The 225,913-nt window shown below is 73.4% G+C and carries 221 protein-coding genes and 7 tRNA genes (2 of these 228 running past the window's edge); 82 read left to right on the top strand and 146 right to left on the bottom strand.

Features of this window, described 5'->3' with window-relative positions:
- Together JOE61_RS13550 and JOE61_RS13545 are read right to left on the bottom strand one after the other, a co-directional pair.
- On the bottom strand, positions 1-240 hold the 5' portion of the coding sequence (locus JOE61_RS13550) for a DUF202 domain-containing protein (protein WP_193668624.1). Its footprint begins 90 nt before the window's first position; 240 of the gene's 330 nt are visible here — the first part of the coding sequence; its start codon is at positions 238-240; the stop codon falls past the left edge of the window.
- The gene (locus tag JOE61_RS13545) at positions 237-596 is read right to left on the bottom strand and encodes a DUF202 domain-containing protein (protein ID WP_193668625.1); all 360 of its coding nucleotides are present in this window, start codon (positions 594-596) and stop codon (positions 237-239) included. The genes JOE61_RS13550 and JOE61_RS13545 overlap by 4 nt, the downstream gene beginning before the upstream one ends.
- A gap of 56 nt (positions 597-652) precedes the next feature.
- Between JOE61_RS13545 and JOE61_RS13540 the strand changes: the two genes are divergently transcribed.
- The gene (locus JOE61_RS13540; RefSeq protein ID WP_193668626.1) at positions 653-1,573 is read left to right on the top strand and encodes a formylglycine-generating enzyme family protein; all 921 of its coding nucleotides are present in this window, start codon (positions 653-655) and stop codon (positions 1,571-1,573) included.
- On the opposite strand, the gene JOE61_RS13535 is transcribed toward JOE61_RS13540, so the two are convergent.
- The 6 genes from JOE61_RS13535 to JOE61_RS13510 form a co-directional block, all read right to left on the bottom strand.
- A complete protein-coding gene (locus JOE61_RS13535; protein WP_193668627.1) occupies positions 1,557-2,048 on the bottom strand; it encodes a macro domain-containing protein in 492 nt (163 codons plus the stop codon). The genes JOE61_RS13540 and JOE61_RS13535 overlap by 17 nt on opposite strands.
- 8 nt (positions 2,049-2,056) lie before the next feature.
- The gene (locus JOE61_RS13530) at positions 2,057-3,061 is read right to left on the bottom strand and encodes a DNA topoisomerase IB (protein WP_193668628.1); all 1,005 of its coding nucleotides are present in this window, start codon (positions 3,059-3,061) and stop codon (positions 2,057-2,059) included.
- 61 nt (positions 3,062-3,122) lie between these two features.
- A complete protein-coding gene (locus JOE61_RS13525) occupies positions 3,123-4,139 on the bottom strand; it encodes a hypothetical protein (protein ID WP_193668629.1) in 1,017 nt (338 codons plus the stop codon).
- Positions 4,132-5,385, bottom strand: a complete 1,254-nt coding sequence (locus JOE61_RS13520; RefSeq protein ID WP_193668630.1) for a class I SAM-dependent methyltransferase — start codon at positions 5,383-5,385, stop codon at positions 4,132-4,134. The genes JOE61_RS13525 and JOE61_RS13520 overlap by 8 nt, the downstream gene beginning before the upstream one ends.
- Before the next feature lie 99 nt (positions 5,386-5,484).
- Positions 5,485-8,343 (bottom strand): FAD-binding and (Fe-S)-binding domain-containing protein, encoded by a 2,859-nt coding sequence (locus JOE61_RS13515; protein ID WP_193668631.1) that lies wholly within the window; start codon positions 8,341-8,343, stop codon positions 5,485-5,487.
- A gap of 58 nt (positions 8,344-8,401) precedes the next feature.
- Positions 8,402-9,670 (bottom strand): hydroxyacid-oxoacid transhydrogenase, encoded by a 1,269-nt coding sequence (locus JOE61_RS13510; protein WP_193668632.1) that lies wholly within the window; start codon positions 9,668-9,670, stop codon positions 8,402-8,404.
- A 66-nt stretch (positions 9,671-9,736) separates the two neighbouring features.
- On the opposite strand from JOE61_RS13510, the gene JOE61_RS13505 reads away from it, so the two are divergent.
- From JOE61_RS13505 to JOE61_RS13470, 8 genes are all read left to right on the top strand, one after another.
- The gene (locus tag JOE61_RS13505; protein WP_193668633.1) at positions 9,737-10,903 is read left to right on the top strand and encodes a glycoside hydrolase family 5 protein; all 1,167 of its coding nucleotides are present in this window, start codon (positions 9,737-9,739) and stop codon (positions 10,901-10,903) included.
- Positions 10,904-11,071: 168 nt separating this feature from the next.
- Positions 11,072-11,326, top strand: a complete 255-nt coding sequence (locus JOE61_RS13500) for a hypothetical protein (protein ID WP_193668634.1) — start codon at positions 11,072-11,074, stop codon at positions 11,324-11,326.
- A complete protein-coding gene (locus JOE61_RS13495; protein WP_193668635.1) occupies positions 11,323-13,473 on the top strand; it encodes a glycosyltransferase in 2,151 nt (716 codons plus the stop codon). The genes JOE61_RS13500 and JOE61_RS13495 overlap by 4 nt, the downstream gene beginning before the upstream one ends.
- On the top strand, positions 13,473-15,164 hold the full coding sequence (locus JOE61_RS13490; RefSeq protein WP_193668636.1) for a hypothetical protein: 1,692 nt from the start codon (positions 13,473-13,475) through the stop codon (positions 15,162-15,164). The genes JOE61_RS13495 and JOE61_RS13490 overlap by 1 nt, the downstream gene beginning before the upstream one ends.
- A complete protein-coding gene (locus JOE61_RS13485; RefSeq protein WP_193668637.1) occupies positions 15,164-15,868 on the top strand; it encodes a hypothetical protein in 705 nt (234 codons plus the stop codon). Before JOE61_RS13490 ends, JOE61_RS13485 begins: the two co-directional genes overlap by 1 nt.
- Complete coding sequence (locus tag JOE61_RS13480) at positions 15,865-17,052, top strand: hypothetical protein (RefSeq protein WP_193668638.1); 1,188 nt, start codon at positions 15,865-15,867, stop codon at positions 17,050-17,052. The genes JOE61_RS13485 and JOE61_RS13480 overlap by 4 nt, the downstream gene beginning before the upstream one ends.
- Positions 17,049-18,491 carry a PstS family phosphate ABC transporter substrate-binding protein gene (locus JOE61_RS13475; protein WP_193668639.1) on the top strand — a complete coding sequence of 481 codons (1,443 nt, stop codon included), beginning with the start codon at positions 17,049-17,051 and terminating at the stop codon, positions 18,489-18,491. The genes JOE61_RS13480 and JOE61_RS13475 overlap by 4 nt, the downstream gene beginning before the upstream one ends.
- Positions 18,488-19,567, top strand: a complete 1,080-nt coding sequence (locus JOE61_RS13470; protein WP_193668640.1) for a hypothetical protein — start codon at positions 18,488-18,490, stop codon at positions 19,565-19,567. Before JOE61_RS13475 ends, JOE61_RS13470 begins: the two co-directional genes overlap by 4 nt.
- Before the next feature lie 22 nt (positions 19,568-19,589).
- Here JOE61_RS13470 and JOE61_RS13465 read toward each other — a convergent pair whose 3' ends face one another.
- The 18 genes from JOE61_RS13465 to rplJ all read right to left on the bottom strand — a co-directional run bounded on the left by JOE61_RS13465 (position 19,590) and on the right by rplJ (position 42,279).
- Complete coding sequence (locus JOE61_RS13465) at positions 19,590-20,432, bottom strand: lysophospholipid acyltransferase family protein (RefSeq protein WP_193668641.1); 843 nt, start codon at positions 20,430-20,432, stop codon at positions 19,590-19,592.
- A complete protein-coding gene (locus JOE61_RS13460) occupies positions 20,375-21,643 on the bottom strand; it encodes a geranylgeranyl reductase family protein (protein WP_193668642.1) in 1,269 nt (422 codons plus the stop codon). Before JOE61_RS13460 ends, JOE61_RS13465 begins: the two co-directional genes overlap by 58 nt.
- A gap of 48 nt (positions 21,644-21,691) precedes the next feature.
- Positions 21,692-21,901 (bottom strand): hypothetical protein, encoded by a 210-nt coding sequence (locus JOE61_RS13455; RefSeq protein ID WP_193668643.1) that lies wholly within the window; start codon positions 21,899-21,901, stop codon positions 21,692-21,694.
- A gap of 111 nt (positions 21,902-22,012) precedes the next feature.
- Positions 22,013-25,897 (bottom strand): DNA-directed RNA polymerase subunit beta', encoded by a 3,885-nt coding sequence (locus JOE61_RS13450; RefSeq protein WP_193668644.1) that lies wholly within the window; start codon positions 25,895-25,897, stop codon positions 22,013-22,015.
- 121 nt (positions 25,898-26,018) lie between these two features.
- Positions 26,019-29,492, bottom strand: a complete 3,474-nt coding sequence (gene rpoB, locus JOE61_RS13445) for a DNA-directed RNA polymerase subunit beta (RefSeq protein ID WP_193668645.1) — start codon at positions 29,490-29,492, stop codon at positions 26,019-26,021.
- Between the two features lie 213 nt (positions 29,493-29,705).
- On the bottom strand, positions 29,706-30,485 hold the full coding sequence (locus JOE61_RS13440) for a J domain-containing protein (RefSeq protein ID WP_193668646.1): 780 nt from the start codon (positions 30,483-30,485) through the stop codon (positions 29,706-29,708).
- Complete coding sequence (locus JOE61_RS13435) at positions 30,482-31,159, bottom strand: Rv1363c family protein (protein ID WP_193668647.1); 678 nt, start codon at positions 31,157-31,159, stop codon at positions 30,482-30,484. The genes JOE61_RS13440 and JOE61_RS13435 overlap by 4 nt, the downstream gene beginning before the upstream one ends.
- Complete coding sequence (locus JOE61_RS13430; RefSeq protein ID WP_193668648.1) at positions 31,156-32,445, bottom strand: MCE family protein; 1,290 nt, start codon at positions 32,443-32,445, stop codon at positions 31,156-31,158. Before JOE61_RS13430 ends, JOE61_RS13435 begins: the two co-directional genes overlap by 4 nt.
- Positions 32,442-33,851, bottom strand: a complete 1,410-nt coding sequence (locus tag JOE61_RS13425) for an MCE family protein (protein WP_193668649.1) — start codon at positions 33,849-33,851, stop codon at positions 32,442-32,444. Before JOE61_RS13425 ends, JOE61_RS13430 begins: the two co-directional genes overlap by 4 nt.
- Positions 33,851-35,002: an MCE family protein gene (locus JOE61_RS13420; RefSeq protein WP_307823008.1), complete on the bottom strand. Its 1,152-nt coding sequence runs from the start codon at positions 35,000-35,002 to the stop codon at positions 33,851-33,853. The genes JOE61_RS13425 and JOE61_RS13420 overlap by 1 nt, the downstream gene beginning before the upstream one ends.
- On the bottom strand, positions 34,999-35,979 hold the full coding sequence (locus JOE61_RS13415) for an MCE family protein (protein WP_193668651.1): 981 nt from the start codon (positions 35,977-35,979) through the stop codon (positions 34,999-35,001). The genes JOE61_RS13420 and JOE61_RS13415 overlap by 4 nt, the downstream gene beginning before the upstream one ends.
- Positions 35,976-37,013, bottom strand: a complete 1,038-nt coding sequence (locus tag JOE61_RS13410; RefSeq protein WP_193668652.1) for an MCE family protein — start codon at positions 37,011-37,013, stop codon at positions 35,976-35,978. The genes JOE61_RS13415 and JOE61_RS13410 overlap by 4 nt, the downstream gene beginning before the upstream one ends.
- Positions 37,010-38,290: an MCE family protein gene (locus tag JOE61_RS13405; RefSeq protein WP_193668653.1), complete on the bottom strand. Its 1,281-nt coding sequence runs from the start codon at positions 38,288-38,290 to the stop codon at positions 37,010-37,012. Before JOE61_RS13405 ends, JOE61_RS13410 begins: the two co-directional genes overlap by 4 nt.
- A gap of 4 nt (positions 38,291-38,294) precedes the next feature.
- Positions 38,295-39,122 (bottom strand): MlaE family ABC transporter permease, encoded by an 828-nt coding sequence (locus JOE61_RS13400; RefSeq protein WP_193668654.1) that lies wholly within the window; start codon positions 39,120-39,122, stop codon positions 38,295-38,297.
- A 5-nt stretch (positions 39,123-39,127) separates the two neighbouring features.
- A complete protein-coding gene (locus tag JOE61_RS13395) occupies positions 39,128-39,913 on the bottom strand; it encodes an MlaE family ABC transporter permease (protein WP_193668655.1) in 786 nt (261 codons plus the stop codon).
- A 16-nt stretch (positions 39,914-39,929) separates the two neighbouring features.
- The gene (locus JOE61_RS13390; protein ID WP_193668656.1) at positions 39,930-40,883 is read right to left on the bottom strand and encodes an ABC transporter ATP-binding protein; all 954 of its coding nucleotides are present in this window, start codon (positions 40,881-40,883) and stop codon (positions 39,930-39,932) included.
- Between the two features lie 266 nt (positions 40,884-41,149).
- Positions 41,150-41,539 carry a 50S ribosomal protein L7/L12 gene (gene rplL, locus JOE61_RS13385; protein WP_193668657.1) on the bottom strand — a complete coding sequence of 130 codons (390 nt, stop codon included), beginning with the start codon at positions 41,537-41,539 and terminating at the stop codon, positions 41,150-41,152.
- A 92-nt stretch (positions 41,540-41,631) separates the two neighbouring features.
- Positions 41,632-42,279: a 50S ribosomal protein L10 gene (gene rplJ, locus JOE61_RS13380; RefSeq protein WP_179614394.1), complete on the bottom strand. Its 648-nt coding sequence runs from the start codon at positions 42,277-42,279 to the stop codon at positions 41,632-41,634.
- Between the two features lie 264 nt (positions 42,280-42,543).
- On the opposite strand from rplJ, the gene JOE61_RS13375 reads away from it, so the two are divergent.
- Entirely contained in the window at positions 42,544-43,827 is a 1,284-nt protein-coding gene (locus tag JOE61_RS13375) for an aspartate aminotransferase type Ic (protein ID WP_193668658.1), read from the top strand.
- A gap of 78 nt (positions 43,828-43,905) precedes the next feature.
- On the opposite strand, the gene rplA is transcribed toward JOE61_RS13375, so the two are convergent.
- From rplA to JOE61_RS13350, 5 genes are all read right to left on the bottom strand, one after another.
- The gene (rplA, locus tag JOE61_RS13370; protein ID WP_193668659.1) at positions 43,906-44,625 is read right to left on the bottom strand and encodes a 50S ribosomal protein L1; all 720 of its coding nucleotides are present in this window, start codon (positions 44,623-44,625) and stop codon (positions 43,906-43,908) included.
- 113 nt (positions 44,626-44,738) lie between these two features.
- Positions 44,739-45,167: a 50S ribosomal protein L11 gene (gene rplK / locus JOE61_RS13365; protein WP_193668660.1), complete on the bottom strand. Its 429-nt coding sequence runs from the start codon at positions 45,165-45,167 to the stop codon at positions 44,739-44,741.
- Positions 45,168-45,304: 137 nt separating this feature from the next.
- Positions 45,305-46,225, bottom strand: coding sequence for a transcription termination/antitermination protein NusG (gene nusG, locus JOE61_RS13360; protein ID WP_372440077.1), 921 nt, complete (start codon positions 46,223-46,225; stop codon positions 45,305-45,307).
- A 27-nt stretch (positions 46,226-46,252) separates the two neighbouring features.
- Positions 46,253-46,489 carry a preprotein translocase subunit SecE gene (gene secE / locus JOE61_RS13355; protein WP_193668661.1) on the bottom strand — a complete coding sequence of 79 codons (237 nt, stop codon included), beginning with the start codon at positions 46,487-46,489 and terminating at the stop codon, positions 46,253-46,255.
- Positions 46,490-46,541: 52 nt separating this feature from the next.
- Positions 46,542-46,614, bottom strand: a tRNA-Trp gene (locus tag JOE61_RS13350).
- Positions 46,615-46,777: 163 nt separating this feature from the next.
- On the opposite strand from JOE61_RS13350, the gene JOE61_RS13345 reads away from it, so the two are divergent.
- Positions 46,778-47,818: an adenosine deaminase gene (locus JOE61_RS13345; RefSeq protein ID WP_227491593.1), complete on the top strand. Its 1,041-nt coding sequence runs from the start codon at positions 46,778-46,780 to the stop codon at positions 47,816-47,818.
- Positions 47,815-48,315, top strand: coding sequence for a DUF4190 domain-containing protein (locus JOE61_RS13340; protein WP_204797240.1), 501 nt, complete (start codon positions 47,815-47,817; stop codon positions 48,313-48,315). The genes JOE61_RS13345 and JOE61_RS13340 overlap by 4 nt, the downstream gene beginning before the upstream one ends.
- Before the next feature lie 31 nt (positions 48,316-48,346).
- Here JOE61_RS13340 and JOE61_RS13335 read toward each other — a convergent pair whose 3' ends face one another.
- The 12 genes from JOE61_RS13335 to JOE61_RS13280 form a co-directional block, all read right to left on the bottom strand.
- Positions 48,347-49,447, bottom strand: a complete 1,101-nt coding sequence (locus tag JOE61_RS13335) for a UDP-N-acetylmuramate dehydrogenase (RefSeq protein WP_193668663.1) — start codon at positions 49,445-49,447, stop codon at positions 48,347-48,349.
- Positions 49,440-49,847: a MaoC/PaaZ C-terminal domain-containing protein gene (locus JOE61_RS13330; RefSeq protein ID WP_193668664.1), complete on the bottom strand. Its 408-nt coding sequence runs from the start codon at positions 49,845-49,847 to the stop codon at positions 49,440-49,442. Before JOE61_RS13330 ends, JOE61_RS13335 begins: the two co-directional genes overlap by 8 nt.
- On the bottom strand, positions 49,844-50,248 hold the full coding sequence (locus tag JOE61_RS13325; RefSeq protein ID WP_193668665.1) for an FAS1-like dehydratase domain-containing protein: 405 nt from the start codon (positions 50,246-50,248) through the stop codon (positions 49,844-49,846). Before JOE61_RS13325 ends, JOE61_RS13330 begins: the two co-directional genes overlap by 4 nt.
- Positions 50,249-50,334: 86 nt before the next feature.
- A complete protein-coding gene (gene rpmG, locus JOE61_RS13320) occupies positions 50,335-50,505 on the bottom strand; it encodes a 50S ribosomal protein L33 (RefSeq protein WP_179614404.1) in 171 nt (56 codons plus the stop codon).
- Between the two features lie 54 nt (positions 50,506-50,559).
- Positions 50,560-50,633 (bottom strand) — tRNA-Met (locus JOE61_RS13315).
- Between the two features lie 51 nt (positions 50,634-50,684).
- Positions 50,685-50,757 (bottom strand) — tRNA-Thr (locus JOE61_RS13310).
- 61 nt (positions 50,758-50,818) lie between these two features.
- Positions 50,819-52,228 (bottom strand): amidase, encoded by a 1,410-nt coding sequence (locus JOE61_RS13305; protein WP_193668666.1) that lies wholly within the window; start codon positions 52,226-52,228, stop codon positions 50,819-50,821.
- A 62-nt stretch (positions 52,229-52,290) separates the two neighbouring features.
- On the bottom strand, positions 52,291-52,998 hold the full coding sequence (locus JOE61_RS13300; protein WP_193668667.1) for an LrgB family protein: 708 nt from the start codon (positions 52,996-52,998) through the stop codon (positions 52,291-52,293).
- Entirely contained in the window at positions 52,995-53,375 is a 381-nt protein-coding gene (locus JOE61_RS13295) for a CidA/LrgA family protein (RefSeq protein ID WP_193668668.1), read from the bottom strand. Before JOE61_RS13295 ends, JOE61_RS13300 begins: the two co-directional genes overlap by 4 nt.
- Positions 53,360-53,971 (bottom strand): DNA-3-methyladenine glycosylase I, encoded by a 612-nt coding sequence (locus JOE61_RS13290; protein ID WP_307823007.1) that lies wholly within the window; start codon positions 53,969-53,971, stop codon positions 53,360-53,362. The genes JOE61_RS13295 and JOE61_RS13290 overlap by 16 nt, the downstream gene beginning before the upstream one ends.
- Positions 53,968-54,966: a pirin family protein gene (locus JOE61_RS13285; protein ID WP_307823006.1), complete on the bottom strand. Its 999-nt coding sequence runs from the start codon at positions 54,964-54,966 to the stop codon at positions 53,968-53,970. Before JOE61_RS13285 ends, JOE61_RS13290 begins: the two co-directional genes overlap by 4 nt.
- A 134-nt stretch (positions 54,967-55,100) precedes the next feature.
- The gene (locus tag JOE61_RS13280; protein ID WP_193668669.1) at positions 55,101-55,394 is read right to left on the bottom strand and encodes a DUF1905 domain-containing protein; all 294 of its coding nucleotides are present in this window, start codon (positions 55,392-55,394) and stop codon (positions 55,101-55,103) included.
- A gap of 115 nt (positions 55,395-55,509) precedes the next feature.
- Here JOE61_RS13280 and JOE61_RS13275 point away from each other — a divergent pair, with 115 nt between their 5' ends.
- Positions 55,510-56,685 (top strand): IS30 family transposase, encoded by a 1,176-nt coding sequence (locus JOE61_RS13275; protein WP_239553304.1) that lies wholly within the window; start codon positions 55,510-55,512, stop codon positions 56,683-56,685.
- A gap of 78 nt (positions 56,686-56,763) precedes the next feature.
- Here the strand turns inward: JOE61_RS13275 and eda are convergent, their stop codons facing one another.
- From eda to zwf, 3 genes are read right to left on the bottom strand one after another with little or no spacing between them, the layout of a single operon-like run.
- Positions 56,764-57,390, bottom strand: a complete 627-nt coding sequence (gene eda / locus JOE61_RS13270) for a bifunctional 4-hydroxy-2-oxoglutarate aldolase/2-dehydro-3-deoxy-phosphogluconate aldolase (RefSeq protein ID WP_193670957.1) — start codon at positions 57,388-57,390, stop codon at positions 56,764-56,766.
- Entirely contained in the window at positions 57,374-59,263 is a 1,890-nt protein-coding gene (gene edd, locus JOE61_RS13265) for a phosphogluconate dehydratase (RefSeq protein ID WP_307823005.1), read from the bottom strand. Before edd ends, eda begins: the two co-directional genes overlap by 17 nt.
- The gene (zwf, locus tag JOE61_RS13260) at positions 59,260-60,774 is read right to left on the bottom strand and encodes a glucose-6-phosphate dehydrogenase (RefSeq protein WP_193670958.1); all 1,515 of its coding nucleotides are present in this window, start codon (positions 60,772-60,774) and stop codon (positions 59,260-59,262) included. Before zwf ends, edd begins: the two co-directional genes overlap by 4 nt.
- An 82-nt stretch (positions 60,775-60,856) precedes the next feature.
- Here zwf and JOE61_RS13255 point away from each other — a divergent pair, with 82 nt between their 5' ends.
- Positions 60,857-62,026, top strand: a complete 1,170-nt coding sequence (locus JOE61_RS13255; RefSeq protein ID WP_193670960.1) for an ROK family transcriptional regulator — start codon at positions 60,857-60,859, stop codon at positions 62,024-62,026.
- A gap of 11 nt (positions 62,027-62,037) precedes the next feature.
- Here JOE61_RS13255 and JOE61_RS13250 read toward each other — a convergent pair whose 3' ends face one another.
- Positions 62,038-63,213, bottom strand: a complete 1,176-nt coding sequence (locus tag JOE61_RS13250; protein WP_193670962.1) for a homogentisate 1,2-dioxygenase — start codon at positions 63,211-63,213, stop codon at positions 62,038-62,040.
- A 70-nt stretch (positions 63,214-63,283) separates the two neighbouring features.
- Between JOE61_RS13250 and JOE61_RS13245 the strand changes: the two genes are divergently transcribed.
- From JOE61_RS13245 to JOE61_RS13230, 4 genes are read left to right on the top strand one after another with little or no spacing between them, the layout of a single operon-like run.
- Complete coding sequence (locus JOE61_RS13245) at positions 63,284-64,114, top strand: hypothetical protein (protein ID WP_193670963.1); 831 nt, start codon at positions 63,284-63,286, stop codon at positions 64,112-64,114.
- Positions 64,111-65,229: a fumarylacetoacetate hydrolase family protein gene (locus JOE61_RS13240; RefSeq protein WP_193670965.1), complete on the top strand. Its 1,119-nt coding sequence runs from the start codon at positions 64,111-64,113 to the stop codon at positions 65,227-65,229. The genes JOE61_RS13245 and JOE61_RS13240 overlap by 4 nt, the downstream gene beginning before the upstream one ends.
- Positions 65,230-65,271: 42 nt before the next feature.
- On the top strand, positions 65,272-66,132 hold the full coding sequence (locus tag JOE61_RS13235; protein ID WP_193670966.1) for a siderophore-interacting protein: 861 nt from the start codon (positions 65,272-65,274) through the stop codon (positions 66,130-66,132).
- On the top strand, positions 66,129-67,070 hold the full coding sequence (locus JOE61_RS13230; RefSeq protein WP_307823004.1) for a metallophosphoesterase: 942 nt from the start codon (positions 66,129-66,131) through the stop codon (positions 67,068-67,070). The genes JOE61_RS13235 and JOE61_RS13230 overlap by 4 nt, the downstream gene beginning before the upstream one ends.
- 20 nt (positions 67,071-67,090) lie before the next feature.
- Here JOE61_RS13230 and JOE61_RS13225 read toward each other — a convergent pair whose 3' ends face one another.
- From JOE61_RS13225 to JOE61_RS13210, 4 genes are all read right to left on the bottom strand, one after another.
- On the bottom strand, positions 67,091-68,629 hold the full coding sequence (locus JOE61_RS13225; protein WP_193670967.1) for an LVIVD repeat-containing protein: 1,539 nt from the start codon (positions 68,627-68,629) through the stop codon (positions 67,091-67,093).
- Between the two features lie 62 nt (positions 68,630-68,691).
- Positions 68,692-69,381 carry a class F sortase gene (locus JOE61_RS21750; RefSeq protein WP_193670968.1) on the bottom strand — a complete coding sequence of 230 codons (690 nt, stop codon included), beginning with the start codon at positions 69,379-69,381 and terminating at the stop codon, positions 68,692-68,694.
- On the bottom strand, positions 69,378-70,493 hold the full coding sequence (locus JOE61_RS13215; protein WP_204797239.1) for an ice-binding family protein: 1,116 nt from the start codon (positions 70,491-70,493) through the stop codon (positions 69,378-69,380). The genes JOE61_RS21750 and JOE61_RS13215 overlap by 4 nt, the downstream gene beginning before the upstream one ends.
- A 170-nt stretch (positions 70,494-70,663) precedes the next feature.
- Positions 70,664-70,746: transfer RNA gene (locus JOE61_RS13210), tRNA-Tyr, on the bottom strand.
- A gap of 149 nt (positions 70,747-70,895) precedes the next feature.
- On the opposite strand from JOE61_RS13210, the gene JOE61_RS13205 reads away from it, so the two are divergent.
- The 4 genes from JOE61_RS13205 (at position 70,896) to rarD (ending at position 75,587) form a co-directional block, all read left to right on the top strand.
- Positions 70,896-71,387 carry a YajQ family cyclic di-GMP-binding protein gene (locus tag JOE61_RS13205; RefSeq protein WP_193670969.1) on the top strand — a complete coding sequence of 164 codons (492 nt, stop codon included), beginning with the start codon at positions 70,896-70,898 and terminating at the stop codon, positions 71,385-71,387.
- A 193-nt stretch (positions 71,388-71,580) separates the two neighbouring features.
- The gene (locus JOE61_RS13200; protein ID WP_204797238.1) at positions 71,581-73,551 is read left to right on the top strand and encodes a 2-oxoacid:acceptor oxidoreductase subunit alpha; all 1,971 of its coding nucleotides are present in this window, start codon (positions 71,581-71,583) and stop codon (positions 73,549-73,551) included.
- The gene (locus JOE61_RS13195; RefSeq protein WP_372440076.1) at positions 73,548-74,672 is read left to right on the top strand and encodes a 2-oxoacid:ferredoxin oxidoreductase subunit beta; all 1,125 of its coding nucleotides are present in this window, start codon (positions 73,548-73,550) and stop codon (positions 74,670-74,672) included. Before JOE61_RS13200 ends, JOE61_RS13195 begins: the two co-directional genes overlap by 4 nt.
- Positions 74,673-74,678: 6 nt before the next feature.
- A complete protein-coding gene (gene rarD / locus JOE61_RS13190; protein ID WP_193670970.1) occupies positions 74,679-75,587 on the top strand; it encodes an EamA family transporter RarD in 909 nt (302 codons plus the stop codon).
- An 84-nt stretch (positions 75,588-75,671) separates the two neighbouring features.
- Here the strand turns inward: rarD and JOE61_RS13185 are convergent, their stop codons facing one another.
- The 16 genes from JOE61_RS13185 to JOE61_RS13110 form a co-directional block, all read right to left on the bottom strand.
- A complete protein-coding gene (locus JOE61_RS13185; RefSeq protein WP_193670971.1) occupies positions 75,672-76,694 on the bottom strand; it encodes a polyprenyl synthetase family protein in 1,023 nt (340 codons plus the stop codon).
- Positions 76,691-78,277, bottom strand: coding sequence for an NADH-quinone oxidoreductase subunit NuoN (nuoN, locus tag JOE61_RS13180; RefSeq protein WP_193670973.1), 1,587 nt, complete (start codon positions 78,275-78,277; stop codon positions 76,691-76,693). The genes JOE61_RS13185 and nuoN overlap by 4 nt, the downstream gene beginning before the upstream one ends.
- Positions 78,277-79,866, bottom strand: coding sequence for an NADH-quinone oxidoreductase subunit M (locus JOE61_RS13175; protein ID WP_193670975.1), 1,590 nt, complete (start codon positions 79,864-79,866; stop codon positions 78,277-78,279). The genes nuoN and JOE61_RS13175 overlap by 1 nt, the downstream gene beginning before the upstream one ends.
- Positions 79,866-81,797: an NADH-quinone oxidoreductase subunit L gene (nuoL, locus tag JOE61_RS13170; protein ID WP_193670976.1), complete on the bottom strand. Its 1,932-nt coding sequence runs from the start codon at positions 81,795-81,797 to the stop codon at positions 79,866-79,868. The genes JOE61_RS13175 and nuoL overlap by 1 nt, the downstream gene beginning before the upstream one ends.
- 13 nt (positions 81,798-81,810) lie before the next feature.
- A complete protein-coding gene (gene nuoK / locus JOE61_RS13165; protein ID WP_193670978.1) occupies positions 81,811-82,113 on the bottom strand; it encodes an NADH-quinone oxidoreductase subunit NuoK in 303 nt (100 codons plus the stop codon).
- Positions 82,113-82,976, bottom strand: coding sequence for an NADH-quinone oxidoreductase subunit J (locus tag JOE61_RS13160; protein ID WP_193670979.1), 864 nt, complete (start codon positions 82,974-82,976; stop codon positions 82,113-82,115). Before JOE61_RS13160 ends, nuoK begins: the two co-directional genes overlap by 1 nt.
- Complete coding sequence (gene nuoI, locus JOE61_RS13155; protein ID WP_193670981.1) at positions 82,973-83,563, bottom strand: NADH-quinone oxidoreductase subunit NuoI; 591 nt, start codon at positions 83,561-83,563, stop codon at positions 82,973-82,975. The genes JOE61_RS13160 and nuoI overlap by 4 nt, the downstream gene beginning before the upstream one ends.
- 1 nt (position 83,564) lies before the next feature.
- Entirely contained in the window at positions 83,565-84,851 is a 1,287-nt protein-coding gene (gene nuoH, locus JOE61_RS13150) for an NADH-quinone oxidoreductase subunit NuoH (RefSeq protein WP_204797237.1), read from the bottom strand.
- Positions 84,848-87,292: an NADH-quinone oxidoreductase subunit G gene (locus tag JOE61_RS13145; protein ID WP_193670983.1), complete on the bottom strand. Its 2,445-nt coding sequence runs from the start codon at positions 87,290-87,292 to the stop codon at positions 84,848-84,850. Before JOE61_RS13145 ends, nuoH begins: the two co-directional genes overlap by 4 nt.
- The gene (gene nuoF, locus JOE61_RS13140; RefSeq protein WP_193670984.1) at positions 87,289-88,599 is read right to left on the bottom strand and encodes an NADH-quinone oxidoreductase subunit NuoF; all 1,311 of its coding nucleotides are present in this window, start codon (positions 88,597-88,599) and stop codon (positions 87,289-87,291) included. Before nuoF ends, JOE61_RS13145 begins: the two co-directional genes overlap by 4 nt.
- A gap of 1 nt (position 88,600) precedes the next feature.
- Positions 88,601-89,389, bottom strand: a complete 789-nt coding sequence (gene nuoE / locus JOE61_RS13135; RefSeq protein WP_193670986.1) for an NADH-quinone oxidoreductase subunit NuoE — start codon at positions 89,387-89,389, stop codon at positions 88,601-88,603.
- Entirely contained in the window at positions 89,386-90,738 is a 1,353-nt protein-coding gene (locus tag JOE61_RS13130) for an NADH-quinone oxidoreductase subunit D (protein WP_193670988.1), read from the bottom strand. The genes nuoE and JOE61_RS13130 overlap by 4 nt, the downstream gene beginning before the upstream one ends.
- Positions 90,738-91,520, bottom strand: a complete 783-nt coding sequence (locus tag JOE61_RS13125; protein WP_193670990.1) for an NADH-quinone oxidoreductase subunit C — start codon at positions 91,518-91,520, stop codon at positions 90,738-90,740. Before JOE61_RS13125 ends, JOE61_RS13130 begins: the two co-directional genes overlap by 1 nt.
- Positions 91,517-92,071, bottom strand: a complete 555-nt coding sequence (locus JOE61_RS13120) for a NuoB/complex I 20 kDa subunit family protein (protein WP_193670992.1) — start codon at positions 92,069-92,071, stop codon at positions 91,517-91,519. The genes JOE61_RS13125 and JOE61_RS13120 overlap by 4 nt, the downstream gene beginning before the upstream one ends.
- A gap of 29 nt (positions 92,072-92,100) precedes the next feature.
- Positions 92,101-92,460, bottom strand: a complete 360-nt coding sequence (locus tag JOE61_RS13115; RefSeq protein WP_179614435.1) for an NADH-quinone oxidoreductase subunit A — start codon at positions 92,458-92,460, stop codon at positions 92,101-92,103.
- Positions 92,461-92,644: 184 nt separating this feature from the next.
- On the bottom strand, positions 92,645-93,334 hold the full coding sequence (locus JOE61_RS13110; protein WP_193670993.1) for a demethylmenaquinone methyltransferase: 690 nt from the start codon (positions 93,332-93,334) through the stop codon (positions 92,645-92,647).
- A 126-nt stretch (positions 93,335-93,460) separates the two neighbouring features.
- Here JOE61_RS13110 and JOE61_RS13105 point away from each other — a divergent pair, with 126 nt between their 5' ends.
- The 4 genes from JOE61_RS13105 to JOE61_RS13090 all read left to right on the top strand — a co-directional run bounded on the left by JOE61_RS13105 (position 93,461) and on the right by JOE61_RS13090 (position 99,290).
- Entirely contained in the window at positions 93,461-94,354 is an 894-nt protein-coding gene (locus JOE61_RS13105) for a L,D-transpeptidase family protein (protein ID WP_193670995.1), read from the top strand.
- A gap of 81 nt (positions 94,355-94,435) precedes the next feature.
- Complete coding sequence (locus JOE61_RS13100) at positions 94,436-95,722, top strand: isochorismate synthase (protein WP_307823003.1); 1,287 nt, start codon at positions 94,436-94,438, stop codon at positions 95,720-95,722.
- A 152-nt stretch (positions 95,723-95,874) separates the two neighbouring features.
- Positions 95,875-98,034 (top strand): aryl-sulfate sulfotransferase, encoded by a 2,160-nt coding sequence (locus JOE61_RS13095; protein WP_193670997.1) that lies wholly within the window; start codon positions 95,875-95,877, stop codon positions 98,032-98,034.
- Between the two features lie 80 nt (positions 98,035-98,114).
- Entirely contained in the window at positions 98,115-99,290 is a 1,176-nt protein-coding gene (locus JOE61_RS13090; RefSeq protein ID WP_239553304.1) for an IS30 family transposase, read from the top strand.
- An 81-nt stretch (positions 99,291-99,371) separates the two neighbouring features.
- On the opposite strand, the gene JOE61_RS13085 is transcribed toward JOE61_RS13090, so the two are convergent.
- Positions 99,372-100,016: an MBL fold metallo-hydrolase gene (locus tag JOE61_RS13085; protein WP_193668041.1), complete on the bottom strand. Its 645-nt coding sequence runs from the start codon at positions 100,014-100,016 to the stop codon at positions 99,372-99,374.
- Between the two features lie 54 nt (positions 100,017-100,070).
- On the opposite strand from JOE61_RS13085, the gene JOE61_RS13080 reads away from it, so the two are divergent.
- The 4 genes from JOE61_RS13080 to JOE61_RS13065 all read left to right on the top strand — a co-directional run bounded on the left by JOE61_RS13080 (position 100,071) and on the right by JOE61_RS13065 (position 103,400).
- On the top strand, positions 100,071-100,694 hold the full coding sequence (locus tag JOE61_RS13080; RefSeq protein ID WP_193668042.1) for a LysE family transporter: 624 nt from the start codon (positions 100,071-100,073) through the stop codon (positions 100,692-100,694).
- Positions 100,691-101,245, top strand: coding sequence for a GNAT family N-acetyltransferase (locus tag JOE61_RS13075; RefSeq protein WP_193668043.1), 555 nt, complete (start codon positions 100,691-100,693; stop codon positions 101,243-101,245). The genes JOE61_RS13080 and JOE61_RS13075 overlap by 4 nt, the downstream gene beginning before the upstream one ends.
- Positions 101,242-102,474 (top strand): cytochrome P450 family protein, encoded by a 1,233-nt coding sequence (locus JOE61_RS13070; RefSeq protein WP_193668044.1) that lies wholly within the window; start codon positions 101,242-101,244, stop codon positions 102,472-102,474. Before JOE61_RS13075 ends, JOE61_RS13070 begins: the two co-directional genes overlap by 4 nt.
- Before the next feature lie 65 nt (positions 102,475-102,539).
- Positions 102,540-103,400 carry an NAD(P)H-binding protein gene (locus JOE61_RS13065; RefSeq protein ID WP_193668045.1) on the top strand — a complete coding sequence of 287 codons (861 nt, stop codon included), beginning with the start codon at positions 102,540-102,542 and terminating at the stop codon, positions 103,398-103,400.
- 9 nt (positions 103,401-103,409) lie between these two features.
- On the opposite strand, the gene JOE61_RS13060 is transcribed toward JOE61_RS13065, so the two are convergent.
- The 4 genes from JOE61_RS13060 to JOE61_RS13045 are packed head-to-tail and all read right to left on the bottom strand — an operon-like array spanning position 103,410 to position 108,979.
- Positions 103,410-105,281, bottom strand: a complete 1,872-nt coding sequence (locus JOE61_RS13060) for a Na+/H+ antiporter (protein WP_193668046.1) — start codon at positions 105,279-105,281, stop codon at positions 103,410-103,412.
- 39 nt (positions 105,282-105,320) lie between these two features.
- Positions 105,321-106,946 carry a 2-succinyl-5-enolpyruvyl-6-hydroxy-3-cyclohexene-1-carboxylic-acid synthase gene (gene menD, locus JOE61_RS13055; protein WP_193668047.1) on the bottom strand — a complete coding sequence of 542 codons (1,626 nt, stop codon included), beginning with the start codon at positions 106,944-106,946 and terminating at the stop codon, positions 105,321-105,323.
- Positions 106,939-107,928: an o-succinylbenzoate synthase gene (locus JOE61_RS13050; protein ID WP_307823002.1), complete on the bottom strand. Its 990-nt coding sequence runs from the start codon at positions 107,926-107,928 to the stop codon at positions 106,939-106,941. The genes menD and JOE61_RS13050 overlap by 8 nt, the downstream gene beginning before the upstream one ends.
- 1 nt (position 107,929) lies before the next feature.
- Positions 107,930-108,979, bottom strand: coding sequence for an AMP-binding protein (locus JOE61_RS13045; protein WP_193668048.1), 1,050 nt, complete (start codon positions 108,977-108,979; stop codon positions 107,930-107,932).
- 36 nt (positions 108,980-109,015) lie between these two features.
- Here JOE61_RS13045 and JOE61_RS13040 point away from each other — a divergent pair, with 36 nt between their 5' ends.
- From JOE61_RS13040 to JOE61_RS22235, 3 genes are read left to right on the top strand one after another with little or no spacing between them, the layout of a single operon-like run.
- Positions 109,016-110,302, top strand: coding sequence for an MFS transporter (locus JOE61_RS13040; RefSeq protein WP_193668049.1), 1,287 nt, complete (start codon positions 109,016-109,018; stop codon positions 110,300-110,302).
- Between the two features lie 29 nt (positions 110,303-110,331).
- On the top strand, positions 110,332-111,204 hold the full coding sequence (locus JOE61_RS13035) for a 1,4-dihydroxy-2-naphthoate polyprenyltransferase (RefSeq protein ID WP_193668050.1): 873 nt from the start codon (positions 110,332-110,334) through the stop codon (positions 111,202-111,204).
- A gap of 36 nt (positions 111,205-111,240) precedes the next feature.
- Complete coding sequence (locus tag JOE61_RS22235) at positions 111,241-111,375, top strand: hypothetical protein (protein WP_264675475.1); 135 nt, start codon at positions 111,241-111,243, stop codon at positions 111,373-111,375.
- A gap of 2 nt (positions 111,376-111,377) precedes the next feature.
- Here the strand turns inward: JOE61_RS22235 and JOE61_RS13030 are convergent, their stop codons facing one another.
- On the bottom strand, positions 111,378-111,638 hold the full coding sequence (locus JOE61_RS13030; RefSeq protein WP_193668051.1) for a DUF4229 domain-containing protein: 261 nt from the start codon (positions 111,636-111,638) through the stop codon (positions 111,378-111,380).
- A gap of 44 nt (positions 111,639-111,682) precedes the next feature.
- Between JOE61_RS13030 and JOE61_RS13025 the strand changes: the two genes are divergently transcribed.
- Positions 111,683-111,907 (top strand): hypothetical protein, encoded by a 225-nt coding sequence (locus JOE61_RS13025; protein WP_193668052.1) that lies wholly within the window; start codon positions 111,683-111,685, stop codon positions 111,905-111,907.
- Positions 111,908-111,990: 83 nt separating this feature from the next.
- Here JOE61_RS13025 and JOE61_RS13020 read toward each other — a convergent pair whose 3' ends face one another.
- From JOE61_RS13020 to hemL, 8 genes are all read right to left on the bottom strand, one after another.
- Positions 111,991-112,203: a hypothetical protein gene (locus JOE61_RS13020; protein WP_193668053.1), complete on the bottom strand. Its 213-nt coding sequence runs from the start codon at positions 112,201-112,203 to the stop codon at positions 111,991-111,993.
- Positions 112,196-112,531 (bottom strand): nucleotidyltransferase family protein, encoded by a 336-nt coding sequence (locus JOE61_RS13015; RefSeq protein WP_193668054.1) that lies wholly within the window; start codon positions 112,529-112,531, stop codon positions 112,196-112,198. The genes JOE61_RS13020 and JOE61_RS13015 overlap by 8 nt, the downstream gene beginning before the upstream one ends.
- 119 nt (positions 112,532-112,650) lie before the next feature.
- Positions 112,651-113,661 carry a c-type cytochrome biogenesis protein CcsB gene (gene ccsB, locus JOE61_RS13010; protein WP_193668055.1) on the bottom strand — a complete coding sequence of 337 codons (1,011 nt, stop codon included), beginning with the start codon at positions 113,659-113,661 and terminating at the stop codon, positions 112,651-112,653.
- Positions 113,658-115,274, bottom strand: a complete 1,617-nt coding sequence (resB, locus tag JOE61_RS13005) for a cytochrome c biogenesis protein ResB (RefSeq protein WP_193668056.1) — start codon at positions 115,272-115,274, stop codon at positions 113,658-113,660. The genes ccsB and resB overlap by 4 nt, the downstream gene beginning before the upstream one ends.
- A complete protein-coding gene (locus tag JOE61_RS13000; protein WP_193668057.1) occupies positions 115,271-116,026 on the bottom strand; it encodes a cytochrome c biogenesis CcdA family protein in 756 nt (251 codons plus the stop codon). Before JOE61_RS13000 ends, resB begins: the two co-directional genes overlap by 4 nt.
- A complete protein-coding gene (locus tag JOE61_RS12995; protein WP_193668058.1) occupies positions 116,023-116,592 on the bottom strand; it encodes a TlpA disulfide reductase family protein in 570 nt (189 codons plus the stop codon). The genes JOE61_RS13000 and JOE61_RS12995 overlap by 4 nt, the downstream gene beginning before the upstream one ends.
- The gene (locus JOE61_RS12990; RefSeq protein WP_193668059.1) at positions 116,592-117,272 is read right to left on the bottom strand and encodes a histidine phosphatase family protein; all 681 of its coding nucleotides are present in this window, start codon (positions 117,270-117,272) and stop codon (positions 116,592-116,594) included. The genes JOE61_RS12995 and JOE61_RS12990 overlap by 1 nt, the downstream gene beginning before the upstream one ends.
- Positions 117,269-118,603 (bottom strand): glutamate-1-semialdehyde 2,1-aminomutase, encoded by a 1,335-nt coding sequence (gene hemL / locus JOE61_RS12985; protein WP_193668060.1) that lies wholly within the window; start codon positions 118,601-118,603, stop codon positions 117,269-117,271. Before hemL ends, JOE61_RS12990 begins: the two co-directional genes overlap by 4 nt.
- A gap of 297 nt (positions 118,604-118,900) precedes the next feature.
- Between hemL and JOE61_RS12980 the strand changes: the two genes are divergently transcribed.
- Positions 118,901-120,112, top strand: a complete 1,212-nt coding sequence (locus JOE61_RS12980) for a lytic transglycosylase domain-containing protein (RefSeq protein ID WP_193668061.1) — start codon at positions 118,901-118,903, stop codon at positions 120,110-120,112.
- 30 nt (positions 120,113-120,142) lie between these two features.
- Here JOE61_RS12980 and hemB read toward each other — a convergent pair whose 3' ends face one another.
- From hemB to JOE61_RS12945, 7 genes are all read right to left on the bottom strand, one after another.
- Positions 120,143-121,147: a porphobilinogen synthase gene (gene hemB / locus JOE61_RS12975; protein ID WP_204797236.1), complete on the bottom strand. Its 1,005-nt coding sequence runs from the start codon at positions 121,145-121,147 to the stop codon at positions 120,143-120,145.
- A 19-nt stretch (positions 121,148-121,166) separates the two neighbouring features.
- Entirely contained in the window at positions 121,167-122,816 is a 1,650-nt protein-coding gene (locus JOE61_RS12970; RefSeq protein ID WP_193668062.1) for a bifunctional uroporphyrinogen-III C-methyltransferase/uroporphyrinogen-III synthase, read from the bottom strand.
- On the bottom strand, positions 122,813-123,778 hold the full coding sequence (hemC, locus tag JOE61_RS12965; protein ID WP_372440100.1) for a hydroxymethylbilane synthase: 966 nt from the start codon (positions 123,776-123,778) through the stop codon (positions 122,813-122,815). Before hemC ends, JOE61_RS12970 begins: the two co-directional genes overlap by 4 nt.
- Positions 123,779-123,825: 47 nt before the next feature.
- The gene (locus JOE61_RS12960) at positions 123,826-125,121 is read right to left on the bottom strand and encodes a glutamyl-tRNA reductase (protein WP_193668064.1); all 1,296 of its coding nucleotides are present in this window, start codon (positions 125,119-125,121) and stop codon (positions 123,826-123,828) included.
- Complete coding sequence (locus JOE61_RS12955) at positions 125,118-125,825, bottom strand: redox-sensing transcriptional repressor Rex (RefSeq protein WP_372440075.1); 708 nt, start codon at positions 125,823-125,825, stop codon at positions 125,118-125,120. The genes JOE61_RS12960 and JOE61_RS12955 overlap by 4 nt, the downstream gene beginning before the upstream one ends.
- A 237-nt stretch (positions 125,826-126,062) precedes the next feature.
- Positions 126,063-126,311, bottom strand: coding sequence for a glutaredoxin family protein (locus tag JOE61_RS12950; RefSeq protein WP_193668066.1), 249 nt, complete (start codon positions 126,309-126,311; stop codon positions 126,063-126,065).
- Positions 126,308-127,996 carry a class I adenylate-forming enzyme family protein gene (locus tag JOE61_RS12945; RefSeq protein WP_193668067.1) on the bottom strand — a complete coding sequence of 563 codons (1,689 nt, stop codon included), beginning with the start codon at positions 127,994-127,996 and terminating at the stop codon, positions 126,308-126,310. The genes JOE61_RS12950 and JOE61_RS12945 overlap by 4 nt, the downstream gene beginning before the upstream one ends.
- Positions 127,997-128,128: 132 nt before the next feature.
- Here JOE61_RS12945 and JOE61_RS12940 point away from each other — a divergent pair, with 132 nt between their 5' ends.
- From JOE61_RS12940 to JOE61_RS12930, 3 genes are all read left to right on the top strand, one after another.
- On the top strand, positions 128,129-129,013 hold the full coding sequence (locus tag JOE61_RS12940) for an HAD family hydrolase (RefSeq protein ID WP_193668068.1): 885 nt from the start codon (positions 128,129-128,131) through the stop codon (positions 129,011-129,013).
- 166 nt (positions 129,014-129,179) lie between these two features.
- On the top strand, positions 129,180-130,019 hold the full coding sequence (locus JOE61_RS12935) for a sigma-70 family RNA polymerase sigma factor (protein WP_193668069.1): 840 nt from the start codon (positions 129,180-129,182) through the stop codon (positions 130,017-130,019).
- 121 nt (positions 130,020-130,140) lie between these two features.
- Positions 130,141-131,364 carry a DUF5667 domain-containing protein gene (locus JOE61_RS12930; RefSeq protein ID WP_193668070.1) on the top strand — a complete coding sequence of 408 codons (1,224 nt, stop codon included), beginning with the start codon at positions 130,141-130,143 and terminating at the stop codon, positions 131,362-131,364.
- Positions 131,365-131,421: 57 nt separating this feature from the next.
- Here the strand turns inward: JOE61_RS12930 and JOE61_RS12925 are convergent, their stop codons facing one another.
- The 5 genes from JOE61_RS12925 to JOE61_RS12905 all read right to left on the bottom strand — a co-directional run bounded on the left by JOE61_RS12925 (position 131,422) and on the right by JOE61_RS12905 (position 135,575).
- Positions 131,422-132,645, bottom strand: a complete 1,224-nt coding sequence (locus tag JOE61_RS12925) for a lysophospholipid acyltransferase family protein (RefSeq protein ID WP_193668071.1) — start codon at positions 132,643-132,645, stop codon at positions 131,422-131,424.
- Complete coding sequence (locus tag JOE61_RS12920; RefSeq protein ID WP_193668072.1) at positions 132,638-133,723, bottom strand: NAD-dependent epimerase/dehydratase family protein; 1,086 nt, start codon at positions 133,721-133,723, stop codon at positions 132,638-132,640. Before JOE61_RS12920 ends, JOE61_RS12925 begins: the two co-directional genes overlap by 8 nt.
- An 87-nt stretch (positions 133,724-133,810) precedes the next feature.
- Positions 133,811-133,912, bottom strand: a complete 102-nt coding sequence (locus JOE61_RS12915) for a 30S ribosomal protein bS22 (protein ID WP_008356322.1) — start codon at positions 133,910-133,912, stop codon at positions 133,811-133,813.
- Between the two features lie 90 nt (positions 133,913-134,002).
- A complete protein-coding gene (locus tag JOE61_RS12910; protein WP_193668073.1) occupies positions 134,003-134,209 on the bottom strand; it encodes a helix-turn-helix domain-containing protein in 207 nt (68 codons plus the stop codon).
- 172 nt (positions 134,210-134,381) lie between these two features.
- Positions 134,382-135,575, bottom strand: a complete 1,194-nt coding sequence (locus tag JOE61_RS12905) for an acetoin utilization protein AcuC (RefSeq protein ID WP_307823000.1) — start codon at positions 135,573-135,575, stop codon at positions 134,382-134,384.
- 244 nt (positions 135,576-135,819) lie between these two features.
- Here JOE61_RS12905 and trpS point away from each other — a divergent pair, with 244 nt between their 5' ends.
- Complete coding sequence (trpS, locus tag JOE61_RS12900; protein WP_193668074.1) at positions 135,820-136,806, top strand: tryptophan--tRNA ligase; 987 nt, start codon at positions 135,820-135,822, stop codon at positions 136,804-136,806.
- A gap of 34 nt (positions 136,807-136,840) precedes the next feature.
- On the opposite strand, the gene JOE61_RS12895 is transcribed toward trpS, so the two are convergent.
- The 8 genes from JOE61_RS12895 to JOE61_RS12860 all read right to left on the bottom strand — a co-directional run bounded on the left by JOE61_RS12895 (position 136,841) and on the right by JOE61_RS12860 (position 143,810).
- Complete coding sequence (locus JOE61_RS12895) at positions 136,841-137,764, bottom strand: haloalkane dehalogenase (protein ID WP_193668075.1); 924 nt, start codon at positions 137,762-137,764, stop codon at positions 136,841-136,843.
- 80 nt (positions 137,765-137,844) lie between these two features.
- Complete coding sequence (locus tag JOE61_RS12890; protein ID WP_193668076.1) at positions 137,845-138,585, bottom strand: mycothiol-dependent nitroreductase Rv2466c family protein; 741 nt, start codon at positions 138,583-138,585, stop codon at positions 137,845-137,847.
- A 169-nt stretch (positions 138,586-138,754) separates the two neighbouring features.
- Entirely contained in the window at positions 138,755-139,561 is an 807-nt protein-coding gene (proC, locus tag JOE61_RS12885) for a pyrroline-5-carboxylate reductase (protein ID WP_193668077.1), read from the bottom strand.
- 43 nt (positions 139,562-139,604) lie between these two features.
- On the bottom strand, positions 139,605-140,555 hold the full coding sequence (locus tag JOE61_RS12880; RefSeq protein ID WP_193668078.1) for a proline dehydrogenase family protein: 951 nt from the start codon (positions 140,553-140,555) through the stop codon (positions 139,605-139,607).
- Between the two features lie 35 nt (positions 140,556-140,590).
- On the bottom strand, positions 140,591-141,328 hold the full coding sequence (locus JOE61_RS12875; RefSeq protein ID WP_193668079.1) for an ABC transporter permease: 738 nt from the start codon (positions 141,326-141,328) through the stop codon (positions 140,591-140,593).
- The gene (locus JOE61_RS12870) at positions 141,325-142,074 is read right to left on the bottom strand and encodes an ABC transporter ATP-binding protein (protein WP_193668080.1); all 750 of its coding nucleotides are present in this window, start codon (positions 142,072-142,074) and stop codon (positions 141,325-141,327) included. Before JOE61_RS12870 ends, JOE61_RS12875 begins: the two co-directional genes overlap by 4 nt.
- Positions 142,046-142,849 (bottom strand): sugar phosphate isomerase/epimerase family protein, encoded by an 804-nt coding sequence (locus JOE61_RS12865; RefSeq protein WP_193668081.1) that lies wholly within the window; start codon positions 142,847-142,849, stop codon positions 142,046-142,048. Before JOE61_RS12865 ends, JOE61_RS12870 begins: the two co-directional genes overlap by 29 nt.
- 13 nt (positions 142,850-142,862) lie before the next feature.
- Positions 142,863-143,810, bottom strand: a complete 948-nt coding sequence (locus JOE61_RS12860) for a Ppx/GppA family phosphatase (protein WP_193668082.1) — start codon at positions 143,808-143,810, stop codon at positions 142,863-142,865.
- 47 nt (positions 143,811-143,857) lie between these two features.
- Between JOE61_RS12860 and JOE61_RS12855 the strand changes: the two genes are divergently transcribed.
- The 3 genes from JOE61_RS12855 to JOE61_RS12845 all read left to right on the top strand — a co-directional run bounded on the left by JOE61_RS12855 (position 143,858) and on the right by JOE61_RS12845 (position 146,095).
- Complete coding sequence (locus JOE61_RS12855; protein ID WP_193668084.1) at positions 143,858-144,643, top strand: DUF3109 family protein; 786 nt, start codon at positions 143,858-143,860, stop codon at positions 144,641-144,643.
- An 85-nt stretch (positions 144,644-144,728) separates the two neighbouring features.
- Positions 144,729-145,367, top strand: a complete 639-nt coding sequence (locus tag JOE61_RS12850; RefSeq protein WP_193668086.1) for a VOC family protein — start codon at positions 144,729-144,731, stop codon at positions 145,365-145,367.
- An 11-nt stretch (positions 145,368-145,378) separates the two neighbouring features.
- Positions 145,379-146,095 (top strand): class I SAM-dependent methyltransferase, encoded by a 717-nt coding sequence (locus tag JOE61_RS12845; protein WP_193668088.1) that lies wholly within the window; start codon positions 145,379-145,381, stop codon positions 146,093-146,095.
- A gap of 22 nt (positions 146,096-146,117) precedes the next feature.
- Here JOE61_RS12845 and JOE61_RS12840 read toward each other — a convergent pair whose 3' ends face one another.
- Positions 146,118-147,164, bottom strand: a complete 1,047-nt coding sequence (locus JOE61_RS12840; RefSeq protein ID WP_193668090.1) for a LacI family DNA-binding transcriptional regulator — start codon at positions 147,162-147,164, stop codon at positions 146,118-146,120.
- Positions 147,165-147,266: 102 nt separating this feature from the next.
- Here JOE61_RS12840 and radA point away from each other — a divergent pair, with 102 nt between their 5' ends.
- Positions 147,267-148,670, top strand: a complete 1,404-nt coding sequence (gene radA, locus JOE61_RS12835; RefSeq protein WP_193668092.1) for a DNA repair protein RadA — start codon at positions 147,267-147,269, stop codon at positions 148,668-148,670.
- Positions 148,671-148,781: 111 nt separating this feature from the next.
- Positions 148,782-149,864 (top strand): DNA integrity scanning diadenylate cyclase DisA, encoded by a 1,083-nt coding sequence (gene disA, locus JOE61_RS12830; RefSeq protein ID WP_193668094.1) that lies wholly within the window; start codon positions 148,782-148,784, stop codon positions 149,862-149,864.
- 78 nt (positions 149,865-149,942) lie between these two features.
- On the opposite strand, the gene JOE61_RS12825 is transcribed toward disA, so the two are convergent.
- From JOE61_RS12825 to JOE61_RS12795, 8 genes are all read right to left on the bottom strand, one after another.
- Positions 149,943-150,833 (bottom strand): YihY/virulence factor BrkB family protein, encoded by an 891-nt coding sequence (locus tag JOE61_RS12825; protein ID WP_193668096.1) that lies wholly within the window; start codon positions 150,831-150,833, stop codon positions 149,943-149,945.
- A gap of 10 nt (positions 150,834-150,843) precedes the next feature.
- A complete protein-coding gene (locus tag JOE61_RS12820; protein WP_307822999.1) occupies positions 150,844-152,382 on the bottom strand; it encodes a SulP family inorganic anion transporter in 1,539 nt (512 codons plus the stop codon).
- Positions 152,379-152,504 carry a hypothetical protein gene (locus JOE61_RS22230; RefSeq protein ID WP_264675476.1) on the bottom strand — a complete coding sequence of 42 codons (126 nt, stop codon included), beginning with the start codon at positions 152,502-152,504 and terminating at the stop codon, positions 152,379-152,381. Before JOE61_RS22230 ends, JOE61_RS12820 begins: the two co-directional genes overlap by 4 nt.
- Positions 152,505-152,573: 69 nt before the next feature.
- The gene (locus JOE61_RS12815) at positions 152,574-152,969 is read right to left on the bottom strand and encodes a MerR family transcriptional regulator (RefSeq protein ID WP_204797235.1); all 396 of its coding nucleotides are present in this window, start codon (positions 152,967-152,969) and stop codon (positions 152,574-152,576) included.
- 10 nt (positions 152,970-152,979) lie between these two features.
- Positions 152,980-154,359, bottom strand: a complete 1,380-nt coding sequence (locus JOE61_RS12810; protein WP_193668098.1) for an MFS transporter — start codon at positions 154,357-154,359, stop codon at positions 152,980-152,982.
- Between the two features lie 8 nt (positions 154,360-154,367).
- A complete protein-coding gene (locus JOE61_RS12805) occupies positions 154,368-154,805 on the bottom strand; it encodes a hypothetical protein (RefSeq protein WP_193668100.1) in 438 nt (145 codons plus the stop codon).
- Positions 154,806-154,830: 25 nt separating this feature from the next.
- Positions 154,831-155,985, bottom strand: coding sequence for an NAD(P)/FAD-dependent oxidoreductase (locus JOE61_RS12800; RefSeq protein ID WP_193668102.1), 1,155 nt, complete (start codon positions 155,983-155,985; stop codon positions 154,831-154,833).
- Between the two features lie 76 nt (positions 155,986-156,061).
- Entirely contained in the window at positions 156,062-156,979 is a 918-nt protein-coding gene (locus JOE61_RS12795) for a helix-turn-helix domain-containing GNAT family N-acetyltransferase (protein WP_193668104.1), read from the bottom strand.
- Positions 156,980-157,081: 102 nt separating this feature from the next.
- On the opposite strand from JOE61_RS12795, the gene JOE61_RS12790 reads away from it, so the two are divergent.
- Positions 157,082-158,446 carry an NAD(P)-binding domain-containing protein gene (locus JOE61_RS12790; RefSeq protein WP_193668106.1) on the top strand — a complete coding sequence of 455 codons (1,365 nt, stop codon included), beginning with the start codon at positions 157,082-157,084 and terminating at the stop codon, positions 158,444-158,446.
- 3 nt (positions 158,447-158,449) lie between these two features.
- Here JOE61_RS12790 and JOE61_RS12785 read toward each other — a convergent pair whose 3' ends face one another.
- Positions 158,450-160,021, bottom strand: a complete 1,572-nt coding sequence (locus JOE61_RS12785; RefSeq protein ID WP_193668108.1) for a peptide chain release factor 3 — start codon at positions 160,019-160,021, stop codon at positions 158,450-158,452.
- Positions 160,022-160,111: 90 nt separating this feature from the next.
- Between JOE61_RS12785 and JOE61_RS12780 the strand changes: the two genes are divergently transcribed.
- Positions 160,112-161,797, top strand: coding sequence for a ribonuclease J (locus JOE61_RS12780; protein WP_193668110.1), 1,686 nt, complete (start codon positions 160,112-160,114; stop codon positions 161,795-161,797).
- A gap of 60 nt (positions 161,798-161,857) precedes the next feature.
- Here the strand turns inward: JOE61_RS12780 and JOE61_RS12775 are convergent, their stop codons facing one another.
- The 5 genes from JOE61_RS12775 to JOE61_RS12755 form a co-directional block, all read right to left on the bottom strand.
- Positions 161,858-162,994 (bottom strand): glutathione-independent formaldehyde dehydrogenase, encoded by a 1,137-nt coding sequence (locus JOE61_RS12775; RefSeq protein ID WP_193668112.1) that lies wholly within the window; start codon positions 162,992-162,994, stop codon positions 161,858-161,860.
- Positions 162,995-163,293: 299 nt separating this feature from the next.
- The gene (locus JOE61_RS12770) at positions 163,294-163,779 is read right to left on the bottom strand and encodes a VOC family protein (RefSeq protein WP_193668114.1); all 486 of its coding nucleotides are present in this window, start codon (positions 163,777-163,779) and stop codon (positions 163,294-163,296) included.
- 30 nt (positions 163,780-163,809) lie between these two features.
- Complete coding sequence (locus JOE61_RS12765) at positions 163,810-164,217, bottom strand: hypothetical protein (protein ID WP_193668116.1); 408 nt, start codon at positions 164,215-164,217, stop codon at positions 163,810-163,812.
- Positions 164,218-164,224: 7 nt separating this feature from the next.
- On the bottom strand, positions 164,225-165,397 hold the full coding sequence (locus JOE61_RS12760; protein WP_193668118.1) for an acyl-CoA dehydrogenase family protein: 1,173 nt from the start codon (positions 165,395-165,397) through the stop codon (positions 164,225-164,227).
- 8 nt (positions 165,398-165,405) lie between these two features.
- Positions 165,406-166,266, bottom strand: a complete 861-nt coding sequence (locus JOE61_RS12755) for a 3-hydroxybutyryl-CoA dehydrogenase (RefSeq protein ID WP_193668120.1) — start codon at positions 166,264-166,266, stop codon at positions 165,406-165,408.
- Between the two features lie 74 nt (positions 166,267-166,340).
- Here JOE61_RS12755 and JOE61_RS12750 point away from each other — a divergent pair, with 74 nt between their 5' ends.
- From JOE61_RS12750 to JOE61_RS12740, 3 genes are read left to right on the top strand one after another with little or no spacing between them, the layout of a single operon-like run.
- Positions 166,341-167,075, top strand: a complete 735-nt coding sequence (locus JOE61_RS12750; protein WP_193668122.1) for a TetR/AcrR family transcriptional regulator — start codon at positions 166,341-166,343, stop codon at positions 167,073-167,075.
- 54 nt (positions 167,076-167,129) lie between these two features.
- Complete coding sequence (locus JOE61_RS12745; protein ID WP_193668124.1) at positions 167,130-168,401, top strand: hypothetical protein; 1,272 nt, start codon at positions 167,130-167,132, stop codon at positions 168,399-168,401.
- Between the two features lie 55 nt (positions 168,402-168,456).
- The gene (locus tag JOE61_RS12740; protein ID WP_193668126.1) at positions 168,457-169,131 is read left to right on the top strand and encodes a PaaI family thioesterase; all 675 of its coding nucleotides are present in this window, start codon (positions 168,457-168,459) and stop codon (positions 169,129-169,131) included.
- 485 nt (positions 169,132-169,616) lie between these two features.
- Here JOE61_RS12740 and JOE61_RS12735 read toward each other — a convergent pair whose 3' ends face one another.
- Entirely contained in the window at positions 169,617-171,110 is a 1,494-nt protein-coding gene (locus JOE61_RS12735; RefSeq protein ID WP_193668128.1) for an NAD(P)/FAD-dependent oxidoreductase, read from the bottom strand.
- 287 nt (positions 171,111-171,397) lie between these two features.
- Between JOE61_RS12735 and JOE61_RS12730 the strand changes: the two genes are divergently transcribed.
- From JOE61_RS12730 to JOE61_RS12720, 3 genes are read left to right on the top strand one after another with little or no spacing between them, the layout of a single operon-like run.
- Positions 171,398-172,321 (top strand): ATP-binding protein, encoded by a 924-nt coding sequence (locus tag JOE61_RS12730; RefSeq protein WP_193668130.1) that lies wholly within the window; start codon positions 171,398-171,400, stop codon positions 172,319-172,321.
- Positions 172,322-172,371: 50 nt separating this feature from the next.
- A complete protein-coding gene (locus tag JOE61_RS12725) occupies positions 172,372-172,770 on the top strand; it encodes a CrcB family protein (protein WP_193668132.1) in 399 nt (132 codons plus the stop codon).
- Entirely contained in the window at positions 172,767-173,099 is a 333-nt protein-coding gene (locus JOE61_RS12720; protein WP_307822997.1) for a fluoride efflux transporter FluC, read from the top strand. The genes JOE61_RS12725 and JOE61_RS12720 overlap by 4 nt, the downstream gene beginning before the upstream one ends.
- Before the next feature lie 18 nt (positions 173,100-173,117).
- On the opposite strand, the gene JOE61_RS12715 is transcribed toward JOE61_RS12720, so the two are convergent.
- Positions 173,118-173,492: a metallopeptidase family protein gene (locus tag JOE61_RS12715; protein ID WP_307822996.1), complete on the bottom strand. Its 375-nt coding sequence runs from the start codon at positions 173,490-173,492 to the stop codon at positions 173,118-173,120.
- A gap of 309 nt (positions 173,493-173,801) precedes the next feature.
- On the opposite strand from JOE61_RS12715, the gene JOE61_RS12710 reads away from it, so the two are divergent.
- From JOE61_RS12710 to JOE61_RS12690, 5 genes are all read left to right on the top strand, one after another.
- Positions 173,802-174,140, top strand: coding sequence for a hypothetical protein (locus tag JOE61_RS12710; protein ID WP_193668138.1), 339 nt, complete (start codon positions 173,802-173,804; stop codon positions 174,138-174,140).
- On the top strand, positions 174,140-174,403 hold the full coding sequence (locus JOE61_RS12705; RefSeq protein ID WP_193668140.1) for a hypothetical protein: 264 nt from the start codon (positions 174,140-174,142) through the stop codon (positions 174,401-174,403). The genes JOE61_RS12710 and JOE61_RS12705 overlap by 1 nt, the downstream gene beginning before the upstream one ends.
- Positions 174,400-174,648: a hypothetical protein gene (locus JOE61_RS12700; protein ID WP_193668142.1), complete on the top strand. Its 249-nt coding sequence runs from the start codon at positions 174,400-174,402 to the stop codon at positions 174,646-174,648. The genes JOE61_RS12705 and JOE61_RS12700 overlap by 4 nt, the downstream gene beginning before the upstream one ends.
- Positions 174,649-174,711: 63 nt before the next feature.
- On the top strand, positions 174,712-175,041 hold the full coding sequence (locus JOE61_RS12695) for a hypothetical protein (protein WP_193668144.1): 330 nt from the start codon (positions 174,712-174,714) through the stop codon (positions 175,039-175,041).
- A gap of 91 nt (positions 175,042-175,132) precedes the next feature.
- Positions 175,133-175,276, top strand: coding sequence for a hypothetical protein (locus tag JOE61_RS12690; protein WP_204797234.1), 144 nt, complete (start codon positions 175,133-175,135; stop codon positions 175,274-175,276).
- A 121-nt stretch (positions 175,277-175,397) separates the two neighbouring features.
- Here JOE61_RS12690 and JOE61_RS12685 read toward each other — a convergent pair whose 3' ends face one another.
- The gene (locus JOE61_RS12685; protein ID WP_193668148.1) at positions 175,398-175,634 is read right to left on the bottom strand and encodes a hypothetical protein; all 237 of its coding nucleotides are present in this window, start codon (positions 175,632-175,634) and stop codon (positions 175,398-175,400) included.
- Positions 175,635-175,951: 317 nt separating this feature from the next.
- On the opposite strand from JOE61_RS12685, the gene JOE61_RS12680 reads away from it, so the two are divergent.
- The 3 genes from JOE61_RS12680 (at position 175,952) to JOE61_RS12670 (ending at position 177,381) form a co-directional block, all read left to right on the top strand.
- Entirely contained in the window at positions 175,952-176,278 is a 327-nt protein-coding gene (locus JOE61_RS12680) for a hypothetical protein (protein ID WP_193668149.1), read from the top strand.
- An 8-nt stretch (positions 176,279-176,286) separates the two neighbouring features.
- The gene (locus JOE61_RS12675) at positions 176,287-176,967 is read left to right on the top strand and encodes an RES family NAD+ phosphorylase (RefSeq protein WP_204797233.1); all 681 of its coding nucleotides are present in this window, start codon (positions 176,287-176,289) and stop codon (positions 176,965-176,967) included.
- Between the two features lie 126 nt (positions 176,968-177,093).
- Positions 177,094-177,381 (top strand): site-specific integrase, encoded by a 288-nt coding sequence (locus JOE61_RS12670; protein ID WP_307822994.1) that lies wholly within the window; start codon positions 177,094-177,096, stop codon positions 177,379-177,381.
- Between the two features lie 92 nt (positions 177,382-177,473).
- Here the strand turns inward: JOE61_RS12670 and JOE61_RS12665 are convergent.
- Positions 177,474-177,550: transfer RNA gene (locus tag JOE61_RS12665), tRNA-Asp, on the bottom strand.
- A 107-nt stretch (positions 177,551-177,657) separates the two neighbouring features.
- A tRNA-Glu gene (locus tag JOE61_RS12660) sits at positions 177,658-177,730 on the bottom strand.
- 131 nt (positions 177,731-177,861) lie between these two features.
- Here JOE61_RS12660 and JOE61_RS12655 point away from each other — a divergent pair.
- The 4 genes from JOE61_RS12655 to JOE61_RS12640 all read left to right on the top strand — a co-directional run bounded on the left by JOE61_RS12655 (position 177,862) and on the right by JOE61_RS12640 (position 180,714).
- On the top strand, positions 177,862-178,908 hold the full coding sequence (locus tag JOE61_RS12655) for a LacI family DNA-binding transcriptional regulator (protein ID WP_193668155.1): 1,047 nt from the start codon (positions 177,862-177,864) through the stop codon (positions 178,906-178,908).
- Positions 178,909-178,942: 34 nt separating this feature from the next.
- Positions 178,943-179,016, top strand: a tRNA-Phe gene (locus JOE61_RS12650).
- 187 nt (positions 179,017-179,203) lie between these two features.
- Positions 179,204-179,989, top strand: coding sequence for a sigma-70 family RNA polymerase sigma factor (locus tag JOE61_RS12645; protein ID WP_193668157.1), 786 nt, complete (start codon positions 179,204-179,206; stop codon positions 179,987-179,989).
- Positions 179,986-180,714, top strand: coding sequence for a GAF and ANTAR domain-containing protein (locus JOE61_RS12640; protein ID WP_193668159.1), 729 nt, complete (start codon positions 179,986-179,988; stop codon positions 180,712-180,714). The genes JOE61_RS12645 and JOE61_RS12640 overlap by 4 nt, the downstream gene beginning before the upstream one ends.
- Here JOE61_RS12640 and JOE61_RS12635 read toward each other — a convergent pair.
- Positions 180,677-181,420 carry a helix-turn-helix transcriptional regulator gene (locus JOE61_RS12635; RefSeq protein WP_227491498.1) on the bottom strand — a complete coding sequence of 248 codons (744 nt, stop codon included), beginning with the start codon at positions 181,418-181,420 and terminating at the stop codon, positions 180,677-180,679. The two genes, JOE61_RS12640 and JOE61_RS12635, sit on opposite strands and share 38 nt — an antisense overlap.
- Before the next feature lie 208 nt (positions 181,421-181,628).
- Between JOE61_RS12635 and JOE61_RS12630 the strand changes: the two genes are divergently transcribed.
- Together JOE61_RS12630 and JOE61_RS12625 are read left to right on the top strand one after the other, a co-directional pair.
- A complete protein-coding gene (locus JOE61_RS12630) occupies positions 181,629-182,366 on the top strand; it encodes a GAF and ANTAR domain-containing protein (RefSeq protein ID WP_193668161.1) in 738 nt (245 codons plus the stop codon).
- A gap of 74 nt (positions 182,367-182,440) precedes the next feature.
- Positions 182,441-182,728 carry a hypothetical protein gene (locus tag JOE61_RS12625; RefSeq protein WP_193668162.1) on the top strand — a complete coding sequence of 96 codons (288 nt, stop codon included), beginning with the start codon at positions 182,441-182,443 and terminating at the stop codon, positions 182,726-182,728.
- A gap of 7 nt (positions 182,729-182,735) precedes the next feature.
- On the opposite strand, the gene JOE61_RS12620 is transcribed toward JOE61_RS12625, so the two are convergent.
- The 3 genes from JOE61_RS12620 to JOE61_RS12610 all read right to left on the bottom strand — a co-directional run bounded on the left by JOE61_RS12620 (position 182,736) and on the right by JOE61_RS12610 (position 184,661).
- Positions 182,736-183,434, bottom strand: coding sequence for a GAF domain-containing protein (locus JOE61_RS12620; protein ID WP_193668164.1), 699 nt, complete (start codon positions 183,432-183,434; stop codon positions 182,736-182,738).
- Positions 183,431-184,132 (bottom strand): ANTAR domain-containing protein, encoded by a 702-nt coding sequence (locus tag JOE61_RS12615; protein WP_193668166.1) that lies wholly within the window; start codon positions 184,130-184,132, stop codon positions 183,431-183,433. Before JOE61_RS12615 ends, JOE61_RS12620 begins: the two co-directional genes overlap by 4 nt.
- Before the next feature lie 100 nt (positions 184,133-184,232).
- Positions 184,233-184,661: a CBS domain-containing protein gene (locus JOE61_RS12610; RefSeq protein WP_193668168.1), complete on the bottom strand. Its 429-nt coding sequence runs from the start codon at positions 184,659-184,661 to the stop codon at positions 184,233-184,235.
- A 236-nt stretch (positions 184,662-184,897) separates the two neighbouring features.
- Between JOE61_RS12610 and JOE61_RS12605 the strand changes: the two genes are divergently transcribed.
- From JOE61_RS12605 to JOE61_RS12575, 7 genes are all read left to right on the top strand, one after another.
- Positions 184,898-186,316, top strand: coding sequence for a hemolysin family protein (locus JOE61_RS12605; RefSeq protein ID WP_193668170.1), 1,419 nt, complete (start codon positions 184,898-184,900; stop codon positions 186,314-186,316).
- Positions 186,313-187,335 (top strand): CNNM domain-containing protein, encoded by a 1,023-nt coding sequence (locus JOE61_RS12600; protein WP_193668175.1) that lies wholly within the window; start codon positions 186,313-186,315, stop codon positions 187,333-187,335. The genes JOE61_RS12605 and JOE61_RS12600 overlap by 4 nt, the downstream gene beginning before the upstream one ends.
- Positions 187,336-187,770: 435 nt before the next feature.
- On the top strand, positions 187,771-187,974 hold the full coding sequence (locus JOE61_RS12595; protein WP_193668177.1) for a hypothetical protein: 204 nt from the start codon (positions 187,771-187,773) through the stop codon (positions 187,972-187,974).
- 65 nt (positions 187,975-188,039) lie between these two features.
- Positions 188,040-188,387 (top strand): hypothetical protein, encoded by a 348-nt coding sequence (locus JOE61_RS12590; protein WP_193668179.1) that lies wholly within the window; start codon positions 188,040-188,042, stop codon positions 188,385-188,387.
- Between the two features lie 133 nt (positions 188,388-188,520).
- A complete protein-coding gene (locus JOE61_RS12585) occupies positions 188,521-191,832 on the top strand; it encodes a response regulator (RefSeq protein ID WP_193668181.1) in 3,312 nt (1,103 codons plus the stop codon).
- Positions 191,833-191,996: 164 nt separating this feature from the next.
- On the top strand, positions 191,997-193,325 hold the full coding sequence (locus tag JOE61_RS12580; RefSeq protein ID WP_307822992.1) for a hypothetical protein: 1,329 nt from the start codon (positions 191,997-191,999) through the stop codon (positions 193,323-193,325).
- 86 nt (positions 193,326-193,411) lie between these two features.
- Positions 193,412-194,527 (top strand): Glu/Leu/Phe/Val family dehydrogenase, encoded by a 1,116-nt coding sequence (locus tag JOE61_RS12575; protein ID WP_193668183.1) that lies wholly within the window; start codon positions 193,412-193,414, stop codon positions 194,525-194,527.
- Positions 194,528-194,683: 156 nt separating this feature from the next.
- Here JOE61_RS12575 and JOE61_RS12570 read toward each other — a convergent pair whose 3' ends face one another.
- From JOE61_RS12570 to purF, 3 genes are all read right to left on the bottom strand, one after another.
- Positions 194,684-194,863: a DUF3073 domain-containing protein gene (locus JOE61_RS12570; protein WP_179614518.1), complete on the bottom strand. Its 180-nt coding sequence runs from the start codon at positions 194,861-194,863 to the stop codon at positions 194,684-194,686.
- 130 nt (positions 194,864-194,993) lie between these two features.
- On the bottom strand, positions 194,994-196,073 hold the full coding sequence (gene purM, locus JOE61_RS12565) for a phosphoribosylformylglycinamidine cyclo-ligase (protein WP_193668184.1): 1,080 nt from the start codon (positions 196,071-196,073) through the stop codon (positions 194,994-194,996).
- Positions 196,074-196,091: 18 nt separating this feature from the next.
- On the bottom strand, positions 196,092-197,639 hold the full coding sequence (gene purF, locus JOE61_RS12560; protein WP_193668186.1) for an amidophosphoribosyltransferase: 1,548 nt from the start codon (positions 197,637-197,639) through the stop codon (positions 196,092-196,094).
- Positions 197,640-197,758: 119 nt separating this feature from the next.
- On the opposite strand from purF, the gene JOE61_RS22550 reads away from it, so the two are divergent.
- Complete coding sequence (locus JOE61_RS22550) at positions 197,759-199,525, top strand: sensor histidine kinase (RefSeq protein WP_193668188.1); 1,767 nt, start codon at positions 197,759-197,761, stop codon at positions 199,523-199,525.
- Positions 199,526-199,663: 138 nt separating this feature from the next.
- Entirely contained in the window at positions 199,664-201,412 is a 1,749-nt protein-coding gene (locus tag JOE61_RS22545) for a sensor histidine kinase (RefSeq protein WP_193668190.1), read from the top strand.
- A gap of 5 nt (positions 201,413-201,417) precedes the next feature.
- Here the strand turns inward: JOE61_RS22545 and JOE61_RS12545 are convergent, their stop codons facing one another.
- From JOE61_RS12545 to JOE61_RS12525, 5 genes are all read right to left on the bottom strand, one after another.
- Positions 201,418-201,897: a (2Fe-2S)-binding protein gene (locus JOE61_RS12545; RefSeq protein WP_193668192.1), complete on the bottom strand. Its 480-nt coding sequence runs from the start codon at positions 201,895-201,897 to the stop codon at positions 201,418-201,420.
- Between the two features lie 12 nt (positions 201,898-201,909).
- The gene (locus tag JOE61_RS12540; protein ID WP_193668194.1) at positions 201,910-204,258 is read right to left on the bottom strand and encodes a molybdopterin cofactor-binding domain-containing protein; all 2,349 of its coding nucleotides are present in this window, start codon (positions 204,256-204,258) and stop codon (positions 201,910-201,912) included.
- 146 nt (positions 204,259-204,404) lie between these two features.
- A complete protein-coding gene (locus JOE61_RS12535) occupies positions 204,405-205,784 on the bottom strand; it encodes a dipeptidase (protein ID WP_193668196.1) in 1,380 nt (459 codons plus the stop codon).
- Positions 205,785-205,831: 47 nt separating this feature from the next.
- Positions 205,832-207,487: a phospholipase D family protein gene (locus JOE61_RS12530; protein ID WP_193668198.1), complete on the bottom strand. Its 1,656-nt coding sequence runs from the start codon at positions 207,485-207,487 to the stop codon at positions 205,832-205,834.
- Between the two features lie 29 nt (positions 207,488-207,516).
- Entirely contained in the window at positions 207,517-207,876 is a 360-nt protein-coding gene (locus JOE61_RS12525) for a sterol carrier family protein (protein WP_193668200.1), read from the bottom strand.
- 53 nt (positions 207,877-207,929) lie between these two features.
- Here JOE61_RS12525 and JOE61_RS12520 point away from each other — a divergent pair, with 53 nt between their 5' ends.
- Both JOE61_RS12520 and JOE61_RS12515 read left to right on the top strand, forming a co-directional pair.
- Positions 207,930-208,778: an SCO6745 family protein gene (locus JOE61_RS12520; protein ID WP_193668202.1), complete on the top strand. Its 849-nt coding sequence runs from the start codon at positions 207,930-207,932 to the stop codon at positions 208,776-208,778.
- Between the two features lie 15 nt (positions 208,779-208,793).
- Positions 208,794-209,639, top strand: a complete 846-nt coding sequence (locus tag JOE61_RS12515; protein ID WP_193668204.1) for a DNA-formamidopyrimidine glycosylase family protein — start codon at positions 208,794-208,796, stop codon at positions 209,637-209,639.
- A 22-nt stretch (positions 209,640-209,661) separates the two neighbouring features.
- On the opposite strand, the gene JOE61_RS12510 is transcribed toward JOE61_RS12515, so the two are convergent.
- The 3 genes from JOE61_RS12510 to purL form a co-directional block, all read right to left on the bottom strand.
- Positions 209,662-210,432 carry an alpha/beta hydrolase family protein gene (locus JOE61_RS12510; protein ID WP_307822991.1) on the bottom strand — a complete coding sequence of 257 codons (771 nt, stop codon included), beginning with the start codon at positions 210,430-210,432 and terminating at the stop codon, positions 209,662-209,664.
- 243 nt (positions 210,433-210,675) lie between these two features.
- Positions 210,676-211,098 carry an alternative ribosome rescue aminoacyl-tRNA hydrolase ArfB gene (gene arfB, locus JOE61_RS12505; protein ID WP_193668208.1) on the bottom strand — a complete coding sequence of 141 codons (423 nt, stop codon included), beginning with the start codon at positions 211,096-211,098 and terminating at the stop codon, positions 210,676-210,678.
- Between the two features lie 135 nt (positions 211,099-211,233).
- Positions 211,234-213,564, bottom strand: coding sequence for a phosphoribosylformylglycinamidine synthase subunit PurL (purL, locus tag JOE61_RS12500; RefSeq protein ID WP_193668210.1), 2,331 nt, complete (start codon positions 213,562-213,564; stop codon positions 211,234-211,236).
- A 193-nt stretch (positions 213,565-213,757) separates the two neighbouring features.
- Between purL and JOE61_RS12495 the strand changes: the two genes are divergently transcribed.
- Positions 213,758-215,191, top strand: a complete 1,434-nt coding sequence (locus JOE61_RS12495; RefSeq protein WP_193668211.1) for a glycoside hydrolase domain-containing protein — start codon at positions 213,758-213,760, stop codon at positions 215,189-215,191.
- An 18-nt stretch (positions 215,192-215,209) separates the two neighbouring features.
- Here the strand turns inward: JOE61_RS12495 and JOE61_RS12490 are convergent, their stop codons facing one another.
- Genes JOE61_RS12490 through purS form a run of 3 tightly spaced genes read right to left on the bottom strand, consistent with a single transcriptional unit; the run spans position 215,210 to position 216,614 of the window.
- Positions 215,210-215,689 carry a DUF3817 domain-containing protein gene (locus JOE61_RS12490; RefSeq protein WP_193668212.1) on the bottom strand — a complete coding sequence of 160 codons (480 nt, stop codon included), beginning with the start codon at positions 215,687-215,689 and terminating at the stop codon, positions 215,210-215,212.
- On the bottom strand, positions 215,686-216,354 hold the full coding sequence (gene purQ / locus JOE61_RS12485; RefSeq protein WP_193668213.1) for a phosphoribosylformylglycinamidine synthase subunit PurQ: 669 nt from the start codon (positions 216,352-216,354) through the stop codon (positions 215,686-215,688). The genes JOE61_RS12490 and purQ overlap by 4 nt, the downstream gene beginning before the upstream one ends.
- Positions 216,351-216,614 (bottom strand): phosphoribosylformylglycinamidine synthase subunit PurS, encoded by a 264-nt coding sequence (gene purS, locus JOE61_RS12480; RefSeq protein ID WP_193668215.1) that lies wholly within the window; start codon positions 216,612-216,614, stop codon positions 216,351-216,353. The genes purQ and purS overlap by 4 nt, the downstream gene beginning before the upstream one ends.
- Before the next feature lie 105 nt (positions 216,615-216,719).
- Between purS and JOE61_RS12475 the strand changes: the two genes are divergently transcribed.
- Complete coding sequence (locus tag JOE61_RS12475) at positions 216,720-217,223, top strand: YflT domain-containing protein (RefSeq protein WP_204797232.1); 504 nt, start codon at positions 216,720-216,722, stop codon at positions 217,221-217,223.
- A gap of 67 nt (positions 217,224-217,290) precedes the next feature.
- Here the strand turns inward: JOE61_RS12475 and JOE61_RS12470 are convergent, their stop codons facing one another.
- The 6 genes from JOE61_RS12470 to JOE61_RS12445 all read right to left on the bottom strand — a co-directional run bounded on the left by JOE61_RS12470 (position 217,291) and on the right by JOE61_RS12445 (position 222,999).
- Positions 217,291-217,494, bottom strand: a complete 204-nt coding sequence (locus JOE61_RS12470) for a hypothetical protein (RefSeq protein WP_193668217.1) — start codon at positions 217,492-217,494, stop codon at positions 217,291-217,293.
- On the bottom strand, positions 217,491-219,062 hold the full coding sequence (locus JOE61_RS12465) for a long-chain-fatty-acid--CoA ligase (RefSeq protein WP_193668219.1): 1,572 nt from the start codon (positions 219,060-219,062) through the stop codon (positions 217,491-217,493). The genes JOE61_RS12470 and JOE61_RS12465 overlap by 4 nt, the downstream gene beginning before the upstream one ends.
- Positions 219,063-219,113: 51 nt before the next feature.
- Complete coding sequence (locus JOE61_RS12460) at positions 219,114-219,569, bottom strand: SRPBCC family protein (RefSeq protein WP_193668221.1); 456 nt, start codon at positions 219,567-219,569, stop codon at positions 219,114-219,116.
- The gene (locus JOE61_RS12455; RefSeq protein ID WP_193668423.1) at positions 219,566-220,438 is read right to left on the bottom strand and encodes a phosphoribosylaminoimidazolesuccinocarboxamide synthase; all 873 of its coding nucleotides are present in this window, start codon (positions 220,436-220,438) and stop codon (positions 219,566-219,568) included. Before JOE61_RS12455 ends, JOE61_RS12460 begins: the two co-directional genes overlap by 4 nt.
- Positions 220,439-220,593: 155 nt before the next feature.
- On the bottom strand, positions 220,594-222,252 hold the full coding sequence (locus JOE61_RS12450) for a M28 family metallopeptidase (protein WP_193668223.1): 1,659 nt from the start codon (positions 222,250-222,252) through the stop codon (positions 220,594-220,596).
- 153 nt (positions 222,253-222,405) lie between these two features.
- Positions 222,406-222,999, bottom strand: a complete 594-nt coding sequence (locus JOE61_RS12445; RefSeq protein WP_193668225.1) for an antibiotic biosynthesis monooxygenase — start codon at positions 222,997-222,999, stop codon at positions 222,406-222,408.
- Positions 223,000-223,147: 148 nt separating this feature from the next.
- Between JOE61_RS12445 and JOE61_RS12440 the strand changes: the two genes are divergently transcribed.
- Genes JOE61_RS12440 through JOE61_RS12430 form a run of 3 tightly spaced genes read left to right on the top strand, consistent with a single transcriptional unit; the run spans position 223,148 to position 225,533 of the window.
- Positions 223,148-223,714 carry a sigma-70 family RNA polymerase sigma factor gene (locus JOE61_RS12440; protein ID WP_307822990.1) on the top strand — a complete coding sequence of 189 codons (567 nt, stop codon included), beginning with the start codon at positions 223,148-223,150 and terminating at the stop codon, positions 223,712-223,714.
- Positions 223,711-223,998: an anti-sigma factor family protein gene (locus tag JOE61_RS12435; protein WP_193668228.1), complete on the top strand. Its 288-nt coding sequence runs from the start codon at positions 223,711-223,713 to the stop codon at positions 223,996-223,998. Before JOE61_RS12440 ends, JOE61_RS12435 begins: the two co-directional genes overlap by 4 nt.
- Entirely contained in the window at positions 223,995-225,533 is a 1,539-nt protein-coding gene (locus tag JOE61_RS12430; RefSeq protein ID WP_193668230.1) for a dihydrolipoyl dehydrogenase family protein, read from the top strand. The genes JOE61_RS12435 and JOE61_RS12430 overlap by 4 nt, the downstream gene beginning before the upstream one ends.
- Here the strand turns inward: JOE61_RS12430 and JOE61_RS12425 are convergent.
- Positions 225,451-225,913: the 3' portion of a TVP38/TMEM64 family protein gene (locus JOE61_RS12425; RefSeq protein ID WP_193668232.1), read on the bottom strand. Its footprint extends 212 nt past the window's final position; the window shows 463 of its 675 coding nt (coding positions 213-675); the start codon falls outside the window, past its right edge — the gene reads right to left on this strand; it ends in the stop codon at positions 225,451-225,453. The genes JOE61_RS12430 and JOE61_RS12425 overlap by 83 nt on opposite strands.

Raw genomic sequence — 225,913 nt, 5'->3', positions numbered from 1 at the left:
GCCGGGCCTCGGCTCGCCGTGGCGCGCGCGGTAGCGCGCCAGCCCCTCGAGCGCCACCCACCCGCCCAGCACGGCACCGGCAGCGGCCAGCAGCACCACGCCCAGACCGACCCGGCCGATGGTGAGACGAGCCACCACCAGCGCCGCGACCACGACGGAGAGCGCCGTGCGCTGCCAGGCCAGGGCGGTGCGCTCGTTGGCCAGCCCCGGCGGCTCCGGCCGTCCGGCGACCGGGCTCACAGCACGAGGACCAGCACGCCGGCGGCCACCACGACCGCGCCCGCCAGCGCCGCCGCGGCACCGCCCGACGGCAGCGGGACGCCGCGGCGCATCGCCCGCTCCGAGCGCGCCCAGCGCACCCACGCCAGCACCGCGCAGGCCAGGCCGGCGACCACGAGCACGGTCGCCAGCGCGCGCTGCAGCGCGGCGGAGGCGTCGAGGTCGATCACGTCGACCGCCACGCCCGCGGCCACCAGCGCCAGCGCGGTGCGGATCCAGGCCAGGAAGGTGCGCTCGTTGGCGAAGCTGAAGCGCGGGTCGGGCTCGACGCCCTCGTCGTAGACCCACCCCGGCCAGCGGTCCTCTGCCTGCCCCACGTGTCCTCCTCCGCCACGGCCCGGGCCACTGCGGCCCCGGTAGATTGTGACCTGTCATGTCGTCCTGCTGCAGCCCCGGCCGTCCCGGCGGTCCCCCCGATGCGGCCGCACCCCCGCCGCCGGCGCCAGCCAGCGCCGGCGCCGCGCCCGCGCTGCCGGCGCTCGTCGACCTGCCCGGCGGCGTCTTCGCCATGGGCAGCGAGGACCCCGAGGGCTCCCCGGACGACCACGAGGGCCCGGTGCGCCCCGTCCAGGTCGCTCCGTTCGCGATCGGGCGCACCAGCGTCACCAACGACGAGTACGCCGCGTTCGTCGACGCCACCGGCTGGGTCACCGAGTCCGAGCGGCTGGGCTGGTCGTTCGTCTTCGCGGGGTTCCTGCCCGGGCCGCTGCGCAAGGTCTCGCCGCGGGTGCCCGGCACCCCGTGGTGGTGCGGCGTCGACGGCGCGACCTGGCGCTCCCCCGAGGGCCCCGGCAGCGACCTGGCCGGGCGCGGCGACCACCCCGTCGTGCACGTGTCCTTCCACGACGCGGCGGCGTACGCCGCGTGGGCCGGCGCGCGGCTGCCCACCGAGGCCGAGTGGGAGTACGCCGCGCGCGGCGGGCTGGAGCAGGCGCGCTACCCGTGGGGCGACGAGCTGACCCCCGGCGGCGAGCACCGCTGCAACATCTGGCAGGGCGCCTTCCCGACCCGCAACACCGCCGACGACGGCTACCGCGGCACCTCCCCGGTGACCGCGTTCGCGCCCAACGGCCACGGGCTGCACGACATGGCCGGCAACGTCTGGGAGTGGGTCGACGGCGTGTGGGACCGCCCCGGCGCCCCGGGCCAGCGGGTCATGCGCGGCGGCTCCTACCTGTGCCACGCGTCGTACTGCACCCGCTACCGGGTGGGCGCGCGGACCTCGAACACCCCCGACAGCGCGAGCGGCAACCAGGGCTTCCGGATCGCCGCGAGCCCTACAGGGCCGCGCTGACCACGTCGTAGGCCGCCTGGCCGAACGCCACGAAGCGGGCCTCCTCGAGCCCGGAGTCGCAGGTGCGCAGCACCTCGAGCGCGGCGGTGACCGAGTCGGAGGCCGACCAGCCGTAGACGCCCGCGCCGACCAGCGGCAGCGCCAGGCTGCGGGCGCCGAGCTCGTCGGCCACCTCCAGGGCCCGGGCGTAGCACGAGACCAGCAGCCGGCGGTCGGTCTCGCCCGCGGTGCGGTCGGGGCCGACGACGTGCACCACCCACCGTGCCGGCAGCTCGCCGGCGGTGGTCCAGCCGGCGTCGCCCGTGGCCAGGCCGTCGGGGAAGCGGCGCCGGCAGTCCTCGAGCACCGCGGGGCCGCCTGCGGCGTGGATCGCGCCGTCGACCCCGCCGCCGCCGCGCATCCGGCGGTTGGCGGCGTTGACGACCGCGTCGACGGCCTGGGTGGTGATGTCGTCGCGCACGACGGTGATCTGCATGCCCCTCCTCAGGAGTCGCGGATCAGCCGCAGGGTCGCGCGCTCGAGCGCGGCCTGCCGCTGGTCGGGGGTGTCGTGGTGGAGGCGGGTGGTGCCCGCGATGGTGCGGCCCTCCTCGTAGGCCTCGACGACCCGCGGGTCGACGTACGAGGACCGCGCCAGGGTGGGGGTGTTGCCCAGGAAGCCGGAGACCTCCTTCATCGCCCCGGCCACCGCCCGCTTGCGCGAGGCCGCCGACTCGCCGTGCTCGCTGGTCTCGGCGAGGGCCGCGGCGGCCAGCACCGTCGCGTGCCAGGTGCGGAAGTCCTTGGCGGTGGCCTCGAGCCCGGTCGAGGCGCGCACGTACTCGTTGACCAGGTCGGGCAGCACGCTGCGCCACGACCGGCCCTGCTTGTAGGACAGCAGCCGCAGGTCTCCCCCGCGGCGGCGGCGCATGACCTCGAGCGCCTCGATGACGGTGGCGTCGTCGATCTCGATGCGGTGGTCGACCCCCGACTTGCCGGTGAAGGTGAAGACCAGCCGGTCCTGGCGGCGCCGCACGTGCCGGCGCTCGAGCGTGGTCAGCCCGAAGGAGCCGTTCTCGTCGGCGTAGACGTCGTTGCCGATGCGGAAGTAGCCCAGGTCGAGCAGGCGCACCGCCGCGGCGCACGCGCGCTCCAGCGGCATTCCCTCCGTGCCCAGGTCCTTGACCACCAGCTCGCGGGCCCGGGTCAGCCCCTTGCCGAACTCGAGCATCCGGTCGAACTTCTCCGCGTCGCGCTTCTCGCGCCACGCCGGGTGGTAGAGGTACTGGCGGCGACCGGCGTCGTCGGTGCCGACGGCCTGCAGGTGGCCGTTCTCGTGCGGGGTCACCCACACGTCCTTCCACGCCGGCGGGATGACGAGGTCGCGGACCCGCTGGGTGTCCTCGTCGGGCAGGCGCTCACCGCCCGCGTCGAGGTAGACGAACCCGCGCCCGGCACGCCGCCGGGCCCAGCCCGGCTGGTCGGGAGAGGTCCTGCGCAGCCGCACCATGGGCCAGAAGGTAGCCAGCGCGACGGCCGCGCCGTACCACCCGCACGTGTGACGGCTCGCGTCAGCGGCGGCGCACGGCGCGGGCGAGCAGCAGCGTGGCCAGCACCACGGCGGTGAGCGCGCCCAGCAGCCAGGCCAGCGGGACCGTGCGCAGGCTCTCGTCCTGGGCCCGGTCGACCGGCTCGGCGTCCGGCTGCCCCGGCTGCTCCGGCTCGGCGGTCGGCTCCGGCGGGGGCTCGGGCTCGGGCGCCACCGCCCGTGCCACGTCGTCGGGCAGCGGCACCTCGAGCACGTCGGTGAACTGGCCCTCGGTGCTCACCAGCACCCGGCCGTCGTCGGTCACGGCGATGCCCTCGCCCTGCTGCTGGTCGGGCAGCTCGAGCTCGCCGACCTCGGCCAGCGAGGGCCACGCGTAGACCACCGCGTCGGCGTAGCCACGGACCACGAGGTGGCGTCCGTCGGGCCAGAACGCCCCGTCGGTGGCGATCGGCAGCACGCCGCCGACCTCGCGCAGCTCGTTGGGCGCGTCGGGGTCGAGCCGGGCCGGCGCCTCGTAGAGGGCGCCGCCGAAGAAGCTCTTGGAGGCCACGTAGAGCCGCCCGGTGCGCGGGTGGCTCAGCAGCGTCTCGGCGTCACGGGCACCGCCCGGGTAGACCAGCTCGTACGTCGCACCCGCGGCCTCGGTGCGCGCGTCGATCGCGCCGCGCCCCACGGGCACCCGGGCCACGCTGACCGAGCCGCGCGAGCCCGGGTTGTCGCCGATGTCACCGACCCACACCTGCCCGGGGCCGGCCGGGGCCAGGGCCTCGACGTCGGTGGGCTCGTCGGCCCACGTGGTGACCCCGACGGTGCGGCCCTCGGGCCCGACCGCGAAGACCCGGCCGCTGTCGCCGGAGTCGTTGGTGGTCAGGAGCAGCCCGTCGGCGGCCACCAGCCCGCTCGACTCCAGGACCTCGGGGTCGGCGAAGGTGAGCACGACCTCGGCGTCGCCGCCGCCGGCGGCGTGCGCGGCCAGCCCCACCGCGAAGGGGGCGGCCAGGGCGAGGGCCACCAGCGGCCCCCGCAGCCGGTCAGGCACCCGCATCCTGCTGGTCCTGCTGCTGGTCCTGGCCGAGGAGCACCGCCAGCCGGGGCGTGAGCCCCCAGGTGGCGACCAGGTCGTCGTACTCCGTGCGCAGCGTGCCGCCGCGCACCGGCGAGCCGGTGCGGGTGGCGCGCAGCAGGGTGTTGCGCGGGGTGTGCTGGCTCTCCACGAACTGCACCACGTCGACCTTGTAGCCGGCCAGGCGCATCAGCGAGGCGCGCAGCGCGTCGGTGAGGGTGTCGGCGAAGCGCTCGCGCAGGATGCCGTGGCGGGTCAGCGCGGCGTACGGCGACGGCGTGGGCGCGCGGCGCAGCTGGGCGGCGACGTCGTGGTGGCAGCAGGGCGCCGCGAGCACGACCGGCGCACCCCAGGCCACGGCGCGGGCCAGCGCCTCGTCGGTGGCGGTGTCGCAGGCGTGCAGGGCCAGCACCACCTCGGGGGCGGGGTCGACCTGCGCGTCGGCGATGGTGCCGACCACGAAGCTGGCGTCGGCGCCGAGCCGGCCGGCCACGGCGCTGTTGTGCTCGCGCGACTGCTCCTTGACGTCGACGCCGGTGATCGCGACCGGCAGCGAGCGCACGTGGGAGAGGTAGCGGTGCGCGGCGAAGGTCAGGTAGGCGTTGCCGCAGCCCAGGTCGACCACGCGCAGCGGCTCGGCCTCGGTGGGCCGGCGCAGGTGGCCCTTCTCGACGGCCTCGACGACCGTGGTGTCGAGCAGGCGCAGGAACTCCTCGACCTGGCGGTACTTCGCCTGGCGGCTCGGCTTGAGCCGGCCCTGGGCGTCGGTGAGGCCGAGCTCGCGGAAGAGCGGGTCGTCCTCGGGCAGCAGCCGCTCCTTGCCGCGGTCGTGCCCGCGGCTGGCCTCGAGCGCCTCCGAGCGGTCGCTGGTGTGCACCAGCGCCTCGCCCTTCTTGGTCACCCGCAGCTGGTGGCTCTGCGTGGTCGTCTCGACGTGCCAGTTGCCGAAGGGCTCGTCGAGCAGCGCGTCGACGGCGTCACGGGCCGGGCTGGGCTGCCTCGGCTCGCCGACGGCGTGGTTGGCGGTGTGCGCCTGCTGCTCGTCGTACGACGTGACCTGCAGGTGGCGACCGGCCTTGAGGTCGACGTAGCGCAGCTCGACGCGGCGCCACTGCGGTGTGCCGCTCTTCTGCCGCCCGGAGGCGACCGCGCGCACGAGCGCGTCCGAGTCGAGCAGGTGGCTGCGCATCCGGGCCAGGCCGCGGAGCAGGGGCTCGCTCATGGTGCTCCTCAGACCAGCGAGGCGATGACGACGATCAGCAGCAGCGCGCCGAGGGCCACGGGGATGACGAGGCGTCGCTGGCGGGGGTTCACGGGCACATCACCGCCCCAGCCTAGAAGCCCACAGCTCGGCCAGGTGCATCGTCGGCACGCCCGCCAGGTCGTCGAGCTGCACGCGGCAGGACATGCCGTCGGCGAGCACCACCGCGTCGGGCTGCGAGCGCACCGCCGGCAGCAGGTGCGTCTCGGCGACCGCGACCGAGACGTCGTAGTGGCCCTTCTCCATGCCGAAGTTGCCGGCCAGCCCGCAGCAGCCGGCGACCCGGGTGACGGTGGCGCCGGCGCGCTCGAGCAGCGCCTGGTCGGCGTCCCAGCCGAGCACGGCGTGCTGGTGGCAGTGCGGCTGGGCCACGACCTGCACCCCGGCGAGGTCGGGCAGCGGCAGGTCGAGGCGGGTGGCGAGCTCGGCGAAGGTGAGCACGCCCTCGGCGACCTGCTGGGCGCGCGGGTCGTCGCTGAGCTCGACGAGGTCGCTGCGCAGGGTGGCCAGGCACGACGGCTCGAGGCCCACGACCGGCGTGCCGGTGGCGACGTACGCCGCCAGGGTCGCCGCGGTGCGCGCCGCGATCGCCCGGGCCCTGGTGAGCTGGCCGGTGGTGATCCAGGTCAGTCCGCAGCAGGCGGTCTCGTCGATGACGCGCACCCGCAGCCCGGCGGCCTCGAGCACCTCGATGGCGGCGTGGCCCGAGCCGGGCAGGAAGTGGTCGGTGAAGGAGTCGGCCCAGACCCACACGTCGGGGGCCTCGTCGGGCCGGGTGTCGCGCAGCCGGGCGGTGGTGGCGCCACGGCGCAGCGTGCGCGGGGCGAAGTCGGGGATGGAGCGGCGCTGGTCGATGCCGCCGGTGGCCTTGGCCAGGCGCGCCAGCGGCCGCAGCCGCAGGCCGCGGTTGACCACCGGGGCGAGCGGGGCGGCCAGGCGCGCCCACATCGGCAGCCGGCCCAGGGTCAGGTGGCTGCGCGGACGGCGCTCGGTGGCGCCCTCGCCGTCGTGGCGCTGGTGCAGCGCCTCGGCCTTGTAGCTGGCCATGTCGACCCCGGTCGGGCAGTCGGAGGCACAGCCCTTGCAGGCCAGGCACAGGTCGAGCGCCTCGGCCACGGCCGGGTCGCCCAGGCCCTGCACGAGCTCGCCGTCGAGGGCCTCCTGCAGCACCCGGGCACGCCCGCGGGTGGAGTCCTTCTCGTTGCGCGTGGCCTGCCACGACGGGCACATCACGCCGCTGGTCGCGGTGTGCGGGGCCACGCACTTGCCGACGCCGGTGCAGCGGTGCACGGCCGTGCCCAGCGAGCCCTCGTCGTGCAGCAGCCGCAGCACCGTGCGCGGCTCGTGGCGCGGGCGGGCCGGGCGCAGGTGGGCGTCGAACGGATCGGGGTCGACCAGCACCCCGGGGTTGAGCAGGTCGTCGGGGTCGCACGCCGCCTTCGCCGCGCCGAAGAGCCGCAGCGACTCCTCGTCGTACATCACCGACAGCAGCTCGGAGCGGGCCCGGCCGTCGCCGTGCTCGCCCGAGAGCGAGCCGCCGTGCTCGCGCAGCTTGTGCGCGCAGGCGGTCAGGAACTCGCGGAAGCGGCGGCGCCCGGCGTCGGGGTCGCTGTCGCGGTCGGTGAAGTCGAAGTCGATGCGCACGTGCACGCAGCCGTCGCCGAAGTGGCCGTAGGGCACGCCCTGGAGCTCGTGGCCCTCGAGCAGCTCGTCGAAGTCGCGCAGCCACGCCCCGAGACGCTCGGGCGGTACCGCCGCGTCCTCCCAGCCCGAGAGCGCCTGGCGCTCGAGCGAGCGGGCGGCCAGGCCGGCGCCGTCCTCGCGGATGCGCCAGAGGGCGGCGGACTCGCGGGCGTCGGTGACCAGGCGGTGCTCGAGCGGCTCGGCGGCCGCCAGCACGGGCCCGACGAGGCCGGGGTCGGTGAGCTCGACGAAGAGCCAGCCGCCGCCGCGCGGCAGGTCGGGCACGCTGCTGCCGCGCCCGCGCACCAGGTCGACGATGCGGGCGTCGAGGCCCTCGCAGGCCACCAGCGGCGAGCCGCTCGGGCTGCCGTGCGCGTCGGGACCACCGGGGGTGCGTGCCGCGGCCAGGATCGCCGGCACCGCGTCGGCGGCCTCGACCATCGAGGGGTAGCCCAGCACCAGCATCTGGCGCACCGGCTCGTCGGGCACCAGCCGCACGGTCGCACCCAGCACGACGCCGAGGGTGCCCTCGGAGCCGGCGAGGAACCGCTCGAGGCGCCGGCCGTTCTCGGGCAGCAGGTGCTCGTAGGAGTAGCCGCTGACCTGGCGGGTGAAGCGGCCGAACTCGGTGCGCACGTGGCCCAGCGAGGCGTCGGTGATCGCGGCCAGCGCGTCGCCGGCCGCCGACGGCCCGCCGCCGGTCCACACCTCGCCGGTGCCGAAGGCGACGTCGAGGCCCACCACGTTGTCGGCGGTGCGGCCGTAGCCGAGCGCGCGCGAGCCGCAGGCGTTGTTGCCGATCATCCCGCCGATGGTGCAGCGCGGGTGCGTCGAGGGGTCGGGCCCGAAGCGCAGGCCCTGGGCCAGGGCGGCGCGCTGCAGGGTGGCGTGCACGGTGCCCGGCTCGACCACGGCCGTGCCGGCCTCGGCGTCGATGGCCAGCACCCGGTCGAGGTGGCGCGAGGTGTCGACGACGATGCCGGGCCCGACCGCGTTGCCGGCGATCGAGGTGCCGGCGCCGCGCATCGTCAGCGGCACCCCGGTCGCCCGCGAGGCGTCGAGCGTGGCGAGCAGCTCGTCGCGGTGCCGCGGTCGTACGACGACGCGGGGCGGCACCCGGTAGAGCGAGGCGTCGGTGGAGTAGAGCGCGCGCGCCAGCGTCGAGTCGTCGACGTCGCCCACGCCCCGGCGGCGAAGCTCGGCGACGACGTCGGTGCTGCTCAGCGTCTGGCTCACGCCTCCATTGTCGCGGAGGGCCGGTGAGCCGCGGCGCCCGGTCTCACGGCGCCTGGTCTCACCAGTGCCGCATGGAGCTGCGGAAGATCGCGGCGAGGTCCTCGGCGCGCACCTCGCGGGGCGCGGTGGCCAGCAGCCGCTGCTGCTTGAGGGCCCCGTCGACCAGGTCGTCGACGTCGCCCTCGCCGTAGCCGACCTCGGCGAGCCCGTTGGGGATGCCGATGTCGCGCATCAGGGTGGCCAGCACGTCCGGCAGCACGTCGGGGCCGGTGGCCGAGGAGCCCAGCGTCGGGTCGAGCAGCCGGGCCGCGGCCAGGTGCCGCTCCGGGGAGGCCTCGTAGGTGAAGCGGAACGCCTCGGGCGCGGTCAGCGTGACCGCCATCCCGTGCGGCACCATCGCCTCGTCCTGCGGGTAGCCCTCGGGCCGGTAGTCGCGCACCCGGCCGGCGACCGGGTAGGCGTTGGCGTGCGGGATGTGCACGCCGGCGTTGCCGAAGCCCAGCCCCGCGAAGGTGGCGGCCAGCGCCATCTGCTCGCGCGCCACCACGTCGCTGCCGTCGGCGACCGCGGCGCGGAACGACGTCGCCAGCAGCGACATCGCCTTCTCCGACCACAGGTCGGCGATCGGGTTGGCCCCGCAGTAGGGCACCCGCTGCTCGGGCGTCTTGGCGTCGAAGTCGGCGAACCACTTCGCGGTCCAGCTCTCCAGGGCGTGGCACAGGATGTCCATCCCGGCCGCCGCGGTGACCATCGTCGGCTGGCCCATGGTCAGGGCCGGGTCGACCACCGCCATCGTCGGGCGCAGCGCCGGGTGGCTGATGCCGGTCTTGACGTGCAGCGAGAGCACGTCGAGCACGCAGATGGTGGTGCTCTCCGAGCCGGTGCCGGTGGTGGTCGGCACCGCCACCAGCGGCAGCAGCCGGTTGACCGGCGCCTGCGCCCTGCCGACCGGCGCGTTGACGTAGTCCATCAGCTCACCGGGGTTGGTGGTCAGCAGGTTGACCGCCTTCGCGGTGTCGATGGCCGAGCCGCCGCCGACGGCCAGGATCGCGTCGAAGGGGCCGGCGTCGCGCGCGAAGGCGATCGCGTGCGCCATCGACTCGTCGGTGGGCTCGACGTGCACGCCGTCGTACGTCGTCACCTCGAGGCCGCGGGCGGTGACCTGCTCGGCGATGCGTGCGGGCGCCCCGGTCGCGGCGACGCCGGGGTCGGTGACCAGGAGCACCCGGCGGGCCCCGTGGCCCAGCAGGTCGTGGCCGATCTCGGCGGAGGCGCCGGTGCCGAACTTCAGCGCGGGGGCGGCGTAGGTGAAGACGGTCTCGCTCATGGGCCACACCCTAGGCCCGGTTCGGTCGTAGGATCTCCCGAGCCGACGGCACAGGAGGGGGGCGTCGTGCGCCGACCGCCCGTGCGCGTCCTGCTGGTGCTGGGCGCTGCCCTGCTGCTGCTCGTTGCGGCCGTCTCGGCGGTGGTCGTGGTCCGCGTCCTCGACCGCGAGCCGGCCTCGGCCCTCTCCGCCGCACCGCGGCCGGTGGTCGAGGGCAACCGCCTCGTCGACCAGCGCACCGGGCGTCCCTGGGTACCGCGGGGGGTCAACTGGAGCAGCCTCGAGTACGCCTGCGCCCAGGGCTGGGGCTTCTCCTCGCTCGAGGCCGGCGGCACCGACCCGATGGCCACCCAGGCCCGTGCCATCGCCGCCTGGGGCGCCGACACGGTGCGCCTGCCGCTCAACCAGGACTGCTGGCTGGGCACCCGCGCCGCCCCGGTCAGCGACGAGTACGCCGAGCGGACACCGGCGGGCTACCGCGCCCACGTCGGCGCGTTCGTCGAGGCCCTCAACGCCGAGGGACTGGTGGTGGTGCTCGACCTGCACAGCCGCAAACGCATCGGCACCCCCGAGTTCGGCAACCTGGCGATGCCCGACGCGGAGTCCCTGGCGTTCTGGCGCTCGGTGGCCGAGACCCACGCCGACAACCCGTCGGTGATGTTCGACGCCTTCAACGAGCCGTACTCCCGCTACGACGCCACCGACCGGCTGGTCTTCGACCTGACCTGGGAGTGCTGGCGCGACGGCGGCTGCGCCGCGCCGGCGGAGGACGACCGGACCGCCACGACCGGCCGCACGACGTACGCCGCCCAGGGCATGCGGGCCGTGGTCGACGCGATCCGCGCGGCCGGTGCGGAGCAGCCGGTGCTGCTCGGCGGGCTGGACTACGCCAACGACCTGTCGCGCTGGTCCGAGTTCGCCCCCGACGACGACCAGCTGGTGGCGGCCTTCCACGCCTACGACTTCAAGGAGTGCGCCGACCGCGGGTGCTGGGACGACGTGCTGGCCCCGCTGGCGCGCACCGTCCCGGTGCTGACCAGCGAGCTCGGCGCCACCGACCCCCTCGACGGCTGGGTGGAGGGCTACCTCGACTGGGCCGACCAGCACGACGTCGGCGCGCTGTTCTGGGTGTGGGCGGACCACGCCGGCGACCCGATGTCGCTGGGCCGCGGTCTCAGCGGCGAGCCGACCGCGTGGGGACGCCTGGCCCGCTCCTGGATGCGCGCCTCGTAGGAGCCCGCGCCCGGGCGTTGCCACCTTGGTGGCCACGGGCCCCGTCCTGTTACCCGGGCGTGGACGATCTGTTCCCAGCACGCAGCACCGGCCGCCCTACGTTGGGTTCGCGGTCCCGGTCGGGGCCGCGGCGTCGGCGGCAGGCCGGGGCCGGGAGGGAGAGGTCCGATGGCGCTCCAGGTGTCGACATCAGCACCCAACGGCAAGTCCGTGGGAGCAGCAGCGATCGGGGTCGTGGCGACCCTGGTGGTCTTCGTCGCCGTCTTCATCGGCTTCCTCATCGCCCCGCTGCTCGTGCTGCTGCTGGCCTTCCTCGGCTGGTCGGCGACCAGGTCGCGCGGCGAGCGCGCCGGCGGCGGAGCCTCGGCCGCGCACGTCGACGACGAGGCGGCCGCCCACGGCTTCGGGACGGGCACGCGATGACCACCACCCAGAGCCGCGCAGCGACGCAGACCGCGTCGGCCCGGCTCAGCGACGGCGTCGACGCCGAGCTCACCCGGCTCCTGCCCGAGGGCATCTGCCGCACCTTCCGGGTGCTGGCCTACGCCGTCGTCGACGGACAGGTGCTGGTCGCCGCCGCCGACCCGACCGACCGGATCACCGAGCACGTGGTGGCCGAGCGCGTCGACGCACCGGTCCTGCTGGTGCGCCACACCGCCAACGAGATCATGGCCGCCATCGATGCGGCCCACCCGCCCGTGGACGGCGACGTGGAGAGCCCCGCGGCGCGCCGGGCCCGGGTCCAGATGGCTCAGATGCTGACCCGCAGCGGCCTGGTCACCGACGAGCAGCTGCAGCGTGCGATGGTCGAGTACTCGCGCACCGGCGACCCGCTCGGCGACATCCTGGTGGCCCACGAGGCCATCGACGAGGACGTCCTGGTGGCCGCCCTGTCGGAGCTGCACCAGATGCAGCGCGTGGGCCTGGCCGACTTCGAGCCCGACCCCGACGTGGCCCGCCGGCTGCCCGAGCCGCTGGCCCGGACCCTCCAGGTGGCTCCCGTCGCCGAGACCGACGGCGTCGTGCTGCTGGCGGTGGCCCGGCCCATCGCCGGCACGGCGCTGCGCGACGTGGAGTCCGCCCTGGGCCAGCCCGTGCGCCAGCTGCTGGCCAACCGCACCGAGCTCGACCAGCTCCTGCAGCGCATCCACTCCGAGCACTACGCCGACGTCTCGACGCTGCACCTGATGGAGAACGCCCCGGAGTCCTCGGCGCACGTGGTCATCTCCTCGACCCAGAAGGCCGTGCTGGTCATCGCGATCGTCGTCACCGTGCTCTGCGGGCTGCTGTGGCCGATGGGCACGCTGATCGGCCTGGTCGGGATCGCCAGCGTCGTCTACCTGCTGGTCTCGGTCTACAAGCTCCGCCTGACGCTGCGGGCCCTCGGCACGCACCTCGAGACCGACATCACCGACGAGGAGGTCGCCGCGATCGACGAGCGGCAGCTGCCCGTCTACACGATCCTGGTGCCGCTCTACAAGGAGGCCGCGATCGTCGGGCGGCTGGTGCGCGACATCAACGCCCTCGACTACCCCCGCACCCGCCTCGACGTGAAGCTGCTGTGCGAGGAGGACGACCTCGAGACGATCGAGACCATCCGCGGGATGCGGCTGCCGCCCCACTTCCACCTGGTCGTGGTCCCCGACGCCCAGCCCAAGACCAAGCCCAAGGCCTGCAACTACGGCCTGCAGCTGTCCACCGGGTCGCTGTGCGTCATCTTCGACGCCGAGGACCGCCCGGACCCCGACCAGCTCAAGAAGGCCGTGAAGGCCTTCGAGCGGGTGCCCGGCAACGTCGTGTGCGTGCAGGCCAAGCTCAACTACTTCAACCAGGGCCAGAACATGCTGACGGCCTGGTTCGCCAACGAGTACTCCATGCACTTCGAGCTGGTGCTGCCGGCGATGGGTGCCTCGGAGTCCCCCATCCCGCTGGGCGGCACCTCCAACCACTTCAAGACCGACGTGCTGCGCGACCTGGGCGCCTGGGACCCCTTCAACGTCACCGAGGACGCCGACCTCGGCATCCGGCTGCACCGCGAGGGCTACCGCACCGCGATGATCGACTCCACCACGCTGGAGGAGGCCAACTCGCAGGTGCCCAACTGGGTCCGTCAGCGCAGCCGCTGGATCAAGGGCTACATGCAGACCTGGCTGGTGCACATGCGCAACCCGGTGGCGCTGCTGAGCCAGACCGGGGTGCGCGGCTTCCTGTCCTTCAACCTCACCATGGGCAGTGCCTTCGTGCTGCTGATGAACCCGGTCTTCTGGGGCCTGACGACGCTCTACGTGCTCACGCAGGCCGGATTCATCCAGCAGCTCTTCCCGGGCCTGGTCTTCTACGCCGCCAGCGCGATGCTCTTCGTGGGCAACTTCGTCTTCGTCTACCTCAACGTCGCGGGCAGCCTGCAGCGCGGCGAGTTCGGCATCACCCGCACCGCCCTGCTGTCACCGCTGTACTGGGGTCTGATGAGCTGGGCCGCCTGGAAGGGCTTCATCCAGCTCTTCACGAACCCGTTCTACTGGGAGAAGACCGAGCACGGCCTCAACGAGCCGCAGGCGGGTGGGCACTGATGAGCCTCACCGTCGAGCCGGGTCCGCCCACCCCGAGCACCCCGGTCGTGGCCCACCGCGACCGCCTGGCCGGCATCGTGCAGTCGGTGGGCCGTCGGCCCGTCGACGTGCCGCGCCGCCCGTGGGAGAGCCTGCTGGTCTTCGCGTTCTTCTCGCTGGCCTACGCCTGGTTCGGCTACTGGCTGGTGGTCCAGCAGCACGTCGTGGGCTTCGAGAGCCTCGACCGGCTCAACCGGGCCCTGATGATCTGGCACAACGACCCCGCCAAGCTCTCCGCGCTCGGCTTCGACTACCCGCCCCTGGCCACGCTGCTGGTCTCGCCGCTCACGCTGGTGCCGGCCCTGGCCCGCTCCCTGGTCATCGTGCCGTTGACCTCGGCGTTCTTCGCCGCCTTCACCATGGTCGTCCTCAACACGATGCTGCGCCGCGCCACCGTGGCGGCGCCGCTGCGGGTCGCGGTGCTCCTGGCGCTCGGCGCCAACCCGCTGCTGGCCCTGTACGCCGCCGGCGGCGCGCGCCACATCATCTGGATGTGCTTCGTGGTCGCCGCCCTCGGCGCGCTGTTCGCCTGGTACGTCACCGCCGACATCCGCTTCGTCATGATCGCGGGCCTGGCCTACTCGGTCGCCGCGCTGGCCGGCTACAGCAGCCTGCTGTGGTTCCTGGTCAGCGCCGTGCTCATCGGTGCGGTCCTGGCCCGGATGGGCGCCGACGGCACCGAGGTCGAGGGCACCACCATCGGCTTCGCCGCCCCGACGGTCTACGTGATCGCGCTGTGGACCGTCTTCAACCTGCTGCTGCTCGGCAACCCGATCGCCTGGATCACCTCGGCCAGCGACGCCTCGACCGCGCTGACCGAGAGCTTCACCTTCGTCGAGCTGGCCCGCCACACCGGCGAGCTGGTGCTCTTCGGCGCTCCGATCGCCATCGTCGTGCTGCCCGCGCTCGTCTTCGCGGGGCTGGCCCGCGCCAACACCTTCGCGCTCTGGCTGGGGGTGCTGCTGGCCGTGGCGGTCCTCTCCCCCGGCTTCGCGGTGGTCCTGGGCCTCTCGGACTCCCCGATGGCGATGCGCAACGCGCTGCCGATCCTGCTGCTGGCCACCGTGGGCGCGATCTGGCTGGCCCGCTCGGCCGGCGACGGCGCCACGCTGGTGGGCGCGCTGCTGGTGGTCGGGCTGCTGCTCAGCGTGCCCTGGACGCTCCAGGCGATGAAGAGCTACCAGCACCAGAACCTCGAGGCCGTCTTCGCGGCCGCGGTCTCGACCGGCCAGAGCCAGGAGGGCGCCCGGACCCTCGACGGCCAGGTCGTGGGGGTCGTCGACGAGCAGGCGATGGCCGCCTTCATCCGCGACAACGTCAAGCGCACCGGCTCGATCCTCACCGACAACGCCCAGACCTACGCGGTGATGCTCTTCACCGGTCGACCGGACCTGTTCTTCGACCGGGTGGACGCCTCCGACGGGCCCTGGCAGGAGGCCGCGGCCGACCCGGTCGCGCACGTCGACTACCTGCTGCTCTCCACCAGCGACGCCGACCTGCTCACCAAGCGCTACCCCGAGGCGGCCCGCGGCGACGACCCGGCGCTGACCAGCGTCTACCGCACCGAGCGCTACACCCTGGTGGCCGTGCCGCCGGGCTTCGACCCCGACCCCGCCCCGCCGGTGCTGCCCGAGGACGAGGAGGCCCCCTGATGGAGACGACCACCGCGGTGAGCCCGCCGCCCTCGCTCGACGACATCCTCGCTGCCGCCCGCAGCGCCCGGATCGGTCGCGTCGACTTCACCCACCGCCTGGCGCCCGAGGCACCGCCCGAGCCCCAGCCGGAGCCCCAGCCGGAGCCCCGGTCCGAGGCTCCGCCCGAGCCCGCTGCGGACGCCGAGCCTCCCGCGGAGCAGGACGCTGCCCCCGAGCCCGAGCCCGAGCCGGACCCGGAGCCCGGCCCCGAGCCGGAGCCGGACCCGGAGCCCGTGGTGGTCCCCCCGGACGCCTTGGAGACGATGCTGGCGCACCTGCCCCGTCTGGCACCGGTCCCCGACCCGGACCGCCGCACAGCACCCGAGCCGGTGCTCCACGTCGACGTCGCCGAGGTGGCCAGGGTCGCCGTGCAGCGCATCGAGGCCGCCCGCGCCGCCACCCTGGCCCACCTGGCGGCCGTCGAGGAGGAGGTCGCCCGGCGCTGCGAGCTGATCACCGCCCAGGCCGAGCTCGACGCAGAGCTGCTCCGGCTCCAGGCGCGGCGGGAGGCGCACTCCATCGTGACGGCGGCCCGCGCGCGCACCGGCCCAGCAGAGCCCGACGACGAGGGCGCCCGCCTGGCGGCCATCGCCGACGTGGTCGCGCGCCTGGGCGCCGACCTCGACCTGGGCGGCCCGCCGCCTCCCGGAGGAGAACGATGAGCACCACCCGCCGCACCCGCACCCGTCTGGGCGCCGCCGGCCTCGCCACCGGGCTGCTCGCCGGGCTCAGCGCCTGCGGCGGCTCCGACGGCACCGACTCGGGCCGCTCCCCCGACGGCGACGTCGTGGTCACCGCGGGAGCCACCTCGGGCCCGGCCACCGTGGTGGGCGCCGACGGCGGGGTGGTGGTGGCCGAGCGGCGCCACTTCGGTGCCGACTCGCCGTGGAACGAGCGGGTCGACGGCGCCGCGGTCGACCCCGCCTCCGACAAGCTCATCCTGCGCGCGCAGGTCCGGGAGGGCGTGGTGGAGGACGGCGACTCGGTGCGGGTGCAGACCGAGACGATCACCGACCCGATCTACATCAACACCGAGGCCTGGACCGTGCCGGTCGTGGCCGGCGGCGACCCCACCGCCGTGGTGTGCCGGCAGTCCCAGTGCGGCGACGGCGACGACGAGATCACCCTCGACATCCCGGACGACATCCATCCCGACCCGAGGTACGACGGCTGGTTCACGGTCTTCGACACCACCGAGTCGGTCGCCTACGACCTGTGGCGCGCCCGGCGCGAGGACGACGGGTCGATCTCCTACCACTACATGAAGCGCTGGGACCTCGACGGACCCGGCTTCAGCGACCCGCAGGAGGTCAGTGCCCGCGGATCGGGGCTGCCGCTCTTCGCCGGCCTGATCCGCCCCGGCGAGCTCGAGGCGGGCCTGATCGAGCACGCCCTGGCCATCAGCCTGCCCGGCCCGGCGCAGAACGTCTTCGTCCAGCCGGCCTCCTCCACCGATGGCAACGGGTCGGCCGACTCGCTGCCCGAGGGCGCCCGCATCCGGCTGCGGGCCGACGTGGTGCCCGAGCGCCCGCGCGACCCGGCGACCGGCAAGCTGATCCCGCTCAGCGACCAGCAGCGCCGGATGGCCGACGCGATCGTGCTGGCGCTGCGCACCTACGGCGCCATCGTGGTCGACCGCGCCGAGGTCCCCACCCTCTACGCCCAGCGCGACGTCACCTCGGGCCTCATCGACGGCAACGAGCTGCAGGGCCTCGACCTGACCGACTTCGAGGTCGTCGAGCTGGGTGAGCGCTACCGCTACCCGCCGGCCCAGGGCTCCGACGACTCCGGACTGGTGACCTCGCGGTCCTCCCGCACCCAGACGACGATCGAGGAGCAGCGATGACCGTCCGCCACCGTGCCCGGGCCGTGGTCCCGCTGCTGGCGCTGAGCGTCCTGGCCGCGGGGTGCTCGCAGGAGCCGGGCCAGGACGCCACCGACCTGGTGGCCGACGCCCAGGCGCGCGACTACCGCGACGGGCAGGCCGAGGCGCAGCGGGTGCGCCAGGCCAACCGGGCCCTGCCGTCGCCGAGCGCCGGCGTCGTCGAGATCGACGGCATCAACGGCGCCCTGACCAGCGAGGAGGTCGCGGCCTTCTCCCGCAGCGGCACCTCGACGCAGGTGCAGGTGGCCAGCCGGGGCGAGGACGCGGCCTTCGCGTCGCTGTGTGCCGGCGAGATCGACGTCGTCGACTCCACCCGGGCCATCGCGCCGGCCGAGCTCGAGGCCTGCCGCTCGGTCGGGCTCGACGTCGTGCAGCTCCAGGTCGCCTCCGACGCCGTCGTGGTGGCCATCAAGAACGAGACCGACGTCGGCGGCGACTGCCTGAGCACCCAGCAGGTCCGCGAGGTCTACCGGGCCGGCTCCCCCGTGACCTCGTGGGCCCAGCTCGGCGGCGGCTACGACGACGTCCCGCTGGCGGTCGCCGGGCCCAACCGCGAGAACAACGCGTTCCAGTTCTTCGGGCGCACGGTGCTCGACGCCCCGGACCCGTCGTTGATCAACCTGCGCTCCGACTACCGCACCTTCGACACCGACCAGGGCTCCCGGCTCTTCGTCGTCGGCCGGGAGCGTGACGAGGACCTGGCGCTGAAGCTGCGCGACCGGGCCCGGGAGCGCGACCTGGCCAAGAGCCGCGTCGAGGAGCAGCGGCAGGTCGTCGACGACGCCCGGGCCGAGGTCGAGGTCGCTGTCGCCGAGGTCGAGAAGGGGGTGCGCGACCAGCGCCCCGCCGACCAGCAGGCCGCCGACCGCGAGCGCGTGGTGCGCGCCGAGCAGGCGCTGGCCCGTGCCCAGGCCGAGCTGTCCGTGCTGACGCGCGAGAAGGACGCCGTGGTGACGCGCTACGACGCGGCGGCCGACGCCCGGGCGCGGGTGCAGCGCACCCGGGGCCACGTGGGCTACTTCCTCTTCAGCTACTACGAGCTCTTCGAGGACCAGCTGCGCCCGTTCGAGGTCACCGACCCTGACGGGGAGCGCAACTGCATCTTCCCCTCGCAGCGCACCATCACCAGTGGCGAGTACCCGCTGTCCCGACGCCTGCTGCTGACCACGACGACCCGGTCGATGGAGCGCTCGGAGGTGGCCGACTTCCTGCTGCACTACCTCGACCGGGCGAGCGAGGCCGCCGTCGACGCCCAGCTGGTCGCCCTGTCCCAGGCCGAGATCGAGCGCCAGAAGGACTGGGTCAGCGGACGCGAGGCTCCCGACCTGGTGACCGCCGACGAGACCCCCGCGACCGAGGAGCCGGCAGCGCCGACCCGACCCGCGGAGCCGGCCCGGTGAACGACCGCACGCCGCGGGTCCGCACGAGGGCCACGGCGCTGCTGCTGGTCGCGCTGACAGCGCTGCCGGCCGCCTCCCTCGCTCCACCGGCGCTCGCCGCCGGCGAGCGGCCGGCGGTGGGCGGCGCCTCGGCCACTCCCGGCGAGCGGGTGGCGAGCCGTCGGGTCGAGGACGCCACCCGCCGCAAGGTCGTGCTCGACTGGGACGGCCGCAACGGGGGTCGGCGGGTCCGCTCCACCCCGGTCCCGGGTGTCGGCGTCCTCAAGCTCGTCTGCAAGCCGCGCAACACCATCGTCAGGCTGACCCCCTACGACCGGTCGGCGGAGACCCAGATGTGGCTGGCCAAGCACGAGGACAAGGCCGGGCCGGCCGTGGCGGTCAAGAACGTGCGGGTCTACCGCTGGGCCTCGGCCGACGACGACGGCCGGGGCGGCACCGGGCGCAGCGCGCACGAGGGGCTCAACCAGCACACCCCGGTCGAGAACTGGTCCAACGGCTACATGCACGGGGTCGTCAGCCAGCGCCCCGGCCGCCACCAGCCGGCGGCCTCCGCCGCGCGCGTGCCCTCGACCTCCCTCGAGATCACCTGGTGGTGGAACGGCTTCCACCACCCGCGCCAGTACCGCTCCTGCCGGATCGCGGCCACCCTGCAGACGGTGACCGGCACCTCGATCGGCGTCGACTGGCACGGCGACGCCGACGGGCTGGCCGCACCCGCCACCCAGGTCACCGCGCTCGACGGGCTCGGCGACCTCGAGCTCAGCTGCACCCCCGACGGGGGCGACGGTGGTCGCCAGGAGGTGCTGCTGCGCACCGACGACCCCTCCGCGGTCCTCTACTACGAGCGGATCGAGGGCGAGGGCGCGGTCGACGACCACGTCGAGACCGACACGCTCGACCACGACCCGGTGCTGGGCGCCGTGCCTCCGGTGAGCCTGCCCGAGAACGGGATGCTGCGCCTGTGGTGGACCGCCCACGGGCACACCCGCCGCTTCATCCTGTCCTCGTACTACGTCGTCAACGACGCCGAGCACCCGCACCTCAACCTCTGCGAGGTGGCCGCGGCCGAGTTCTGACCCGGACGGCCGGCCGTGCTGCCTAGCCCAGCGGTCCCCAGGTCGGGCGCACGGCGGTGCGCGGCACCTCGTCGAGCCGGTGCGCCTGCGCCCGCGTCGGCGCCGTCCCACCCAGGTGGTGCGGGTGCCAGCGGGCCTGCTCGCCCGGTCGGGGCCGGTGCTCGGGCAGGCGCTGCAGCTCCTCGAGCAGCCCCGTCAGGCGCGCGCCGAGCGCGGCGGTGCTCGTCGACAGGTCGGCGTCGGGCGCCACGTGCAGCGCGGGCCCGAAGCGGACGTCGACCGTGCGGCCCCGGGCCAGGGCCGGGCGCGGAGCCGGCTCGTGGGCCTCGCGGCGCAGCGGCCAGAGCCGCTGGGTGCCCCACACCGCCACCGGCACCACCGGGAGGGCGAGCTCGCGGGCCAGCGCCGCCACGCCGGGCATCAGCGCCCGCACCGTGTAGGAGTGCGAGACGCCGGCCTCGGGGAAGGCGCACACGGCTTCGCCCTCCCGCAGCAGGGACCGGGCGGCCAGGTAGGCGCCCGCGGGCGCGCGGCGGTCGACGGGGACGTGGCGCATCGCGGTCATCGCGCGTCCCACGACGGGCGGGTCCCAGACGTCGTGGCGGGCCAGGAAGCGCAGACGCCGGCCCCGCGCCAGGCCGGCCTGGCCGACGAAGAGGAAGTCGGGGTAGGCGACGTGGTTGCTGGCCAGCAGCGCCGGTCCGCGCTCGGGCAGGTGCTCCTCCCCCGACCACCGGCTGGTCACCTGCAGGGCGCGCAGCGCCAGCCGGCCCAGGCCGACGGTCGCGCCGTAGGTGCGCTCGCCGCTCAGGAGAACGGAGGACGGGCGTCGAGGGCCAACGAGCGTCGTCCGGCCCAGCGCCACACGCGCGCGGCCCGGTCGCGGTCCTCGTCGGTGACCAGGTTGCCCATCCAGCGCAGCGCCAACGTCATCAGCCAGTCCGAGCGCATGCCTGCGGGGCCGAGCGCGGGCAGCAGCCGCGGCACGGTGACCAGGCCCGCGAGCCGGCGGGCCACCGAGAACGCCTCGCCGTAGTGCGCCGAGAGCAGCGCCGGCCACTCGGTGCCCAGCCGGTCGCGGTCGGGAGCGAGGTCGGCCATCAGCTCCGCGACCATCCGGCCGGTCTCGAGGCCGTAGTCGATGCCCTCGCCGTTGAGCGGGTTCACGCAGCCGGCGGCGTCGCCGATCAACGCCCAGTTGGGCCCGGCCACGCCCGAGACCGCGCCGCCCATCGGCAGCAGGGCGGAGGTCGGGGCGCGCAGCTCGCCCGAGAGCCCGAAGGCCTCGCGTCGCTCGTCGGCGTAGAACTGCATCAGCGGCTTGACCGCGATGCTGGCGGGTCGCTTCGCGGTGGCCAGGGTGCCCACGCCCAGGTTCACCTCGCCGTCACCGAGCGGGAAGATCCAGCCGTAGCCGGAGAGGATCGCCCCGTCCTCGCCGCGCAGCTCGAGGTGGGAGCTGATCCAGGGGTCGTCGGACTGGGTGGAGGCGACGTAGGAGCGCCCGGCGACGCCGTACACCGTGTCGCGGTGCCACTCCCGGCCCAGCTCCTTGCCCAGCGGCGAGCGCACCCCGTCGGCCACCACCAGGCGGCGGCAGCCGATCTCGAAGCGCTCCACGTCGTCACGTCCACCGGGGCCGCGGCGCTCCACCACGACGGCGCGCACCCGGTCGCCCTCGCGCACGACGTCGACGGCCCGCACGCCGTCGAGCGCCTGGGCGCCCGCCTTGATCGCGGTGGTGCGCAGGTGGTCGTCGAGCTCGGTGCGCGGCACGGCGCTGCCCCACGAGGGCAGGGTGCCGCCGGGCCAGGGCAGCAGCAGCGTCTGGCCGAAGCCGTGGGCCCGCAGACCCTGGTTGACGGTGTGCGTGCGCAGCCAGTCCTCGAGCCCCAGCAGCGACAGCTCGTGCACCGCGCGCGGGGTCAGCCCGTCACCGCAGGTCTTGTCGCGCGGGAAGAGCGCCGCGTCGAGCAGCAGCACGTCGAGGCCGGCGCGCGCGGCCCAGGCGGCGGCCGCCGACCCGGCCGGTCCGGCTCCGACGACGAGGACGTCGGTCTGGGTCGGGAGGCTCACGCCCTGATTCTCCCAGGTGGGCCCGCACCCCCCAAGTCCGGCCGCGTGCTAGGAGTCCTGCTCCTCCAGGGGCGGGTAGGTGCGCCCGGTCGACGCGTGGTCCTCCCGGTCGGTGAACATGCCCTTCTCGGGGTCGAAGTCGCGTCCGGTGTTGTCGACCTCGGCCCCCTCGGGCCGGTTCTCCTCGGCCAGGCGCTCGGCGCGCTCGCGCTCGAGCTGCTCGACCTCGGCCTCGCTGGGCTGCTCGTCCTCGTCCATGGCGTGTCCCTCCCGGTAGGTGGCCTCCACGCCACCACGGGACGGCACAGGGCCCCTCCCCCGGACGGGGGAGGGGCCCTGGCTACGTGCTGCGTCGTGCTGGACGAGCGGTCAGCTCTGGTACGACCCGAAGTCGAAGTCGTCCAGGGCCACGGCCTGGCCGCCGGCGTTGCCGCCGAACTCGTAGTCGTAGGAGTCGTAACCGGTCACGGAGTACGCCGCTGCGCGGGCCTCCTCGGTCGGCTCCACCCGGATGCTGCGGTACCGCTCGAGGCCGGTACCCGCCGGGATCAGCTTGCCGATGATCACGTTCTCCTTCAGGCCGCGCAGCGAGTCGCTGCGCCCGTGGATCGCCGCGTCGGTGAGCACCCGGGTGGTCTCCTGGAAGGAGGCCGCCGAGAGCCACGACTCGGTCGCCAGCGAGGCCTTGGTGATGCCCATGAGCACCGGACGTCCCGAGGCCGGCTTGCCGCCCTCGGAGACCACGCGCCGGTTCTCGGTCTCGAAGATCACGCGGTCCACGAGGTCGGAGGGCAGCAGGTTGGTGTCGCCCGACTCGATGACGGTGACCCGACGCAGCATCTGGCGCACGATGATCTCGATGTGCTTGTCGTGGATCGACACGCCCTGCGAGCGGTAGACCTGCTGGACCTCGTCGACGAGGTGCTCCTGGGCCCGGCGCACACCGAGGATCCGCAGGACGTCCTGCGGGTCGGGCGTGCCCGAGGTCAGGTGGTGGCCGACCTCGACGTGCTGGCCGTCCTCGACGTTGAGGCGCGAGCGCTTCGAGACGGGGTACTCCTGGACCTCGGAGCCGTCGTCGGGGGTGACCAGGACCTTGCGGGCCTTGTCGGTGTCCTCGATCTCGATCCGGCCGGCCGCCTCGACGATCGGCGTGCGTCCCTTGGGCGAGCGGGCCTCGAAGAGCTCGACCACGCGGGGCAGACCCTGCGTGATGTCGTCGGCGGAGGCCACACCACCGGTGTGGAAGGTACGCATCGTCAGCTGCGTGCCGGGCTCACCGATGGACTGGGCGGCGATGATGCCGACCGCCTCACCGATGTCGACCAGCTTGCCGGTGGCCAGCGAGCGGCCGTAGCACTTGGCGCAGGTGCCGGTCTTGGCGTCACAGGTCAGCACGGAGCGGACCTTGACCTCCTCGATGCCGGCGGCCACGAGCTCGTCGATCTTGACGTCGCCGAGGTCCTCACCGGCGACGGCGAGGGTCTCGCCGCTCTCCGGGTGGGTGACCTCGGTGGCCGCCGCACGGGCGTACGCCGCGGTCTCGGCGTTCTCCGCCTTGACCACGCTGCCGTCCTCACGACGCTCACCGATCCGCTTGGGCAGGCCACGCTCGGTGCCGCAGTCGTCCTCACGGATGATGACGTCCTGCGAGACGTCCACCAGACGACGGGTCAGGTAGCCCGAGTCGGCGGTGCGCAGCGCGGTGTCGGCCAGACCCTTGCGAGCACCGTGGGTGGAGATGAAGTACTCCAGGACCGAGAGGCCCTCACGGAAGTTCGCCTTGATCGGGCGCGGGATGATCTCGCCCTTCGGGTTGGCCACCAGGCCTCGCATGGCGCCGACCTGACGGATCTGGTTCATGTTTCCGGACGCGCCCGAGGCGACCATCATGTGGATGGGGTTGGCGTGGTCGAACGCCTCCTCCATCGCGTCGCCGACCTTGCGGCTGGCGTCGGTCCAGATCTCCACGAGCTCCTGGCGACGCTCGTCGTCGGTCATCAGACCGCGCTCGAAGTCCTTCTGGACCTTGGCGGCCTGCTTCTCGTACGGCGCCAGGATCTCCAGCTTGTCGGCCGGGGTCGTGACGTCGTCGATCGACACGGTGACGCCCGAGAAGGTCGCCCAGCGGAAGCCGGCGTCCTTCAGCGCGTCGAGCGAGGCGGCGACCTCGACCTTGGTGTAGCGCTCCGCGAGGTCGTTGACGATCGCGCCGAGCTGCTTCTTGCCGACCTCGTAGTTCACGAACGGGTAGTCGGCCGGGAGCGTCTCGTTGAACAGCGCGCGACCCAGGGTGGTCTCGACCGTGGTCGTGGTCGCAGCCGGGACCGGCTGCTCCGCGAGGTCGGGGTCCACCATCGGCACCACGTCGTCGAGGCGGATCTTCACCTTCGACTGCAGGGTGATCTCCTGGCGGTCGAAGGCCATGATCGCCTCGGCCGGGCTGGAGAACGCGCGGCCCTCGCCGGGCTCGCCCTCGCGGTCGGTGGTCAGCCAGAACAGGCCGATGATCATGTCCTGCGAGGGCATGGTCACCGGACGGCCGTCCGAGGGCTTGAGGATGTTGTTCGTCGACAGCATCAGAATTCGCGCCTCGGCCTGGGCCTCGGCCGACAGCGGCAGGTGCACCGCCATCTGGTCACCGTCGAAGTCGGCGTTGAACGCGCCGCACACCAGCGGGTGGATCTGGATGGCCTTGCCCTCGATCAGCTGCGGCTCGAAGGCCTGGATGCCCAGGCGGTGCAGGGTGGGTGCACGGTTCAGCAGCACCGGGTGCTCGGTGATGACCTCCTCGAGCACGTCCCACACGACCGGGCGCGCGCGCTCGACCATCCGCTTGGCGGACTTGATGTTCTGCGCGTGCGAGAGGTCGACCAGGCGCTTCATCACGAAGGGCTTGAAGAGCTCGAGCGCCATCTGCTTGGGCAGACCGCACTGGTGCAGCTTGAGCTGCGGACCCGACACGATGACCGAACGGCCCGAGTAGTCCACGCGCTTGCCCAGCAGGTTCTGGCGGAAGCGACCCTGCTTGCCCTTGAGCATGTCGGACAGCGACTTCAGCGGACGGTTGCCCGGCCCGGTGACCGGACGACCACGACGACCGTTGTCGAACAGCGAGTCGACGGCCTCCTGGAGCATCCGCTTCTCGTTGTTGACGATGATCTCGGGCGCGCCCAGGTCGAGCAGGCGCTTGAGCCGGTTGTTGCGGTTGATCACCCGGCGGTACAGGTCGTTGAGGTCGGAGGTCGCGAAGCGGCCACCGTCGAGCTGGACCATCGGACGCAGGTCCGGCGGGATGACCGGGACGGCGTCGAGGACCATGCCCCGCGGCTCGTTGCCGGTCTTGCGGAAGGCGTCGACGACCTTGAGGCGCTTGAGGGCGCGGACCTTCTTCTGGCCCTTGCCGTTGGCGATGGTGTCGCGCAGCGACTCCACCTCGGCCGGGATGTCGAAGTCCTGGAGGCGCTTCTGGATCGCCGCGGCGCCCATGTGGCCCTCGAAGTACTTGCCGAACCAGGCCTTCATCTCGCGGTAGAGCATCTCGTCGCCCATCAGGTCCTGGACCTTGAGGGACTTGAAGGTGTTCCACACCTCGTCGAGGCGGTCGATCTCGCGCTGCGCACGGTCGCGCAGCTGCTTCATCTCGCGCTCCGCACCGTCGCGCACCTTGCGGCGCGCGTCGGCCTTGGCACCCTCGGCCTCGAGGGCCGCGAGGTCCTCCTCCAGCTTGCGGGTGCGGTCCTCCAGCGACTGGTCGCGACGCTTCTCGAGACGCTCGCGCTCCAGGCCGACCTTGCCCTCCAGCGAGGACAGGTCGCGGTGGCGGGCGTCCTCGTCGACGGAGGTGATCATGTAGGCCGCGAAGTAGATGACCTTCTCGAGGTCCTTCGGGGCCAGGTCGAGGAGGTAGCCCAGCCGGCTGGGCACGCCCTTGAAGTACCAGATGTGCGTGACCGGGGCGGCGAGCTCGATGTGGCCCATCCGCTCGCGACGCACCTTGGAACGGGTCACCTCGACGCCGCAGCGCTCGCAGATGATGCCCTTGAAGCGCACGCGCTTGTACTTGCCGCAGTAGCACTCCCAGTCCCGGGTGGGACCGAAGATCTTCTCGCAGAAGAGACCGTCGCGCTCGGGCTTGAGCGTGCGGTAGTTGATGGTTTCCGGCTTCTTGACCTCGCCGTGGCTCCAGGTGCGGATGTCGTCCGCGGTGGCCAGGCCGATCTGAAGCTGGTCGAAGAAGTTAACGTCGAGCACCTTGGCTGCAACCCTTCATTGTTCTTGAAAAAAGTCAGACGGGGGGAGGACGAGCTGGGAACGGCGGAGCGCCGTGCTGTCTAGCCGTTCCGGGGAACAGGCGCTCCGCGCGTTCCCCGGCTCACACCTCTTCGACCGAGCTCGGCTCGCGACGCGACAGGTCGATGCCGAGCTCCTCAGCGGCGCGGAAGACGTCCTCCTCCGCGTCGCGCAGCTCGATGCTGGTGCCGTCCTGGGAGAGGACCTCCACGTTCAGGCACAGCGACTGCATCTCCTTGACGAGCACCTTGAACGACTCCGGGATGCCCGAGTCGGGGATGTTCTCGCCCTTGACGATCGCCTCGTAGACCTTGACGCGACCGGGCACGTCGTCGGACTTGATCGTCAGCAGCTCCTGCAGGGCGTAGGCGGCGCCGTACGCCTCCATCGCCCAGACCTCCATCTCACCGAAGCGCTGGCCACCGAACTGGGCCTTGCCGCCGAGCGGCTGCTGGGTGATCATCGAGTAGGGGCCGGTGCTGCGCGCGTGGATCTTGTCGTCCACGAGGTGGTGCAGCTTGAGGATGTACATGTAGCCCACCGAGACCGGGTCCGGGAACGGCTCGCCGGAGCGGCCGTCGAACAGGTCGGCCTTGCCGGTCGCGTCGATCATCCGCACGCCGTCACGGTTGGGGATCGTCGAGCCGAGCAGCCCGGTGATCTCGTCCTCGCGCGCACCGTCGAAGACGGGGGTGGCCACCTTGGTGTCCGGCTCCGCCTTGTCGACGTGGATCTTCATCAGCCGCTGCTTCCAGTCGGCGTCCGAGGTGTCGTCGGCGAGGTCGAGGTTCCAGCCCTGCTTGGCCAGCCAGCCCAGGTGCAGCTCGAGGATCTGGCCGATGTTCATCCGTCGCGGCACGCCCAGCGGGTTGAGCACGACGTCGACCGGGGTGCCGTCCTCCATGAACGGCATGTCCTCGATCGGCAGGATCTTGGCGATGACGCCCTTGTTGCCGTGGCGACCGGCGAGCTTGTCGCCCACCGAGATCTTGCGCTTCTGGGCCACGTAGACGCGGACCAGCTGGTTGACGCCCGGGGGCAGCTCGTCGCCGTCCTCGCGGTCGAAGACGCGCACGCCGATCACGGTGCCCGACTCGCCGTGCGGGACCTTCATCGAGGTGTCGCGCACCTCGCGCGCCTTCTCGCCGAAGATCGCGCGCAGCAGCCGCTCCTCGGGGGTCAGCTCGGTCTCGCCCTTGGGCGTGACCTTGCCGACGAGGATGTCGCCGGTGACGACCTCGGCACCGATGCGGATGATGCCGCGCTCGTCGAGGTCGGCCAGGCCCTCCTCGGAGATGTTCGGGATGTCCCGGGTGATCTCCTCGGGGCCCAGCTTGGTGTCGCGGGCGTCGACCTCGTGCTCCTCGATGTGGATCGAGGTGAGGACGTCCTCCTGCACCAGGCGCTGGGAGAGGATGATCGCGTCCTCGTAGTTGTGACCCTGCCAGGGCATGAAGGCGACGAGCAGGTTGGTGCCCAGCGCCATCTCGGCCTCGTCGGTGCAGGGACCGTCGGCGATCGGGCTGCCGACCTCGAGGCGGTCGCCCTCGGCCACCAGCGGGCGCTGGTTGATGCAGGTGCCCTGGTTGGAGCGGCGGAACTTCGCCAGCTTGTAGCTGGAGTAGCTGCCGTCGTCGTTCATGGTCTCGACCAGGTCGGCGGAGACGTCCTTGACGACACCGGCCTTCTCGGCCACGACCACGTCACCGGCGTCGACCGCGGCGCGGTACTCCATGCCGGTGCCGACCAGCGGGCTGTCGCTCTTGATGAGCGGGACGGCCTGGCGCTGCATGTTCGCGCCCATCAGCGCACGGTTGGCGTCGTCGTGCTCGAGGAACGGGATCAGCGCGGTGGCGACCGAGACCATCTGGCGCGGCGAGACGTCCATGTAGTCGATCTCGCCGGCCAGGATCTCGGAGACCTCACCGTCGCGCTGGCGCACCAGCACGCGCTCGTTGACGAAGCGCAGGTCGTCGTCGAGCTGGGCGTTGGCCTGCGCGATGACGTAGCGGTCCTCGTCGTCGGCGGTCAGGTAGTCGATCTGGTCGGTGACCTGGCCGTCGACGACCTTGCGGTAGGGCGTCTCCACGAAGCCGAACGGGTTGATCCGCCCGTAGGAGGCCAGCGAGCCGATCAGGCCGATGTTCGGGCCCTCAGGGGTCTCGATGGGGCACATGCGGCCGTAGTGCGACGGGTGCACGTCGCGGACCTCCATGCCGGCGCGGTCACGGGACAGACCGCCGGGACCCAGCGCGGAGAGGCGACGCTTGTGCGTCAGGCCCGCGATCGGGTTGGTCTGGTCCATGAACTGGCTCAGCTGCGAGGTGCCGAAGAACTCCTTCAGCGCCGCGACCACCGGGCGGATGTTGATCAGCGACTGCGGCGTGATGGCCTCGACGTCCTGGGTCGTCATCCGCTCGCGGACCACGCGCTCCATGCGGGCCAGGCCGGTGCGCAGCTGGTTCTGGATCAGCTCGCCCACGGTGCGCATGCGGCGGTTGCCGAAGTGGTCGATGTCGTCGGCCGCGATGTCGAGCGGGCCCGCGGGCGCCTCGACCTCCTCGCGGCCGTCGTGCAGCGCGACGATGTAGCGGATCGCCGCGACGACGTCGTCGACGGTCAGCGTCTGCTGGTCGAAGGCCTCGGTCAGGCCCAGCTTCTTGTTGATCTTGTAGCGACCGACCTTGGCCAGGTCGTAGCGCTTGGGGTTGAAGTAGTAGTTGTTCAGCAGGGTCTGGGCGGCCTCCTCGGTGGGGGGCTCGCCCGGACGCAGCTTGCGGTAGATGTCGAGCAGCGCGTCCTTCTGCGTCTCGGTGTGGTCCTTCTCCAGCGTGAGCATCATCGACTCGTACTGGCCGAACTCCTCGCGGATCTGCTCGTTGGTCCAGCCGAGGGCCTTGAGCAGCACCGTGACGTTCTGCTTGCGCTTGCGGTCCAGACGCACGCCGACGAGGTCGCGCTTGTCGATCTCGAACTCCAGCCAGGCGCCGCGGCTGGGGATGAGCTTGGCGGTGTAGATGTCCTTGTCGGACGTCTTGTCGGCCGAGCGCTCGAAGTAGACGCCCGGGCTGCGGACCAGCTGGGAGACCACGACACGCTCGGTGCCGTTGATGACGAACGTGCCCTTGGGGGTCATGAGCGGGAAGTCGCCCATGAAGACCGTCTGGCCCTTGATCTCACCGGTGTCGTTGTTGGTGAACTCCGCGGAGACGTAGAGCGGTGCGGAGTAGGTGAAGTCCTTCTCCTTGCACTCGTCCACGGTGTACTTCGGGTCGTAGAAGACCGGGTTCTCGAACGAGAGCGACATGGTCTCGCTGAAGTCCTCGATCGGCGAGATCTCCTCGAAGATCTCGGTCAGACCGGACTTCTCCGAGACGTCGTCACCGTTGGCGCGGCGACGCTCGACCTCGGCGGTCCACTTGTCGTTGCCGACCAGCCAGTCGAAGCTGTCGGTCTGGAGGGAGAGGAGCTGGGGAACCTCGAGAGGTTCTGCGATCTTCGCGAACGAGATGCGGCGGGTTGCACGAGAAACGGCGGATGCGGAGCGCGCGGCCAAGAGTGAGTCCTTCGACGGGTCTGCTCATCGATGGCGCCAGTCCACCACCACACAGCCACCGGGCAGGCTTGAGGGCATTTGAGGGCAGGCGCAAAGCGCTACGTTACCCGAAGATCACAGGCGCGACAAGATCTGCACGCACCGAGACGATGGATGTCCCCAAGATGATGAGCCTTGCGCCGGGCGGGGTCAAGCACCCTCGCCGGGGCCGGCTCACTCCTGCAGCTGGTTGGTGGACAGGGCGCCGACCAGCCAGCGGCCGTCCTCACGCACCATTCGCAGCGTGACCTGGTCCTTGTAGACCTCCGGCTCGTCCATGCCCTTGCGCAGGGTCGGACGGTTGACGAAGACGAGCACGTCGACGCGGTCGTCGCCGGTGCGCACCACCGCCGAGTCGACGACGTCGACCTCCACGACCGGCTGGACCTCCTCGAGGTTCGGCTCGAGGGCGGCGACCAGCTTGTCGTACTCCTCCTGGTAGGCGGGAGTCATGTAGGAGCGCGCCGCGGCGGTGGACTCGTCGAAGGAGCGGTAGTCGTAGGAGAGCACCGGCCCGACGGCGCGCTCGGCCACGGCGCGGGCCTGCTCGGCCGACTCCTCGATCTCGTTGCCGCCGCTCGCCGAGGCCACCACGCGCTCGTTGGGCTGGGCCCACACCAGCGCCGCCGCGCCCACCGAGAGAACGGCCAGCACCACGAGCACCACGAGCGCCCAGCCGGGCACCAGCGGCAGCCGGCTCGCCGTCGCGGTCGGCGTCGCGGTCGGCGCAGGGGCCGGCTCGTCGGCGGGCTCGTCGGCGGCGAGGGCCGCGTCGTGCTCGGCGCGCCGCTCGGGGTCGAGCAGCACTTCCGCGGCCTGGTTCAGCAGGCGGAAGCGGCGCTCGCTGGGGTCGAGGTCGGCGATCCCCGAGCGCCACGCGGCACGCACCTCCTCGGTGCTCGCGCCGCGCTCGACGCCGAGCACGTCGTACCAGCTGGCCCCCGTGGTGCTCACTGCTCTCCCCCGTCGCTGTCGTCGCCGGGCGCCGGCTCCTCGGTGGTCCCGCTCGGCGCGGCTGCGCCGCCGGTGACCTGGTCGAAGGCGTCGACCTGCCACTCGCCGCCGACCTCGACCAGCTCGACCCGCACCCGGAACTGCGCCGGCGGGCTCTCCACGGGGTCCTCGTCGCCCTGGGCGATCGCGTTGGTGAACTGGCCGGCCACCAGCGCGGTGGCGGAGTCGGCGTCCATCGTCGAGACCCCGACCGCGTAGACCTCGCTGGTGCGCCGGACGCCGCTCTGGGCGACCAGCTGCTCGGCCGTGCCGGCCTGCTCCTCGAAGTCGGTGCGGAACTTGGCGGTGATGAGGTCGGTGACCAGCTCGCGCCACTCGGGCATCTGGCCGTCGTCGTCGAGGAGGTCGGGGCCGTAGGTGTTGACCCTGAGCATGAACTGGCTGGCCACGTCCATGACGCGCTCGCGCTCGTCCTGGATCTCGTTGCGGCCCTGCGCGACGTTGGAGACCCGCTCGACGAGGTTGCCGTCGGTGCTGGAGCTGCGGGTGGCCACCACGTAGCCGACCACCACCACACCGCTCACCAGGAGCACGGACAGCAGCCCGGCCAGGGCGAGCCGGAAGCCGGGCGAGGCGGTGCGGGACCGCTCGGTCGTCGGGGCGTCGTTCGTCACCGGTCGGCGACGAGCGGCTGGAGGAACAACCACTTCCAGGACTCCTTACCGAGCGTGGGCGGGGCCACGCTACCCGGTGCCGACAACGCCGCCGGGGGGCGCTCGCCCCAGGTCAGCTCGCCGGAGTCCGGGTCGAAGGAGGCCACCACCGACGACGGGTCGAAGGACGCCGCGGGGCGGGGGTAGACGTTCTGGGCGCCTCGCGCGTTGCTCTGCGCCGGCGGCTCGGCGCAGCGCGCGTCCTCGTTCATCGGGCGGTTCTCGCCGTTCTGCGGCGGACGCGTGTCGGTGCTCTGGTAGCCGTCGTGGCAGATCGGGGTGTCGGTGATGATCAGCCCGAAGTGCGCGTCGTAGAGCCCGGTGTCGGGGGACTTCGAGACGACGGTGAAGCCGCCCTCGACGACGTAGGGGTAGATCACCAGCAGCTGCTCGATGCCGTCGAGGTGGCGCACCACGACCTCACCGGTGGTGACGAGGTTGTTGACGAGGCTGCCGAGCTCGACCCGGTTGTCCTCGATGAGGCCGCGCAGCTGCACCGCGGCGGGCGAGCCGTTGGCGATCAGGCGGCGCAGGTCGGGGTCGGCCTCGGCCAGGGTGCCGGAGAAGAGCGCGAGCTGGTCGGCGAAGGTGCGGATCGCGCTCTCGGAGGCGATCTGGCCGTTGAGGACGACGTTGGCGTCGCGGATCAGCGCGGTGGTGACGTCGAAGTTGTCGTTGGCGGTCTCGATGAAGGAGTTGCCGGTGTCGATGATGCGCTGCAGGTCCTCCCCCGTGCCGGCGAAGGCCTCGCCCAGCTCGCTGACCGTGGTGCGCAGCGCACCCCGGTCGACCGAGCCGACAGTGGTCGAGAGGTTCTCGAGCAGCACCTCGGTCGCGATGGGGGTGCGGGTGTCCTCGAGCGCGATCTCGGAGCCCTGCTCGAGGTAGGGCTCGGTCTCCACCTTCGGCTGCAGCTCGACGTACTGCTCGCCGACCGCGGACCGGTTGCCGACCACCGCCAGGGTCTCGGCGGGGATCGAGTCGTAGTCGTTCTCGATCGAGAGGTAGGCGTCGACGCCCTCGTCGGTGAGCTCGAGCTTGTCGACCCGGCCCACGCCCACGCCCCGGTAGGTGACCTCGCCGCCGGCGAAGATGCCGCCGGAGCGCTCGAGGTGCGCGACCACGGTGTAGGAGCTGTCGTAGAACAGCCGGTCGAGCTGGGCGTAGCGCGCCCCGACGTAGGAGACGCCCACGAGCGTGATGATCACGAAGACCATCAGCTGGAGCTTGGTGCGGCGGGTGATCATCGGGCCACCATCCCGGGCACGAGCAGGGTCACGAGGTCCTCGTCGTAGATCGCGGCGAGCTCGGCCATCGTCGGGCCGCGCTCGGGGTCGAAGCCGGGGCGCAGCAGGCCCCCGACGATGGGCAGCTCGGGCAGGCCCCCACCACCCTCACCGCCACCGCCGCCGCCGCCGCCGAGGTTCGGCAGGCCGGGCAGGTTGGCGTTGATGATCTGGCAGACCACGGTCTTCTTGTTCTTCTTCTTCAGGCAGACCTCCTGCAGCCTCAGCAGCTTCTCGGGGGTCGCGAGCACCTTCTGGCAGGCGTCCGAGGTCAGGCTGCCGCTCTGCAGGCACGCGGCCACGTCGCCGAGGAGCTTGGTCGGGTCGAGGTCGGTCGGCAGCACCGTGGGCAGCTCGGTCGGGATGCCGGTGATGCCGCCGGACAGGTCGATCTCGAGCTGGATGTCGAGGTTGGTGTAGTCGCCCATGTGCAGGTTGCGCGCGACCTGCGGGTCGCGCCCCACGACCTCGTCGACGAACGGGTAGGTCAGGAACACGTTGAACGCCTTGACGAAGGCGTCGCCGGAGTCGGCCAGCTCGGTCAGCACCGGCTGCAGCTGGGTGAGGGTGGCGATGGTGTCCTGCTTGGTCCGGCGGATCACCCGCACGCCCACGTCGCCGAGCCGGTCGAGCGCCTGGAGCATGCTGACCAGGTCCTCGCGCTGGCGGTCCAGGGAGACCAGGGCGGTCGGCAGCTCGTCGAGGGCCAGGTTGATGTCGTCCTGCTGGCCCCGGACCGCGAGCGCGAGGTCGTTGAGCCGCGCGATGGCGTCGACGATGTCGGCCTTGTTGTCGTCGAGGGTGCCCACGAGGGTGTCGACCTGGGTCAGCACCGACTTCGCGGCGTCCTCGCGGCCCTCCAGGGCCAGGTTGAGCTCCTGGGTGATGGTCTTGAGCTGGGCCACGCCGCCGCCGTTGAGGACCAGGCTGAGCGCGCCCAGGACCTCCTCGACCTCCGGGTTGCGACCCGTGCGGTCGAGCGGGATCACGTCGCCGTCACCGAGCTCTCCGCTGCCACCGTCGGCGGGGGCCGAGAGCGAGACGAACTTCTCGCCGAGCAGGCTGGTCTGGCGGATCTCGGCCAGCGGCTCGTCGGGCAGGTCGGTGTCGCCCCGCAGCTCGAGGGTGACCTCGGCGACGGTGCCGTCGAGCTCGATGTCGGTCACCTTCCCCACGTCGACCTCGTTGAGCTTGACCGTCGACTTGGGGACCAGGTCGAGGACGTCGCGGAACTGCACGGTCACCGTGATCGGGTCGTCGCCCGTGTCGGTGCCGCCGGGCAGCGGCAGCTGGTAGACGTCGAAGTCGCAGGCGCTCAGGGTGAGCGAGGCCGCCACCATCGCCAGCACGAGTCGGGTCCGGCGCATCAGCGGGTCACCTCCACGAGACCACCCAGGGTCGGGTCGAACGGGTCGGCGGCAGGTGCGGCGCCGGCACCGGAGCCGCGCAGGGCGTCGAGCGCGCCGGGCCGGGGCAGCGTGTCCTGCACCAGGTCGCACAGGCCGCCGGTGGGGTCGACGGAGTTGACCACGGTGCACAGCAGGAGCGCGGGGTCGTTCACGAGCTGGCTCTCGATGTTGCCGATGTTGGCGTTGGTGTCGAGGGTGCCGGCCTGCGGGTTGTAGGTCAGGTACAGGTTGTTGAGCGCCAGGGGCGCCACGCCGAGCACCTCGTCGAGGTTGTTGCGCTGCTTGACCAGCACCTTCGCGACCCGGTTCAGGCCCTTGATGTCGCGCCCCAGCACGTCGCGGTTGGTCTTGACGAAGTCGTTGACCTCGCCCAGGGCCGTCGACAGGTTGGCCAGCGAGCCGGCGAGCTCGTCGCGCTCACCGGCCAGCAGCTCGGAGACGTCGGCCAGCGAACGGTTGAACTGGCGCACCGTGGTGTCGTTCTCGGCCAGGGTGCTGACGAACGCCTGCACCTCGCTGAGCGAGGAGAACAGCTCGTCCTTGTTGTCGTCGAGGGTCTCCGAGAGCCGGCTGAAGTCGCCGATCGTCTGGTTGAACGCCGCGCCCTGGCCACCGAAGTTCTCGGCGGTGACCTGCAGCAGGTCGTTGAGCGCACCGTTCTTGTTGGCGCCCTCGGGGCCCAGCGCCACGTTGAGACGGTCGAGGCTGGCGTAGATGTCGTCGAGCTCGAGCGGGACCGAGGTGCGGTCGACGCCCAGGATCTCGCCCTCGGCGAGCTCGTCGCCCTCCTCGTAGACCGGGGTCAGCTGGATGTAGCGGTCGCCCACGATCGACGGCGCGATGATCACGGCGCTGGCGTCGGCCGGCACCTGCACGTCGGCGTCGTAGGACATCGTCACCACGACCTCGGTGCCGGAGGGCACCACGGTCTCGACCTGGCCCACCGGCACGCCCAGGACCCGCACGTCGGAGCCCTCGTAGACCGAGACGGTGCGCGGGAACTGCGCGGTCAGCATCTTGGGGTCCTCACCGCCGAGGAAGGTCAGCGCGGCGGCGAGCAGCAGGGCCACGATGACCAGCGGCGCGGCGAAGCGGCGGACGGCGCTCACGAGATGCCACCTCCGTTGAGGACCTCGGGGATCGGCGGGAAGTTCTGGATGTAGGTGTCGAACCACGGCCCGTTGCCCAGGGTGTTGGCGAAGACGCGGTAGAACGGCGCCATCAGCCGGATGCTGTCGTCGATGTTGTCCTCGTTCTTGTTCAGCACCGCCAGCACCTCCTCGAGCTCCTCGAGGGCCGGGCGCAGGTCGCTGCGGGTGTCGCGCACCAGGCGGGTCAGCTCGCGGGAGAGCTCGCTGGTCGAGACCAGCAGGCGGTGGATCTGGTCGCGTCGCGCCACCAGGGCACCGAAGAGGACGTCGGCGTCCTGCATCAGGTCGACGAGGTCGTCGTCACGGTCGTCGAGCACGGTCGAGACCCGCTCGAGGTTGGTGAGCAGGCTGCCGATCTCCTCGTTCTTGGCCGCGATGTTGGTCGAGAGCCGCGAGACGCCGTCGAGGGCGGCGCGGAACTCCTCGGGCGTGTTGCGGGTCAGGTCGGCCAGGGTGGTCAACGAGCGCGCGAGCTGGTCGGTGTCGATCTCCCCCGCGGTGTCGGCGAGGCCCTCGAAGGCCTCGACCACGTCGAACGGGGAGGACGTGCGCTCGACCGGGATCGTCGCGCCCTCCTCCAGCTGCCCCGAGCCGGCCGGGTCCACCGAGACGTACATCGAGCCCAGCAGCGTCTTGACCTTGATGTCGGCGCGGCTGTCGGGGCCGAAGCCGGAGTCGGTCTTGACCTGGAAGGCCACCCGCACGACGCCGTCGGCCAGCTCGATGCTCTTGACCTGGCCCACGCGCACACCGGCGATGCGGACCTCGTCGTCGGGCTGCAGACCGCCGGCCTCGGAGAACTCGGCGTAGTAGGTGTCGCCTCCACCGATCAGCGGCAGGTCCTGGGCCCGGAACGCCGCGACCAGGAGGACGGCGAGCACGCTCATGCTCACCAGCCCCACGATCACGGGGTTCCGCTCACGGAAGGGGGTCATCCGAGGTCACACCTCTCCGCACCGGTGTTGAAGTTCACCGGGACCGGGCTGCCACCGGGCAGCCGGACCCGTCCCTCGAAGCCGCAGAGGAAGAAGTTGAAGTAGCTGCCGTAGATCGCGGTCCGGCCGACCTTCTCGAGCTTGATCGGCAGCACCTGCAGGGCCCGGTCGAGCTCGCCCTTGTTGCGGTTGATGTTGCCGGCCAGGCGGCGCAGCTGCTTGACGTCGTTGGTGAAGGGCTGGCGGATGCCGCCCACGAGGTCCGAGGTCTGCTCGGAGAGCAGCGAGATCTGCTCCAGCGAGCCGAGGATCGCGCCGCGGTCCTGCTTGAGCCCCTTGACCAGGGTCCGGAAGTTCACGATCAGGTCGCTGAGCTGGTCGTCGCGGTCGGCGATGTTGTCGAGGACCTGGTCGAGGTTGCTGATCAGGTCGCTGATCAGCTCGTCGCGGTCGGCGAGCGTGCTGGTCACCGAGGCGGTGCTGGCCAGCAGGCTCTCGAGCGTGCCGCCCTCGCCCTGGAAGACCTGCACGACCTCGTAGGACAGCTTGTTGACGTCGGCCGGCGAGAGCGCCTGGAAGAGCGGCTTGAAGCCGTTGAAGAGCACGGTCAGGTCGAGCGCCGGCGAGGTGTTCGAGACGTCGATCGTCTCGCCCTCCTCGAGGGCCGTCGTCTCGCCCACCTGCTGGGTCAGCGAGATGTAGCGCTGCCCGACCAGGTTGCGGTAGCGGATCGAGGCCCGGCTCGACTCGGTGAGGCTGACCGCCTCCTCGAGGTCGAAGCTGACCAGCGCCCGGGTGCGGTCGACGACCTCCACGTTCGTGACGGTGCCGACCTTGACCCCCGCGACGCGCACGTCGTCGCCCGAGACGACGCCGGTGGCGTCGACGAACTCGGCCTTGTACTCCCGGGAGTCGGCGAAGGAGATGTTGCCGATCGTGATGATCAGCACGCCGGTCGCCAGGAGCGTGACCAGCACGAAGACCAGCAGCTTGACCAGGGCGCTGAAGGTCTGGGTGTCGAGGACCTTGCTCATCGCAGGCTCACCTCCGCGCCACGCGCCATCGGGGCCAGGAGCAACGCACCCAGGTCGGGCACGTCGCCGGTGCTCACGCCCATGCCGGGGGCCAGCAGCGACTTGAGCAGCTCGCTCTCGGCGGTGCTGCCGGCGTAGCCCTGCTCGTAGCCGAAGCCCGGCGCCACCCGGCTGGTCCCCTTGCCCGTCGGCTCGTCGACGCCGTCGTCCATGTCGGGCTGCACCTGGTTGGGGTTCTCCTGGCTTCCGGGCGGGGTGGGCAGGTTGAGGCAGCTGGGACCGCGGTCCTCGCCGTAGCGCGGCTGGTCGGCGGCGGTGTAGCCGCGCGGCTGGTTGGGCAGGGTCTCCAGCACGATGTGCAGGGTGAAGTTGCGGAACGCCTCGGCCTGCAGCTTGCCGGCGTTGACGATGCCCCGCGTCAGGCAGGTGAACTGCGGTGAGTACTTGGCCAGCAGGCGCACCTGCGGCTCGGAGACCTCGCCGAGGCGCACCAGGTTCTGCTCGTTCTCGGCCAGGAAGCTGCGCGCGCTGCCCGAGAAGGCGCTGACGTCGCGGAACAGCGCGTTGAGCGTGTCGGACTGCTCCTCCAGCGTGCCCAGGGTGGTGACCTGGTCGCGCAGGATCTGGCCCACCTCGGGCAGCACGTCGGCGTAGATGTCGGAGACCTCGGCGGTCAGCCGCAGGTCCTCGATCGCGCCCGGCAGCTGGGGGTTGAAGCGCTTGAGGTAGGAGTCGAGCGTCTCGAGGTTGTCGCCGAGCTGGTCGCCGCGCCCCTCGAGCGCGGTGGCCAGCGCGTTGAGGGTCATGTTGAGCTCGGCCGGCTGCACGGTGCGCAGCAGGGGGTTGAGGTCGGATAGCACCTTCTCGACCTCGGTCGCGACCTCGGTGCGGTCGATGACGTCGCCGGCCTCGATGCTGGGCCCGCTGACGTCGTCGCCCTCCACGACCAGGGCGACGTACTTCTCGCCGAAGAGGGTCTTGGGCACGATCGAGCCGGTGACCCCGGCGGGGATCGTGCCGATCTCCTCGGGGTAGAGGCCCAGGGTGATGTCGGCACCCGCCTCGGTGGGCTCGTAGTCGAGCACCTCGCCCACGATGACGCCGCGGATCTTGACGTCGGCGCGCTCGGGCAGCTGCAGGCCGATGCGCGAGCTCTGCAGGGTCACCTCCTCGTAGTCGACGAACTTCTTGGTGAAGATCGCGTAGGTCAGCCACGCGCCGCCGACGAGCATCGCCAGGAAGACGATGCCCAGGAGCTTGAACTGTCGAAGGATCATCGTCTCAACCCGCCAACCGCACGGTGGTGCTGGAGCCCCAGATGGCCATGGACAGGAACAGGTCGATCACGTTGACCGCCACGATGCTGGTGCGCACCGCACGGCCGACCGCGACCCCCACGCCGGCGGGACCGCCTCCGGCGTTGTAGCCGTGGTAGCAGTGGATCAGGATCACCGCGACCGCGAAGACCAGCACCTTGCCGAAGGACCACAGCACGTCACCCGGTGGCAGGAACTGGTTGAAGTAGTGGTCGTAGGTGCCCGCGCTCTGCCCGAAGAACTGGGTCACGGTCAGCCGGGTCGCGAAGTAGGAGGACAGCAGCCCGACCACGTAGAGCGGGATGATGGCGATCAGGCCCCCGACGATGCGGGTGGTCACCAGGAACGGCATCGAGGGGATCGCCATCACCTCGAGGGCGTCGACCTCCTCGGAGATGCGCATGGCGCCGAGCTGGGCGGTGAAGCCGCAGCCGACGGTCGCGGCCAGGGCGATGCCGGCCACGAGCGGGGCGATCTCACGGGTGTTGAAGTAGGCCGAGACGAACCCGGCGAACGGCGCCGTGCCCAGCTGGTCGAGCGCGGCGTAGCCCGAGAGTCCGACCTGGGCGCCGGTGAAGAACGTCATCGCGAGGATGACCCCGACGGTGCCGCCGATGACCGCCAGCGCCCCCGAGCCGAGCGTGACCTCGGCGAGGATCCGCAGGATCTCCCGGGGGTAGCGCTTGATCGAGCGCGGGGAGGCCATCAGGGCGCGGATGTAGAACGCCAGCTCCTCGCCGAGGCGGTCGAGCGCCCCGGCGGGCTTGGTGTAGACCGACTTGATGCTTGCCATCTGCCTCAGCCCGTCTTCGGGGGGACGACCTGGAGGTAGATCGCACTCAGGACGAAGTTGACGATGAACAGGAGGACGAAGGTGATGACCACGGACTCGTTCACCGCGTCGCCCACGCCCTTGGGGCCGCCGTTGGCGTTCATGCCCTTGTAGGCCGCGACGATGGCGGCGATCATGCCGAAGACCAGGGCCTTGAGCAGGCCCACCCACAGGTCGGGCAGCTGGGCCAGGGCGGTGAAGCTGGCGATGTAGGCGCCCGGCGTGCCGCCCTGCAGGCCCACGTTGAAGACGTAGCCGCCGGCCACGCCCACCACGCTGACCAGGCCGTTGAGGAAGACCGCGACCAGCATCGCCGCGAGGACCCGGGGCACCACCAGACGCTGGATCGGGTCGATGCCCAGCACCATCATGGCGTCGAGCTCTTCTCGGATCTTGCGGGCGCCGAGGTCGGCGGCGATCGCCGAGCCGCCCGCGCCGGCGATCAGCAGGGCGGTGCCGATCGGGGCCGCCTGCTGGACCACCGCGAGCACCGAGGCCGAGCCGGTGAACGACTGGGCGCCGAACTGCTTGATCAGGCCGCCGACCTGCAGCGCGATGACCGCGCCGAAGGGGATCGCGACCAGGGCCGTGGGGATGATGGTGACCGACGCGATGAACCAGGCCTGCTGGATGAACTCGCGCAGCTGGAAGGGACGACGGAAGAGCCCACGCCCCACGTCGAGGGCGAAGGCGAAGAGGTTGCCTGCGGCCCCGACGGGCGCGAGGACCCGGGTCGCCGTTGAAGATGCCACGTGTCTCAGGTCCCCCTCAGGCCCCGGGTGCCATGGACACGTTGTCCTCGAAGGAGCCGGGCGGCGGGGTGATGCCCTGCTCGCGGCACCACGCGCCCGGCTCGCGCTGCGAGCGGCGCGCGATGCCGTTGGAGGGCTCGAGCTGCATCGGGATCGGCGGCAGCGGCGGCAGCTCCTGGTCGGACTCGGCGGCCAGCTCGTCGGCGTCCTTCTCCTCCGACATGCCGATCGGCCCGATCTTCTGGGCGTTGAGGAACTGGCGCACGACCGGCTCCTCCGAGCTCAGCAGCATCTCACGGGGACCGAACATGGCCAGGTGCTTGTGGTACAGCAGGCCGATGTTGTCGGGCACCGTGCGGGCGGTGTTGATGTCGTGGGTGACGATCAGGAACGTGGCGTCGATCTGGGCGTTGAGGTCGACGATGAGCTGGTTGAGGAACGAGGTGCGCACCGGGTCGAGGCCCGAGTCGGGCTCGTCGAAGAGCACGATCTCGGGGTCGAGGACCAGCGCGCGCGCGAGGCCGGCGCGCTTGCGCATGCCGCCCGAGATCTCGCCGGGCAGCTTCTGCTCGGTGCCGATCAGGCCGGTCAGGTCGAGCTTCTCCATCACGATGGCCCGGATCTCCGACTCGCTCTTCTTGGTGTGCTCGCGCAGCGGGAAGGCGATGTTGTCGTAGAGGTTCATCGAGCCGAACATCGCGCCGTCCTGGAACAGCACGCCGAAGAGCTTGCGGATCTCGTAGAGCTCGCGCTCGGAGCACGAGGCGATGTCGGTGCCCTCGATGATGATGGAGCCGCGGTCGGGCTTGAGCAGCCCGATCAGCGTCTTGAGGAAGACCGACTTGCCGGTGCCCGAAGGACCCAGCATCACGCAGATCTCGCCCGCGGGGATCGTCAGCGACACGTCGCCCCAGATCAGCTGCTTGCCGAACGACTTGGTCAAGTCGTTGACCTCGATCTCCACGCCCATGCCGTGCTCCCCTTCGCGGTCTGCGCTCGTCGTGCCCGTGCTCGAGCCCGGACCGGCTCACACTCACGAGTAACAACGCTGCCTGCGCCGTGAGGTTACGCATTATTGTCACGTCCGTCACTCGCGCGCCGGGTTTCGAGACCAACCCGTCACCGCGCGCCCGGACTTCACCTCATCGGCGGGCTCACCGCGCGCGACCTGCGCAAATGCAACGACCCCCGTCGACCGTGAGGTCGACGGGGGTCGTCGGGTTCAGCGAGCGTTCGTCACTTGAGGGTGACGGTGGCGCCGGCGCCCTCGAGCGCCTCCTTGGCCTTCTCGGCCGCAGCCTTGTCGACCTTCTCCAGGATCGCCTTGGGGGCGGCCTCGACCAGCTCCTTGGCCTCCTTCAGGCCGAGCGAGGTGAGGGCGCGCACCTCCTTGATGACGTTGATCTTCTTGTCACCAGCGGCCTCGAGGACGACGTCGAACTCGTCCTGCGCAGCGGCCTCCTCGCCACCGGCGGCACCGCCGGCGGCGGGGGCGGCGGCAACGGCGACCGGGGCGGCGGCGGTGACGTCGAAGGTCTCCTCGAACTGCTTCACGAACTCGGAGAGCTCGATGAGGGTCATCTCCTTGAACGCGTCGAGGAGCTCGTCGGTGCTGAGCTTCGCCATGGTGGCGGTTCCTTCCGTTAGGTGGCCGGCACCCGATCAGGTGCGGATCGGCCGGGTTTCAGGTGGTGTGCTGCCGTGCTGAGCCGACTGGCTCAGGCCTCGGCGGTGTCGCCCTCGTCGGAGGTCTCCGCCGCAGCGGGGGCCTCGTCGGCGGGGGCCTCGGCCGCAGCCGGGGCCTCCTCGGCGGCGGCCGGGGTGCCGGCACCACCTGCGAGGATCGAGGGGTCCTGCTCGGCCTTCGACTCCAGCGCACCCGCGAGACGGGCGACCTGGGCGATCGGGGCCTGGAACAGGGAGACGGCGTTCTGGAGCGACGCGAGCATCGCGCCGGCCAGCTTGCCCATGAGGACCTCGCGCGACTCGAGGTCGGCCAGCTTGGCCACCTCCTGCGCGGAGAGCGGGCTGCCGTCCAGGATGCCGCCCTTGATGATCAGGGCGGGGTTGGCCTTGGCAAAGTCACGCAGACCCTTGGCGGCCTCGACCACGTCACCCTCGATGAAGGCGATGGCGGTGGGGCCGACCAGGATGTCGTCGAAGCCGGAGATGCCCACCTGGTTGGCGGCGATCTTGGCGAGCGTGTTCTTGACCACGGCGTAGTTGGCGTTCTCGCCGAGGGAGCGCCGCAGGTCCTGCAGCTCCTTCACGGTGAGACCGCGGTAGTCGGTCAGCACAGCGCCAGCAGAGGTGTTGAACTGCTCAACGATCTCTGCGACGGCTGCCTGCTTGTCTGGCCGCGCCATGGGTCTCCTTCCGGACGGTGAGACCGTGGTCCGGTGGGCCTGGCCCGAGACGACGAACGCCCCGAGCGCAGGCTCAGGGCGTGGACCCCGTCGAGACGGGGGGCTCTGTACTCCTGCGCGGGTCGCCCGATCACTCGGAGCCTTCGGTCACCCCACGTGCGTGGCGCGACGACCGGCGGTCTCTGGTTACGAGCAGGACAGTACGCCGTCCACGCGAGAGCGACCAAATCGGCTCGTCGCGGCTGGGCTGGCAGGATCGTCCCCATGACTCCGCGTCCGCCGCTCCGCTCCCTGTCCGCCGACGAGCTCGCGACCTTCCTGGCCGCCCGGCAGGAGGCCTACACCGCCCTGCAGGCGCGCGGCCTGCGACTCGACCTCACCCGGGGCAAGCCGGCCAGCGACCAGCTGGACCTCTCCGACGCGCTGCTGGGGCTGCCCACCTCGACCACCGACCGCAGCGGCACCGACGTGCGCAACTACGGCGGCCTGGAGGGCCTGCCCGAGCTGCGGGAGATCTTCGCCGAGCTGCTGGAGGTCGAGCCGGCGCAGCTGCTCGCCGGCGGCAACTCGAGCCTGACGATGATGCACCAGGCCCTGACCTTCCTGCTGCTGTGGGGCGGGCCGGGCTCCGAGCGGGCCTGGAAGGACGAGCCGGTCGTCAAGTTCGTCTGCCCGGTGCCCGGCTACGACCGGCACTTCTCGATGCTGGCCGACCTGGGCATCGAGATGCTCAGCGTGCCGATGCACGAGGACGGCCCCGACGTCGAGGCGGTCACCGCGCTGGTGGCCGACGACCCCGCGGTCAAGGGCATGTGGGTCGTGCCGACCTACGCCAACCCGACGGGCTCGGTGGTCTCCCCCGAGGTGGCGCAGGCGCTGATGTCGATGCCGACCGCCGCCCCCGACTTCCGGGTCTTCTGGGACAACGCCTACGCGCTGCACCACCTGGGCGACGAGGAGGTGCGCAGCGCCGACGCGCTCGGTCTGGCGGCCGCGGCCGGTCACCCCGACCGGCCGGTCATGTTCGCCTCGACCTCCAAGATCACCTGGGCCGGCGCCGGCGTGGCGTTCATGGCGACGTCGGAGGCCAACAGGGCCTGGTTCCTGCGCCACCTGTCGATGGCCTCGATCGGGCCCGACAAGGTCAACCAGCTGCGCCACGTGCAGCTCTTCGGCGACGCCGAGGGCGTGCGCGCGCACATGCGCCGGCACCGCGCGCTCATCGCGCCGAAGTTCGCGGCCGTCGACGCCGCGCTCACCGACGGCCTCGAGGGCCTCGAGGTCGCCGAGTGGACCCGCCCCACCGGCGGCTACTTCGTCAACCTCGACGTGCTCGACGGCACCGCCACCCGGGTGGTCGAGCTGGCCAAGGAGGCCGGGATCGCCCTGACCCCCGCCGGCGCCTCGTTCCCGCACGGCCAGGACCCGCGGGACCGCAACATCCGGCTCGCGCCGACCTTCCCGCCGCTGGAGCAGGTCGAGACCGCCATGGCCGGGGTGGCCACCTGCGTGGCGCTGGCCGCGGCCGAGCAGCTGCGCGCCGGCTGAGGTCCCGCACGACGCACGAAGGCCCGGTCCCTGTCGAGCAGGGACCGGGCCTTCGGCGTACGAAGGGGGCTCAGGCGATCAGGCCTGGGCCTCGTCCTCGGACGCGACGTTCTTGGTGCGGTTGGGGTCGACCTGCACGCCGGGGCCCATCGTCGTGGAGACGGTGACCTTCTTGATGTAGCGACCCTTGGAGCTGGCGGGCTTGAGCCGCAGCACCTCCTCGAGGGCGGCGGCGTAGTTCTCGGCCAGCTGGGTCTCGCCGAAGGAGGCCTTGCCGATGATGAAGTGCAGGTTGGCGTGGCGGTCGACGCGGAACTCGATCTTGCCGCCCTTGATGTCGGACACGGCCTTGGCCACGTCCGGCGTCACGGTGCCGGTCTTCGGGTTCGGCATCAGGCCGCGGGGGCCCAGCACGCGACCCAGACGGCCGACCTTGCCCATCATGTCGGGGGTGGCCACGACGGCGTCGAAGTTGAGGTAGCCGCCGTTGACCTTCTCGATCAGCTCGTCGCCGCCGACCTCGTCGGCGCCGGCCTCGCGGGCCGCCTCGGCCTTGTCGCCGTTGGCGAAGACCAGGACGCGGGCGGTCTTGCCGGTGCCGTGGGGCAGGTTGACGGTGCCGCGCACCATCTGGTCGGCCTTGCGGGGGTCGACGCCGAGGCGCATGACCACGTCGACGGTCTCGTCGAACTTCTTCTTGCTGGTGGTCTTGGCGATCTTGATCGCGGACAGCGGGGCGTGGAGCTCGTCCTGGTCGAACTGCTCCGCGGCCGCGCGGTAGGTCTTGCTGCGCTGCATGTCTGGTCTCTCTCTTCTTGGTCCAGGTGTGGTCAGGTGGGCCAGCGCGGCCCTGCCACAGGTGCGGTACGCCGACCCGCGCGAGGCGGGTGCGGCGTGCGACGACGGGTCGGTCAGTCGGTGGTGATGCCCATGGAGCGGGCGGTGCCCTCGACGATCTTCATCGCGGCGTCGATGTTGTTCGCGTTGAGGTCGGGCAGCTTGGTCTGGGCGATCTCGCGCACCTGGTCCTTGGTCAGCTTGCCGACCTTCTCCTTGTGCGGGACGCCCGAGCCCTTCTGCAGACCGGCGGCCTTCTTGATCAGCTCGGCGGCCGGCGGGGTCTTCGTGATGAAGGTGAAGGACCGGTCCTCGTAGATGGTGATCTCGACGGGGATCACGTTGCCGCGCATGGACTCGGTCTGCGCGTTGTAGGCCTTGCAGAAGTCCATGATGTTGACGCCGTGGGGGCCCAGGGCCGTACCGACCGGCGGGGCGGGCGTCGCGGCGCCGGCCTGCAGCTGCACCTTGACCAGTGCGGCGATCTTCTTCTTGGGAGGCATGAAGCTGGTTCTCTTTCTCTCTCGTGGTCATGACGAGGGCGGGCTGGGCCCTCTGCCACCTGCGTGTTGCGTGTCGCGCCCACCATTGTGCGGCGCGCGGGCCCCGCCGGCCCAATCGGACCGGGCGGGGAGGTGCCTCAGACCCGCTGGATCTGGCTGAAGCTGAGCTCGACCGGCGTCTCGCGGCCGAAGATCTCGACCAGCGCCTTGACCCGCTGGGCCTCGGCGTTGATCTCGGTGATCGTGGCGTGCAGCGTCGCGAACGGGCCGTCGACGACCATGACCGAGTCGGAGACCTCGAAGTCGGCGACCTCGACGGGCTTCTTGGCGGTGGTCGGCGAGCCGGGCGCGACGGTGCCGGAGGCGACGGCCTCGGCCTCGGCGCGGGCCACGACGGCGGGGGCCAGCATGTCCTCGACCTCACGCATGGTGAGCGGGACGGGCTGGTGGGAGTTGCCCACGAAGCCGGTCACCGACGGCGTGTGCCGCACGGCCGACCAGGACTCGTCGGTCAGGTCCATGCGGACCAGGACGTAGCCGGGCAGGACGGTGCGCTTGACCATCTTGCGCTGGCCGTTCTTGATCTCCGCGACCTCCTCGGTGGGGACCACGATCTCGTGGATGTAGTCCTCCATGTTGAGGGAGATGATGCGGTTCTCCAGGTTCGACTTCACCCGGTTCTCCATGCCGGAGTAGGTGTGCACGACGAACCAGTCGCCCGGCTTGGCCCACAGCTCGCGGCGGAACGCCTCGAGCGGGTCGTCGGCGTCCTCCTCGGGCTCGGGGCCGTCCTCGGCCTCGACCTCGTCGGCCACCTCCGCCTCGTCGGCCTCGGCGTCAGCGACCGCCTGGGCGGCGCTGTCGTCGACGGCACCGTCGACGGCCTCGTCGGCCTCCGGGTGCGACACCGGCTCCACCGGGTCGACCTCGGGGTTCTCCGACGTCTCCGTCTCCTCGGTCTCGACCGAGTCGTACTGCTCCGTCACGCGCTGCTCCATCACGTTGCTGTGCTCAATTGCCTGCGCCGGCGTGCGCCGGTCGCGGGGGGCCGTGGCCACGACGGGTCACCGTCGCGGCTGCGGTCACTACTCGGACTGACCGGTGAAGACGAAGAACGCCAAGCGCCCCAGACCGAGGTCGAGGGCCGAGATGATCGCCATCATCACCAGGACGAAGACCATGACCACGATGAAGTACGTGACCAGCTGCTCCTGGGTGGGCCAGACGACCTTGCGGAGCTCGGCGACCACCTGTCGGTAGAACGTCACCGGGTTCGTGCGCTCGGCCTTCTCGCCGTCGCGGACCGGCTTGCTGTCCGACACGCCGTCACCATTCCTTCGCTCGTCCGTCCGGCCTCACCGACCAGATGTCCTGCAGGGCACGAGGGACTTGAACCCCCAACCTTCGGTTTTGGAGACCGATGCTCTGCCAGTTGAGCTAGTGCCCTCCGGTGGCACCCGGGCATGCCGAAGCATGTGGGGAATCCACCAATCGAGGAGTCTACGGGGAAGGCCCCGGCCCCGTCCAAACCGGCCCCGGCGACCGGCACGTCGGCGGCCCCTAGGGTGGGGGGATGGACGAGACGCCGGGAGCCCACCCAGGACCAGACGTTGCGTGACCTGCACCGACTGCCGAAGGCCCACCTGCACCTGCACTTCACCGGCTCGATGCGCCACGAGACGCTGCTGGAGCTGGCCGAGCGGGACGAGGTGGCACTGCCCGACTCGCTGGTCGACCAGTGGCCGCCGAGGCTCAGCGCGGCCGACGAGAAGGGCTGGTTCCGCTTCCAGCGCCTCTACGACGTGGCCCGCTCGGTGCTGCGCACCGAGGACGACGTACGCCGCCTGGTGCGCGAGGCCGCCGAGGACGACGTCGCCGACGGCGGGCGGTGGCTGGAGATCCAGGTCGACCCCAGCGGCTACGCCGCGCGCTTCGGCGGCGCGACCGCCTTCACCGACCTGGTCCTCGACGCCGTGGCCCAGGCCTCGCGCGAGACCGGGCTGGACATCGGGGTGCTGGTCGCGGCGAACCGCACCCGGCACCCGCTCGACGCCCGCACGCTGGCCCGGCTCGCGGCGCAGTACGCCGGGCGGGGAGTGGTCGGCTTCGGGCTCTCCAACGACGAGCGGCGCGGCACCACCACGGACTTCGCCGCGGCGTTCCGCATCGCGCGCCGCGCCGACCTGGTCCTGGCTCCGCACGGCGGTGAGCTGCGCGGGCCCGAGCACGCGCGCACCTGCCTCGACGAGCTGCACGCCGACCGGCTCGGGCACGGCGTGCGGGTCGCGGAGGACCCGGCGCTGCTGGAGCGGGTCGCGGCCGACGGCGTGACCCTGGAGGTCTGCCCGGTCTCGAACGTCGCCCTCGGGGTCTACTCCGACCTGACCTCGGTGCCGCTGCCGACGCTGCTCGAGGGCGGCGCCCAGGTCGCGCTGGGCGCCGACGACCCGCTGCTCTTCGGATCGCGCCTGGCCGGGCAGTACGCCACGATGCGCGCCGCGCACGACCTCGACGACGCCACCCTGGCCGAGCTGGCCCGGATGTCGCTGCGCGGCTCGCGAGCCCCCTCCGACGTGCGCGAGCAGGCACTCGCCGACATCGACGCGTGGCTGGCGGCTCCCGGGCCGCACGGTGAGAGGATGACGCCGTGACTGATCGGGACCCGGACGACACGACCCCCTCCAGCCCCTCGAGCCCCTCGAGCCCCTCGAGCCCCTCGAGCCCGCCGCCGTACGGGCAGGACCCGCACGGGTCGCCGTACCCGCCCCCGGCGTACCCGCCGCAGGGCCAGGGCTACGGGCAGGGCTACGGGCAGGGCTACGGGCAGCCGTACTACCCCCAGGGCCAGCCCCTGCCGGGCCAGGCGGCCACCATGCACCCCCAGGCGAACACCGCCCTGGTGCTGGGCATCGTGTCGCTGGCGGGCGGCATGATCTGTGGGCTGCCGCTCCTGGCGGGCCCCTTCGCCTGGTTCACCGGCCGCAAGGCCAAGCGCGAGATCGAGGCGGCCCCGCAGCACTACACCGGCGCCAGCGAGGCCGGCGCCGGCATGGTGCTGGGCATCGTCTCGACCGTGCTGCTGGCTCTGGGCCTGCTGGCCGGGGTGCTCGTCGTGGGGCTGCTGGTGGTCGGGGTCTCCACCGCCTGACCGAGGGCCCGACCGGGGACGAGCGCGAGCCTCAGGCGTCGTCGTCCTCGTGGTGGTGGGGGTCGAGGTCGCAGCCGAGCAGCACCGGCTCGTTGACCAGGCGCACGCCGAAGCGCTCCTGCACGCCGTCGCGCACGTGGCGGGCCAGGGCCAGCAGGTCGCTGGTGCTCGCCTCGCCGCGGTTGGTCAGGGCCAGGGTGTGCTTGCTCGAGAGCCGGGCACGCCCGGTGCCGACGTCGGCGCCGTACCCCCGCCCGAAGCCGGCGTGCTCGATCAGCCACGCGGCGCTGGTCTTGACGCGGCCGTCGGGCTGCTCCCACGCCGGGGCGCCCTCGGGGAGCGCGTCGGCGTCGACGACGGGGTTGGTGAAGAAGGAGCCCGCGCTCCAGGTGTCGTGGTCGTCGGCGTCGAGGACCATGCCCTTGCCGGCACGCAGCCCCAGGACCGCCTCGCGGACCGCGCGCAGCGGTGCCCGCTGCCCGGCCTCGACCCCGAGCACCCGCGAGAGCTCGCCGTAGCGCACGGGCGCGGCCAGGGTGCCGGTGGCGAGCTGGAAGGTCACCGAGAGCACCACGTGGCGCCCGGGCTCGGCCTTGAAGCGGGACTGGCGGTAGGAGAAGTCGCAGTCGGCGTTGGCCAGGGTGCGGACCTGCTGGTCGCGCCGGTCGTAGGTGCGCACCGACGCGATCGTCTGGGCGACCTCCTGGCCGTAGGCGCCGACGTTCTGCACCGGCGTGGCACCCACGCTGCCGGGGATGCCGGAGAGCGCCTCGACCCCGACCCAGCCGCGATCGACGGCGGTCGCGACGAACCCGTCCCAGTCCTCCCCTGCCGCGACCGTCACCAGGACGCCGCCGCAGGCCGCGTCGGCCCCGCCGGCGTCGACGTCGGGCACGACCCCGCGGGTGGCGACCTCGACCACCGTGCCCGCGAAGCCCTCGTCGGCGACCACCAGGTTGCTGCCGCCGCCCAGCAGCAGCACGGGCTCGCCGGCGGCGTCGGCGTCGGCGACCGCCGCGACCAGCTCGGCCTCGGTGCTCGCACGCACCCAGCGCGCGGCGGGCCCGCCCAGACGGAGGGTGGTGCGCTCCGCGAGACGCGGGTGGGTGGGACCGGGGGCGGCCTCAGCCATCGAGCGCCACCACGGCGCGCGGCATCCCGAGCACCTTCTGGCCCGCGCAGGTGACCTCGAGGGCGATGGTGGCACGGCCGTCCTCGACGGACTTCACGCTGCCGCCCACCACGACGACGACGCCGGAGTCGTCGTCGGGCACCACGACGGGCGCCGTGAACTTGCAGCCGATCTCGAGCACCGGCGCGTCGTGGGTCCAGGTCGCGACCGCGCGGGCAGCCAGCGCCATGGTGTACATGCCGTGGGCGATCACGCCGGGCAGGCCCACCTGGGCGGCGACCCGGTCGGACCAGTGGATGGGGTTGAGGTCGCCGCTGGCGCCGGCGTAGGCGACCAGGTCGGCGCGGGTCACGGCGTACTCCTGCGGGGCCAGGACGGCGCCGGGCTCGAGGTGGGTCATGCCTGCTCCCCCGCCCGGTGCACCAGGGTCGCGCCGGCGGTGCACACCAGCGCCCCGGTCTCGTCGTGGACCTCGCTGCGGGTGCCGATGATGTCGTTGCCGCCGATCTGGCGCAGCGAGGCGACGCTCAGGGTCGTGGTGAGCACGTCGCCCGGCACCACGGGCCGCTCGTAGGCGAAGCGCTGCTCGCCGTGCACGATGCGGCGCAGCTCGACCTGCTCGGCCTCGAGGAAGGCGTTCATGGCCTCGAAGGCCAGCACGATGGGGAAGGTCGCCGGGGCCGGGCCGCCCTCCCAGGTCGCACCGCTGGCGGCCGCGAAGGTGCGCAGCCGCTCCTCGGTGACGGCGTACGGCCGGGTGGGTGGGAAGGATCGGCCGACGAGCGAGGGGTCCAGCGCCATGACTCCAACCTAGTACGCGGGAACGACGAACGGCCCGCCCGGTGTCCCGGACGGGCCGCTTGCGACGAGCTGGTGAGCCGCTGGGCTCAGCGGGTCTCGCGGTGCGTCGTGTGCTGACGGCACCGGGGGCAGAACTTCGCCAGGTCCAGACGGTCGGGGTCGTTGCGGCGGTTCTTCTTGGTGATGTAGTTGCGCTCCTTGCACTCCGTGCAGGCGAGAGTGATCTTGGGGCGAACGTCGGAGCTCTTGGAGGCCACGGGGAAGTCCTTGGGTCGGTTCGGGGTGCTTGAGGTGTCGCTCGTCAGGTGCAGTAGCGGGAGCGGGACTCGAACCCGCGACACCACGATTATGAGTCGTGTGCTCTAACCACCTGAGCTACCCCGCCACGGGGCCGGGTCCGCCCGCCAGGATAGTCCGGCGGGCCAACCTCTCCCAGAGCCCCTTTACGGAATCGAACCGTAGACCTTCTCCTTACCATGGAGACGCTCTGCCGACTGAGCTAAAGGGGCAACGCGGAAGAAGATTACACACACCCTCCGGGGAGTGGAAATCGAGGGCGCCCGACCTGGGTCATACCCCTTCTGACCTGCCCAGATGCGTGAACGGACGCGTCTGCTCCAGCTCCAGCGAGAGCTCGAGGAGCAGCGCCTCGCGCCCATGCCCGGCGCTGAGCATCATCCCCAGCGGGAGCCCGTCGGCGTCGGTCGCCAGGGGCAGCGAGACGGCCGGGTCGCCGGTGGCGTTGTGCCACGGTGTGAAGGCCACCCACTCCTGCAGTCGCTCGATGACGGTGTCGTAGCCCAGCCCCGGCGCCAGGTGCCCGACCCGCGGCGTCGGCGTGGCCAGGGTGGGCGTCAGCAGCACGTCGTGGCGCTCGTGGAAGCGGGCCGAGACGCCGGGCGTGCGGCGCAGCCGGGCCACCGCGCCGGGCAGCCGCACCAGGTGGCGGCGTACGTGCTCCCCCAGGCCGTGGGTGAGCTCGTCGAGACGGGTGCGGTCGAAGGTGCGCCCGTGCTGGCTGCGCCCGCCGACGAGCGACGCGGCGGCCAGGGAGGCCCAGTAGAGCAGGAAGTCGTCGGCGAACGAGGCCGGCGCGGGGGCCGCGACCTCCTCGACGTGGTGGCCCAGCTCCTCGAGCAGCGCGGCGGTGCGCAGCGTCTGCTCGGCGACCTCGGGGGTCGCGGCGCGCCCCGCGCCCGACGTGGTGACGCCGATGCGCAGGCGCTGGCGCCCGGCGCGGGTGATGTCGCCCACGGGCGGCAGGGACAGGTCGCGGTAGACCTTCTCGGCCTCGCGGAGGAAGGCGGCGGTGTCGCGCACCGACCGGGTCAGCACGCCGTCGCTGACGATGGGCACCGGCATCCGGCGCAGCAGCGCGTCCTGGGCCAGCCGGCCCCGCGTGGGCTTGAGGCCGACCAGCCCGTTGACGGCCGCGGGGATGCGGATCGAGCCGCCGCCGTCGTTGGCGTGCGCGATCGGCACCGCGCCGGCGGCGACCAGCGCCGCGGAGCCGGCCGACGAGGCGCCCGCGGTGCGGGCGGGGTCCCACGGGTTGCGCACCGGGCCCAGCCGCGGGTGCTCCGCGGCGGCGCTGAACCCGAGCTCGGAGAGCCGGGTCTTGCCCAGGGCCACCAGGCCGGTGGCCAGGTACATCCGCGTCAGGTCGCCGTCGCGGCGCGCCGGGCGCCCCACGAAGGCGTCGGTGCCGTGCAGGGTGGGCATGCCCTCGACGTCGACGTTGTCCTTGAGGAAGGTCGGCACACCGGAGAAGAACCCGCCGCGCGGGGCGGCCGCCTCGGCCCGGGCCCGCTCCCAGGCCCGCCAGGCCACGGCCCCGAGCTCGGTGTCGACGGCCTCGGTGCGGGCGATCGCCGCCTCCACCACCTCGGCCGAGCCGACCTCGCCGGCCGCCAGCGCCTCCACGGTGCCCACGGCGTCGAGGTGGCCCAGGGCGTCGTCGGTGTACGCGTGCACGCTCATGGTCGACGAACCTAGCGTCCCCCGACCGGACGGGTGGGCGAGTCCGCGAGAGGGCCTGCCGGTCAGAGGAGCAGGGCGACCAGGAGCGGCGCCACGACGCTCGTGACCAGCGCCGTCAGCCCCATCGCCAGCCCCGAGAACGCCCCCTCCACCGGGTGGTCGACGATCATCCGGCCGGTGCCGATGCCGTGGGAGGCCGACCCGACGGCGAGCCCCCGGGCGCGGTGGTCGCGCACCCGCAGGAGGCCCAGCACGCCGGGCCCGGCGACGGCGCCGAGGATGCCGGCGGTGATCGTCAGCGCGGCGGTCAGCGGCGGCAGGCCGCCGAGGGTCTCGGAGACCGCGATCGAGACCGGGGTGGTCGTGGCCTTGGGGGCCATGCTGCGCGCGAGCAGCTCGTCGCCGCCCAGCAGCCGCACCAGCCCCACCGCGGCCGCCACGGACACCGCGGCGCCCGCCACGACGGCGGTCAGCAGCGGCAGCACGAAGCCGCGCAGTCGGGCCAGCTGGCGGTGCAGCGGGACCGCGAGCGCCACCGTGGCCGGGCCGAGGACGAAGGTGATCACCGCCGTGTCCTCGGCGTACGACGCGTAGTCGACGTCGAGGAACACGACCAGCGCCCCGACGACCACGATCGCGACGAGCACCGGCTGGGCTAGCGGGTGGGCCCCGGTGCGCCCCCGCAGCCACAGGCCGAGCTGGTAGGCCAGCAGGGTCACCACCAGCCACAGCAGCGGCTGGTCGAGCACGGCGTCCACGGCGCCGCTCACGGGGCTCCCCCGCCGGCTGCGGGGTCGTCGACGACGCGGGTGCGGCGCCCGAGCCGGTCGGCCAGGACGCCGACGACGCCCAGCCCCAGCAGCCACGAGCCGACCAGCGCGACGACGACCGCGACCGGGTCGTCACGCAGCACGCCGGCGTAGGCCACGATGCCGACCCCGGCGGGCACGAAGAGCAGCTGCAGGTGCGGCAGGACCGCGTCGGCGGTGCGGTGCACGGGGCTGTCGTCGGGCGGGTCGCGCAGCACCAGCACCACGAGCAGCAGCACCATGCCGACCACCGGCCCGGGCACCGGCACCCCCGTCGCCTCGACGACCAGCTCACCGGCGAGCTGGCAGGCCAGCAGCCAGGTCAGTCCGAGGAGCACCGGGTCAGTGTGGCCGACGGCGCCCGGCGATGACAGCCCACCAGGTGCGGGTCGAAGATCCCGATCGCCTCCATCAGCGCGAACATCGTCGTCGGACCGACGAAGACGAAGCCGCGGCGCTTGAGGTCCTTGCTCAGCGCCAGCGACTCGGGCGAGGTGGTCTGCTGCTCGGCGGTCGTGGCCGGGGCGGGCGGCACCGCGGGCGCGTGCGAGCGCACCAGCGCCTCCAGCCCGCCGTCCTCGCGCAGCTCCACGGTGGCGGCGGCGTTGACCAGCGCCGCCTCGACCTTGCGGCGGTTGCGGACGATGCGCGCGTCGGCCATCAGCCGCTCGACGTCGGCGGCGTCGTACGCCGCGACCCGCTCGGCGTCGAAGCCCGCGAAGACCTCGCGGAAGGCGGGCCGCTTGGCCAGGATCGTCGACCACGACAGCCCGGACTGGAAGGCCTCCAGCGTCAGCCGCTCGAGGTGCGCGCTCTCGCCCTCGACCGGTCGGCCCCACTCGTCGTCGTGGTAGTCGCGCATCGTGCTGGGCGCGGCGCCCGCCCAGGGGCAGCGCGGCACGTCGTCGTCGACGCCGACGACCGGGCCGCTCACCCGCGCTCCCTGAGCCGCGCGTGGGGCAGCGGCGGCGCCGGGATGGGGCGGGTGTGGTCGCCGGCGACGACGCCGAACCGGCCGGGGGCGACCTGCTGGGCGTCCGCGACCACCTCGCCGTCGCGCTCGACCTGGGCCTGCCACTCCTCGCGGAAGGCCACGACCTCCTCGTGGGTGCGGCCCACGAAGTTCCACCACATCACGATCGACTCGCCGAGCGGGGTGCCGCCGAGCAGCAGCAGCCGCACCCCCTCGTCACCGGCGACCAGGGTGGTGCTGGCGCGGCCGAGCGGCATGTGGGCCAGCTCGTGGGTGGCCACCGGGACCCCGTCGACCTCCAGCGCGCCGAGGTCGACCAGGACCCCGTGCTCGTGGGTCTGGTCGACGTCGAGGCGCAGCGTGGTGCCGGGCTCGAGCACGATCTCGGCACCCACCAGCGGGGTGTGGGTGCGTACCGGCGAGCGCTGGCCGAGGAGCTCGCCCAGGAACACCCGGCCCCGCCAGCCGGGGCCCTCGACGGGCTCGGGGGCGTGGTGCTCGAAGCCCGGCTCGGTGTGCCTGGTCGCGTCGGGCAGCGCGACCCACAGCTGGACGCCGTGCAGGGTGCCGGTGGTCGTCGTGCTGATCTCGGAGTGGCTGATGCCCCGCCCGGCGGTCATCAGGTTCAGCTCGCCGGGGCGCACCACCGCGTGGTGCCCGGCGCTGTCGCGGTGCTCGATCTCGCCGGTAAAGAGCCAGCTGACGGTCTGCAGGCCGGTGTGCGGGTGCGGGGTGACCTTCATGCCCCCGGTCGCGCCGACGTCGTCGGGGCCGTAGTGGTCGACGAAGCACCACGCGCCGACCAGCGAGCGCGAGCGCTGCGGGAGCGTGCGGCGTACGAGCATGGCGCGGGGACCGCCGAGCGGCACCTCGCGAGCCGGGAGCACCTCCACGCCGCCCGCCGGCGGGCCGGGCGTGCAGGTGACCTCGTCGGGGCGCGGGTCGGGGTTGCTCACCCCACCGAGACTAGTCGCCGACCCGGCCCAGATCTCCCCCTGACCCGGCCCAGACTTCACCTCGAGCCGGCCTGAACTTCGCCCTGAGCCGGCCCGAGCGACCCCGAGCAGCAGCCCCCGCGGGCTCGTCGCTCCTATGGCTGCACCAGCCGGAGCCGCAGCCGCACCCGGTCGCCGACGTCCACCTCCTCGGCACGGCGGACCTGCTGCTTGAGCGGCAGCACGAAGCCGCGCGCCTTGTCGGGGAAGACCGAGGTCCGCCACGTGGTGGCACCCAGCACGACCTCGACCCGCACCGACCCGAAGCCCGACCTCGGCCCGGCCAGCACCCGGATGTCGTCGTCGACCTCCGCCGGCACGGTGACGAAGGCCCAGGACCCGCCCTCGGCCAGCCACACCTCGGCGTCGAACGCCCACGGATCGCTCATCGGTCCATCATGGCGCCGCGAGGTTCCAAGCACATGGCACGGGAGATCCTGGCCTGCTCGAAGGCCTGGGTTCTAGGAAGTGATGCAACACCTCAGATGACTGAGGAGCTGCGTTATGGCACGTCCGATGAGGCCCAGGGAGTTGGACCGTCCGTTTTGGGAGGCGATCCGTTCTGGTCTGGGGGTGAAGTCGGCTGCTCGCGTGGCGGGCATGTCGGCGACCACTGCGAAGCGGGTCTTCAGCAAGGCTGGCGGGGTGAACCCTGTTCCCGTGAATCCGCCGGTGGGCCGATACCTGTCGTGGTTCGAGCGGGAGGAGATCGCGGCGCTGACCCACGCCGGCCATGGGATGCGAGAGGTCGCGCGTCGCGTCGGTCGCAGCCCGGCCACGATCAGCCGTGAGCTGGCCCGTGGCCAGACCGGGCGCGGGTACCGGGCTTCGGTGGCTCAGGCCAAGATCGATCGGGGTCGTAGCGCTGCGCGCAGCGCGAAGCTGGCCACCAACCTGCGGCTGCGCCGGGCGGTCCAGGAGCGCCTGGAGCAGGACCTGAGCCCCGAGCAGATCGCTGGCAGACTCAAACTGGACTTCCCCGACGATGCGGAGATGCGGGTGTCGCCCGAGACGATCTACCAGTCGCTGTACGTCCAGGCCCGCGGCGGGCTCAAGCGCGAGCTGACCACCCATCTGCGCACCGGACGCTCGATGCGCAAACCCCACCGCCGTGAGGCCGAGAGACGCGGCCGGATCCCCGACATGATCATGATCAGCGAACGCCCCGCCGAGGTCGAGGACCGTGCGGTGCCCGGGCACTGGGAAGGCGACCTGATCCTCGGCTCGACCGCTTCTGGGTCCGCGGTCGGCACCTTGGTCGAGCGCACCACCGGGTTCGTGATGCTGCTGCACCTGCCTGGTGACCACGGCGCCGCAGCGGTCCAAGAAGCGCTCGTGGCCAAAATCGCGACCCTGCCCGAACAGCTGCGCGGCTCGCTGACCTGGGACCAGGGCAGCGAGATGGCCAACCACGTCGAGATCACCAAAGCCACCGACCTCGACGTCTACTTCTGCGACCCGCACTCGCCCTGGCAACGCGGCTCGAACGAGAACACCAACGGCCTGCTGCGCCAATACCTGCCCAAAGGCGGCGACCTGTCCTTCTACGGACCCGGCCTACTCGACAACATCGCCACTCAGCTCAACACCCGACCCCGCAAACGCCACGGCTTCCTCACACCCGCCGAAGTCCTTGACCAACTACTCTCACAACCACCCACCAACCACGGTGTTGCGTGACTACCTGGAATTCGCCAGGGAGATTGGGGCCGGGTCAGCGCGAGGTTTGGGCCGGGTCAGCGCGAGATATGGGACTGGTCAGCGCAGGGCGGCGGCCTCGGCGGCGAGCTTCTCGATGCGCGCCCAGTCGCCGGACTCCACCGCGTCGCGGGGGGTGATCCAGGTGCCGCCGACGCAGCCGACGTTGGGCAGGGCGAGGTAGTCGGGCGCGGAGGCCAGGGTGACGCCGCCGGTGGGGCAGAACCGGGCGGCGGGCACCGGCGCCGAGAGCGCGCGCAGGTACGCCGCTCCTCCGGACGCCTCGGCCGGGAACAGCTTCATCTCGGTGACGCCGGCCTCGAGCACGGCGAGCACCTCGGAGACGGTCGCGGTGCCGGGCAGGAACGGCAGCCCGGTGCCGAGCATCGCCGACAGCAGCCGAGGCGTGGTGCCGGGCGAGACCAGGAACGACGCCCCGGCCGCGGCGGCCTCCTCGGCCTGGCGCGGCGTGGTGACGGTGCCGACCCCGAGCACGATCTCGGGCACCTCGGCGGCCACGGCGCGCACCGCGTCGAGGGCCACGGGGGTGCGCAGCGTCAGCTCGATCACGGGGAGCCCGCCGGCCACGAGGGCACGCGCCAGCGGCACGGCCTCGGCGACGGACTCGACGGTGACGACCGGGACGACCGGCGCGAGGTCGAGCAGGGACTCAGGCGTGCTGGGCAACGGGGGCCTCCTGGGCCGAGAGGGCGTCCTTCTCCGCAGCGAAGGGGAAGACGCTGGCGCCGGCGTCGGCGGGCCCGACGGTGGCGCGGAACATGGCGAACAGCTCGCGACCGGTGCCGGCCAGGTGGGCGGCGCCCTCGGGGCGCTGCACCGCGGGGCGGGCCAGCACGGTCTCGGGGTCGGCGATGCTCAGCAGCCCCCGGTCGGCGTCGACGGTGACGACGTCGCCGTCGACGATGCGGGCCAGCGGGCCCCCGAGCGCGGCCTCGGGCGTGACGTGGATGGCGGCGGGGACCTTGCCGGAGGCACCCGACATCCGGCCGTCGGTGACGATGGCGACCTTCTGGCCGCGGTCCTGCAGGACGCCGAGCGCGGGCGTGAGCTTGTGCAGCTCGGGCATCCCGTTGGCGGCCGGGCCCTGGTGGCGCACCACCGCGACCAGGTCGCGCCCGTCGAGCTCGTGGCGCTCGAAGGCCGCCAGCAGGTCGGCCTGGTCCTCGAAGACCACGGCCGGCGCGGTGACGACCCGGTGCTCGCCGGCCACGGCGCTGGTCTTGATGACCGCGCGGCCCAGCGGCCCGTCGAGCACCCGCAGCCCGCCGTCGGCGGCGAAGGGGTCGGTGGCCGGGCGCAGCACCTCGGGGTCGAGGGACTCGGTGGGGCCGTCGACCCAGGTCACCGAGCCGTCCTCGAGCAGGCGCGGCTCCTGGGTGTAGCGGCGCAGCCCCGGCCCGGCGACGGTCCGCACGTCCTCGTGGAGCAGCCCCGCGTCGAGCAGGGTGCGCACGAGGAAGGCCATCCCGCCGGCGGCCTGGAAGTGGTTCACGTCGGCGGAGCCGTTGGGGTAGATCCGGCACAGCGACGGCACCACGGCCGAGAGCTGCGACAGGTCGTCCCAGGTCAGGTCGACGCCCGCTGCGCGGGCGATCGCGACGAGGTGCAGCGTGTGGTTGGTCGAGCCGCCGCTGGCCAGCAGCGCCACGCAGGCGTTGACCAGCGAGCGCTCGTCGACCACGTCACCGACCTGGGCGTCCTCGACCTCGCCCCGGGCGATCGCGGTCACCCGGGCGGCCGCGGCGTCGGTCAGCGCCGCGCGCAGCGGCGTACCGGGGTTGGGGAAGGACGCGCCGGGCAGGTGCAGGCCCAGCACCTCCATCAGCAGCTGGTTGGAGTTGGCGGTGCCGTAGAAGGTGCACGTGCCGGCCGAGTGGTACGACGCCGCCTCGGCCTCGAGCAGCTCCTCACGGGTGGCCAGGCCCTCGGCGAAGCGCTGGCGCACCGCAGCCTTCTCCTTGTTGGCCAGCCCCGACTCCATCGGCCCGGCCGGCACGAAGACCGTCGGCAGGTGCCCGAAGGACAGCGCCCCGATCAGCAGCCCGGGCACGATCTTGTCGCAGACCCCGAGCATCATCGCGGCGTCGAACATGTCGTGGGAGAGCCCGATGGCCGCCGACATGGCGATCACGTCGCGGCTGTGCAGCGAGAGCTGCATGCCGGCGCGGCCCTGGGTGATGCCGTCGCACATGGCGGGCACTCCCCCGGCGACCTGCGCGATGCCGCCGGCGCGGATGACGGCCTTCTTGAGCTGGCGCGGGTAGGTCTCGAACGGCTGGTGCGCCGAGAGCATGTCGTTGTAGCTGGTGACGATCGCCAGGTTCGGCTTGACCGTGCCGCGCAGCGCCTCCTTGTCGGCGGGCTCGGCGGCGGCGAAGCCGTGGGCGAGGTTGGCGCAGGCCAGCCGGGTGCGGGCCGGGCCGGCCTGGGCGGCGGCGCGGTTGCGCTCGACGTACGCCGCGCGGGTGGCGGCGCTGCGGGCGACCAGGCGCTCGGTCACCTCCGCCACGACGGGGTGCATCTCGATGGGTGTGCTCACTGGTCGGTCTCCTGCCAGGCTCGGCCGTCGCGCTCGAGGAGCGCGGCGGCGGCGTACGGGCCGGGCGTGCCGGCGGGGTAGCGGCGGGGCCGCTCGGACGAGTCGGCCCAGCGGGCCAGGACGGGCTCGACCCACGACCACGCGGCCTCGACCTCGTCGCGGCGCATGAAGAGCGTCGGGTTGCCGCGGATGACGTCCATCAGCAGCCGCTCGTAGGCCTCGGGCGAGCGCTGGTCGAAGGCGTCGGCGTAGGAGAGGTCGAGCGAGACCGGCCGCAGCCGGATGCCGCCGGGGCCGGGCTCCTTGGCGGTCAGGTGCAGGCGCATGCCCTCGTCGGGCTGCACGCAGATGTGCAGCCGGTTGGCGGTGGTTCCGCCCTCCGAGCCGGGGAACATCGCGTGCGGCGGCTCCTTGAAGACCACCACGATCTCGGAGACCCGGCGGTCCATCCGCTTGCCGGTGCGCAGGTAGAACGGGACACCGGCCCAGCGCCAGTTGCGCACCTCGGCCTTGAGAGCCACGAAGGTCTCGGTCCAGGAGTCGGGGGCGCCGGCCGCCTCGGGACCGGCCAGGTCGTCGGCGTACGACGGCACCGCGCCCTCGGCGGTCAGCCCGGCGGCGTACTGGCCGCGCACGGTGTCGCGGTCGACGTCCTCGGGGCTCATCGGCTTGAGCGCCTGCAGCACCTTGAGCTTCTCGTCGCGCACGTTCTCGCGGCCCACGTAGGTGGGCGGCTCCATGGCCACCAGGCACAGCAGCTGCAGGAGGTGGTTCTGCACCATGTCGCGCAGCGCGCCGGCGTGGTCGTAGTAGCCGCCGCGGCTGCCGACACCGACGGTCTCGGCGACGGTGATCTGCACGTGGTCGACCCAGCGCGAGCTCCACAGCGGCTCGAGGAAGGTGTTGGCGAAGCGGGTGACCAGCAGGTTCTGGACGCTCTCCTTGCCCAGGTAGTGGTCGATGCGGAAGATCTGACGCTCCTCGAAGACCTCGCCGACCGCGTCGTTGACCTCGCGGGCGGAGGCCAGGTCGTGGCCGATCGGCTTCTCCATCACCACGCGGGCGCGCTCGTCGACGACGTCGATCTCGGCGAGGCGGGCGCAGGTGGGGCCGAAGAGGCGGGGGGCGACGGCGAGGTAGAAGACGCGCACGGTCTCGTCGGCGTGCGGCCGGTCCTTGAGCAGGTCGTGCAGCAGGTGCCAGCCCTCGCCCGACCCGGAGTCGAGGCAGAGGTGGTGCAGCCGGCCCAGCAGCCGCTCGACCGCGTCGGGGTCGAGGTGCTCGGGGGCCAGGTGGGCCTCGAGGCCGGCGCGCACCTCGGCCCGGTAGCCGTCGTCGTCGATCTCGGAGCGGGAGACGCCGATGATGCGGGTGTCGGGCGGCAGGTGGCCCTCGAGGTCGCGGTGGTAGAGCGCCGGCAGGATCTTGCGCAGCGCCAGGTCACCGGTGCCGCCGAAGACGGTGAAGTCGCACGCCTGGGGCAGCGTGGCAGCCACGTCGGAAGAGGTCATGGGTCCACGGTCGCAGGAACTTTGGATCGATACAAGCCCACTTGTGATTGTTTCGAGCAAAAGTCGGTGCTGTAATCACAGAATGCTCGAGACCAGCCCCGGCACCTCCGCCGGCGACCTCCTCACCCTGGTGCGCACCGGGCGCGCCGGCACCCGCTCCGACCTGGTGCGCCTGACCGGCCTGTCCCGGGGCGCGGTCACCTCCCGGCTCGGCGCCCTGGTCGCGGCGGGCCTGCTGGTCGAGGGCGGTGAGGTCGCCTCCACCGGCGGTCGCCCCGCCGGCGCGCTGGCCCTCGACCCCGACGCCGCCGTGGTGCTAGCGATCGCCGTCGGACGCTCCCGCAGCCAGGTCGGCGTCTTCGACCTGGCCGGGCGCGAGATCAGCAGCGACACCCGCGACCACGAGCCGGGGGTGGGGGCCGCCGAGCTGATGCCCGACGTGGTGTCCCGCCTGGGCGGGCTCCTCGAGGACGTCACGCCGCCGGTCGTCGGCGTGGGCATGAGCCTGCCCGGGAGCGTCGACCCGGCCCGCCGTACCAGCGTCGACGCGCCGGTGCTGAAGGGCTGGGACGGCGTCGACCTGGCGGCGTACGTCGCCGGGCTCACCGACGCGCCGCTGCACCTCGACAACGACACCGCCGCGCTGACCCGCTCGGAGATGTTCGGGCGGGTGCCGGCCTCGCCGACCATGCTCGTGGTCAAGGCCTCCACCGGCCTGGGCCTCGGCGTGGTCGCCGACGGACGCATCGTGGGAGAGCGCCGGGGCGCTGCCGGCGAGCTGGGCCACACCCGCGTCGACGCGGCCGGCGACCTGCTGTGCCGCTGCGGTGCGACCGGCTGCCTCGAGACCATCGCCGGGGGCTGGGCGATGGTGACCCGGCTGCAGGAGGCGGGGGTGCAGGCCAGGCACGTGCGCGACCTGGTCGGCCTGGCCCTCGACGGCGAGCCGCTGGCGCGCGGGCTGCTGCGCGAGTCGGGCCGACACCTCGGCGAGGTGCTCACCGTGGCGGTCAACCTGCTGCACCCCGGCGCGGTCGTGGTGGGCGGCGACATGGGCGCCGCCTTCGACCTCTACACGGCCGGCGTGCGCGAGACGCTCTACTCCCGCGCCCACCCCGCGGCCGTGCGCGACCTGCGCTTCCTGCCCGCCACGCACGGCGAGGCCGCCGGCCTGCTCGGCTGCGCCGCACTGGCCATCGACGCCGCGCTCGCTCCCCCCGCGGTCGACGCCCTGCTGCGCACCCGCCGCTGAGGCACGAGCAGTCAGAGCCGGCGGCCCGCCCAGCTGAACGGGTAGTCGGGGTCCTCGACGGCCAGCGCGGCCTCGCCGAGCTCGAGGGGGGCGAAGGTGTCGACCATGACGGCCGACTCCTCGAAGGCCTCCGCACCGAGCGACGCCTCGATCGCGGCGGGCTGGGGGCCGTGGGCGTGGCCGCCGGGGTGCAGCGAGACCGACCCGAGCCCGATGCCCGAGCCCTTGCGGGCCTCGTAGTCGCCGGCGACGTAGAACATCACCTCGTCGGAGTCGACGTTGGAGTGGTAGTAGGGCACCGGGATCGCCAGCGGGTGGTAGTCGACCTTGCGGGGCAGGAAGTTGCACACGACGAAGTTGTGGCCCTCGAAGACCTGGTGCACCGGGGGAGGCTGGTGCACCTTGCCGGTGATCGGCATGTAGTCGTCGATGTTGAAGGTGTAGGGGTAGAGGCAGCCGTCCCAACCGATCACGTCGAAGGGGTGGGTGCCGTAGACCATCCGCGTGCCGACGACGCCGGCCGAGGTGCGGTGCTTGACCAGCACCTCGACGTCGGACCCCTCGGCCAGCAGCGGCTCGGCGGGGCCGTGCAGGTCGCGCTCGCAGTACGGCGCGTGCTCGAGCAGCTGCCCGTAGCGCGAGAGGTAGCGCCGCGGCGGGGCGACGTGGCTGTTGGCCTCGATGGCGTAGAGGCGGCTCGGCTCGGCCGGCAGCCACCGGTGCGTGGTCGCCCGCGGCACCACCACGTAGTCGCCGGCCCGGTAGGACACCGCCCCGAAGACCGTCTCGACGACCCCGCTGCCGGCCTCGACGAAGACGCACTCGTCGCCGAGGGCGTTGCGGTAGAGCGGGGAGGCCTCGACCCCGGTCACGACGTAGGAGATGCGCACGTCGTTGTTGCCCAGCACCTGGCGGCGACCGGTGACCGCGTCGGGCCCGGTCTCGAGGTCGTGCAGGCGCAGGTGCCGCGGGGCGAGCGGGTGGTTGGGGGTGCGGGACTGGTCGGGCAGCTCCCAGACGTCGGTGGCCACCAGCGCCGACGGCACGCCGCGGTGGTAGAGCAGGGAGGAGTCGGAGGAGAAGCCCTCCTCCCCCATCAGCTCCTCGCGGTAGAGCCGACCCTCGGGGTCGCGCAGCTGGGTGTGCCGCTTGCCGGGCACCTCGCCGAGTCGTCGGTAGTAGGCCACCGCCCAGTCTCCTCATGTTCGAAAGTCGGACAGACGTGTCCGCTATCCGCGTCGTGGTAAGAGTAGCCGCGTGCCTGCCACCACGGAACCTCTCTGGCGCGGCCTCGTCGACGACGCCGCGATCTTCCCGCCCGGCGACGCGCCGCTCGACGCCGCCCTGGCCGCCTACCGCGAGCGCGAGGAGCCGCTGGTCGGCGCCTTCGTGCTGCGCGACACCGACCTGCCGCAGGTCGACCCCGGCCCGCCGCTGGCCGTGGTGCTGACCGGCGGCGCCGGCCAGGTGGCCGGACCGGCCGCCCTCGCCACCCGCCACGGGCACACGCTGGCCCGCCTCGAGGTCGCGCTGCGCGACCTCGACGACCTGCCCGGCAACGCGCGCCGGGTCGTGGCGGCCGTCGACGCGGCGCGCGCCACCGGCGACCTCGACGACGACGTCGCGGTGCACGTCGAGCTGCCCGCCCTGCCCGGCGAGCCGACGTACGGCTGGCTGGCCGCGGCCGACGAGGTCGCCTCGGCCGAGCTGCTGCTCAAGCTGCGCACCGGCGGCCTCGACGCCGACGCCCACCCCGACTCCCCCACGCTGGCCGCCTGGATCGACGCGGCCCTCGACCGCGAGATCGCCTTCAAGTGCACCGCCGGGCTGCACCGCGCGGTGCGCCACACCGGCGCCGACGGCATCGAGCGGCACGGCTTCCTCAACCTGCTGCTCGCGACCCGGCGCGCCTTCGACGGCGCCAGCCGCGACGACGTGGTCGCCACCCTCGAGGAGCGCGACGGCGCGGCGCTGGCCGCCGCCGTCACCGAGGACCTCGCCGGCGCGCGCCGCTGGTTCCGCTCCTTCGGCTCCTGCTCGGTCTCCGAGCCGCTCACCGACCTCGACGCCCTGGGGGTGCTCGCATGACCGCCCACGGGGGCTTCGGCCCCGACCACCTGCCGTACGCCGTCTTCTCGCGCGACGGCGGCCCGCGCCGGGTCGGCGTGCGGCTGGGCGACACGGTGCTCGACCTGCACGAGGCGACCGGGCGGCCGGAGCTCGAGTCGCGCTCGCTCAACGCGTTCATGGCCCTGGGCCCGGAGGTGTGGCGCCAGACCCGCGAGCAGGCGACCGAGCTGGCCCGCACCGCGCGGGGCGTCCCGCTCGCCGAGGTGGAGCTGCACCAGCCCTTCGAGGTCGCCGACTACGTCGACTTCTACGCCTCCGAGCACCACGCGACCAACCTGGGCCGGATGTTCCGCCCCGACAGCGAGCCGCTGCTGCCGAACTGGAAGCACCTGCCGGTGGCCTACCACGGCCGCGCCGGCACGGTCGTGCCGAGCGGCACCCCCGTCGTGCGCCCGTCGGGCCAGCGTCGGCCCGGCCCGGGCCAGGGCGACGCCCCGGTGTTCGGACCCTCGCAGCGCCTCGACATCGAGGCCGAGCTCGGCTTCGTGGTCGGCGCCCCCTCCTCGCTCGGCGACCCCGTGCCGGCTGCCGGGCTGGCCGAGCACGTCTTCGGCGTGGTGGGCGTCAACGACTGGTCGGCACGTGACATCCAGGCCTGGGAGTACGTGCCGCTCGGCCCGTTCCTCGGCAAGTCGTTCGCGACCTCGGTCAGCCACTGGGTGACCCCGCTGGCCGCGCTCGAGGCCGCGTGGTGCGACCTGCCCGGCCAGGACCCCCGCCCGCTGGACTACCTCGACCCCGGCCATACCCGCGGGCTCGACGTCGACGTCGAGGTGGTGCTCAACGGCGAGGTGGTCAGCCGCCCGCGCTACCGCACGACGTACTGGTCGCCGGGGCAGATGCTGGCGCACCTGACGGTCAACGGCGCCAGCCTGCGCACCGGCGACCTCTACGCCAGCGGCACCATCAGCGGACCGGGCGACGACGAGGTCGGCTCGCTGATCGAGCTGTGGCACGGCGAGCGGTTCCTCGACGACGGCGACGAGGTGGTGCTGCGCTACAGCGCCCCCGGCACCGCCGGGGGGCGGATCACGCTCGGCGAGGTCAGCGGGCGGGTGCTCCCGGCCCGCTAGGACCCCTGGCTAAGCATAGGCTTGCCTAAGTACACTCCTCGCATGAGCGAGCTGCCCCGGCTGATGCCGACGGACCCCGAGATGTTCCGCGCGACGGTCCTGAGCAGCGCGAGGGTCTCCACGTCCTTCCAGCGGGTCACGCTCGGCGGGCCCGGGCTCGACGGCTTCGCCTGGCAGGGCCACGACCACTGGTTCCGCTTCTTCGTGCCCGCCACCCCCGGGGCCGCGCTGGTGCTCCCCGAGGTCGAGGGCCGCTCCTGGTGGCAGGCCTACCTGGCCATCGACGAGGCGCGGCGCCCGCACTGCAGCAACTACACCGTCGCCGACCTGCGCCGCACCGACGGCAGGGACACAGCCACCGAGATCGACGTCGACGTCGTGCTGCACGCCGACGAGACCGGGCAGCTGGCCGGCCGGGTCGCACGCTGGGCGGTCGCCGCCACCCCGGGCACCCCCGTGGCGCTGCTCGACCAGGGGCCGATGTTCGACCCGCCCGCCGACACCCACCGCGTGCACCTGGCCGCCGACGAGAGCGGGCTGCCGGGCGTGCGCGGGATCCTGCGCGACCTCGCCGCCGACACCGCGGGCACCGCGGTCATCGAGGTGCCGACCGACGACGACGTCGAGCCGGGGCTCGCGCACCCCGACGGCGTCGAGGTCACCTGGGTCATCCGCGGGGGCCGTCACGACCGCCCGGGCGCCGCCGCCCTGCAGGCCGTGCAGGCCCGCAGCGGGCCGGTCGACCCGCTCGACTACGCCTTCGTGGTCGGTGAGTCCACGCTGGCCACGGGCGCACGCCGCCACCTGCGCCGCGGCGGCCTGCCCGCCGGGCGCATCTGCTTCTCCGGGTTCTACAAGGCCCACCCGCACCCCCCAGCCCGTCGCCTAGGCTCGGCGGGGTGAGCGACCCCGTGCAGCTGGGCCAGCACCCGCCCGCCGGCCACGTCCTGGCCCACCTCAGCGACCCGCACCTGCTCGCCGGCGGCGCGCTGCAGTACGACGTCGTGGACCCCGAGGCCGGCCTGGTGCTCGCCCTCGAGCGGCTGCGCCGGATGAGCCCCGCGCCCCAGGCGCTGGTCTTCACCGGCGACCTGGCCTACCGCGCCGAGCCGGCGGCGTACGCGCGACTGCGCGAGCTGGTCGAGCCGGCCGCGGCCGAGATGGGCGCGCAGGTGGTGTGGGTGATGGGCAACCACGACGAGCGGGGGCCCTACGCCCGGGGGCTCTTCGGCGAGGACGCCGACCCCGGGGCGCCGCAGGACCGGGTGCACGACGTCGACGGGCTGCGGGTGATCTCGCTCGACACCAGCGTGCCGGGCTACCACCACGGCGAGCTGACGCCGGCCCAGTTGGTGTGGCTGGCCGAGGAACTGGCCGTGCCCGCCCCGCACGGCACGGTCCTGGCGATGCACCACCCACCGATCCCGCTGCCGATGCTGCGGGCCGCCGAGACGATCGAGCTCGCCGACCAGCACCTGCTGGCCGAGGTGGTCGCGGGCTCCGACGTGCGCGTGATCCTCGGCGGGCACTACCACTACTCCAGCCACTCGACCGTGGCCGGCGTCCCGGTCAGCGTCGCCTCGGCGTCCTGCTACACCACCGACCCGGCCCCGCTCGAGCGCTTCGTGTCGGGCGTCGACGGCCACCAGGGCCTCAACACCGTGCACGTGTACGCCGACCGCGTGGTGCACACGGTCGTGCCGCTGTCGCCGGCTCCCGAGGTCAGCGGCTTCCCCTCCGACGTCGTGGCCCAGGTCGAGGCGCTGAGCCCCGAGGAGCGCCGCGAGCTGATCTCGCGCAAGGACTCGCCCTTCAACGCCGGGACCTTGCCCGTCGACTGAGTCCCGTCGACCGAGCCCCGTCAGTCGCGGCGGCGCCGCGCGGCCCGGCGGTGCAGCAGCAGCGCGCCCAACGTGGCCGGCACGACCAGGGCCAGGCCGGCCGCGGTGGAGGCGTCGACCCGCTCGGCGGTGACGCTGCCCTTGCGGCGCGGCCGCAGGTCCCGGGGCTTCAGGGGCTTGACGTCGCCGATGGTCGAGCCGTCGTAGCGGAAGACGTCGAAGCCGCGGACCAGGTCGTTGGCGTAGCCGAAGAAGGAGCCGTTCCTGCGGATCTTGTTGGTCTTGAAGGACCAGGCGTCGGAGTCGGGCATCGTGAAGTGGCCGACCTCCTTCATGCCGACCCCGTCGCCGAAGGCGATGGTGGCCGGCCCGGCGAGCGGGTCGGTGGCGGCGTCGGCCAGCCCGGAGATGTCCAGGACGCGCACGCCCTTGGCGTACCAGGCGATGGTGAGCAGCTGCTGGCGCGGGTAGATCCGCAGCACGTGGGAGGTGCAGGTGGCGCCGTCCTGGACCGAGTAGGCCGGGGCGAACCAGGCGCCGATCTTGACGGGCGCGGTCTCGAGGTCGCCGGTGACGTCGTAGAGGTGCAGCCCGCCGCCGGGGCACTCCACCGACGCGGCCGCGCCGGCACGCTCGTCGGTGACGACCAGGATCGTGCGCTCGGTGCCGTCGGAGTCCTTGAGCGTGACCGGGTCGGCCTGGTGGGAGACGTTGACGGCCGGGTCGACGATCTGGCCGAGGATCTCGGGGGCGGCCGGGTCGGTGGTGTCGAGCACGAGCGTCTGCGAGAGCGCGGCGGAGTAGGCGCGGGTGCCGTCGGCGCTGAAGGTGATGTCGTGCGACTCCGAGCCCAGCGAGGTGGGCACGAAGGGGATCACGAAGTCCTGCACCTTGACCGGACGGGTCGGGCGGCGGATGTCGTAGATGGTGATGTGCGGCTCGGAACCGGCGGTGAGCAGGTCGGAGTTGGAGTTGTAGAGCCACTTGCCGCTGGGGTGGATGGTCATGTTGTGCGAGCCCGCGCCCACCGGCAGCCAGCTGACGGTGCCGGGGCGCCTCGGGTCGGTCAGGTCGACGATGACGGTGCCGGCGTCGCCGGCCTCGAGGCCCAGCTCGGTGCCGCAGCGCGAGGCGGCGCCGGCGGCGCCCACGGTGCCGTCGGCGGTGTAGCTGGCCAGCACCCGGCCGCGACGCTTCCAGACCTGGATGTCGCCCTGGGAGATCTTGCAGTCGTAGACCGAGACCGGCTTCGGCCTGCGGGGCCGGGTGATGTCGATGACCTGCAGGCCACCCCCCAGCGTGCCGGCCAGGGCGTACTCGCGCTTGCCGAGCCGCATGAACTCGATGTCCGTGCCGTTCTGCGCCTCGCCGGTGTCGTCGTACTGCACGTTGGCGACGTGCTTCATCGCCTCCCCGGCGCCCTCGGTGGCGACCTCGGCCGCACGCGTGTTGGTGGGCAGGTCACCGCCCTGGTGGGCCAGCGCCGGCGGCGCCGCGAGCAGCGAGCCCATCGCGGTCAGGGTCAGGGCGAGCAGGGCAGAGCCGGCACGACGCGTCATGCCCCCACAACGCCTCGCGGGCGCCGCGGTTACGCGGTGCCGGCGCGGGCCGGGGCAGGCCGTCAGCTGCGACCGCCCGACACCCAGCGGGCGTTGACGACGACGTTGGCCTGGTAGCCGCCGCGATCGGCGTCGTACTCGCCACCGCAGGTCACCAGGTTCAGCTCGCGTCGCCCCGCCCCCGCGTACACCCGCTGCGCGGGGAAGTCGGCGTTCGCGTAGGTGCGGACGCTGCGGACGACGAAGGTGGCGGTGCTGGCGTCGTCGAGGCGGACCGAGACCCGGTCACCGGCCTCGAGCTCGTCGAGGCGGGCGAACACGGCCGGGCCGTCGACCGAGTCGACGTGACCCAGGATGACGGCCGGGCCGGGTGCGCCCGGTGGTGGGCCGAGGCGGTACCAGCCGGCGAGCGCCGGGTCCTGCGGCACCTCCACGGTGCCGTCGGGCTGGAGACCCAGCCCGACCAGCGGGGTGGAGAGGCCGAGCCGGGGCACCGCCAGCTGGACGGGTCGCGGTGACCGGGGGGCAGCCTCCTCCGAGTCCGAGGAGGTCGCTCGCGGCGGCGGCGCGAGGCCCGCGGGCGGGGTCGCGACGGCGGCGCCGGCTCGAGCGCTGCTCTCGCCGGCCGGAGCGGCGCCACCGCCCCACAGGGTCAGGCACACGGCCCCGGCCAGACCGAGGGCCAGCGCCGGCGCCCACCACCCCTTGGGGCGGCGGCGGGCGTGCCGGGCAGCGCCGCGCGAGCGGCTCACCTGCTGGCGGAGACGGTCGCTCCCGGCCGACGGGCTCCACGCAGCACGGCGGCGCCGGCACCCCCCAGGCAGAGCAGGCCGAGGCCCAGCCAGGCGGCGTCACCGAACGGACCCGGCAGCCGCCCGGTCGCCGGGTGCCCGGTCGGGACCGGGGTGTCGCCGCCCGGGGCGTCCGGCCCCGCGGGGCCTCCCGCCCCGCTGCCCGAGCCGCCCGAACCATCCGAGCCGCCCGAGCCGCCCGAGCCGCCCGAGCCGCTGGTGGCGGTGGCGGTGGCGGTGGAGGTCGGCGTCGCCGTGGGCGACGAGGTCGGGCTGACCGTCGGGCTGACCGTAGGAGTGGCCGTCGGGCTGGCCGTGGGAGTGGCGGTGGGGCTGGTCGTGGGGGTGGGGGTCGGCGCGAGGCAGGCCGGGCTCGAGACGGTGTTGGTGTCCAGCGAGACCTGGCCGTTGCGGGCCAGGACGCGTCCCTCGATGGTCGCACCGGTCTGGAGGCTGATGGAGGACAGGGCGAGCACCGAGCCGACGAAGCGAGAGGTGGTGCCGATGGTGGCCGAGCTGCCCACCTGCCAGTAGACGTTGCACGCCCGGGCCCCGCCGATGAGCGCGACCGTGCTGCTGGAGGCCGTGATCAGCGTGGAGCCGGCCTGGAACACGAACACGGCGTTCGGGTCGCCCTGGGCGTCCAGGGTCACGGTCCCGGTCAGGGACATCGCGTTGGCGGCGTTGTAGACCCCGGCGACCAGGGTCCGACCGCCGAGGTCCTGGCTGGTGACGTCGACGACGGGGCCGCGGGCGGCGGCGTCGTCGTAGGCCGTGACCAGGTCGTCCTTGGCCTGCAGCGCGACGGCGTCGGCCGCGTGGATCGTCCCGTTGGTGACCTCGCCGGGCGGGAACCCGGTGACGGCGCTGCCGGGGCTGACACCCAGGTCTCCGGAGACCACGCTGGGCCCGGTGTTGGTGACGGTGGTGCCCGCCAGGACGGCGAAGGGCGTGGCGGTGCCGAGACCCACGGGCGGCTGGGCGGCCACCGCGGTCCCGTGCAGGGCCAGGACGGTGAGGAGGGCGGCGCTCGAGACGCCGAGGGACAGGATGAGGGAACGCAAGGTCGACACGAGGTCTCCGGGGGGATAGCCGGAGGGCGACAAGAGTCAATGGGGGGCAGGTGCCATCTAGTCCGGGTGACAGGACTGTAACCCAGATCACACGCTTCTCGGCATCGGCGCGGCGCACGAGAAGGGCCCCCGGTCGGCATGACGCCGGCCGGGGGCCCTGTGCACCGCTGTGGCAGATGAAGGATTCGAACCTTCGAAGGCAAAAGCCGACGGATTTACAGTCCGCTCCCATTGGCCGCTCGGGCAATCTGCCGGGTGCTGTCGTGCGGGCGTTTGGCCACGCGACAACGAGACGAAACAATAGCGCAGCCCCCGGGTGCGACCGCAAACCGTCGCGGCACCCCGCGCAGGCCAGCCTCGCACCCCGACCAGACCGCTACGACCGAGAACCAGGTGGACCCCATGGCCGACTCGTCCTTCGACATCGTCTCCAAGATCGACCGCCAGGAGGTCGACAACGCGCTCGGGCAGACCGCCCGCGAGATCGCGACCCGCTTCGACTTCAAGGGCACCGGCGCGAGCATCGAGTGGTCCGGCGAGCAGGCCATCGAGATCACCGCCTCCGCCGACGACCGCGCCAGCGCGGTGCTCGACGTCTTCAAGGGCAAGCTCGTCAAGCGCGACGTGTCGCTGAAGGTGCTCGACGCCTCCGAGCCGCGTCCCTCGGGCCAGCAGTCGAAGATCTCGATCGCCCTCAAGGAGGGCATCTCCTCCGAGGACGCCAAGTTGGTCTCCAAGCTGATCCGCGACGAGGGCCCCAAGGGCGTCAAGGCGCAGATCCAGGGCGACGAGCTGCGGGTCTCCTCCAAGAAGCGCGACGACCTCCAGGAGGTCATCTCGCTGGTCAAGGGCCAGGACTACGACTTCGCGGTGCAGTTCACGAACTACCGCTGAGAGCACATCCGGGCCACCCGCGCGGACGAGGTCCGCTCCTCGGCGCAGGCACGGACCCGCTACGCCCCCGCCGTACAGTGGAGGGCGTCCGGCGAGCCCGGAAACACGGAGAACTAGAACAGGTTCTCATCCCGACATACCCCAAGTATGCTCGGCCGGTCTGTCCGCGCAGCGATCACAGGAGTGGCACCTCGTGTCCGAGAACACCAAGCAGGTCAAGCAGCTCGACCGCGTCATCATCCGCTTCGCGGGCGACTCCGGCGACGGCATGCAGCTGACCGGCGACCGGTTCACCGCCGAGTCGGCCTCCTTCGGCAACGACCTGGTGACGTTGCCCAACTTCCCCGCCGAGATCCGGGCCCCCCAGGGGACGCTCCCGGGCGTCAGCTCCTTCCAGGTGCACTTCGCCGACCACGACATCCTCACCCCCGGCGACGCCCCCGACGTGCTGGTGGCGATGAACCCGGCGGCCCTCAAGGCCAACCTCGGCGACCTGCCCAAGGGCGCGACGATCATCGTCGACACCCACGACTTCTCCGCGCGCAACCTGACCAAGGCCGGCTACGACGCCAATCCGCTCGACCTGCTCGAGACGCCCGGCTCCGAGCTCGACGGCTTCAACGTGCACCCGGTCGACCTGACCGGCATCACGGTCGGCGCGGTGAAGGAGTTCGGGCTCTCGCGCAAGGACGCCGCCCGGGCCAAGAACATGTTCGCGCTGGGCCTGCTGTCGTGGATGTACGGGCGTCCCACCGAGGGCACCGAGACGTTCCTGGCCCGCAAGTTCGCCAAGGACGCCGCGGTCCGCGACGCCAACCTGACCGCCTTCCGCGCCGGCTGGAACTACGGCGAGACCACCGAGACCTTCGTGGTCCGCTACGAGGTCAAGCCGGCCCCGATGTCGGCCGGCACCTACCGCAACATCACCGGCAACCTCGCGCTGTCCTACGGCCTGGTGGCCGCGGGCGTGCAGTCGGGCCTGCCGCTGTTCCTGGGCTCCTACCCGATCACCCCGGCCAGCGACATCCTCCACGAGCTCAGCAAGCACAAGGGCTTCGGCGTCACCACGTTCCAGGCCGAGGACGAGATCGCCGGCGTCGGCGCCGCCATCGGCGCCTCCTTCTCGGGCGCGCTCGGCGTCACCACCACCTCCGGGCCCGGTGTGGCCCTGAAGTCCGAGGCCATCGGTCTGGCCGTGATGACCGAGCTGCCGCTGCTGGTCGTCGACGTCCAGCGCGGCGGGCCCTCGACCGGCCTGCCCACCAAGACCGAGCAGGCCGACCTGCTGCAGGCGATGTTCGGGCGCAACGGCGAGGCACCCGTGCCGATCGTGGCGCCCCAGTCGCCGGGCGACTGCTTCGACGCCGCCATCGAGGCCGCGCGGATCGCCATCACCTACCGCACCCCGGTGATGCTGCTCTCCGACGGCTACCTGGCCAACGGCTCCGAGCCGTGGCGGATCCCCGAGGTCGCCGACCTGCCGGTCATCGACCCCGGCTTCGCCACCGCGACCAACCACACCTCGACCAGCACCGCCAAGGACGGCACGGTCACCGAGACCGAGGAGTTCTGGCCCTACCTGCGCGACGAGGAGACCCTGGCCCGGCCCTGGGCGGTGCCCGGCACCCCCGGCCTCGAGCACCGCATCGGCGGGCTCGAGAAGGGCGAGGGCCACGGCAACATCTCCTACGACCCGGCCAACCACGAGCTGATGGTGCGCACCCGCCAGGCCAAGGTCGACCGGATCGCCGAGTCGCTGCCGCCGCTCGAGGTCGACGACCCCTCGGGCGACGCCAGGGTGCTGGTGCTCGGGTGGGGCTCGACCTACGGCCCGATCGGCGCCGGCGTACGCCGCGTGCGACGCGCCGGCTACCACGTCGCGCAGACCCACCTGCGCCACCTCAACCCGTTCCCCCAGGACCTCGGCGAGGTCCTCGCCCGCTACGACAAGGTCCTCGTGCCCGAGATGAACCTCGGCCAGCTCTCGATGCTGCTGCGCGCGAAGTACCTCGTCGACGCCATCGGCCACCACCAGGTCAACGGCATGCCCCTCAAGGCCGCCGAGCTCGCCCAGGTCATCGGCGAGCTGGTCGCCGAGGCCGAGGGCATCCCCGCCGACCAGCTCGACCTCTCCGTCGCGACCAGCCAGGAGGTCCACCAGTGACGCTCACCTCGAACCGCTCCGACCTGCCGACCCCGGGCCTGCGCTCGGGCACCGAGTCGGTGCCCACCACCGACCAGCCGCAGACCGGCAAGGACTTCACCTCCGACCAGGAGGTGCGCTGGTGCCCCGGCTGCGGCGACTACGCCGTGCTCAAGGCCGTGCAGTCGTTCCTGCCCGACCTCGGGCTGCGCCGCGAGAACATCGTCTTCGTCTCGGGCATCGGCTGCTCCAGCCGCTTCCCCTACTACCTCGACACCTACGGCATGCACTCGATCCACGGCCGCGCGCCGTCGATCGCCACCGGCATCGCCACGGCCCGCGAGGACCTGTCGGTCTGGGTCGTCACCGGCGACGGCGACGCGCTCTCGATCGGTGGCAACCACCTGATCCACGCGCTGCGCCGCAACGTCAACATGACCATCCTGCTGTTCAACAACCGCATCTACGGCCTCACCAAGGGCCAGTACTCCCCCACCTCCGAGGCCGGCAAGGTCACCAAGTCCACCCCGATGGGCTCGGTCGACCACCCCTTCAACCCGGTCTCGCTCGCACTGGGCGCCGAGGCGTCGTTCGTGGCCCGCACCATCGACTCCGACCGCAAGCACCTCACCGAGGTGCTCGCCGCGGCCGCCGCCCACCGGGGCACCTCGCTGGTCGAGATCTACCAGAACTGCCCGATCTTCAACGACGGCGCCTTCGACGCGATCAAGGACCGCGACACCAAGGCCGACGCGATCATCCCGCTGGTGCAAGGCGAGCCGATCACCTTCGGCGTGCCCACCGAGGACGGTCGCGCCACCAAGGGCGTGGCCCACGACCCGGCCACCGGCGGCGTGCGCGTCGTCGAGGTGGGCGACGGTGAGGGGCAGCTGGCCGAGAGCGAGCTGCTGGTCCACGACGCGCACAACCCCGACCCGTCGGTCGCGTTCGCGATCAGCAGGCTCACCGACGCGGGCTACCTGCACACCAGCCCCATCGGGATCTTCCGCCAGGTCGAGCGGGCGACGTACGACGACGAGGCGCGCACCCAGCTTGCCACCGCGGGCGCCGCGAGCGACGCTGACCCGGCCGACCGTCTCAGCGCGCTGATCACGGGTGCCGACACCTGGACGGTCGTCTAACCCCACGTGGCCGAGTCCCGCCGCGGTGTCCTCCTGGGGGCAGCCGCCTACCTGATGTGGGGAGCCTTCCCCCTCTACTTCCCGCTGCTCGAACCCGCCGGCTCGCTCGAGATGCTCGGTCACCGGGTGGTGTGGTCGGCCGTGACGATGGTGGTCGTCGTGGTGGCCCTGAGCCAGCTGGCGGCCCTGCGCGCCCTGCTGGCCGACCGGCGGCGCACGACGCTGCTGCTCGCGGCCGCCGTCACCATCACCGTCAACTGGGGCGTCTACATCTACGGCGTCACCCACGACCGGGTGGTCGAGACGGCGCTGGGCTACTACATCAACCCGCTGGTGACGGTGCTGATGGGCGTGCTGCTGCTCGGCGAGCGGATGCGGCGCCTGCAGGTGGTCGCGCTCGGCGTGGCCGCGGTCGCGGTGGCGGTGCTGACCGTCGGCTACGGCCGCCCGCCCTGGGTGGCCATGGCCCTGGCCCTGTCCTTCGGCACCTACGGGCTGCTGAAGAAGACCGCCAACGCCGGCGCGGTGCCCAGCCTGACCCTCGAGACCCTCTTCATCGCGCCGGTCGCCCTGGCCTACCTCGCGTTCCTGGGCAGCAGCGGCGCGGCGGAGTTCGGCGACAACGGGCTGGTGCACGCGCTCCTGCTGACCACCACCGGCGTCGTGACCGCGATCCCGCTGCTGTGCTTCGGCGCGGCCGCCACCCGCATCCCCCTCACCACCATCGGGCTGCTGCAGTACCTCACCCCGACGCTGCAGTTCCTGCTCGGCGTCCTCTACTTCCGTGAGGACATGCCCGCGGCCCGCTGGATCGGCTTCGTGCTGGTGTGGGTGGCGCTGGTGATCTTCACGTTCGAGGCGCTGCGGCACCGGCGCCGCCAGCTGCGGCTGACCGTCGCCGCGGCCGTCGGCTGACGCGCTCCGCCGGCCGGGACGTCATACGTCACGCACGGACGGACGTCCCGCCCGTATGACGTCCTGCAGGGGCCGCGGCGGGGCTCAGCCGGTACGGACGGCCACGAGGTCGGCGAAGGCCTCGAGGGCCTCGCGCACGGGACCGGCCGGCAGCACGCCGAGGTGGCCCTTGGCCTCCTGGGCCTGCGCGACGACGTAGGCGCGGGCCTGGTCCATCGCCGGGTGGGCGCGCAGCAGCCCGAGGGCCTCGGCGAGCGCGGCGTCGTCGGTGAGGTCGGCGTCGAGCAGCTCGAGCAGGCGTACGTCGGCGGGGTCGTTCGACCCGGCGGCGCTCGCGCGCGCCATCAGCACCGGCAGCGTCGGCACGCCCTCGCGCAGGTCGGTGCCGGGGGTCTTGCCGGACTCGTCGGTCTCGGAGGCTACGTCGAGGATGTCGTCGGAGAGCTGGAAGGCGGCGCCGACGATCTCGCCGTAGGCGGCCAGCGCCTCCTCGACCTCGCGGGGGGCGCCGCTGAAGCGGGCGCCGTAGCGCGCGGAGGTGGCGATCAGCGAGCCGGTCTTGCCGGCCACCACGTCGAGGTAGTGCTGCAGCGGGTCCTCGTCGGGGCCGGGGGTGACCGTCTCGAGGATCTGGCCCTCGACGAGCCGGGTGAAGGTCTCGGCCTGGATGCGCACCGCGTCGGCGCCCAGGCGGGCGGTGAGCTCGGAGGAGCGGGCGAAGAGGAAGTCACCGGTGAGGATGGCGACCAGGTTGTCCCAGCGGGCGTTGGCCGAGTCGGCGCCGCGGCGCAGGTCGGCCTCGTCCATCACGTCGTCGTGGTAGAGCGAGCCGACGTGGGTGATCTCGACGACGCAGGCCGCGGTCAGCACGTCGTCGCAGCCCGGCTCGGGACCGGTCTCGGCGGCCAGCAGCACCAGCAGCGGCCGGAACCTCTTGCCGCCGGCCGACATCAGGTGCGCCGCGGCCTCGGAGACGTACTTCGTGCGTCCCTGGACGTGGCCGGCCAGGAGCTCCTCGATGGTGTCGAGGCGCTGCTGCAGGCGCGCGGCCAGGGCCTCGTCGGTGACGGGCAGTGCCAGGTTGGCCAGGGGCGGGGTCGAGCTCACCTGATGAATTGTCCGGCATCGGCCGCGAGGTCGAGCACCGGCCCCGGCAGCACGCCGAGCGCCAGGGTGCCCACGACCCCGACCACGATGACCGCGGTCGTCAGCGGCGACGGCGTGGTCACCGAGGCGACCTCGCCCTCGGGCACGGCGAAGTACATGACGCGGATCAGGCGGATGTAGAAGAACACCGACACCACGCTGGCCGCGATCGCCACCGCCACCACCGGCCAGGCCCCCGCCGACAGCGCGACGGTGAAGACCGCCCACTTGCCGGTGAACCCGGCGGTCAGCGGGATGCCGGCCATCGAGAGAAGGAAGAACGCGAACGCCCCGGCCACCAGCGGCGAGCGCGCGCCCAGGCCGGCCCAGCGCTCCATCGCGCTCGCCTCGCCCGAGGAGTCGCGCACCAGGGTGACCACGGCGAAGGCCCCGACCGTGGCGAAGCTGTAGGTGAGCAGGTAGAACAGCACCGACTGCAGCGAGGTGACCTGGCCCTCGGCCAGCGCTCCGGCGCCCTGGACGCCGAGCACGCCGGTGAGCAGGAAGCCGGTGTGCGCGATCGCCGAGTAGGCCAGCATCCGCTTCACGTCGGTCTGCACGATGGCCAGCACGGCCCCGACCAGCATGGTCAGGATCGCGACCACCCACAGCATCGGCTGCCACGACCAGCGCTCGGCGCCGAAGGCGACGTAGAGCAGGCGCAGGATCGCACCGAACGCCGCGATCTTGGTGCCGGCGGCCATGAAGGCGGTCACCGCGGTGGGGGCGCCCTGGTAGACGTCGGGCGTCCAGGCCTGGAACGGCACCGCGCCGACCTTGAAGAGCAGTCCGACCATCAGCATCCCGATGCCCACGAGCAGCAGGCCGCGGTTCTCGGTGTCGTTGCGCACCGCCTCGTCGATGGCCGCGAAGCTCATCGAGCCGGCGAAGCCGTAGACCAGCGCGACGCCGTAGAGGAAGAAGCCGGAGGAGAAGGCGCCGAGCAGGAAGTACTTCAGCGCGGCCTCCTGGCTCAGCAGGCGGCGGCGGCGCGCCAGCCCGGCGAGCAGGTAGAGCGGCAGCGAGAGCACCTCGAGGGCCACGAAGAGCGTCAGCAGGTCGGCGGCCGCCGGGAAGAGCATCATGCCGGTGACCGCGAACATCAGCAGCGGGTAGACCTCGGTGTGGTCGAGCGCCTGGGTACGACGCTCGGCCTCGGTGCCCGGGAGGGCCGCGGCCTGGCCGGCGAAGGCCGAGACCCCGCTCTCGAGGCGGCGCTCGGCGAAGAGCGCGACCCCGGTGAGCGCGAAGACCAGCAGCATCCCCCACAGGAAGACGGTGGGCCCGTCGACCGCCACGGCGCCTGCGGCGCCGAAGAGGCCGCGCGCGGCGCCGCCCTCGGTGACCTCGAGGTCCATGCCGACCAGGACGGTGCCGACGAGCGCGGCGAGCAGGCCGGCGACGGCCAGCACGAGCTGGACGACGTGGCGGCGCCCGCGGGGCAGGAACGCCTCGGCGAGCACGCCCAGGCAGGCCACGCCGAAGACGACGAAGAGCGGCCAGATGCTGCCGTACTCCATCAACGGCTGGGTGAACTCGCCCATCAGTTCTCGCCCTCCTCGGCGGTGTCGGAGTCGCTGTGGGCCTCGGCCTCGGCCGGGGCACCCACCTCCGGCGGGTCGTCGCTGACGCCCACCTGCTCGAGCAGCTCACCGACGTAGGGGTCGGCGGCCTCCATCAGGGGCATCGGGTAGAAGCCGAAGAGCACCAGGCCCACGAAGAGCGGGGCCACGGCGACCAGCTCGCGGGTGGACAGGTCGCGGCTCGTGCGCACGCCCGCCGCGACCGGCTCGACGCTCGGTCCGGTCATCGTGCGCTGGTACATCCACAGCGCGTAGATGGCCGCCAGCACGATGCCGGTGACCGCGACCGCGCCGACGTACCAGGCGTAGTCGAAGGCCGCGATGATCACGAGCATCTCGGAGACGAAGGTGCTCAGGCCCGGCAGGCCCAGCGCGGCCAGGCCGGCGACCAGGAACAGCCCGGCCAGCACCGGCGTGACCTTCTCGGCCCCGCCCATCTCGCGGATCGAGGCGGTGCCTCGGCGCGAGACGACGTAGCCGGCGACCAGGAACAGCGCCGCGGTGCCCAGGCCGTGGTTGAGCATGTAGAGGATCGAGCCGGTGCCGCCCTGGCTGGAGAAGACGAAGATGCCCAGGGTGATGAAGCCGAAGTGGCTCAGCGACGTCAGGCCGATCAGGCGCATCAGGTCGTCCTGGCCGATCGCCACGAGAGCGCCGTAGACGATCGAGACCAGCGCGAGCACCACGACCAGCGGGGTGGCCCACTGCGAGGCCTCGGGGAACAGGCCCAGGCAGAAGCGCAGCATCCCGAAGGTGCCGATCTTGTCGAGCACGCAGACCAGCAGCACCGCGGTGCCCGGCGTCGCGCGCTCGGTGGTGTCGGCCAGCCACGTGTGCACCGGGAAGAGCGGCGCCTTGATCGCGAAGGCGATGAAGAAGGCCGCGAAGAGCCAGCGCCCGGCGGCGGTGTCGATGTCGAGGGCGGCCAGGTCGGAGAGCAGGTACGACGGCGTGCCCTGCTGGGCGGAGACGACGTACAGGCCGATGACGCCACCGAGCAGCACCAGGCCGCCGGCGAGCTGGAACATCAGGAACTTCACAGCGGCGGCGCTGCGACCGGCGCGGCCGAAGCCGCCGACGAGGAAGTACGCCGGGATCAGGGTCGCCTCGAAGACGACGTAGAAGAGGAACACGTCGGTGGCCAGGAAGACCGCCAGCGAGAGCGCCTCGAGGGCCAGGGTCCAGGCCACGAACGCCGCCGGGGAGCCCTGCGCGCCGCCGTCGAGGTAGCCCTCGTCGTCGCGCCAGGAGGCCAGCAGCACGACCGGCACCAGGACCACGGTCAGCAGCACCAGCAGCAGCCCGAGGCCGTCGACGCCCAGGGCGTAGTGCACCCCGAAGGCGCTGATCCAGTCGTGGGTCTCGGTGAGCTGCATGCCGCCGTCGACGTCGTACTGCAGCGCGACCGCGACGGCGAGCGCCAGGGTGCCCAGCGAGACGCCGAGGCCGACCTGCTTGGTCAGCGCGGCCGAGCCGCGCACGAAGGGCACCGCCACCGCGCCCACGAGGGGCAGCAGGACGAGCAGGCTGAGCCAGGGGAGGTCGGACATCAGAGGTTCACCACCAGGAGCGCAGCGAGGACGAGGACGACCCCGCCGACGACGGAGAGGGCGTAGGAGCGCACGAAGCCGTTCTGGACCTTGCGCAGCTGGGCACCGAGCGCGGCGGTGACGCCGGCGCTGCCGGTGAACAGCCCGTCGACCAGGCTCCGGTCACCGCGGGTGAGCCCCGCGGTGGCGTGCCGGCCGGGGTTGATCACCAGGGTCTCGTTGATGGTGTCGCCGTAGAGGTCCGCGCGGGCGGCCCGGGTGGCGAACGAGACGTCCTGGGGCGCGGTGACCGGCACCGGGCGCTTGCCGACGAGCAGCCACGCGGTGGCCACACCGGCCGCGACGACGGCCAGCACCAGCAGGGTGATCACGATCGCCGGGACCGGCGGCTCGTGCTCGGGGGCGGTGCCCACGACCGGGGAGAGCCAGTCGACGATCCAGTGGCCCAGGTAGAGCAGGCCGCCGAGCACCGACAGCGCGGCCAGCACGACCAGCGGGCCGGTCATCACCGAGGGCGACTCGTGCGGGTGCACGTCGTCCTTCCAGCGCTTCTCGCCGAAGAAGGTCATCAGCATCAGCCGGGTCATGTAGAAGCCGGTGACGCCGGCGCCGATGAGCGCGCCGATGCCCGCGACCGGGCTCTCGATCAGCGCGGTCTCGATGATCTTGTCCTTGGACCAGAAGCCCGAGAAGCCCGGGAAGCCGATGATCGCCAGGTAGCCCATGGCGAAGGTCAGGAAGGTCACCGGCATCGCCTTGCGCAGCGCTCCGTAGCGGCGCATGTCGACGTCGTCGTTCATGCCGTGCATCACCGAGCCGGCGCCCAGGAACATGTTGGCCTTGAAGAAGCCGTGGGTGATGAGGTGGAAGATGGCGAAGGCGTAGCCGTACACGCCCAGGCCCGCGGCGAGCATCATGTAGCCGATCTGGCTCATCGTGGAGCCGGCGAGCGCCTTCTTGATGTCGTCCTTGGCGCAGCCGATCACCGCACCCCACAGCAGCGTGACCGTGGCGACCACGACCACCGCGGTCTGGGCGTGCGGGGCGAGCTCGAAGACGAAGTTGGAGCGCACCACCAGGTAGACGCCCGCGGTGACCATGGTGGCGGCGTGGATCAGCGCCGAGACGGGGGTCGGGCCCTCCATCGCGTCGAGCAGCCACGACTGCAGCGGCACCTGGGCGGACTTGCCGCAGGCCGCGAGCAGCAGCAGCAGGCCCAGCGCGGTGAGCACGCCGTCGCTGGCGCCGGAGGCGTTGGCGCTGATGACGGTGAAGCTGGTCGAGCCGAAGGTGACGAAGAACAGCGCGATGCCCAGGCTCAGCCCGATGTCGCCGACCCGGTTGACCACGAAGGCCTTCTTGGCCGCGGCGGCCGCCGAGGGCTTGTGCTGCCAGAAGCCGATCAGCAGGTAGGAGGCCAGGCCGACGCCCTCCCAGCCCAGGAACAGGCCGAGGTAGTTCTCGCTCAGCACCAGCATCAGCATCGCCGCGACGAAGAGGTTGAGGTAGGCGAAGAACCGGCGCCGACGGGGGTCGTGCTCCATGTAGCCGATCGAGTAGACGTGGATCAGCGAGCCGACGCCGGTGATCAGCAGCAGGAACAGCACCGACAGCGGGTCGAGGAGCAGGTCGATGGAGACCGTGAGGTCACCGACGCGGATCCAGTCGTAGAGGTGCTGCACGACCTGGCGCTCGCCCTCCTCGCGACCGAGCATCGAGACGAAGAGCACCAGGCTGAGCACGAACGAGCCGACCGCGGTCAGCGTGCCGAGCCAGTGCCCCCACGCGTCGGTACGACGCCCGCCCAGCAGCAGGATCGTGGCGCCGGCCAGCGGCAGCGCGATCACCAGCCACAGCAGCGAGAAGACGCCGTCGGCGCCCAGGGGATCGACCACGGGGATGGACGCGCCACCCTCGGACAAGAGAAACATCTGCGGCGGGCTCCTAGTACTTCAGCAGGCTCGCGTCGTCGACCGAGGCCGAGCGACGAGTCCGGAAGATGGTCATGATGATGGCGAGCCCGACCACGACCTCGGCGGCGGCCACGACCATCACGAAGAAGGCGGCGACCTGCCCGTCGAGGTTGCCGTGCTGCCTGGCGAAGGCCACCAGCGCGAGGTTGCAGGCGTTCAGCATCAGCTCGACGCTCATGAACACCACGATCGCGTTGCGGCGGGTGAGCACACCGACCGAGCCGATCGTGAACAGGATCGTGCTGAGCACGATGTAGGGGGTGACGTCGTCCATCACTCGTCTCCCTCGGGCCAGTCGTCACCCTGCGGGCGGGTGTCGGGGTTCTCGGTGTTGTGCCCGGCGCCGGCGGAGGTGTCGGCCGCGCTGCCGGAGCCGCCGGAGATGCCGCCGACGTCGGAGAGGGTGCGCTGGACGTCCTCGACGTCGCTGAGCGCCGGGGCCGAGCGGACGGTGCCGCGCGCGGCCAGCACCCGCGAGACCGAGTCGGTCGCCGGGGAGCCGTCGGGCAGCAGCGCCGGGGTGTCGACCGCGTTGTGGCGGGCGTAGACGCCGGGCGAGGGCAGCGGGCCGAGCGGGCGGCCGGTGGCGGCGTACTCCTGCACGCGGCGCGCGGCCATCGCGCGCTGGCCCTCCTTGGGCTCGAGGCGCTCGCGGTGGGCCAGCAGCATCGCGCCGAGGGCGGCGGTGATCAGCAGCGCCGCGGTGGCCTCGAAGGAGAGCACGTAGCGGGAGAAGAGCAGGTCGGCCAGGCCCTCGATGTTGCCGCCGGAGTTGGCCGCGCCCATCCCGACCATCGTGCCGAGCGAGACCTGGGCGACCACGACGACGAGCAGCACGCCCATCACCAGGCCGCCGCTGATCGCCAGCAGGCGCTGGCCGCGGATCGTCTCCACGACCGAGTCGGCCGCGTCGACGCCGACCAGCATCAGCACGAAGAGGAAGAGCATCAGGATCGCGCCGGTGTAGACGATGATCTGCACCGCGAAGAGGAACGGCGCCTCCAGCGTCAGGTAGAGCACCGCGAGGCTGATCATCACCACGGCCAGCAGCAGCGCCGAGTGCACCGCGCGGCGCACCAGCACCACGCCGAGCGCGGCCAGCACCATGAGCGGCGCGAGGATCCAGAAGGCGATCACTGGGTGGCCTCCCCGCTGGTGCCCGGCGCCGGGGCGGCGTACTGGCCCCGGTAGTAGTCGGTCTCGTCGTCGCCGAGCAGCATCGCGTGCGGCGGCTGCTCCATGCCCGGCAGCAGCGGGGCCAGCAGGTCGGACTTCTCGTAGATCAGGCTCTCGCGGGTCGAGTCGGCCAGCTCGTACTCGTTGGTCATCGTCAGCGCCCGCGTCGGGCAGGCCTCGATGCACAGCCCGCACAGGATGCAGCGCAGGTAGTTGATCTGGTAGACGCGGCCGTAGCGCTCACCGGGGCTGAAGCGCCCCGACCCGTCGGCGGACCCGGGCTCGTCGCTGTTGGAGGCGCCCTCGACGTAGATCGCGTCGGCGGGGCAGGCCCACGCGCACAGCTCGCACCCGATGCACTTCTCCAGCCCGTCGGGCCAGCGGTTGAGCTGGTGACGGCCGTGGAAGCGCGGCGCGGTCGGCTGCTTGTCGAAGGGGTACTGCTCGGTGACGACCTTGCGGAACATGGTGCGGAACGTGACCCCGAAACCCGCGATGGGGTCCCAGAACTGCTCCTTCATGCTCTTGGCGCCGGGGGACTCTGCCATGTCAGCTCTCCTCGGAGGCACCGTGGGACACGGTGGCCTGCGTGCGGGACGGGAACGTGAGCGGGGCGGCGGCGCCGCGCTGGGCGCCCCCGCTCGGCATCGGCGGGACGGGGTAGGCGCCGGTGGGTGCGGTGTGGACGTCCTCGACCGGCTCGCCGGTCTCCTCGGGCCCGAAGAAGCCCCACAGCAGGATCAGGGCCAGCAGCACGCCGCCACCGATGAGGATCTCCTGGGTGCCCAGCTCGTAGGCGGTGGAGACGTAGCGCATGGTCGCGACCAGGACGACCCAGACCAGCGCGGCCGGGATCAGCACCTTCCAGCCCAGGTCCATGAACTGGTCGTAGCGCATCCGGGGCAGGGTGCCGCGCAGCCAGATGAAGAAGAAGATGAACAGCAGCATCTTGCCGAAGAACCAGATCAGCGGCACGTAGCCCTCGTTGGCGCCGGCCCAGATCTCGTCGATCCAGAACGGGGCGCGCCAGCCGCCGAGGAACAGCGTCGTGGCCAGCGCCGAGACGGTCGCCATGTTGATGTACTCGCCGAGGAAGAACAGGGCGAACTTCAGCGAGGAGTACTCGGTGTGGAAGCCGCCCACCAGCTCGCCCTCGGCCTCGGGGAGATCGAAGGGCGCGCGGTTGGTCTCGCCGATCATCGAGATCACGTAGATCACGAAGGAGGGGAAGAGGATCGCGCCGAACCACCAGTCCTCCTGGGCCGCGACGATCTCGGAGGTCGACAGCGAGCCGGCATAGAGGAAGACCGCGACCAGGGCCAGGCCCATCGCGACCTCGTAGGAGATCATCTGCGCGCTCGAGCGCAGCCCGCCCAGCAGCGAGTACGTCGACCCGCTTGCCCAGCCGCCGAGCACGATGCCGTAGATGCCGATGGAGGCGATCGCCATCACGAAGAGCACGGCCACCGGCATGTCGGTCAGCTGCAGCGGGGTGCGCTCGCCGAACATCGTGACCTCGGGCCCGAAGGGGATCACCGAGAAGGTCACGAAGGCCGGGATCACCACCAGCACCGGGGCGAGGACGAAGACGACCTTGTCGGCCGCCTTGGGGATGATGTCCTCCTTCAGCGCCAGCTTCACGCCGTCGGCCAGCGACTGCAGCAGGCCGAAGGGGCCGTGCACGTTGGGGCCGATGCGGTGCTGCATGCGCGCCACGACGCGCCGCTCCCACCAGATGTTGAACAGCGTCAGCAGCACGAGCACGACGAAGATGAGCACGGCCTTGACCAGCACCAGCCACCAGACGTCCTGGCCGAAGAGGGGCAGTTCGTTCACAGCGAGGCTCCCTTCAGGCGCACGCGGCTGCCCGGCGAGGCCAGGCGTTCGAGGACGGAGGTCCCGAAGGAGGCCGTCGGCACCCAGACGACGTCGTCGACCATGCCGGGCACCTGCTCGACGGGCAGCGTCAGCTCGCCGCGGTCGCCCACGACGGTGACGTGCTCGCCCGAGAGCGAGGCGGCGGCGTACGTCGCGGGGCTGAGGCGGGCCACGGCCGGTCGGGCGGTGGCGGCCAGGTGCTTGTCGCCGGCCTGCATGACGCCGTCGTCGACGAGCTGCTTCCAGGTCGAGAGGGCCAGGCCCTCCCCCGGGTGGCCGGACCCGCCGCCCACCGCCTGCATCGCGGGGCGGGCGCCGTCCCAGGCGCCCAGGTCGGCCATCTCGGCGCGGACCTGCTCGACGGTGCGGAAGCCGAGCGGGGCGCCGTGGCCGGCCGCGGCCAGCTCCTCGGAGATGCCGGCCAGGACCCGCAGGTCGGGCAGGGCCGAGGGGCTGGGCAGCACCGCCTCGAAGGGACGCGCGCGGCCCTCCCAGCTGATGAACGTGCCGGCCTTCTCGACGGCCGCGGCGACCGGGAAGACGACGTCGGCGACGCGGGTCACCTCGGTCTCGCGCAGGTCGAGCGCGACCACGAAGGAGGCGGCCTCGAGGGCGGCGCGGGTGGCGGCCGGGTCGGTGGTGTCGGCGGGGTCGACTCCTCCGACGACCAGGCCACGGACCTCGCCGGCGACGAGCGCGGCGACGATCGCGTCGGCGTCGCGGCCGGGCTGCTCGGGCAGCGAGGCGACGCCCCACGAGGCGGCGGCGTCGACCCGGGCGGTCGCGTCGGCGACCGGGCGGCCACCGGGCAGGAGCCCGGGCAGGCAACCGGCCTCGACGGCCCCGCGGTCACCGGCACGGCGCGGCACCCAGGCCAGCCGGGCGCCGGTGCGCGCGGCCAGGTCGGCGGCGGCGGCCAGGGCGCCGGGCGAGGTCGCCAGGCGCTCGCCGACCAGCACCACCGTGGTCGCGTCGACCCCGTGCTCGGCGTGCTCGACCATCGCCGCCAGGGCGTCGGCCTCGGCGCCGGGGGCGGTGGGCACCAGGTGCGCGGCGAGCTTGCCCAGCCCGCGGGTCAGGTACGGCGCCACCGCGAGCACGCGGGTGCCGTGCCGGGCGGCGCGGCGCAGGCGCAGGAACACCGCGCCGGCCTCGTCCTCGGGCTCCAGGCCGGCCAGCACCACGGTGGCCGCGGACTCCAGGTCGGCGTAGGTGACGGCGCCGGCCCCGGGGGTGCCCAGCGCGACGTGCGCGGCGAGGAACTGCTCCTCCTCCGCGGAGTGCGGGCGGGCCCGGAAGTCGATGTCGTTGGTGCCGAGCGAGACGCGGGCCAGCTTGGCGTAGGCGTAGGCGTCCTCGGCGGTGATGCGGCCACCGGTCAGCACCGCGGAGGCGCCCGCGGCGGCCAGGCCGCGCGCGGCCACGGCGAAGGCCTCGGGCCACGAGGCCGGACGCAGCGAGCCGTCGCCGCCGTCCTCGACCCGGTCACGCACCTGCGGGTAGCCCAGCCGGTCCTCGAGCGCGGCGTAGGTGAAGGCGAACCGGTCCTTGTCGGTGATCCACTCCTCGTTGACCTCGGGGTCGTTGCCGGCCAGGCGGCGCATCACCTTGCCGCGGCGGTGGTCGACGCGGATCGCGGAGCCGCAGGCGTCGTGCTCGGCGACGCTGGGGGTGGAGACCAGGTCGAAGGGGCGCGAGCGGAAGCGGTAGGACTCCGAGGTCAGCGCGCCCACGGGGCAGATCTGGATGGTGTTGCCGGAGAAGTAGGACAGGAACGGGGCCGACTCGGCGATGCCGATCTGCTGCTGCGCGCCCCGCTCGACGAGCGCGATGAACGGGTCGCCGGCGATCTCCTCGGCGAAGCGGGTGCAGCGCTGGCACACGATGCAGCGCTCCCGGTCGAGCAGCACCTGCGGGGAGAGGTTGATCGGCTTGGGGAAGGTCCGCTTCACCCCGCCCGAGGCGGTGAAGCGCGACTCGCCGCGCCCGTTGGACATCGCCTGGTTCTGCAGCGGGCACTCGCCGCCCTTGTCGCAGACCGGGCAGTCGAGCGGGTGGTTGACCAGCAGGAACTCCATCACGCCCTGCTGGGCCTTGTCGGCGACCTCGCTGGTGGCCTGGGTGTTGACCACCATGCCGGGCGCGACCGGCAGGGTGCACGAGGCCTGCGGCTTGGGGAAGCCGCGCCCGTTGCCGGCGTCGGGGACGTCGACCAGGCACTGGCGGCACGCACCGACGGGCTCGAGCAGCGGGTGGTCGCAGAAGCGCGGGATCTGCACCCCGACCTGCTCGGCGGCCCGGATCACCAGGGTGTCCTTGGGGACGCTGACCTCGATGCCGTCGATGGTCACCTGGACCAGCTCGACCTCGGCCGAGGTCTTCTCGGGGGTGGTTGTCATGCCTGGGCTCCAGCGGTGGCGAAGACGGTCGAGGCCGCGGGGTCGAAGGGGCAGCCCCCGTGCTCGAGGTGGGCGAGGTACTCGTCGCGGAAGAACTTGATCGAGCTCGAGATCGGGCTGGTCGCGCCGTCACCGAGCGCGCAGAACGAGCGGCCCAGGATGTTGTCGCACTGGTCGAGGAGCAGGTCGAGGTCCTCCTCGCGGCCCTCCCCCTTCTCCAGGCGGGCCAGGGTCTGCACCAGCCACCACGTGCCCTCGCGGCACGGGGTGCACTTGCCGCAGGACTCGTGCTTGTAGAACTCGGTCCAGCGCAGCACCGCGCGCACCACGCAGGTGGTCTCGTCGAAGAGCTGCAGCGCGCGGGTGCCCAGCATCGTGCCGGCCGCGGCCATCCCCTCGAAGTCGAGGGGCAGGTCGAGGTGCTCGGCGGTCAGCAGCGGGGTCGACGAGCCGCCGGGGGTCCAGAACTTCAGCTCGTGCCCGGCGCGCATGCCGCCGGCGAGGTCGATGAGCTCGCGCAGCGTGATTCCCAGCGGCGCCTCGTACTGCCCGGGCCGGGTGACGTGGCCCGAGAGCGAGAAGATGCCGAAGCCCTTGGACTTCTCGGTGCCCATCGAGGCGAACCAGTCGGCGCCGTTGGCCACGATGGCCGGCACCGAGGCGATCGACTCGACGTTGTTGATCACGGTGGGGCTGGCGTAGAGCCCGGCCACGGCCGGGAACGGCGGGCGCAGCCGCGGCTGGCCGCGACGGCCCTCGAGGCCCTCGAGCAGCGCGGTCTCCTCGCCACAGATGTAGGCGCCGGCACCGGCGTGCACCACGATGTCGAGGTCGTAGCCGCTGCCGTGGATGTCGGTGCCGAGGTGGCCGGCGGCGTACGCCTCGGCCACGGCCGCCTGCACCCGGCGGATCACGTGGAGCACCTCGCCGCGGATGTAGATGAACGCCTTGTTGGCGCGGATGGCGAAGGAGCTGATGATGACGCCCTCGACCAGCGTGTGCGGGCTGGCCATCATCAGCGGGATGTCCTTGCAGGTGCCCGGCTCGGACTCGTCGGCGTTGACGACGAGGTACTTGGGCTTGGGGTTGTCCTGCGGGATGAAGCCCCACTTCATGCCGGTGGGGAAGCCCGCGCCGCCACGACCGCGCAGGCCGGAGTCCTTGACCGCGGCGATCACGTCGTCGGGGGCCATGCCCAGGGCGGTGCGCAGGCCGGCGTAGCCGCCGTGCTCCTCGTACGACGCCAGGGTCCAGGAGCGCTCGGCGCCCCAGTTGGCGGTGAGGACGGGGGTCAGGGTGTCGACCACGTCAGTTCGCCTCCTTCTTCTCGGCCGCGCTCTCGTCGCTGCCGCTCTCCGCCTCGACGGCGGCCGACTCGGCCTCCACGGAGGCGTCGGTGCGGCTCGCGGCCTGCGCGCCGTCGCCGGTGGGCTCGGTGCCGGTGGCACCGGAGGCCTTCGAGGACGGGGCGCTCCAGCCGCGCTCCTGGGCGATCTGCAGGCCCACCAGCGAGGCGGGCCCGGCGCCCGGGCCCTCGTCGACACGACCGTCGGGGAAGCCGGCCAGCACCCGCTCGGCCTCGCGCCAGGTGCACAGGCGCGGGCCGCGGGTCGAGGTGACCTCCTTGCCCGAGCGGAGGTCGTCGACCAGCGAGACCGCCGACTCGGGGGTCATGTTGTCCATGAACTCCCAGTTGACCATCATCACCGGCGCGTAGTCGCAGGCCGCGTTGCACTCGACGTGCTCGAGGGTGATCGAGCCGTCCTCGGTGGTCTCGTCGTTGCCGACGTCGAGGTGGTCCTTGAGCCGCTCGAAGATCTGGTCGCCGCCCATCACCGCGCACAGGGTGTTGGTGCACACCCCGACGTGGTAGTCGCCGACGGGGCGACGCTTGTACATCGTGTAGAACGTCGCCACGCCGCTGACCTCGGCCGCGGAGATGTCGAGGATCTCGGCGCACGCCTCGATGCCCTCGGGGGTCACCCGGCCCTCGGTGGACTGCACCAGGTGCAGCATCGGCAGCAGGCCGGAGCGGGCCTCGGGGTAGCGCCCGGCGATCTCGCGCATCTCGTCGAGGGTGGTCTGCGACAGCGTCATCGGTCGACGCCTCCCATCACGGGGTCGATCGAGGCGATGGCCACGATGACGTCGGCGACCATGCCGCCCTCGCTCATCACGGACGTCGCCTGCAGGTTGGTGAACGACGGGTCGCGGAAGTGCGCCCGGAAGGGGCGGGTGCCGCCGTCGGAGACGACGTGGGCGCCCAGCTCGCCGCGCGGGGACTCCACGGGCACGTAGGCCTGGCCCACGGGGACCCGGAAGCCCTCGGTGACCAGCTTGAAGTGGTGGATCAGCCCCTCCATCGACTCGCCCATGATGTGGCGGATGTGGTCGAGGCTGTTGCCCATGCCGTCGGAGCCGATCGAGAGCTGGCTGGGCCAGGCGACCTTCTTGTCGGCGACCATGATCGGCGCGCCCTCGAGGGCGGCGAGCCGCTCGGCGGCCTGCTCGACGATCTTCAGCGACTCCCACATCTCGGCCAGGCGCACCCGGAAGCGGCCGTAGGCGTCGGCGGTGTCCCAGGTCTGCACGTCGAAGTCGTAGGTCTCGTAGCCGCAGTAGGGCTCGGACTTGCGCAGGTCCCAGGGGTAGCCGGTGGCACGCAGCGGCGGGCCGGTCAGGCCCAGCGCGAGGCAGCCCTCGAGGTCGAGGTGGCCCACGCCCTCGAGGCGGCCCTTGAAGATCGGGTTGGCGTTGCACAGCGCGGCGTACTCGGGCAGGCGCTTGCGCATCAGGTCGAGGAAGCCGCGGATCTCGTCGAGGGCGCCCGGGGGGAGGTCCTGGGCCACGCCGCCGGGACGGATGAACGCGTGGTTCATCCGCAGGCCGGTGATCAGCTCGAAGAGGTCGAGCACCAGCTCGCGCTCGCGGAAGCCGATGGTCATCACGGTCAGGGCGCCGAGCTCCATGCCGCCGGTGGCGATGGCCACCAGGTGCGAGGAGAGCCGGTTGAGCTCCATCAGGAGCACCCGCATGACCTGCGCCTTCTCGGGCACGTCGTCCTCGATGTCGAGCAGCCGCTCGACGCCCAGCACGTAGGTCGCCTCGTTGTAGAACGGCGCGAGGTAGTCCATCCGGGTGCAGAACGTGACGCCCTGCGTCCAGGAGCGGAACTCCATGTTCTTCTCGATGCCGGTGTGCAGGTAGCCGATGCCGCAGCGGGCCTCGGTCACCGTCTCGCCCTCGAGCTCGAGGATCAGGCGCAGCACGCCGTGGGTGGAGGGGTGCTGGGGGCCCATGTTGACGACGACGCGCTCCTCGGCGCCCTCCTCCAGGCCCTCGGAGATGGAGTCCCAGTCCTGGCCCGAGACGGTGAAGACGCGTCCCTCGGAGGTCTCCTGGGTGCCGGCGTAGAGGTCCTGCTCGCCGGAGCTGGTGGTAGCCATCAGTTGTACGACCTCCGCTGGTCGGGAGGCGGCACGGTGCCGCCCTTGTACTCGACGGGGATGCCGCCCAGCGGGTAGTCCTTGCGCTGGGGGTGGCCCGGCCAGTCGTCGGGCATGAGGATGCGCGTGAGCGAGGGGTGGCCGTCGAAGACGATGCCGAACATGTCGTACGTCTCGCGCTCGTGCCAGTCGGCGGTCGGGTAGACCGGCACCACCGAGGGCACGTGCGGGTCGGCGTCGGGGGCCGTGGCCTCGACGCGGATCCGGCGGTTGTGGGTCATCGAGAGCAGGTGCATCACCACGTGCAGCTCGCGCCCGGTGTCGTCGGGGTAGTGCACGCCGCTGACGCTCGAGCACAGCTCGAAGCGCAGCGCCTCGTCGTCGCGCAGCACGCGCGCGACGGTGAGCAGGTCCTCGCGGCGCACGTGGAAGGTGATCTCGCCGCGGTGCACGACCACGCTGCCCACGGCCTGCTCCACCCCGGCGGAGCGGGTGGCGGCCTCGAGGGCGTCGGCGACCTCGTCGAACCAGCCGCCGTAGGGGCGCTGGGACGGCGCGGGGTAGGTGACGGCCGAGACCAGGCCGCCGTACCCGCTGGTGTCGCCGGTGCCGCGCACGCCGAACATGCCGTGGCGGGTGCCGACCTGGTGGACCTGGCCGGGCGCGGCCGGCAGGTTCTCGGGCGACTGCTCGACGGCCGGCTGGCCAGGGGTCTGCTCGGGCCCCTCGGGCGCCGCCGAGGTGACGCCCTTCTCGGCGTCGCGCTTGTCGTCGTCGCTCACCGCAGCAGGCCCTTCATCTCGGAGGTCGGCAGCGCGGTGAGGCGCTCGTTCTCGAGCTCCTCGATCTGGGCGGCGCGGTTGGCGCCCAGCTTGGTGGCCTGGACCTGGTCGTGCAGCTTGAGGATCGCGTCGATCAGCATCTCCGGGCGCGGCGGGCAGCCCGGCAGGTACATGTCGACGGGCACGACGTGGTCGACGCCCTGGACGATCGCGTAGTTGTTGAACATGCCGCCGGAGCTGGCGCACACGCCCATGGCCAGCACCCACTTGGGCTCGGCCATCTGGTCGTAGATCTGGCGCAGCACCGGGGCCATCTTCTGGCTCACCCGGCCCGCGACGATCATCAGGTCGGCCTGGCGCGGGCTGGCCCGGAAGACCTCCATGCCGAAGCGCGCCATGTCGTACTTCGGGCCGCCGCTGGTCATCATCTCGATGGCGCAGCAGGCCAGGCCGAAGGTGGCGGGCCAGAACGAGGCCTTGCGCATGTAGCCGGCCACGCCCTCGACGGTCGTCAGCAGGACGCCGCTGGGGAGCTTCTCCTCGATACCCATGACTGGGTCCTTTCGCAGATGTGGTCCGGTCAGTCCCAGTCGAGCCCGCCGCGACGCCACTCGTAGGCGTAGGCGACGGTGATGTTGACCAGGAACAGGACGACGGCCAGCAGCCCGAAGCCGCCCAGGGCGTCGAAGTGCACCGCCCACGGCACCAGGAACATGATCTCGACGTCGAAGATGATGAAGGTCATCGCGACCGTGTAGAACTTCACCGGCACCCGGCCGCCGCCGACCGGCTGCGGGGTGGGGTCGATGCCGCACTCGTAGGAGTCGAGCTTGGCGCGGTTGTAGCGCTTGGGTCCGGTGAGCGTGCTGACGCCCACCGAGAAGACGGCGAAGCCGGCGGCCAGCGCGGCCAGCACCAGCACCGGGGTGTAGAGCTCCATCGCGATCCCTTCCTCCTACGTGCGCCACGCAGCCCGGGTTGTGACCTTGTGAACCGAATCACTAGTGGCGTGACGCACAGTCTGCCACTCCCCCGCACGGGTGGCGACCCGGGGGGTGGGCACGTGCCGGGCCCGGGATCGGGGCCCTGACCTGCGCATTTAACGCACGTCGACGTTGCGTAATTCAGGCGGTGGCGCGGTGCAGGGCGACGATGCCGCCCGAGAGGTTCTTCCACTCCACGCCGCTCCAGCCGGCCCCGGCCACGAGGTCGGCCAGCCCGGCCTGGTCGGGCCAGGCCCGGATCGACTCGGCGAGGTAGACGTAGGCGTCGGGGGCCGACGAGACGGCCCGGGCCACCGGCGGCAGCGCGCGCATCAGGTACTCGACGTAGAGGGTGCGGAAGGGCGACCAGGTCGGGTGGCTGAACTCGCAGACCACCAGGCGCCCGCCGGGGCGGGCGACCCGGCGCATCTCGGCCAGGCCGGCCGCGGGGTCGACGATGTTGCGCAGCCCGAAGGAGATCGTCACCGCGTCGAAGGTGTCGTCGGCGAAGGGCAGGCGGGTGCCGTCGCCCGCGGTGAAGGGCAGGTGCGGGCGCGCCTGCTTGCCCACCCGCAGCATCCCCAGGGAGAAGTCGCAGGGCACGACCGTGGCGCCCCGGTCGTGGAACGGAACGCTGGAGGTGCCGGTGCCGGCGGCCAGGTCGAGCACCCGCTCGCCGGGCACCGGGGCCACGGCGTCGAGCACCTCGGTGCGCCACCGGCGGTCCTGGCCCAGCGAGAGCACGTCGTTGGTCACGTCGTAGCGCTTCGCGACGGCGTCGAACATGCGTCGTACGTCGGTCGGCTGCTTGTCCAGGTCTGCTCGGGCCACGGTCGCAGCGTAGAGGCCCCCGGCGAAGCCCTCCGCGGGTGGGACGCAACCTTCCTCCCCGCTCGCGCGTCTCCCTGGTGTCACCACCGCCGCGCCCGTGGCCGGCTGCACCCGGAAGGACCCACCATGACGAACCCCACCCGCCTCGCGATCCTCGTCGCGCTCCTGCTCCTGCTGCCCGCCACGGCGTACGGCGCGGGGCTGGCCCAGGAGCGGTGGATGGGCGGCGCGGAGCCCTCGACCCAGGGTGCTGCGACCGCGGCCGACCCGGCACCGTCGCGCGGCGCCACCTTCGAGCGGCCCGTGCGCCCGGCGCGTCCCGCCCGGCAGCCGGTGGCGCCCGCCCCGGCCCCGATCGAGCCGGCCATGGTGCCGGGGCCGACGCTGCTCGGCCCTGGCGCCGAGGGTGAGGAGGTGCGCGACCTGCAGGCCCGGCTCGCGCAGATCGGCTGGTTCTCGGCCGGCGTCACCGGGTTCTACGGCGACGTCACCGTCGCGTCGGTGCGCGGCTTCCAGGCCAAGCGCGAGGTCCCGGTGACCGGCGACGTCGACCGCCGCACCCTCGACCGGCTGCTCGCGATGACCCGCGAGCCGAGCACCGACGAGCTGCACCCCGAGCGGGTGGTCGCCCCGGCGCCCTCCGCCGCACTCGACCCGCGCTGCCTCGTCGGCACCGCGCTGTGCGTCGACAAGACCACCGCGACGCTGTCGTTCGTCGTCGACGGGCAGGTGCGCACCACCCTCGACGCGCGCTTCGGCGGTGCCTCGACACCGACCCGCGAGGGGCTGTTCACGGTCCAGCGGATGAGCCGCGACCACGTGTCGAGCCTCTACGACACCTCGATGCCGTTCGCCATGTTCTTCTCCGGCGGCCAGGCCGTGCACTACTCCCCCGACTTCGCCGCCGTCGGCTACGCCGGCGCCTCGCACGGCTGCGTCAACATCCGCGACCACGCCGCGATCGCCGCGATCTACGACCAGGTCTCGATCGGCGACCGGGTCGTGGTGCACCGCAGCTGACCGGGCGGCGGTCGGGGCCCGGGCCGTGAGGTCGCCCACGCGGGCTCCGGGCGCGGCCCTGCGCTGAGTACCCTCGACCCCGTGACGACCAGCGCGAGCCCCGGGCCCCAGGGCGCCATCGACGCTCCCCTGGTGGCGCGCACCGTGCCCGTCGACGTCTCCGGGCTCGACGCGCTGGGCTCGCTGCTCGACCTGCTGCCGCCCGACCACCCGGTCAGCTGGCTGCGCCGCGGCGAGGGCCTGGTCGGCTGGGGCTGCGCCGCGCAGGTGCGCACCGAGGGACCCACCCGCTTCAGCGACGCCGCGAAGTGGTGGGAGGAGACCACCGCCCGCTCGGTGGTGCGCGACGAGGTCGAGGAGCCCGGCACCGGGATGGTCTGCTTCGGCACCTTCGCCTTCGCCGACGAGCCCGGCGACTCGGTGCTGCAGGTGCCGTCGGTGGTCGTGGGCCGCCGGGGCGACCGCGCCTGGATGACCGTCGTGGGCCGCGGCAGCCTCGAGGCGCTGGAGCCGCGTCTCTCCCCCGCCGCGGCGCCCGACGCCCCGGCCGGCGTCACCTTCGCCGACGGCTCGCTGAACTCCGAGGAGTGGATGTCGGCGGTCGCCGACGCGGTCTCGCGCATCGGCGGCGCCGACCTCGAGAAGGTCGTGCTGGCCCGCGACCTGGTGGCCACGGCCGACGAGGACGTCGACGTCCGGTGGCCGCTGCAGCGTCTCGCGGCGGCGTACCCGATGTGCTGGACCTTCCACGTCGACGGCATGTTCGGCGCCACCCCCGAGATGCTGGTGCGCCGCGAGCGCGGGCTGGTGACCTCGCGGGTGCTGGCCGGCACCATCCGCCGCACCGGCGACGACGAGCGCGACCTCGCCCTGGCCGCCACCCTGGCCCGGTCGTCGAAGGACCTCGAGGAGCACGAGTACGCCGTGCGCTCGGTCGCCGACGCGCTCGAGCCGCACTGCTCCTCGATGAACGTGCCCGAGGCGCCGTTCGTGCTGCACCTGCCCAACGTGATGCACCTGGCCACCGACGTGGCCGGGGTCGTCCACGACGCCCAGACGGTCTCCTCCCTCGACCTCGCCGAGGCGCTGCACCCCTCGGCCGCGGTCGGCGGCACCCCCACCCCCGAGGCGACCGCGCTGATCACCGAGATCGAGCGGATGGACCGCGGCCGCTACGCCGGCCCGGTGGGCTGGATGGACGCCAGCGGCGACGGCGAGTGGGGCATCGCCCTGCGCTCGGGCACCGTCGACGGGCGCAGCGTGCGGCTCTTCGCCGGCTGCGGCATCGTCGCCGACTCCGACCCCGAGGCCGAGCTCGCCGAGGCCCAGGCCAAGTTCGTGCCGGTGCGCGACTCCCTCTCCACCTGACCCGGCCCAGACTTCGCGCCGACCCGGCCCAGACTTCCCACCCACCCGGCCCGAACTTCCCGCTGACCCGGCCCGGACCGGCAGGTCTCGAGGTGGTCTCGGAGGCACTGGTTCGTCGGACAGGCAGGTGCCGCCCACCTACCCTCGGGGGCATGCGCCTCGGTCCTGCCACCCTGTCCGCTGCCGTGACCCTGGCGCTCCCGCTGGGCCTGCTGGCGGCTCCCGGCGGTTCCGCCGCCCCGGCCGCCCGGGCGGCCGGGGCGGAGCACTCGCTGCGGATCTGGGGCAACGAGGTGGGCAGCTACCCGTCCTTCGACCCCGCCGTGCACCGCTACGCCGCGACCACCACCGCCGCCACCGGCGGCCGGCTCACCGTGGCCGCCACCAGCAGCGAGCCGGGCGCCCGCGTGTACGTCGACGGGGCGCTCGAGACCGACGGCCGGGCCCGGGTCACCGGGCTGGAGGAGGGCGACGAGGTCACCGTCTGGGTCGACGACAGCGCCGGGCGGGCGACGTACTCGGTGGTCTACCTGCCCGTGGAGTTCCCCGCGATCGAGGTGACCACGACGCCGGAGCCGGGGACGGTCGCCGACGGCAAGGTGCTGCTGACCCTCGACCGCTGGACCTCGGAGTCGGAGAGCTACGAGGTGGCCATGGACCGCCAGGGCGTGCCCGCATGGGTGCGCACCACCGACGGCGGTGCCTCCATGGACCTCAAGGAGGTGCCAGGCGGCTACAGCATCTTCCGCCAGCCCACGACGAGCCCGGGTCGCACCGGGTCGAGGCTCGTGCGGCTCGACGAGCAGTTCCGCGAGGTCGCGGCGTACGAGACCGTCGGCCTGGTCGACACCGACGGCCACGACGTGGCCTGGCAGGACGACGGCAGCGCCTACCTGATGGCCTACGAGCCCGACGACCGCTCCGGCGAGCAGCTCACCGGCGCGGTGCTGCAGCACCTGAGCGCCGAGGGCGAGGTGCTCTTCGAGTGGGACGCCGCCGACCACGTCGACCGCGCCGTCGAGGGCACCGCCGGCACCAACCCCGACTGGGCGCACGTCAACTCCGTCGAGGTGATGGACGACGGCGACCTGCTCGTCTCCTTCCGCCACCTCAGCGCCGTCCTCAAGATCGCGCGCACCGCCCACGACGGCTTCGCCGAGGGCGACGTCGTGTGGCGCCTGGGAGGTCGCCGCAGCGACTGGAGCTTCCCCGACGACGAGGCGGGCACGGGGCCCTGCGCCCAGCACACGGCCGCCGAGACCGACAGCGGCACCATCCTCCTCTTCGACAACGGGTCGGCGTCGTTCACCCGCAACGGGACCATCTGCGTCGACCAGGCCGACCCCGACGGGTTGACGGTCCCGCGGCTGTGGAGCCGGGTCAGCGAGTACGAGCTCGACGAGGCGAGCGGCGAGGCCCGCACCGTCTTCGAGCACCGGATGACCGAGCCGACCGACCACCTCGCGATCTTCGCCGGCTCCTCGCAGCGCCTGGCCAACGGCAACACCCTGGTCGGCTGGGCCGCCGAGCGGCGGGTCATGGCCAGCGAGGTCGGCAGCGACGGCGAGGTGCTGTGGTCGGTGCGCGACGCGAGCAACCCCACCGACCAGGCGTTCTTCAGCTACCGGGCCGCGCTGGGCGCGGTCCCCGACGCCACGCCGCCCACGGTCGAGGCTGACGGCACCGCTGCCACCGTCGTCGACCTCGGCACGCCGCTCACCGTCGCCGCGCTGGGCGTGCGCTGCACCGACCGGGGCGGCGCGGGGCTGACGTCGTGCGAGGTGGGCGAGGCCTCCTCGGACGAGCCCGGGGAGCACCGGGTGGAGGTCACCGCCACCGACGCCGCCGGCCTCAGCACCACGCGGAGCGTGGCCTACCGGGTGCGCGACAGCCGCGCCGACGCCGCGGTCGGGCCCCGCGCCCGCGACCTGCGCGGCGAGGGCGCCACCGGGTCGTGGCGAGGCCAGAAGGCCCGCGTCGACCTGCGTCGCACCGGCCAGCAGGAGCGGCTCCTGGTGCGGCTGCGCCACGGCGCCGGCGCCGCCGACCGGGTCGCGGTGAGCGGCACCGGCAGCTCGGCGGGCTTCAAGGTCCGCTACCGCTTCCGTGGCGAGGACGTCACCGGCGCGGTGCGGCGCGGCACCTGGCGCAGCCCGGCGATCGAGCCCGGCGGGCACGCCGACCTGAAGGTCGTCGTACGTCGTCGCGGCGCGGCCGACGCGGGCGACCGGCTCGTCGTGAAGGTCGACGCCACCGCGGGGCTCGGCAGCGGTGCGGCCGACCACGTGGGCGTGGTGGTGCGGGCCCGCTAGCCCGCGGTCTGTTCGGGCCGGGTCAGCGGCCTGGGTTCTAGGAAGTGATGCAACACCTCAGATGACTGAGGAGCTGCGTTATGGCACGTCCGATGAGGCCCAGGGAGTTGGACCGTCCGTTTTGGGAGGCGATCCGTTCTGGTCTGGGGGTGAAGTCGGCTGCTCGCGTGGCGGGCATGTCGGCGACCACTGCGAAGCGGGTCTTCAGCAAGGCTGGCGGGGTGAACCCTGTTCCCGTGAATCCGCCGGTGGGCCGATACCTGTCGTGGTTCGAGCGGGAGGAGATCGCGGCGCTGACCCACGCCGGCCATGGGATGCGAGAGGTCGCGCGTCGCGTCGGTCGCAGCCCGGCCACGATCAGCCGTGAGCTGGCCCGTGGCCAGACCGGGCGCGGGTACCGGGCTTCGGTGGCTCAGGCCAAGATCGATCGGGGTCGTAGCGCTGCGCGCAGCGCGAAGCTGGCCACCAACCTGCGGCTGCGCCGGGCGGTCCAGGAGCGCCTGGAGCAGGACCTGAGCCCCGAGCAGATCGCTGGCAGACTCAAACTGGACTTCCCCGACGATGCGGAGATGCGGGTGTCGCCCGAGACGATCTACCAGTCGCTGTACGTCCAGGCCCGCGGCGGGCTCAAGCGCGAGCTGACCACCCATCTGCGCACCGGACGCTCGATGCGCAAACCCCACCGCCGTGAGGCCGAGAGACGCGGCCGGATCCCCGACATGATCATGATCAGCGAACGCCCCGCCGAGGTCGAGGACCGTGCGGTGCCCGGGCACTGGGAAGGCGACCTGATCCTCGGCTCGACCGCTTCTGGGTCCGCGGTCGGCACCTTGGTCGAGCGCACCACCGGGTTCGTGATGCTGCTGCACCTGCCTGGTGACCACGGCGCCGCAGCGGTCCAAGAAGCGCTCGTGGCCAAAATCGCGACCCTGCCCGAACAGCTGCGCGGCTCGCTGACCTGGGACCAGGGCAGCGAGATGGCCAACCACGTCGAGATCACCAAAGCCACCGACCTCGACGTCTACTTCTGCGACCCGCACTCGCCCTGGCAACGCGGCTCGAACGAGAACACCAACGGCCTGCTGCGCCAATACCTGCCCAAAGGCGGCGACCTGTCCTTCTACGGACCCGGCCTACTCGACAACATCGCCACTCAGCTCAACACCCGACCCCGCAAACGCCACGGCTTCCTCACACCCGCCGAAGTCCTTGACCAACTACTCTCACAACCACCCACCAACCACGGTGTTGCGTGACTACCTGGAATTCGCCCGGGAGGTTTGGGCCGGGTCAGCGGGAAGTCTGGGCCGGGTCAGCGGGAAGTTCGGGCCGGGTCGCTAGAGGTCGGCGCCGTCGGGGCGGCGGACGAACTCCAGGCCGTCGGCGCCCAGGAACCGGCCGAAGTGCTGGTCGACGATGCCCAGGGCGAGGTCGGAGTAGACCTTGTCGTGGATGGCCAGGGTGCGCGGGGCGGCCACCGAGCGGGCGAACTCGATGCCCTCGGCGATCGCCATCCACGGCGCGCAGACCGGGGCCAGCAGGACGTCGACCGGCTCGCCGGGGCCCGTCAGCGCGTCGCCGGGGTGGTAGACGCGCTCGTCGCCGCAGGTCAGCACGTAGCCGGAGTTGTCGAAGTGCGGCAGCTCGGGGTGGATGACGGCGTGCTTCTCGCCCACCACCCGCACCGGCACCCCGGCCACGTCGACCGAGTCGCCGGGAGCCACGACGGTGACGCGCCCGAGGAGGTCGGGGGCCTGCTCGCCGATGCGCGCGGCGACCGCCGCGATGGTCCAGATCGGGGCGTCGGTGGCGCGCAGCGCCTCGGGCGTCCAGTGGTCGGGGTGCTCGTGGGTGACCAGCACCCCCGCCGCGCCGTCGACCGCCGCCGCGACGTCGGGGGTGAAGGCGCCGGGGTCGAGCACCAGCGCGGTGCCGTCGTGCTCGACGCGCACGCAGGAGTGGCCGAACTTGGTGATCCGCATGCCTCCCACCGTAAACGGCTCGCGCGGCGCGACACGGCGGGCCAGGATCGCCGCGTGATCGACGTCGTGGTGTCCGGGGCGCTGACCGGGCTCGCGATCGCGGTGCCGGTCGGGGCCGTGGGCGCGCTGCTGGTGGCCCTGGCCTCGCGTGCGGGCTGGCGGGTCGGCGCGGCGGCGGCGCTCGGGGTCGCCTCCGTCGACGGGGTGTACGCCGCTGTCGCGGTGCTGGCCGGGGCCGCCGTCTCGGCCGCGCTCGTGCCGATCGCCGGGGCGCTGGAGGTCGCGGCCGGGCTGGTCCTGCTCGGGGTGGCCGCCCTGCTGGCGCTGCACGCGCTGCGACCGGAGCGGCCCGGCGGCGCTGCCGACCGGCAGGCCCGGCGCGAGCCCGGCCCGGGGGCGGCGTACCTGCTCTTCCTCGGCATGACCGCGCTCAACCCGACGACGCTGGTCTACTTCGCCGCCGTGGTGCTCGGCAACCGCGACCTCGTCGACGGGGCCACCGAGGGCGCGGTGTTCGTGGTGGCGGCGCTGGTGGCCTCGGCGGCCTGGCAGCTGGTGCTGGCGACCAGCGGTGCGCTGCTCGGCCAGGCGCTGAGCGGGCCACGGGGCCGGCGGCTCAGCGGTCTGGTGGCGGCCGCCACGGTGGCGGGCCTGGCGCTGCATACGATGCTCGGGTGAGCACGCAGCGCGAGCCGGTGCGGCCGGCGGAGGCAGGCGACGCCTGGCTGCGCCCGGCCGCGGGGCTCTCCGACGCCGAGGCCCTCGCCCACCTGCACCTCGACGTGTGGGAGGACGCCTACACGGGGCTGATGCCCGCGCAGCTGCTGGCCGAGCGCCGCGCTCGGCCCGAGGAGCGGGTGGCGTCGTGGCGCCGGGTCCTGGCATCCCGGGCCGCGGCCCTCGACGCCGACCCGGGCGCCGAGCCGGTCTGGCTCGCCGAGGACCGCACCGGGCTGGTCGGCTTCGCCTCGGCCGGGCCGGGCCGTGACGACGACCCCGGCCTGCCGGCCCTCGAGCTCAGCGCCCTCTACGTGCGGGCCCGCCGCTGGGGCACCGGGCTGGGGCACCGCCTGCTGGTGGCGACGCTGGGCGAGCGGGCGGCGTACCTGTGGGTGCTGGCCGGCAACGACCGAGCGACCGGCTTCTACGAGCGGCACGGCTTCGCGCTCGACGGGGAGGTCGACGACGGCGATGCGCACGGTCGGCACCTGCGGATGGTGCGTCGATGAGCGCCCGCCCCACCGACGAGGTCCCCTGGCTCGACCTGGCCGACCCCGGCTTCGACACCAACGGCGAGCAGGTGCACGCCGCGCGCGAGCGCTCGTGGTGGGCGCGCACGCCGTACGGCGCTGCGGTGCTGCGCCACCAGCAGGGCGCCGCGCTGCTGCGCGACCGCCGCTTCGCGCAGGGCAACGCGCGGTGGCCGGCCCAGAACGGCATCCACTCCGGGCTCTTCCACGACTGGTGGGGCGAGACGCTGCTGAGCCTCGAGGGCGAGGACCACCACCGGGTGCGCCGGCTGCTGCTGCCGGCCTTCCGCAAGCGCTCGATCGAGGCGATGCGGCCCTCGTTCACCGCCCTGGCCGAGGAGCTGGTCGACGGCTTCGCCGGCCGGGGGCGCGTCGAGCTCGTCGGCGAGCTGGCCGAGCCGTACGCCGCCCGGGTGATCTGCCGCCTCCTCGGGCTGGACGAGGACCACTGGCCGCAGGTCGCGCACTGGGCCGACGACCTCGGCGCCTCCTTCTCCACCGACGTGGCCGCGCAGGTGCCCCGCATCGAGGCCGCCCTCGACGGCCTCAGCGGCTACCTCGCCGACGTGGTCGCGGACCGGCGGTCCGCGCCGCGCGACGACTTCCTGACCGCGCTGGTGGGCGCGGCCGACGCGCCACCGCAGGGCGAGGCCGGCCTGAGCGACCACGAGCTCTCGGTCGCGCTGGTCTTCCTGGTCTTCGCCGGCATGGAGACCACCCGCAACCAGCTGACGCTGGCGGTGCGGACCCTGCTGCGCCACCCCGACCAGTGGCGGCTGCTCGCCCGGCGACCCGACCTGGGCGCCGCCTGCGTCGAGGAGGTGATGCGGGTCGACCCCACCGTCACCTGGGTGACCCGCGAGGCGCTCGAGGAGGTCGACCTCGGCGACGGCCTCGTGGTGCCGCCGGGCGGGGTGGTGCAGGTGCTCTCGCACGCCGCCGGCACCGACCCGGTCGCCGCGGCCGGCGGCGGGACCGGGCTCGACCTCGAGGCCTCGGCCCGCGGCGAGCGGGTGCCGCACACCGGCTTCGGCGCCGGCATCCACCACTGCCTGGGCCACTACGTCGCCCGGGTCGACATGGCCGTCGTGCTGCCCGTGCTGGCGGCCCGGATGCCCGACGCGGAATGCGACGGCCCCGGTGAGTGGTTGCCTGCCTCGGGCAACACCGGCGCGGTGTCGTTCCCGCTGCGGTTCACGCCCACCTGAGCGGGTCCGACAGTCCGGCCCGACAGGCCCGCCCGACCGTCCCGCACCGACCGCGAGGAGACCCCATGACCACCATCGGCATCACCGGAGCCACCGGAGCCCTGGGCGGGCGGGTGACCACCCTGCTCGCGGGCGCCGACATGCGCCTCGACCTGCGCCTGCTGGTGCGCGACGCCGCCCGCGCCCCCGACGTCGACACCGACGTGCGCGAGTGCACGTACGCCGACCACGGCGCGGCGCTGGCGGCGCTGCGCGGCGTCGACACGCTCCTGATGGTCTCGGCCCACGAGGGGCCCCGGCGCCGCGAGGAGCACCGCACCTTCGTGGCGGCCGCCGCCGAGGCCGGGGTGGGCCACGTCGTCTACACCTCGTTCGTGGATGCCGGCCCCGGCACCACCTTCACCCTCGGCCGCGACCACCACGACACCGAGCAGGCCATCGCCGGGAGCGGGATGGCCCACACGTTCCTGCGCGACAGCTTCTACCTCGACGTGCTGCCGCACTTCGCCGACGCGCAGGGCGTCCTGCGCGGCCCCGGCGGACGCGGCCGGCTGGCGGCCGTGGCCCGCGACGACGTCGCCGACGCGGCCGCGGCGGTGCTGCGCGACCCGGCCGACCACGCGGGGGCGGCGTACGACCTGACGGGGCCGGAGGCGCTGGGCCTCGACGAGGTCGCGGCGCGCGCCGGCGCGGTGCTCGGGCGCCAGCTGCGCTACGTCGAGGAGAGCGTCGAGGAGGCCTACGCGTCGCGTCGCGCCGGGTGGCCCGACGCCGAGCAGTGGCAGCTCGACGCCTGGGTGAGCACCTACACCGCGATCGCCGACGGGTCGCTGGAGCGGGTCAGCCCCGACCTGGAGCGGCTGCTCGGCCGCGCGCCGCGCACCCTCGAGCAGGCCCTCGACCAGGAGCACGGGCAGCGTGGCTGAGCCTCGCTGCTAGCTGGTCACGTGGTGCACGAAGCACCAGCGCCAGTCCTCCCCCGGCTCGGCGGACTGCATCACCGGATGGGCGGTGTCGCGGAAGTGGGCGGTGGCGTGCTGGGCCGGTGAGGAGTCGCAGCAGGCGAGGTGGCCGCACTCCAGGCACTGGCGCAGCGCGACCCAGGACGTGCCGTCCGCGAGGCAGTCCTCGCACACGCCGGCGTCGCTGGTCTGCACGGCCCAGGTCGCGGCCAGGTGGGCGCAGCTCTCGAGCGGCGCCGGGCGCAGCCCGACCGGCTCCTCCTGCTCGTGCTGGGGGCGCACCCGGTCGATCAGCGACTCCTCGACGTCGAGCATCGCCAGCACCTCGGCGACCACGACCGAGTCGACCCGGCCCGAGCTGCGGATCTCGAGCACCCGCTCGCGCTCGGCGGCGATCATCGCCAGCCGCACGCGCGCGTAGAGCTCGCTGGGCGTCTCCTGGCCCGGTGTGGTGCCCAGACGCTCCCAGGCGGCGAAGTTGCGCTGGTCGATGCGCTGGCGCACCAGGTCGAGGACGCCGTGGCGGTCCTCGTGCTCCTCGTCGGCCTCGATCTCGGCCAGGGCGGCGAAGCCCGCCTTGGAGGCCTGCTGCAGCAGCGTCGCGCGGGCCAGGGCGTCGTCCATCGGGTCGGGCGAGGGCACCCGCAGCCGGCGCGCCAGCCACGGCAGGGTCAGTCCCTGCACCAGCAGGGTGCCGGCCACCACGGTGAAGGCGATCATCAGCAGCACCTCGCGGTGCTCGACGTCGGAGGGGATCACGAACGCCGCGGCCAGGGTGACCACCCCGCGCATCCCGGCCCAGCCGACCAGGAGCGTGTTGCGCCACGACGGGCGCACGCGCACGCCGTCGGGGCCCGGCTGCAGCAGCACCACCCGGGCCGCGGCGACCCACACCACGCGCAGCACGACGACGGCCACCAGGGTGGCGCCGCAGACCAGCACCACCCGGCCCAGGCCGACCTCGCTGCGGCCCACGTCGTCGACCAGCCGGGCGGCCTGCAGGCCGATCAGCAGGAAGACCACGTTCTCGAGGACGAAGGCGATGGTGCGCCAGTTCATCCGCTCCGCGATCCGGGACGAGGCCGTCTGCAGCACCGGTGAGCGGTGCCCCAGCAGCAGCCCCGCGACCACGACCGCGATCACGCCCGAGGCGTGGATCTGCTCGGCGAGCACGTACGCCGCGAAGGGGGTGACCAGCGAGATCGCGGTGTCGGTGAGCGGGTCCTCGACCCGGCGGCGCACCCAGCCGATGACGACGTAGAGCAGCACCCCCGCCGCCACCCCGCCGCCGGCGGCGAGCGCGAAGTCGAGGCCGACGCCGACCGCGCTGATGCCGGCGCCGCCCGCGGCGATCGCGGTGCGCAGCGAGACCAGGGCGGTCGCGTCGTTGAGCAGCGACTCGCCCTCGAGGACCGTCACGATCCGCCGCGGCAGGCCGATCCGGCGCCCGACCGCGGTGGCCGCGACCGCGTCGGGCGGCGCCACGACCGCGCCGATCGCGAGGGCGCCGGGCCAGCCGATCCCGGGCAGCAGCGCGTGCACGAGCACCCCCACCCCGACGGTCGTGAAGACGACCAGGCCCACCGACAGCAGCAGGATTGAGCGCCGGTTGGCGTTGAAGTCGACCAGCGAGGTCTGGATCGCGGCCGCGTAGAGCAGCGGCGGCAGCAGCCCGACCAGCACCACCTCGGGCGACAGGGTGATCTCGGGGACCCCCGGCACGTAGGAGCCCGCGACCCCCACCACGATCAGCACCAGCGGCGCGGGCACGTCGATGCGGTCGGCCAGCGCGGTGACCACGAGCACGGTGAGCGCCATGGCGATGAGCAGCAGGGCGATCTCCACCCCCGGATCATCCCACCCCGGAGCACCCCACCCGGCGGGTCAGGGACGCAGCGCGCGGATCCGCTCGTCGAGGGCGCGGCGGTCGTGGCGGCGCACCCGCGCCTCGACGACCTCGATGCCGCCGTTGGGCGAGGCCAGCGCCTGCTCCAGCTCGGGCAGGCTGTCGACGCGCCAGTGTGGGGTGCGGGTCGCGGCGCACAGTGAGGCCAGGTCGACGGCGTGCGGGGTGGCGAAGAGGCGCTCGAAGCGGTCGGCGTGGGCGGGGGCGCCCTGCTCGAGCATCGAGAAGATCGACCCGCCGTCGTCGTTGACGACCACGATCGTCAGGTCGGGCTCGGGCTCGCCGGGGCCCAGCACCAGCCCGTTGGCGTCGTGCAGGAACGTCACGTCGCCCACCAGCGCCAGGGCCCGGCTGCTGCCGGGCCGGCCCAGCGCCGCGCCGATCGCGGTGGACACGACCCCGTCGATGCCCGACAGCCCCCGGTTGGCCACCACCTTGCGTCGCGCGCCGACCCGCCAGCCGTGCAGCATCAGGTCGAGGTCGCGGATCGGGCTCGAGGCGCCCACGTGCAGCAGCCCCTGGGGCGGCACCGCGCGCGCGACCGCGCCCGCGACGTCGTACGGCGTCAGGCCGGGCTCGGCGCCCAGCAGCGCGTCGAGCTGCCGGGAGACCGAGCGGTCGGCGGCGACCCACGCCTCGAGCCAGGCCGGGTCGGCGGCCTGCTGCTCGGGGTGCGGGGCCGCGCCGTCGAGGTGGGTGTCGACCTCGAAGGGGCGCTCGGCCCAGACCCCGCGCGCGGGGGCGGCCAGCACCTCGACGTCGTCGCGGCCCAGCAGCCGGGTCACCGGCCGGCTCAGGGTCGGGTGGCCGGCCACCACGACCCGCTCGATGCTGCGGCCCAGGTCGGTGTCGAGGAGCAGGCGGTAGGCGCGCAGCGCGTGGGTGCCGGTGCGCGACCCGCTCGAGGGCTCGGCCAGCAGCGGCCACCCCGCCGCCTGGGCCAGCAGCCGCGCCGGCGGCCCGGCGTCGTCGCCGGCCACGACCACCGTGCGCGGCCCGGGGTCGAGCGGGCTGTGGTGGGTGGGCCACCGCGGGCCGTCGACCTCGTGGCGGGTCGACGTCGCCAGGTCCTCGTCGGCGAGGCGCCAGGGCGCCGCCGGCAGCAGCGGCTCGTCGAGGCGCACGTTGAGGTGGACGGGTCCGTCGTCGAGCCACAGCGTCACCCAGCTCGGCGGGCCGTCGGCGCCGACGTCGCGGGTCTCGACGAGCGGCCCGAAGATGCCGACCTGGTCGGTGGTCTGGTTGGCGCCGGTGCCCGCGAGCCGGGCCGGCCGGTCGGCGGTGACGACCACGAGGGGCACCCCGGCGTGCGCGGCCTCGAGCACCGCGGGGTGCAGGTTGGCCACGGCGGTGCCGGAGGTGCACACGACGGCCGCCGGCGCGCCGGTGCGCGAGAGACCGAGCGCCACGAAGGCCGCCGAGCGCTCGTCGATGCGGGTGTGCAGGCGCAGCAGGCCGGCGGCGGCGGCGTCCCAGACGGCGAAGGAGAGCGGCGCGTTGCGCGAGCCGGGCGCGACCACGACGTCGCGCACCCCCGCGCCGAGCAGGGCGACGACCACCGCACGGGCGGTGCGGGTCGCGTCGTTCTCGTCCGGCTCAGCCACGCCGCCGATCCTCCCGTACCCGGGTCAGCCGGGACACCCGGGCCAGCCGCGCCTCCCAGTACGCGACCCGCTCGGCGTCGCCGGCCAGCCGCTCCAGGGCGGCCGGCGCGACCGTGGGCCGCCCGACCCGCAGCACCCCGCCGACCGGCAGCAGCGGGTCGTCGGCCACGTCGTCGGTGAGCAGCTGCACCGTGGCCAGCCCGCAGGCGTGCGGCAGCTCGGGCAGGGCGGCGGCCAGGGCGACGCCGGCGGCGATGCCCACCGAGCTCTCCAACGCTGAGGAGACCACCACCGGCAGCCCGATGTCCTCGGCGATGCGCAGGCAGGCGCGCACCCCGCCCAGCGGCTGCACCTTGAGCACCGCGACGTCGGCGGCCTCCAGGTCGCGCACGCGGTAGGGGTCGGCGGCCCGGCGGATCGACTCGTCGGCGGCGACCGGCACGTCGACGCGGCGGCGCACCCGCGCGAGGTCCTCGACGGACGCGCACGGCTGCTCGACGTACTCCAGCCCGCCGGCGGCGCGGTCGTAGCGCGGGAGCGAGGAGACCGCGGTGTCGACGTCCCACAGCCCGTTGACGTCGATGCGCACCCGGCCGCCGGGGCCGTCGGCGTCGAGCGCCGCGCGCACCGCCTCGAGGCGGGCCAGGTCGTCGGCCTCGTCCTGGCCGGGCTCGGCGACCTTGACCTTGGCGGTGCGGCAGCCGCCACGGCGCACGATCGCGTGCGCGGTCTCCGCGTCGACGGCCGGCACCGTCACGTTGACGGCCACCTCGTCGCGCAGCGGGGCGGGCCAGTCGCCCGCGGCGGCCTCCTCGGCGCAGCGCAGCCAGGGCTCGGCGACCACGTCGTCGTACTCCAGGAAGGGCGACCACTCACCCCAGCCGCCGGGCCCGCGCAGCAGCACGCCCTCGCGCACGGTGATGCCGCGGAAGCGGGTGCGCATCGGGATCGCGAAGACCCGCAGGTCGCCCGGACCGTCCACCTCAGCCACCCTCCTCGACGAGCGCCCGCAGCGCCACCCGGTCGGGCTTGCCGTTGCCGAGCATCGGCAGCGCGGCCAGGTCGACGACCTGGCGCGGCGCCCACGACCGCGGGTGCGCGTCGGCGACCCAGTCGCGCAGCTCGACGAGCGGCACGGGCCCGGCCGACCCGACCACGAAGGCGACCAGCCTGCCGCCCCACTCGTCGTCGGGCACCCCCAGCACCTCGGCGGCCGCGACCCCGGGGTGCTCGCGCAGCCGGGCGGCGACCGCGGGCGCCGGCACGTTGACCCCGCCGGTCACCACGACGTCGTCGAGCCGCCCGAGCACCTGCAGCCGGCCGTCGTCGTCGAGGCGCCCGGCGTCGGAGGTGTGGAACCAGCCGTCGACCAGCACCTCTGCCGTGAGCGCCGGGTCGCCGTCGTACCCCGCGAAGAGGGTGGGCCCGCCCAGGCGGATCCGCCCGTCGGGACCCAGCGCCAGGCCGACCCCGTCGAGGGGCACCCCGTCGTAGACGCAGCCGCCGGCGGTCTCGGCCGAGCCGTACGTCGCCACCACGCGCACCCCGGCCGCGGCGGCCCGCTCGCGCAGCGACTTATCGACCGGCCCGCCGCCCAGCAGCACGGTGTGCAGCGACGCGAGGGCCGCGGCGTCGTCGGGGTCGTCGGGGTCGTCGAGCGCCCGGTGCAGCTGGGTCGGGACCAGCGAGACGAACCCGTCGACCCCGGCCGGGAGGGCCGCGACCGCGGCCGCGATCGAGCCGTGCTCCTCCAGCAGCACCGGCTCGTGGCCGGCGACCAGCGAGCGGGCGACCACCTGCACCCCGGCGACGTACGACGCCGGGAGCGCCAGCACCCACGCGCCGGAGGCACCGAGGCGTCGCGCCGAGGCCTCCACCGACGCCAGCACCGCGGCCCGGGGGAGCAGCACGCGCTTGGGCCTCCCGGTCGAGCCGGAGGTCTCCACCACCCACGGCGCCGGCTCGTCGGGCACGCCCAGCCAGGCCCGCAGCGACGCCACCGCGTGACGTGCGCCACCGGGCCCGATATCCATGCGACGAACGCTAGCCCGGCGTGGTCTCATCCTCCGGTGCCGACCCGCCCCAGCTTCCTGCAGCAGTTCGTCCCCCCGACCCCGCTGGCGGGCAAGCTGTCGGTCCAGTCGGTGCTCTTCGCGGTCGGCGACGGCGCGTTCATCACCGCCAGCGCCGCCTTCTTCCTGGGGGTCGTCGGCCTGTCACCGACCCAGGTCGGCGTCGGCATCACGGTCGCGGGCGTCGCCTCGTTCCTGGTCGCGGTGCCGGCCGGCAAGCTGGCCGACTGGATCGGGCCGCAGCGGTTGTGGGCGATCGGCGCGGTCGGCACCGCGGCGACGTACGCCACCTGGCCCTGGATCGACGGCTTCATCGGCTTCCTGGTCGTCAGCGTGGTGCTCGAGGTGGTCAACTCCACCGGCGGCGCCGCCCGGGGCGCCTACGTCCTCGACGTGCTGCCGCGCGCCGAGCGGATCGGTTCGCAGGCCTACATGTACGCCGCCACCAACCTCGGCTTCACCGTCGGGGCGGGCGTGGGCTTCATGGCGCTCGCCGTCGAGCACAACACCCTGCTCACCGCGCTGCCGCTGCTGACCGCGGCGCTGAGCCTGGTCAACGGCTACTGGATCGCCCGGCTGCCCAAGGCCCCGCACAAGGAGCGCCCCTCGCCGCTGGAGACCGCGATCGCCGCCGCCGTCGACGAGGCCGACGCCCCGCGGGCCGTCCCCAGCGCCCTGCGCAACCCCGGCTACCTGCTCACCTCGTTCTTCAGCGGTGTGCTGATGACCAACCAGGTGCTGCTGCACACGGTGATCCCGCTGTGGCTGATGTCGGAGACCGACGCGCCTCGGGTGCTGCTGGCGGCGCTCTTCGCGACCAACACGCTGATGTGCATCGTGCTGCCGATGGCCGTGGCCCGCACCGTCCGCGGCCTGCCGACCGCGCTGCGCGCGGCCAGGATCAGCAGCGCGTTCTTCGTGGTGGCCTGCGTGATCACGATGGTCACCCGCGACACCCTGGGCTGGCAGACCATCGCCCTGATGTGGGCCGGCCACATCGTCGTCACCTTCGCCGAGCTGTTCCTCTCGGCCGCGACCTGGGCCTTCGAGTCCGAGCTCTCCGACCCCGACCGGCGCGGGGAGTACCAGGGCGCCGGCAACCTGGGCGGCACCCTCGGCTTCGTCTGGGCGCCGGCCGCCTACACCTGGCTGGCCCTGACCTGGGGCACCCAGGGCTGGCTGGTCATCGCCGCGATCATCCTGGTCGCCGCCGTGGGCATCCACCCCTCGGCGCGGATGGCGCAGCGCTTCCTCGAGCGCCACGAGCTCGACCCGGCCCGCTGAGGGCCGCGCGCTCGGTGTTGAATCGTCCGGTGACAGCTCCCGCCCAGTGGGTCGCCGGCGCGCGACCCCGCACCCTGCCCGCCGCCGTCGCGCCCGTGCTCGCCGGCACCGGCGTCGCGGCGTACGTCGACGAGCCGGTGTGGTGGAAGGCGCTGCTGGCCCTCGTGGTCAGCCTGGCGCTGCAGGTCGGCGTCAACTACGCCAACGACTACTCCGACGGGGTGCGCGGCACCGACGACGACCGCGTCGGGCCGATGCGCCTGGTCGGGTCGGGCGCGGCGCCCGCGGCGGCGGTGAAGCGGGCCGCCTTCCTCGCCTTCGGCGTGGCCGCCGCGGCCGGGCTGGTGCTGGCCGCCACCACGGCCTGGTGGCTGGTGGCCGTCGGCGCGGTGAGCGTGCTGGCCGCCTGGTACTACACCGGCGGCGACAAGCCCTACGGCTACCTGGGCCTGGGCGAGGTGATGGTCTTCGTCTTCTTCGGCCTGGTCGCGGTCGTGGGCACCACCTTCGTGCAGACCGAGACCTTCGAGCCGGCGGCCCTGGCGGCCTCTGTGGGCATCGGCGCACTGGCGTGCGCGATCCTGGTGGTCAACAACCTGCGCGACATCCCGACCGACACCGTCGCCGGCAAGCGCACCCTCGCGGTGCTGCTCGGCGACCCCCGCACCCGTGCCCTGTACGCCGCCCTGGTCGCGCTCGCCGCGCTGGCCGTGGTCGGCGTCGCCGCGCTCACCACCTGGTGGGCGCTGCTGGGCCTGGGCTTCCTGGTGGCGGCGCTGCCCGGGCTGCGCGTGGTCGGTGGGGGCGCCACGGGGCCCGGCCTGGTGCCGGTGCTGCAGGCCACCGGCACGGCCGAGCTGGTGTGGTCGGTGCTGGTGGCCGCGCCGCTGCTGGTGCGCTGAGCCGTCCGGTCCGCACCCCCGGGCTAGGCTCGAGACATGAAGTTCCTGGTGCTCGTCCTCGTGATCGTCGCCGTCGTCGCCGCCTGGCGGATGCGCAGCGTCCTGCTCGGCAAGGTGCTGGGCCAGTCCTCGAGCCGGGTCGACCGGCACCTGGGCCGCAAGAAGCGCTGACGTCAGTCGACGTCCTCGCGCGCCTTGCGCTCCTCGAACCGCTGCCCCGCCTGCCGGGCCCGGGCGTCGACGCGCTGCGCCAACGCCTCGCGGGGGCCGTTGAGCAGGTAGAAGGACCCGATCCCGCTCAGCACGAACGCGATCACGAACACGCCCAGCAGGTTGGCCTCCCCGGCGACGAGCAGCCAGATCCCGCTCACGACCCCGAGCGAGGCGAGGAACAGCACGATGCGCAGACCGGTGTAGACAGCGAACTCCTTCACCCCTCCAGGGTAGGTCGTCACCGGGCAGCGCCTACATTGGAGGGGTGCTGAAGTTCCTGCTGGTGGTGGCCGTCGTCGGCGTCGTCACCTACCTCGCCGTCCGGCTGATGCAGCGCCGCCTGCCCGGCGGCGGCTCACCCGCACCGCGCCGACCCCTGCCCGGCCCCAAGCCGAAGCCGCGGATGGTCGCCCCCGACGACGACGAGGCCTTCCTGCGCGACCTCGAGCGCAAGCGCCGCCACCCCGAGGATCCCGACACCCCCGCCTGACGGCCGAGCAGTCACCTTCGCACCACCCACCGGTCAGTTCTGCACCAGCCACCGCTCAGTTCTGCACCGAGGCGGCGTACGCCTCAGGCCGAGAAGAGCTCCAGCTCCCGGCCCCAGCCGTCGACGACCGGTCGCAGCACCGGGCGGGCGCGCTCGGCGTCGACGTCCGAGCAACGGGCCACGACCTCCCCGAAGGTCTCCCTGATCGCCGCGGGGTCGCCGTCGAGCGTGCCGACCACCAGCTCGAGCAGGCGTCCCGGTCGTTCTTGAGGGGGCGGTAGGCGTAGTTCAGCCACCCGTCCAGCCGGTCGTGCCGATGAGGATCGACTCGGCCTCGTCGGCGTCCACGCCCGTCTGCCGGCGTACGGCGTCGGCCACCCGCCCGCCGCTGCGGTCGAGCAGCACGGGCGCCCAGGCGTACGACCACCGGTGGTACCACCCCTCGGTGCCGAAGACCGGCAGGTCGTCGAGCTCCGAGACCGGCACCGGGATCTCGTCCAGCACGTCCGCGTGTCGGGTGCGCCGCCCGGCCATGCCCTGGTCGGTGAGCACGACGTAGACGTCCACGTCGGAGCGGGACGTGGACGTGCCGCGCCCGACCGATCCCGAGAGGACCATCGCCACCAGGTCGTCCCGTAATGCACGAGCAGCCGCTCCTCGGACAACGGGCTTCCCCGGTGGTGCAGGAGCGACTGCTCGGTGGTGCGGGAGCGACCGGTCGGTGGTGCGAAAGTGACTGCTCGTCAGTCGAGGGGCGAGGCGACGGCGCTGGAGGCGTCGGCGTAGGAGTGCTGGGAGCTGCTGGAGAAGAAGTTGATCCCGATGAAGTTGAACCACAGGGTCGCCAGGCCGACGAGGGCGATGATCGCGGCGTTGCGGCCCTTGAAGCCGGCCGTGGAGCGGGCGTGCAGGTAGGCGGCGTACACGACCCAGGTGATGAAGGCCCAGACCTCCTTGGGGTCCCAGTTCCAGTACGACGCCCACGCCTCGTGCGCCCAGATGGGCCCGGTGATGAGCACCGCGAAGGTCCACACCGGGAAGCCGAAGGCGTGCATGCGGTAGGAGACCCGGTCGAGGACGGCCGGGGCCGGCACCCGGGCCAGGTAGCCGGTGGTGCGCTCGGGGTGCTTGGCGGTGGCCCGCTCCTTGAGCAGGTAAAGCACCGAGGTGATGCCACCGAGCGTGAAGGCGCCGGTGGCGATCACGGCGGAGACGACGTGGATGACCAGCCAGGGCGAGTTCAGCGCCTCGGTCAGCGGCGAGACCGGGGCGTAGAGCCAGATCTCGGCGACCATCAGCAGCACGAGCACGGTGGAGACCACGATCGGGGCCATCCAGCCGAGGGCGAAGCGGCGGCGGGTGGCCAGGTAGAGCGCCGCGACCACGAAGGTGCCCGACAGCGTGAACTCGTACATGTTGCCCCAGGGCACCCGGTTGGGGTCCGCGGCCATGCCGCGCGAGGCCAGTGCGACCAGGTGCACGCCGGCGCCCAGCCAGGTCAGCAGCAGCCCGAGCCGGCCGGCCATCAGCACCCGCCGCTCGTGGGTGTCGTCAGCGCCCGAGGCGTCGGGGCCGGCCTCGTCGAGGGCGAGGTCTCCCCCGGCGCCCGCCGAGACGCGCGCGACCTCGGCCGAGGCCGGGACCTTGCGCAGCAGGCTCCACTCCACCAGGTGCGACAGCATCGCCAGGAAGTAGACGGCACCGGCGGCGGCGACGGCCTGCTGGCTCAACGCCTCCCAGGACGGGTCGGTCATGACTGCTCCTTCTGCGCTGCGGGACGCAACGCCTCCACGATATCGGCGAGCACCAGCGCGACGTCCCCGCCACCCGAGCGGTCGAGGGCGGCCAGCTCGACGACGGTGCGCCCGTCCTCGCGGCGCGCCCGCACCCAGACCCGGCGGGGCCGGATGAAAAGGCTGCCGAGCAGCCCGACGAGGGCCGCCACGACCCCGACGAGGGCCACCACCTTGCCGGGGCTCTGGCTGACCTGCACCCGCACCCACGGCTGCACGCCCTCGAAGGTGATGCTGCCCAGGCCGTCGGGCAGCTCCTGGGTCGCACCCGGCTGCAGGTCGACGCGCAGCGGGCTGCCGTCGGGCTGGGTCACCTGCTCGGCGTCGTCCTTCTCGAGGATGTAGACCGACTGCGAGCGCCCGCTGTCGAGGCCCAGGTCGCCGCGGTAGACGAGCATCGAGATCGCCGGGTTGAGGGTGTCGCCCATGACGTTGACCGGGTCGCCGCCGATGTTGACGAAGGTCGGGTAGAAGAGCCCCTCCAGGCCCAGCCCGTCGGGCTCGGCCGCCGGGGCCTTGACGACCCCGAAGGACAGGAAGCTCTGGTCCTGCGGCAGGAAGACCCGCGGCCCGCTGGCCACGACCTCGCCGCGCGCGTCGCGCACCGTGATCACCGGGGCGTAGCCGTGGCCGACGAGGAAGACCTCGGAGTCGCCGATCTGGAGCGGGTGGTTCACGCGCAGGTCGTAGTCCTGCTCGGGGGCGCCGGGCTCCTCGCGGTAGCGCAGCTGCGCCACGAAGTTGCGGGCCTGGCCCTGGGCGCGGCCCTCGGTGAGCCACTCGACCTCGAAGTCCTCGACGTCGAAGGAGAACGGCTCCATCTCGGCGGCCGAGAAGGCCGAGCCGGGCACGAAGTCGTCGTACTGGGTCAGGTTGTTGGAGAAGCCGTTGCCGACCAGCACGATCACGCCGCCCTTGTAGCCCAGCAGGCTGCCCATCGCGAAGCCCACCAGCACCACGATGATGGAGAGGTGGAAGACGAGGTTGCCGACCTCGCGCAGGTAGCCGCGCTCGCCGGAGACCGCCGCGGCGCCCGGCCCGTCGGCCTCCGCCGGCCGCAGCCGGTAGCGACGGCGGCGCAGCTCGGCGCGGGCCTGCTCGAGTACCTCCTCGACCCCCTCCTCGCTCTCGTACGACGCGTGGTCGGGCAGGCGGGCCAGGTTGCGCGGCGCGGTGGGCGGGACCGCGCGGATGTTGCGGGCGTAGACGAGGGTGCGCGGGATGATGCACCCGATGAGGCTGATCATCAGCAGCACGTAGATGGCCGCGAACCAGACCGAGCCGTAGACGTCGAAGAGGTCCAGCCACTCGTAGACCGGGGTGAGCCTGGGGTGGTCCTCGCGCCAGCGCGACGCGGCGAGCGCGTCGACGCCCTGCTGGGGCACCACCGAGCCGGGCACCGCGGCCAGGGCGAGCAGCAGCAGCAGGATGAGCGCGGTGCGCATCGAGGTCAGTTGGCGCCAGGCCCAGCGGCCCAGCTCGCGCGGGGTCAGCTCGCCGGCGCGGCGGCCGTCGGGGCGGGGGTCGCCACCGGAGCCCGCCCCGGTGGCCGCGTCGAGCTCGGTGCCGGTCATATCGCCACCTCGAAGTCGGAGACCAGCTCGCCCTGCAGCCAGGTGACCGCGTAGTCCCACCAGCCGGTGACCAGCAGCACGCCGACGGCGACCATCATCAGCCCGCCGGCGCGGGTCACCCAGACCTGGTGGCGGCGCACCCAGGCGAAGGCGCCCAGCGCGCGGCGCCACAGCAGCCCGGCCAGCACGAACGGCACCCCGAGGCCCAGGGTGTAGAAGGCCAGCAGCAGCGCGGAGCGACCGGCGGTGCCCTCGCTGTAGCCCAGTCCGAGGATCACCCCCAGCGTCGGCCCGATGCAGGGGGTCCAGCCCAGGCCGAAGAGGAACCCGAGCACGGGCGCGGCGCCCAGCCCGACGGCCGGCACCCGGTGCACCCGCAGGTCGCGCTGCAGCCACGGCACCAGGCCGATGAACGCCAGGCCCAGCACGATGGTGAACAGGCCGAGCCAGAAGCTGAGCGTCGACTGGTTGAAGCGGATCCAGGTGCTGACCGACCCGGCGAGGGCGCCCAGGGTCACGAAGACGGCTCCGAAGCCGGCGACGAAGAGGACCGAGCCGGCCACCATCCGGCCGCGGCTGCCGCGCCCCTCGGCGATGTCGGCCCCCGAGAGCCCGGTGGCGTAGGAGAAGTAGCCGGGCAGCAGCGGCAGCACGCACGGGCTGAAGAACGAGACCAGCCCGGCCAGCACGGCCACCGGCGCCGCCAGGGCCAGCGAGCCCGAGGAGGCGGTCTGCTGCAGCCAGTCGGTCACGAGGCGGACCCCCGGACCGACTCCTGGGCCGACTCGACGAGCGTGAGCAGCGTGGTCTTGGAGGGGATCTCGCCGCTGATCACCGAGGCGACCCTGCCCTCGGCGTCGAGCACCAGGGTCGAGGGCGTGGCCTTCGGGGAGGTGCGGCCGGGGAAGGCCAGCAGCGCCTGGCCGTCGGGGGCGTAGAGCGAGGGGTAGTCGACGCCGAGCCGGTCCTCGAAGACCTGGGCGTCGGCGGCGGAGTTGTCGCGGATGTTGATGCCGACGAAGGCGACGTCGTCGCCGGTCTCGGCGTCGGCCTCGGTGAGCATCGGCATCTCCTTGATGCACGGCCCGCAGCCGCTCCACCACACGTTGACCACCACAACCTTGCCGCGCTGGTCGGCCAGGTCGTAGGTGCCGCCGTCGACGGTCTCTCCGGAGAGCTCGATCGGGCCCTCGCGGTCGCCGACCTCGTACTCCGCGACCTGCCCGTCGCCGGGCACGTAGCCCGCGTCGTTGGTGCCGGCCAGCGACGAGCAGCCGGTGAGCAGCAGCAGCGCGGCCGCGAGTGCCGGGCGCAGCATCAAGGCCGGTCCTCCTCCGCCGCGCCGCCCGCCGAGAACGGCGCCGAGCGGTCGCCGGTCGGGATCAGGTCGCCCGCGGGCTCGGAGTAGGAGACCTGCGCGAGGCGCTCGCCGACGAAGTGCAGGGAGGTCAGCGAGCACAGCGTGCACTGGCGCTTGCGTGGGTCGTGCAGGAAGGAGCGTCCCTCGGCCGCGAGCCGGGTCGTCCAGATCGGCAGCTGGTGGGAGACCACGACGGCCTCGTGGCCCTGCGCCTCGCGGCGCGCGTCGTGCACCGCGCTCATCATCCGCGCGACGACCTCCTTGTAGGGCTCGCCCCACGACGGCTTGAAGGGGTTCCACAGGTGCCGCCACGTCGAGGGCTTCTTCAGGGCGTTGCGGCCCGGCCCGAACTGCTCGCCCTCGAAGACGTTGGTCGACTCGATGACGCGCTCGTCGGTGACGATGTCGAGGCCCAGGGCCCTCGCCAGCGGCCGGCCGGTCTCCTGGGCCCGCTCGAGCGGCGAGGAGCGCAGGTGCACGATGTCGCGGTGCCCGATCTGCTCGGCGATCCGCTCGGCCATCCGGTGGCCGAGGTCGGAGAGGTGGAAGCCGTCGCGGCGGCCGTAGAGGACGCCGTCGGGGTTGTGCACCTCGCCGTGGCGCAGCAGGTGGACGATCGTGTCGGGGGTGCCGGTCATCGCACGGGCCTCTCGGTCGCGGCGGCCGCACGGGCGGCCTCGGGCAGGGCGTCGAGCACGGTCTGCACCGCGCGGTCGTCGTGGGCGGCGGAGAGGAACCACGCCTCGTACGCCGACGGCGGCAGGTAGACCCCGCGCTCGAGCATCGCGTGGAAGAAGGCGCCGTACGCCGCGGTGTCGGTGCGCGAGGCGTCGTCGAAGTCGCGCACGGGCCCCTCGCTGAAGAAGACCGAGAACATCGTGCCGGTCGACTGGATCGTGTGCGCGACCCCGGCGGCGCCGAGCGCGTCGGCGGCCGCGGCCTTGATGGTCTCGCCGGCCCGGGTCAGGTGGTCGTAGACGTCGGGGGTGGCCAGGCGCAGGGTGGCCAGGCCGGCGGTGGTGGCGACGGGGTTCCCCGACAGCGTGCCGGCCTGGTAGACGGGCCCCTCCGGCGAGAGGTGGCCCATCACGTCGGCCCGGCCGCCGAAGGCCGCGGCGGGGAAGCCGCCGCCCATCACCTTGCCGAAGGTGACCAGGTCGGGGCGCCAGCCCTCGACGGCGCCGTCGAGGCCCCACTGGCCCTGCCGCGAGACGCGGAAGCCGGTCATCACCTCGTCGCTGACGAACAGCGCGCCGTGGCGGGCGCAGGTCGCGGCCAGGAACTCGTTGAAGCCGGGCTCGGGCGGCACCACGCCCATGTTGCCGGCGGCCGCCTCGGTGACCAGGCAGGCGATCCGGTCGCCGTGCTCGGCGAAGACCGCCTCGACCGCGGCCCGGTCGTTGTAGGGCAGCACCAGGGTCAGCTCGGTCGACGACGCCGGCACGCCGGGGGTGCCGGGCACCGCGAAGGTGGCCAGGCCCGAGCCGGCCGAGGCCAGCAGCGCGTCGACGTGGCCGTGGTAGCAGCCGGCGAACTTCACCACGACGTCGCGACCGGTGAAGCCGCGCGCCAGCCGGATCGCCGACATCGTCGCCTCGGTGCCGGAGGAGACGAAGCGGACCTTCTCGACCGAGGTGCGCTCGACGATCTCCTCGGCCAGCTGCACCTCCGGCTCGGTCGGGGTGCCGTACGACGTGCCGCGCGCGACCGCCGCCTGCACCGCCTCGAGCACCTCGGGGTGGGCGTGGCCCAGCAGCATCGGGCCCCACGAGCAGATCAGGTCGACGTAGGAGTTGCCGTCGACGTCGTGCAGCCACGCGCCCTGCGCGGAGCGGATGAAGCGTGGCGTGCCGCCCACGGCGTTGAACGCGCGCACCGGCGAGTTCACCCCGCCCGGGGTCACGCGGTGGGCCCGGCGGAACATCTCCGCCGAGGCGTCGGTCGTCACGTGCTGCTGGGCTGCGCTCACCCGGCCATTGTCCCCACCGCCGACAAGCGCGTCACGCCGGTGTCGGCCCGCCGCGCGGCCGGGTGGTCCAGCCCACGGCGCGGGCCCCGGACGTGGCCGGGTTTGGTGCCGCCGGCCGGGGGGCACCGTCAGGGGTGTGGGCGGCCCGCCGTCCGCGGCCCGGGCTCCGGTGAACGGCTGAGACCGTAACGTCGGTATGGGAGGATCGTTAGGTCGGTCACAGGTGCTTGAGGGAGCACGACCTACCAGCAGCGCCGGCGCAGACCAGCCGGCAGGACCACAAGGGGAGACGACGCGATGCCCGCACAGCGAACAGGCCGGTTGCAGAGGACGACGGCCCTGGTGCCGCTGGGCCTGCTCTCGGCCGCGGTCACCGCCAGCCTGGTCGGGGCCTCCCCCGCGACGATCAACGCCTCCGAGGAGGTCGTGGTCCCCACCGAGGTCTCCGCGCTGCCCGACGGCACCAGCGTGCCGACCGAGGCGATCGAGGCCCCCGCGAGCGTGTCCACCGGCGACGTCGTCGCCGCCGGCCTGCGCGGCAAGAACGCCCAGCGCGTCGTGGCCACCGCCTCCAACTCCGACATCCCCTCCGCGGCGCTGGCCGCCTACCAGCGCGCCGAGACGGTCATCAACGAGGCCGACAAGTCCTGCAACGTGACCTGGCAGCTGATCGCGGCGATCGGCCGGGTCGAGTCCGACCACGGCCGCTACGGCGGCAACGTGCTCGACGACGACGGCGTGGCCCGTCCCGGCATCTACGGCATCGCCCTCAACGGCAAGCGCGGCACCGCGCTGATCCGCGACACCGACGCCGGCCAGTTCGACAAGGACACCACCTACGACCGGGCGATCGGCCCCATGCAGTTCATCCCCTCGACCTGGTCGGTCGTGGGCGTCGACGCCGACGGCGACGGCCAGCGCGACCCGCAGGACGTCGACGACGCCGCGCTCGGCACGGCCGTCTACCTGTGCTCGGGCGACGACGACCTGTCCACGACCGCGGGGCAGGAGACGGCGGTCTTCCGCTACAACAACTCCGACGAGTACGTCGACCTGGTGCTCTCGATCATGGACGCCTACATGTCCGGCGACTACACCTCGGTGCCCACCAACACCCTGGCCGCGGCCACCTTCGCCCCCGACCCGACGTACACGCCGCCGAAGCCCCCCAAGCCGACCAAGGCACCCCAGCCGAGCGGCTCGCAGCAGGGCACCGGCTCCGCGGCTCCGGCCCCGGCCCCGGCTCCCGAGCCGGCCCCCGAGCCGCAGCCCACCGCACCGGCGGGCCCGGTCGGCGGAGGCAACGGCGGCTCCGGCGGCGGCCTGGGCATCCCCGGCGCGCCGACGCCCACGCTGCCGGCGCTGCCCTCGACCAGCGTGTCGGTCGTCGACGAGGTGCTCAGCTACGCCCAGGCGGTGCTGCAGTGCACGCTCGACGGCTACGTCGACAACATCCTGAGCAGCACCGACCCGTTCGACAAGTGCGTGAACGGCTACATGGGCAAGTAGCCCGCCCCGACCGCGCTCGCGCCCGAGCGCTCAGGCGCGCAGCAGCCGGGCGGCCTCGGCCGCCCAGTAGGTCAGGATGACGTCGGCGCCGGCGCGGTGGATCGAGCCGAGCGTCTCGAGGATCGCGGCCTCGCGGTCGATCCAGCCGTTCGCGGCCGCGGCCTCGACCATGGCGTACTCGCCGGAGATGTTGTAGGCGGCCACCGGCACGTCGACGGCGTCGCGCACCCGGCGCACCACGTCGAGGTAGGCCAGGGCCGGCTTGACCATCACCACGTCGGCGCCCTCGGCGACGTCGAGCAGCGCCTCGCGCACGCCCTCCACCGCGTTGGCGGGGTCCTGCTGGTAGGTGCGCCGGTCGCCCTCGAGGCACGAGTCGACCGCCTCGCGGAACGGGCCGTAGAACGCCGAGGCGTACTTCGCGGAGTAGGCCAGGATCGAGACGTCGCTGTGCTCGGCGGCGTCGAGCGCCTCGCGCACCACCGCGACCTGGCCGTCCATCATCCCGCTGGGCCCGACCATGTCGACGCCGGCGTGGGCCTGCGCGCGCGCCATCTCGGCGTACGCCGCGAGCGTGCGGTCGTTGTCGACCCGGCCGTCGGGGGTCAGCAGGCCGCAGTGTCCGTGGTCGGTGAACTCGTCGAGGCACAGGTCGCTCATCACCGTCAGCGCGTCGCCGACTTCGCCCACCACGTCGGTGATGGCGAGGTTGAGGATGCCGGCGGGGTCGATGCCGGCCGAGCCGGTCGCGTCGCGGGTCTCGGGGATGCCGAAGAGCATCACCCCGCCCAGCCCGAGCTCGGCCGCCTCGGCGACCGCGGCGAGCAGGCTCGAGCGGGTGTGCTGCACGACCCCGGGCATGGAGGAGATCGGCTGCGGCTCGCTGAGCCCCTCGCGCACGAAGAGCGGCAGCACCAGCTGGCGCGGGGCCACCTGGGTCTCGGCGACCATCCGGCGCATGGCCGGGGTGGTGCGCAGCCGGCGGGGCCGCACGACCGGCCCGGCCACCGCGCCCTCGACTCCCTCGGTGCTCATCGTGGCTCCCCCGACCCGCTCAGGACCGCGAGGTCGCGCGGCGCCGGGCCGCGGGCTTGCGCTCGGAGGGCCTGGTGACCGGCTGGCCCTCCTCGAGCAGCGCGAGCCGGCGGGCGGCACCGAAGTCGGCGAGGGCGTCGACGAGCACCTCGACGTCGGGCTTGGGCGAGAGCACGTCGACGCGCAGGCCGTGCTCCTCGGCGGTCTTGGCCGTGGCCGGACCGATCACCGCGATCACGGTGGAGGGGTGCGGCTTGCCCGCGATCCCGACCAGGTTGCGCACGGTGGAGGAGGAGGTGAAGACGACCGCGTCGAACTTGCCCGACTTGATGGCGTCGCGCGTGGGCGCCGGCGGCGGGGTGGCGCGCACGGTGCGGTAGGCGGTGACGTCGTCGCACTCCCAGCCCAGGTCGACCAGGCCGGCGACCAGGTTCTCGGTCGCGATGTCGGCGCGCGGCAGGAAGACCCGGTTGATCGGGTCGAGCACGTCGTCGTACTCGGGCCAGTCGGCCAGCAGGCCGGCGGCGGACTGCTCGCCCGAGGGCACCAGGTCGGCGCGCAGGCCCCAGTCGGCGATGGCGCCGGCGGTCTTGTCGCCGACCGCGGCGATCTTGAGCCCCGAGAAGGCGCGGGCGTCGAGCCCGTACTCCTCGAACTTCTCGCGCACGGCCTTGACCGCGTTGACGGAGGTGAAGGCGATCCACTCGTAGCGGCCCTCGACGAGGCCGCGCACGGCCTTGTCCATCTGCTGGGGGTTGCGGGGCGGCTCGACGGAGATCGTGGGGACCTCCTCGGGCACCGCGCCGTAGCCGCGCAGGCGGGTGGTCAGCGGGCCGGCCTGGTCCTTGGTGCGCGGCACCAGCACCCGCCAGCCGAAGAGCGGCTTGGTCTCGAACCACGACAGGGTCTCGCGCAGGTCGACGACCTTGCCGACCACGACGACCGCCGGGGGCGCCATCCGGGCGGCGCGGGCGTCGGCGCCGATGTCGGCGAGCGTGGAGGTGACGGTGGCCTGCTCGGTGGTGGTGCCGACCCGGGTCATCGCGACCGGGGTGGCCGGCGAGCGGCCGGCCGAGACGAGCGCCTTGGCGATCTCGGCGACCTGGCCCACCCCGGAGAGCAGCACCAGGGTGCGGTCGTCGGCGTACCGGCTCCAGTCGACGGTGCCGTCGCAGGTCACGACCGCGACCTCGCGGTGGTCCTTGGTGGTCAGCGGGATGCCGGCGTACGCCGGGACGGCGCCGACCGAGGAGACGCCGGGCACGATCTCGAAGCCGAGGCCGGCCTTGGCGCACGCCTGGGCCTCCTCGGGCCCGGAGGCGTAGAGGAAGGGGTCGCCGGTCATCAGGCGGACCACGCGGCGGCCCTTCTTGGCGTGCTTGAGCACCACCTTGGCGCGCGCGGCGTGCGTCAGCGGCTGCCCGTCCTCGCCGAAGCCGCCGTCGACGACCTCGGGGGTGCCGGGTGCGGCCTCCGCGACGCCGGTCCCGAGAAGCCGGGAGACCAGCTCCACGTGCTCGGGCGACTCGGTGACGACCACCTCGGCCTGGCGCAGCAGCTCGACCGCGCGCAGGGTCATCAGGTCGGGGTCGCCGGGGCCGCTGCCGACGAACGACACCCAGCCGCGTGCTCGCTCGTTCGACTCGGTCGTGGTCTTGCCTCGCGTCATGCTTCTCGCACCTTGTCTGCTTCGGTGGTGGCTGCTGGACCTGGCTGGCCCAGCTGTCCTGCCCCGTCGGCGAGCATCTCTGCTCCCAACCGGGTCCCGACGCCCACGGCGTCGGCGGGGCTCCCGGTGGCGGACATCCGCACCGTGAGCGTCCCGTCGGGCGAGAGCGCCACGGCCCTCACCCAGAGCTCTTCGTCGTCCTCGCCCTCGACGACCTCCGCCAGCGCCCCGATGGGGGCCGAGCAGCCGCCCTCGAGCGTCGCCAGCACCGCCCGCTCGGCGTCGACGGCCGCGCGGGTCGGGGCGTCCTCGAGCACCGCGAGCTGGGCGGCGAGCTCGTCGCCGGCCCGGCACTCGACGGCGAGCGCACCCTGCCCGGGAGCGGGCAGCACCTGCAGCGGGTCGAGCACCTCGGTGACCTCCGCGAGCCGGTCGATGCGGGACAGGCCGGCCCGAGCCAGCACGACGGCGTCGTAGGCGCCGCTGCGGACCTTGCCGATCCGGGTGTCGACGTTGCCACGAACGCCCACCACCTCCAAACCGAGACCGAGGGCGTGCAGCTGGGCGGCGCGGCGCGGCGAGCCGGTGCCGACCACCGAGCCGGCCGGCAGCTCGCCCAGGGTCAGCCCGTCGCGGGCGACGACGACGTCGCGCGGGTCCTCGCGCAGCGGCACGGCCGCCACCACGATCCCCTCGGCCGGGTAGGTCGGCACGTCCTTGAGCGAGTGCACCGCCACGTCGACCTCGCCGCTCAGCAGCGCGTCGCGCAGCGCGCTGACGAAGACGCCCGTGGAGGAGGAGCCGACCAGCGAGGTGCCGGCGGCCTGGCTGCGGTCGCCGTCGGTGGTCACCTCGACCAGCACCGCCTCGCGGCCCAGCCGCTGGCGGATCATCTCGGCGACGTGGCCGGACTGGGTGGTGGCCAGCCTCGAGCGGCGGGTGCCCACCCGCACGGGCGGCAGGGCGGCGGGATCGACGGTGCTGTCGGCGGTGGGGTGCGTGGGACCGGTCATGAGGAGAGTCCCTCCGGCCTGGTCACGGCGGAGACCGCCTCGGGATCGAGCGCGAAGAGCTCGGCCAGCGCGGCGGCGTACGACACGGCGCCGGTCTCGTTGGCCAGCTCGCGCACCCGCACCGTCGGCTCGTGCAGCAGCTTGTCGGCGACGCGCCGCACGGTGTGCAGCACCTCGGCCCGCGCGGCCTGGTCGAGCTCGGGCAGCCGGCTCTCGAGGCGCGACATCTCGGCGTCGACGACGCCGGTGGCCATCGAGCGCAGCGCGACCACGGTCGGGGTCACGCTGGCCTGGCGCCGCGCGGTCAGGAAGGCGGCGACCTCCTCGGTGACGATGTCGCGCACCGCGCGCACCTCGGTGCCGGCCTCGGTGTCGTCGACTTCGCTGGCCAGCGCCGCGAGGTTGATCAGGGTGATGCCCTCGACCTCGGCGGCGGCCGGGTCGACGTCGTGGGGCAGGGCCAGGTCGATGATGGTGAGCGGGCGACCGCCCATCGTCTCCTCGAGCATCGCCGCCCCGACCTGGACGCCGGTGGCGCCGGTGCAGGTGACCAGCAGGTCGACCTCGCCGACCTCGTCGGCGAGGCGGGCCACGGGGGCCGTGCGGGCGCCGTACTCGCGGGCCAGCCGCTCGGCGCGCTCGGCGGTGCGGTTGAGCACGACGATGTCGGCGGCGCCGTGGCGGGCCAGGGTCGCGGTGGCGAGCCCGGCCATCGACCCGGCGCCGAGCACGGCGACGCGGCGACCGGCGACGTCGCCCAGGGTGCTGCTGGCGCGGCGCAGCGCGGAGGCGATCAGCGACGGGGCGGCCCGGTCGATGTCGGTCTCGGCGCGGGAGCGCTTCCCGACGCGCAGCGCCTGCTGGAAGAGGCTGTTGAGGGCCGGCCCGACCGTGCCGAGCTCCTGGCCCAGTCGCAGCGCCTCACGGGTCTGGCCCAGGATCTGGCCCTCCCCGACGGCCATCGAGTCCAGGCCCGCCGCGACCTGGAAGAGGTGTGAGACCGCGCCGTCGTCGTAGTGCACGTAGAGGTGCGGCAGCATCGCCTCGGTGCTCTCGCCGGCCCGCTCGACGAGCAGGGTCGAGAGCTCCTCCACCGAGCCGTGGAAGCGGTCGACGTCGGCGTAGATCTCCAGCCGGTTGCACGTCGAGATCACCGTGGCCTCGGTGACGTGGGCGGCGCCGGACGCCGCGCCCACCAGCTTGGCGACGCTGTCGTCGTCGGTGCCGGCGACGCGCTCGAGCAGGGAGACGGGGGCGGAGTTGTGGGAGAGCCCCACGACCAGGACGCTCATGCGGGCCTTCCTTCCAGCGCCCCGTCGACGGGACGCTCGACGGCCGCAGCACCCAGCGCCTTGCGCTGCTCGTGGTAGGCGAGGATCTGCAGCTCGATGGACAGGTCGACCTTGCGCACGTCGACCCCGGGGGGCACGGCGAGCACGGTCGGGGCGAAGTTGAGGATGCTGCGGATGCCGGCGGCCACCATGTGGTCGGCGACGTCCTGGGCCGCGGGGGCGGGGGTGGAGATCACGCCGATCGCGACGCCGTGCTCGTGCACGATCGCCTCGAGGTCGGAGAAGGGGCGCACGTCGACGCCGGCCACGACCTCCTGGTGACGGCGGGGGTCGGCGTCGAGCAGGGCCACCACCCGGAAGCCGCGGCTGCGGAAGCCGGAGAAGTTGGCCAGCGCGTGCCCGAGGTTGCCGATGCCGACGATGACCACGGGCCAGTCCTGGGTCACGCCGATCTCGCGCGCGATCTGGTAGCGCAGGTACTCCACGTCGTAGCCGACCCCGCGGGTGCCGTAGCTGCCGAGGTGGGAGAGGTCCTTGCGCAGCATGGCGCTGTTGACCCCGGCCGCGGTGGCCAGGTGCTCGCTGGAGCAGGTGGCGGTGCCGGCCTCGGAGAGCGCGGTGAGGGCTCGCAGGTAGACCGGCAGCCGCGCGACGGTCGCCTCGGGGATGTCCCGCGACGCCTCGGAGGGGGTCCGTTCGGTCACTTCAGTGCTCTCCATGCCCAGCCGCGGGACGGGGACCGAGGGGCCCCGGATCGTCCGAGCGACCTCGCCACTGTAGGAGTTTGTGAACGCGAGAACAAACCGAGCGGGGACCGGTCCGGCAGGTGGGCTAGCACATGTGAGAACCCCCACCCCCACCGGCCCCGCCGGACCTCCGCGGCCCGGTCACCGAGGGGCCGCGAGCGCCGCTCCGGGCTGCTCCGGACTGGTCCGGACTGGTCAGGCGCCCAGTGCCCGGCGCAGCCGCACCGGGTCGACGCGCCAGTAGTCGTGCTGGCGGCCGTCGACGAGGGTCACCGGGATCTCCTCGCCGTAGCGACGGGCCAGCTCGGGGTCGTCGTCGATCGAGAGCTCGTCGTAGCGCTCGCCCAGCTCGGCGCAGACCGCCTCCACGACCGCGCGTGCGTCGTCGCACAGGTGGCAGCCGGGCCGGGTGAGCAGCCGCACCCGCGGGTCGGTGGCGCTCACGAGAGCAGCTCCACCGTGCGCCGGCGCTCCTGGGCGCGCAGCGTGCCCTTGCGGACCTTGCCGGTCACCGTCACCGGCAGCGAGTCGACGACCTCGACGCGGCTGGGCACCTTGAACCGGGCCAGGCGCTCGGCGCAGTGCTCCCGCACCTCGGCGACGACCTCGTCGCGCTCGGCGCCCGGGGCGACCACGAAGGCCAGCACCGCCTCGCCGGTCTCGTCGTCGCCGACCCCGATCACGGCCGCCTCGCGCACCGCGGCGACCTCGCGCACGACGTCCTCCACCTCGCTGGGGTAGACGTTGAAGCCCGAGACGATGACCAGCTCCTTGACCCGGTCGACCAGGAAGAGCTCGCCGCGCGGGTCGAGGAGGCCGACGTCGCCGGTCGAGAACCAGCCCTCGGCGTCGGGGCCGTCGGACCCGTCGGGCCAGTAGCCGCTGAAGACGTTGGCGCCGCGCACCTGGATCTCGCCCGGGTCCCCCGGCTCGGGCGCCCGGCCCGACTCGTCGACCAGGCGCACCTCGATGCCGGGCAGCACGCTGCCGACCGAGCCCGGGGTCGGCGCGGCCGGCTCGCCGGGGTCGCCGGGGCCCGCCACGCACAGGGTGCTGGTCACGACCGGCGCCGCCTCGGTCAGCCCGTAGCCCTGGTGCACGACCAGGCCGGTGGCGGCGCTGAAGCGGGCGACCGAGACCGGGTCGAGCGGGGCGGAGCCCGACAGGATCAGCCGCACCGGGCCGAGCCGCTCGGCCAGGGCCTCCTCGTCGCGCCAGTGCCGGAAGACCGGGGGCGCCACCGGCAGCACGCTGCACGCCTCGTCGTCGACGACGTCGAGGATGGTCTCGGGGTCGTACTCGCGCACCAGCACCAGCTTGGCGCGGTGGCGCAGGGCGCTGCCGAGCACGGCGTTGAGCCCGTAGACGTGGAAGAGCGGCAGCACCCCGAGCACCACGTCGTCGCCGTGCATCATCGGCGGCCGGACCGCGCCCACCTGGTCGATGTTGGCCAGCAGGGCCCGGTGGCTGAGCATCGCCGCGCGCGGGTGCCCGGAGGTGCCCGAGGTGTAGAGCAGCACGGCCAGCCGCTCGCGGTCGCGCACCCGGGGCACCTCGACCGGGGTCGCGTCGGCGCGCAGCGCCGAGAAGGCCCACTCCCCCGGCCCCGGCTCGGAGCCGACCACCACGACGCGCGGCTCGGCCGCCCGCGCCAGCAGCTCGGGCGGCAGGTCCTCGCCCGCGTCGCCCGCGGCCCGAGCGGCCGCGAGGTCGGTGACCGCGCGGCGTACGACGTCGAGGGCGGCGGGCCCGGCCACCACGAGGCGGCTGCCGGAGTCGGCCAGCATCCGCGTGAGCTCACCGGGCGTGGAGCGCGGGTTCACCGGCACGGCCACGGCGTGGACCCGCAGCACGGCGAGGTAGGTGGTGACGAACTCGATCGTGTTCTCGAGCGCCAGCACGACGCGGTAGCCGGCGACCACCCCTGCCTCGGAGAGGCCGTGAGCCAGCCGCGCCACCTCGTCCTCGAGCTCGGCCCAGGTCACGCTGCGGCCGTCGGCCTCGACCAGGGCGAGCTTGTCGGGCGACTCGGCCGCCGCGGCGACGACGAGGTCGCTGAGGTCCTCGGGCTGCGGTGCGACCTGGTCGACGTCGTCGTCGGGACGCCCCCGCGTGCTGCCGTGGTCCATCAGGCGATGCTCCCACATCGTCGCCGCCACGACAGGCGGCCCGGGGAACCCGCGGAACCCGGGGCCGGGCCCGGCCCACGGGCCGCGGCCGGTCCCCTGGGACCCGGGGCCACGATCTCCTAGGGTGGCGGCGTGACCCCGCCCGCCGAGCGCCGGACCCTGCCGAACCTCCAGCAACGCTCCACGCTGGCGGGCGAGGCGGCCGCGGCCGCAGCCGAGGTCGAGACGGCGCTGGTCACCCCCAGCGACCCCACCTCGGCGGCCTTCTTCGACGTCGACAACACGATCATGCAGGGCGCGAGCATCTTCCACCTGGCCCGCGGCCTGCACCGGCGCAAGTTCTTCACCACCCGCGAGATCGCCGGCGCCGCCTGGAAGCAGGCCTACTTCCGGGTCGTGGGGGTCGAGGACCCCGAGCACGTCGCCGACGCCCGCTCCTCGGCGCTGGGCTTCATCGCCGGGCACACCGTCGCCGAGCTGCAGGAGCTCACCGAGGAGATCTTCGACGAGGCGATGGCCCACCGGATCTGGCCCGGCACCCGGGCACAGGCCCAGCTGCACCTCGACCAGGGCCAGCGGGTCTGGCTGGTCACCGCCGCGCCCATCGAGATCGCCCAGGTCATCGCCCGGCGGCTCGGGCTCACCGGCGCGATGGGCACCGTGGCCGAGCACGACGCCGGCGTCTACACCGGCCGCCTGGTGGGCGACATGCTGCACGGCCCCGCGAAGGCCGAGGCGGTGCGCGCCCTGGCCGACCGCGAGGGGCTCGACCTGCAGGCCTGCTCGGCCTACTCCGACTCCTACAACGACCTGCCGATGCTGAGCATGGTCGGCGACCCCTGCGCCATCAACCCCGACTCCCGGCTGCGCGCCCACGCACGCGAGGCGGGCTGGCGGATCCGCGACTACCGCACCGGGCGCAAGGCCGCCCGCGCCGGGCTGGTGGTCGGGGCGGCGGCCGGGGCGCTCAGCGGCACCGTGGCGGCCGGTGTCGCGCTGCGCTCGCGCCGACGCTGACCGGGCGGCGTCCCGCCGACGCGGGTGGTCTGGACCGCTGCGGCCCGCGCCTCGGGCCGCTCCAGGAACTTCTTTCGGTATACGACTGTTCCTGTTCCCAGCGGCACCGATCCGTCGTACCCTCGAATCCGCTCTGGGAGAGAGCGTGCATGGGAGGGTTCCGCAGATGGCGTGGCACGCCGACGAGGTGACGCACGGCTTCGCCGCCCTGCGCCGACTCGTCCTCCGCGCCCTCGACGACGCCACCGCCGCCACCTCCTCGCTCGGCCCGTCCCTCACGCCGGCCCTGGCCTCGGCCGCCACGCCGGGCGCGCCCCCCTCGCGGCTGCTCGACCTGCTGCTGCAGACGGTCTCCGACGACAGCCTGCACGCGGAGGTCGACGGGCCCGCCGGGCCGGCCACGCCCGGCGGCTACGACGACAGCGCCCTCGCGACGTCGTCGGAGGAGTCCGCGACCGACCGCCAGCGCCTGATCGCCCTGGTCGAGCTGGCCCGCAAGGGCGACGTGGACGCCTTCGGGCTGCTCTACGACCACTACCAGGGCTCGGTCTACCGGTTCCTGTTCCACCGCACCCGCTCGGCGACGCTGGCCGAGGACCTCACGTCCGAGACCTTCTTCCGGGCGCTGCGCTCGATGCAGGGCTTCCGCTGGCAGGGCAAGGACTTCGGTGCCTGGCTGATGACGATCGCCCGCAACCTGGCCACCGACCACTTCAAGGCCGGGCGGACCCGCCTCGAGATGACCACCGAGGACATGGGCCAGCACGACGACGCCACCGAGGGGCCCGAGGCGGTGGTGCTGGCGGGGCTGACGAACGAGATCCTGCTCAAGGCGCTGACCGAGCTCCCCGACGAGCAGCGCGACTGCCTGGTGATGCGCTTCCTGCAGGGAATGAGCATCGCCGAGACGGCCGCCGTGCTGGGGCGCAGCGACGGGGCCATCAAGCAGCTGCAGCTGCGGGGGGTCCGCAACCTCGCCAAGCTGATGCCGGAGGGCCTGCGATGAGCGTCATGACGCCTGCGTCACAGCCCGTAACCAACCGTCGCGACCGGTCGTTGAGCCGGGTGTCGAGACGTCGCCCCGACGTCTCGCCGCTCCCTACCGACCACCGAGAAGGATCCCGCCGATGAGCCCCGTGTTCGCGGCACGACGACGTGCCGAGGAGTTCGACGCACTGGTCGAGGCCCGCGCCGCGGGCCGGCCGGTCGAGGACGCACGGTTCGACGACCTCCTCGACGTGGTGGGCGCCCTGCGCTCCAGCCCGCAGCCGCAGGCCCGCCCCGAGTTCGTGTCCGACCTGCGCCAGCAGCTGATGACCGCCGCGGCCACCGAGCTGCGCCCCGCCGCGACGGCCTCGCCCGCGACCGCGGCCCGCCTGAGCGTGGCGCCCCAGCGCACCCGCCGTGACCGTCGGATCGCTGCCGCCGTCGGTGGCCTGGCCATCGTCGGCGCCTCGAGCACCATGGCGGTCGCCTCGCAGTCGGCACTGCCCGGCGACGTGCTCTACCCGCTCAAGCGCGCCATCGAGAACGTCGCCACCGGCGTCAGCACCAGCGACGAGCGCCGCGGCGGGAGCCTGCTCTCCCACGCCGCCGGGCGCCTCGCCGAGGTCGACGCCCTCTCGCGCGACGAGGAGGGCCAGGACCTCGAGGCCATCGAGAGCACGCTGGTCAGCTTCACCGAGCAGGCCTCCGAGGCCAGCCAGGTCCTGCTCGGCGACTACGCCGAGACCGGCGACGAGACCACGATCGTGGAGCTGCAGGAGTTCACGGTCGACAGCATGGGCGTGCTCGAGGACCTCTCCGCGGTGCTGCCGGCTCCGGCCCAGGACGTCCTGGTCACCGCCGGCACGCTGCTCGCCGAGATCGACCAGACGACCCAGCAGCTCTGCCCCACGTGCTCCGGCTCCACGATCGGCCAGGTGCCCACCTTCCTGGTCAACGCCGCCGAGGCCCTGCTGGGCGACCTCGTCACGCCGCCCGCCGGCGACGACCGGGCCGCCACCGGGTCGCAGGACGGCTCCGGCAAGGCCGGCTCGGGCAAGAAGGGCGACGGTTCCGGTGCGGGCGGCGCGCCCTCGACCAGCACGCCTCCGGGCACCGTGACCCTGCCGACCCCCGGCGCGACGCCCACGCAGGGCGCCGGCGCGAGCGGGCCGTCCGGCTCCGATGGCTCGGGCAGCGGCCAGGGCCCGCTGTCGGGCCTCACCGAGAACCTGCCCGGCACCGGCACACCCACCGGCAGCGGCGGCGGCAAGGGCGGCGGTGGCGCGGTCTCCGGCACGGTCGAGGACGTCGTCGAGGGCGTCACCGGACTCGTCGAGGGCCTCACCGACCCGCTGCTTCCCTGACCCCGGCGGCGCCGCGCCGGAGCACCCGCTCGCGCGAGCCGGCGCGGTGGTCCCCGCTCAGCGGAAGACGGACTCGCGCTGACGCAGCAGCGTGTAGAGCGTCTGCTGGATCGTCTCGCGCACCTGGTCGGTGACGTTGAAGACGAGCATCGGGTCGTCGGCCGCGCCGTCCTCGAACTCGTCGGTGCGGATCGGTTCCCCGAACTCCAGCAGCCACTTCGACGGCAGGGGCACCAGCCCCAGCGGGCCCAGCAGCGGGAAGAGCGGGGTGATCGGGATGTAGGGCACCCCGAGCAGCCGCGCCAGCGAGGGCACGTTGCCGACCAGGGGGTAGATCTCCTCGGCGCCGACCACCGACAGCGGCACGATGGGCACCCCGGTGCGCAGCGCGGCCGAGACGAAGCCGCCGCGACCGAAGCGCTGCAGCTTGTAGCGCTCGGCGTACGGCTTGCCGATGCCCTTGAAGCCCTCGGGCCACACCCCGACGAGCTCACCGCCGCGCAGCATCCGCTCGGCGTCCTCCTGGCAGGCCAGGGTGGCGCCGCCCTTGCGGGCCAGGGCGTTGACCACGGGCACGCGGAAGACCAGGTCGGCACCGAGCGGGCGCAGGAAGCGCTCGGCGTGGTCGTGGATCGAGACCATGGTCATCAGCCCGTCGACGGGCACGGTGCCGGAGTGGTTGGAGACGACGAGCGCGCCGCCCTCGGCGGGGATGTTCTCGATCCCGCGGACCTCGATGCGGAACCACTTCTGCGCGATGGGACGCAGGGCGGCCATGAAGAAGCGCTGGGTGACCTCGGCGTCGAAGCCGTACTCGTCGACGACGTAGTCGCCGGTGACGCGGCGGCGCAGAAAGGCCAGGAACCGCGCCAGCTGGCCCTCCCACTCCTCGCCGAACAGCTCGCGCGCGGCGTGCTGGAAGGCCGAGAGCCAGTCCCCGACCGGGATGCCGGCCGAGGGGTGGCGCTCCTCGGTGGCGACCGGGGCCCGCGGCGGTGCCGGCCGGTCCTCGCCCTGCTGCTCGTGGCCCGAGCCCTCGGTGCGCTCGGCAGCCGGCTCGTCGCCCGGCGTCTCGGACGCGGTGGTGGTCTCGTCCTGCGGCGGCTGCTCGCCGGCCGGGTCCGTGCGGTCGGGCGTGAGGCGCTGGTCGTCGGCACCGGGCTTGGCGCCGGCGCGACGCCCCGGCCCCGCCAGGCCGCGGGCCGCCGAGGACGGCTGCGTGCCCGCGCCGCGACCGGGGCGGCCGCGGGTGCCGATGGGGATGATCTCGGCGTCACCCATGGTGACCTCCCGGGACTCGTCGTGCGTCGTCGTCGACCGGGTGCAGCGCCTCGGGCCGGTCGGTGTCGCCCACCGGCTCGGGGAAGGCCGCGGCGAGGCCGTCGAGCAGCCGCTCGGCCCGCCCGCCCGTGCGCGGCAGGGTCGCGCCGAAGTCGCTGAGCGCCTCGGCGGTCGTGCGTGCCGGGTGGAACCCGAGCTCCTCGCGCATCCGCGTGGTGTCGACCCCGCGGCCGTAGGTCAGGAACGCGACCTGCTCGGGCGAGAAGTCGGCGACGCGGGCCGAGCGCAGCGCCGAGCCCAGCGAGCCGACCGCGAAGCCGGGCAGGGCCAGGGTCGGGCGGCGCAGCCGGCGCAGCGCCTGCGAGAGCATCAGGACGCCGTCGCCGGCGACGTTGAAGGTGCCGGCCACCTCGTGGGTGACCGCGTGGTGCAGGACCGCGAAGAGGTCGTCCTCGTGCAGCAGCTGCAGGCGCGGGTCGTAGCCGGCCACCGTGGGGACCACGGGCAGGCGCAGGTAGGAGGTCAGCGGGCTCTGCACGTGGGGGCCCACGACGTTGGCGCAGCGCAGCAGGGTGACCCGCACGTCGCCGCGTCGGCGCGCGAAGCCGCGCACGTAGCCCTCGACCTCGGCGACGTCCTTGGCGTAGCCGACGCGCGGCGCGCGGCGCGGCTCCATGTCCTCGGTGAACATCGCCGGGTCGCGGCTGCTGGCGCCGTAGACGGTGGTGGTCGACTTGACCACCACGTCGCGCACGCCGGGCGCGCGCTGGCAGGCGGCGAGCAGCTGCATCGTCCCGATGACGTTGAGCTCCTTCATCGTGCCCCGCCCGCCGGCACTGCCGGGGGTGGCGATGACGCTCATGTGGACGACGGTGTCGACGTCCTCCTTCGCGATCACCTTCGCGATGACCGGGGTGCGGATGTCGGCACGCACGAACGACACCTCACCGATGTCGCCGCGCGGCGGGACCGCGTCGACGCCGATCACCCGGGCGACGCCGGGATCGGCGGCCAGGGCGCGCGCGAACCGACGCCCGAGGTCGCGTGAGACCCCGGTCACCAGGACGACCTTGCCCATGTGCGCGCCCGATCCTCGAGAAGTGTCGACGACGTGTTGGGTGGTGCGCCACCGGCGCGGGCCCCTGGCCCGCGCGGTGGCCCGCGACTACTTGCCGAGCTTGCGACGCTGGACGCGCGTCTTCTTCAGCAGCTTGCGGTGCTTCTTCTTGGCCATGCGCTTGCGCCGCTTCTTGATGACCGAACCCACAGGTTGTTCCTTTCCCAGCTGGTGGTCCCGCGCAGAGACGCGAGAGACCGGGACAGCCTACTGGGCCGGTGCCGGGCTGGGAGAATCGGCTCAGCCGGCGTCGTAGAAGGACTTGCGGATGTACTCGTTGGCGTCCTCCTCGCGCACCCGGAACGAGCGCCCGACCCGGACCGCGGGCAGGTCGCCGTTGTGCACGAGGCGGTAGACCGTCATCTTCGAGACCCGCATCATCGCGGCGACCTCGGCAACGGTCAGGAACTTGGCCTCGGAGATGTCTCCGGAGGAGCTGGTCACCATGAGCTTGCACCGACTTCCTGGGTGGCACGTCCGCCGGCTTCCCCGCCGGCGACTCCACGGCCACGCAGTGGTGAGAATAGGGCCTGGAGTGACTCGTGGGGAAGAGGCAATCGCAAGTGACTCACCAGAACTCGGCGTGTCGGCTTGCAAATGACCCTTCTGGGCCATCTGGTCACCAGGGCTGGGGGTCGAGCCCGTGCAGCGGGAAGGCGGCCACGCGGGTGGCCTGGACGGCCCGGTCCAGCCAGGTGTCGGGGTCGTAGCCCAGCGCCCAGTCCCGGTACGCCGGCGTCACGCCGTCGGTCATCCTGCGGGGGGCCACCTGGCCCAGCAGCCGCTGCACGTGCTCCTGCCACGCGCCGGGCGTCGCGGTCTGCACGTCGAGCGGGGTGCCCGCGACGCAGGCCAGCAGGTGGGTCCACGAGCGCGGCACCACCGAGGCCAGCTCGTAGCCGCCGCCGCCGAGCGCCACCCAGCGACCGTCGGCGACCTCGTGGGCCAGGTCGTGCAGGGCCTCGTGGGCGGCGCGCTGCCCGTCGACCGACAGCATCAGGTGGGCCAGCGGGTCGTCGGCGTGGGAGTCGCAGCCGTGCTGGCTGACCAGCACCTGGGGGGCGAACTCCCGCAGCAGCGGCCCGACCACGGCGTGGAAGGCACGCAGCCACCCCCCGTCTGACGTGCCGGGCGGCAGCGCCACGTTGACGGCGCTGCCCTCGGCCCCCGCGCCGCCCAGGTCCTGGGGGAACCCGGTGCCGGGGAAGAGGACCTGCCCGGTCTCGTGCAGCGAGATCGTCAGCACCCGCGGGTCGTCCCAGAAGATCTTCTCGACCCCGTCACCGTGGTGGACGTCGATGTCGACGTAGGCCACCCGCTCGGCGCCCTGGTCGAGCAGGGTCCGGATGCCCACCGCGATGTCGTTGTAGACGCAGAACCCGCTGACCCGGTCGGGCATGGCGTGGTGCAGCCCCCCGGTGATGTTGGCCGAGTGCAGCGACTCGCCGCTCCAGACCTGCCGGCAGGCCTCCACCGTGGCACCCACGACGTGGGCGCCGGCCTCGTGCATGCCGGCGAAGACGGGGTTGTCGTCGGTGCCCAGGCCCACGTCGAGCCGGGGCCGGACCCGCTGTCCGGCGTCCTGGACCGCCTCGAGGAGGGCCGGCTCGTGGACCGTGGCCAGCAGGTCGTCGGAGGCGATCGGCGCCGGCACCTGCCGCAGGCCACCGGGGCCGGCCACGACGCCGAGCTCCTGGGCCAGGCGCATCGTCAGGTCCACCCGCACCGGCGACATCGGGTGGCCCACGCCGAAGTCGTACTCCGTGAGGCGGGGGGCGAAGACGACGGTCGAGGGTCCGGAGCAGGCGAGCACGGGCCCGACGCTACCGCCGCAGGTGACGCCGGCCACTCCCGACGCTTAGCCTGCTCACGTGCTGGTCACCACCCCGAGCCCCGCCCCGAGCCCGTCCGCGGGCCCGGCGTCGTGCTCGCAGTGGTGGGCCGCCTGACGGCGGACCACCGATCGAGCGCACCTTCCTCATCCACGGCCGCCCACGGGCGGCCGTTCGTCTTCTGCGGACCAGCCACGCGTGGGCACGCACCCACCAGGAGACGACATGTCCACCCAGCCCACCACCGCCACCGGCCCCCGCCGGCTCTCGCTCGTCACCCCGAGCGGGCGCCCCACCCTCGGCAACCTGCTCGGCGCGCTGCGCCCCCTCGTCGCGGGCCAGGACGCCCACGACTGCTTCGTGGGGGTCAGCGACCTGCACGCCCTCACCGACGGCCACGACCCCCGCCTGCTGCGCGAGCGCACCCGTGACCTGGCCGCGCTGCTCCTCGCGGCGGGGCTCGGACCCAGCACCCTCTTCGTGCAGAGCCGGGTGCCCGCCCACCGCCAGCTCGCCTACCTCCTCGAGTGCGTGGCCTCCAGCGGCGAGCTGGGGCGGATGATCCAGTTCAAGCAGCGCCGGCGCACCGACGGCTCGAGCCGGGCGGCGCTGCTGACCTACCCGGTGCTGATGGCCGCCGACATCCTGCTCTACCGGCCCACCCAGGTGCCGGTGGGCGACGACCAGCGCCAGCACGTCGAGCTGGCCCGCGACCTCGCGGTGCGCTTCAACCGCACCTACGGCGAGGTCTTCACCGTGCCCGAGATCGTGGTGGCACCCGCCGGCGCGCGGGTGATGGACCTGCAGCGGCCCACCGAGAAGATGAGCAAGTCGAGCACCGACCTCTCCGGGGTGGTCGGCCTGCTCGACCCGCCCGTCGTGGTGCGGCGCAAGGTCGCCCGCGCGGTCACCGACAGCGACACCGGGCCGGGCGCGGTGCGCGCGGACCGGGCGACCAAGCCCGGCGTCACCAACCTGCTCGACGTGCTCGTCGCCTGCGGGGGCTCCGCCGAGGGCATCAGCACCTACGGCGCGCTGAAGCGGGCGGTCGCCGACGCCGTCGTGGGGGTGCTCGAACCGGTGCAGCGCCGCCACGCCGACCTGCTGGCCCACCCGGAGCGTCTCCGCGCGGCGTACGACGCCGGGGAGGCGCGCTGCCGCGAGGTCACCGCGCCGGTGCTGGCGGCCGCCGAGGCGGCGATGGGGCTGTGACCCGCCGCGGCGACCCCGGCCCAGGACGCGGCGGTCAGGTCGCGGCGATGAAGTCGGCCACCGCGTGGCCGAGCTCGGCGCCGGCGTCCTCCTGCAGGAAGTGCCCGGCGCGCTCGATCACCGGGTGCTCGACCTCGCGGGTGCCGGGCACCAGCTTCTTCATCAGCGGCGCCATCGCCCCGGTGATCGGGTCGGAGTCGGAGAACGCCACCAGGAACGGCTTCTCCCAGCGCCCCAGCGCCTCCCAGGCCGCCCGGTTGGCCTCGGTGGCCGGGTCGTCGGTGCTGGTCGGCACCAGGCCGGGCATCGCCCGCGGCCCGGCGACCATCTCCTGGGTGGGGAACGGCGCGTCGTACGCCGCGCGCACCTCGTCGCTGAGCCCGCGCACGCAGCCGGACTCCACGAAGCGGCCCACGTCGAGGTGGTCGGCGCCCTCGACGGCCCTGCGGAACTGGTGCCAGATCTCGGGCATGTCGAAGTCGCCGGTGGGCATGCCGGTGTTGGCGGCCACGACGCGGGCGAAGCGGTCGGGGTTCTCGGCGACCAGGCGCAGCCCGATCAGCCCGCCCCAGTCCTGCCCGACCAGGGTGACGTCGTGCAGGTCGAGGTCGTCGACGACCAGCTCGCGCACCCACTCGACGTGGCGGGCGTAGCTGTGGTCCTCGGGCCGGGTCGGCTTGTCTGAGCGCCCGAAGCCGATCAGGTCGGGGGCGATGCAGCGCACGCCGGCGGCGGCCAGCACCCCGATCACGTGGCGGTAGAGGAAGGACCACGACGGCTCGCCGTGCAGCAGCAGCGCGACCGGGGCGTCGTCGAAGCCCTCGGCGGGCCCCACGTCGAGGTAGGCCATCCGCAGCGGCTCGCCGCCATCGGGATCCGTGAGCTCGGCGTACGACGGCTGCCACGGGAAGTCGGGCAGGTCGGCGAAGCGGTCGTCGGGGGTGCGCAGGGTCTTCACGGGTGGCGCTCCATCTGGTCGGAGGGTCGGACGGGTTCGGGGCGGGCGGGGCAGGGGCCGGGGCAGGGGTCGGGGCAGGGCTACTTCTTCTGGCGGCGCGAGCCGCCGTGCCAGTCCTCCTGCACGCCGGCCTCGTCCTCGGCGACCCCGAAGGCGCGCAGCTGGGGCAGCTCGCGCAGGCTGCGCTTGAGCTCGGCGAAGCCGGGGAAGGTGGCCAGCCCGACGACGTGGTCCCACAGCGCGCCGGCCTCCTCCTCGCTGGGCAGCCGGCTGATCACCGGGCCGAAGAAGGCCGCGCCCTCGGGCGGGGCGATGTGCAGGATCGGGGTGCCGACGTCCTTGCCGGTCAGCGCGAGCGCCTCGTCGGTCTCGGCCCGCAGCTGGGCGTCGTACGACTCGTCGCCGTAGGCCGCGGCCAGGTCGGCCGGCAGCCCGGCCTCCTCGAGCGCGGCGCGCAGCAGCTCCTGGGCCCGCTCGCCGTCGGGCATCCCGCCGCCGCTCTCGCCCGGGTCGACGTCGAAGATGCGCGCGGTGATCGCGGGGTAGAGCCGGGCCACGGCGTCGGGGCCGTGCTCGTCGCGGGCCCGCGCGCACACGCGCAGCAGGTGGAGACCGGCGGTGTGGCCCGCCTCGTACTCGGGCGGGAAGTGGGAGTCGTAGTCGACGTGCGCGTTGAGCAGGCGCAGCGAGATGAAGCGCCACTCCACCTCGTGGCCGCGCTGCTCGGCGACCATCCGCACCCACTTGCTGGTCATCCAGGCGAAGGGGCACACGGGGTCGAACCAGAACCGGACGTGCGGCAGCGCCGCTGTGTCGCTCATGCCCCCACCCTGCCAGCCCGCCGGCCGGCCCGGCCACCACCTGTCCGGGGCGACTGCATGAGTCCCCGGCCAGCCGGGGACTCATGCGCTTGATGGGTGTTGCAACCCCTGACAAGTGCAGGAGTCCCCGGTCGGCCGGGGACTCATGCAAGCCCCGGTCACCCCACCCTCAGGAGCCCTGGGCCAGGGCGCGGGAGCGGTCGCGGGCGGCCTCCATGGCGGCCAGGAAGGCGGCGCGGACCTTGTGCACCTCGAGCTCGCGCAGCGCCGAGGCGGTGGTGCCGCCGGGCGAGGTGACCTGCTCGCGCAGCACGGTGGGGTGGGTGCCGGTCTCGCGCAGCATCTTGCCGCTGCCGACCAGGGTCTGGATGACCAGGTCGGTGGCGGTGGCGCGGGGCAGGCCCAGGTGCACGCCGGCCTCGATCATCGACTCCACGACGAAGAAGATGTACGCCGGCCCGGAGCCGCTGATCGCCGTCACGGCGTCCTGCTGGCGCTCGGGGATGCGCAGCACCTTGCCGACCGACGACATCAGGGTCTCGACCTCGGCGAGGTCGGCCTCGCTGGAGTGCGACCCCGGGGAGATGGCGGTCATCCCCTCGTCGACGAGCGCGGGGGTGTTGGGCATGACGCGCACGACCGCGACGCCCTCGGGCACCCGCGACTCGATGTAGGCGGTGGTGATGCCGGCGGCCAGGCTCACCAGCAGCACGCCGGGGCGCAGCACCGGCGCGATCTCCTCGAGCAGGTCGGCCATGTCCTGCGGCTTGACGACCAGCGCGACCGTGTCGGCCTTGGCCGCGGCGCTGCGGTTGTCGAGCACGGCGACGCCGTAGCGCTCCTCGAGCTCGTGGGCGCGCTCGGGCCGCTTCTCGCCGACCATCAGCCGGTCGACACGACGCCCCGCGCGGACCAGGCCCGAGAGCAGGGCCTCCCCCATCACGCCGGCGCCCAGGATCGCTGTCTGAGAGGTCATGGCGCCCATCCTCCCAGCCCGCGCCGTCCGGCGCGGGCAGCAGTCACTTCTTGGAGACCAGCGAGCGCGCGAAGAAGGCCAGGTTCTGCGGACGCTCGGCCAGGCGGCGCATCAGGTAGCCGTACCACTCCTGGCCGTAGGGCACGTAGACCCGCACCCGCTCGCCGTTGGCCGCCAGCCGGCGCTGCTCGTCGGGCCGCACGCCGTAGAGCATCTGGAACTCGTAGCTGCCCTGCGGGCGCGCCGCGCGCCCGGCCAGCGAGGTCGCGATCTCGACCAGGCGGGGGTCGTGGGTGGCGACCATCGGGTAGCCCTGGCCCTCCATCAGCACCTTGAGGCAGCGCACGTAGGAGCGGTCGACGTCGGCGGCGTCCTGGTAGGCCACCGACTCGGGCTGGGCGTAGGCGCCCTTGCACAGCCGCACCCGCGAGCCCTCGTAGGCGAGCTCACGGCAGTCGTCCTCGGTGCGGTGCAGGTAGGACTGCAGCACCGCCCCGGTCTCGGGGAAGTCCTTGCGCAGCTCGCGCAGGATCGCCAGCGTCGAGTCGGTGGTCGTGTAGTCCTCCATGTCGAGGGTGACCGTGGTGCCGGCGTTGCGCGCGGCGCGGCAGATGGTGCGCGCGTTCTCGAGCGCGACCCGGTGCCCGCCCTCCGGCGCGACGTCGACGGGCAGGAACTGCCCGATCGCGCTGAGCTTGAGCGAGACCTCGGTGCCCGAGGCCAGCCCCTTCGCCGACAGCGCGGCGAGCACGTCGACGTACGCCGCCACGGTCGCGTCGGCCTGCGCCCGGTCGCTGGTGTCCTCGCCGAGGAAGTCGAGCGTCGCGGTCAGGCCGTCGGCGGCGAGCTCGCCGGCCGCGCGCACGGCGTCCTCGGTGCCCTCGCCGGGCACGTAGCCGCGGACGATGCCGGCCGAGACCGGGAGGGTGCTGACGAGGTTCTTGACCTGCTGGCTGCGGGCGAGCAGGAGCAGCGGCTGCCGGAGGAGGGCCATGAGCAGCAGGCTACGTCGCTCCGCCAGCCCGTGTCTCAGGCGGTACGCCGCCGCAGCGTCGCGGCGCCCAGCACCAGCGCACCGGCCACGAAGCCGGCCACGACCGCCAGGTCGCGCCAGACCTCCCCGGTGCTGGTCGAGGCCGACAGGGTGAGCATCGCGTCGACGGCGTAGGACAGCGGCAGCGCGTCGGAGACGGTCTCGAGCACCGGGGGCAGCGCGTCGCGGGGCACGAAGAGCCCGCAGAGCAGCAGCTGGGGGATCACCACGGCCGGCATGAACTGCACCGCCTGGAACTCGCTGCGGGCGAAGGCGCTGACGAACAGGCCCAGGGCGGTGCCCAGCAGCCCGTCGACGACGGCCACGAGCACCAGCATCCACACCGGCCCGGTGATCTCGAGGCCGAGCAGGGTGGTGCTGACCAGCACCGTGACCAGCGACTGCACGACGGCGACCAGCCCGAAGGCGGCGGCGTACCCGCCGAGCAGGTCGAGGCGCGCGGTGGGCAGCACCAGCAGCCGCTCGAGGGTGCCGCTGGTGCGCTCGCGCAGCGTGGTGACGCTGGTGACCAGGAACATCACGGTGAAGGGGAAGATCGCCAGCAGCGCGGGGCCGACGCGGTCGAAGGCCCCGGCGTCGACGTCCTCGAACATCCACCACAGCAGCGAGACCAGCAGGGCGGGCAGCAGGAGCAGCATCGCCATGGTGCGGTGGTCGTGGCGCAGCTGGGTCAGCACCCGGGCGGCGACGGCGGCGGTGACGCGGGCGCTCACGGCTGCTCCCCGCGGACCAGGGCGACGAAGGCGTCCTCGACGCTGGCGGCGCCGGTGCGCTCGCGCAGCCCGGCGGGGGTGCCGTCGGCGACCACCCGGCCCTCCCGCATCAGCAGCAGCCGGTCGCAGCGCTCGGCCTCGTCCATCACGTGGCTGGAGACGAGCACGGCCGCGCCGTCCGCGGCGAGCTCGTGGAAGCGGGTCCAGAGCCGGGCCCGCAGCACCGGGTCGAGCCCGACGGTCGGCTCGTCGAGGACCAGCAGCTCGGGGCGGCCCAGCAGCGCCAGCGCCAGCCCGACCCGCCCCCGCTGGCCGCCGCTGAGGCGGCCGACGACCTGGCCGCGCTGCTCGTGCAGGTCGACGACCTCGAGCACCCGGTCGACCTCGGCGCCGCCCGCGCGCAGCACCCGGGCGAAGAACGCGAGGTTCTGGGCCACGGTGAGGTCGTCGTAGACCCCGGCGGCCTGGGTGGCGTAGCCGACCCGGCCGCGCACCGGGGCGCTGCCGGCGGGGTGGCCGAGCACGGTGACGCTGCCGCTCGTGACGACCTGGCTGCCGACCAGGGCCCGCATCAGCGTCGTCTTGCCGCAGCCCGACGGGCCCAGCAGCCCGGTCACGCCGTGCCCGATCCGGACGTCGAGGCCGGGCAGCACGGTGCGGCCCCCGCGGCGTACGACGACCCCGGCGAGCTCGGCCACCGGCGCGTCGGCCGGGGGCTCAGGTGGCCGCGACCGCGAAGTGCTCACGGGCGAACTCCAGCGACTCGCGCAGGTCGGCCTCGCGCTCCTCGCGCGAGCTGCAGCGGCGGGTGTTGATCTCGAGCACGATGTCGCCGTCGAAGCCGCTGCCGGCGAGGTGGCGCAGGAAGCCGGCGGCGTCCATCTCGCCGCGCCCGGGCACCAGGTGCTCGTCCTTGGGCGAGCCGGTGCCGTCGGTCAGGTGCACGTGGCGCAGCCGCTCCCCCAGCCGCGAGGCCATCTCGACCGGGTCGTCCTGGGCGATCGCGGCGTGCGACAGGTCGATGGTGGTGCTCGCGTAGCTCTCGGTGGAGGGATCCCAGCCGGGCAGGTACATCTCCATGCCGGTCGCGGCCCGGGAGGTCACCTGGGCGCGCCAGGGGTACATGTTCTCGACCGCGAAGAACAGCCCGGTCGACTCCTCGAGGGCGGCGATGCCGTCGACGAAGCCGCGGGCGTAGTCCTTCTGCCAGCGGAACGGCGGGTGCACCACCACGGTGCGGGCCCCCACCGCGTGCGCCATCTCGGCGGAGCGCTCGAGCTTGCCCCAGGGCTCGGTGCCCCACACCCGCTGGGTGAAGAGCAGGCAGGGCGCGTGCACGGCACACACCGGCATCTCGTGGTGCTCGGAGAGCTGCTGGACCGCGGAGGTCTGCTGGCTCAGCGCGTCGATGCCGACCATCACCTCGACGGCGTCGTAGCCCAGGTGTGCGGCGTGGGCGAAGGCGTGCGCGGTCGACTCGGGGTAGACCGACGAGGTGGACAGCCCGATCCGGGTGGTCACGGCCGCTCCTGCCTCAGCCCAGCACGCTGAGCTGGTCGAGGCGCTCGAGGATGACGCCCTCGCGCAGCGCCCAGGGGCAGATCTCGAGCTCGGCCAGGTCGAAGATGTCCATGCAGGCCTCGGCCACCAGCGCGCCGGGCAGCACCTGGTGGGCGCGGCTCGGCGAGACGCCGGGCAGCGCGGCCAGCTCGTCGTGGCTCATCGCGACCAGCTTGGGGATCCACTCCGAGAGCGCCGCCAGCGGCAGTGCCCGCGGCACGAGCGGGCCCTCCGACGACGCGGCCGCGCCGCAGATGCGGGCCAGCGAGCGGAAGGTCTTCGAGCTCGCCGCCGCCGTGTCGGGCGCACCGGCGCGCAGCAGGTGGCCGGCGTCGCGGGCGATCTCGGCGCGGATGCGGCGCCGCAGCTCGCGGATGGCCTCGTCGTCGGGCGCGCCCGAGCCGAAGTGGGTGCGGGCCAGGCGCGCCGCTCCCAGCGGCAGCGACCAGGCGACGTCGGGCGCCTCGTCGGGCCCGCCGGCGATCTCGAGGGAGCCGCCGCCGATGTCGAAGACCGCCAGCCGCCCGGCCGACCAGCCGAACCAGCGGCGTACGGCCAGGAAGGTCAGGCGCGCCTCGTCCTCGCCCGAGAGCACCGCGATCCGCACCCCGGTGCGCTCGTGGACGTGGTCGAGCACCTCGTCGGCGTTGGCCGAGTCGCGCACCGCGGAGGTGGCGAAGGCCAGCATGTCCTCGCAGCCCTTGTCCTCGGCGACCGCGACCGCCTGGGCGGTGAAGGCCGTCAGCGCCTGCACCCCGGCCTCGGAGACCGCGCCCTCGTCGGGGCCGTGCTCGACCAGGTGCTCGGCCAGGCGCAGCGGCTCCTTGTAGGAGTACGCCGGCAGCGGGGCCGCGCCGCCGTGGGCGTCGACCACCAGCAGGTGCCCGGTGTTCGAGCCGATGTCGAGGACGCCCAGCCGCATGGGTCCAACGTACTCCCCGGGGCCGCCCGGGAACGTAGGGTGGCCCGATGCCCGAAGTGGACCTCGTCTTCCCCCGTGCCTGGGTCGAGTTCGTCAACCCCGACGACCACGACGAGGTGCTGCGCTGCGACCTGACCTGGCTGACGTCGTCCTACACCTGCATCTTCGGCCAGGGCTGCCCCGGGATCTTCGCCGACGCCCCCGACGTGGGGTGCTGCACGCTCGGCGCGCACTTCGCCGACGACGCCGACGAGGAGCGGGTCGCGGGCTTCGTCGACCAGCTGTCCCCGCACCAGTGGCAGCAGCACCCGAGCCGCGCCGTCGGGCGCGACGACTGGGTCGAGCTCGACGACGAGGGGGCGCGCAAGACGCGGGTCACCGAGGTCGACGGCCAGCAGGCCTGCGTCTTCCAGAACCGGCCCGGCTTCGCCCCCGAGGACCCCGAGGCCGGCCCCGGTGGGGCCGGCTGCGCCCTGCACGGCCTGGCGCTCGACCTGGGGCTGCACCCCCTCGAGACCAAGCCCGACGTGTGCTGGCAGCTGCCGATCCGCCGCACCTTCCGCGAGGTCGAGCGCACCGACGGCACCGAGTACACCGAGGTCAGCATCGGCGAGTACGACCGGCGCGGCTGGGGGCCGGGCGGGCACGACCTCGACTGGTACTGCTCGGGCAACACCGAGGCGCACGTCGCGGTCGAGCCGGTCTACGTCACCAACGAGGCCGAGCTGCGCGAGCTGATGGGCTCGGCGGCGTACGACGAGCTGGTGCGCCACTGCGAGGCGCACCTGCGCTCGCGCTCGGCGCTGGCGCTGCACCCCGCCGACCCGCGCTGACTCCTCGACCTCCTCGACCTTCTCGACGTCGAGAGATCCGACCCCGCCGTCGGGCCGTGACCTTGCGGAGTTCACAATCGTCGGTATGCGCCTGGACCACCTCTCCTACGCCGCCGGCCCCGACGGTCTCGCCAGCACCGCGCAGCGCATCGGCGGGCTGCTGGGCCGCGACTTCACCGACGGCGGCATCCACCCGCGCTTCGGCACCCGCAACATGGTGCTGCCGCTGGCGCAGGACACCTACCTCGAGATCGTCGAGGTCCTCGACCACCCCGCCTCCGACAAGGCGCCCTTCGGGCAGGCCGTGCGCGCCCGCTCGGCGCTCGGTGGCGGCTGGCTGGGCTGGGCCGTCGCGGTCGACGACATCTCGGTGGCCGAGCAGCGCCTGGGCCGCGAGGCCGCGCAGGGCAGCCGGCACCGCCCCGACGGCACCGAGCTGCGCTGGAAGCAGATCGGGATCAACGGGCTGATGGCCGACCCGCAGCTGCCGTTCTTCCTGCAGTGGGAGGTGCCCGCCGACCTGCACCCCAGCCACGGCGCCGACGACTCCTACGCCCTGGCCTGCCTCGAGATCGCCGGCGACCCGCTGCGTGTCAGCGAGTGGCTCGGCGAGCCGGTCGAGGCCCCGCTCGAGGACGTCAAGGTCGAGTGGGTCGCCCCGCACGGCACCCCCGGCGTGATCGCCGTGCAGATCCAGACCCCCGGCGGCCTGGTCCGGCTCTGAAGGAGCCCACGGTGCTGCCCGAGGGCACACGGCCCAGCCCCAACATCTGGCACCACACCGACACCTACGAGCTCGAGAACCACGCCTTCGACCCCGACCGGCGTGTCGAGGCCGTGATCGAGGAGCTCGGCGGCTGGGCCGGCCGCGACGTCCTCGACGTGGGCTGCGGCACCGGCTTCCACCTGACCCGCTTCGCCCGCACCGCCGCCTCGGTGACCGGCGTCGAGCCGCACCCCGACCTGCGCGCCATCGCCGCGCGCCGTACCCGGCGACTCTCGGCCGACCGGACGGTCACGGTGCTCGAGGGCACCGCCCAGGACCTGCCGCTGCCCGACGCCAGCATCGACGTGGTGCACGCCCGCTGGGCCTACTTCTTCGGCCCCGGCTGCGAGCCGGGCCTCGCCGAGCTCGAGCGGGTCGCGCGCCCCGGCGCGACGGCGTACATCGTCGACAACGACGCGAGCCGCTCGACCTTCGGCGCCTGGTTCGCCCGCGGCTTCCCCGAGCACCCCGCCCCCGAGGTCAAGCAGGAGTTCTGGGCGGCGCAGGGCTGGCAGCGCGAGCCGGTGCTGACCCGCTGGGTCTTCGACACCCCCGCCGACCTGGAGGCGGTGGTGCGCATCGAGCTGCCCGGCCCGGCCGCCGAGCAGGCCTTGGCCGAGCACGCCGCCGCCGGCGGTGGCACCGAGGTCGACTACGCCGTCGACGTGTGGTGGCGCCGCTACTGAGCGCCGCCCCAGTCAGACCCGGTCAGACCCGGTCGGGGCCCGAGGAGTCGCGCACGACCAGCGACGGGGTGAGCAGCACCCCCTGCTGGGCGACGCGGGGGCGGCCGAGCAGGCCCTCGAGCGCGGTGACGACCTCGATCGCGACGTCCTCCAGCGGCTGGCGCACCGAGCTCAGCCCCGGGCGGACGACCTGGGCGACCTGGGAGTCGTCGAAGCCGACGACCGCGACGTCGTCGCCGACACGCAGCCCGCGCAGCCCCAGGGTGTGCAGCACCCCCATGGCCAGGGTGTCGGAGGCGCAGACGAACGCGGTGGGCGCGGCCTCGTCGAGGAGCACCTCGCTGGCCTCGCGGCCGCTGGCCACGGTGTCCTCGACGCGCGAGGCCAGGCCCGAGGTGGGCAGGCCGGCCTCCTTCATGGCGCGGTGCCAGCCGGCGCGGCGGTCCTCGCCGATGCGGGAGTCCTTGCGCCAGCCGATCCAGGCGATCTTCTCGTGGCCCTTGGCCAGCAGGTGGCGGGTGGCGCTCTCGCAGCCGGCGGCGCCGTCGACGTCGACCCAGGCGTGCGTGGCGCCGGGGTTCTCCCAGGGCCGCCCGAACGCCACGAAGGGCGCGCGGCGCCCGTCGAGCCACTCGGCCTGCGGGTTGCCGAGGTAGGTGTCGGTGACGACGAAGGCGTCGACGGCGGTCGAGCGCAGCAGGTCCTCGTAGCCCGACAGCGGGTCGGTGGGGTCGCCGGTGAAGAGCAGCACGTGGTAGCCGGCCTCGCGCGAGGTCTCGACCAGCGAGTGCACGAAGCGGTCCATCGTGGCGTTGGCGGTGCCCTCCTGGGCGGCCTGGATGCGCAGCCCGATCAGGTGCGAGGCGCGGGTGCGCAGGTTGCGGGCAGCGCGGTTGGGCAGGTATCCGAGGTCGGCGATGGCCTGCTGGACGCGCAGCAGCGTGTCGGCGCGCAGCAGGTCGGGGTTGTTGACCGCGTTGGAGACCGTCTGGCGCGAGACCCCGGCCCGCTCGGCGACGTCGGCCAGCGTGGGCGGCAGGCCGGACGTGCGGGCGCTGGTGCGGGACACGGCCACCCCCTCGTCACCTCTTGATCGTTCCAAGTCCGACGGGAGCACTGTAACCACGACGGCCGCTCGGCGCTGTCGGTGCCCTGGCCTAGCGTGCCGTGCATGGCGAAGTCCTCCGCACGTGCTGCTCGGCCCACCTACCGCTGCTCCGAGTGCGGCTGGGAGACCGGCAAGTGGGTGGGGCGCTGCGGCGAGTGCCAGGCGTGGGGGTCGGTGGCCGAGGCCGCCGCGGCGCCCACGCTGCGCACCGCGGCCTCGCCGGTCACCACCCGCGCGGTCCCGATCGGCGAGGTGTCGGTCGAGGAGGCCGGCTTCCGCACCAGCGGGGTGCCCGAGCTGGACCGGGTGCTCGGCGGCGGGCTGGTGCCCGGTGCCGCGATCCTGCTGGCCGGCGAGCCCGGCGTCGGCAAGAGCACCCTGCTGCTCGAGGTGGCCGCCCAGACCGCGCGCTACCAGCGCCGCACCCTCTACGTCACCGGCGAGGAGTCGGCCTCACAGGTGCGCCTGCGCGCCGACCGCACCGGCGGGGTCCACGACGAGCTCTACCTGGCCGCCGAGACCGACCTCGGCGCGGTGCTGACCCACATCGAGGAGACCCGGCCCCAGCTGATCGTCGTCGACTCGGTGCAGACCATCGGCGCCTCCGGCGTCGAGGGGGTCCCCGGCGGCGTCACCCAGGTCAAGGAGGTCGCCGCCGCGCTGATCCGGGTCGCCAAGACCCGCGGCATCACCACCGTGCTCGTCGGCCACGTCACCAAGGACGGCGCGATCGCCGGGCCCCGGGTGCTCGAGCACCTCGTCGACGTGGTGCTGCACTTCGAGGGCGACCGCAACTCCCGCTTCCGCATGGTGCGGGCCATGAAGAACCGCTTCGGGCCGGTCGACGAGGTGGGCTGCTTCGACCTCGGCCCCGACGGCATCAGCGCCGTCGCCGACCCGACGGGGCTCTTCGTCGAGCAGCACCACGGCCGGGTGCCCGGCACCTGCGTCGCGGTGACCATGGAGGGCCGCCGGCCGATGCTCGCCGAGGTGCAGGGGCTGGTGACCCCCTCGCCGCTGGACCGGCCGCGCCGTACGACGTCGGGGCTGGACGGCTCGCGGGTCGCGATGGTGCTCGCGGTGCTGGAGCGCCACTGCGGGCTGCGGCTCTCGATGCAGGACGTCTTCGCCTCCACCGTCGGCGGCGCGCGGCTCCACGAGCCGGCCAGCGACCTGGCGGTGGCGATCGCCCTGGTCTCCTCGCACCTGGCCATCGCCCCGCCCACCGGCGTCGTGGCCATCGGCGAGCTCGGGCTGGCCGGCGAGCTGCGCCGGGTGCGCGACCTGCCCCAGCGCATCGCCGAGGCCGCCCGGCTCGGCTTCCGGCACGCGGTGGTGCCGACCGAGCCGGGCCGCCGCGGCCAGGGCGTCGGCACGCCCCGCGAGATCGAGGGCATGCGGGTGCTCGAGGTGCCCGGCATCGCCAGCGCCCTCGAGGTGCTGCGCCTGACCGACCGGCCCGGCTGAGCCCCACCACGATCCGGGCCCGCCCGGAATGATGACGCGCGCCCGGCCGGACCGCTCTAGACTCCGCAGGCAAGGGCGGATCGACCGCCCGTCCCCCCATGGAGGAGCCCCGTGCCCGCCGAACGCTCGGACGACCTGCTGCGCCTGCGCGAGACGCTGGCCTCGATCGCCCCGGGCACCTCGCTGCGCGACGGCCTCGAGCGCATCCTGCGCGGGCGCACCGGCGCCCTGATCGTGATCGGCCAGGACGAGCGGGTCGACGAGATCAGCACCGGCGGCTTCGACCTCGACGTGCCCTTCACCGCCACCGGCCTGCGCGAGCTGGCCAAGATGGACGGCGCGATCATCGTCGACGCGGGCCTGACGCGCATCGTGCGCGCCGCGGTGCACCTGATGCCCGACCACACGATCCCCTCCGAGGAGACCGGCACGCGGCACCGCACCGCCGACCGGGTGGCGCGCCAGACCGGCTTCCCGGTGATCTCGGTGTCGCAGTCGATGCAGATCATCGCGGCGTACGTCGGCTCGACGCGCCACGTGCTCGAGGACGTCGGCCAGATCCTCTCGCGCGCCAACCAGGCGCTGGCCACCCTCGAGCGCTACAAGCTGCGCCTCGACGAGGTCTCCAGCACCCTCTCGGCGCTCGAGATCGAGGACCTCGTCACCGTCCGCGACGTCGCCGTGGTCGCCCAGCGCCTCGAGATGGTCACCCGCATCGCCCGCGAGATCGAGGACTACGTGCTCGAGCTCGGCACCGACGGCCGGCTGCTCTCGCTGCAGCTCGAGGAGCTGATCACCGGCGTCGACACCGAGCGCGAGCTGGTGGTGCGCGACTACCTGCCGGCCGGGCGCAAGGCCTCGACCCCCGAGGAGCTGCTGCACCAGCTCGAGGCCCTCTCCCCCACCGCCCTGGTCGACCCGGCCGCCACCGCCAAGGTGCTCGGTCTCGGCAACGGCGAGCACCTCGACGGCGCCGTCGCCCCGCGGGGCTACCGCCTGCTGGCGAAGGTGCCGCGCCTGCCCGGCCCCGTCGTCGACCGGCTCGTCGACCACTTCGGCACCCTGCAGAAGCTGCTCTCCGCCGGCATCGACGACCTCCAGGCCGTCGAGGGCGTCGGCGAGCTGCGCGCCCGCAGCGTCCGCGAGGGCCTCTCCCGCCTCGCCGAGTCCACGATCCTGGAGCGCTACGTCTGAGCCGCCCACGGGAGTTTCATCGGGTCCCCGATGGAACTCGCGTCACCCGGCTGAAACTTCAGCCAGGCAACGCCAGGTTCATCGGGTACCCGATGAACCTTCGGCGGGGCGGTGCTTTCCGTCGTGGAGCAGCGCGTTGAGCTCGCCGCCGAGGAGCAGGGCCAGGGCGAGCAGGTAGACCCAGGTCAGCACGACGATCCCGCCGCCGAAGACGCCGAGCAGCGGGTTGCCCTCGCCGACGGTGCGCAGGTAGAGGCCGAAGCCGCCGCTGGCGGCCAGCCACAGCACGGTGGTGGTCACGGCGCCGGGCAGCGCGGCGCGCCACGGCGTACGCCGGTTGGGTGCCAGGTGGAAGACCAGCGCCAGCCAGCCGACGAGCACCAGGGCCAGCACCGGCAGGCGGGCGAGGTCCCAGAAGGACTCGAAGGCGCCGCCCAGGCCGACGACGTCGGCCACGTCGGTGCCGCGGCCCAGCAGCGGGCCGACGACCACGACGGCCAGCGCGACCACGACCACGATCACCGTCATCAGGCCCAGCCCCAGGCCCAGCAGCCGGCGGCGCAGCCACGGGCGGTGCTCGTCGCTGTCGTAGGCCAGGTTGAGCGCCTGCACCACGACCGCCCAGGCCCCTGACAGGGTGACCAGCGCACCCAGCGCGGCGACGGTGAGCAGGCCGCCGTACTCGCCCTCGAAGACGGCGCGCACCGAGTCGAGCACCGGGTCGCCGCGCTCGGTGAGCACCAGCCCGAGCGCGTCGACGACCCGTGCCTCGGTGCGGGCGGCCACCTCGGCGCCGACGATGGCCTCGAGGTAGGACAGCAGCCCGGCCGCGATCAGCAGCGCCGGGAACAGGCTCAGGACCGCGAAGAAGGCGATCTCGGCGGCCAGCCCCGCGACGCGGTCCTTGGCGACCTCGTGGCCGAGCACCCGCAGCAGCGCGACCGACCGGTCGCGTCCGCGCCGCAGCACCGGGTGCACGTCAGTGCGCGGCGAGGTTGCCGCTCAGCCGGCCGTGCATGTGCAGCGACTGCTCGTTGAGGCCGTGGATCTCCACGGTCTTGCCCTTGCGCTCGTACTTGTAGGTGATCGAGTCGAGCGCGGCCACGGTCGAGGCGTCCCACACGTGCGAGGCCGCCATGTCGATGACCACGTGCTCGGGGTCGTCGGCGTACTCGAACTGGGTGTAGAGGTCGTTGGAGGAGGCGAAGAACAGCTCGCCGGTGACCGTGTAGCGCGCCTGCGGGCGCCCGTCGACCTCGGTCACCTCGCGCTCGACGGTGGCCAGGTGGGCCACCCGGCGGGCGAAGAGGGTCATCGCGACGAGCACGCCGACCGCGACACCGATGGCCAGGTTGTGGGTGGTCACGGTGACCACGACGGTGGAGAGCATCACGGTGGTCTCGCTCTTGGGCATCCGGCGCAGGGTGCGCGGGGTCACCGAGTGCCAGTCGAAGGTGCCGACGGCGACCATGATCATCACCGCGACCAGCGCGGCCATCGGGATCTGCGCGACCAGGTCGCCGAAGCCCACGACCAGCACGAGCAGGAGCACGCCGGCGGAGAAGGTGGAGATGCGCGTGCGGGCGCCCGAGGCCTTCACGTTGATCATCGTCTGGCCGATCATGGCGCAGCCGCCCATGCCGCCGAAGAAGCCGGTGATCATGTTGGCCGCGCCCTGGCCCCAGGCCTCGCGGGTCTTCTCGGAGTGGGTGTCGGTGATGTCGTCGACGAGCTTGGCGGTCAGCAGCGACTCGAGCAGGCCGACCAGCGCCATCGCCAGCGCGTACGGCGCGATGATCTCCAGCGTGGTCAGCGTGAAGGGCACGTCGGGGATGAGCAGCGCGGGCAGCGTCTCGGGCAGCTCGCCCTCGTCGCCCACGTCGGGCAGCGCCCAGCCGGCGGCCAGCGCCGCGGCGGTGATGGCCACGATGACCACCAGCGGCGAGGGCACCGCCGAGGTCAGCCGCGGCAGCAGCACGATGACCGCGACGCCGAAGGCCACCAGCGGGTAGACCAGCCACGGCACGTCGACCAGGTAGGGGATCTGGGCCATGGCGATGAGGATCGCCAGGGCGTTGACGAAGCCGACCATCACCGAGCGCGGGATGAAGCGCATCATCTTGGCCACGCCGAGCAGGCCGAGCACGATCTGGATGGCGCCACCGAGGATCACGGTGGCGATCAGGTAGTCGACGCCGTAGTCGCGCGCCACGGGTGCGATCACCAGCGCGATGGCACCGGTGGCGGCCGAGATCATCGCGGGCCGGCCACCGAGGAAGGCGATCGAGACGGCCATCGTGAAGGAGGCGAAGAGGCCCAGGCGCGGGTCGACGCCGGCGATGATCGAGAACGAGATCGCCTCGGGGATCAGCGCGAGCGCCACCACCAGGCCGGCGACGACCTCGCGGCGCAGGATCGAGGGGCGGCGCAGCGCGCCGCGCACGGTGTGCGTCTCGGCCGGGGGCAGGGCCACGGACGGCTGCAGCAGCGAGGACTGGTCGGGCACGGGGTTGCTCACGGGCTCTCCTGGGCGGTGCGTGGCACGTCGGCCCGGGAGCGGCGCTGCGACCGGTCGACGTCGGGATGGTGGTGCGAGGTCTGGAGCGGCGCGCGGGTGCGTGACACCGCGGCCGACGGCACGACTCTACCCTGACGTGACGGGAGAGTCTGCATCGTCGACGGTGAGACGGCTCACCACGCGGCCCCGGCTCACCGGTCGCGCTGGGCGCGCACCCGCTCGTCGAGACCGGCGGCGAACTCCTCGGCCCAGGCCAGGCGGGTGCGCAGCGTGTCGACGCGCTCCTCGGCCGCGGCGCGCAGCGACTCGAGCTCGCCGAGCAGACGGGCCCGCTCGGCGTCGTCGGGCTCGGCGTCGAGGGCGTCGACGACGCCGAGCAGCCCGCGCATGTCCTCGAGCGAGAAGTCCAGCGGCTTCATCCGCTTGATGAGCTCGAAGCGGTCGACGTCGAGCGCGGTGTAGAGCCGGAAGCCTCCGGCCGAGCGGGCCGACGGTGCGACCAGCCCGACCTCCTCGTAGTAGCGCAGCGTGCGCAGGCTCAGGCCGGTGCGCGTGGCGACCTCGCCGATCTGCATGTGTGCGGACACGGCGGCGAGTCTAGGCCCGCCGCGAGACCACGATGGACAGCGCGGCCAGCCCGGTCGCGAGCGCGAGCACCGCCACGAAGGCCGACCGGTCGGCGGCCGTGCCGATCGCGGTGAAGACGAGACCGGCCACGGCGACCGCGACCGCGGCCCCCACCGAGTCGCTGATGGTGACCGCCGAGGAGGCGGTGCCGCGCTCGTGCACGGCGGTGCGCGCCAGCACCGTGGAGGTGATCCGCGGGTACATCAGCCCCATCCCCGCGGCCGCGACCAGCCAGCCCGCGCCGACCAGCACCCCCGGCAGGCCCAGCGCCGCGACCAGCAGCACCGCCACGATGCCGGCGCCCAGCACGAGGGCCCCCAGGCGCAGCGCCGCCTCGTCGGGCAGCCGGTCGCCGAGCCGACCCTGCACGTGCGACGCCCCGGCCCAGCCCAGCGTGGCGACGGTCAGCACCAGGCCGCTGACCCAGGTGGCGGCGCCGTACTGCTCCTGCAGGAGGAAGGGCAGGTAGGCCTCGGCGGCGAAGAAGGTGCCGCCGACCAGCCCGCGCTGCGCGATCACGGCCGGTACGCCGCGCCCGGCGCGCAGGGTGCCCCGCGGCAGCAGCGGGCGCACGGCGACCAGCGCGAGGGCGACCGCGACCGCGGCGACCCCGGCCCGGGCCGCGGCGGGCAGGGCCCCGGTGAGGTTGAGCGCGACGACGGCCGCGGCGACCGCGGCCGCCAGCAGCAGACGTCGTACGCCGCCGCCCCGGGGCGCGGCGCCGGCCTCGGGCGGCTCGACCGAGCGCAGGGTCGGCACCAGCAGCGCGAGCGCCCCGGCGGCGATGGCGACGACGCCGAGGAAGACCCAGCGCCAGCCGAGGGTGTCGGCGACGACGCCGGCCAGGAACGGCCCGACCAGCCCGGGCAGCACCCACGCGGCGGCGAAGAGGCCGAGGATGCGGGGCCGGTCGACGGGGTCGAAGACCTGCGCGACGAGCACGTAGAGGGCGACGACGAGGCCGCCGAGGCCCAGGCCCTGCAGGAAGCGGCCGACCACCAGCAGCCCCATGGTCGGCGCGAGCCCGGCGGCCAGCAACCCGGCTGCGAAGAGCGCGACGGAGGTCAGCAGCGGGCGCACCGCGCCGCGGCGGTCCGACCACAGGCCCACCGCGACCATCCCGACGACGCTGGCGGCCAGGGTGGCGGAGAAGGCCACCGAGAACCAGGCGCGCCCGTCGAGGTCGCGGGTGACCGCCGGCATCACGGTGGCGACGGCGAGGGCCTCGAAGGCGGCCAGGAAGACCAGGGCGACGGCGCCGGTGGTGGCGCCGCGGTAGCGGGGGCCGAGCAGCGGGGTCCGGGCGGCGCGCGCCCCGGCGCGGCCCTCGGCGCCGGTGGACGTGCCCATCGGCGGGCTCAGTCGGCGGCGACGGGCCAGATCCGCCGCTCGCCCTCCGCGGCGCGGACCTCACCGATCTGGTGGCGGCGCTTCTGCGCCTTGTAGGGCGCGGCGAGCACCAGCGCGGGCGCCTTCGGGCTGCGGTGCTCGAGCAGCACCTGCACGGCCCGGGCGCCGCCCACGATCGCGTCGAAGACGACGGCGACCGCGCGCACCTGGTCGCGCTCGGCGCGCAGCTTCTCGAAGAGCTCCTCGAGCAGCTGGTCGGGGCGCACGTCCTCGACGATCTCGACCATGCGGGTGCCCTGGCTGCCGTCGTCCTCGACGACCTGCACGAACGGGAGCAGCACGTCGTCGGCGTCGAGCCGCTCCTTGGCGGCCTTGAGCGAGGCGTCGAGCAGCTCGTCCATCTCACCGGCCACGGTCTTGCTCAGGGAGTCACGCCACGAGGTCATGGGCCCAGCCTCGCAGACACCGGGGTCACTGCGGGGATCCGAGGCGGGCCTCGGGGCGCAGCGACGCGTCGAGCGGCTCGCCGGCGGCGGCGGCCGCGAGGCGGCGGCCCAGCCCGGGCGCCTGCTTGTAGAGGTTGTGCCCGACCGGGAGCAGCACCCCGCCGGCCTCCCACACCGCCATCGCGTCGTCGCTCCAGGGCAGCGTGGTGACCCAGCAGTGCCGCACGTCGACGGGCTCGGGGTCGAGGCCGGGCAGCGCCCTGGCGACGTAGTCGCGGGCCCGGGCGGCGAGCTCGTCGAGCCCGGCGGGCACCGGCAGGCTCGCGTCGTCGCGGGCCGGGGTGGTCTGGCTCAGCCCGACGCCGTACGTCGCGTTGCCGGGCGCCGCGGCGGCGTACACGCCGGTCTCGCCGAAGACGCCGCTGGAGTCCTGGAGCGTGGCCAGGGTGCCGGGCGCCTCGCCCCGCACCGCGAAGGTCAGCCGCACGTGCGCGGCCTGGGCCACGGGCAGCGAAAGGCCCAGGGTGCGGGCCAGGGCGGGGGTGCCGCGCCCGGCGCAGGCCACGACCCGGTCGTAGGTGTCGGTGCGCCCGCCGCTGCGCACCTCGACGCCCTCGCCCTCGCCGTCGCCGACAGGGCGCACGGAGATCACCTCGTCACGCACCAGCCGGTCACCCAGCGCGGCGCTCAGCGCGGCGATCGTCGCGGTGGTGCGGATCGAGCCGCCCTCCTCGTCGAGCATCGCGGGGCCGTCGAAACCGGCCAGCAGCGGCACCCGGCGGGCGAGCTCGGCGGCATCGACGCGGCGGGCGGCGACGCCGCCGTCGACCAGCAGCGGCAGGTGCTCCTCGACCGCCGGGCCGATCGCGACCGCGCCGTCCGCGGAGACCATCTCGACGCCCAGCCGCTCGCCCCACTCGCGGTAGGCCGCGCGGCTGGCGCGGGCCGCGGCGACCAGCCGCGGGTCGTCGTGGGCGTGGCGGAAGATGCGCGACACCCCGCCGGACTGGCCGTTGCCGGGCTCGCCCTGCTCGTAGACGCGCACCTCGACGCCCCGCTCGAGCAGCGCGTAGGCGGTGCTGAGCCCGACGATCCCCGCGCCGATGACGGCGACCCGGGGCGGGCCCGAGGCGACGGAGGGGACCTGCTCGACCTGGACGGCAGAAGAAGGAGTCGACATGGCCCCACCCAACCAGCCACGCCCCCACCCGCCCGGGCGGTCGCGCAGCCTCTCGAGCGGGGTCTCAGCCGGGGTCTCAGTCGGGGTCCTCGGCGCGGCGCCGCTCGAGCAGCACCGTGTCGCGCCACCGCCCGTCGAGGCGCGCGATGCGGGAGCGCACCGCGAGCACCTGGTAGCCGGCGCTGCGGTGCAGCGCGAGGCTGGCCCGGTTCTCGGGGAAGACGACCGCCTGCAGCGTCCAGAGCCCGCCGGCGTCGGCCTCGGTCACCTGGCGGTGCAGCAGCGAGCGGCCCACGCCGCGCCCGCCCGCCTCGGCGGCGACGTAGACGGTGGTCTCGCCGACCCCGGCGTAGCAGGCGCGCGCCGAGACCGGCGAGACCCCGGTCCACCCGACGACCCGGCCCGGCTCGGCAGCACCGCCTGGCAGCTCGGCCACCCAGCGGTGCCCCGGCAACCAGCGCTCGCGCAGCGCGTCGAGCGCGGGCACCTCGGTCTCGAAGGTGGCCTGGCGCCCGGCGATGCCCTCGGCGTAGATCTCCTGCACCCGCGGCAGGTCGGCCTCGGTCATCGCGCGGGTACGCACGTCGCCGGGCAGGTCCTCGGGGCAGCAGGGGGCCGCGGTCAGGGTGCCCATCACCACGTCGGCCGCGTGCGGCAGCCCCGTGCAGCAGGCCGCGTTGACCGAGACCAGGCTGGCGGTGCCGACCTTGTCGACCACGACGAAGCCGAGCTCGGCCAGCCGGCGCACGTGGTGGGAGCAGGTGGCCTGGCTGATGCCCAGCGCCGTGGCCAGGTCGCCGACCCGCACCGCGCCCGAGGGGCTCGAGGCCACCGCGTGCAGCAGCCGCACCCTGGTCGGGTCGGCCAGCGTCGCGAACCACTCGGCGTACGTCGTCGCGGTGTCGAGGTCGAGACCGACGGGCGGGGCGACGGGGGCGACGGCGGCGTCGCCAACGGGGCCGACGACGGGGCCGGTGTGGGCGGGGCTGCTCATGCCGACCAGCCTAGCCTCGATCGACACGGATCGATGGTTGCATCCATCGAGACGGGTCGATGCTGTCTACATCGACCAACGTCGATGAAAACGAGGACCGCGATGCCCCACTCCGCCCTGACCCCCACCACCGCGCAGCCGCTCGTCGTCGTCGGCGCCGGACCGATCGGGCTGGCCGCCGCCGCGCACGCCCACGAGCGGGGGCTGCCCGTCGTCGTGCTCGAGGCGGGTGCGGGCGCCGGTGCGGCCGTGACCGAGTGGGCCCACGTGCGGCTGTTCTCGCCGTGGTCCGAGCTCGTCGACGACGCCGCGGCCCGGCTGCTCGAGCCGACCGGGTGGACCCGGCCGACCGACGCGACGCCGCCGACCGGCGCCGAGTGGGTCGAGCGCTACCTGCGCCCGCTCGCCGCGGCCCTCGTCGCCGCCGGCGTCGAGGTCCGCACCGGCCACCGCGTCACCGGGGTGGCGCGCCAGGGCCGCGACCTGCTGGTCGCCGTGGACCGCGAGCGGGTGCCGTTCGCGGTGCACGTCGAGACCCCGCGCGGCCACGAGGTGCGCAGCGCGGCCGCGGTGGTCGACGCCTCCGGCACCTGGGGCCAGCCGGGCCCGCTGGGCACCGACGGCTACCCCGCCCCGGGCGAGCGCGAGCACGCCGACCACCTCACCTACGCCGTCCCCGACGTCGACGACCCCGCGCTGCGTGCCCGGCTGGCCGGCCGGCACGTGGTGGTGGCCGGGGCCGGCGCGTCGGCGCAGAACGCGCTGGTCGCGCTGGGCCGGCTCGCCGCCGAGGAGGCCGGCACCCGGGTGACCTGGCTGCTGCGGCGCGGCGACGTCGGGCACGCCTTCGGCGGCGGTGACGCCGACGAGCTCGAGGCGCGCGGCGCGCTCGGCGAGCACGCCCGGGCGGTGGCCGAGTCGGGCACCGTCGAGACCGTCACCGGCTTCCGGACCACCGGGGTGCACCGCGACGAGGCGACCGGGCGGCTGGTGCTGACCTCGCTCGACGGCCGCCAGGTCGCCGACGTCGACGAGGTGGTGGCCGTGACCGGTTTCCGCCCCGACGTGTCGTGGCTCAGCGAGGTCCACCTCGACCTCGACCCCGAGCTGTCGGCGCCGCGGCTGCTGGCCCCCGAGATCCACCCCGAGCACCACTCCTGCGGCTCTGTCTCCCCGCACGGCGCCTCGGTGCTGCGCCAGCCCGAGCAGGGCCTCTACATCGTCGGCATGAAGTCCTACGGCCGGGCGCCGTCGTTCCTGACGATGACCGGCTGCGAGCAGGTCCGCTCGGTCGTCGCCGAGATCGCCGGCGACCAGGAGGCCGCCGACCGGGTCGAGCTGGTGCTGCCCGAGACCGGCGTGTGCGGCGCGGCGCCGACGTACGACGCCGAGGACGTCCAGGCCGGGGGCGGCGGCTGCTGCTCCCCCGCCGGCCCGGAGCTGGTCGGCGTGCCCGCCGTCAGGTAGGGCTCAGCCCCGGCCCGCCACGAGCGGCTCGAGGGTGAGGTGCGGGTTCATCCGCTCGATCGCTTCGAGGCGCCAACGGTCGGAGAAGAGCGCCAGCAGCGCCCCGTCGGTGCGCTGCATGACCTCGACCCCGCGCAGCGCGGCGACCTCGTCACGCTGCTCGGGGTCGACCCGGCGGGCGATGGAGTAGTCGAGGGACTCCAGCCGCACCGGGGCGCGGTACTCCGACTCCATCCGGGCGCTGACGACCTCGAACTGCATCGGGCCGACGGCAGCCAGCACCGGCGCGTGCTCGCCGCGGAGCTCCGAGCGCAGCACCTGGATCACGCCCTCCTGGTCGAGCTGCTCGATGCCCTTGCGGAACTGCTTCCAGCGTCCGGTGTCGGTGACGCTGACGGTGCTGAAGTACTCGGGGGCGAAGCTGGCGATCGGCGGGTAGCGCACCGGCGGGCCGGCGTGGATGGTGTCGCCGACACGCAACGCGGAGGCGTTGACCAGGCCGATGATGTCGCCGGGCCGGGCCCGCTCGACCGAGGTGCGCTCGCGACCGAAGACGGCCTGGGCGTACTTGGTGGTGAAGGGGCGACCGGTGGTGGCGTGGGTGACGACCATGCCGCGCTCGAAGGTGCCCGAGCAGACCCGGGCGTAGGCGAGGCGGTCTCGGTGGGCGGTGTCCATGCCCGACTGCACCTTGAAGACGAAGGCGCTGAAGTCGTCGTCGGGCTGGCGCTCGCTCTCATCGACCGCCACGGTGGGCCCCGGCGGCGGCGCCAGCTCGATGAGCACCTCCAGGATCTGGGCGACGCCGAAGTTCGACAGCGCCGAGGCGAAGAGCACCGGGGTGGTGCGCCCGGCCAGGAAGCTCTCCTGGTCGTGGTCGGCGCCGTCGGCGCTGAGCAGCTCGTCGCCCTCCTGGGCCTCCTCCCAGCGCTCCGGCTCGGCGACGGCCGCCGCGGCGGCGTCGAGGTGCTCCTCGGGCGCCCGGGTGCTGCCGCCGGCGGTGCGGGTGTAGCGCACGAACCCGCCCGTACGCCGGTCGAGGACGCCGCGGAAGTCGCCGGCCACGCCGACCGGCCAGGTCAGCGGGGTGGGTCGCAGCCCGATCTGCTTCTCGATCGAGTCGAGCAGCTCGAGCGGGTCGAGGCCGGGCCGGTCCCACTTGTTGATGACCGTGATCACCGGGATGCCCCGGTGGGCGCAGACCTGGAAGAGCTTGAGCGTCTGCGGCTCGAGGCCCTTGGCCGCGTCGACCAGCATCACCGCGGAGTCGACCGCCGAGAGCACCCGGTAGGTGTCCTCGGAGAAGTCGGCGTGCCCGGGGGTGTCGACCAGGTTGACCACGTGGTCGCCGTACGCGAACTGCAGCGCGGCGGAGGTGATCGAGATGCCGCGGGCCTTCTCCATCTCCATCCAGTCGGAGACCGTGCCCTTGCGACCGCCCTTGCCGTGCACCGCTCCGGCCTCGGCGATCACGGCCGCGTGCAGGGCCAGCGCCTCGGTCAACGTCGACTTGCCGGCGTCGGGATGGCTGATGACGGCGAAGGTCCGGCGCGGTCGGAGGTCGGGTTCATCCACCCGTCGACTCTACGTGGCGGCCGGGGACCACTACCCTGACGGGGCGGCCGGGTGACCCGACCGCTTCCCCTACGCACGTGAGGACACCGAGTGAGCCACCCCCACCCCGAGCTGCAGGCGCCCCCGAAGCTCCCGTCCGGCGCCCTGCGGATCGTGGCGCTCGGCGGCCTCGGCGAGATCGGCCGCAACATGGCGGTCTTCGAGCACGAGGGCAAGCTGCTGATCGTCGACTGCGGGGTTCTCTTCCCCGAGGAGCACCAGCCCGGCGTCGACGTGATCCTGCCCGACTTCACCTGGATCCGTGACCGCCTCGACAAGATCGTCGGCGTCGTGCTGACCCACGGCCACGAGGACCACATCGGCGGCGTGCCCTACCTGCTGCGCGAGCGCCCCGACATCCCGCTGATCGGCTCGCGCCTGACGCTGGCGCTGATCAAGGAGAAGCTCAAGGAGCACCGGATCCGCCCCGAGCTGCGCGAGGTCAAGGAGGGCGACCGGATCGACCTGGCCCCCTTCGACTGCGAGTTCGTGGCGGTCAACCACTCCATCCCCGACGGTCTCGCCGTGGCGATCCGCACCCGCGCCGGCATGGTCCTGCACACCGGCGACTTCAAGATGGACCAGTTCCCGCTCGACGGCCGGATCACCGACCTGCGCGGCTTCGCGCGGCTGGGCGAGGAGGGGGTCGACCTGTTCATGACCGACTCCACCAACGCCGAGGTGCCCGGCTTCACGACCTCCGAGCGCGACCTGACCCCGGCCATCGAGCACGTCTTCCGCACCGCGCCGCGACGCGTCATCGTCTCCAGCTTCGCCAGCCACGTGCACCGCATCCAGCAGGTCCTCGACACCGCGCACGCCCACGGCCGCAAGGTCGCGTTCGTGGGCCGCTCGATGGTCCGCAACATGGGCGTGGCCGGCGACCTGGGCTACCTCAAGGTGCCCGAGGGGCTGATCGTGCCGCTCGACCAGCTCGAGCGGCTGCCGGCCAACAAGGCCACCCTGATCTGCACCGGCTCGCAGGGCGAGCCGCTGGCCGCGCTCTCGCGGATGGCCTCGCGCGACCACAAGATCCGGGTCGGCAAGGGCGACACCATCCTGATGGCCAGCTCGGTGATCCCCGGCAACGAGAACGCGATCTCCAACGTGATCAACGGCCTGACCCGCTGGGGCGCCAACGTGGTGCACAAGGGCAACGCCAAGGTGCACGTCTCGGGCCACGCCAGCGCCGGCGAGCTCGTCTACTGCTACAACATCGTCAAGCCGCGCAACGTGATGCCCGTGCACGGCGAGTACCGCCACCTGCGCGCCAACGCCGACCTGGCGATCGCCACCGGCATGAACCCCGACAACGTCGTGCTGGCCGAGGACGGCGTGGTGGTCGACCTGGTCAAGGGTCGCGCCAAGGTGAGCGGCAAGGTCCCCGCGGGGCTCGTCTTCGTCGACGCCCAGCAGGTCGGCGGCGTCACCGAGGCCACGCTGAAGGACCGGCGCACGCTGGCCGAGGAGGGCGTGGTGACGGTGCTGGCCATCGTCGACGCCGACACCGGCAAGCTCGCCGACCGGCCCGACTTCCTGGTGCGCGGCTTCGTGCACGAGCCGAAGGCCTTCGACCCGGCCGTCCAGGTCATCGAGAAGACCCTGGCCCGCGCCGCCGGCGAGGGCATCGGCGATGCCCACCAGCTCGAGCAGATGATCAGCCGCGACGTCAGCCGGTGGGCGCACAAGACCTTCCGCCGCAGCCCGCTGATCATCCCGGTCGTCGTCGACGCCTGAGCCGACGGCCGGCGAGCGAGCGGGGCCCCTGCCGGAGCCCCGCTCGCCGTCGGCTCCCGCTCACTCCCAGGGGTGGAGCAGGACCTTGGAGTAGCCCTCCTCGCGCTTGTCGAAGCGCTCGTAGGCCTCGGGCGCGCCCTCGAGCGGCAGCTCCTTGGAGACCACGAACCCGGGCTCGGCCCGCCCGGCGACGATCAGGTCGCGCAGCTGGCGGTTGTAGGCCTTCACGTCGGCCTGGCCGGTGCCGATCGACTGGCCCTTCTCGAAGAGCTTGCCGACCTCGAAGAGCAGCTTGCCCTCGGCTGCGTTCTCGTCGGGTGCGCCCGGGTCGCTGGGGACGTAGAGGCCGACCACGCCGAGCCTGCCCGTGGGCCGCACGGTGTGCACCAGCTGGTTGAGCACGACGGCGGGCTGCTCCTCACCGTCCGAGACCGTGGCCTGGTAGCCGACCGCGTCGATCCCCTTGTCGGTGCCCTCACCACCGGTCTGGTCGGTGATCACCTCCACCGGGTCGACCTCGCCGAAGTTCACCGGGATGGCGCCGATCTTCTCGGCCAGGTCGAGCCTCGAGGGGACCCTGTCGACGAGGAAGACCCTCGACGCGCCCTTGATGAGGCTGGAGTAGGCGGCCATCAGCCCGACCGGGCCGCCGCCGTACACCGCGACGGTCTCGCCGGGGCTGACCTGCGCCATCGTCGCGGCGTGGTAGCCGGTGGGGAAGATGTCGCTCAGCATCGCGAAGTCGCGCTCGTGCTGGTCGCCCTCGGGCAGCGGGAGGCAGTTGAAGTCGGCGAAGGGGACCCGCAGGTACTCGGCCTGGCCGCCGCGGTAGGGGCCCATGCTGACGTAGCCGTAGGCGCCGCCGGCGAAGCCGGCGTTGACCGTCAGGCAGAACCCCGTCTTGCCCGCCAGGCAGTTCTTGCAGAAGCCGCAGGCGACGTTGAACGGGATCGAGACCCGGTCGCCCTTCTTCAGCGACGCGACGCCGCTGCCGACCTCCTCGACGACGCCCATGTTCTCGTGGCCGAAGACGATGCCGGCCTCGGCGCCGGTGCGCCCCTCGTACATGTGCAGGTCGGAGCCGCAGATGGCGGCGGTGGTCACCTTGATCACGACGTCGGTCGGGTCCTCGATCCTGGCGTCGTCGACCTCCTCGACCTCCACCTGGTGCGGCTCCTTGTAGACGACAGCTCGCATCTCGCTCCTCCTTGGTGTCGGGACGGGTCGCGCGGAAGCGCGATGGCGCACCCGTAACCAGCCGGTGTCCTTTGCAAACATCGCGGCAGGGCCGAAAGTCCGGACACGCGAGCCGCGCGACGCGGGTCGCGGCTGTCATCGGCGGCCGTGAGCGGGACAGCCCGCCGCCACTCGTTGGCTCAGAACCCTGAGGGCACTTCATGTGACACAGATAAAGCCGGATAGACAACCTAAGGTCTCGACGTGGACTGATCTCGCCACGGCCGGCTCTGCTCGTCGCTTCACCACCTGAGCGCCGCTCAGCCGCCGGCGGCCGCCCGCTCGAGCTCGGCTACGTCGAGCCTGCCCATGCTCAGCATCGCCTCCATGGCCCGGCGGGCACGGTCGGGATCGGGGTCGCCCAACAGCTCGTTGAGCCGCCGCGGGACGATCTGCCACGACAGCCCGAAGCGGTCCTTGATCCAGCCGCACGGCCCCGGCTCACCGCCGTCGGCAGCCAGTGCGTCCCACAGCCGGTCGACCTCGGCCTGGTCCTCGCACTCGAAGACGAGCGACACGGCCTCGCTGAAGCGGAACTCGGGCCCGCCGTTGAGGGCCTGGAGACGCTGACCGGCGAGCGTGAAGTCGACGACCAGCACCTGTCCGGCCGGCCCGGCCGGGGTGTCGGCGGGCGAGCGCCACACCTTGTCAACCTGGCTGCCGGGGAAGATCCCCACGTAGTGCTCGGCGGCCTGCTCGGCCACCCCGTCGAACCACAGGCAGGGGTACATCGTCGTGTTCGTCATGAGGAGGTGGACCGGCGCGGGGCGGGCGAATCATCGCCCGCGCAGCTCGGACCGCAGATTGAGTGCGAACTCGGGCCATTGACGGCGTGGACTGGGGCGATCGAACTCCTTCCATGTCCACACCGTCATTCCTGCGCCGATGACGAGCGAGAGCACCATCGGGACCAACAGCGCTCGGATCTCCAGCGCCATGGCCAGAGCGGCGAGCCCGAGGGTGCAGGCCATGCACACCAGGATGAGCGACGAGGGCAGGAAGGTGAATCCCAGCCTCGCTCGCCACACCGCCTCTCGCCGGCTCCTGAAGTCGTCGACCCCCGCTTTCCCGAATCCGCGAAGGAACCACTGGTGCTGCCACCACGCAAGACCTGCGGCACCGAAGCAGGCGATGGAACCGATGACCGAGAAGAGGAACTCAGCGGGATAGGACTCGACGATCACCAGCGGCTCAGATCTGCGACTGCACCCCGGCCAGCAGCTGGCGGGCCATCACGATCCGCTGCACCTGGTTGGTGCCCTCGTAGATCTGGGTGATCTTGGCGTCGCGCATCATCCGCTCGACCGGGTAGTCGCGGGTGAAGCCGTAGCCGCCGAGCACCTGCACGGCGTTGACGGTGACCTCCATGGCCACGTCGGAGGCGAAGCACTTGGCCGCGGCGCCGAAGAAGGTCAGGTCGGAGTCGCCGCGCTCGGAGCGGCCGGCGGCGGCGTACGTCATCTGACGGGCGGCCTCCACCTTCATGCCCATGTCGGCGAGCATGAACTGCAGGCCCTGGAAGTCGGCGATGCTCTTGCCGAACTGCTCGCGCTCCTTGGCGTACTCCAGCGCGTAGTCGAGGGCGCCCTGCGCGACACCGACGGCCTGGGCGGCGATGGTGACGCGGGTGTGGTCGAGGGTCTTCATGGCCGTCTCGAACCCGGTGCCCTCGGCGCCGATCATCCGGTCGGCGGGGATGCGCACGTTGTCGAGGTAGACCTCGCGGGTCGGCGAGCCCTTGATGCCGAGCTTCTTCTCCGGGGCGCCGAAGGAGACGCCCTCGTCGGACTTCTCCACGACGAACGCCGAGATGCCCTTCGAGCGCTTCTCGGGGTCGGTGACGGCGATGACGGTGTAGAACTCCGACTCGCCGGCGTTGGTGATCCACCGCTTGGTGCCGTTGAGCACCCAGTGGTCGCCGTCGCGCACCGCGCGGGTCTTCATCGACAGCGCGTCCGAGCCGGCCTCGGGCTCGGAGAGGCAGTAGGAGAAGCCGCCCTCGCCGCGCGCCAGCGCACCCAGGTACTTCGCCTTCAGCTCCTGCGAGCCGGCGATCTGCACGGGCAGCGAGCCGAGCTTGTTGACCGCGGGGATCAGCGACGACGACACGCAGGCGCGCGCCACCTCCTCGATCACCAGCACGGTCGCCAGCGCGTCGGCGCCGGCGCCGCCGAACTCCTCCGGCACGTGCGGGGCGTGGAAGTCGGCGGCCTGCAGCGCCGCCGAGGCCTCGTGCGGGTAGCGCGCCTCCTCGTCGACCACGGCGGCGTACGGCGCCACCTTGGCCTCGACCAGGTCGCGCACGGCGCTCCGGATCGCGCGGTGCTCCTCGGAGAGGGCGTACAGGTCGGTCGTCTCGCTCACGGGTGCACTCACTTCTTGTCGTAGGTGTAGAAGCCACGGCCCGACTTGCGGCCCAGCAGGCCGGCGTCGACCATCCGGGCCAGCAGCGGCGGCGGCGCGTAGAGGGGCTCCTTGAACTCCTCGTACAACGACTCGGCCACGGCCTTGGTCGTGTCGAGGCCGATCAGGTCGGCCAGGGCCAGCGGGCCCTGCGGGTGGGCGGCGCCGAGCACCAGGCCCTGGTCGATGTCCTCGGCCGAGGCGAAGCCCGACTCCATCATCCGGATGCCGGAGAGGATGAAGGGCACCAGCAGCGCGTTGACGACGAAGCCGGCGCGGTCCTGGCAGAGGATCGAGCGCTTGCCGAGCAGGTCCTCGACGAAGGACCGCGCGGTCGCCGTGGTCTCCTCCGAGGTCAGCAGGCTCGGCACCAGCTCGACGAGCTTGAGCACCGGCACCGGGTTGAAGAAGTGGATGCCCAGCACCTGCTGGGGCCGCGAGGTCACGACGCCGAGCTTCATGATCGGGATCGACGAGGTGTTGCTGGCCAGGATCGCGTCGGGCGCGGTGACGATCTCGTCGAGGCGCTTGAAGAGGTCGACCTTGACGGCCTCGTCCTCCACGATCGCCTCGACGACCAGGCCGCGGTCGGCCAGCGCATCGAGTTCGGTCTCGACCCGGATGCGCTGCAGGACCTCGTCGGCGGAGTCGAGCTTGCCGCGCGACTCGGCACGCTGCAGGGACGCCTCGAGCCGGGCCCGTCCGGCCTCGGCCGCGGCCTGGCTCGACTCGACCACCACCACGTCGAGGCCCGCCCTCGCGGAGACCTCCGCGATGCCGGCCCCCATCAGGCCGCAGCCCACCACTCCGACGTTCTCGACACTCGTCATGCGCGCTCCACCTCTCGATTCGGTACTCGGTACCGTACTCTCGGCATCGAGTCTCACCAATCCTGGGAGGTCCGGTGCCGGCTTCGAACAGGCCCACCAGCAGGCCCACGAACAGGCCCGGCGCGAGCGAGGTCCGCGACCGGCTGCGCGCCGCCGCCTTCGCCCTCTTCGAGGAGCGCGGGTACGACGCCACGACGGTCGGCGACATCGCCGAGGCCGCGGGCGTCGGGCGCACCACCTTCTTCCGCGCCTTCGGCTCGAAGGAGGACGTGATCTTCCCCGAGCACGACGCGCTCCTCGAGCGGGTCCGCAGCCGGCTGGAGACGGCGACCGCACCGGGCGCGGCCACCCGGATCGGGATCGCCGAGGCGACGCGGCTGGTCCTCGAGCACTACCTGCACGAGGGCGACCTGGCGCGGGCCCGCTACCGGCTGACCCGCACCGTGACCACGCTGCGCGACCGCGAGCTGGCGAGCACCCTGCGCTACCACCGCGTCTACCGCGACGCGCTGCGTGCCTGGACCGGCGAGGAGGCCGGAGGCGACCTGCGGGCCGAGCTCGTGGCCGCCGCCGTCGTCACCGCCCACAACCACGTGCTGCGCCGCTGGCTGCGCGGCGTCGTCGACGACGCGACCGCCGTCGAGGAGCTGGGCCTGGCGCTCGACCGGGCGCTGGGGGGCGCACCGAGCGGGGGGTCGCCGCAGCCGTCCGAGGCCGGCACCTCGATCGTGGTGCTGCGCACGCCGTACGACGTCGACGCGGTGCTGCCCGCCCTGCGCCGCGCCCTGGCCGACGACCCGCCACGCTGACGGCGGGGCGATTCCCGCCCGGCGCGCCGCCCGCGGTGGGACCATCGGTGCACCATGAGCACCGACGACCAGCAGCCGGGCGACGACCTCGTCGACCGGTGGCTTGCGCACCGCGCGCGCACCGCCGAGGACCCCGCGTCCCGGCCGCGCACCTACGGCATCGCGCGCACCCAGCCGGCCGGGCGTCCGAAGGTGGACGAGGCCGAGGCGGTCGAGGCTGTCGAGGTGGTCGAGGTGGTCGAGACCCCGGCGGCCGAAGCGCCCGAGTCGACCCCGGTGGCCGCTGCTGCCGCCTCCGAGGTCGGCATCGACCTCGAGGGCTTCGAACCGGTGCTGACCGCGTCGGCCCGGCGTGCCCTCGAGCAGCCGGAGCAGGGACGCGGGCGGGGGCGGCGCGGTCGGCGCCGTGACGCCGAGCCGGCCGCTGACCCGGTTGCCGATCCGGAAGTCGAACCGGTCGCCGAGCCGGAAGTCGCCGAGACGGGCCCGGAGGCGGTCGAGGAGGCGGAAGACCCGGCGCCTCCCGACCACGTGGGCGTCGGTCGCGACGTGCTCGCGCTCCTCGGCGACGCCACGCCGGCGCCGGCACCGGTGCCGGCCGCCGAACCGACAGCGGCGCCCGAGCCGGAGCCCGACCCGGACCCGGATCCGGAGCCCGTGCCGATGCCCGAGCCAGGCGCCGATCCCCCGGGACCGGCGAGCCCGGCCCGCACGCCGCGCCTGGGCGCCATGGCCTCGTCGCTGCGCGCGGGCGTGCAGCGTGCCGTGTCCGGCGACCCTGAGCAGCAGGCGGCGCGACCCGCCACCCGGCCCTCCGCCAGTCCTGCGCTCCCGCCCGCGCCCGCTGAGCACCCCGCACCGCCGGCCGTCCTGCCGACCGAGCTGCACTCGCCCGGCGGCGTACGGGCCGTCACCGGCGTGCTGCTCCTGCTCGCGCTGGCCGCGACCGGCATCGCCGGCTACGTCGCCTACCAGGACCCGACCGAGACCGCCCTGGGCGTGGCCGGGGCGCTGGCGCTGCTCAGCGCCGTCATCTGGGCGGTGCGCGCCGGCTCGAGCCCGACCCGGATGTCGTTGCAGCAGGGACGACTCGAGATCCACAGTGCCGCGGGCCGGCACGTCTTCGACCTGGCCAACCCGCACACCTCGATCGAGATCCGTGGCCGGCCAGGCTCGCGCGGCTGGAAGGTGCTCTTCCACCGCCGGGCCATGGCGCCCTTCGTCGTCGACTCCTCGATGGTCGACCCGGGTGCCTTCACCGAGGTCCTGCTGCACCACCGCCCCGACCTGGGCGCCGCCGGCGAGGCGGCCGCGCAGCGTCGCTGACCGGGTCTCGCCGGACGCGACGCCGACATAGTGGAACCTGTTCTAGTGTGACCCCGTGGCCGGATACGTGCAGGACGACATCCCAGCCGACGAGCTGGACCGCCAGCGGGCGCTCTACGGGCCCTTCACCGACGCGCTGCGGGCCCTGGTCGACGCGGGCATCCGCACCGAGGTCGACGACGACGAGGTCCGCGCCGTGCAGGCCGAGGTCGAGGCGCTCACCGAGCGGCTGCGCCGACGCCAGCTCGAGGGGGCGTACGGCGTCCGGTTCAGCAATGACGGGCAGGGCCGGGCCTGGGGCAACGCGGTCGTGGGGCTGCGCAACGCCGTCGCCCCGCCGCTGGTGGTCGAGCAGGAGGACGACAGCGGGCGCGTGTGGGCCGACTTCCACCTCGGTGCGGCCTACGAGGGCCCGCCGACCCTCGTGCACGGCGGCGTCTCCGCGCTCATCCTCGACCAGGTGCTCGGCCAGGCCGCCGGCGCCGGCAAGCGGCCCGGGATGACCGGGACGCTGACGCTGGTCTACCGGCAGGGCACCCCGCTCGGCCCGCTGCGCGCCGAAGCCTGGATCGAGCGCACCGAGGGCATCAAGACCTGGGCACGCGGCCACATCCTGGGCCCCGACGGAGTCACCGTCGAGGCCGAGGGCGTCTTCATCCTCCCCCGCTGGGCCCGCAAGGCGTTGGCGGAGCGGGACTCCGCCGACCGGGCCCCGCGCTTCTTCGAGTGAGCACCCGTGGCTCCCGTTGGTCGGGCAGCGAGGCGCCTTCGTTGGTCGAGCAGCGAGGGCCGAAGGCTCGAGCGACGCCGAGACCCAGCAACCGATCGGCGTACGGCGAGCGCGTCGGTCACCGGGGCTCGGCGACGCTCCTCGCTGGCGCTCGTCACTGCTCGACCAACGGCAATCGTTGGTCGAGCAGCGAGGGCCGAAGGCTCGAGCGACGCCGAGACCCCGCAACCACCCGGCGTACGGCGAGCGCGTCGGTCACCCGGTCTCGGCGACGCTCCTCGCTGGCGCTCGTCGCTGCTCGACCAACGGCGTTCGTTGGTCGAGCAGCGAGGGCCGAAGGCTCGAGCGACGCCGAGACCCCGCAACCACCCGGCGTACGGCGAGCACGCCACTCACCCGGTCTCGGCGACGCTCCTCGCTGGCGCTCGTCACTGCTCGACCAACGAGGGTCACCGGGTCGCGGCGACCGCTCCCCCGACGACGGGTCAGACCCGGTCGCCGACCTTCGTGCCGCGCTCGCCGGCGTCGGTCAGGCGGGACTCCTCGGCGGCCTGGGCCTCGAGCTCCTCGCGACGCTCGGAGTCGGCGCGACGGCGCAGGTCGTCGTACTCCCCCGGCTCGGAGACCAGGTCGGTGGCGCCGCGTTGGAGCCGTCCCAGGGCGTTGCGCCCGAAGATCTGCTGCTCGGTGGCGGTGCGCTCGGAGCGTCCGCGACCCAGGAAGGAGACGAACCAGTGCAGCACCGCGGTGACCCGGTTCTTGAAGCCGGTGATGTAGAAGAGGTGCACCGCCAGCCACATCAGCCAGGCGATGAAGCCGGTCAGGCGCAGCTTGCCCACCATCGCCACCGCGCGGAAGCGGCTGATGGTGGCCATCGAGCCCTTGTCGAAGTACTTGAACGGCGCCTGGGCTGGCTTGTCCTTGAGCCGCCCGTCGATCTCCTTGGCGGCGTACTTGGCGCCCTGGATGGCGACCTGGGCCACGCCCGGGAGGTTGTCGAGGGAGATCATGTCGCCGACGACGAAGACCTCCGGGTGGCCCGGCAGGGTCAGGTCGGGGTTGACGCTGATGCGGCCGGCCCGGTCGAGCGGGGCCCCGGTCTGCTCGGAGAGGGTGCGCCCCAGCGGGCTGCCCTGCACGCCGGCGGCCCAGATCTTGGTGATGGCCTCGACGCGCTCGGTGCGGCCGTCCTTGTAGGACATCTCGAGGCCGCGCTCGTCGACGTCGGTCACCATCGCCCCGAGCAGCACCTCCACCCCGAGGTCCTCGAGCTCCTTCTTGGTCTTCTCGCCGAGCTTGGCGCCGAAGGGCGGCAGCACCTGCGGGGCGGCGTCGACCAGCAGCACCCGGGCGCTGCGGGTGTTGATGTAGCGGAAGTCGCGCTTGAGGGTGCGGTGCGCGAGCTCGGCGATCTGGCCGGCCATCTCGACGCCCGTGGGCCCGGCGCCGACGACCACGAAGGTCAGCAGGTGGTCGACGTCCTCGCCGCGACGCGCGGCGAGCTCGGCCATCTCGAAGGCGCCGAAGATGCGCCCGCGCAGCTCGAGGGCGTCGTCGATGCTCTTCATGCCGGGCGCGAACTCGGCGAAGTGGTCGTTGCCGAAGTAGGACTGCCCGGCACCGGCGGCCACGATCAGCGAGTCGTACTCCGAGACGGTCTCGCGACCCAGCACGTGGGAGGTGACGCGGCGCTGTTCCAGGTCGATGTCGGTGACCTCGCCGAGCAGCACGGTCGCGTTGTCCTGCCCGCTGAGCACCTCACGGGTCGGCGGGGCGATCTCGCCCTCGGAGAGGATGCCGGTGGCCACCTGGTAGAGCAGCGGCTGGAAGAGGTGGTGGGTCGTCTTGGCGACCATGGTCACCTCGACGTCGGAGCGACGCAGGTGCTTGGCGCCGAAGAGACCGCCGAAGCCGGAGCCGATCACCACCACCCGGTGGCGTCGTCCCGCCTCGGGCGATGCGTCCTGGGTCGCGGTCATGGGTGCTCACCTCTCGTGTCCGGGGGCGCTGCCCCGGGTCGTCGTCGTACGTCGTGGGTCCTCGTGCGGCGCCGGGTCGTGCGGACGTCAGCCCCATCATCCCCGATGCCCGAGGCACCATCGTCTCAACCAGCGACGCCCCCTCCACCATCCGTATGGTCGGTCACATCCCTGCCCGCGTCGTGGGAAATCACCGGGCCCCCCGTTTGTGCCGGAGCCGGGGTGGGTAAGCAGCCAGCAGAGCGGTCGCGACCGCCCGTCCTGATGTCCACCGTGGGAGTCCGCCCGTGCCGCTGAACCGGCCCGCCCTCTTGCTGGGCGCTGGACCCCGCAGCGTCCAGGACGCGAGGCGCTGGGTCGTCGACACCTGTCACGACATCGAGCGCCCCGAGCTGGCCGAGTGCGCCGAGCTGGGGGTCTCCGAGCTGGTCACCAACGCGCTGCTGCACGGCGAGGCGCCGATCCGGGTGCGGGTGCGCGGCACCCGCCAGCACCCGCGCGTGGAGGTCCGCGACGCCTCCCGGGAGCGCCCCGTGCTGCCCACGCCGCCCGAACCGGGCGACGAGGAGGACCTCCTGCTGACCTTCGGGCGCGGGCTGAGCATCGTGGCCCGCTCCTCCGACGCCTGGGGCGCCGAGATCGAGGCCGACGGCAAGGTCGTGTGGTTCGCCCCCGCGGCCAGCTTCGCCGGCGAGGACGGCGTGCAGGGCGTCATCACCGGCCTCGACGAGGTGCCCACCGCCCCGCCGGCCGACCCGGTCACCGTGCGCGTCGACGGGGTGCCGGTCGAGCTGCACCAGGCCTTCCAGCGCCACTTCAGCGAGCTGCGCCGCGAGGTGCGGCTGCTGGCGCTGGCCCACGAGTCCGACTACCCCATCGCCAAGGACCTCTCCGACCTCTTCGCCGAGATCGACCGCGAGCTGCGGCACGGCCTGGGCGCCGACGCGGTCGCCCGCGCCGAGCACGACGGCGCCGGGACGGCCGACATCGAGGTGGTGGTCTCGCGCTCGAGCGCCGACACCACCGAGCGCTTCATCGAGCTGCTCGACATGGCCGACGCCTTCTGCCGCCAGCAGCGGCTGCTCTCGCTGGCCCGCTCCGACGAGGAGCGCCGCTTCCAGCAGTGGTACCTCGGTGAGTTCATGCGCCAGGCCCGCGGCGAGGACCCGCTCGCCTGGGCCCAGGAGGACCGGCACTCGGGCGTCTGCTGAGGCGTCACCGCGCTGGCCGCGGGGGTGCTGCGTCGGACTAGGGTCGGCGCGTGAGCCCGCACCCCCCGACCGGAGCCGGACCCGCCGCGCTCGCCGCGGTCGCCGCCGGCGGCGCGCTGGGCGCCCTGCTGCGCTGGTCGGTCGGGGAGGTCGTCGCGACCGGCGACGCGCTCGTGGTGGCGACGGCCGTCGTCAACGTCGCGGGCGCCTTCGCTCTGGCCGCCCTCCCGGCCCTGGCCGTCGTACGCCGCACCCCGCTGCTGCAGCTGGGCCTCGGGCCCGGCCTCCTGGGTGGCTTCACGACGCTGTCGGCGGCCTCGGAGCAGACCCGCTCGCTCCTCGACGCGGGCCGGGCGCCGGCCGCCGCCGCCCTGCTGGTGCTGACGCTGGGCGCGTCGCTCGCGGCGGTCGCGCTGGCGCGGCGCCGATGGCCCCAGGAGGGCCGGTGACGCCGCTGCTGGTGGCCCTCGGCGGCGCCGGTGGCGCGGCGCTGCGCTGGCGGCTGGGCGCCCGGCTCGACTCCGCCGCGTTCCCCCGGGGCACCCTGCTGGCCAACCTGGCCGGCTCGCTGCTGCTGGGGCTGCTGGTCGGGCTGGCGCTGCGCGGGCACGCGCTGGCGCTGCTGGGCACCGGCTTCTGCGGCGCGCTGACCACCTACTCGTCGTTCGCGGTGCAGGCCCACGACCTGGGCCGGCGGGCGGCGGCGTACGCGCTGGTGACGCTGGTGGGCTCGCTGCTGCTCTGCGCCCTGGGGTTCATGGTCGGCTCCCGCCTCTGACTGCGCGCCGCCCGTGGTTCAGGCGTAGCCGAGGTCGTGCAGCCGGGCGTCGTCGATGCCGAAGTGGTGGGCCACCTCGTGCACGACGGTGACCCGCACCTCGTGGGCCAGCTGCTCGGGGGTGTCGCAGAAGTCGAGCAGGGGTGCCCGGAAGAGGAAGATGCGGTCGGGCAGGGCGACCGGCGACCACGAGTCGCGCTGCGTCATCGCGACCCCGTCGTAGAGGCCGAGCAGGTCGTCGGGCTCCTCGGGCGGCGGCACCTCCTCGACGAGCACCACGACGTTGCGCACCAGCGCGGCCAGCTCCTCCGGGATCTCGTCGAGCGCGGCCTCGACCAGCGCGTCGAAGCGCGCCGGGTCGGTGACCAGGGGGTCGAGCGGGTCGAGGGGCACCGCTCCATCGTGCCCGAGAAGCACGAGAGCTCCGAACCGTGACGGTCCGGAGCTCTCGTGCTTCGTGCTGGCGACCCCGACGGGACTCGAACTTGCAGCGGCCCCATGCCCCCCGGTTTCCCGCAGTACCCGCCAGCCCCTAGAACGCGGGCTGTCGGGCATCCGCGCCGGGCCTCATGGCCGCCCGAATCCGCCGCTCGCCCCCGGTCTGTGACCACTTTCGTGCCCACTCGCCGACACAACGACCCAGTGACGGACGCGGCCGCGCCCGCGTCGTCCGCCCTCACCGTTCCCAGGACAGGAATCCAGATGGCCACCACTCTTCGACTTCACACCCGCTGCGACCTGTGCGGCCACGCCGGCCTCTACAGCGATCCGGCGGGCTTCACCCGGCACGGCACCTCACTCCACCCCGTCGACCTTTGCTGGCAGTGCGCCCGCCCGGGGGCGGTAGGAGCCAAGCTCAGCAGCGGCCGGCACGAGGTCACGCTCGGCACCGACCGCTGGACCTGCACGTGCGGCGAGACGTTCGTCGACACTGGTCGCCTGGGCGTCGAGGGCTGGCCGTACGTCGTGCCCACCAGGGTGCGTGAGGCGGTCCCTGACCTAGTCGCTGCCACGGCCCGACACCACATCCAGGAGCCGTGATGGTCGCGCTCACGACCGGCGACCGCGACGTCATCGAGGCGTCGGTGCGGCGCTCGGCGTCGTACGCCGCCCCGCCCATACCGCCGGCCCAGGTCGATGCCGCCGTGGCCCTGGCGCTCGAGCTGTACGCCGTCGCAGCCCACCACGGCATCGACCGCGGCAGCGCTGATGGGGTCACCTCGTTCGTGCACGCCGCGCTCGACGGCGTCCGTGCCCGTGACCATAGGCGGCAGTCCCCTACCGCTGCGAGCGTGTCGTCATGACGGACCCCAGCAACCGACGGCCGACCGAGCGGGAGTGCATCGAGGCGGCCGGCGCGGTCCTCGCAGCCTCCGACGAGGCCATCGAGCAGATGACCCCTCGCGAGCAGGCCGAGGCGGCGTGGACGCCGACCTGTCGCCGCAGCGTCGACGAGCTCGAGGACCTGATCCGCGTCCAGCGCGGCCTCGCGCCTCGCGACCAGCAGGAAGGAGGACCATCTCTAAACCACAGCCGCCGCGGCATGTAGCACCACCCCGCGCTCGGCGCCCATGCCGAACGCGGTCAGAGTCTCAACCGAAAGGCCACCCCCATGACCACCACCGCCCTCACCACCACCGCCAACTGCACCGACCACACCTGGTGCACCAACACCGAGCCCGGCGACCACGCCCAGTTCCACGCCGGCGACCTCGTGCAGCTCGCCGGCACCCCTGGCGACGGCTGGCACGCCTGGCCCATGCAGGACCGCGGCCAGGACGCCCTGATCGTTCTCGAGAGCGACCGAGAGGGGCAGCCGGCGCTCACCGTCGAGGCGACCCCCGCGGCGCGCGCGGCGTTCCTGGCGGCCACCGCCACCCCGGAGGGACACGCCGAGCTGACGGCCCTCGTCGCGGCCGTCGCCCAGGGGCCGGCGTCATGACCGCCCTGGCGGCGCCCCCGCGCCCTGGTCGGCTCCCTGCCGGACCTCTGCTGGCTCTGCTGAACCTGTACGGGGCCCGGTGGCCTTGGGTGTGCAGCGTGACAGCCGAGAGGACCGGGCGATCAAGCGCGCCAGGGCCGAGGGGTCGGTGACCGAGCGTGCGGCCGACCTGCTCGCCGTGCACGTGCTGCACCGCACTCCCTGGGAGGTGTGGGGCGCGGCGTACGACGCCTAGAAGCCGCTGGACACTGGCCCGCGTCCGTCGGGGACTCGGAGGCGGGCCGGTTGTTCTCCAGGTCTCCGAGGCGAGCTCGACCCACATGCTGCTCAGCTCGGCGGCCACGCCATCGAGGCTGCTACACCTCTTCTGCCTCGAGGGGCGGCAAGGGAGCACTGGCGAGCGTCAACTTCAGGCCAAACACCAGGGGCGCCAAAACGACCGCCCACCAGGCCAACTCGTACTCTCCCGTCGAGGCCGCCATCACGAGCACGGCGAACGCCACGAGCGTCGACCACAGCAGGGCGGCTCCAACGGTCTGAACGACCCACGAGGCGAGTCTCGAGAGGTGGAGGTCGCGGTCTTCGGGCTCCATGTCGAGAGAGTAGTTGCCTGGCGAGGCCTACACCGGCGAACAGGCTGACCGCGAACCGAGTGCCGACACGGTCAGTGAGTATGCACACGGATCGCAACGCTTTTACACACGTTGTGCTTGTATGAACGTAGACGCGCTGCATGCGAAACCTCGTCCATCACGAGCGGGTGCATGTCGCCGCGTAAGCGGTCCCGGTCCTCTGTGCTTCCCCGCTGCAAGGCCGGCACCACGATAGAAAGGTCACGGAGCAGATGCCCACCTCAGAAAGGTCACGGAGCACCGCCGCACGACGACAGGAGAGCGCCCACCGTCTGTCCATGCAGCTCGACCCGGACGACCTCCTGGAGAGTCTGATTGAGAAGCTCGGCGCCAAGGTCACCGCCTTCATGGTCGGCCGAGACGTCAGCACGCTCTCGCGTTGGGGCAGCAAGGGAGTCCCGTCGAACGACGACGCGCTTCGACCGCTGCTCGTCGCATTCCAGATCGTCAACATGTTGGAAACCGTCGAGGCCGCGCCCACGATCCGGGCATGGTTCATCGGCATGAACCCGCAGCTCGATGACGAGTCCCCCGCCGAAGCAGTGCGCGAGGGTCGCCACCGCGAAGTCATGGCGGCGGCTCGCGCGTTCATGACAGGAGGCTGACCCGGCCCATGACCGAACCTCGGGTGGTCGACTTCCCCGACTCGGTGTTCCGAGTCGCAAGGACAACCGACCCTCTCCGGTTCTCGGAGATCCGCCCTGAGGACGCCGTCCACCCGACGGCAGGGAACCGGTACGACGTGGCGGGTGGCGGCGTCCTGTACGCCGCCACCCAGCTGCAAGCCTGCTTCGCCGAGACGCTGGGGCGGTACCGGCCATCGCCCGTGATGCGGGATCTTCTCGCAGGCGCAGACGGCGTCGACGAGCACTTCATGCTGTGCGGAGGCATCCCACGCGACTGGCGCCTGCGCCGCTCCATCGTGGAGTTGTCAGTCTCAGCCCCGCTTCCCTTCCTCGACGTTGACCACCCCGAGACCCTGGCCTTCCTCAGCAGGGAGCTGGCGCCGCAACTGGCAGCGCTGGGGTACACCGACAACCTCGACCTCTCTGCGCTGCGCAACGCAGACCGCCGCCTCAGCCGCAGCATCGCCCTCTGGGCCTACGCGGCCCAGAACGACGGCGACGACTTCCTTTTCAGCGGCATCCGCTACGCCTCGCGCCTGGGTGATGGATGGGAAAACTGGGCCATCTTCGACGGCACCGATGTCTTCCGGACCTCGACGAGACCAGTCCTGGAAAGCGACGAGGATCTGCGGACGGTAGCGCGAATGTGGAGCCTCACCGTTCACTGATCGGCTTGGCCCCCCGGGAGAGGCGCCGACGCCACGTACGGCGCGGCGCTGCCCGGGTTGTGACGAGAGCGCCCCCGGGGAGGACTCCCGGCGGCGCTCTCAGCTCGTGGCGACCCTCGAGGCACGGTGGACGGGTCCTCGGCGGGCCCGAACCGGATTAGCGAGCAGTTCGGGCGCCTCATGGCCCGCGCCGACCTGCCTCGCATCCGACTCCACGACCTTCGCCACACCTACGCGACCCTGGCGCTCGAGGCAGGCATCCACCCGCGCGTGGTGCAGGAGCAGCTGGGCCACAGCAACGTGTCCGTGACCCTGGGCATCTACAGCCACGTCGACGTCAAGATGCACACCAGCGCATCCGACCTGATGGCCGCCCAGAGGCGGGCCGCACGCGTCGAGGACGGACAATCGTGAGCGCTTGTGACCACTCTGTGACCAGAACGACCCGAATCGGCCGGGCAGCAAGAAAGCCCAGGCCTCTGACCTGGGCTTTCTCTGCTACCTACTGGCGACCCCGACGGGACTCGAACCCGCGGCCTCCGCCGTGACAGGGCGGCGCGCTAACCAACTGCGCTACGGGGCCATCGCTCGTGCCGGTCAACCTCACCGGCGAAGCGTCGAAACCCTAACCCACGACCGCGACCACACCCAATTCGAGGGTGGTGGAGCGTCGTGGCGGGCCTCGAGCAGCACCCCCAACGGGATTCGAACCCGTGCTACCGCCGTGAAAGGGCGGGGTCCTGGGCCGCTAGACGATGGGGGCCGGACGCGCCAGAGCATAACGCGAGCACCGCCCGCCCGCGTGCGTCGGCTCGCGGCGGGCGGAGCCGGCTGGCAGGCTGGGCCGGACCCGCGCGGCGGGCGCAGACCGAGCAGAGAGGGGGAGGCTCCGCGATGGCCAAGCCGACCCTCCAGTCGATCGCCGACGAGGTCGGGGTCAGCCGGATGACGGTCTCCAACGCCTTCTCCCGTCCCGAGAAGCTCAGCGCCGACCTGCGCACCCGCATCCTGGCGACCGCTGAGAGTCAGGGGTACGCCGGCCCGGACCCGGCCGCGCGCGCCCTCGCCCGGGGCCGCACCGGCACGGTGGGCCTCCTGGTGACCGGACGACTGGGCGACAACGTGCGCGACGCGGTCGGCACCGAGTTCCTCGTCGCGGTCGCCGACGCCCTCTCCGACCACGGGCTCGCGCTGACCCTGATCGTCGCCGGGGTGGGCAGCGACGTGGTGCCGGCGCGCGACGTGCCGATGGACGGCGCCCTCGTCCACGTCAGCGAGCCGGGCTCGCCCGAGGTGGAGTGGCTGCGCCGGCGCGAGCTGCCGCTGCTCACCGTCGACCAGGACCCGCTGCCGGGGGTGCCCAGCATCAACGTCGACGACCTGGCCGGGGCCCGGGCCGCCGCGCAGCACCTGCTCGAGCTGGGGCACCGGCGCATCGCCACCCTCAACCTCGACCCGCCGAGCCCGCCCTCGCTCGAGCGGGCCCGCGGCTGGGCGGAGGTGCTGGAGCCGGCCGGCGTGGCGCCGGCCGGCGCCGTGGCGGCGTTCCGGCCGCCCGAGGCGGCGTACGACGCTGCCACGCGGCTGCTGCGACGCCCCGACCGGCCGACCGCGCTGCTGTGCTTCTCCGACGCCTTCGCCGCCCAGGCCCTGCGCGCCGCGGAGGCCCTGGGCCTCCGGGTGCCCGACGACCTGTCGGTGGTCGGCTTCGACGACGGGCCGCTGGCGACCTCGCTGACCCCCGCACTGACCACCGTGGCCCAGGACGTGACCGAGAAGGGCCGGCTCGCCGTGGCCGGTCTCCTGGAGGTGATGGCGGCCGCCCGGGCCACCGACCAGGGTCCCGACGGTGCCCCAGGTGGGCCCACCGCGGCCCGCACCGTGATGGCGACCTCGCTCGTCGTGCGCGACAGCACCACCCACCCCCCGGCCGATTCGTGACGCCCCACGACGCTGCGGTAAGGTGACCGCGCTCGGGCAGGTAGCTCAGTTGGTACGAGCGTCCGCCTGAAAAGTGGAAGGTCGGCGGTTCGACCCCGCCCCTGCCCACGAGCACCGCAGGGCTCTGACCTGCAGCCGGAGCCCCCGTCGCAGCGCGACGGGGGCTCTCGGCATCTCCCGGGCCCTCACACCTTCGGGGTACTTGTCGCCACGACGCGGCGGTGCGAGGGTGGTAAAGGAACCCCCGCTGAAGACGACGGCGGGGCAGGCACCTCCCACCGTTGGGCTGCCACGCATGAACACCGTCTCCCCCCTCAGCACCACCATGACCAGGGAGCGTCGCCGGAGCGCGACCTCCAGGCTGCTCACCGAGGCCCGGAGCCAGCCGCCCGGCCCGGGCCGGGACGCACTGCTCGACCAGGTGGTGCTGCTCAACCGCGGCGTCGCCACCGCGGTCGCGCGCCGCTACCGCGACCGCGGCGTCGCCTGGGACGACCTCGAGCAGATCGCGCTCGAGGGCCTGGTGCGAGCCGTGCACCGCTTCGACCCGGACGCCGGCGACGACCTCCTCGGCTTCGCCGTGCCCACCATGCGTGGGGAGGTGCTGCGCTACTTCCGCGACCACGCCTGGACCGTGCGGCCTCCCCGCCGGGTGCAGGACGCCCGCCGCCTGGTCGCCCGGTCGCGCGACCGGCTGCGGGTGCAGCTGGGGCGCGAGCCCTCACGTCTGGAGGTGCTGGCCGACACCGGCCTCGACGGGAGCGACTACGACGAGTCCCAGCGCGCCGACGGGTGCTTCGCCGCCACCTCCCTCGACCAGCCGCTCGACGAGCAGACAGGCACCACCCTCGGTGACATGATGGTGGACGAGCACGACCAGGAGGAGACGAGCGACAAGCGCCTGCTCCTGGCCCCGGCGGTCCGTCGCCTCGGCGAGCGGGAGCGCCACATCCTGCACCTGCGGTTCGTCGAGGACCGCACCCAGAGCGAGATCGGTCGTGAGCTGGGCATCACCCAGATGCACGTCTCCCGGCTGTTGGCCCGCATCCTCGAGAAGCTGAGAAGAGACATCGCTGCATGACCACCGGAGGGACCGCCGAGGCACGGGCTCGCGACACGGCGTACGCCGCGTTCTTCGCGAGGATCAGCGAGGGCCTGCTCGGCGATCCCTCCGTCCCGCTGAGCTTCCAGCGAGTGGTCGACCGCGCACTCGAGATCGTCCCGGGCTGCGAGGGTGCCGGCATCACCCTGCGCGGCCGGGGGCGGGAGTCCGAGAGCACCGCCGCCGCGACCTCGGAGCTGACCCTGGAGGCCGACCGGTTGCAGTACGACCTCGACGAGGGACCGTGCCTGGACTCCGTGCGCGGTGGGGGCACCCTGGTCAGCGACGACCTGCGCCACGAGCCGCGGTGGCCCCGGTGGGCCCAGGCTGCGGCCGGGCTGGGCGTGCGCTCGGTGCTCAGCATCCGGCTGCACTCCGAGGAGGAGAACATCGGTGCGCTGAACTGCTACTCCCGCTCGACGGGCGCCTTCGCGCCCGAGAGCGTCGAGCTCGCCGAGATCTACGCCGTCCACGCCACCGGCGTGCTCAGCCAGGCCCAGCTGGTCACCGGTCTGCGCACCGCCCTGGAGTCGCGCCACGACATCGGCGTGGCACAGGGCGTGCTGGCCGTCACCTACGAGATCAGCTACGAGCAGGCCTTCGAGCTGTTGCGCCGGCTCTCCAACGAGACCAACACCAAGCTGCGCGACGTGGCCCGGCAGGTGCTCACCGAACGCGGTCTCCCCGCGGGGCTGCTGCCGTGAGCCCGGTGGCCGCCGACGGGTCGACCAGCCCGTGCTCGAGGGCCCAGGCCACCGCCTGGGTGCGCCGGGTGACGCCGATCTTGCGGTAGGCCGAGCGGATGAACGTCTTGACGGTGTTCACGGTCACGTAGCAGTGCCGCGCGATCTCCTCGTTGCTCAGGCCGAGCGCGATCAGCTCGACCATCTCGCGCTCGCGTGCGCTCAGCTCCACCGGCACCGCGCACGGTCCCACGGACCGGAAGTCACCGACACCGTCACCATCACCGACGACGGCACCGGGGCCGCTCGCGGAGCGGGTCGCAGGCACGTCGGTGCGCCCGTCCACGCGGTGGGCCAGACGGCTCAGCTCGGCGTGCAGCTCCTGCGCCCCGAGCGCGCGGGAGACGGCCACCGCGGGGCCGGGCACGTGCGGGCGACGTCCCGGCTCACCCGGCCACGCGTAGGCCACGGGGAGCCAGCCGCGGTCGACGACGCGACGCAGCAGGACCCGGTCGTCGCTGCTCATCGGCGCCGAGGGCTCGAAGACCACCGGCCGGGGCGACTGCAGCGACAGCGTCGGGCCGAGCACGTCGACGCGTGCCGTGGGCACGAACGGCTCGAGCAGCGCCCTCAGCCCCTGCGTGAGCAGCTCGGACTGGCCGATCACGGCGATCTGGACGCCGCCCTCGGCGGGGCGCCGCGTCGGGACGAGGCTGGCGGTGGTCATCGTGTGTACCTCCCGGGAGTGAGGTGGCCCCCGTACCCCCCGCCCCCTCGGGGCATGCCTGGGACACGACCCACAACGGTGTGACCTGCACCATCCGCGTGAGCCGGGGCGGCCCAGTGCGAGGACGTGACGAGACACGTCCTACTATCTCCTCGAAACTCTTGCTGGAGACCACGGCAAGACGGAGTCCTCCTGCACCTCAGGGCCCATGTCTGCTGCCTCCACACCCCCGCGTCCGGGCGAGCCCGGCCACCGCGACCGGACCTACGCGGCCTACTTCGCCCGCATCAGCGAGGGCCTCCTCAGCTCGGGCGACGAGCCCCTGACCTTCGAGCGGGTCGTACGCCGAGCCGTGCAGATCGTGCCGGGCTGCGACGAGGGCGCCATCACCGTCGCCCGGCGACGCCGCGACGCCGTTCCGGCAGCCGCGACGGCCCCCGAGCTGGAGCTGCTCGAGCAGCTCCTGGACGACGGCGGCGGCCCGTCCTGGTCGGGCACCGACAGCGGGATGCTGCTCTCCGAGGACCTGCGCCACGAGCGTCGCTGGCCGGGCTGGGCGGCCGCGGCGGTCGACCAGGGCTTCCGCTCGGTCCTGGCCATCCGTCTGCAGACCGAGGCCGAGGACATCGGTGCGCTGCGCCTCTACTCGCGCCGCAGCCGCGCCTTCACCGACGACGCCCTCGACGTCGCGGAGATCTACGCGACGCACGCGGCCACCGCGCTCAACCAGGCCCACCTGGTCACCGGGCTGCGCACCGCCCTGGAGTCGCGCCACGAGATCGGCGTCGCCCAGGGCATCCTCGCGATGCGCTACGAGATCAGCCACGAGCAGGCCTTCGAGCTGCTGCGCCGCTACTCCAGCCGCACCAACACCAAGCTGCGCGACGTGGCCCGCATCGTGGTCACCACTCGCGAACTTCCCGACGACGACACCGCGCCGGGCTGAGCAGGCCCCCGAGGTGTGCCACCAGCCGGGAACGGGTACCGGGACGGCCAACCCCCACCACGAGGAGGACACCCGTGTCGGTCCACCTGGCCTGGTCGACGTCGCCCCTGCCCGAGCCGCCACAGCGTGAGGACTGGGACTCGGTGCGCCTGATCGACCCGCACCTGCTGCTCGTGCACGGCACCTGCAGCGCCGACGAGGTGCTCGCCGTGCTGCGCGAGGCCGTGCCCGCCGACGTCGCGCTGCTGGTGGTCCCGCTGACCGGCGCGGTCGCCGCCAGCGGCCTCCCGGACGACGGCGAGCAGTGGCTGCGCAGCCGCGTGTCGGGCCCCACCGGGGCCCGTGGCCCGACCGGCGGGTGAGGACGGCTCAGCCTCGCTGCGCGTCGGCGATCACGTCGAGGGCGGTGCGGGTCAAGGTGGTGCCGCGCCGGCGGGAGCGCTCCACCAGCCGCTCGTAGGCGGTGGCCAGGTCGATCCGCTCGAGGTAGGACAGCACGCCCTTCGCCTGCTCCACCACCTCGCGGGCCCGCAGGGCCTCGCCCACCAGCGCGTCGACGTGCGCTCGCGGCACCGGCCGGGCGTGGACGACCAGGAGCGTGGCCATGTCGGCCACGGCCTGCACCAGCGTCTCGTCCTCGGCGTCGAGGCAGCCCCCGGCGTGGAAGACGTTGAGACCGCCGACGGTCGTGGCGCGGTAGCGCATCGGGAACGCCGCCACCGAGTCGAAGCCCGCCTCGAGGATCCCCTGGCCCACCTCGCCCCACCGCTGGACCATCTCGTCGCCGCTCGCGCGCACCACCCGGTCGGTGCGCAGGCACTCCACGCACGGGCCGCGGTCGTGCTGGATCTGCAGCATCTCGAGCTCCCCTGCCCGGTGCGAGGTGGCGCTGAGCAGCGCCACCCGGGAGTCGTCGCCGTCGCGCGTCATCACCGCCACCGCCGACGCGCCCACGCCCGCGGCGCAGTCGGCCACCAGCGTGGCCAGGGCGTCGGTGACGTCCTCGGGGCCGCCCACCAGGGCGGCCGCCGCGCCGCTGAGGGCGTGTCGCACGCTCGAGTCGCTCACTGGGTTCCTCCGTAGGGATCTCGGCTGAAGTCGAGCTCGCCGCTCACGACCCGGCGCGCCACCTCGTGCACGCTGGCGTCGGAGGCGAAGGCGTGGGCCCGCAGGATGGCCGCGGCGTCGGCGGGACCGACCCGCAGCTGCGCCACGATCGCGCCGGTCGCCTGGGCCACCCGGTCGCGCTCGGACCACAGGCCCCGGCTGTCGTCGTCGTACGACGCCTGGCCCAGGCACGCGGCCCCGACGGCGTCACCGAGGAAGTGCAGGCTCTCCTGCTCCTCGTCGAGCATCCCGGCGGCCTCGAAGTGCACCGTGACGACGCCGACCACCACCCCGTCGGGGCGCATGGGCAGGGCGTGGACGTGGGCGGGGTGCTGCGGCGACAGGCCCGAGAGCCGCGGCCAGGTGCTGGCGTGCGCCTCGCTGGAGTCGACGGAGGCCACCGCCCCCGTGCGCAGCGCCTGCAGGGTGGGGCCCTCCCCCGCCAGGTCCTGGGCGTCCTCGTAGCGCGCGGCCGGCTCGTCGGTGGCGCAGAGCAGGGCGCGCTCGTCGCCCAGCGACCCCAGCGAGATCGCGCCGCGCTCGGCCCGCGCCAGGCGCACGTAGGCGGTGCAGAGCCGCATCGACAGCGGCGCTCCCCTGAGCTCCTGGCGAGCCAGCATGCGGGTCAGCTGCAGCAGCAGGTGGGCGTGCTGCGACACCACGACCACCTCAATCTCCGGGCCCGGCGGGCCGGGCAGGACTGGACTGGGCCCTCACCCTACGCCCGCACGCGCGCCCGGGGCCGGAGGTCGTCGGGGCTCAGCGGTCGGACGGCGGGGCGGAGACCGCCGCCAGCATCCGGCCCACCTCGTCCTCGGGCAGCGCCCGCGCCAGGTCGGCCTGGCTGAGCATGCCGACGAGCCGGTGTCCGTCGATGACGGGCAGCCGGCGCACGTCGTGGTCCATCATCGTGCGCAGCGCCTCGCCCGCGTCGTCGTCGGCGCCGATGGTCACCGGCTCCTCCGCGCAGAACTGCGCCACCAGCACCTGCGAGGGGTCCTTGCCGTCGGCCACGCAGCCCACGACGATGTCGCGGTCGGTCACGACGCCGTGCAGGCGCTGGTCCTCGCCGCAGATGGGCAGGGAGCCGACCCCGAGGTCGCGCATCCGGGCCGCCGCCGTGGCCACGGTCTCCTCGGTGCGCGCGCAGTGGGCGTCGGGGGTCATCAGCTCGCGTGCAGTGGTCATGCTGCCTCCTTCGTTCGTGCCGCCGGCGGGCCCGGTCGGTCGGCCTCGCCGTACCCCGGCGACCGCCGGCACATGTCGTGCTCGGGGCGAAGACGCCCGAGCGGGTGGTGAGAGGGGTGCTTGACGATTCCTGGCGTCGAGCCATGACCGGCACTCGCGCGCTGGCCACCGCCTGAGGACCTGCCCGCGTCGTCGCCCACCCTCCCGGTGCGTCGCCCGGCTGCGACAGTGGGGGCATGGACGTCGCCCTCACCCTGGTCGCGGGCACCCTGCTGATCGCCGTCATCATCGCGGCGAACGGCTACTTCGTGGCCCAGGAGTTCGCCTACATGGCCGTCGACCGGTCGCGCCTGAAGGCCATGGCCGGGCGCGGCGACAAGGCCGCCCGCCGCACCCTGCGCATCACCGACCGCACCTCCTTCATGCTCTCGGGCGCCCAGCTCGGCATCACCGTGACGGGCCTGCTGGTCGGCTACGTGGCCGAGCCGGTGCTGGGCACCGCGATCGGCGAGGTCCTGGGCGGGGTGGGGGTGCCCACCGCCACGGGCGTCCTGGCCGGCACCGTGCTGGTGCTGGTCGGCTCGACCTTCGTGCAGATGCTCTTCGGCGAGCTGTTCCCCAAGAACCTCGCCATCGCCCGGCCCTACCCGGTCGCCGAGCGCCTCTCGCGCTCGACGCTGCTCTACATGGGCGCCTTCGGCTGGCTGATCAGGGTCTTCGACGCCGCCTCCAACGCGCTGCTCAAGGTGCTGCGCATCGAGCCGGTGCACGACGTCGAGCACTCCGCCAACCTGCACGACCTGCGCCGCATCGTGACCGTCTCCCGCGACGCCGGCGAGCTGCCGCCCGAGCTGAGCCTGGTGCTCGACCGGATGCTCGACTTCCCTCAGCGCCCCGTGGGCCACGCCCTGGTGCCGCGCTCCCGCGTCGACGTCATCGCCCAGGACACCCCGCTCGCGGAGGTGCGCGACGCCATGGAGGGCGGTCACTCGCGCTACCCCGTGCTCGACGACGAGGGCGACATCGTGGGGGTGGTCCACCTCGTCGACGTGCTCGAGGCCCTGCACGGGGTCGCCGACGACGAGGCCCGCGCGAGCCGCCCCGTGGCCGAGGTGGTGCGGCCCGCCACGGTCGTGCCGAGCCTGATGCTGCTGCCCGCGGCGCTGGCGGCGATGGAGCGCAGCGGCGACCAGATGGCCTGCGTGGTCGACGAGTACGGCGGCTTCGTCGGCGTGGTGACGGTCGAGGACCTCGCCGAGGAGGTCGTCGGCGAGATCACCGACGAGCACGACGTCGACGAGGAGCCGCACCTGGCGCCGATCGGCGACGACGGTCGCTGGAGCGTGCGCGGCGACGCCCCCCTCGACGAGGTCGAGCGCGAGATCGGGGTGTCGCTGCCCGAGGGCGACTACGTCACCCTCGGCGGCCTGGTGATCTCCTCGTTCGGGGCGCTGCCCGACGTCGGCGAGCGCGTCGTGGTGGCCCTGCCCGCCGACCCCGCCGACCTGGCCCACGACGACGACCCGCCCGAGCGCCACCTTGAGGTGGAGGTGCTCGAGGTCGCCAGGCACGTGCCCACCCAGCTGGCCGTGGCCCTGTGCACCAGCGAGCCCGTCAGCGACCTGCCGAGCACCGAGAGCGAGGTCGCCCGATGACCGGTCTGGCCGCCATCCCCGTCACCATCGCCATCATCGCCGCGAGCGCCTTCTTCGTGGCCGTCGAGTTCTCGGTGATCGCGGCCCGGCGCACCCGCCTCGAGGCGGCCGCGGCCGACAGCCGCTCGGCGCGGGCCGCCCTGCGCAGCGCCTCCGAGGTGCCGCTGCTGCTGGCCGGCAGCCAGCTCGGCATCACCGCGTGCACGCTCGCGCTGGGCGCGGTCACCAAGCCGGCCGTCGACCACGCGCTCGAGCCGGTGCTCGAGCAGGTCGGCCTCCCGGCGTACGCCGCCGCCCCGGCGTCGTTCGCCCTGGCGCTGCTGCTGGTCACCTTCCTGCACCTGGTGGTGGGCGAGATGGCGCCCAAGTCGTGGGCGATCAGCCACCCCGAGCGCTCCGCGACCATGCTCGCGCTGCCGATGCGCGCGTTCATGTGGACCTTCCGCCCGGCGCTGCACGTGCTCAACGAGGCCGCCAACCGTCTCGTCCAGCGCCTGGGCGTGGAGCCGAAGGCCGAGGTGGCCATCGAGCAGGACCCGGACGACCTGCGCGAGCTGGTGCGCCACTCCGCCGAGACCGGTGAGCTCGACGCCGGCTCCTCCGCGCAGCTCGTGAGCGCGCTGGAGACGTCGCGAGCCACCGTCGACCAGGTGGTCGGCGACCGCGAGCTCGTCGTGGTCGAGGCCGGGGCCAGCGTCGCGGAGGTGCACGAGCAGGCCCGCACCACCGGTCACCTGCGGGTGCTGGTGGGCAGCCGGCACGCCCCCACCGGCGTCGTGCACGTGCGCGACACCCTGACCGCGGGCGACGACGACCCGGTGGCCCCGTTCGTGCGCGACCTGCACCGCCTCGACGGGAGCACGACGGTGCTGGAGGCCCTCTCCGACCTGCGTGAGCAGGGCACCCAGATCGCCCTGGTCGTGCGCGAGGGCGCCGCCCCGGCGGTGGTGACCATCGCCGACCTGCTGTCGCGGCTGATGCCGGCGACGGCAAGGGCCGAGCGGGTCGTCTCCGACTAGCCCCGTCCGACCAGCCCCGTCCGACCAGCCCCGGCCGACCAGCCCCGGCCGACGGGCCGGGACGACGACGGGCCCCCGCCCTGGGCGGCGTGAGCCGTAGGGTGGGGGCCCGTCGTGCCAGGGCTCGTCAGGTCAGAGCACCAGGAAGAGCAGGATGATGATGGCGATGACGAAAGCGGCGATGGCGATGGTGCGAGTGTTCATGGTTCCTCCTGGTGACGGGGCGCGGGACGCCCGGACGGGCTCCCGCCCCTGATCGTGGGGCACCAACCTGCCAGTGGCCAGTCGGCGCGCGGGCCACCCCTTCGGACACACCCGGCACACCCCTCCCACCTGGCCCGGCCCCTCGGCCCTCACCCGCACGGGCGGTGTGCACCCCGAGCGGACACGACACCCTCCCAGGGAGCGCCGCCGGCGCGAGAAGGAGGCACCACCATGCGAGGCATCCTCGGAGCGATCGTCATCATCTGGCTCGTCATCGGCGTCGCCGCCGCCGTCCAGCGCGGCTACTTCGGCGACGACCAGGAGGTCAGCTGCGCCACCGCCGGCACCACCGCTGTCACGGTCCTGGCCGGACCCCTGAACTACTTCGGCGCCAACCCGGAGGTCGACTGCGAGGTGCCCGAGCCCTCCAGCTGAGGGCTGCCCGGGGCGGGACCTCCGGCCCTGGTCCGCGGGCTCCCGCGTGGGACCATGGGAGCACCATGACGACACCGGAGCCCGTCACGCGCCCACGGCGCCGCCACCTGATCGACCCTGCCAACCCTCCCCCGCCGCCGAGCAGCGCCTCGCTCGGGCGCGTCCAGCAGTGGGTGCTGTCGGTGCTGGCCACCACGACGATCCTGCACCTGACCTTCGGCCTGCTCCTGGCCGCCTGGGTGATCGACCAGGACGACCTGGTGCCGGTCGTGGGCCTCGAGGTCATCGCCGGGGTCTTCGCGGTGATCGCCGTGGCGGTCGCCCGGGCGATCCACCGCCGTCCCGTGCTGTCCCCGTGGCTGCTGCTCGGCGTGCTCCCCACGCTGCTCGGGCTCGTGGTCACCCTGCGCTGACGGACGAGTCGACCTCCCGGGTGGGGGCACCACGTGCGAACCTGGGACCCGGCACGCCCGGGCAGGCCACACTGGGGCACACACCGGGCACTGCGCCACCACCATCGCGCGACGACCACCCATGGAGGGACACGTGGCTGAGCCGGCCGGCACCACCGGCGCCTCGTGGCGTGCCGTCGTCGAGGCCAGCACCGACGCGCTGTGGCTCCTCGACGCCGACGGCACCACCGTGTGGGCCAACCGTCGCCTGGGTGAGCTGCTCGGCCGCCCCGACGACGACCTCGTGGGCACCCCCGCCACCGAGGCCTTCGCGCCCGAGACCCGGGCCCGCGTCGCGCGCCACGTCTCCCTGCTCGCGCGCGCCACCCGTGGCCGCGACAACGTGCCGATGGCGCTGCAGCGCGCCGACGGCACGCTGCAGCCGGTGCTCGTCAGCTACTCGCCCGTGCGCGAGCCCGCAGCCCCGGTCCGCTGGCTGCACCGGCTGACCCCCGACCCTGCTGCCGGTGCCGCACCGGACGACGGGGAGGAGTCGCTCGTCCGACGTCTCGCCGAGGTCACCGAGCGCGAGCGCCAGCTCGCCGAGGCGCAGGACATCTCCGGCATCGGCAGCTGGTCCTGGGACGTCGTGGCCGACCGGGTCGTGTGGTCCGAGCAGCTCTACCGCATCTACGACCTGGACCCCGCCGACCACGTCGCGACCTACCAGGGCTTCCTCGACCGCATCCACCCCGACGACCGCGAGATGGTGCAGGAACGGGTGCAGGCCACCTTCGAGGGCGCCGAGGAGTTCTCGTTCGACGCTCGGGTGCTGCGTCCGTCGGGCGAGGTGCGCTGGACCCACGGCCGGGGCCGGGTCACCCGCGACACCACGACCTGTCGCCCGCTGCGGATGAGCGGCACCACCGCCGACGTCACGGCCCTGCACCGCCACCAGCAGGCCGCGACCGAGGCCACCGGGCGGATCCGCCTGCTGCAGGAGCTCGCCGTCGCGGCCAACAGCGCCACCACGCTCGAAGAGGCCGTCGTCGTCGTCGGGGCCTCCCTGGTCGAGCACACCGACTGGTCGCCGGTCGCCGGCTACCGCGTCGACTCCGACGACGGGCCCCTGCGCCGCCTCGACCTGCCGATCCCGCCCGCCTGCCCGCCCGACACCGACCTGGCCGAGCGCGCACGTCGTACCGCCCGCATCGCCGACGGCCCCGCCCCGGCGCCGCACGACGCCCCCGACGCCCCCGACACCAGCGCCCGGCACCTCGTCGCCCTGCCGGTGCTGGCCGGCGACCAGGTCGTGGCCGTCCTGCAGGCCCTGACCGGCCCCTGGGTCGGCGAGGAGCACCAGCGCCTGGCCGCGCAGGTCGCCGACCAGCTCGGTGTCGTCGCGACCCGCGAACGTGACGCCGCCGAGGTGCGCGCCGCGCGCGACGCCGCGATGGAGGCCTCCCGGCTCAAGTCGGAGTTCCTGGCCACGATGAGCCACGAGATCCGCACACCGATGAACGGCGTCATCGGCCTCAACGAGCTGCTGCTGCGCACCGAGCTCGACGACCACCAGCACCGGCTCGCGGCAGGCGTGCAGAGCGCCGGGCTGTCGCTGCTGGCGATCATCAACGACATCCTCGACCTGTCGAAGATCGAGTCGGGCAAGCTCGAGCTGGAGGACGTCGACTTCGACGTGCGCAGCGTCTTCGAGCAGACCGCGGCCGTGCTCAGCGGGCCGGCCCACGAGAAGGACCTCGAGCTGGTGGTCTCCTGCCACCCCGAGGTGCCGGAGTTCCTGCGCGGCGACCCGACCCGCCTGGGCCAGGTCCTGACCAACCTCGGCTCCAACGCGGTCAAGTTCACCGAGCACGGCGAGGTCGCGATCCGGGCGCGTATCGAGCGCAGCGACGACGAGGGGGTGCTGCTGCGGGTCGAGGTCACCGACACCGGTGCCGGCATCGCGCCCGAGGCCCAGGCGGGCCTCTTCGACGCCTTCACCCAGGCCGACCTCTCGACCAACCGGCGCCACGGCGGCACCGGCCTCGGTCTGGCGATCTCGCAGCAGCTCGTCGAGGCCATGCGCGGGCGGATCCATGTCGACAGCGAGCTCGGCCGCGGCAGCACCTTCGCCTTCACCGCCCTGCTGGAGCACACCTCGGTGGCCCCGCGGCAGAGCGCCCCGCGACCCCAGCCGCTGCGCGACGAGCGGGTCCTGGTGGTCGACGACAACGAGACCAACCGCTTCATCCTCACCGAGCAGCTCGCCGCCTGGCACCTGCGACCCGTGGCGGTGGCCACCCCGGCCGAGGCGCTGGCGGCGCTGCGCGAGGCGCACGCGGCGGGCGAGCCGTTCACCATCGGCCTGCTCGACCTGGTGCTGCCCCGCATCGACGGACTCGAGCTGGCCCGGATGATCCACAGCGACCCCGACCTCGCCGGGCTGAAGATGCTGCTGCTGACCTCCGACCAGGCCGTCAGCAGCCGCAGCGCCCGCGCCGCCGGCATCAGCACCACCCTCAACAAGCCGGTGCGCCACGCCGAGCTCTACGACGCGCTGGTCGCCGCCACCGGGCGCGGTGGGCAGCCGGCGCACCGCGCGGTGCGCCGGCTGGTGGTGCCCTCCCTCGACCTCCGGGTGCTCGTCGTCGAGGACAACCCGGTCAACCAGCTCGTGGCCACGGGGCTGCTGGAGTCGCTGGGGCTGCACGTCGACGTCGCCGACGACGGGCTGGGCGCCGTCGAGGCGCTGCGCGCCGGGCACGACTACGCGCTGGTGCTGATGGACTGCCGGATGCCGGAGATGGACGGCTTCGAGGCCACCGAGGTGATCCGGGCCCGCGAGGGCGCCGGGCGCCGGGTGCCGATCATCGCCATGACGGCCTCGGCGCTCGAGGGCGAGCGGGAGCGCTGCCTGCAGGTCGGGATGGACGACTTCCTGACCAAGCCCGTCGACCCGACCGCGCTGGAGGAGGTGGTGCGGCGCTGGAGCCGGCCCCAGCCTGCCGACGACGCCCCAGCACCCGACCCCGCACCAGGTCCGGCACCAGGTCCGGCACCCGACCCGACCCCCGAACCGACCCCCGAGCCGGAGCCGGGTGAGGAGGCCGAGCCGGAGCCGCCGGTGGTCGACGAGGTGCGCCGCCAGGTCCTCGACGAGCTGGTCAAGGACGGACAGAGCTTCTTCGACCGCACGGCGCGCTCCTTCTCCAGCCGCATCGACGACCAGGTCGCGGCCATCCGCGCCGCCGTCGACGCCCGCGACGCCAACCGTGCCTTCACCGCCTCCCACCTGGTCAAGGGCAGCGCGCTCAACCTGGGCCTGCCCCGGGTCTCCGCCGTGGCCGCCGCGCTCGAGGCCCACACCCACGCCGGGCGCACCGACGAGGCCCGGCCGCTGCTCGACGAGCTCGAGGCCGAGGTGGCGCTCGCCGTCGACGAGCTCGCCCGGCTGGTGCGGCCCTGACCAGCGCGCCCCCGCCGCACGAGCCCGGCCCGGCAGCACCCGGCCGGTTCGAGGAGGTCGCCCGGCGCCGGCCGGTCGACCTCGTCGCGCCCGGTGCGGTGCAGGTCGACCGGGCCGACCCCGGGGGCTCCTCGCGCCACGCGCTCCCGCAGCCTGCCCCCTGCGTGGCCGTCGAGGCCGAGCTGCGGGGCACCGGCCCCGTGCGGCTGCGGCTCGGCGACGACACGCTGTCGGTGAGCGCGGTGCACGCCGAGGGCGCGTGCCTCCTCGAGGTCACCACCACCGTCGGCACGCCGGCCTCCCCCGCGCCCCGCACCAGCCGGCACCGCAGCCGGCGCTCGGCCCGCGCCGAGGGGCTGCGCCGGATGGCGCTCACCCTCACCGGCACCGAGGCGGTCGTGCTCGGCGACGACGGCAGCGGCTGGCGCGCCCACGGACGCATCGACCTGCGCGAGGTGGGTGACCGCGGTCGTGCGGCCGGGCTGTGCCGCGACGAGACCTGGCTGGCCGGCCTCGAGGTCGAGCACACCGGCGACGTGGCCCGGCTGCGCGCCGGCGGCTACGGCCAGCTCGGGCTGCGCGACCTGAGGCTGCTCACCCACGCCGACGGCACGGCGTACGCCGACGGGCCGGGCGAGGAGGGGCGGGTGCTGTGGCTCAGCGCGACGAGCGCGGGGCCGGGGTTCTTCGGCACCGCCCACACCTCGGTGTGGCGCCTCGAGCTCGACGGCTACCGGCTCGAGCACCGCGCCGACCTGTTCTTCCGCAGGCCGGGACGGCCGGGGGTCTTCGGCGACCACGCCACCCACGTGGTGCGCGACGGTGGCTCTTGGCTGGTCGCGACCAGCACCTGGGGCGACTTCGACCACCGGCGCGACGACGCGGGGGTCGAGGTGACGCTGGCGCGCACCGACGCCGACCTGCTGCACGGGCGCCACGTGCTCGACACCGAGCCGCTGCCGCTGCCGGTCGACCCCCTGGCCTCCGTCGGCGTGTGGGACCCGCACCTGGTGCGCACCGACCTCGGGCAGGGGCCGGTGTGGCTGGTCGGCTACGTCAGCGCGCGGGAGTTCTTCGACTTCCACCCCGTGCTCGCCGAGGGGCCGGCGCTGGACCGGCTCTCGCTGCGCGCCGCGCTGACCTCGCGGCGTGCCACCGAGGGCACCACCCTGGTGCGCTGGGACGGGCGGTGGCGGGTGCTGGCCAGCGACGGGCGCGACAACCCGCGGCGGCACCGGGCGCAGTACCCCGTGCTCGACCTCGACCTGCGACCCGACGGCGCACCGCTGGACGCGGCGTACCCGACCAACATCCCGTGGCCCACGCTCGCCCCGCTGCCCGACGGAGGCTGGCTGCTGCTCACCTTCAACGGCCGCGGCGTGGGCGGGCGGGTCGTGGGCTACGGCAGCCACGGCGACGTGGTGGTGCTGCGCGCCCCCGCGGCGGCGCCGGGGGCCGGCGCGGAAGACACGGCGGCGGACCCGGCGTCGTAGGCTGGCAGTGAGACCTGCGCCACCCCTGCGGGCCTCGCCACCCACCGCCACACCACCCCCGTGGCCCGAGCAGAGAGCGGCCCATCATGTCCGTGACCCCCAGCAGCCCCGGCAGCCCCGGCAGCCCCGTCGACGTCTTCGAGGTCGGCGCCGAGCACGAGCAGGTCGTCTTCGCCAACGACCCGGCCACCGGCCTGCGCGCGATCGTCGCCATCCACTCCACCGCCCTGGGCCCGGCGCTGGGCGGCACCCGCTTCTACCCCTACGCCTCGACCGCAGACGCGCTGCGCGACGTGCTCGACCTCTCGCGCGGGATGTCCTACAAGGCGGCGCTGGCCGGCCTCGACCTCGGCGGCGGCAAGGCCGTGATCATCGGCGACCCGGCGACGCTGAAGACCGAGGCGCTGCTGCGCGCCTACGGCCGGTTCGTGCAGACCCTCGGCGGGCGCTACCGCACCGCCTGCGACATCGGCACCTTCTCGGTCGACATGGACCACGTCGCGCGCGAGTGCGACTTCGTCACCGGCCGCACCGTCGCCCACGGCGGCGCCGGCGACAGCTCGGTGCTGACGGCGTACGGCGTCTTCCAGGGCATGCGGGCCGCGGCCCAGGTCGCCTTTGGCGAGCCCACCCTGGCCGGGCGCACCATCGGGGTCGCCGGGGTCGGCAAGGTCGGGCGCCACCTCGTGGCCCACCTCGTCGAGGACGGCGCCGACGTGGTCGTCACCGACGTCCACGCGCCCGCGGTCGACGCCGTGCTGGCCGCCCACCCGGGCGTGCGGTCCGTGGCCACCACCGAGGAGCTGGTGGGCTCCCGGCTCGACGTCTACGCGCCCTGCGCGATGGGCGGCGCGATCAGCGACGAGGTCGTCGAGGTGCTCAGCGCCCGCGTCGTCTGCGGCGCGGCCAACAACCAGCTGGCCCATCCCGGCGTCGAGAAGGCGCTGGCCGACCGCGGCGTCGTCTACGCCCCCGACTACTGCGTCAACGCCGGCGGGCTGGTCCAGGTCGCCGACGAGCTGCACCCCGCCGGCTTCAGCTTCGAGCGCGCCCGCCAGCGCGCCACGGGCATCTTCGACACCACCCTGGCGATCCTGGCCCATGCCGAGGCCGAGCACGTCTCGCCGGCCCTGGCCGCCGACCGGATCGCCGAGGCGCGGATGCGCGACGTGGGTCGGCTGCGCTCCATCTGGGTCGGCTGAGACACCCCCGAGCCGGCGCCCGTTCCTCGCCGAGCCGGCGCCACTTCCCGTCGTACGACGTCGGCGGCAGGAAGTGCCGCCGGCTCGCGCAGGAAGCAGCGCCGGCTCGCAGGAGCTGGTGCCGGCTCGCGGAGGGCCCGAGGGCCGCCGGAGGGCTCAGTCGCGACGAGGGTCGTAGTCCGACCACTCGTCGGGCTCGTCGCCCTGCTCGGTGTCACTCGCTTCTTCACTGCCATGCAGCTCTCGCGCCAGCGCCCCGAAGTCCGTCTCGTGAGTGCGGTACTTCAGGTCGCGGGCGACCTTCGTCTGCTTGGCCTTTGCACGGCCGCGCCCCATAGGGTCAGCCCCCTCGCACGCTTGGCCGGGGCGCTATGGCTCCCGGGCTGTCTCTGCAATCTCGTGGGGGCAACGCTACCTGCTGGGGGGTCGTTCACGCACACCCGGCTCGCGGTGACGCCCCCAGGCTTCACCAACCGGGGTGCTGGCCCACCAGGTCGACGCGCCCACCGCGGTCGGCCGACGCCCGCACCTCGCCGGCGACCCAGGCGCGCACGCCGTGCCCGGCCAGCACCGACACCGCGGTGTCGACGTCGCCCGCCGGCAGCAGCGCCACCATGCCCACGCCGCAGTTCAGCGTCGCCTCCAGGTCGGGCTGGGAGACCGAGCCGACGCGGCGCACCAGGTCGAAGACGGGCTGGGGGGTCCAGGTGGCGCGGTCGATCGTGGCCGCCAGCTCGACCGGCATCACCCGCTCGAGGTTGGCGGCCAGGCCGCCGCCGGTCACGTGCGACATCGCGTGGACACCGGTGCGCGCGGCGAGGTCGAGGCAGGCCTTGGCGTAGATGCGGGTCGGCTCGAGCAGCTCCTCGCCGAGGGTGCGGCCCAGCTCGGGCACGTCACGGTCGAGCGCCCAGCCGGCGCCACCGTCGCCCGCGCTGCCGAGCAGCACGTGGCGCACCAGCGAGTAGCCGTTGGAGTGCAGGCCGCTGGCCTCCATCGCCAGCACCACGTCGCCGGGACGCACGCGGGCCGGCCCCAGCAGGCGGTCGGCCTCGACCACGCCGGTGGTGGCGCCGGCGACGTCGTACTCGTCGGGGGCCAGCAGGCCCGGGTGCTCGGCGGTCTCGCCGCCGACCAGCGCGCAGCCGGCCTCGGCGCAGCCCTCGGCGATGCCCCTGACGATGGCCGCGATCCGCTCGGGCACCACCCGGCCGGTGGCGATGTAGTCGGTCATGAAGAGCGGCTCGGCGCCGCAGACCACGAGGTCGTCGACGACCATGCCGACCAGGTCGCGCCCGATGGTGTCGTGCACGTCCATCGCCTGCGCGATCGCGACCTTGGTGCCGACGCCGTCGGTCGAGGTGGCCAGCAGCGGGCGGGTGTAGCGGGTCAGCGCGGTGGCGTCGAAGAGGCCGGCGAAGCCGCCGAGCCCGCCGATGACCTCGGGCCGCGTGGCCAGCGCCACCGAGCCCTTCATCAGCTCGATGGCGGTGTCGGCCGCCTCGATGTCGACGCCGGCCCGGGCGTAGGCGTTGGTCTCGGTCACGTCAGGCCTCCTGGCCGCTCACGGGTTGTTGAGGACCGGCAGCGCGCGGCCCAGGGTGGGCGAGCTCAGGCTCGCCTCGAGGAGGTGCTTGCCGAGCAGCGACTCGTCGGGCAGCTCGACCGGGTAGTCGCCGGTGAAGCAGGCGGTGCACAGGCTCGAGCGCTCCTGGCCCGTCGAGGCGACCATCCCCTCGAGCGAGATGTAGCCGAGGCTGTCGGCGCCGACGCTGGCCGCGATCTCGTCGACGTCGAGACCGTTGGCGATCAGCTCGGCGCGGGTGGCGAAGTCGATGCCGTAGAAGCAGGGCCACTTCACCGGGGGCGAGGAGATCCGCACGTGCACCTCGAGGGCACCGGCCTCGCGCAGCATCCGCACCTGCGCACGCTGGGTGTTGCCGCGCACGATCGAGTCGTCGACGACGACGAGCTTCTTGCCGCGGATCATGTGCTCGAGGGCGTTGAGCTTGAGCCGCAGGCCGAGCTGGCGCAGCGTCTGGCTGGGCTGGATGAAGGTGCGCCCGACGTAGGCGTTCTTGACGAAGCCCTGGCCGAAGGGGATGCCGGACTCCTCGGCGTAGCCGGACGCGGCGGGGGTGCCCGACTCGGGCACCGGCATCACCATGTCGGCGTCGACGGGGAACTGGCGGGCCAGCTCGCGCCCCATCTCGACGCGCGCCTCGTGCACCGATCGGCCGGCGATCTTGGCGTCGGGGCGGGCGAGGTAGACGTACTCGAAGACGCAGCCCTTGCGCTCGGGCTCGGCGAAGGTGTGCGAGCGCAGCCCGTCGCCGTCGATGACGATCATCTCGCCGGGCTCGACCTCACGCACCACGCTGGCACCGATCGTGGCGAGCGCGGCGTCCTCGGAGGCCACCACCCAGCCCCGGTCGAGACGCCCGAGCACCAGCGGGCGGATGCCCTGGGGGTCACGGGCGGCGTAGAGGGTGTCCTCGTTCATCCACACGAAGCAGAAGGCCCCGCGCAGCATCGGCAGCACCTCCAGCGCCCGCGCCTCGAGGGTGCTGTCGGGGTGGTGGGCCAGCAGCGCGGTGACCAGGCTGGTGTCGTTGGTAGCGGCGTCGCCCGGGCGCTGCAGGTCGAGCTCGCCGTCGGGACCCGGCAGCGCCGCGACCTCCTCGCGCAGCTCGTGGGTGTTGATGAGGTTGCCGTTGTGGCCCAGCGCGATGGAGCCGTCGGGCGTGGGACGGAACGTCGGCTGGGCGTTCTCCCAGGTCGAGGCGCCGGTGGTGGAGTAGCGCGAGTGCCCGATCGCCAGGTGGCCCTTGAGGGAGTCGAGCGTGGTCTCGTCGAAGACCTGCGAGACCAGCCCCATGTCCTTGTAGACCAGGATCTGGCGACCGTTGCTCACCGCGATGCCGGCCGACTCCTGGCCTCGGTGCTGCAGCGCGTAGAGGCCGAAGTAGGTCAGCTTGGCGACGTCCTCACCGGGCGCCCAGACGCCGAAGACGCCGCAGGCGTCCTGCGGCCCCTGGTCCTGCGGGTCGAGGGCGGTCGTCAGTCGCCCGTCTCCACCTCGGCGGGTGCTGCCACTGCTCTGGAAGGGCACGGCTCGCAGTCTACGCACCGGGGGCTGCCTGGCCGATTCGCCTCCCGGACGCGGACCCGGGCCGTACGATCACCGCAGCCTGGGAGCATGACCAAGACGCGTGGACGGACGAGAGACCTGTGAGCGAGCGAGCCTGGCCGGGTGCCGACACCGCGACCCCGGGGGCCGACGTCCTGACCCTGATCGCCGAGGGCGTGACCCGGGTGGTGGGCTTCCAGGTCGCGGCCGTCGGGCTGGTGCGCGGCGACGAGCTCGAGACCGTCGCGGTGGCCGGCGACGAGGCCGTGCGCGGGGCACTGCTGGGCTCGCGGACCCCGCTCACCTTCATCCTCGCCGAGCTCGAGCTGGCCGAACGCTGGGGGCCGCTGCTCTTCGTCCCCCACGAGGCGCTCCCCGACGACCTCCACGTCTGGGGCTGGGTGCCCGACACCGTGCCCATCGACGCCCCCGACGCCTGGCACCCCATGGACGCCCTGTGCGCGCCGCTGCACGGGCGCGACGGCGAGCTGCTGGGCATGCTGTCCATGGACGTGCCCGAGGACGGGCGCCGCCCGGGCCCGGAGGCGCAGCGGGTGCTGGCGGCGTACGCCGACCAGGCCGCGCGGGCCGCCCTGCTGGCCCTCGAGCGCGAGCAGCTGGCCGAGCAGGTGCGCCTGGCCTCGGCCGCTCGCCAGATCGTCCGCAACGCCCCCGCGCACCTCGGCGTCGACGAGGTGATGGGCGCCAGCGCCGACGCCCTGATGCAGGGCTTCCGTGCCGTCGGGGCGTGGATGCAGATCTTCGACGACGACGACGGGCACGGGACCGGGCGGATCGTGACGGCCGACCAGACCGAGGTCAGCCTGCCGGGACGGCTCGTGCGGGTCGCCGAGCGGGCGGCGCGGGCCGCGTGGACCCAGCAGCGCGTCGACGTGGTCTCGCACGAGCACCCCTTCGCGCCGGTGCTGACCGAGCGCGACGTCACCGAGATCGTCGACTTCCTCGAGTCCATCCGGGTCGGCGCGCTGCTCTTCGTGCCGATCGGCGCCGGGCCCGAGGCGCTGGGCAACCTGGTGCTGACCCGGCCGCCGGGCGCGCAGCCCTGGAGCGACACCGAGCGCGAGGCCGCCCTCGACATCGGCCACGACCTCGGGCGGGTGGTGCTCAACGCCCGCTCCTTCGAGCGTGAGCACCGCCTGATCGAGGAGCTGCGTGCCCTCGACGTCTACAAGGGACGCCTGATCGCCACGGTGTCGCACGAACTCAAGAACCCGCTCGCCGCGATCGTGGGCCACCTCGAGATCCTGCAGGACGAGGAGACCGAGCCCCTCGTCTCCGCGTCGGTGGCCGCGATCGACCGCGGCGCACGGCGCCTGGCCCGCGTCGCCGACGACCTGCTGCTCCTGGCGAGGGTGGGCGACCCCGCCCACCCCGTGGTGCCGCGGCCCGTCGACCTCGCCGACGTCGTCGACGACGTGCTGGGGCTGCAGGGCCACGTCCTGACCCGCAAGGGCATCGAGGTCGTCGTCGAGAAGCCCGACCGGGCGGTGGTGGCCATGGCCGACCTCGAGGAGATCGAGCGGGTCGTCACCAACCTGGTCAGCAACGCCGGCAAGTACACCCCCTCCGGCGGCCGGGTGACCGTCTGCCTCGCGGTCGAGGACGCCGAGGCGGTGCTGGAGTGCACCGACACCGGGCTGGGCATCTCGCCGGAGGACCAGGAGCAGCTCTTCCAGGAGTTCTTCCGCTCCACCAACCCCCTCGCCCAGGCCCAGCCGGGCACCGGCCTGGGCCTGAGCATCGTGCACCGCATCGTGGCCCGCCACGGCGGTCGCACCGAGGTGGAGTCGCGGCTCGGGGAGGGCAGCACCTTCCGGGTGCGGCTGCCCGTCGCGGTCACGGGCTGAGGCACGGCGGGCCCCGAGCCCGTCGCGTCGCGGCCGGGCCCGACCTGTGGAAAGAGGGGCCGTCGGCCAAGAGGCCGCTTTATGGTGGAGCAGACCCCCGTCCGCCCGACAACTGCACCAGCTGCCGGAGCCGCCCCCGTGAGCCAAACCCCGGGCACCGCCACCACGGCTCCTGTGGACCCCTCGACGTCGCGGGACAGCCCCGACCTGGCCCGGATGCTCGGCACGATCGCGGCCGAGATGGCCAGCGCCGGCGGCTTCCGGGTCTCGGCCGTGAGCCTCTTCCGCGCCAGCGACGAGCTCGAGTTCGTCGTCGTCGACGGCGACGACGACGCGGCGGCGGACCTGACCGGCGACATCACCCCGACCCCGGTCGCGATGACCATGCTCGAGCGCGCGGAGCGGTGGGGACCGCTGCGCTTCCTGCCGCACCACGAGGCGGTCGAGCTGCTCGACCACATCTGGGTGGGCTCCGCGGAGGGCGACGGTGCCGACGCCCACCCGGACGCCTGGCAGCCGTGCGACCTGCTGATGGCTCCGCTCACCGACGCCGAGGGCGCCCTGCAGGGCATCGTCTGGGTCGACCTGCCCCACGACGGCCGTCGTCCCGGCCCCGAGCAGCGCCGCCGTCTCGCCGAGCACGCCGAGCGCGCCAACCGGGCCATGGTCCAGGCGCTCGAGCACGAGCGGCTGCGCGAGCAGGTGCGTCTCGCCGACGCGGCGCGGCGGGTGGTCCGCACCGCGACCGCCGACCTCGACCTGGCCCGCCTGGTGCAGACCACGATCGACAGCGTCTGCGACGGGTTCGCCGTCGACGAGGTGCGTGTGCACCTGCTGGCCGAGGAGGACGTGGCCGACCTCGACGAGCTCTCGCTGCAGTCGCGTCTCCTGGCCGAGCGCTGCTGGCGCGACCAGCAGGTCGCCATCGTGTCGCACCGCCGCGCGGCTCCCGCGCTGCTCAGCGCCGAGGAGCACGCGGTGCTGCTCGACGGCCTCCACGAGCAGGGTGACGCCTCGCTGCTGCTGACGCCGCTCGGGGCCGGTCCCGAGTGCGTCGGCCGCCTGCTGATGTTCCGCCACGACCGAGCCGACTGGTCCGACGAGGAGGCCAGCGCCGCGCTCGACATCGGCCACGACCTCGGCCGGGCGGTGCTCAACGCCCGCAGCTTCGAGCGCGAGCAGCAGGCCGCGGCGTACCGCCAGCAGCTGATCGCGACGATGGCCCACGAGCTCAAGAACCCGCTCGCGGCCGTCGGCGGCTACCTCGACATGCTGGAGATGTTCCTCGCCGAGGAGCCGGGCACCGGCACCCAGGTGCAGCGCTCGCTGCGCGGGATCGGACGGGCCACCCGGCGTCTCGACGACATCGTGGCCGACCTGCTGACGCTGGCCCGCTTCGACGAGGCGGCCGACCCCGCGTCGCTGGAGCCGCACGACCTCGGCGCCCTCCTGCACGACGTCGTCGACGGCCTGGCGGTGCAGGCCGACGCCCGCGGCATCCGGGTACAGGTGCACCTGCCGTCCCAGCAGGCCCTGGTCGACGCCGACCCCTCCGACCTCGAGCGGCTGGTCGTCAACCTGGTCAGCAACGCCGTGAAGTACTCCCACGACGGCGGTGAGGTCGACGTGCACCTCGAGGCCGCGCCACCCACCGTGGTGCTGCGGGTCGTCGACCGCGGCATCGGCATCGACCCCGCCGAGAAGCAGCGCCTCTTCGAGGAGTTCTACCGCTCGGCCGACCCCGCTGCCGCCAGCCAGCCGGGCACGGGGCTCGGGCTGGCGATCGTGCACCGCGTCGTGCACCACCTCGGCGGCCGGATCGACGTCGAGTCGGCCCCCGGGGAGGGCAGCGTCTTCACCGTCACCCTCCCCGGCAGCCGCGTCTGAGCGGGTCAGCCCATCCCGCGGGCCCCCTGCACGACGGCCTCGCGGATGCGCGTGTAGGTGCCGCAGCGGCAGATGTTGCGGATCGTGTCGAGGTCGGACTCGCTGATCTCGCGACCCTCGCGGCGCACCTTCTTGACCAGCGCCACGGCGGCCATGATCTGGCCGGGCTGGCAGTAGCCGCACTGCGGGACGTCGCGGTCGATCCAGGCCTCCTGCATGGGGTGCAGGTCCTGGCCCACGGTGTCGGGGAGGCCCTCGATCGTGGTGACCTCGTCGCGGCGACCCAGGTCGCCGACCCGCACCGAGCACGGGTTGAAGGCCTTGCCGTTGATGTGCGACGTGCACGCCTTGCACACGTTGATGCCGCACCCGTACTTCGGTCCGGTGACCCCGAGGAGGTCACGCAGGACCCAGAGCACCCGCACGTCGTCCTTGACGTTCACGGTGACCGGCTTGCCGTTGAGGATGAAGGTCTGCTTGGGCATGTCGGCCTCTCCTTAGTAGGTGAACTTGAGGCCGTTGGTCGGCGACTTGGGGACCGACGGCACGAACGACTTGGGCTTGAAGGTGACCTTGCCGTGGTTGATGGGGAACCGGGTGGGCATCGTGCCCGTGGCCCGGGCGTAGGCGCAGGCCACCGCCGCCGCCGAGGCGGCCACGCCGGCCTCGCCGGCGCCACCGGGCAGCCGGTCCTCCGAGGGCAGCACGAAGCAGTCGAAGCGCGGCGGGATGTTCCACTGGCGGGTGTAGTAGTAGTTGTCCCAGCTGGCCTCGAGGAAGTGCCCGTCGCGCAGGTGCACGCTGCTGGTCAGGGTCAGTGCCAGGCCGTCGGAGAAGCCGCCCATCATCTGGGCCTCCAGGCCCCGGGGGTTGATCACCAGGCCGGCGTCGACGGCGAACGTCGCACGGGTGACCCGCGGGCCGGTCACGGCGTTGCGGATCTTGCGGTTGACGGTCTCGGGGCGCACGTCGATCTCGACCAGGCAGGCGGTCGCGCCCTTGTACTCCTGGTGGATCGCGATGCCCTGGGCCATCCCCTGGGGCATCCTGCGACCCCAGTCGCCCTCCTCGGCGACCTTCTCGAGCGCCTTGCGGACCTTGTCGCTCTTGGCGTGGCGCAGCCGGAACTCCAGCGGGTCCAGCCCGACCTCGGCGGCCAGCCGGTCGACGACCAGCTCCGCGGCCACCCGGGTGTCGGGCGAGTAGATGTTGCGCATGCTGCCGGTGTTGAAGCGGTCGTCGGTCTCGTTGAGCAGCTGGGTGACGACGCCGAAGTTGTAGCCGAGCTCCTGGGTCAGGGTGAAGATGGTCTGGGAGAAGCCCAGCCCGCCCACCATCTTGCCGACCTCGGTGGGCGCCTCGTCGATGGTCGAGGTGATGATCTCGCCCAGGCCGTGGCTGAAGTCGGTGACCACGCTGGTGTTGCGCTGCTCGAAGCTGAGCACCTGCCCGGCCAGCACCGTCGCGCGGATGCGCGAGGTCACCATCGGGTGCAGCCGGCCCTGGCGGGGCTCGTCGGCGCGGTGCCACATCAGCTTGACCGGCTTGCCCATCGCCTGCGAGACCTTGGCGGCCTCGATCGCGGCGTCGCTGAAGAGCTTGTGGCCGAAGGAGCCACCGCCGGTCACGACGTTGACCTTCACCTGGTCCTGGCTCATCCCCAACGCCTGGGCGATGTTCTGCTGGGCCAGGATCGGCACCTTGAGCCCCGACCAGATCTCGGCGGAGTCCTCGCGCACGTCGGCGATGGCGCAGTTGGGCTCCAGCGCCGCGCTGGAGCGGAACATGAACTCGAAGCGCTCCTCGACGGTCTTGGCCAGCAACGGCACCTCCGGCACCGCCAGCGGCAGCTCGGCCTTCTTCAGCCGGGCCAGGATGGTCTGGTCGGACTCGCCGTCGACCGGGCCGCCGTTCCACACCACGTCCATCGCGCGGATCGCGTCGATGCACTGGCCGAAGGTCTTGGCGCGCACCGCGACCCCGGTGTCGACGAGCGCGACCTGCTTGACGCCCGGCATCCGCAGGATCTTCTTCTTGTTGCGCAGCCGCTTGGGCGTGCCGTTGAGCGTGGGCGCCCGGCACAGCATGGTGGGCAGCGCGCCCTTGACCTCGAGGTCGAGGGTGAAGTCCTTCTGGCCGGTCACCGCGAGCCGCGCGTCGTCGCGGTTGCGCGGCTTGCCGATGCGGGTGAACTCCTCGGGGTCCTTGAGGAGCACGTCGACGACCTCGGTGACCGGGCTCGCCGCGAGGCGGGCCAGGTCGCCGTAGCCCAGCGTCTCGCCGGCCGGGCCGATGACGACGCCGTCCTTGGTGCGCAGCCGCTCGACGGCGTACCCCATCTCGAGCGCGGCGGCCTCGAGGAGCGCGCCGCGGGCGATGGCCGAGGCCACCCGGATCGGCGTGTACGTCGACACGGTGCTGTTGGAGCCGCCGGTGAGCTGGTTGAAGACCAGCTCGGGGCGGGCCGGGGCCAGGGTGACCCGCACCTTGTCGACCGGCAGGTCGAGCTCCTCGGCGATGATCATCGCGGTCGAGGTGGTGATGCCCTGGCCGACCTCCATGCGCGGCAGCGCGAAGGAGGCGGTGCCGTCGTCGTTGATCTCGATGGTGATCAGCTGCGAGGTGGGCAGCGCCGCGTCGGTCTGCAGGTCCTCGAGGTCGTAGAGCTCGGGCACCTGCGGCAGCGACGGGACGGCGGCCCGTGCCGGGCGCGCCATCGTGAGGTCGGCCGCGGCCACGAGCGTGGTGCCGCCGATCACGTAGCCGAGGAAGGAGCGACGCCGGACCCCTCCCGCGGGGTCCGGTCCGGGGGCGGGGGGCTGGGGTCGTGCGTCTGGCGAGGTCATGTGTCCGAGGTGCTCCCATGCGGTTCGGGGGGTGGGGGCCGACCGCTTGCGGTCGTGCCCCCTCTCTACCCGCGCGTGAGCGTCGTCACGCACATGTGGAGTTCGGTCCTGTCAGACGGACGGATTTTTACCCGTGCCCGATCGTCTCAGGCAGTGGGACGCCCCGCCTCGGCGAGCCGGGCCAGCAGCAGCGTCTCGGCCAGCACCACCCGCTCGAACTCGGCCAGGTGCAGGCCCTCGTTGGCGCCGTGGGCGCGGGTGTCGGGGTCCTCGACACCGGTGACCAGCACGCTGGCTCGCGGGAACGCCTCGAGGAACTCGGCGATGAAGGGGATCGACCCGCCGACACCCATGTCGATCGGCTCGGTGCCGTCCCAGGCCTCCGCGAACGCCGCGCGGGCCGCGTCGTACGCCGGGCCGGTGGCGTCGATCTGGGTGGCCTCGCCGGTGTCGGTGATGCGCACCGACAGCTCCGCGCCCCAGGCGACGTGCTGCTCGAGGTGCTCGGTCAGCCGGGCCACGGCGTTCTCGGTGGTGTCGCCGGGCGCGATGCGCAGCGAGATCCGGGCCCGGGCGGCCGGCACCAGCGTGTTGCTGGCGCCCTCGACCTTCGGGGCGTCGAGGCCGGTGATGCTCAGCGACGGCTTGGTCCACAGCCGCTCGACGGCGGAGCCGCTGCCGATCCACCGGGTGCCCGGCGCGGCGCCGGACTCGGCGCGCAGCCGCTCCTCGGGGTAGTCCACGTCGGCGGCGGGGCCGGCGTGCAGGCCCGCGACCGCGACGTCGCCGGCGTCGTCGTGCAGCGTCGAGATGAGCCGGCTCAGGGTCATCAGGGCGTCGGGCACCAGCCCGCCCCACATGCCCGAGTGCACCGCGTGGGTCAGGGTGCGGACCTCGACGTCGGCGCGCACCAGGCCGCGCAGGCTGGTGGTCAGCGCCGGGACGCCGACGTCCCAGTTGCCGGAGTCGGCGATCACGATGACGTCGGCGCGCAGCCGCTCCTGGTGGGCCGCCAGCAGGGCCGGCAGGGTCTCGGAGCCGACCTCCTCCTCGCCCTCGACGAAGACCGTGACGCTGACCGGGAGGTCGTCGCCGAAGACCCGCAGCGCGCCCAGGTGGGCCACGATGCCGGCCTTGTCGTCGGCCGCGCCACGGGCGAAGAGCCGGCGACCGCTCGGGGAGTCGCGCTCGGTGGGCTCGAAGGGCGGGGAGTCCCAGTCGGCGTGGTCGTTCTCGGGCTGCACGTCGTGGTGGGCGTAGAGCAGCACCGTCGGCGCGCCCGCCGGGCCGGCCCTGTGGCCGATCACCGCCGGCGCCCCGCCCTCGATGCTGACGACCTCGGTGTCCATGCCCTCCGCGGCCAGCAGCGCGCGCACGGCCTCGGCGCTGCGGCGTACCTCGTCGGCGCGGGCGGGGTCGGCGCTGACGGACTCGATCCGCACGAGGTCCTCGAGGTCGCTGCGCAGCCCGGGCAGCACGTCGGCGACGCGGGCCCGCAGGTCGGTGGTGTCGGCGTGGTGGCTCATGGCGCCAAGGTAGTCGGGGCGGTCGGCGCCCCCGTCGGGCCGGGGGCTCAGAACCCCTTGCGCCGGCGCATCCGCCAGGAGCGGCCGTCGGGGTCGTGCAGGTAGCGGTAGCTCGGCACGGCCAGGAGCTGGCGCACCAGGGGCAGCCGCGGCTCGGGCAGGCGCCGCAGCCGGCCCGGCGGGCGCGGGCCGACCCGGCCGCCGTCGTGCCAGGCCTCCAGCGCGTCGGCGCTCTCGGCGAAGCGGGCGAACATGTCGACCGGGTCGACGCAGTCGGCCATCACCTCGAGCAGCCCGGCGTCGTCCATCTCGTCGACCGAGGTGAGCTCGTCGGGGTCGAGGCGGTCGAGGTGCTCGGCGGCCAGGGTCAGGCGCAGGCGCCGCGCGAAGCCGGCCCCGCCGTCGGTCTCGTCGCGGTCGATGATCGCGGCCGAGAGCTCGGAGTCGTTGGTCCAGGAGCGCCGGCAGAAGTTGTCGGAGCCGATCGAGGCCCAGGTGTCGTCGAGGACGCAGACCTTGGCGTGCACGTAGACGGGGGTGCCGGCGTGGTTCTCGAGCCCGTAGAACGCGACCCGGTCGGGCGCCTCGAGCAGCAGCCGCTGCACGCCGCGCAGCCGGCCGAGGACCTGGGGGTCGCGGGCGAACCAGCCGTCCTGGTCGGGGTGCTGGGGCAGCACCACGACCACGTGCAGCCCGGGCTGGGCCCGCAACGCGTCGGCCAGCACCGTGCTCATCTCGTGGCCCCACAGGAACTGGTCCTCGACGTAGACCAGTCGCCGGGCGTGCTTGACGGCCTTGGTGTAGCCGCGCGCCACCGACCGCTCGCCCCGGGGGGCGAAGTCGAACGCCCACCCGGTGCCCAGCACGGGGTAGGTGCGCAGCAGCTGGACGGCGTGACCGGCGTCGGTGTCGGCCTCGTCGGGGGCGGGGGGCGGGGGCGGGGACTGCGGGGGCAGCGGGCTCCGGGCGCCGTCGAGGTCGGCGCGGGCGTCGCGCAGGCGTCGCCACGGGTGCCGGGTCGTGGGGCTGGAGTCCTCCCAGCGCTCGCGGAAGACGGTCTCGACGTCGTGCACCACGGGGCCCTGCAGGGCGACCTGCACGTCGTGCCAGGGCGCGCGCTCGCCGTACTCGTCGGCGACGTGCAGGGTCTGCGGGTCGCCCTCGTGCATGGCGTCGTCGCGGCGGCCGTGGCACAGGTCGATGCCGCCGACGAAGGCGATGTCGCGGGCCGGCTCGTCGCGGTGACGCACGACGACGAACTTCTGGTGGTGGGTGCCCGCGCGGGTCACCCGCATGTCGAGCTGCACGTCGGCGCCGCGCTCCTGCAGCAGGTCGCCGAGGTCGCGGTGCTCCTGGTGGGCGTAGCCCAGCGTGTCGGCCTGCGAGCGCCACACCAGGGCTCGCACGTCGGCACCCCGGTCGAGCGCGCGACCCAGGACCTCCACCAGCTCGCTGCCCGGCTCGTCGCCGAGGCGCTGGTCGGGGTCGGAGCGCCAGTCGGTGAACCAGACCAGGTCACCCTCGCCGGCCGCCTCGACGCAGCGCAGCAGCTCGGCGAAGTAGGTGCGCCCGTGCACCAGCGCCCGCACCCGGTTGCCGGTGGAGAACGCGGCGTCCGGGTGGGCGTCGTCGACCCGGGTCGACCCGTTGCCGCGTTCCTCGCGGGAGAGGAACCAGTCGCGAGGATCTGCACGGTGGGGCACCCGTGGAGGCTAGCGGGGAGCGGGCGGGCTCAGGTCAGCGGCAGGTGCGGGGCCAGGTCGGCGCGCTGGCCCGAGGCACTGACGCTGCCGGACTTCTCGGCCTGCGCCCAGGTCATCCGGCCCGTGGCCAGCGCGATCCAGGTCGCGGCATCGGTCTCGACGACGGCCGGCGGGGTGCCGCGGGTGTGGCGCACGCCCGGGATCACCTGCACGGCGGCGTACGGCGGCACCCGCACCTCGACCGAGTGCCCGGGCGCGCGCTGCTCGAGCACCGCCAGGAAGTGCTTGACCAGCAGCCGCAGGTCGGCGCGCTCCTCGGCGCCGGCGCCCAGCCGCTCGAGCGCGTCGGCGACGTCGGCGGGGTCAGCGGGACGCAGGCGGACGGGCACCGAGGCAGCCTAGTGCCGCCCAGGCGGTCGGTGCGATCGGGTAGACAGGGCGCATGGACCCGCACTCCTCCGGCCGCACGGCCCGATCGCTCGAGACCCTGCACGCGTTGGGCTACTTCGTGCCCGAGGTCGAGGAGGAGGTCACCGCCCTCGGCGTCCGCCGCGGCCGCGGCGCCTACTTCGCCTCCCGCTCCGCGGCGATGGGCCGGGTCGGGCCGGGGCCGGTCGCCGCCACCTTCTTCGTCTTCTCCCCCTCGCTGGTGGCCCACTTCGTGCCGGCCTGCTGGGAGGCGGCCACGCCCGAGGACGTGATCGCGGCCCGCTACCGCGGCGTCGACGCGGCGTACCGACGGCTGCTGGGCCAGGAGGTCCTCGACTCCCCCGAGATGGCCGAGGCTGCCGGGCTGGCGCGCACCGCGGCCGGGGCCTGCGCGCCCGAGGGCCGCGCCCTGTACGCCGCGCACGCCGACCAGCCGTGGCCCGAGGCGCCGCACCTGGTGCTCTTCCACGCCCTCACGCTCATCCGCGAGCACCGCGGCGACGGACACGTCGCCACCCTGCTGGGCCACGGCCTGAGCGGGCTGGAGTCGCTGGTCACCCACACCGCGACCGGCACCGGCTTCACGGTGCCGGCCGCCCAGGCGACCCGCGGCTGGTCGAGCGAGGAGTGGGGCGCCTGCGCGGCCGACCTGCACCGGCGCGGCCTGCTGGCGGCCGACGGCTCCCTCACCGAGCAGGGCCAGGCGCTGCGCGCCTCGGTCGAGACCGCCACCGACGAGCTCGGGCACGCACCGTGGGCCGCGCTGGGCGACGAGGGCGCCGACCGGCTGCGCACCCTGGGCCGGCCGTGGGTCAAGCAGATGGTCGCCGGGGGCGTCTTCCCCGCGGGCGTGCTGGCCTGAGGCGGCACGCACGACGTGCCCGAGGGTGACAGCGTCCACAAGCTCGCGCGGCGCCTGGACCAGTCGCTGCTCGGGCGCACCGTGGCGCGCTCCGACCTGCGGGTGCCGCGCCTGGCCACCCGCGACCTGGCGGGGCGCGAGGTGCTCGAGCACGCCACCCACGGCAAGCACCTGCTGACCCGCTTCTCGGGTGGCGTGACGCTGCACAGCCACCTGCTGATGGACGGCGAGTGGTCGGTGACGCGGCCGGGCCGCGCGCTGCCGCGGCGGCTGCAGCCCGAGGTGCGGGTCGTCCTCGAGACCACCGGGGGCTCGACGGCCTGGGGCCTGCGCCTGCACCAGCTCGAGCTCGTCGCCACCGCCGAGGAGTCGCGGCTGGTCGGCCACCTGGGCCCCGACCTGCTGCACGACGACCTCGACGTCGCCGAGGCGGTGCGCCGGCTGCGCGCCGACCCCGAGGTGCCGCTGGTCAGCGCGATGCTCGACCAGACCCGGGTGGCGGGGCTGGGCAACCTGTGGGCCAACGAGCTCGCCTTCCTCCTCGGCCGCAGCCCCTGGACCCCGGTCGGGGAGGTCGACGTCGAGCGCCTGGTCACCCTGGCCGCCCGCGCGCTGCGGCACTCCGCGCTCGTCGCGGGCGCCTACCAGGTCACCACCGGCACGGGTCGCCGCGGCGAGTCGCACTGGGTCGCGGGCCGCCAGCGCCGCCCGTGCCTGCGCTGCGGCACCACGGTGCGGATGGTCGACGAGATCGCGAACGACCCGGCCAACCGGCGTACGTGGTGGTGCCCGCACTGCCAGCCGGGCCCGCCCCGTCCGGACGTCATACGGGCCGGACGTCCCCCTGTGCCAGACGTATGACGTCCCGCGTGGCCCGGGGCGATCAGAGGCCGTCGAGGATCTCCAGCGTGCGGGCCCAGGCCGGCGACGTCGGGTCGACGACGGTGAAGTGGTCGCCCTCGACCTCCACCAGCTCGGCCTGCGCACCAGCGGCCACGGCGGCGTCGACGTAGCGCTGCGACTGGGTGGGCGGCACGATCGTGTCGTCGGCGCCGTGCACGCACCAGACCGGCTGGTCGAGCGGCACCTGGCTCAGCGGGTCGACCGCGGTGTCGGCCGGGTCGTCAGGGTCGGGCGCGTGGCCCAGGAACGCCGCCACCGCTCCCCCGCCGAGGCCGGCGGCGTGCGCGCCGGCCAGGTCGAGCACCCCGGCCTGGGACACGACGTGGGTCGGCTCGACCCCGCCCGCCCAGCGCTGGTGGCGGGTGCGCGAGGCGGCCCAGGTCGCGAGGTGCCCGCCCGCGGAGTGTCCGAGCGCCACCAGCGTGGTCAGGTCGAGGTCGGTGCCTGCGAGCAGGTCGATGCCGGCCGCGACGTCGTCGAGGGTCTCGGGCACCCCGCCCCCGGCGCCGTCCGCTCCGGCCGCGCCCACGCGGCGGTACTCCAGCGCCAGCGTCGCCCACCCGGCCGCGACCAGGCTGGGCACGAGCGGCTCGGCGTACTCGATGCCGTACTCCGCCTTCCAGAACCCGCCGTGCACGACCACCACGACCCCGCGCGGCGTGCCCGCGGGCCGGGTGAGCACGGCGTACTGGCTGGGGTCGTCGCCGTAGGTGAGCCGCTCGGTCGTGGAGCTGTCAGCAGGTGCGGGCACGGGTGGGACCTCCTGGGGGCCGGTGGCGCAGGCGCTCGCGACGGCGGTGAGGCCGGCGAGGGCGGGCAGGGCAAGCAGGGTACGACGGCGCACACCCCTGGTTCGGAGCCGCGGCCCATCCCGATGCCGACCAGTCACTTGTGCACCACCCACCAGTCAGATCCGCACCGTCGAGAGGTCAATGGCTGCACACTGGTGGGGCAGCGGCGACTGGTCGGTGGTGCGAAGGTGACCGCTCGTGGCTCACTCGTCGGGGCCGCGCCGCAGCCGCTTGGTCTGGCTTCGCTGCTTCTTCGCCTCGAGCCGGCGGCGCTGGGAGCCACGGGTCGGCTTGGTGGGCCGCCGCTTCGGGGGCGGCGGGCCCGCGGCCGAGCGCACCAGCGCGGCGAGCCGCTCGCGGGCAGCGCGACGGTTGGCCAGCTGGGTGCGGAACTCCGAGGCGCTCACCGTCAGCACGCCGTCGACGAGCCGACCGGCCAGGGAGTCGAGCACCCGCGAGCGGACGGCCGGAGGCAGCGACGAGGCGGCGACGTCGTACGACAGCTCGACGCGCGAGTCGGTCGTGTTCACGCCCTGCCCGCCCGGGCCCGAGGAGCGGGAGAAGCGCTCGCTGAGCTCGGCCCCCGGGATCACCAGGGTGCGGGTCACGGGCAGGTCGTCGGGCACCCGCCCATCATGACGCGGCGCGTCCCCGCGGCCGCACCTGCCGTCGCCCGGGCCGAAGTTCAGGCCGACTCGGAGCGAAGTTCGGGCCGGCTCGAGGCGAGGTTCGGGCCGGGTCGGTGGAAGATCCGGGCCGGGTCAGAGGGTGGCGGCCACCGCGGCCGGGTCGCCGGCGAGTGCCGCCGGCAGGGTGGCGGTCCAGGCGGAGCGCAGCTGCAGCAGGTTGACCTCGAAGGCGCCCTCGACCACGAGCTGGTCGCCACCGGTGCGGCCGAGCTCGGTGACCGGCACGCCGTGGCGGGCGGCCAGCTCGAGCAGCGCCGGAGCGTCGGCGTCGGCCACGGTCACCACGGCCCGGCCCGCCGACTCGGCGAAGAGCGCGAGGAACGGGTCGCCGCCGGCGACGGCGGCCAGGTCGACGCGCACGCCGCACATGTTCGAGATCGCCGACTCCGCGAGGGTCTGGGCCAGGCCGCCGTCGGAGACGTCGTGGGCGCTGGTGAGCAGCCCCACGCCCTCGTGCAGCAGCCCGGCGAGCGACTTCTCCGCCGCCAGGTCGACCCGCGGCGGCAGGCCGCCGAGGTGGCCGTGCACGACGTGGGCCCACTCCGAGCCCGACAGCTCCTCGTGGGTCTCACCGAGCAGGAAGACGCTCTCGCCGGGGTCGTCGCCCTCGACGGCACGCCAGCCGGTCGGCGTACGCCGGGTGACGTCGTCGACGACGCCCAGCACCGCCACGACGGGCGTGGGAAGGATCGCGGTCTCGCCGGTCTGGTTGTAGAGGCTGACGTTGCCGCCGGTGACCGGGATGCCCAGCTCGAGGCAGCCCTCCTTGAGCCCGCGGCAGGCCTCGGCGAACTGCCACATCACGTCGGGGTCCTCGGGGGAGCCGAAGTTGAGGCAGTCGGAGATCGCCAGCGGGACGGCACCGCCGGTGGCGACGTTGCGGTAGGACTCGGCCAGGGCGAGCCGGGCGCCGGTGTAGGGGTCGAGCTTGGCGAAGCGCCCGTTGCAGTCGGTGGCCACGGCGACGCCGAGGTTGGTCTCCTCGTCGATGCGCACCATGCCGGAGTCGGAGGGCTGCGAGAGCACGGTGTTGCCGCGCACGTAGCGGTCGTACTGGTCGGTGATCCACGACTTGTCGCAGAGGTTGGGGCTGGCCACCAGGCGCAGCAGCGTCTCGCGCAGCTCCTCGCCGCTGCTCGGTCGCGCCAGCGCCTCGGCACCGTCGGCCTGCAGGGCCTCCTGCCAGGCGGGACGGGCGAAGGGACGCTCGTACGTCGGCCCGTCGTGGGCCACCGAGCGCGGCGGCACGTCGACCACGCGCTCGCCGTGCCAGTCGATCTCGAGGCGGCCGGTGTCGGTGACCTCGCCGACGACGACGGCCTCGACGTCCCACTTGGCGCAGATCGCCATGAACGCGTCGACGTCGCCGGGCTCGACGACGGCCATCATCCGCTCCTGGCTCTCGCTCATCAGGATCTCCTCGGGCGCCAGCGTGGAGTCGCGCAGCGGCACCCGGTCGAGCTCGACGTGCATGCCGCCGTCTCCGGCACTGGCCAGCTCGGAGGTCGCGCAGGAGAGCCCGGCGCCGCCGAGGTCCTGGATGCCGGCGACCAGGCCGGCGGCGAAGATCTCCAGCGTGCACTCGATGAGCAGCTTCTCCATGAAGGGGTCGCCGACCTGCACGCTGGGCCGCTTGGCGGGGCCGTCTGCGTCGAAGGTCTCGCTGGCGAGCACGGAGACGCCGCCGATGCCGTCGCCGCCGGTGCGGGCGCCGTAGAGGATGACCTGGTTGCCCACGCCCGAGGCCTTGGCCAGGTGCAGGTCCTCGTGGCGCAGCACGCCGACGCACAGCGCGTTGACCAGCGGGTTGCCCAGGTAGCTCTCGTCGAAGACGGCCTCGCCGCCGATGTTGGGCAGGCCCAGGCAGTTGCCGTAGTGGCCCACGCCCTCGACGATGCCGGGCAGCACGCGGTGGGTGTCGGGGGCGTCGAGCGGGCCGAAGCGCAGCGGGTCCATCACCGCGACCGGGCGCGCGCCCATGGCGAGGATGTCGCGCACGATGCCGCCGATGCCGGTCGCGGCGCCCTGGTGCGGCTCGACGTACGACGGGTGGTTGTGCGACTCGACCTTGAAGGTCACCGCGTAGCCCTGGCCGACGTCGATGACGCCGGCGTTCTCGCCGATGCCGGCGAGCATCGCGCCGGCGGGGGTCTCCTGCGGGATCTCCCCGAACTGCTTGAGGTGCACCTTGGAGGACTTGTAGGAGCAGTGCTCGCTCCACATCACCGAGTACATCGCCAGCTCGCTGGAGGTGGGGCGGCGCCCGAGGATCTCGCGGATCCGGGCGTACTCGTCGGCCTTCAGGCCGAGGTCGGACCAGGGCTGCTCACGGCCCGGGTCGTCGGCCGCGGCGGCGACGGTGTCGAGAGCGGAGACGCGGGGCTGCGGGGGGACCTCAGGCACGGGGGCCAATCTACCGGCGCCGCCGTCGAGGCCTGCGCCCGACCGCCGCGGAGTGCGCACACCCCCTCTGACCTGGGAAAACTACACGACTGTAGTTCAACGCGTTCGCTGTTACTCGTGTGACTGGAGTGGTTATGGTGACTCAGCCCGGCTGCTCGGGCGCCGTTCTTCCCCGCCTCGTAGGAGCCCTCCGATGTCCCGACCGACCTCCCCCCGGGTCCGCCTCGCCCTCGCCGGCGCCCTCAGCGGCGCGCTCGCCGTCACCGGCGTCGCCGTCCAGGCCCCGCTCGCCTCCGCCGCCGACCAGGGCGGCACCGGCTCGACCAGCGAGCGCCGGGCCCCCACCGTCGAGGAGGGCCAGGTCGTCACGCCCGGCGACTTCACCGGCTACGGCTTCGACCAGTGCCTGGCGCCGACGCAGAAGGCGATGAACACCTGGTGGCGCACCTCGCCGTTCTCGGCGGTCGGCATCTACATCTCCGGCACGTCCCGCGCCTGCCGCGACCAGCCCAACCTGACCCCCAGCTGGGTGGTCAAGCAGGCCACCCGGGGGTGGCGCCTGCTGCCGATCACGCTCGGCCCGCAGGCCTCCTGCCAGCCGCGGTTCCCCCGCTACGACGACGACGTCACCATCGACCCGCGCCCGGGTCGCAAGGGCACCTACGTCCGGGCGCTCAAGATGGGCCGGCGTGAGGCCGTCTCGGCCGTGGCCGCCGCGAAGGCGCTCAAGATCGCCGAGGGCAGCACGCTCTGGTACGACCTCGAGGGCTTCGACCACAACAACACCGCCTGCCGCGAGTCGGCGCTGTCCTTCCTCTCGGGATGGACCCAGAAGCTGCACGCCCTCGACTACGTCTCCGGGGTCTACTCCAGCGTCTCGTCGGGCATCAAGGCGCTCGACGACGCCCGCGTCAACCGCCCCGACCGCTTCGCCCTGCCCGACGCCATCTGGCTCGCGCGCTGGGACGGCGTGGCCAACACCTCCAGCAGCTACATCCGCGAGGACGGCTGGCGCCCCGGCGGCCGGGTCAAGCAGTACCGCGGCGGCCACGACGAGACCTGGGGCGGGGTGCGGATCAACATCGACTCCAACTTCCTCGACCTCGGCAAGGGCAGCACCGCCCGCCCGCAGGGCGAGATGTGCGGCGGCACCCGCGTCAACTGGCCCTCCTACGAGATGCTGCGCCCGCCGCGCGAGACCAAGAACGGCACCGTGCGCCCCGACCCGGAGAAGGTCGCCGCGCTGCAGTGCCTGCTCAAGCAGCGCGGCTACTTCGACACCGAGATCACCGGCACGTACGGCGGTCGCGTCGTCAACGCGACCAAGGCCTGGCAGCGCGACCACGGCTTTGCCGAGAAGGACCTGTGGGCGCGCACCCACTGGATGTCGCTGCTGGCCGCCGGCTCCAAGACGACCACCAAGTACGGCTCCAGCGGCGACGCCGTGCGCCGCCTGCAGCGCAGCCTCAACGCCGCCTCCCCGAAGGCCAAGGTCGTCGTGACCGGTGTCTACGGCGCGGCCGTCGAGAAGGCGGTCAAGGACTGGCAGAAGCGGGTGGGGATGAGCGCCTCGGGCGTCGTCAACGCCGCCACCTGGCGCAAGCTGCAGGCCGGCAGGCGCAGCTGAGCCGGCCCGGCCCGCGGGTCAGCCGACCGGCGGGCCGGCCACCAGCGCGGCGCCCGTGAGGGCCACGACCGCCGCGAGGCCGGTCAGCAGACCCCGCGCCGGGTGGCGCACCAGCCACGCGACCGGGCGCTCGAGGGTGGTCGGCGCCGGTGACCCCTCGGGGCCCGGTGACCCCGTGGAGCCCTGGGCCCGCAGCCGCCAGGTGTCGCCGAGCAGGCCGCGCCGGTCGGCGTACCGCTCGAAGGGGAGGGTGGCCAGCGGCGGGACCGCGCTGGCCAGGCCGAGCAGGGTGCGACCGGCGCCCCAGCGCTGGTCGATGGCCACCACGAGCGTGGTGACGCCGAACGCGACGAAGACGACGCCGTGCAGCATCCCGAAGACGCTCACCGCGCGGTCGGTGGTCTCGGTGACGTACTTGAGGAACATCCCGACCAGCAGCAGCGACCAGGTCACCGCCTCGGCGGCCGCCAGCCGGCGGAAGAGCAGCCGCGGGGTCACGCGAGGACGGCCTCGACGAGGCTGGTGAAGAAGCCCAGCCCGTCGGTGCCGGAGCCGGTCAGCGACTCCACGGAGTGCTCGGGGTGCGGCATCAGGCCGACCACGTTGCCGCGCTCGTTGCTCACGCCGGCGATGTCGCGCAGCGAGCCGTTGGGGTTGTGCTCGACGTAGCGCGCCACGACCTGGCCCTCGCCCTCGAGCCGGTCGAGGGTGGCCTCGTCGGCGACGTAGCCGCCCTCGCCGTTCTTGAGCACGACCGTGATCTCCTGGCCGGCCGAGTAGGCGGAGGTCCACGGGGTGTCGGTGCGCTCGACGCGCAGGCGCTGGTCGCGGCACACGAACTTGCGGTGGTCGTTGCGGATCAGCGCGCCCGGCAGCAGGTGCGACTCGCAGAGGATCTGGAAGCCGTTGCAGATGCCGAGCACGGGCATCCCGCGCTGGGCCGCCTCGACGACCTCGGCCATCACCGGCGAGAACCGCGAGATGGCGCCGCAGCGCAGGTAGTCGCCGTACGAGAACCCGCCCGGCAGGACGACGGCGTCGACGCCCCTGAGGTCGTGCTCGCCGTGCCACAGCGCGACGGCCTCGTTGCCGCCGAGGCGCACGGCGCGCTGCGCGTCGACGTCGTCGAGCGAGCCGGGGAAGGTGACGACGCCGATCTTCACGCGCGCACCTCGACGGACTCCTCGACGCGCACGGTGAAGTTCTCGATCACCGGGTTGGACAGCAGGGTCTCGGCCACGCGGGACACCTCGGCGAGCACGTCGTCGGTCACCTCGCCCTCGACCTCGAGCTCGAAGCGCTTGCCCTGGCGCACGTCGGCGACCCCGGTGAAGCCCAGCCGCGGCAGAGCACCGAGCACCGCCTTGCCCTGGGGGTCGAGGATCTCGGGCTTGGGCATCACGTCGACGACGACACGGGGCACGGGGCGCTCCTGGAGGCGGGAGGGGCGAGAACTGTTGCTCGGGACGTCCCCATCCTAGGCGCCGCGTGCAGCCGCCCACCCGCGCGGTGGCTGCACAATGGGCTCATGAGCATGACCCCCGGCTCCCGCGCCCGCGCCGCCCTCCCGCTGGAGTTCCCCCAGTCCCTGGCCGTCTACGACGACTACGCCGATGCCCAGCGCACCGTCGACCACCTCTCCGACAACAAGTTCCCGGTCGAGCACCTGATGATCGTCGGCACCGACCTCAAGCGGGTCGAGCGGATCACCGGGCGTCTGACCACGGGTCGCGTCGCGGTGGGCGGGCTCGCGTCGGGAGCCTGGTTCGGCACCTTCATCGGCCTCGTCTTCACGATCTTCACCGACGAGGGCTTCCTGGCCACGTTCCTGCCGGTGGTGGTGATCGGCGCGCTGTTCGGGCTGATCTTCGCCCTCGTCGGGTACGCCGCCTCGCGCGGGCGCCGCGACTTCTCCTCGGTCACCCAGGTGGTGGCCACCCGCTACGAGGTGCTGGTCGAGCACAAGCACCTGGCCCGCGCCCGCGAGCAGCTGGCCGACCTCCCCGGTGCACTCCCCAACCCCTTCGCCTGACCCGCTGACCCGGTCCGGATCTCCCGTGGAGGGATCCGGGCCGGGTGGGCGCGAAGTTCGGGCCGGGTCAGCGGCGGCGCTGGAGCACCACGATGCCCAGGGCGACGCCGAGGCCGGCGAGGATCGGGCCCAGGGTGCCCAGCGTGCGGTCCCCGCCGGCGCTCTCCCCGCCGACACCGCCGTCGTAGGAGAGGCCGAGGTAGGTCACCACGGCCCCTCCGACGACCATCACGGCCGCGACGGCCAGCCCGAGGATCCGGGCTCCGGTCACGACAGCTCGCGCTTGAGGATCTTGCCGGTCGCGGTCATCGGCAGGTCCTTGCTGAACTGCACGATGCGGGGGTACTTGTAGCCGGCCATCTGCTCCTTCGACCACGCGACGATCTCGTCCTCGGTGGTGGTGGAGCCCTCGTTCATGATCAGGACGGCCTTGATCTCCTCGCCGTGCGAGTCGTGCGGCACGCCGATGACCGCGGCCAGCGAGACGTCGGGGTGGCTCATCAGCACCTCCTCGATCTCGCGGGGGTACACGTTGTAGCCGCCGCGGATGATCATGTCCTTGGAACGGTCGACGATGTAGTACCAGCCGTCCTCGTCCTTGCGGCCCAGGTCGCCGGAGCGGAACCAGCCGTCGCGGATCGACTCCTCGGTGGCGTCGGGGCGACCGTAGTAGCCCTTCATGATGTTGTGGCCCTTGATCGCGATCTCGCCGACCGCGTCGGGACCGCTCTCCTCGACGTCGCTCCAGTCCCCCGGCTCGGGGCTGATCAGCTTCATCTCCACGCCCGGGATCGGCTTGCCGATCGAGCCGACGCGCGGCTCCTCGCCGTACGGCGAGAACGAGGCGACCGGGCTGGTCTCGGAGAGGCCGTAGCCCTCGAGGATGGTGACGCCGAACTTCTTCTGGAAGTCCTTGTGCACCTCGACGGGCAGCGCCGAGCCGCCGGCCGCCGCGACCCGCAGGTTGTCGGCGAGCGAGGAGACGTCGTGCTCGGGGGTCAGCGCACCCAGCAGGCCCCAGTACATCGTCGGCACGCCGGCGAAGAAGGTGACCTTCTCCTTGAGCATCAGCTGCAGCGCGGGCTCGGCCTCGAAGCGCGGCAGCATCACCACGGTGCCGCCGAAGGCGAAGCCGCCGTTCTGGATGACGGTCTGGCCGAAGGAGTGGAACAGCGGCAGCACGCACAGGTAGGTGTCGGGCTTCTCGGCGTCGGCGCCGAAGAGCTCCGTGCCGGCCAGCGCGTTGTCGCGCATGTTGCGGTGGCGCAGCTCGGCGCCCTTGGGCTGGCCGGTGGTGCCCGAGGTGTAGAGGATGACCGCGGTGTCGTCCTCGTCGGTGGCCACCGTCTCGAACGTCGGGGCCTGCTGGGCCATCGCGCGGCCCATCGTCTCGGTGCCCTCGACGGGCGACTCGGCGGCCGGGTCTGCGGTGATCATGAAGAAGTGCTCGCACGAGTCGGTCTCGCTGAAGCCGGCGTGGCCCTCGGCGCCGATGGGCAGCTCGGGGGTGCCCTGGAAGCAGAAGAACGCCTTCGCGTCGGAGTCGGCGAGGTGGTAGGCCACCTCGCGTCCCTTCAGCAGCACGTTGAGGGGCACGACGGTCGCGCCGGCCTTGAGGATGCCGTAGTAGACGATCGAGAAGTACGGCAGGTTGGGGCAGCTCAGGGCGACCTTGTCGCCGGGCTGGACGCCCCGGGAGGCGAGCAGGTTCGCGACCTGGTTGGCGGCACCGTTCACCTGCGCATAGGTGAGGCGGGTCTCGCCGAAGATGATCGCGTCGCGGTCGGCGTGCTTCTCGGCCGATCCCTCGAGCAGGGTCGCAAGGTTGTAGCTGGTCACGTGGTGGCCTCCGTCACGTTGGTGGATGCGCCCAACCTACCGAGGGCCCCCTCAGCGCGGCGCGAGCCCCTCGCAGATCCGCGCCGCCCGCCGCAGGTCGGCGCGCACGGGCAGGACCGAGCCCAGGCTGAGCAGCAGCCCCAGCGGGCGCAGCGGGCCGGGACCACTGATGCGGAAGCCGTAGGCGACGTCGCAGCCGGTCGCGGTCGGGGTGAAGGCCAGCTCGAGGGTGGCGCGCACGGCACGCCAGGTGCCGACCTCGGCCCAGCGCAGCGGACGCTCGTAGGTCGTGGTCTGCATCGCCGGGCGCAGGCCCGGGCGGGTCACGTCGACCCAGCGCTGGCCGGGCCCGACCTCGCCGACGACGTCCTCGACCCGGGCCAGGCTCGACTGCCACTGCGCCCGGTGGGCCGGGTCGACCAGGTAGTCGAAGGCCACCTCCGGCGAGCAGCCGAAGGCGACGGTGCCGCCGACGGTGCGCTCGCCGGCCTGCTGCGATCCGCTCACCACGACTGCCCGGTGAGCAGCTCGTAGGCCTCGACGTAGCGGGCGCGGGTGCGCTCGACGACCTCGGCCGGCAGCGGCGGCGGAGCCTCGCCGGAGGAGCGGTCCCAGCCGGCCTGGGGCGAGAGGGCCCAGTTGCGCACGATCTGCTTGTCGTACGACGCCTGGGTGCGCCCGGGCTCCCACTCGGCGGCGGGCCAGAAGCGCGAGGAGTCAGGGGTCAGCACCTCGTCGCCGAGCACGACCGCTCCGGCGGGGTGGCGCGCGGCACCCGCGGAGCGGCCGAACTCGAGCTTGGTGTCGGCCAGCAGGATGCCGCGCTCGCGGGCGAGCCCCTCGGCGCGGGCGTAGACCGCCAGGGTCAGCTCGCGCAGGTGGGCCGCGTCGGCCTCGCCGATCCGCTCGGCGACGGCGGCGTAGGAGACGTTCTCGTCGTGCTCGCCGAGCTCGGCCTTGGTGGCGGGGGTGAAGATCGGCGCGGGCAGCCGGCTGCCGTCGACGAGCCCAGCGGGCAGCGGCACGCCGCAGACCTCGCCGCCGGCGCGGTAGTCGAGCAGCCCGGAGCCGGTGAGGTAGCCGCGCGCCACGCACTCGACGGGGAACATGACGAGGCGCTCGCAGACGACCGCCCGCCCGCGCACCTCGGCGGGCACGTCGGTGGACAGCACGTGGTGGGGCACCAGGTCGGCGAGCTGCTCGAACCACCACAGCGACATCCGGGTCAGGATCTCGCCCTTGTCGGGGATGGTCGTGTCGAGCACGAAGTCGAAGATCGAGAGCCGGTCGCTGGCCACCACCAGCAGCTGGCCGGCGTGCTCGCCCTCCTCGACCTCGTAGAGGTCGCGCACCTTGCCCGAGTGCAGGTGGCGCATGCCGTCGAGGGCGGGGGCGGGCGGGATGTTGAGGTCGGCGCTCACCTGCCCAGCCTAGGGCCGCCTCGCGCACGGCGACGGGGCCGGCCCGGAGGAGTTGCTCCTCCGGACCGGCCCCGCGGGTGCTGCCGGGTGGTGCCGGGTGCTGCTGGGTGTCAGCGACGCAGCTCGTCGCGGTGGTCGTGCGCCGGGTGCAGCTCGGCGTTGCGGGCCGCCTCCTGGGCCGCCTTGCGCTCCGAGCCGCTGGGACGCGGCTCGGGCGAGGGCGAGCCCTCGCCGAGACCCTCGGTGCTGACGGCGTACGTCGCCACGGAGTGGGCGATCGCGTCGGACATCTCGTCGATCGCGTCCATGCTCACGTTGTCGCGGTCGTCGCACTCGGCGTGGTAGCACGGGTCGTAGGCGACGCCGGCCTCTCCGCCGTAGACGGCCGCCTGCTCCTCGGTCTTGACGCCCTCGGCGCCGGTGAACAGACCACCGGACGGGATGTCGACGCCCTCGACGATGAACGGGCCGTAGTCGGAGCGCCCGCTGAACGGGGTCGCCTCGGAGGGCAGGTCGACGCTGGCGAAGTAGTCGTTGAACATCGCCTCGATGTCGTCGGAGCCGGCCGGGCCGACCGCGCCGCCACCCTCGGAGTTGTCGCCGTCGTAGACGAAGCGCACGTAGTTGGGCGAGCCGACCATGTCGAAGTTGAGGTAGAGGGCGATCTCGTCGATCTCCTCCTGGCTCAGCTCGGCGACGTAGTGCTCGGAGCCGAGCAGGCCCAGCTCCTCGGCGCCCCACCAGGCGAAGCGCACCTGGTTGGTCAGGCGGCCCTTGCCCTTGCCCTTGGCCTTCTTGCCGTGGCCCTTCTTCTTGCCCTTCTTGTCGAACTTCGAGAGCTTGAGCGCCGTCTCGAGGATGCTCGCCGAGCCGGAGCCGTTGTCGTTGATGCCCGGGCCCTCGGGCACCGAGTCGAGGTGCGAGCCGACCATCACGACGTTGTCCTTGTCGCCACCGCGGGTCTCGGCCAGGACGTTGAAGGTCTCGCGGAGCTCGGAGGTGGTGTCGGCGGTGAGGGTGACCTCGGTGCCGGCCGGGTCGTAGAGGTCCTGGCCCACGGCGAAGGAGGTGCCCACGACGGGGATCTCGTAGCCGGGCTGGCCCAGGGTGCCGGCGAAGGAGGCGGTGTTGCCCTCGGTGCCGGAGTTGAAGATGATCACGCCCGTCGCGCCGGCGTCCTGCGCGTTGAGGGCCTTGAGGCCGAAGGCGCAGCCGCCGCGCTGGATGAGCGCGATCGAGCCGGCGACGAAGTCGGTGAAGTCCTCGGCCTCGCAGCCGCTGGTGCCCGCACCGGCGGTCGCGGTGGTGTCGACCGCCTGGAGCGCGCCGCTGGCCTCGCCGGAGCCCGAGTAGGTCATGGTGGAGAAGTCGTCGGGCGTGGTGTACGTCGTGGCGTCGGGCGCGGTCTGGGCCAGCGTGGCCGGGGCGTTCTCGACGAAGTAGGGGAACTCGAAGGCCTGGACCTCGGGCGAGTAGCCCGCGCGCTCCAGCGTACGCACGAGGTAGCGCACGCTGGCGTTGTAGCCCGGGGTGCCCGACGCGCGGTTGCCGTCGAACTTGTCGGAGATCTCCTGGAGCTTGTCGAGGTGCTCCCCGATGCCCTCCGCCTTGACCCGCTTGGTCAGCTGCTTTGAGAGGTCGAAGCCCTTGTCCTTCGGCTTCCCCCGCTCGGCGGTCTGGACCGTGGTGGTGGCGTCGTCGGCGTTGGCGGTGAAGCCGACGCCGCCGGCGACGAGTGCTGCGGCCGTGGTGACGGCCAGTGCCGGCACAGCGGCACGGGACAGTGAACTGAGACGCACGTGTTCCTCCGAGAAGTCCGCCCGCACCTCCGGCTGATCCGGGGCGGGCCTGTCGTGTGCGCGTCACCCTAGATGCGTGTGACCCAGCCCACAAGAGGCCACGCCGAGATACTGACCCCTCGTTCAGTCGCCGCGCGCGGAGCGCCGCCACGGGGGCGGCTGGCCCTGCAGGAACCACTGCATCTTGCGCGTGATCCAGGGCAGGGCCGCGTAGGTCATCACCGGGGTCATCACCAGCACCGTCAGCAGGATCCGCAGCGGCAGGGCGACGTCGGCGACGTACGACCCGGTGCCCCAGTTGACCAGGAGGCTGAGCGGGTAGAAGACCAGGAAGATGGTCATCGCCTGCTTCCAGCGCGGCGGGGGCGACGGGTTGAGCCGCAGGTCGCGCACGTCGCGGCTGGTGGGCTCGTCGAACCACCCCTCGATGCCCGTACGCCGCTCGACGCGGGACTCGCGCACCCCCAGGCCGACGGCCGCGTCGCGCCACCACTCCCGCTCGTGCGAGCCCTCCCAGCGCGCGAGCGCCTCGGCGTCGGCGAAGCGGTAGAGCATGTGCCAGGTCTCGGAGTCGGCCTCGGGGCGCACCCAGCCGGCGCCCAGGAAGCCGGGGAAGCGCTGGGCCAGCGCCGTGCCCGCCTGCAGCCAGCTGGCCATCTCGGCCTCGCGGCCGGGGTCGAGGTGCCGGGTGATCGAGACGGTGACGGGGGCACTCATGCCCCGGATCCTCCCGGTGCCGCGCCCGGGCGCCAAACCGGGTGTGCGCGCCGCGACAGGATGGTGGGACGGGGTGGTGCGTCAGGATGGGGTGGTGGTGGCCGGGCGAGACGGGAAGGAACCCGAGGGCCCAGCGGGTTCCGGGGACGTGACCCCCACCGCCGCGCCCACCCTGCACGGGGGGACGGCGCGCGCCGAGGCCTTCGCCCGCTGGGTCGAGCCGGAGGTCGAGGTGCTGCTGCGGGTGGCGCACACCCTCACCGGGTCGTGGAGCGACGCCGACGACGTCGTGCAGGACACGCTGGTGCGGGCCTGGGGCGCGGTGGACCGCTTCGACGGGCGCCACCCCCGGGCCTGGCTGCTGACGATCCTGCGGCGCACCCACCTCAACAGCCTGCGCCGCAGCCGTCCCGACCTGGTCGACGACGACGTGCTGGCCCGGCACCGGCCGGCCTTCGGCGTCGCGCACGCCTCGTCCCCCGAGCAGCTCGTCGACGACAACGCCTTCGACGCCGACGTGGTCGCCGCGATGGGCTCGCTGGGCGAGCAGTTCCGCCGGGCGGTGCTGCTGGTCGACGTCGACCACCTGACCTACGACGAGGCCGCGGCCGTGCTCGACGTGCCGACGGGCACCGTCGTCTCGCGCGTCAGCCGCGGCCGCTCCCGCCTGCGGGCCGCGCTGGCCCACCGCCGACCCCCAGGAGGCACCCGGTGACCGGGAGGATGCAGGGCCCCCGCTCGATGCTCGAGTGCTGGTGGTCGGGCCGGGTGCTCGACCGCTACGTCGAGCAGCGGCCCGCGACCCCGCTCACCCCCGCCGAGCGCGACCGGCTCGAGCGGCACCTGGCGGTGTGCGAGCGCTGCGCCACCTCGGCCGCCGAGCGACGCCGCGTGCTCGCGGCCCTCGACCGGCTCGGTGACCACCACGCCCCGCCCCCGGCGTCGCTGCGCCGGGCCCACGACCTCGTCCGCGACCTGACCGACGGAGACCCCCGATGACCTCTCCCGCCGCCTCGACCGCCCCGCCGACCGCCGCGCCCGGCGTACGCCGCTCGGACCCGCTGACCACGCCCGACGGCGCACCATGGGACCTGGTGGTCGTCGGTGGCGGCACGGCCGGCCTGGTGGCCGCGCACACCGCGGCCGGGTTCGGTGCCCGCACCCTCCTGGTCGAGCGGCACCGCACCGGCGGCGACTGCCTGTGGACCGGCTGCGTGCCCAGCAAGGCGCTGCTGGCCGCCGCGCACGCCGCCGCGGCCGCCCGGCGCGCGCCGCGCCTGGGCGTGCACGTGGGCGACGTGCGGGTCGACTTCGCCGCGGTGATGCGCCACGTGCACGACACCATCGCGCGCATCGAGCCGGTCGACTCCCCCGAGCGGCTGCGCGGGGCCGGCGTCGCGGTGGCCCACGGCGACCTGACGCTGACCGGCCCGCAGAGCGCGGTGGTCGACGGCGAGCCGGTGCGCTTCGCGCAGGCGCTGCTGGCCACCGGCTCCTCCCCCAGCGTCCCGGGCGTCCCCGGCCTGGCGGAGGCGTCGCCGCTGACCTCCGACGACGTGTGGGACCTCGCGGAGCTGCCCGGGCGGCTGCTGGTGCTGGGCGGCGGCCCGATCGGCTGCGAGCTGGGCCAGGCCTTCGCCCGGCTGGGCAGCCGGGTGAGCGTGGTCGAGGCGGGCCCGCGCGTGCTGGGGCCCGAGGACGCGCACGCGGCCGCCCTGGTGCGCGCCGCGCTGCGCGCCGACGGGGTCGACCTGCGCGAGGACGTCTCGCTCGAGCGCGTCGAGGGCGTGCCCGGCGACCTGGCCGCGCACCTCTCCGACGGCAGCGTGCTGCACGTCGACCGGGTGCTGGTGGCGGTCGGTCGCACGCCCGGCACCCACGACCTGGGTCTGCGGGCCGCCGGGGTCGAGGTCCGCGAGAGCGGCCACGTGGTGGTCGACAGCGCGCTGCGCACCACCAACCTCCGCATCTGGGCGGCCGGCGACCTCACCGGCCACCCCGCCTTCACCCACGTGGCCGGCATGCACGGCAGCCTGGCCGCCTCCAACGCGGTGCTGGGGCTGCGCCGCAAGGTGCGCCTCGACACCATCCCCCGGGTCACCTACACCCAGCCCGAGGTGGCCTCCTTCGGCGTCGGCACCGAGACCGACGACCCGTCGCACACGGTGCACCGCGTCGACGCCACCGAGGTCGACCGCGCCGTCGCCGAGGGCGACACCGACGGGGAGGTCGCGGTGGTGCTCGACGGCCGCGGCCGCCTGGTGGGCGCCCGCGTCGTGGGCCCCCGGGCCGGGGAGGTGCTGGCCGAGCTGACCCTGGCGGCGCAGGCCGGCGTCAGCCTGCGCACCGTCGCCGGCACCATCCACCCCTACCCCGCCTGGAGCGACGGCGTCTCCAAGGCCGCCGTCGCCCGCACCCGCGAGGAGCTGGCCCGGCCGGTGCCGGCGACCGTCACCCGGGTCCTGGCGCGGGGTCGGCGTCGGTGGGTGCAGCACCGCGCGTCCGCCGCTGGCGCCACACCCCCAGCACCGTGAGCAGCACCAGCGCGGCGATCGCCAGCAGGAACGGCGGCGAGCCGGGGTCGGCGCCGAAGGCGCCGACGGCCACGTAGACGGCCGAGCCGGGCACGATGCCCAGCACCGTGGCGGCGGCGTACGAGCGGGTGCTCACCGAGGTCAGGCCGAAGGCGTAGTTGGCGGTGCTGAAGGGCACCAGCGGGACCAGCCGCGCCAGCAGCACGGTCGCGAAGCCGTTGTCGCGCACGCGCTCGTCGAGGCTGGCGAAGCGCTGCCCGGTCAGGCCGCGCACGGCGTCACGGCCCAGCACCCGGCTCAGCAGGAACGCGGCGACGGCGCCGACCACCGCGGCGCCGAGCACGGCGACCAGGCCGGCGCCGAAGCCCAGCAGCAGGCCG

The sequence above is a fragment of the Nocardioides salarius genome, assembly GCF_016907435.1.
GTDB lineage: Bacteria > Actinomycetota > Actinomycetes > Propionibacteriales > Nocardioidaceae > Nocardioides > Nocardioides salarius.
This window is presented reverse-complemented; position numbering and strand designations above follow the sequence as displayed.

Coding starts and splice junctions, on each gene's coding strand:
- JOE61_RS13540 (WP_193668626.1), top strand. CDS start 653: ATGTCGTCCTGCTGCAGCCCCGGCCGTCCCGGCGGTCCCCCCGATGCG.
- JOE61_RS13535 (WP_193668627.1), bottom strand. CDS start 2,048: ATGCAGATCACCGTCGTGCGCGACGACATCACCACCCAGGCCGTCGAC.
- JOE61_RS13530 (WP_193668628.1), bottom strand. CDS start 3,061: ATGGTGCGGCTGCGCAGGACCTCTCCCGACCAGCCGGGCTGGGCCCGG.
- JOE61_RS13520 (WP_193668630.1), bottom strand. CDS start 5,385: ATGAGCGAGCCCCTGCTCCGCGGCCTGGCCCGGATGCGCAGCCACCTG.
- JOE61_RS13510 (WP_193668632.1), bottom strand. CDS start 9,670: ATGAGCGAGACCGTCTTCACCTACGCCGCCCCCGCGCTGAAGTTCGGC.
- JOE61_RS13500 (WP_193668634.1), top strand. CDS start 11,072: ATGGCGCTCCAGGTGTCGACATCAGCACCCAACGGCAAGTCCGTGGGA.
- JOE61_RS13495 (WP_193668635.1), top strand. CDS start 11,323: ATGACCACCACCCAGAGCCGCGCAGCGACGCAGACCGCGTCGGCCCGG.
- JOE61_RS13490 (WP_193668636.1), top strand. CDS start 13,473: ATGAGCCTCACCGTCGAGCCGGGTCCGCCCACCCCGAGCACCCCGGTC.
- JOE61_RS13485 (WP_193668637.1), top strand. CDS start 15,164: ATGGAGACGACCACCGCGGTGAGCCCGCCGCCCTCGCTCGACGACATC.
- JOE61_RS13480 (WP_193668638.1), top strand. CDS start 15,865: ATGAGCACCACCCGCCGCACCCGCACCCGTCTGGGCGCCGCCGGCCTC.
- JOE61_RS13475 (WP_193668639.1), top strand. CDS start 17,049: ATGACCGTCCGCCACCGTGCCCGGGCCGTGGTCCCGCTGCTGGCGCTG.
- JOE61_RS13455 (WP_193668643.1), bottom strand. CDS start 21,901: ATGGACGAGGACGAGCAGCCCAGCGAGGCCGAGGTCGAGCAGCTCGAG.
- JOE61_RS13430 (WP_193668648.1), bottom strand. CDS start 32,445: ATGATCACCCGCCGCACCAAGCTCCAGCTGATGGTCTTCGTGATCATC.
- JOE61_RS13425 (WP_193668649.1), bottom strand. CDS start 33,851: ATGCGCCGGACCCGACTCGTGCTGGCGATGGTGGCGGCCTCGCTCACC.
- JOE61_RS13415 (WP_193668651.1), bottom strand. CDS start 35,979: ATGACCCCCTTCCGTGAGCGGAACCCCGTGATCGTGGGGCTGGTGAGC.
- JOE61_RS13410 (WP_193668652.1), bottom strand. CDS start 37,013: ATGAGCAAGGTCCTCGACACCCAGACCTTCAGCGCCCTGGTCAAGCTG.
- JOE61_RS13405 (WP_193668653.1), bottom strand. CDS start 38,290: ATGATCCTTCGACAGTTCAAGCTCCTGGGCATCGTCTTCCTGGCGATG.
- JOE61_RS13400 (WP_193668654.1), bottom strand. CDS start 39,122: ATGGCAAGCATCAAGTCGGTCTACACCAAGCCCGCCGGGGCGCTCGAC.
- JOE61_RS13390 (WP_193668656.1), bottom strand. CDS start 40,883: ATGGGCGTGGAGATCGAGGTCAACGACTTGACCAAGTCGTTCGGCAAG.
- rplL (WP_193668657.1), bottom strand. CDS start 41,539: ATGGCGAAGCTCAGCACCGACGAGCTCCTCGACGCGTTCAAGGAGATG.
- rplJ (WP_179614394.1), bottom strand. CDS start 42,279: ATGGCGCGGCCAGACAAGCAGGCAGCCGTCGCAGAGATCGTTGAGCAG.
- JOE61_RS13375 (WP_193668658.1), top strand. CDS start 42,544: ATGACTCCGCGTCCGCCGCTCCGCTCCCTGTCCGCCGACGAGCTCGCG.
- rplA (WP_193668659.1), bottom strand. CDS start 44,625: ATGCAGCGCAGCAAGACCTACCGCGCGGCCGCGGAGCAGTTCGACCAG.
- rplK (WP_193668660.1), bottom strand. CDS start 45,167: ATGCCTCCCAAGAAGAAGATCGCCGCACTGGTCAAGGTGCAGCTGCAG.
- JOE61_RS13335 (WP_193668663.1), bottom strand. CDS start 49,447: ATGGCTGAGGCCGCCCCCGGTCCCACCCACCCGCGTCTCGCGGAGCGC.
- JOE61_RS13330 (WP_193668664.1), bottom strand. CDS start 49,847: ATGACCCACCTCGAGCCCGGCGCCGTCCTGGCCCCGCAGGAGTACGCC.
- JOE61_RS13325 (WP_193668665.1), bottom strand. CDS start 50,248: ATGGCGCTGGACCCCTCGCTCGTCGGCCGATCCTTCCCACCCACCCGG.
- JOE61_RS13305 (WP_193668666.1), bottom strand. CDS start 52,228: ATGAGCGTGCACGCGTACACCGACGACGCCCTGGGCCACCTCGACGCC.
- JOE61_RS13280 (WP_193668669.1), bottom strand. CDS start 55,394: ATGAGCGATCCGTGGGCGTTCGACGCCGAGGTGTGGCTGGCCGAGGGC.
- JOE61_RS13275 (WP_239553304.1), top strand. CDS start 55,510: ATGGCACGTCCGATGAGGCCCAGGGAGTTGGACCGTCCGTTTTGGGAG.
- zwf (WP_193670958.1), bottom strand. CDS start 60,774: ATGACCTCTTCCGACGTGGCTGCCACGCTGCCCCAGGCGTGCGACTTC.
- JOE61_RS13255 (WP_193670960.1), top strand. CDS start 60,857: ATGCTCGAGACCAGCCCCGGCACCTCCGCCGGCGACCTCCTCACCCTG.
- JOE61_RS13240 (WP_193670965.1), top strand. CDS start 64,111: ATGACCGCCCACGGGGGCTTCGGCCCCGACCACCTGCCGTACGCCGTC.
- JOE61_RS13235 (WP_193670966.1), top strand. CDS start 65,272: ATGAGCGAGCTGCCCCGGCTGATGCCGACGGACCCCGAGATGTTCCGC.
- JOE61_RS13225 (WP_193670967.1), bottom strand. CDS start 68,629: ATGACGCGTCGTGCCGGCTCTGCCCTGCTCGCCCTGACCCTGACCGCG.
- JOE61_RS13205 (WP_193670969.1), top strand. CDS start 70,896: ATGGCCGACTCGTCCTTCGACATCGTCTCCAAGATCGACCGCCAGGAG.
- nuoN (WP_193670973.1), bottom strand. CDS start 78,277: ATGGGCGAGTTCACCCAGCCGTTGATGGAGTACGGCAGCATCTGGCCG.
- JOE61_RS13175 (WP_193670975.1), bottom strand. CDS start 79,866: ATGTCCGACCTCCCCTGGCTCAGCCTGCTCGTCCTGCTGCCCCTCGTG.
- nuoL (WP_193670976.1), bottom strand. CDS start 81,797: ATGTTTCTCTTGTCCGAGGGTGGCGCGTCCATCCCCGTGGTCGATCCC.
- nuoK (WP_193670978.1), bottom strand. CDS start 82,113: ATGGACGACGTCACCCCCTACATCGTGCTCAGCACGATCCTGTTCACG.
- nuoI (WP_193670981.1), bottom strand. CDS start 83,563: ATGGCAGAGTCCCCCGGCGCCAAGAGCATGAAGGAGCAGTTCTGGGAC.
- JOE61_RS13145 (WP_193670983.1), bottom strand. CDS start 87,292: ATGACAACCACCCCCGAGAAGACCTCGGCCGAGGTCGAGCTGGTCCAG.
- nuoE (WP_193670986.1), bottom strand. CDS start 89,389: ATGACGCTGTCGCAGACCACCCTCGACGAGATGCGCGAGATCGCCGGG.
- JOE61_RS13130 (WP_193670988.1), bottom strand. CDS start 90,738: ATGGCTACCACCAGCTCCGGCGAGCAGGACCTCTACGCCGGCACCCAG.
- JOE61_RS13120 (WP_193670992.1), bottom strand. CDS start 92,071: ATGGGTATCGAGGAGAAGCTCCCCAGCGGCGTCCTGCTGACGACCGTC.
- JOE61_RS13115 (WP_179614435.1), bottom strand. CDS start 92,460: ATGGAGCTCTACACCCCGGTGCTGGTGCTGGCCGCGCTGGCCGCCGGC.
- JOE61_RS13105 (WP_193670995.1), top strand. CDS start 93,461: ATGACGAACCCCACCCGCCTCGCGATCCTCGTCGCGCTCCTGCTCCTG.
- JOE61_RS13095 (WP_193670997.1), top strand. CDS start 95,875: ATGCGCCTCGGTCCTGCCACCCTGTCCGCTGCCGTGACCCTGGCGCTC.
- JOE61_RS13090 (WP_239553304.1), top strand. CDS start 98,115: ATGGCACGTCCGATGAGGCCCAGGGAGTTGGACCGTCCGTTTTGGGAG.
- JOE61_RS13085 (WP_193668041.1), bottom strand. CDS start 100,016: ATGCGGATCACCAAGTTCGGCCACTCCTGCGTGCGCGTCGAGCACGAC.
- JOE61_RS13070 (WP_193668044.1), top strand. CDS start 101,242: ATGAGCGCCCGCCCCACCGACGAGGTCCCCTGGCTCGACCTGGCCGAC.
- JOE61_RS13065 (WP_193668045.1), top strand. CDS start 102,540: ATGACCACCATCGGCATCACCGGAGCCACCGGAGCCCTGGGCGGGCGG.
- JOE61_RS13045 (WP_193668048.1), bottom strand. CDS start 108,979: ATGGATATCGGGCCCGGTGGCGCACGTCACGCGGTGGCGTCGCTGCGG.
- JOE61_RS22235 (WP_264675475.1), top strand. CDS start 111,241: ATGAAGTTCCTGGTGCTCGTCCTCGTGATCGTCGCCGTCGTCGCCGCC.
- ccsB (WP_193668055.1), bottom strand. CDS start 113,661: ATGACCGACCCGTCCTGGGAGGCGTTGAGCCAGCAGGCCGTCGCCGCC.
- resB (WP_193668056.1), bottom strand. CDS start 115,274: ATGACCGGCACCGAGCTCGACGCGGCCACCGGGGCGGGCTCCGGTGGC.
- JOE61_RS12995 (WP_193668058.1), bottom strand. CDS start 116,592: ATGCTGCGCCCGGCACTCGCGGCCGCGCTGCTGCTGCTCACCGGCTGC.
- JOE61_RS12990 (WP_193668059.1), bottom strand. CDS start 117,272: ATGACCGGCACCCCCGACACGATCGTCCACCTGCTGCGCCACGGCGAG.
- JOE61_RS12980 (WP_193668061.1), top strand. CDS start 118,901: ATGCCCGCACAGCGAACAGGCCGGTTGCAGAGGACGACGGCCCTGGTG.
- hemB (WP_204797236.1), bottom strand. CDS start 121,147: ATGAGCACCGAGGGAGTCGAGGGCGCGGTGGCCGGGCCGGTCGTGCGG.
- JOE61_RS12970 (WP_193668062.1), bottom strand. CDS start 122,816: ATGACGCGAGGCAAGACCACGACCGAGTCGAACGAGCGAGCACGCGGC.
- JOE61_RS12960 (WP_193668064.1), bottom strand. CDS start 125,121: ATGAGCGTCCTGGTCGTGGGGCTCTCCCACAACTCCGCCCCCGTCTCC.
- JOE61_RS12945 (WP_193668067.1), bottom strand. CDS start 127,996: ATGGACCACGGCAGCACGCGGGGGCGTCCCGACGACGACGTCGACCAG.
- JOE61_RS12935 (WP_193668069.1), top strand. CDS start 129,180: ATGGCGTGGCACGCCGACGAGGTGACGCACGGCTTCGCCGCCCTGCGC.
- JOE61_RS12930 (WP_193668070.1), top strand. CDS start 130,141: ATGAGCCCCGTGTTCGCGGCACGACGACGTGCCGAGGAGTTCGACGCA.
- JOE61_RS12925 (WP_193668071.1), bottom strand. CDS start 132,645: ATGGGTGACGCCGAGATCATCCCCATCGGCACCCGCGGCCGCCCCGGT.
- JOE61_RS12920 (WP_193668072.1), bottom strand. CDS start 133,723: ATGGGCAAGGTCGTCCTGGTGACCGGGGTCTCACGCGACCTCGGGCGT.
- JOE61_RS12910 (WP_193668073.1), bottom strand. CDS start 134,209: ATGGTGACCAGCTCCTCCGGAGACATCTCCGAGGCCAAGTTCCTGACC.
- trpS (WP_193668074.1), top strand. CDS start 135,820: ATGTCCACCCAGCCCACCACCGCCACCGGCCCCCGCCGGCTCTCGCTC.
- JOE61_RS12890 (WP_193668076.1), bottom strand. CDS start 138,585: ATGAGCGACACAGCGGCGCTGCCGCACGTCCGGTTCTGGTTCGACCCC.
- proC (WP_193668077.1), bottom strand. CDS start 139,561: ATGACCTCTCAGACAGCGATCCTGGGCGCCGGCGTGATGGGGGAGGCC.
- JOE61_RS12880 (WP_193668078.1), bottom strand. CDS start 140,555: ATGGCCCTCCTCCGGCAGCCGCTGCTCCTGCTCGCCCGCAGCCAGCAG.
- JOE61_RS12860 (WP_193668082.1), bottom strand. CDS start 143,810: ATGCGGCTGGGCGTCCTCGACATCGGCTCGAACACCGGGCACCTGCTG.
- JOE61_RS12855 (WP_193668084.1), top strand. CDS start 143,858: ATGCCCGAAGTGGACCTCGTCTTCCCCCGTGCCTGGGTCGAGTTCGTC.
- JOE61_RS12850 (WP_193668086.1), top strand. CDS start 144,729: ATGCGCCTGGACCACCTCTCCTACGCCGCCGGCCCCGACGGTCTCGCC.
- radA (WP_193668092.1), top strand. CDS start 147,267: ATGGCGAAGTCCTCCGCACGTGCTGCTCGGCCCACCTACCGCTGCTCC.
- JOE61_RS12810 (WP_193668098.1), bottom strand. CDS start 154,359: ATGGGCACGTCCACCGGCGCCGAGGGCCGCGCCGGGGCGCGCGCCGCC.
- JOE61_RS12805 (WP_193668100.1), bottom strand. CDS start 154,805: ATGACCTCGTGGCGTGACTCCCTGAGCAAGACCGTGGCCGGTGAGATG.
- JOE61_RS12800 (WP_193668102.1), bottom strand. CDS start 155,985: ATGTCGACTCCTTCTTCTGCCGTCCAGGTCGAGCAGGTCCCCTCCGTC.
- JOE61_RS12795 (WP_193668104.1), bottom strand. CDS start 156,979: ATGAGCAGCCCCGCCCACACCGGCCCCGTCGTCGGCCCCGTTGGCGAC.
- JOE61_RS12790 (WP_193668106.1), top strand. CDS start 157,082: ATGCCCCACTCCGCCCTGACCCCCACCACCGCGCAGCCGCTCGTCGTC.
- JOE61_RS12775 (WP_193668112.1), bottom strand. CDS start 162,994: ATGCGAGCTGTCGTCTACAAGGAGCCGCACCAGGTGGAGGTCGAGGAG.
- JOE61_RS12770 (WP_193668114.1), bottom strand. CDS start 163,779: ATGACGAACACGACGATGTACCCCTGCCTGTGGTTCGACGGGGTGGCC.
- JOE61_RS12755 (WP_193668120.1), bottom strand. CDS start 166,266: ATGACGAGTGTCGAGAACGTCGGAGTGGTGGGCTGCGGCCTGATGGGG.
- JOE61_RS12745 (WP_193668124.1), top strand. CDS start 167,130: ATGAGCACCGACGACCAGCAGCCGGGCGACGACCTCGTCGACCGGTGG.
- JOE61_RS12735 (WP_193668128.1), bottom strand. CDS start 171,110: ATGACCGCGACCCAGGACGCATCGCCCGAGGCGGGACGACGCCACCGG.
- JOE61_RS12710 (WP_193668138.1), top strand. CDS start 173,802: ATGGCCACCACTCTTCGACTTCACACCCGCTGCGACCTGTGCGGCCAC.
- JOE61_RS12705 (WP_193668140.1), top strand. CDS start 174,140: ATGGTCGCGCTCACGACCGGCGACCGCGACGTCATCGAGGCGTCGGTG.
- JOE61_RS12700 (WP_193668142.1), top strand. CDS start 174,400: ATGACGGACCCCAGCAACCGACGGCCGACCGAGCGGGAGTGCATCGAG.
- JOE61_RS12695 (WP_193668144.1), top strand. CDS start 174,712: ATGACCACCACCGCCCTCACCACCACCGCCAACTGCACCGACCACACC.
- JOE61_RS12685 (WP_193668148.1), bottom strand. CDS start 175,634: ATGGAGCCCGAAGACCGCGACCTCCACCTCTCGAGACTCGCCTCGTGG.
- JOE61_RS12680 (WP_193668149.1), top strand. CDS start 175,952: ATGCAGCTCGACCCGGACGACCTCCTGGAGAGTCTGATTGAGAAGCTC.
- JOE61_RS12675 (WP_204797233.1), top strand. CDS start 176,287: ATGACCGAACCTCGGGTGGTCGACTTCCCCGACTCGGTGTTCCGAGTC.
- JOE61_RS12655 (WP_193668155.1), top strand. CDS start 177,862: ATGGCCAAGCCGACCCTCCAGTCGATCGCCGACGAGGTCGGGGTCAGC.
- JOE61_RS12645 (WP_193668157.1), top strand. CDS start 179,204: ATGAACACCGTCTCCCCCCTCAGCACCACCATGACCAGGGAGCGTCGC.
- JOE61_RS12640 (WP_193668159.1), top strand. CDS start 179,986: ATGACCACCGGAGGGACCGCCGAGGCACGGGCTCGCGACACGGCGTAC.
- JOE61_RS12635 (WP_227491498.1), bottom strand. CDS start 181,420: ATGACCACCGCCAGCCTCGTCCCGACGCGGCGCCCCGCCGAGGGCGGC.
- JOE61_RS12630 (WP_193668161.1), top strand. CDS start 181,629: ATGTCTGCTGCCTCCACACCCCCGCGTCCGGGCGAGCCCGGCCACCGC.
- JOE61_RS12610 (WP_193668168.1), bottom strand. CDS start 184,661: ATGACCACTGCACGCGAGCTGATGACCCCCGACGCCCACTGCGCGCGC.
- JOE61_RS12605 (WP_193668170.1), top strand. CDS start 184,898: ATGGACGTCGCCCTCACCCTGGTCGCGGGCACCCTGCTGATCGCCGTC.
- JOE61_RS12600 (WP_193668175.1), top strand. CDS start 186,313: ATGACCGGTCTGGCCGCCATCCCCGTCACCATCGCCATCATCGCCGCG.
- JOE61_RS12595 (WP_193668177.1), top strand. CDS start 187,771: ATGCGAGGCATCCTCGGAGCGATCGTCATCATCTGGCTCGTCATCGGC.
- JOE61_RS12590 (WP_193668179.1), top strand. CDS start 188,040: ATGACGACACCGGAGCCCGTCACGCGCCCACGGCGCCGCCACCTGATC.
- JOE61_RS12575 (WP_193668183.1), top strand. CDS start 193,412: ATGTCCGTGACCCCCAGCAGCCCCGGCAGCCCCGGCAGCCCCGTCGAC.
- JOE61_RS12570 (WP_179614518.1), bottom strand. CDS start 194,863: ATGGGGCGCGGCCGTGCAAAGGCCAAGCAGACGAAGGTCGCCCGCGAC.
- JOE61_RS12545 (WP_193668192.1), bottom strand. CDS start 201,897: ATGCCCAAGCAGACCTTCATCCTCAACGGCAAGCCGGTCACCGTGAAC.
- JOE61_RS12540 (WP_193668194.1), bottom strand. CDS start 204,258: ATGACCTCGCCAGACGCACGACCCCAGCCCCCCGCCCCCGGACCGGAC.
- JOE61_RS12535 (WP_193668196.1), bottom strand. CDS start 205,784: ATGAGCCACCACGCCGACACCACCGACCTGCGGGCCCGCGTCGCCGAC.
- JOE61_RS12520 (WP_193668202.1), top strand. CDS start 207,930: ATGGACCCGCACTCCTCCGGCCGCACGGCCCGATCGCTCGAGACCCTG.
- JOE61_RS12495 (WP_193668211.1), top strand. CDS start 213,758: ATGTCCCGACCGACCTCCCCCCGGGTCCGCCTCGCCCTCGCCGGCGCC.
- JOE61_RS12475 (WP_204797232.1), top strand. CDS start 216,720: ATGAGCATGACCCCCGGCTCCCGCGCCCGCGCCGCCCTCCCGCTGGAG.
- JOE61_RS12455 (WP_193668423.1), bottom strand. CDS start 220,438: ATGCGCCACCTGCACTCGGGCAAGGTGCGCGACCTCTACGAGGTCGAG.
- JOE61_RS12445 (WP_193668225.1), bottom strand. CDS start 222,999: ATGAGTGCCCCCGTCACCGTCTCGATCACCCGGCACCTCGACCCCGGC.
- JOE61_RS12430 (WP_193668230.1), top strand. CDS start 223,995: ATGACCTCTCCCGCCGCCTCGACCGCCCCGCCGACCGCCGCGCCCGGC.